This is a genomic window from Paenibacillus sp. p3-SID867, from assembly GCF_025142895.1.
In the GTDB taxonomy this organism is placed as follows: Bacteria; Bacillota; Bacilli; order Paenibacillales; family Paenibacillaceae; genus Paenibacillus_AQ.
On the sequence record NZ_JAMBDM010000002.1, the window covers coordinates 288,358 to 519,043 of the forward strand.

General features: G+C 50.1%; 207 protein-coding genes, 1 pseudogene and 1 riboswitch (2 of these 209 running past the window's edge). Of the genes and pseudogenes, 88 read left to right on the forward strand and 120 right to left on the reverse strand.

Translation table 11 applies throughout. The features are described 5' to 3' along the window. Both M4D81_RS04610 and M4D81_RS04615 read right to left on the reverse strand, forming a co-directional pair. Window positions 1-899: the beginning of a GH92 family glycosyl hydrolase gene (locus M4D81_RS04610; protein ID WP_260064697.1), read on the reverse strand. It extends 1,294 nt beyond the left edge of the window; only the first 899 of its 2,193 coding nucleotides appear in the window; it begins with the start codon at window positions 897-899; the stop codon falls past the left edge of the window. 35 nt (window positions 900-934) lie between these two features. Further along, window positions 935-2,029: a GntR family transcriptional regulator gene (locus M4D81_RS04615; protein ID WP_071220506.1), complete on the reverse strand. Its 1,095-nt coding sequence runs from the start codon at window positions 2,027-2,029 to the stop codon at window positions 935-937. A gap of 366 nt (window positions 2,030-2,395) precedes the next feature. On the opposite strand from M4D81_RS04615, the gene M4D81_RS04620 reads away from it, so the two are divergent. Both M4D81_RS04620 and M4D81_RS04625 read left to right on the forward strand, forming a co-directional pair. Beyond that, on the forward strand, window positions 2,396-2,875 hold the full coding sequence (locus tag M4D81_RS04620; RefSeq protein ID WP_071220505.1) for a MarR family winged helix-turn-helix transcriptional regulator: 480 nt from the start codon (window positions 2,396-2,398) through the stop codon (window positions 2,873-2,875). A gap of 206 nt (window positions 2,876-3,081) precedes the next feature. Further along, on the forward strand, window positions 3,082-3,612 hold the full coding sequence (locus M4D81_RS04625; protein WP_260064699.1) for a cysteine hydrolase family protein: 531 nt from the start codon (window positions 3,082-3,084) through the stop codon (window positions 3,610-3,612). A gap of 72 nt (window positions 3,613-3,684) precedes the next feature. Here the strand turns inward: M4D81_RS04625 and M4D81_RS04630 are convergent, their stop codons facing one another. The 3 genes from M4D81_RS04630 to M4D81_RS04640 form a co-directional block, all read right to left on the reverse strand. Continuing rightward, a complete protein-coding gene (locus tag M4D81_RS04630) occupies window positions 3,685-4,488 on the reverse strand; it encodes an alkaline phosphatase family protein (protein ID WP_071218694.1) in 804 nt (267 codons plus the stop codon). 102 nt (window positions 4,489-4,590) lie between these two features. Beyond that, window positions 4,591-5,442 carry a DMT family transporter gene (locus M4D81_RS04635; protein ID WP_071218695.1) on the reverse strand — a complete coding sequence of 284 codons (852 nt, stop codon included), beginning with the start codon at window positions 5,440-5,442 and terminating at the stop codon, window positions 4,591-4,593. Continuing rightward, window positions 5,442-6,215 (reverse strand): DeoR/GlpR family DNA-binding transcription regulator, encoded by a 774-nt coding sequence (locus tag M4D81_RS04640; protein ID WP_071218696.1) that lies wholly within the window; start codon window positions 6,213-6,215, stop codon window positions 5,442-5,444. The genes M4D81_RS04635 and M4D81_RS04640 overlap by 1 nt, the downstream gene beginning before the upstream one ends. 191 nt (window positions 6,216-6,406) lie before the next feature. On the opposite strand from M4D81_RS04640, the gene M4D81_RS04645 reads away from it, so the two are divergent. The 7 genes from M4D81_RS04645 (at window position 6,407) to M4D81_RS04675 (ending at window position 13,254) form a co-directional block, all read left to right on the forward strand. Next, on the forward strand, window positions 6,407-7,366 hold the full coding sequence (locus tag M4D81_RS04645) for a metallophosphoesterase family protein (protein WP_260065090.1): 960 nt from the start codon (window positions 6,407-6,409) through the stop codon (window positions 7,364-7,366). A gap of 292 nt (window positions 7,367-7,658) precedes the next feature. Then, window positions 7,659-8,720 (forward strand): dual-specificity RNA methyltransferase RlmN, encoded by a 1,062-nt coding sequence (rlmN, locus tag M4D81_RS04650; protein ID WP_216533597.1) that lies wholly within the window; start codon window positions 7,659-7,661, stop codon window positions 8,718-8,720. A 145-nt stretch (window positions 8,721-8,865) separates the two neighbouring features. Then, the gene (locus M4D81_RS04655) at window positions 8,866-9,336 is read left to right on the forward strand and encodes a DUF3052 domain-containing protein (RefSeq protein WP_260064701.1); all 471 of its coding nucleotides are present in this window, start codon (window positions 8,866-8,868) and stop codon (window positions 9,334-9,336) included. Between the two features lie 54 nt (window positions 9,337-9,390). After that, window positions 9,391-9,681: a DUF6509 family protein gene (locus M4D81_RS04660; RefSeq protein WP_220687194.1), complete on the forward strand. Its 291-nt coding sequence runs from the start codon at window positions 9,391-9,393 to the stop codon at window positions 9,679-9,681. A 505-nt stretch (window positions 9,682-10,186) separates the two neighbouring features. After that, window positions 10,187-11,113, forward strand: coding sequence for a macrolide 2'-phosphotransferase MphI (mphI, locus tag M4D81_RS04665; protein WP_260064704.1), 927 nt, complete (start codon window positions 10,187-10,189; stop codon window positions 11,111-11,113). Between the two features lie 325 nt (window positions 11,114-11,438). Then, window positions 11,439-11,975, forward strand: coding sequence for a GNAT family N-acetyltransferase (locus M4D81_RS04670; protein WP_071218703.1), 537 nt, complete (start codon window positions 11,439-11,441; stop codon window positions 11,973-11,975). Between the two features lie 460 nt (window positions 11,976-12,435). After that, window positions 12,436-13,254 (forward strand): GNAT family N-acetyltransferase, encoded by an 819-nt coding sequence (locus M4D81_RS04675; RefSeq protein WP_260064706.1) that lies wholly within the window; start codon window positions 12,436-12,438, stop codon window positions 13,252-13,254. A 69-nt stretch (window positions 13,255-13,323) separates the two neighbouring features. On the opposite strand, the gene M4D81_RS04680 is transcribed toward M4D81_RS04675, so the two are convergent. Further along, a complete protein-coding gene (locus M4D81_RS04680) occupies window positions 13,324-14,214 on the reverse strand; it encodes a LysR family transcriptional regulator (RefSeq protein WP_260064707.1) in 891 nt (296 codons plus the stop codon). Between the two features lie 122 nt (window positions 14,215-14,336). Between M4D81_RS04680 and M4D81_RS04685 the strand changes: the two genes are divergently transcribed. The 6 genes from M4D81_RS04685 to M4D81_RS04710 all read left to right on the forward strand — a co-directional run bounded on the left by M4D81_RS04685 (window position 14,337) and on the right by M4D81_RS04710 (window position 21,372). Beyond that, window positions 14,337-15,413, forward strand: a complete 1,077-nt coding sequence (locus M4D81_RS04685) for a branched-chain amino acid aminotransferase (protein WP_260064708.1) — start codon at window positions 14,337-14,339, stop codon at window positions 15,411-15,413. 245 nt (window positions 15,414-15,658) lie between these two features. Continuing rightward, window positions 15,659-16,555 carry a helix-turn-helix domain-containing protein gene (locus M4D81_RS04690; protein ID WP_260064710.1) on the forward strand — a complete coding sequence of 299 codons (897 nt, stop codon included), beginning with the start codon at window positions 15,659-15,661 and terminating at the stop codon, window positions 16,553-16,555. A 109-nt stretch (window positions 16,556-16,664) separates the two neighbouring features. Further along, window positions 16,665-17,648 (forward strand): N-acetylglucosamine kinase, encoded by a 984-nt coding sequence (locus M4D81_RS04695; protein ID WP_260064712.1) that lies wholly within the window; start codon window positions 16,665-16,667, stop codon window positions 17,646-17,648. A 64-nt stretch (window positions 17,649-17,712) separates the two neighbouring features. Continuing rightward, window positions 17,713-19,029, forward strand: coding sequence for a 6-phospho-beta-glucosidase (locus M4D81_RS04700; protein WP_260064713.1), 1,317 nt, complete (start codon window positions 17,713-17,715; stop codon window positions 19,027-19,029). Window positions 19,030-19,223: 194 nt separating this feature from the next. Further along, window positions 19,224-20,522 carry a phytoene desaturase family protein gene (locus M4D81_RS04705; RefSeq protein WP_260064714.1) on the forward strand — a complete coding sequence of 433 codons (1,299 nt, stop codon included), beginning with the start codon at window positions 19,224-19,226 and terminating at the stop codon, window positions 20,520-20,522. Then, the gene (locus tag M4D81_RS04710; protein WP_260064716.1) at window positions 20,500-21,372 is read left to right on the forward strand and encodes an RNA polymerase sigma-70 factor; all 873 of its coding nucleotides are present in this window, start codon (window positions 20,500-20,502) and stop codon (window positions 21,370-21,372) included. Before M4D81_RS04705 ends, M4D81_RS04710 begins: the two co-directional genes overlap by 23 nt. Before the next feature lie 65 nt (window positions 21,373-21,437). Here M4D81_RS04710 and M4D81_RS04715 read toward each other — a convergent pair whose 3' ends face one another. The 3 genes from M4D81_RS04715 to M4D81_RS04725 all read right to left on the reverse strand — a co-directional run bounded on the left by M4D81_RS04715 (window position 21,438) and on the right by M4D81_RS04725 (window position 24,267). Further along, complete coding sequence (locus M4D81_RS04715) at window positions 21,438-22,373, reverse strand: SDR family oxidoreductase (protein WP_260064717.1); 936 nt, start codon at window positions 22,371-22,373, stop codon at window positions 21,438-21,440. Beyond that, window positions 22,370-23,467 carry a mannonate dehydratase gene (uxuA, locus tag M4D81_RS04720; RefSeq protein ID WP_260064718.1) on the reverse strand — a complete coding sequence of 366 codons (1,098 nt, stop codon included), beginning with the start codon at window positions 23,465-23,467 and terminating at the stop codon, window positions 22,370-22,372. The genes M4D81_RS04715 and uxuA overlap by 4 nt, the downstream gene beginning before the upstream one ends. 122 nt (window positions 23,468-23,589) lie before the next feature. After that, a complete protein-coding gene (locus M4D81_RS04725; RefSeq protein ID WP_260064719.1) occupies window positions 23,590-24,267 on the reverse strand; it encodes a GntR family transcriptional regulator in 678 nt (225 codons plus the stop codon). 87 nt (window positions 24,268-24,354) lie between these two features. On the opposite strand from M4D81_RS04725, the gene uxaC reads away from it, so the two are divergent. The 16 genes from uxaC (at window position 24,355) to M4D81_RS04805 (ending at window position 44,151) form a co-directional block, all read left to right on the forward strand. Further along, window positions 24,355-25,758 (forward strand): glucuronate isomerase, encoded by a 1,404-nt coding sequence (gene uxaC, locus M4D81_RS04730; protein ID WP_260064721.1) that lies wholly within the window; start codon window positions 24,355-24,357, stop codon window positions 25,756-25,758. Between the two features lie 111 nt (window positions 25,759-25,869). Next, a complete protein-coding gene (locus tag M4D81_RS04735; protein ID WP_260064722.1) occupies window positions 25,870-27,480 on the forward strand; it encodes a response regulator transcription factor in 1,611 nt (536 codons plus the stop codon). Continuing rightward, window positions 27,477-29,219, forward strand: coding sequence for a sensor histidine kinase (locus tag M4D81_RS04740; RefSeq protein ID WP_260064724.1), 1,743 nt, complete (start codon window positions 27,477-27,479; stop codon window positions 29,217-29,219). The genes M4D81_RS04735 and M4D81_RS04740 overlap by 4 nt, the downstream gene beginning before the upstream one ends. 233 nt (window positions 29,220-29,452) lie before the next feature. Next, entirely contained in the window at window positions 29,453-31,138 is a 1,686-nt protein-coding gene (locus tag M4D81_RS04745) for an ABC transporter substrate-binding protein (RefSeq protein ID WP_071218717.1), read from the forward strand. A gap of 103 nt (window positions 31,139-31,241) precedes the next feature. Then, window positions 31,242-32,282: an ABC transporter permease gene (locus M4D81_RS04750; protein WP_162487525.1), complete on the forward strand. Its 1,041-nt coding sequence runs from the start codon at window positions 31,242-31,244 to the stop codon at window positions 32,280-32,282. A gap of 52 nt (window positions 32,283-32,334) precedes the next feature. Further along, window positions 32,335-33,270: a carbohydrate ABC transporter permease gene (locus M4D81_RS04755; RefSeq protein ID WP_071218718.1), complete on the forward strand. Its 936-nt coding sequence runs from the start codon at window positions 32,335-32,337 to the stop codon at window positions 33,268-33,270. A 167-nt stretch (window positions 33,271-33,437) separates the two neighbouring features. Next, on the forward strand, window positions 33,438-34,454 hold the full coding sequence (locus tag M4D81_RS04760) for an endo-1,4-beta-xylanase (RefSeq protein WP_260064727.1): 1,017 nt from the start codon (window positions 33,438-33,440) through the stop codon (window positions 34,452-34,454). A 198-nt stretch (window positions 34,455-34,652) separates the two neighbouring features. After that, complete coding sequence (locus M4D81_RS04765) at window positions 34,653-36,740, forward strand: alpha-glucuronidase family glycosyl hydrolase (RefSeq protein WP_260064729.1); 2,088 nt, start codon at window positions 34,653-34,655, stop codon at window positions 36,738-36,740. A 215-nt stretch (window positions 36,741-36,955) separates the two neighbouring features. Beyond that, complete coding sequence (locus M4D81_RS04770; protein WP_260064730.1) at window positions 36,956-37,501, forward strand: hypothetical protein; 546 nt, start codon at window positions 36,956-36,958, stop codon at window positions 37,499-37,501. A gap of 171 nt (window positions 37,502-37,672) precedes the next feature. Next, window positions 37,673-37,996, forward strand: coding sequence for a metal-sensitive transcriptional regulator (locus tag M4D81_RS04775; RefSeq protein WP_071218722.1), 324 nt, complete (start codon window positions 37,673-37,675; stop codon window positions 37,994-37,996). A gap of 288 nt (window positions 37,997-38,284) precedes the next feature. Next, window positions 38,285-38,485, forward strand: coding sequence for a cation transporter (locus M4D81_RS04780; protein WP_071218723.1), 201 nt, complete (start codon window positions 38,285-38,287; stop codon window positions 38,483-38,485). 35 nt (window positions 38,486-38,520) lie between these two features. Further along, window positions 38,521-40,950: a heavy metal translocating P-type ATPase gene (locus M4D81_RS04785; RefSeq protein WP_260064731.1), complete on the forward strand. Its 2,430-nt coding sequence runs from the start codon at window positions 38,521-38,523 to the stop codon at window positions 40,948-40,950. 87 nt (window positions 40,951-41,037) lie between these two features. Further along, on the forward strand, window positions 41,038-41,679 hold the full coding sequence (locus M4D81_RS04790; RefSeq protein ID WP_071218725.1) for an NAD(P)/FAD-dependent oxidoreductase: 642 nt from the start codon (window positions 41,038-41,040) through the stop codon (window positions 41,677-41,679). 367 nt (window positions 41,680-42,046) lie between these two features. Then, a complete protein-coding gene (locus tag M4D81_RS04795; protein WP_235612988.1) occupies window positions 42,047-42,511 on the forward strand; it encodes a MarR family winged helix-turn-helix transcriptional regulator in 465 nt (154 codons plus the stop codon). Window positions 42,512-42,530: 19 nt separating this feature from the next. Next, the gene (locus M4D81_RS04800) at window positions 42,531-43,283 is read left to right on the forward strand and encodes an SDR family NAD(P)-dependent oxidoreductase (RefSeq protein ID WP_071218727.1); all 753 of its coding nucleotides are present in this window, start codon (window positions 42,531-42,533) and stop codon (window positions 43,281-43,283) included. Window positions 43,284-43,392: 109 nt separating this feature from the next. After that, window positions 43,393-44,151: an SDR family NAD(P)-dependent oxidoreductase gene (locus tag M4D81_RS04805; protein WP_071218728.1), complete on the forward strand. Its 759-nt coding sequence runs from the start codon at window positions 43,393-43,395 to the stop codon at window positions 44,149-44,151. A gap of 64 nt (window positions 44,152-44,215) precedes the next feature. On the opposite strand, the gene M4D81_RS04810 is transcribed toward M4D81_RS04805, so the two are convergent. From M4D81_RS04810 to M4D81_RS04830, 5 genes are all read right to left on the reverse strand, one after another. Continuing rightward, complete coding sequence (locus tag M4D81_RS04810; protein ID WP_260064734.1) at window positions 44,216-45,253, reverse strand: LLM class flavin-dependent oxidoreductase; 1,038 nt, start codon at window positions 45,251-45,253, stop codon at window positions 44,216-44,218. A gap of 527 nt (window positions 45,254-45,780) precedes the next feature. After that, the gene (gene serS, locus M4D81_RS04815; RefSeq protein WP_260064736.1) at window positions 45,781-47,088 is read right to left on the reverse strand and encodes a serine--tRNA ligase; all 1,308 of its coding nucleotides are present in this window, start codon (window positions 47,086-47,088) and stop codon (window positions 45,781-45,783) included. 333 nt (window positions 47,089-47,421) lie between these two features. Next, a complete protein-coding gene (locus M4D81_RS04820; protein WP_260064738.1) occupies window positions 47,422-48,192 on the reverse strand; it encodes an ABC transporter permease in 771 nt (256 codons plus the stop codon). A 36-nt stretch (window positions 48,193-48,228) separates the two neighbouring features. After that, complete coding sequence (locus M4D81_RS04825) at window positions 48,229-48,939, reverse strand: ABC transporter ATP-binding protein (protein WP_260064739.1); 711 nt, start codon at window positions 48,937-48,939, stop codon at window positions 48,229-48,231. 86 nt (window positions 48,940-49,025) lie between these two features. Then, window positions 49,026-49,550, reverse strand: coding sequence for a PadR family transcriptional regulator (locus tag M4D81_RS04830; RefSeq protein WP_113057815.1), 525 nt, complete (start codon window positions 49,548-49,550; stop codon window positions 49,026-49,028). A gap of 219 nt (window positions 49,551-49,769) precedes the next feature. Here M4D81_RS04830 and M4D81_RS04835 point away from each other — a divergent pair, with 219 nt between their 5' ends. From M4D81_RS04835 to M4D81_RS04870, 8 genes are all read left to right on the forward strand, one after another. Continuing rightward, window positions 49,770-50,753, forward strand: a complete 984-nt coding sequence (locus M4D81_RS04835; RefSeq protein WP_260064740.1) for an aldo/keto reductase — start codon at window positions 49,770-49,772, stop codon at window positions 50,751-50,753. A gap of 197 nt (window positions 50,754-50,950) precedes the next feature. Beyond that, complete coding sequence (locus tag M4D81_RS04840; RefSeq protein WP_071218735.1) at window positions 50,951-51,706, forward strand: threonine/serine exporter family protein; 756 nt, start codon at window positions 50,951-50,953, stop codon at window positions 51,704-51,706. Between the two features lie 23 nt (window positions 51,707-51,729). Continuing rightward, window positions 51,730-52,212, forward strand: coding sequence for a threonine/serine exporter family protein (locus M4D81_RS04845; protein WP_260065092.1), 483 nt, complete (start codon window positions 51,730-51,732; stop codon window positions 52,210-52,212). A 321-nt stretch (window positions 52,213-52,533) separates the two neighbouring features. Next, the gene (locus M4D81_RS04850) at window positions 52,534-54,300 is read left to right on the forward strand and encodes a LytS/YhcK type 5TM receptor domain-containing protein (RefSeq protein WP_260064743.1); all 1,767 of its coding nucleotides are present in this window, start codon (window positions 52,534-52,536) and stop codon (window positions 54,298-54,300) included. After that, a complete protein-coding gene (locus M4D81_RS04855) occupies window positions 54,287-55,084 on the forward strand; it encodes a LytR/AlgR family response regulator transcription factor (protein WP_260064745.1) in 798 nt (265 codons plus the stop codon). Before M4D81_RS04850 ends, M4D81_RS04855 begins: the two co-directional genes overlap by 14 nt. 186 nt (window positions 55,085-55,270) lie before the next feature. Next, window positions 55,271-55,570: a DUF485 domain-containing protein gene (locus M4D81_RS04860; RefSeq protein WP_071218738.1), complete on the forward strand. Its 300-nt coding sequence runs from the start codon at window positions 55,271-55,273 to the stop codon at window positions 55,568-55,570. A gap of 6 nt (window positions 55,571-55,576) precedes the next feature. After that, window positions 55,577-57,088 carry a solute symporter family protein gene (locus M4D81_RS04865; protein WP_071218739.1) on the forward strand — a complete coding sequence of 504 codons (1,512 nt, stop codon included), beginning with the start codon at window positions 55,577-55,579 and terminating at the stop codon, window positions 57,086-57,088. A gap of 135 nt (window positions 57,089-57,223) precedes the next feature. Beyond that, the gene (locus tag M4D81_RS04870; protein ID WP_260064747.1) at window positions 57,224-58,762 is read left to right on the forward strand and encodes a solute symporter family protein; all 1,539 of its coding nucleotides are present in this window, start codon (window positions 57,224-57,226) and stop codon (window positions 58,760-58,762) included. 47 nt (window positions 58,763-58,809) lie between these two features. Here M4D81_RS04870 and M4D81_RS04875 read toward each other — a convergent pair whose 3' ends face one another. Continuing rightward, on the reverse strand, window positions 58,810-59,694 hold the full coding sequence (locus tag M4D81_RS04875; protein WP_260065094.1) for a class I SAM-dependent methyltransferase: 885 nt from the start codon (window positions 59,692-59,694) through the stop codon (window positions 58,810-58,812). Between the two features lie 203 nt (window positions 59,695-59,897). Between M4D81_RS04875 and M4D81_RS04880 the strand changes: the two genes are divergently transcribed. From M4D81_RS04880 to M4D81_RS04895, 4 genes are all read left to right on the forward strand, one after another. Beyond that, window positions 59,898-60,638, forward strand: a complete 741-nt coding sequence (locus M4D81_RS04880; protein ID WP_260064748.1) for an HAD family hydrolase — start codon at window positions 59,898-59,900, stop codon at window positions 60,636-60,638. 155 nt (window positions 60,639-60,793) lie between these two features. Next, on the forward strand, window positions 60,794-61,138 hold the full coding sequence (locus tag M4D81_RS04885; protein ID WP_260064750.1) for an ArsR/SmtB family transcription factor: 345 nt from the start codon (window positions 60,794-60,796) through the stop codon (window positions 61,136-61,138). 93 nt (window positions 61,139-61,231) lie between these two features. Further along, window positions 61,232-61,729: an SRPBCC family protein gene (locus M4D81_RS04890; protein WP_260064751.1), complete on the forward strand. Its 498-nt coding sequence runs from the start codon at window positions 61,232-61,234 to the stop codon at window positions 61,727-61,729. A gap of 30 nt (window positions 61,730-61,759) precedes the next feature. Beyond that, a complete protein-coding gene (locus tag M4D81_RS04895; protein ID WP_260064753.1) occupies window positions 61,760-62,161 on the forward strand; it encodes a VOC family protein in 402 nt (133 codons plus the stop codon). A 182-nt stretch (window positions 62,162-62,343) separates the two neighbouring features. On the opposite strand, the gene M4D81_RS04900 is transcribed toward M4D81_RS04895, so the two are convergent. After that, entirely contained in the window at window positions 62,344-63,168 is an 825-nt protein-coding gene (locus tag M4D81_RS04900; protein WP_260064754.1) for a helix-turn-helix transcriptional regulator, read from the reverse strand. Between the two features lie 136 nt (window positions 63,169-63,304). Here M4D81_RS04900 and M4D81_RS04905 point away from each other — a divergent pair, with 136 nt between their 5' ends. Beyond that, window positions 63,305-65,278 (forward strand): glycoside hydrolase family 127 protein, encoded by a 1,974-nt coding sequence (locus M4D81_RS04905; RefSeq protein ID WP_071218746.1) that lies wholly within the window; start codon window positions 63,305-63,307, stop codon window positions 65,276-65,278. A 165-nt stretch (window positions 65,279-65,443) separates the two neighbouring features. On the opposite strand, the gene M4D81_RS04910 is transcribed toward M4D81_RS04905, so the two are convergent. Then, complete coding sequence (locus M4D81_RS04910; protein ID WP_071218747.1) at window positions 65,444-65,920, reverse strand: glutathione peroxidase; 477 nt, start codon at window positions 65,918-65,920, stop codon at window positions 65,444-65,446. Between the two features lie 264 nt (window positions 65,921-66,184). Here M4D81_RS04910 and M4D81_RS04915 point away from each other — a divergent pair, with 264 nt between their 5' ends. Together M4D81_RS04915 and M4D81_RS04920 are read left to right on the forward strand one after the other, a co-directional pair. Further along, the gene (locus tag M4D81_RS04915) at window positions 66,185-67,105 is read left to right on the forward strand and encodes an ABC transporter permease subunit (protein WP_071218748.1); all 921 of its coding nucleotides are present in this window, start codon (window positions 66,185-66,187) and stop codon (window positions 67,103-67,105) included. 6 nt (window positions 67,106-67,111) lie between these two features. Then, complete coding sequence (locus tag M4D81_RS04920; protein ID WP_260064756.1) at window positions 67,112-68,011, forward strand: ABC transporter permease subunit; 900 nt, start codon at window positions 67,112-67,114, stop codon at window positions 68,009-68,011. A gap of 126 nt (window positions 68,012-68,137) precedes the next feature. Here M4D81_RS04920 and M4D81_RS04925 read toward each other — a convergent pair whose 3' ends face one another. Then, complete coding sequence (locus M4D81_RS04925; RefSeq protein ID WP_260064757.1) at window positions 68,138-69,607, reverse strand: alpha-amylase; 1,470 nt, start codon at window positions 69,605-69,607, stop codon at window positions 68,138-68,140. A gap of 306 nt (window positions 69,608-69,913) precedes the next feature. Beyond that, window positions 69,914-70,957, reverse strand: coding sequence for a YeiH family protein (locus M4D81_RS04930; protein ID WP_260064758.1), 1,044 nt, complete (start codon window positions 70,955-70,957; stop codon window positions 69,914-69,916). A 159-nt stretch (window positions 70,958-71,116) separates the two neighbouring features. Between M4D81_RS04930 and M4D81_RS04935 the strand changes: the two genes are divergently transcribed. Together M4D81_RS04935 and M4D81_RS04940 are read left to right on the forward strand one after the other, a co-directional pair. Continuing rightward, window positions 71,117-72,013, forward strand: coding sequence for a LysR family transcriptional regulator (locus M4D81_RS04935; RefSeq protein ID WP_260064760.1), 897 nt, complete (start codon window positions 71,117-71,119; stop codon window positions 72,011-72,013). A gap of 162 nt (window positions 72,014-72,175) precedes the next feature. Further along, window positions 72,176-72,394, forward strand: coding sequence for a DUF378 domain-containing protein (locus M4D81_RS04940; RefSeq protein WP_260064762.1), 219 nt, complete (start codon window positions 72,176-72,178; stop codon window positions 72,392-72,394). A 461-nt stretch (window positions 72,395-72,855) separates the two neighbouring features. Here M4D81_RS04940 and M4D81_RS04945 read toward each other — a convergent pair whose 3' ends face one another. After that, complete coding sequence (locus M4D81_RS04945) at window positions 72,856-73,890, reverse strand: glycoside hydrolase family 18 protein (RefSeq protein WP_260064763.1); 1,035 nt, start codon at window positions 73,888-73,890, stop codon at window positions 72,856-72,858. 424 nt (window positions 73,891-74,314) lie between these two features. Between M4D81_RS04945 and M4D81_RS04950 the strand changes: the two genes are divergently transcribed. From M4D81_RS04950 to M4D81_RS04985, 8 genes are all read left to right on the forward strand, one after another. Further along, window positions 74,315-75,286 (forward strand): ABC transporter permease, encoded by a 972-nt coding sequence (locus tag M4D81_RS04950; protein WP_071218755.1) that lies wholly within the window; start codon window positions 74,315-74,317, stop codon window positions 75,284-75,286. A gap of 15 nt (window positions 75,287-75,301) precedes the next feature. Next, window positions 75,302-76,210 (forward strand): carbohydrate ABC transporter permease, encoded by a 909-nt coding sequence (locus tag M4D81_RS04955; protein ID WP_071218756.1) that lies wholly within the window; start codon window positions 75,302-75,304, stop codon window positions 76,208-76,210. 43 nt (window positions 76,211-76,253) lie between these two features. Further along, on the forward strand, window positions 76,254-77,864 hold the full coding sequence (locus M4D81_RS04960; RefSeq protein WP_260064766.1) for an extracellular solute-binding protein: 1,611 nt from the start codon (window positions 76,254-76,256) through the stop codon (window positions 77,862-77,864). Window positions 77,865-78,011: 147 nt separating this feature from the next. Then, complete coding sequence (locus tag M4D81_RS04965; protein ID WP_194540037.1) at window positions 78,012-79,397, forward strand: alpha-L-fucosidase; 1,386 nt, start codon at window positions 78,012-78,014, stop codon at window positions 79,395-79,397. A gap of 61 nt (window positions 79,398-79,458) precedes the next feature. Next, a complete protein-coding gene (locus M4D81_RS04970) occupies window positions 79,459-80,745 on the forward strand; it encodes an alpha-L-fucosidase (RefSeq protein WP_071218759.1) in 1,287 nt (428 codons plus the stop codon). Window positions 80,746-80,808: 63 nt separating this feature from the next. Further along, window positions 80,809-81,831 (forward strand): carbohydrate-binding family 9-like protein, encoded by a 1,023-nt coding sequence (locus tag M4D81_RS04975; protein WP_260064769.1) that lies wholly within the window; start codon window positions 80,809-80,811, stop codon window positions 81,829-81,831. An 8-nt stretch (window positions 81,832-81,839) separates the two neighbouring features. Continuing rightward, window positions 81,840-84,458, forward strand: a complete 2,619-nt coding sequence (locus M4D81_RS04980; RefSeq protein WP_260064771.1) for a transglutaminase domain-containing protein — start codon at window positions 81,840-81,842, stop codon at window positions 84,456-84,458. Window positions 84,459-84,479: 21 nt separating this feature from the next. Then, window positions 84,480-85,526 (forward strand): glycoside hydrolase family 18 protein, encoded by a 1,047-nt coding sequence (locus M4D81_RS04985; RefSeq protein WP_071218762.1) that lies wholly within the window; start codon window positions 84,480-84,482, stop codon window positions 85,524-85,526. A gap of 232 nt (window positions 85,527-85,758) precedes the next feature. On the opposite strand, the gene M4D81_RS04990 is transcribed toward M4D81_RS04985, so the two are convergent. The 6 genes from M4D81_RS04990 to M4D81_RS05015 form a co-directional block, all read right to left on the reverse strand. After that, window positions 85,759-88,059 carry a helix-turn-helix domain-containing protein gene (locus M4D81_RS04990; RefSeq protein ID WP_260064772.1) on the reverse strand — a complete coding sequence of 767 codons (2,301 nt, stop codon included), beginning with the start codon at window positions 88,057-88,059 and terminating at the stop codon, window positions 85,759-85,761. 440 nt (window positions 88,060-88,499) lie between these two features. Then, on the reverse strand, window positions 88,500-90,077 hold the full coding sequence (locus tag M4D81_RS04995) for an amidase (protein ID WP_260064774.1): 1,578 nt from the start codon (window positions 90,075-90,077) through the stop codon (window positions 88,500-88,502). A 361-nt stretch (window positions 90,078-90,438) separates the two neighbouring features. After that, window positions 90,439-91,212: a twin-arginine translocase subunit TatC gene (gene tatC / locus M4D81_RS05000; RefSeq protein ID WP_220687566.1), complete on the reverse strand. Its 774-nt coding sequence runs from the start codon at window positions 91,210-91,212 to the stop codon at window positions 90,439-90,441. Further along, window positions 91,169-91,390 (reverse strand): twin-arginine translocase TatA/TatE family subunit, encoded by a 222-nt coding sequence (tatA, locus tag M4D81_RS05005; RefSeq protein WP_071218765.1) that lies wholly within the window; start codon window positions 91,388-91,390, stop codon window positions 91,169-91,171. Before tatA ends, tatC begins: the two co-directional genes overlap by 44 nt. A 24-nt stretch (window positions 91,391-91,414) precedes the next feature. Beyond that, window positions 91,415-93,040 carry a PhoX family protein gene (locus M4D81_RS05010; protein ID WP_260065096.1) on the reverse strand — a complete coding sequence of 542 codons (1,626 nt, stop codon included), beginning with the start codon at window positions 93,038-93,040 and terminating at the stop codon, window positions 91,415-91,417. 739 nt (window positions 93,041-93,779) lie between these two features. Continuing rightward, window positions 93,780-94,631, reverse strand: a complete 852-nt coding sequence (locus M4D81_RS05015; protein WP_260064776.1) for a lipoate--protein ligase family protein — start codon at window positions 94,629-94,631, stop codon at window positions 93,780-93,782. A gap of 524 nt (window positions 94,632-95,155) precedes the next feature. Here M4D81_RS05015 and cysK point away from each other — a divergent pair. Then, window positions 95,156-96,043 (forward strand): cysteine synthase A, encoded by an 888-nt coding sequence (cysK, locus tag M4D81_RS05020; protein WP_397376660.1) that lies wholly within the window; start codon window positions 95,156-95,158, stop codon window positions 96,041-96,043. Window positions 96,044-96,161: 118 nt separating this feature from the next. On the opposite strand, the gene M4D81_RS05025 is transcribed toward cysK, so the two are convergent. From M4D81_RS05025 to tenA, 10 genes are all read right to left on the reverse strand, one after another. Then, a protein-coding gene (locus M4D81_RS05025; protein WP_260064779.1) for an IS1182 family transposase occupies window positions 96,162-97,522 on the reverse strand; the annotation gives its coding sequence in 2 pieces (ribosomal slippage) (window positions 96,162-96,955 and window positions 96,955-97,522; 1,362 coding nt in all). Between the two features lie 149 nt (window positions 97,523-97,671). Further along, window positions 97,672-98,910 (reverse strand): DUF4073 domain-containing protein, encoded by a 1,239-nt coding sequence (locus tag M4D81_RS05030; protein WP_397376661.1) that lies wholly within the window; start codon window positions 98,908-98,910, stop codon window positions 97,672-97,674. A gap of 627 nt (window positions 98,911-99,537) precedes the next feature. Next, window positions 99,538-100,131, reverse strand: coding sequence for a TetR/AcrR family transcriptional regulator (locus M4D81_RS05035; protein WP_311200607.1), 594 nt, complete (start codon window positions 100,129-100,131; stop codon window positions 99,538-99,540). Between the two features lie 172 nt (window positions 100,132-100,303). After that, window positions 100,304-101,470, reverse strand: coding sequence for a dicarboxylate/amino acid:cation symporter (locus tag M4D81_RS05040; protein ID WP_216533247.1), 1,167 nt, complete (start codon window positions 101,468-101,470; stop codon window positions 100,304-100,306). A 423-nt stretch (window positions 101,471-101,893) separates the two neighbouring features. After that, window positions 101,894-103,909, reverse strand: coding sequence for a fructose-specific PTS transporter subunit EIIC (locus M4D81_RS05045; RefSeq protein ID WP_260064783.1), 2,016 nt, complete (start codon window positions 103,907-103,909; stop codon window positions 101,894-101,896). Between the two features lie 262 nt (window positions 103,910-104,171). Beyond that, window positions 104,172-106,124, reverse strand: coding sequence for a BglG family transcription antiterminator (locus M4D81_RS05050; protein ID WP_260064784.1), 1,953 nt, complete (start codon window positions 106,122-106,124; stop codon window positions 104,172-104,174). A 262-nt stretch (window positions 106,125-106,386) separates the two neighbouring features. Continuing rightward, window positions 106,387-107,061: a thiamine phosphate synthase gene (gene thiE, locus M4D81_RS05055; protein ID WP_260064785.1), complete on the reverse strand. Its 675-nt coding sequence runs from the start codon at window positions 107,059-107,061 to the stop codon at window positions 106,387-106,389. Further along, window positions 107,058-108,074: a bifunctional hydroxymethylpyrimidine kinase/phosphomethylpyrimidine kinase gene (thiD, locus tag M4D81_RS05060; RefSeq protein WP_260064786.1), complete on the reverse strand. Its 1,017-nt coding sequence runs from the start codon at window positions 108,072-108,074 to the stop codon at window positions 107,058-107,060. The genes thiE and thiD overlap by 4 nt, the downstream gene beginning before the upstream one ends. After that, complete coding sequence (gene thiM / locus M4D81_RS05065) at window positions 108,071-108,913, reverse strand: hydroxyethylthiazole kinase (RefSeq protein ID WP_260064787.1); 843 nt, start codon at window positions 108,911-108,913, stop codon at window positions 108,071-108,073. The genes thiD and thiM overlap by 4 nt, the downstream gene beginning before the upstream one ends. A gap of 52 nt (window positions 108,914-108,965) precedes the next feature. Further along, window positions 108,966-109,652, reverse strand: a complete 687-nt coding sequence (tenA, locus tag M4D81_RS05070) for a thiaminase II (protein ID WP_260064788.1) — start codon at window positions 109,650-109,652, stop codon at window positions 108,966-108,968. 139 nt (window positions 109,653-109,791) lie between these two features. After that, window positions 109,792-109,895: riboswitch (TPP riboswitch) on the reverse strand. A gap of 264 nt (window positions 109,896-110,159) precedes the next feature. On the opposite strand from tenA, the gene M4D81_RS05075 reads away from it, so the two are divergent. Next, window positions 110,160-110,660, forward strand: a complete 501-nt coding sequence (locus M4D81_RS05075) for a VOC family protein (RefSeq protein WP_260064789.1) — start codon at window positions 110,160-110,162, stop codon at window positions 110,658-110,660. A 1,842-nt stretch (window positions 110,661-112,502) separates the two neighbouring features. Here M4D81_RS05075 and M4D81_RS05080 read toward each other — a convergent pair. Further along, the gene (locus M4D81_RS05080) at window positions 112,503-113,528 is read right to left on the reverse strand and encodes an ABC transporter substrate-binding protein (RefSeq protein WP_260064791.1); all 1,026 of its coding nucleotides are present in this window, start codon (window positions 113,526-113,528) and stop codon (window positions 112,503-112,505) included. A gap of 197 nt (window positions 113,529-113,725) precedes the next feature. On the opposite strand from M4D81_RS05080, the gene M4D81_RS05085 reads away from it, so the two are divergent. From M4D81_RS05085 to M4D81_RS05095, 3 genes are read left to right on the forward strand one after another with little or no spacing between them, the layout of a single operon-like run. Beyond that, window positions 113,726-114,709: a FecCD family ABC transporter permease gene (locus tag M4D81_RS05085; protein ID WP_260064793.1), complete on the forward strand. Its 984-nt coding sequence runs from the start codon at window positions 113,726-113,728 to the stop codon at window positions 114,707-114,709. Beyond that, a complete protein-coding gene (locus M4D81_RS05090) occupies window positions 114,706-115,752 on the forward strand; it encodes a FecCD family ABC transporter permease (RefSeq protein WP_260064794.1) in 1,047 nt (348 codons plus the stop codon). The genes M4D81_RS05085 and M4D81_RS05090 overlap by 4 nt, the downstream gene beginning before the upstream one ends. Before the next feature lie 20 nt (window positions 115,753-115,772). After that, entirely contained in the window at window positions 115,773-116,639 is an 867-nt protein-coding gene (locus tag M4D81_RS05095; RefSeq protein ID WP_260064796.1) for an ABC transporter ATP-binding protein, read from the forward strand. Window positions 116,640-116,970: 331 nt separating this feature from the next. Here M4D81_RS05095 and M4D81_RS05100 read toward each other — a convergent pair whose 3' ends face one another. After that, window positions 116,971-117,153 (reverse strand): hypothetical protein, encoded by a 183-nt coding sequence (locus tag M4D81_RS05100; protein ID WP_260064798.1) that lies wholly within the window; start codon window positions 117,151-117,153, stop codon window positions 116,971-116,973. A 323-nt stretch (window positions 117,154-117,476) separates the two neighbouring features. Here M4D81_RS05100 and M4D81_RS05105 point away from each other — a divergent pair, with 323 nt between their 5' ends. Then, entirely contained in the window at window positions 117,477-117,923 is a 447-nt protein-coding gene (locus M4D81_RS05105) for a hypothetical protein (protein ID WP_260064800.1), read from the forward strand. Window positions 117,924-118,281: 358 nt separating this feature from the next. Here M4D81_RS05105 and M4D81_RS34675 read toward each other — a convergent pair whose 3' ends face one another. From M4D81_RS34675 to M4D81_RS05220, 23 genes are all read right to left on the reverse strand, one after another. Further along, window positions 118,282-118,551, reverse strand: a complete 270-nt coding sequence (locus tag M4D81_RS34675) for a hypothetical protein (protein WP_311200608.1) — start codon at window positions 118,549-118,551, stop codon at window positions 118,282-118,284. Next, window positions 118,529-118,696 (reverse strand): hypothetical protein, encoded by a 168-nt coding sequence (locus M4D81_RS05115; protein ID WP_194541151.1) that lies wholly within the window; start codon window positions 118,694-118,696, stop codon window positions 118,529-118,531. The genes M4D81_RS34675 and M4D81_RS05115 overlap by 23 nt, the downstream gene beginning before the upstream one ends. A gap of 217 nt (window positions 118,697-118,913) precedes the next feature. Next, the gene (locus M4D81_RS05120; RefSeq protein ID WP_071221327.1) at window positions 118,914-119,492 is read right to left on the reverse strand and encodes a YecA family protein; all 579 of its coding nucleotides are present in this window, start codon (window positions 119,490-119,492) and stop codon (window positions 118,914-118,916) included. A gap of 333 nt (window positions 119,493-119,825) precedes the next feature. Then, complete coding sequence (locus tag M4D81_RS05125; RefSeq protein WP_260064804.1) at window positions 119,826-120,374, reverse strand: SGNH/GDSL hydrolase family protein; 549 nt, start codon at window positions 120,372-120,374, stop codon at window positions 119,826-119,828. 115 nt (window positions 120,375-120,489) lie between these two features. Continuing rightward, complete coding sequence (locus tag M4D81_RS05130) at window positions 120,490-121,806, reverse strand: ABC transporter substrate-binding protein (protein WP_260064805.1); 1,317 nt, start codon at window positions 121,804-121,806, stop codon at window positions 120,490-120,492. Window positions 121,807-122,100: 294 nt separating this feature from the next. After that, window positions 122,101-123,057, reverse strand: a complete 957-nt coding sequence (locus tag M4D81_RS05135; protein ID WP_260064807.1) for a glycoside hydrolase family 113 — start codon at window positions 123,055-123,057, stop codon at window positions 122,101-122,103. 36 nt (window positions 123,058-123,093) lie between these two features. Then, the gene (locus tag M4D81_RS05140; RefSeq protein WP_260064809.1) at window positions 123,094-123,924 is read right to left on the reverse strand and encodes a carbohydrate ABC transporter permease; all 831 of its coding nucleotides are present in this window, start codon (window positions 123,922-123,924) and stop codon (window positions 123,094-123,096) included. After that, on the reverse strand, window positions 123,921-124,805 hold the full coding sequence (locus M4D81_RS05145) for a carbohydrate ABC transporter permease (protein WP_071221331.1): 885 nt from the start codon (window positions 124,803-124,805) through the stop codon (window positions 123,921-123,923). Before M4D81_RS05145 ends, M4D81_RS05140 begins: the two co-directional genes overlap by 4 nt. A gap of 113 nt (window positions 124,806-124,918) precedes the next feature. Then, window positions 124,919-126,424 (reverse strand): response regulator, encoded by a 1,506-nt coding sequence (locus tag M4D81_RS05150; protein ID WP_260064811.1) that lies wholly within the window; start codon window positions 126,422-126,424, stop codon window positions 124,919-124,921. Continuing rightward, window positions 126,417-128,294, reverse strand: a complete 1,878-nt coding sequence (locus tag M4D81_RS05155) for a cache domain-containing sensor histidine kinase (protein ID WP_260064813.1) — start codon at window positions 128,292-128,294, stop codon at window positions 126,417-126,419. Before M4D81_RS05155 ends, M4D81_RS05150 begins: the two co-directional genes overlap by 8 nt. A 1-nt stretch (window position 128,295) precedes the next feature. Continuing rightward, entirely contained in the window at window positions 128,296-129,354 is a 1,059-nt protein-coding gene (locus M4D81_RS05160; RefSeq protein WP_260064815.1) for a LacI family DNA-binding transcriptional regulator, read from the reverse strand. Between the two features lie 243 nt (window positions 129,355-129,597). Continuing rightward, window positions 129,598-130,731, reverse strand: coding sequence for an SGNH/GDSL hydrolase family protein (locus M4D81_RS05165; RefSeq protein ID WP_260064816.1), 1,134 nt, complete (start codon window positions 130,729-130,731; stop codon window positions 129,598-129,600). A 75-nt stretch (window positions 130,732-130,806) separates the two neighbouring features. Next, window positions 130,807-132,222, reverse strand: coding sequence for a radical SAM protein (locus M4D81_RS05170; protein WP_194541143.1), 1,416 nt, complete (start codon window positions 132,220-132,222; stop codon window positions 130,807-130,809). A 17-nt stretch (window positions 132,223-132,239) separates the two neighbouring features. Further along, a complete protein-coding gene (locus tag M4D81_RS05175) occupies window positions 132,240-133,028 on the reverse strand; it encodes a prolipoprotein diacylglyceryl transferase family protein (protein WP_260064819.1) in 789 nt (262 codons plus the stop codon). Between the two features lie 68 nt (window positions 133,029-133,096). Next, window positions 133,097-133,360: a B-box zinc finger protein gene (locus M4D81_RS05180; RefSeq protein ID WP_260064820.1), complete on the reverse strand. Its 264-nt coding sequence runs from the start codon at window positions 133,358-133,360 to the stop codon at window positions 133,097-133,099. Between the two features lie 224 nt (window positions 133,361-133,584). Then, window positions 133,585-134,031 (reverse strand): VOC family protein, encoded by a 447-nt coding sequence (locus tag M4D81_RS05185; RefSeq protein WP_071221338.1) that lies wholly within the window; start codon window positions 134,029-134,031, stop codon window positions 133,585-133,587. A 79-nt stretch (window positions 134,032-134,110) separates the two neighbouring features. After that, the gene (locus tag M4D81_RS05190; protein WP_260064821.1) at window positions 134,111-134,608 is read right to left on the reverse strand and encodes a hypothetical protein; all 498 of its coding nucleotides are present in this window, start codon (window positions 134,606-134,608) and stop codon (window positions 134,111-134,113) included. Window positions 134,609-134,619: 11 nt separating this feature from the next. After that, on the reverse strand, window positions 134,620-135,039 hold the full coding sequence (locus M4D81_RS05195; RefSeq protein WP_260064823.1) for an RNA polymerase sigma factor: 420 nt from the start codon (window positions 135,037-135,039) through the stop codon (window positions 134,620-134,622). Next, complete coding sequence (locus tag M4D81_RS05200) at window positions 135,039-135,644, reverse strand: DUF2087 domain-containing protein (RefSeq protein WP_071221340.1); 606 nt, start codon at window positions 135,642-135,644, stop codon at window positions 135,039-135,041. Before M4D81_RS05200 ends, M4D81_RS05195 begins: the two co-directional genes overlap by 1 nt. Window positions 135,645-135,861: 217 nt before the next feature. Further along, window positions 135,862-136,050 (reverse strand): hypothetical protein, encoded by a 189-nt coding sequence (locus M4D81_RS05205; protein ID WP_074961888.1) that lies wholly within the window; start codon window positions 136,048-136,050, stop codon window positions 135,862-135,864. A gap of 220 nt (window positions 136,051-136,270) precedes the next feature. Continuing rightward, complete coding sequence (locus M4D81_RS05210) at window positions 136,271-136,813, reverse strand: histidine phosphatase family protein (RefSeq protein WP_071221341.1); 543 nt, start codon at window positions 136,811-136,813, stop codon at window positions 136,271-136,273. Between the two features lie 15 nt (window positions 136,814-136,828). Next, window positions 136,829-137,275, reverse strand: coding sequence for an NUDIX hydrolase (locus M4D81_RS05215; RefSeq protein WP_260064825.1), 447 nt, complete (start codon window positions 137,273-137,275; stop codon window positions 136,829-136,831). Window positions 137,276-137,321: 46 nt separating this feature from the next. Then, complete coding sequence (locus M4D81_RS05220; RefSeq protein WP_260064827.1) at window positions 137,322-137,753, reverse strand: NUDIX hydrolase; 432 nt, start codon at window positions 137,751-137,753, stop codon at window positions 137,322-137,324. A gap of 128 nt (window positions 137,754-137,881) precedes the next feature. On the opposite strand from M4D81_RS05220, the gene M4D81_RS05225 reads away from it, so the two are divergent. Beyond that, the gene (locus tag M4D81_RS05225) at window positions 137,882-139,120 is read left to right on the forward strand and encodes an MFS transporter (RefSeq protein ID WP_260064829.1); all 1,239 of its coding nucleotides are present in this window, start codon (window positions 137,882-137,884) and stop codon (window positions 139,118-139,120) included. A gap of 83 nt (window positions 139,121-139,203) precedes the next feature. On the opposite strand, the gene M4D81_RS05230 is transcribed toward M4D81_RS05225, so the two are convergent. Next, complete coding sequence (locus tag M4D81_RS05230; RefSeq protein ID WP_071221344.1) at window positions 139,204-139,449, reverse strand: PepSY domain-containing protein; 246 nt, start codon at window positions 139,447-139,449, stop codon at window positions 139,204-139,206. Between the two features lie 234 nt (window positions 139,450-139,683). Between M4D81_RS05230 and M4D81_RS05235 the strand changes: the two genes are divergently transcribed. Continuing rightward, window positions 139,684-140,202: a cupin domain-containing protein gene (locus tag M4D81_RS05235; protein WP_260064831.1), complete on the forward strand. Its 519-nt coding sequence runs from the start codon at window positions 139,684-139,686 to the stop codon at window positions 140,200-140,202. A gap of 25 nt (window positions 140,203-140,227) precedes the next feature. Continuing rightward, window positions 140,228-140,956, forward strand: coding sequence for a class I SAM-dependent DNA methyltransferase (locus tag M4D81_RS05240; RefSeq protein WP_260064833.1), 729 nt, complete (start codon window positions 140,228-140,230; stop codon window positions 140,954-140,956). A 114-nt stretch (window positions 140,957-141,070) separates the two neighbouring features. Here the strand turns inward: M4D81_RS05240 and M4D81_RS05245 are convergent, their stop codons facing one another. From M4D81_RS05245 to M4D81_RS05270, 6 genes are all read right to left on the reverse strand, one after another. After that, on the reverse strand, window positions 141,071-142,546 hold the full coding sequence (locus tag M4D81_RS05245; protein WP_260064835.1) for a DEAD/DEAH box helicase: 1,476 nt from the start codon (window positions 142,544-142,546) through the stop codon (window positions 141,071-141,073). A gap of 211 nt (window positions 142,547-142,757) precedes the next feature. After that, window positions 142,758-142,943 carry a hypothetical protein gene (locus tag M4D81_RS05250; RefSeq protein WP_260064836.1) on the reverse strand — a complete coding sequence of 62 codons (186 nt, stop codon included), beginning with the start codon at window positions 142,941-142,943 and terminating at the stop codon, window positions 142,758-142,760. A 215-nt stretch (window positions 142,944-143,158) separates the two neighbouring features. Beyond that, the gene (locus M4D81_RS05255; RefSeq protein ID WP_260064837.1) at window positions 143,159-144,034 is read right to left on the reverse strand and encodes a radical SAM/SPASM domain-containing protein; all 876 of its coding nucleotides are present in this window, start codon (window positions 144,032-144,034) and stop codon (window positions 143,159-143,161) included. 302 nt (window positions 144,035-144,336) lie between these two features. After that, a complete protein-coding gene (locus M4D81_RS05260) occupies window positions 144,337-145,761 on the reverse strand; it encodes a M56 family metallopeptidase (protein ID WP_260064838.1) in 1,425 nt (474 codons plus the stop codon). An 8-nt stretch (window positions 145,762-145,769) separates the two neighbouring features. After that, complete coding sequence (locus tag M4D81_RS05265) at window positions 145,770-146,144, reverse strand: BlaI/MecI/CopY family transcriptional regulator (protein WP_260064839.1); 375 nt, start codon at window positions 146,142-146,144, stop codon at window positions 145,770-145,772. A gap of 261 nt (window positions 146,145-146,405) precedes the next feature. Further along, a complete protein-coding gene (locus tag M4D81_RS05270) occupies window positions 146,406-146,633 on the reverse strand; it encodes a glycine zipper domain-containing protein (RefSeq protein WP_071221351.1) in 228 nt (75 codons plus the stop codon). 247 nt (window positions 146,634-146,880) lie between these two features. Between M4D81_RS05270 and M4D81_RS05275 the strand changes: the two genes are divergently transcribed. From M4D81_RS05275 to M4D81_RS05295, 5 genes are all read left to right on the forward strand, one after another. Then, window positions 146,881-147,903 carry an ABC transporter substrate-binding protein gene (locus tag M4D81_RS05275; RefSeq protein WP_260064842.1) on the forward strand — a complete coding sequence of 341 codons (1,023 nt, stop codon included), beginning with the start codon at window positions 146,881-146,883 and terminating at the stop codon, window positions 147,901-147,903. 22 nt (window positions 147,904-147,925) lie between these two features. After that, the gene (locus M4D81_RS05280) at window positions 147,926-149,035 is read left to right on the forward strand and encodes an ABC transporter ATP-binding protein (protein WP_260064845.1); all 1,110 of its coding nucleotides are present in this window, start codon (window positions 147,926-147,928) and stop codon (window positions 149,033-149,035) included. Beyond that, a complete protein-coding gene (locus tag M4D81_RS05285; protein WP_260064847.1) occupies window positions 149,032-150,687 on the forward strand; it encodes an ABC transporter permease in 1,656 nt (551 codons plus the stop codon). Before M4D81_RS05280 ends, M4D81_RS05285 begins: the two co-directional genes overlap by 4 nt. Window positions 150,688-150,826: 139 nt before the next feature. Beyond that, window positions 150,827-152,527, forward strand: coding sequence for a sensor histidine kinase (locus tag M4D81_RS05290; RefSeq protein ID WP_260064849.1), 1,701 nt, complete (start codon window positions 150,827-150,829; stop codon window positions 152,525-152,527). Further along, complete coding sequence (locus M4D81_RS05295; protein ID WP_260064851.1) at window positions 152,520-153,308, forward strand: response regulator transcription factor; 789 nt, start codon at window positions 152,520-152,522, stop codon at window positions 153,306-153,308. The genes M4D81_RS05290 and M4D81_RS05295 overlap by 8 nt, the downstream gene beginning before the upstream one ends. 98 nt (window positions 153,309-153,406) lie before the next feature. Here the strand turns inward: M4D81_RS05295 and M4D81_RS05300 are convergent, their stop codons facing one another. The 9 genes from M4D81_RS05300 to M4D81_RS05340 form a co-directional block, all read right to left on the reverse strand. Next, window positions 153,407-153,958 (reverse strand): delta-aminolevulinic acid dehydratase, encoded by a 552-nt coding sequence (locus M4D81_RS05300; RefSeq protein ID WP_260064852.1) that lies wholly within the window; start codon window positions 153,956-153,958, stop codon window positions 153,407-153,409. Between the two features lie 95 nt (window positions 153,959-154,053). Next, window positions 154,054-154,911 carry a class I SAM-dependent methyltransferase gene (locus M4D81_RS05305; protein ID WP_260064853.1) on the reverse strand — a complete coding sequence of 286 codons (858 nt, stop codon included), beginning with the start codon at window positions 154,909-154,911 and terminating at the stop codon, window positions 154,054-154,056. A gap of 158 nt (window positions 154,912-155,069) precedes the next feature. Continuing rightward, window positions 155,070-156,191: a beta-ketoacyl-ACP synthase III gene (locus M4D81_RS05310; RefSeq protein WP_260064855.1), complete on the reverse strand. Its 1,122-nt coding sequence runs from the start codon at window positions 156,189-156,191 to the stop codon at window positions 155,070-155,072. A 244-nt stretch (window positions 156,192-156,435) separates the two neighbouring features. Next, complete coding sequence (locus M4D81_RS05315; RefSeq protein WP_260064856.1) at window positions 156,436-157,386, reverse strand: carbamate kinase family protein; 951 nt, start codon at window positions 157,384-157,386, stop codon at window positions 156,436-156,438. A 164-nt stretch (window positions 157,387-157,550) separates the two neighbouring features. Beyond that, window positions 157,551-158,915 carry a tetratricopeptide repeat protein gene (locus tag M4D81_RS05320; RefSeq protein ID WP_260064857.1) on the reverse strand — a complete coding sequence of 455 codons (1,365 nt, stop codon included), beginning with the start codon at window positions 158,913-158,915 and terminating at the stop codon, window positions 157,551-157,553. A 74-nt stretch (window positions 158,916-158,989) separates the two neighbouring features. After that, entirely contained in the window at window positions 158,990-160,531 is a 1,542-nt protein-coding gene (locus M4D81_RS05325; RefSeq protein ID WP_071221362.1) for a xanthine permease, read from the reverse strand. An 86-nt stretch (window positions 160,532-160,617) separates the two neighbouring features. Then, a complete protein-coding gene (locus M4D81_RS05330) occupies window positions 160,618-162,048 on the reverse strand; it encodes a YlbE family protein (RefSeq protein WP_260064860.1) in 1,431 nt (476 codons plus the stop codon). 1 nt (window position 162,049) lies between these two features. Further along, the gene (gene fdrA, locus M4D81_RS05335; protein ID WP_260064862.1) at window positions 162,050-163,594 is read right to left on the reverse strand and encodes an acyl-CoA synthetase FdrA; all 1,545 of its coding nucleotides are present in this window, start codon (window positions 163,592-163,594) and stop codon (window positions 162,050-162,052) included. A gap of 3 nt (window positions 163,595-163,597) precedes the next feature. Beyond that, complete coding sequence (locus M4D81_RS05340) at window positions 163,598-164,428, reverse strand: oxamate carbamoyltransferase subunit AllH family protein (protein ID WP_260064864.1); 831 nt, start codon at window positions 164,426-164,428, stop codon at window positions 163,598-163,600. 451 nt (window positions 164,429-164,879) lie between these two features. Here M4D81_RS05340 and M4D81_RS05345 point away from each other — a divergent pair, with 451 nt between their 5' ends. Further along, entirely contained in the window at window positions 164,880-166,574 is a 1,695-nt protein-coding gene (locus M4D81_RS05345) for a PucR family transcriptional regulator (protein ID WP_071221366.1), read from the forward strand. Window positions 166,575-166,646: 72 nt separating this feature from the next. Here the strand turns inward: M4D81_RS05345 and M4D81_RS05350 are convergent, their stop codons facing one another. The 5 genes from M4D81_RS05350 to M4D81_RS05370 form a co-directional block, all read right to left on the reverse strand. Further along, a complete protein-coding gene (locus tag M4D81_RS05350) occupies window positions 166,647-168,122 on the reverse strand; it encodes a multicopper oxidase family protein (RefSeq protein ID WP_260064867.1) in 1,476 nt (491 codons plus the stop codon). A gap of 53 nt (window positions 168,123-168,175) precedes the next feature. Beyond that, window positions 168,176-169,132 carry an SDR family NAD(P)-dependent oxidoreductase gene (locus M4D81_RS05355; protein WP_260064869.1) on the reverse strand — a complete coding sequence of 319 codons (957 nt, stop codon included), beginning with the start codon at window positions 169,130-169,132 and terminating at the stop codon, window positions 168,176-168,178. Between the two features lie 557 nt (window positions 169,133-169,689). Next, the gene (locus M4D81_RS05360; RefSeq protein WP_260064870.1) at window positions 169,690-171,228 is read right to left on the reverse strand and encodes an extracellular solute-binding protein; all 1,539 of its coding nucleotides are present in this window, start codon (window positions 171,226-171,228) and stop codon (window positions 169,690-169,692) included. An 87-nt stretch (window positions 171,229-171,315) separates the two neighbouring features. Next, a complete protein-coding gene (locus tag M4D81_RS05365; RefSeq protein ID WP_260064871.1) occupies window positions 171,316-172,227 on the reverse strand; it encodes a carbohydrate ABC transporter permease in 912 nt (303 codons plus the stop codon). 32 nt (window positions 172,228-172,259) lie between these two features. Beyond that, the gene (locus M4D81_RS05370; protein ID WP_260064872.1) at window positions 172,260-173,126 is read right to left on the reverse strand and encodes an ABC transporter permease; all 867 of its coding nucleotides are present in this window, start codon (window positions 173,124-173,126) and stop codon (window positions 172,260-172,262) included. Between the two features lie 344 nt (window positions 173,127-173,470). Here M4D81_RS05370 and M4D81_RS05375 point away from each other — a divergent pair, with 344 nt between their 5' ends. Then, on the forward strand, window positions 173,471-175,762 hold the full coding sequence (locus tag M4D81_RS05375; RefSeq protein WP_260064873.1) for an AraC family transcriptional regulator: 2,292 nt from the start codon (window positions 173,471-173,473) through the stop codon (window positions 175,760-175,762). Window positions 175,763-175,877: 115 nt separating this feature from the next. Here the strand turns inward: M4D81_RS05375 and M4D81_RS05380 are convergent, their stop codons facing one another. The 7 genes from M4D81_RS05380 to M4D81_RS05410 form a co-directional block, all read right to left on the reverse strand. Further along, entirely contained in the window at window positions 175,878-177,503 is a 1,626-nt protein-coding gene (locus tag M4D81_RS05380) for a DUF4185 domain-containing protein (protein ID WP_260064875.1), read from the reverse strand. A 370-nt stretch (window positions 177,504-177,873) separates the two neighbouring features. After that, a complete protein-coding gene (locus M4D81_RS05385; protein ID WP_260064877.1) occupies window positions 177,874-178,542 on the reverse strand; it encodes an SGNH/GDSL hydrolase family protein in 669 nt (222 codons plus the stop codon). Then, on the reverse strand, window positions 178,539-181,586 hold the full coding sequence (locus M4D81_RS05390; RefSeq protein WP_260064878.1) for an alpha-mannosidase: 3,048 nt from the start codon (window positions 181,584-181,586) through the stop codon (window positions 178,539-178,541). The genes M4D81_RS05385 and M4D81_RS05390 overlap by 4 nt, the downstream gene beginning before the upstream one ends. 94 nt (window positions 181,587-181,680) lie before the next feature. Then, entirely contained in the window at window positions 181,681-183,303 is a 1,623-nt protein-coding gene (locus tag M4D81_RS05395) for an ABC transporter substrate-binding protein (RefSeq protein ID WP_260064880.1), read from the reverse strand. Window positions 183,304-183,407: 104 nt separating this feature from the next. Continuing rightward, window positions 183,408-184,304, reverse strand: a complete 897-nt coding sequence (locus M4D81_RS05400; RefSeq protein WP_260064882.1) for a carbohydrate ABC transporter permease — start codon at window positions 184,302-184,304, stop codon at window positions 183,408-183,410. Window positions 184,305-184,315: 11 nt separating this feature from the next. Further along, complete coding sequence (locus tag M4D81_RS05405; RefSeq protein ID WP_260064883.1) at window positions 184,316-185,230, reverse strand: ABC transporter permease; 915 nt, start codon at window positions 185,228-185,230, stop codon at window positions 184,316-184,318. Window positions 185,231-185,517: 287 nt separating this feature from the next. Further along, window positions 185,518-186,366, reverse strand: coding sequence for an AraC family transcriptional regulator (locus M4D81_RS05410; RefSeq protein ID WP_260064884.1), 849 nt, complete (start codon window positions 186,364-186,366; stop codon window positions 185,518-185,520). A 145-nt stretch (window positions 186,367-186,511) separates the two neighbouring features. On the opposite strand from M4D81_RS05410, the gene M4D81_RS05415 reads away from it, so the two are divergent. Both M4D81_RS05415 and M4D81_RS05420 read left to right on the forward strand, forming a co-directional pair. Further along, complete coding sequence (locus tag M4D81_RS05415) at window positions 186,512-187,453, forward strand: MTP-1 family protein (RefSeq protein ID WP_260064885.1); 942 nt, start codon at window positions 186,512-186,514, stop codon at window positions 187,451-187,453. 552 nt (window positions 187,454-188,005) lie between these two features. Beyond that, window positions 188,006-189,085 (forward strand): GntR family transcriptional regulator, encoded by a 1,080-nt coding sequence (locus M4D81_RS05420; RefSeq protein ID WP_260064886.1) that lies wholly within the window; start codon window positions 188,006-188,008, stop codon window positions 189,083-189,085. A 496-nt stretch (window positions 189,086-189,581) separates the two neighbouring features. Here M4D81_RS05420 and M4D81_RS05425 read toward each other — a convergent pair whose 3' ends face one another. From M4D81_RS05425 to M4D81_RS05470, 10 genes are all read right to left on the reverse strand, one after another. Further along, window positions 189,582-190,118: a hypothetical protein gene (locus M4D81_RS05425; protein WP_260064887.1), complete on the reverse strand. Its 537-nt coding sequence runs from the start codon at window positions 190,116-190,118 to the stop codon at window positions 189,582-189,584. 12 nt (window positions 190,119-190,130) lie between these two features. Further along, on the reverse strand, window positions 190,131-190,955 hold the full coding sequence (locus M4D81_RS05430; RefSeq protein ID WP_260064888.1) for a hypothetical protein: 825 nt from the start codon (window positions 190,953-190,955) through the stop codon (window positions 190,131-190,133). Between the two features lie 298 nt (window positions 190,956-191,253). Beyond that, window positions 191,254-193,332 (reverse strand): bacterio-opsin activator, encoded by a 2,079-nt coding sequence (locus M4D81_RS05435; protein ID WP_260064889.1) that lies wholly within the window; start codon window positions 193,330-193,332, stop codon window positions 191,254-191,256. Between the two features lie 175 nt (window positions 193,333-193,507). Then, the gene (locus M4D81_RS05440) at window positions 193,508-196,849 is read right to left on the reverse strand and encodes an S-layer homology domain-containing protein (RefSeq protein ID WP_260064890.1); all 3,342 of its coding nucleotides are present in this window, start codon (window positions 196,847-196,849) and stop codon (window positions 193,508-193,510) included. A 411-nt stretch (window positions 196,850-197,260) separates the two neighbouring features. Next, a complete protein-coding gene (locus M4D81_RS05445; protein ID WP_260064892.1) occupies window positions 197,261-197,668 on the reverse strand; it encodes a contact-dependent growth inhibition system immunity protein in 408 nt (135 codons plus the stop codon). Window positions 197,669-197,803: 135 nt separating this feature from the next. Then, entirely contained in the window at window positions 197,804-198,283 is a 480-nt protein-coding gene (locus M4D81_RS05450) for a hypothetical protein (protein WP_260064893.1), read from the reverse strand. A gap of 121 nt (window positions 198,284-198,404) precedes the next feature. Further along, window positions 198,405-198,920, reverse strand: a complete 516-nt coding sequence (locus M4D81_RS05455) for a DUF4241 domain-containing protein (protein WP_260064895.1) — start codon at window positions 198,918-198,920, stop codon at window positions 198,405-198,407. Between the two features lie 148 nt (window positions 198,921-199,068). Then, window positions 199,069-199,818, reverse strand: coding sequence for a superoxide dismutase family protein (locus M4D81_RS05460; RefSeq protein WP_260064896.1), 750 nt, complete (start codon window positions 199,816-199,818; stop codon window positions 199,069-199,071). Between the two features lie 203 nt (window positions 199,819-200,021). After that, window positions 200,022-200,462 carry a YhfM domain-containing protein gene (locus M4D81_RS05465; RefSeq protein ID WP_260064897.1) on the reverse strand — a complete coding sequence of 147 codons (441 nt, stop codon included), beginning with the start codon at window positions 200,460-200,462 and terminating at the stop codon, window positions 200,022-200,024. Between the two features lie 32 nt (window positions 200,463-200,494). Further along, entirely contained in the window at window positions 200,495-201,346 is an 852-nt protein-coding gene (locus M4D81_RS05470) for a P-loop NTPase family protein (protein ID WP_260064898.1), read from the reverse strand. Window positions 201,347-201,643: 297 nt separating this feature from the next. On the opposite strand from M4D81_RS05470, the gene guaD reads away from it, so the two are divergent. Both guaD and M4D81_RS05480 read left to right on the forward strand, forming a co-directional pair. After that, entirely contained in the window at window positions 201,644-203,008 is a 1,365-nt protein-coding gene (gene guaD, locus M4D81_RS05475; protein ID WP_260064900.1) for a guanine deaminase, read from the forward strand. 57 nt (window positions 203,009-203,065) lie between these two features. Then, the gene (locus M4D81_RS05480; protein ID WP_113060800.1) at window positions 203,066-204,418 is read left to right on the forward strand and encodes a uracil-xanthine permease family protein; all 1,353 of its coding nucleotides are present in this window, start codon (window positions 203,066-203,068) and stop codon (window positions 204,416-204,418) included. Window positions 204,419-204,577: 159 nt separating this feature from the next. On the opposite strand, the gene M4D81_RS05485 is transcribed toward M4D81_RS05480, so the two are convergent. Next, the gene (locus M4D81_RS05485; RefSeq protein WP_194545057.1) at window positions 204,578-204,955 is read right to left on the reverse strand and encodes a winged helix-turn-helix transcriptional regulator; all 378 of its coding nucleotides are present in this window, start codon (window positions 204,953-204,955) and stop codon (window positions 204,578-204,580) included. A 149-nt stretch (window positions 204,956-205,104) separates the two neighbouring features. On the opposite strand from M4D81_RS05485, the gene M4D81_RS05490 reads away from it, so the two are divergent. Continuing rightward, entirely contained in the window at window positions 205,105-206,127 is a 1,023-nt protein-coding gene (locus tag M4D81_RS05490) for a zinc-binding alcohol dehydrogenase family protein (RefSeq protein ID WP_260065098.1), read from the forward strand. Window positions 206,128-206,259: 132 nt separating this feature from the next. Here M4D81_RS05490 and M4D81_RS05495 read toward each other — a convergent pair whose 3' ends face one another. After that, on the reverse strand, window positions 206,260-206,685 hold the full coding sequence (locus M4D81_RS05495) for a DUF6157 family protein (RefSeq protein ID WP_260064903.1): 426 nt from the start codon (window positions 206,683-206,685) through the stop codon (window positions 206,260-206,262). Window positions 206,686-207,095: 410 nt separating this feature from the next. On the opposite strand from M4D81_RS05495, the gene M4D81_RS05500 reads away from it, so the two are divergent. The 3 genes from M4D81_RS05500 (at window position 207,096) to M4D81_RS05510 (ending at window position 209,425) form a co-directional block, all read left to right on the forward strand. Next, entirely contained in the window at window positions 207,096-207,824 is a 729-nt protein-coding gene (locus M4D81_RS05500) for a MerR family transcriptional regulator (protein WP_260064905.1), read from the forward strand. A gap of 32 nt (window positions 207,825-207,856) precedes the next feature. Further along, window positions 207,857-208,333, forward strand: a complete 477-nt coding sequence (locus M4D81_RS05505; protein ID WP_071221384.1) for a small multi-drug export protein — start codon at window positions 207,857-207,859, stop codon at window positions 208,331-208,333. Window positions 208,334-208,555: 222 nt separating this feature from the next. Further along, complete coding sequence (locus M4D81_RS05510; protein WP_260064907.1) at window positions 208,556-209,425, forward strand: helix-turn-helix transcriptional regulator; 870 nt, start codon at window positions 208,556-208,558, stop codon at window positions 209,423-209,425. Between the two features lie 24 nt (window positions 209,426-209,449). Here M4D81_RS05510 and M4D81_RS05515 read toward each other — a convergent pair whose 3' ends face one another. Continuing rightward, on the reverse strand, window positions 209,450-210,034 hold the full coding sequence (locus M4D81_RS05515) for a hypothetical protein (RefSeq protein ID WP_260064908.1): 585 nt from the start codon (window positions 210,032-210,034) through the stop codon (window positions 209,450-209,452). 408 nt (window positions 210,035-210,442) lie between these two features. Next, window positions 210,443-211,177, reverse strand: a complete 735-nt coding sequence (locus M4D81_RS05520; RefSeq protein ID WP_260064909.1) for an SMI1/KNR4 family protein — start codon at window positions 211,175-211,177, stop codon at window positions 210,443-210,445. A 363-nt stretch (window positions 211,178-211,540) separates the two neighbouring features. Between M4D81_RS05520 and ssuC the strand changes: the two genes are divergently transcribed. The 6 genes from ssuC (at window position 211,541) to M4D81_RS05550 (ending at window position 218,060) form a co-directional block, all read left to right on the forward strand. Then, window positions 211,541-212,320, forward strand: coding sequence for an aliphatic sulfonate ABC transporter permease SsuC (ssuC, locus tag M4D81_RS05525; protein WP_220686437.1), 780 nt, complete (start codon window positions 211,541-211,543; stop codon window positions 212,318-212,320). A 13-nt stretch (window positions 212,321-212,333) separates the two neighbouring features. Continuing rightward, a complete protein-coding gene (locus M4D81_RS05530) occupies window positions 212,334-213,131 on the forward strand; it encodes an ATP-binding cassette domain-containing protein (RefSeq protein ID WP_260064910.1) in 798 nt (265 codons plus the stop codon). A gap of 118 nt (window positions 213,132-213,249) precedes the next feature. Then, a complete protein-coding gene (locus M4D81_RS05535) occupies window positions 213,250-215,163 on the forward strand; it encodes an aliphatic sulfonate ABC transporter substrate-binding protein (RefSeq protein WP_260064911.1) in 1,914 nt (637 codons plus the stop codon). A gap of 1 nt (window position 215,164) precedes the next feature. Further along, a complete protein-coding gene (locus M4D81_RS05540; protein WP_260064912.1) occupies window positions 215,165-216,307 on the forward strand; it encodes an LLM class flavin-dependent oxidoreductase in 1,143 nt (380 codons plus the stop codon). A 27-nt stretch (window positions 216,308-216,334) separates the two neighbouring features. Further along, entirely contained in the window at window positions 216,335-217,321 is a 987-nt protein-coding gene (locus M4D81_RS05545) for an ABC transporter substrate-binding protein (RefSeq protein ID WP_260064913.1), read from the forward strand. A gap of 367 nt (window positions 217,322-217,688) precedes the next feature. After that, window positions 217,689-218,060, forward strand: a complete 372-nt coding sequence (locus M4D81_RS05550; RefSeq protein WP_260064915.1) for a hypothetical protein — start codon at window positions 217,689-217,691, stop codon at window positions 218,058-218,060. Between the two features lie 482 nt (window positions 218,061-218,542). On the opposite strand, the gene M4D81_RS05555 is transcribed toward M4D81_RS05550, so the two are convergent. The 7 genes from M4D81_RS05555 to M4D81_RS05585 all read right to left on the reverse strand — a co-directional run bounded on the left by M4D81_RS05555 (window position 218,543) and on the right by M4D81_RS05585 (window position 223,172). Continuing rightward, the gene (locus M4D81_RS05555) at window positions 218,543-219,178 is read right to left on the reverse strand and encodes a hypothetical protein (protein ID WP_260064916.1); all 636 of its coding nucleotides are present in this window, start codon (window positions 219,176-219,178) and stop codon (window positions 218,543-218,545) included. A gap of 221 nt (window positions 219,179-219,399) precedes the next feature. Then, window positions 219,400-219,741, reverse strand: a complete 342-nt coding sequence (gene mazF, locus M4D81_RS05560; RefSeq protein WP_260064918.1) for an endoribonuclease MazF — start codon at window positions 219,739-219,741, stop codon at window positions 219,400-219,402. Then, on the reverse strand, window positions 219,716-219,964 hold the full coding sequence (locus tag M4D81_RS05565; protein ID WP_260064920.1) for an AbrB/MazE/SpoVT family DNA-binding domain-containing protein: 249 nt from the start codon (window positions 219,962-219,964) through the stop codon (window positions 219,716-219,718). The genes mazF and M4D81_RS05565 overlap by 26 nt, the downstream gene beginning before the upstream one ends. Before the next feature lie 519 nt (window positions 219,965-220,483). Beyond that, entirely contained in the window at window positions 220,484-220,969 is a 486-nt protein-coding gene (locus M4D81_RS05570) for a hypothetical protein (RefSeq protein ID WP_260064922.1), read from the reverse strand. Then, window positions 220,969-222,033, reverse strand: coding sequence for a hypothetical protein (locus M4D81_RS05575; RefSeq protein WP_260064924.1), 1,065 nt, complete (start codon window positions 222,031-222,033; stop codon window positions 220,969-220,971). Before M4D81_RS05575 ends, M4D81_RS05570 begins: the two co-directional genes overlap by 1 nt. Window positions 222,034-222,116: 83 nt before the next feature. Beyond that, complete coding sequence (locus tag M4D81_RS05580; RefSeq protein WP_260064925.1) at window positions 222,117-222,344, reverse strand: WXG100 family type VII secretion target; 228 nt, start codon at window positions 222,342-222,344, stop codon at window positions 222,117-222,119. A 342-nt stretch (window positions 222,345-222,686) separates the two neighbouring features. Beyond that, the gene (locus M4D81_RS05585) at window positions 222,687-223,172 is read right to left on the reverse strand and encodes a hypothetical protein (protein ID WP_260064927.1); all 486 of its coding nucleotides are present in this window, start codon (window positions 223,170-223,172) and stop codon (window positions 222,687-222,689) included. A 165-nt stretch (window positions 223,173-223,337) separates the two neighbouring features. On the opposite strand from M4D81_RS05585, the gene M4D81_RS05590 reads away from it, so the two are divergent. Then, window positions 223,338-223,589 carry a helix-turn-helix domain-containing protein gene (locus tag M4D81_RS05590; protein ID WP_007131103.1) on the forward strand — a complete coding sequence of 84 codons (252 nt, stop codon included), beginning with the start codon at window positions 223,338-223,340 and terminating at the stop codon, window positions 223,587-223,589. 22 nt (window positions 223,590-223,611) lie between these two features. Here the strand turns inward: M4D81_RS05590 and M4D81_RS05595 are convergent, their stop codons facing one another. From M4D81_RS05595 to M4D81_RS05605, 3 genes are all read right to left on the reverse strand, one after another. Then, window positions 223,612-224,304 carry a hypothetical protein gene (locus tag M4D81_RS05595; RefSeq protein WP_260064930.1) on the reverse strand — a complete coding sequence of 231 codons (693 nt, stop codon included), beginning with the start codon at window positions 224,302-224,304 and terminating at the stop codon, window positions 223,612-223,614. Between the two features lie 35 nt (window positions 224,305-224,339). Then, a complete protein-coding gene (locus M4D81_RS05600) occupies window positions 224,340-224,582 on the reverse strand; it encodes a hypothetical protein (RefSeq protein ID WP_260064931.1) in 243 nt (80 codons plus the stop codon). 94 nt (window positions 224,583-224,676) lie between these two features. Continuing rightward, a complete protein-coding gene (locus M4D81_RS05605) occupies window positions 224,677-225,420 on the reverse strand; it encodes an endonuclease NucS domain-containing protein (RefSeq protein ID WP_260064933.1) in 744 nt (247 codons plus the stop codon). Window positions 225,421-225,594: 174 nt separating this feature from the next. On the opposite strand from M4D81_RS05605, the gene M4D81_RS05610 reads away from it, so the two are divergent. Further along, window positions 225,595-226,389 (forward strand): hypothetical protein, encoded by a 795-nt coding sequence (locus M4D81_RS05610; RefSeq protein ID WP_260064935.1) that lies wholly within the window; start codon window positions 225,595-225,597, stop codon window positions 226,387-226,389. Window positions 226,390-226,477: 88 nt separating this feature from the next. Here the strand turns inward: M4D81_RS05610 and M4D81_RS05615 are convergent, their stop codons facing one another. From M4D81_RS05615 to M4D81_RS05640, 7 genes and pseudogenes are all read right to left on the reverse strand, one after another. Next, complete coding sequence (locus tag M4D81_RS05615) at window positions 226,478-227,188, reverse strand: nuclease-related domain-containing protein (protein ID WP_260064936.1); 711 nt, start codon at window positions 227,186-227,188, stop codon at window positions 226,478-226,480. Window positions 227,189-227,346: 158 nt separating this feature from the next. Then, window positions 227,347-227,517, reverse strand: a complete 171-nt coding sequence (locus tag M4D81_RS05620; protein ID WP_260064938.1) for a hypothetical protein — start codon at window positions 227,515-227,517, stop codon at window positions 227,347-227,349. Window positions 227,518-227,685: 168 nt separating this feature from the next. Further along, window positions 227,686-228,027, reverse strand: a complete 342-nt coding sequence (locus M4D81_RS05625) for a hypothetical protein (protein ID WP_260064939.1) — start codon at window positions 228,025-228,027, stop codon at window positions 227,686-227,688. A gap of 33 nt (window positions 228,028-228,060) precedes the next feature. Then, window positions 228,061-228,138, reverse strand: a pseudogene (locus M4D81_RS34780) (DUF3320 domain-containing protein); the annotation flags it as partial. Window positions 228,139-228,349: 211 nt separating this feature from the next. Beyond that, window positions 228,350-228,775 carry a hypothetical protein gene (locus M4D81_RS05630; protein ID WP_260064941.1) on the reverse strand — a complete coding sequence of 142 codons (426 nt, stop codon included), beginning with the start codon at window positions 228,773-228,775 and terminating at the stop codon, window positions 228,350-228,352. Window positions 228,776-228,789: 14 nt separating this feature from the next. Beyond that, window positions 228,790-229,710: a hypothetical protein gene (locus M4D81_RS05635; protein ID WP_260064943.1), complete on the reverse strand. Its 921-nt coding sequence runs from the start codon at window positions 229,708-229,710 to the stop codon at window positions 228,790-228,792. A 214-nt stretch (window positions 229,711-229,924) separates the two neighbouring features. Further along, a protein-coding gene (locus M4D81_RS05640) for an McrC family protein (RefSeq protein ID WP_260064944.1) crosses the window boundary here: on the reverse strand, window positions 229,925-230,686 show its 3' portion. It continues 522 nt past the right edge of the window; 762 of the gene's 1,284 nt are visible here — the last part of the coding sequence; its start codon lies beyond the right edge, outside the window; its stop codon occupies window positions 229,925-229,927.

The window sequence follows — 230,686 nt, forward strand, 5'->3', positions numbered from 1 at the left end:
TCCAGCTCATAGAACTTCTGCGGGAACAGGAACATGCGGTACAGGCAAGTATAGAAGGTGCGCATATATTCTTCGTTCGAGTGAGTGACCCGGATTTTGTTCAGGTAATGATTCCAGGCTTGTCCAGCCAGTTCCTTCTGCTCATCCAGAGATATGTTCAGCTCACGCTCAAGGTTAAGCTCCGCTTGCTCCAGGCTAATAAACGACGTCGCCAGTTTAACATCCAGCACGTCTCTTTCACAGTCTTTGAAACGAATGACGACATGCTGGTCGACTCCGCCAAAAGCAACCTCCGGGAAGAACTTGCCTTCTTCGTTGTAATAACCTGTTGTTGCGAGATCTATGTCCTTGCTAAAGCTCATGGCTACGTACATACGGAACCCGTCATCGTGACAGCCTGCGAAGTTGCTGACATAGCCAGTTAAATTGCGCTGGGCTGCATCCAGTCGGAACTCGCTTATGTTATTAACATTCAGGACAAAGCCTGCCTGCTGCCCGGAATTGTACTTCATGCGCATTGCCGCACCATAGGTGCTGGGAACCAGCTCCGTGGTGATGTTATAACGCTGCTGCTTCACTCTGAGATAGTGGGGCTTGAATGTCGCTTCTTCAGGCCGGTAGGAGCTTTGACAGGTGAAGACGGACCCTCTGATTTTGCCGTCCGCAATCGGAGTCATCAGGAAGTGGGCGAAATCGCCCATCCATGGACTTGGCTGGTGTGTCAGGCGAATGCCTTGGAAGACGCGGTCATTAGGGTTGAAGAACCAGCTTCCTTCGTTTTTGGTCTGGACGACATAATGGTTCATACCGAAAGGTACACCCGTATAAGGAAGCGCATTCCCGTTGGAATAGGTGTATTGGTTGTTGGTGCCTTGCCTTGTATCGATATAGTTCAGCATGTAAAAGTCTCCTTTGGTTTTTAGAAATAGGCGTGTTACAGCTTCTTCACGGTCTGTCGTTCAATGAGACGAACGGGAACCACGGTATTCTCATGCGGGTGATCCTGGGGATTCTCGATCAGGGTGATAAGGCTTTGTGCAGCCTGATACCCCATCTGTCCGAAATCCTGGGAGATGGTGGTCAGCTTGGGTTCAACGAAGCCCGCGAGATGAATGTTATCAAAGCCCACGATGGAGAAATCATCCGGTACCGACAGGCCCAGCTCTTTGGCAATCTGAATGATCTCGATCGCGATGAGGTCATTCTCGGCAACAATACCCGTAATTCCTTGCGTCACAACGGCTTGAATAAACTGAATATAGTATTCTCTGCCGTTGTCGTTGTCATGGGTTAAGTACCGGTCGGTCAAGTCATTGACGCTGTAATCGATCAGTTTGTAATCATACAAAGCTTTTAAATAGCCGAAATACCGCTCCCGGATCGAGGAAGAGTTCTCCACCTTCAAGGAGGAGATAAAGGCGATCTTCTTATGATTATTCTCGATCAGATGTTTGGAGGCCTGATATCCGCCGCCGAAGTTGTCGGAGACAACCGAACGGAACGGAATCCCTTCAATGCATTTATCCATCGTCACCAGCGGGTACTGTGCCAGGTGATACTGATACAGAATGCCAAGATCCGAGATGCTGCTTATCGGGTAAAGAATCAGCCCCGAATTGGCGCTTTGAAGCGCGGCCTCCAGCAGCTTCCGCTGTCCGACAATCGTATTGGACTGAATGTTCAAAGTGTAGTCGGTCGTTGCGAGATATTCGTTGATGCCTTTTTCGTAATCACCAAGTCCCGGGTTATGAGCGAATGGCAGAATTAGCAGGATCTCCTTATTCGTCTTGCTCAGGGGCCTTTGAGGGTCCCTGTCTGTGCTCACGAAGCTTCCCTTACCTTGGATCCGGTAGATCAGCTTGGCATTCTCCAGCTCGGTCAGCGCCCTCTTCGAGGTGATCCGGCTGACGTTGTATTCCTTCGAAATCTCGGCTTCGGTCGGAAGCTGATCTCCAGCCTGGAGCTCCCCGGATTCAATCTTGGCCATTAAAGCATTTACGATATGTTGATATAGTGGAATTTGTTCCATAGCGGACCTACTCCCTGAATTTGATATATCATTTTGAGGCGTTTATGTCAAAGTCTAATGATACATTTAATAAAAAGTTACAGTTGTTATGTTTGAATACACAAAAGGAATATACTGCCCGGGTGCATATAGTTCAAAGATTCTATGTCCATAGTATCGTGTCCATGGATATATTTCAAGATTAGACGCTCCCAACACCAATAAATTGGAGAGAATAAATGGGTATATATAATAAACGGATAAAGGCATTAATTGATATATCAAATATTCAGGGCTGGTTATCGCTTTCCTGCGGGCGTTGATTTGACAGTTTGTCACTTGAGTGATAAATTGACTGTGATTAGGGTAGGGAGGTGAATGGAGTCAATGAAACAATTGGGATTTCATCAGGAGAACCGATTAGCTATGCTGTCCTGGATTCGGATCACCCGTTTTCAACAGATCGGCAATCACCTCTCGAATGAGTTCTTACAGCCGTTCTGCATTACGGTTGCCCAATTCGACGTCTTGATCCAGGTCTTCGCGCACCAACCTTTATCACAGCAGGAGCTGGCCGAATATCTTTCCATTAGCGGCGGTGGTGTCTCCCATATGGTAAAGCGGCTGGAGAAGCTGGATCTGATTGTCCGCAAGCAGGACTGGAAGATAAAGTATATCTCGCTAACGGATAAGGGACAGGCCCTGCTGGAAGAAATTATTCCGCTGCTGTCGGATTTCCAAACCTCTATGTTCGACGTTCTGGATGAACAGGAGTTACAGCAGCTTTACAAGACGATGAGGAAGCTTCATCAGCATAATGTACAGAAAAAGTCGGCACACCCGAGCGTTATCGTCGAGGAGGAGTAGCTGAAGGTTGCCTTGGCTGCTTGTTATCAGCTTTACGAAGGGAGCTAAAAAAGACGCAGGGGAGTCCTAAGTGAGAGAGGAATTCCTTTTTTTGTGCGAAATGAGTTCATTTTTTAATGAGAGATCTAAATTTTCATATACATCATAGGAACGTTCGTTCTATAATGAAATCGATGAGTACATGAATCGCACAGGAGGGTGTTGTAGTGAAAAAGAGTGCGCTTTTGGTCATTGATGTACAGAATGAGATGTTTCAAGTGAATGATCCGGTGTTTGAAGGGGATCGATTGCTCCACAATCTCAAGCAGCTGATCGCAAAAGCCAGAAACGGCGGCATTCCTATCCTCTACATACAACATAATGACGAGGGTTTGAGGGCAGGGTCGGAGGCGTGGAAGATTAACCCCGAGATCGCGCCTGCGATGTCGGATACCATCATTCAGAAGACCCGACCGGATTCATTCTATAACACCTCACTTGAAGAGGAACTGAAGCGGCAAGGCATAGAACATGTGATTCTTGCAGGTATGCAGAGTGAGTTATGCGTAGACACCACGTGCAGGAGAGCGTCCAGTCTGGGCTATGATGTCACACTGGTATCCGATGCACACAGCACCTGGAACAATTCGGTGTTAACCGCTCAGCAGATCATAGATCATGTGAACGCTACCCTGAGATGGTTTGCGGACGTGAAGACAACAGAAGAGATCCTCATTACGAAAGAAGCCGGCGTGTAATCGCCGGCTTTTTATATATGGATAAATGATCATTAATTAGGACGGGCTTCCGCCATAATACGAATTTCTGGATTAGAATATTCCTTCAGGCACCTTGCCTTCCCAGCAATCCGGTGTGTGCAGCCCCAGCACATGACCGATGACGGCGGCCGTGTCCATGATGCTGATCGGAGCGTCGAGAAGGCCGGGTTTTACGCCCGGACCCGTAATCCCCCAGGTGATGGTCATATCCATCGGGTGGTCACTGCCATGGTCATTAGGATGAGCGCCTCCGCCGCCATGGTCCGTAACCGTGATGATCCAAGTGTCTTCCAGCAGCTGCTGATCATCCAGTGCCTTGATTATCATGCCTACGTACTTATCCGTAACGGCAATCTGTAACAGCTGCTTATCGGTACCGAATCCGTACTTGTGGCCCGCGCCGTCGGGGTGATCCAACTGAATGAACATCAGTTTGAAATCGGGCTGCTCATGAATATAATCGACGATGGCTTCCGTCAGCTCGGGGTCCGGTTTGGATTCCATATGAACATTAATGGTATTCTCAATGATTCCTGTGTTGATCGGTTCCCAGCAGCTGAACGCGGACAGAGGAGCATCCGGCCATTGCTGGCGGGCCAGCTTGAATAGTGATGCATAGGGAAAGCTCTCCGGAATTTGCCCGTGGATCGCCCGGTCATTATCAAGACCGTGTTGGTCCGGGCTTACGCCATATAACAACGAGCCCCAACATTCAGCACTGATGCTGGGAAATACGGTCTGCGCATCGTACGAGTAGGCTCCTGCTTGCAGCAGGGCGTGAAGATGCGGTGCATCCGCTTCTTGAACGAACCTGCCTGCCCCATCAATTCCAAGAATAATGACACGTTTAGCCATCGATAGATCCTCCTCGGTAAGAACAATTTGAACTTTAAGCATAGAAGCTGAATAAGACATTATGCAAAATGTGTACAGGATTGCTTGCAGCAATGGCGGTTGCTACCCCCATGAGGCAATGGTGATGATACCCAGCGTGATGAGTACGGACGTAATGATTCGCCGCCAGCCTTGCTGCTCACGCAGAACGATGATGCCGAGCAGAGTGCCGAATACCGTGCTGATTTCACGGACCGGTGCGATGTGCGCAAGCGGCGTAAGCCGCATGGCGAACAGGAATAACAAGTAAGAACCCGGTGCCAGGATCGAGCCCAGCAGAATTGTGCGCCAGTTCAACGACCATTCCTGTTTCAGCCCTCTGGACATTATCACGGGAACGATGAGAGCGACGAAATAACTGATATTGGATAACTGGATTAGCGCGATCGGGGAGACCCCCGCATCCAGAACCGCCTTATCGGTCAGGGTATAACCGGAAATGCAGAGCCCGACCAGGCAAGCATAGATTAAGGCCTTGGGGTTCAGGCTGGAAGGACCTCTGAATCTTAAACCTGACAAAGCAAACAACGAAAAGATAATGATGCTTAGGCCCATATAACCCGCCGCACTTAGATGCTCATGGAACAACACGAGGCTGCACAGCGAAGTCAGCATGGCCCCAAGCCCTCGCATAAACGGGTATACCTGGGACATATCGCCATGGGTATAGGCTTTGGAGAGCAGCGTAATATAGAAGCCCTGAATGGTCATGGACAGAAGCATAAGTCCGTAAATGTGCGGTTCCAGCTTCAGCCCTGACATCTCCATGAGAAAAGAAGGCATCAGGAGGATTAAGGTGACCGAATGGATGCACCACAGAAACACCGATTTATGAATGCTTCGCTTCGTGAACAGATTCCAAAGGGCATGGGTAAGACCGGAAGACAGCACCAACAGCAGGGATAGCAGCTCCATCAGAAATGTCCGATAAGGACTTCAATGCTGCGGGCGGACAGATTATCCACCCATTCCTGCGAACAGCCCGGATCCGTGATAACCATGGAGATGTCCTCCAGTTTGGCGAGCTTCGAGAACGTGGTTACCCCGAGCTTGGTGTGATCGGCAAGAACGATGCCTTCCTCCGAACGCTCCAGCATTTTTCGCGATATGTAGGCTTCATCCAGATCATAATCGGTAATGCCATCGGTTAAAGAAATACCACCGACCGAGATGAACGCTTTATTCACCTTGAACTGTTCCAGCAGCATTTCGGTCAGAGGACCTGTTGCCGCCTGCTTGGTCCGGTTCATATCCCCGCCGATATAAATAATCTTTCCCTGAAAAATCTCCATCGCCAGATTCAGGACAGGCAGCGAATGGGTGATGACCGTGACATCAGACCTGTCTTTAAGATAACGCATGACTTCGATCGTGGTTGTTCCGTTATCCAGCAGAATGGTCTCCCCATCCTTAACTAGGGAGGCGGCGAGTTTACCGATCGCAGCCTTTTCCTCTGCGCATGTCTGGGAACGGCTGGTGAAGGACGGCTCAATCTGCCCGGAACGTGATTTGACGGCGCCGCCGTAAACTTTGCGCAGCTGGCCTTCTTTCTCTAACCGGTCCAAATCCCGGCGGATCGTTTCCGCGGATACCTCCAGCTGCTCTGCAAGGGCGTGAACTCTCACCTTGCCCTCAAGCTCCAATTGATTTAAGATCTTCCCCCTGCGTTCCTCATAGGTTACAGACATAAATTCATTCACCTCAATATTGTGTATGACTGATGTTGACCGAAGATGTGGATTTGATCTTATATTAGGCTGTTTAAACGGTGTTGTCAATGAAAAATCATTGACTTTTCGTCGTTTCCTCCACTAATATACACATAAAACCACAAAAATTCATTAAAAAACCACATGCCCATGTAAAGGAGACGGTTATGTTGAAGCCAACTCTTCGATTCGGAGACGATCATACCTTCAAGATTGTGCAATTCACAGATATTCATTGGAAGAATGGGGAGCCGGAGGATCAGATGAGCCGACGCTGCATGGAAACGGTACTGGACCTGGAGCAGCCGGATCTGGTGGTATTTACGGGCGATCTCATTTATTCGGGTGAAGCCGATCCCGGCTGGAAAAAGTGCCAGGATCCAGTGCAGGCCTTCAAGGATGTTGTAAAGACGGTGGAGTTACGTGGAATTCGCTGGGCCTTCGTATTCGGGAATCACGATACGGAAGGAGATGTCACACGTGAAGAGCTTATGGATGCAGCCATGCAGCACACCTACAACTGTGCAGAGCACGGCTCGCCGAAAATTCATGGCGTGGGGAATTATACGCTTCCTTTATACGGCAGCAATGGGGAAGAGACAGCGGCCGTTTTGTACTTCTTCGATTCTGGGAGAGAGTCCGAACATCCTGCTGTTTCGGGGTACGATTGGATTCGGCGCGATCAGATCCGCTGGTATGAGATGGCGTCCTTGGCTTACAGCGCCAAGCGTCAAGGGAATCCGCTGCCGTCATTGGCTTTTTTTCATATCCCTCTGCCGGAGTATCGTGAGGTGTGGGAGCGGAAGCCGTGTTATGGCAGCAAGTTTGAAAGGGTATGCTGTCCAGAGGTGAATACCGGTCTGTTCGCGGCCATGCTGGAGCGGGGCGATGTGATGGGCACGTTCGCCGGACATGATCATATCAATGATTACTGGGGGGAGCTGCACGGCATCCGTCTTTGTTACGGCAGAGCAACCGGTTATGGTACGTATGGCCGGGAAGGCATGCTCCGTGGTGCGAGGGTTATTCGCCTGCATGAAGGACAGCGGCAGTTCGACACTTGGATTACGCTAAGCGACGGCTCGCAGATACGGGAACAGGAGAAGCATGAACCCGAGACGTCCCTCTGATATACGACAATAGTCAAAAACACACCTCTTATGAAATGTACGGAAAAGATCCGGATGTTTCATGGGAGGTGTGTTTGGTTTGCGTTATTATCCTTATCCGTTCCTAAGCAGTCGCAGCAGCAGCTCCGCCTTTGGGGGCGTATAGCTCGGGTCCACTTGATAAAGGTATTTATTGGATGTGTCAATCCTGATTTACGTATAAGAAGCGTGAATTGCCTATAACTCCCCTTGTGTTCACTTCGGAATTTTGGGACAATAAGGAGTGGACTATGAATAGAAAGAGGACCAATCAATGAACAAACCATCCATTTATGGATTAACATTAGATCAGTTGACGGCTTGGCTAGGCGAGCGTGGACATAAAAAGTTTCGGGCAACACAGGTATGGGAGTGGCTGTATCGGAAGCGGGTCACCGCTTTTTCCGATATGACGGATGTGCATCCGGAATGCTTGCAGCTGCTCGCGGAGCATTATACGATTCTGACCTTGGAGGAGCACACCAAGCAGGAGTCTCTGGACGGAACGGTTAAGTTCCTGTTCAAGCTGGTGGACGGAAATCTGATTGAGACTGTATTAATGCGGCATAAATTCGGTTTGTCGGTCTGTGTGACTACCCAGGTCGGCTGCAACATTGGCTGCAGCTTCTGCGCCAGCGGTTTGCTGAAGAAGAGCCGGGATTTGTCCGCAGCGGAAATTGTGGAGCAGGTCATGCAGGTACAGCTTCACTTGGATCAACAAGGCAACAGCGAGCGGGTCAGCCATCTCGTGGTGATGGGGATCGGGGAGCCGTTTGATAATTATGAGAACATGTCGGATTTCATTCGCGTGATCAAGGATCATAAGGGGCTTGCCATCGGTCCCCGTCATATTACGGTATCGACCAGCGGGCTGGCTAACAAAATCGTCGAGTTCGCGGACAGCGATCTGGGCGTGAATCTTGCCATCTCCTTGCATGCGCCGAATGATGAGATTCGAACCCGCATTATGAAGATTAACAAAGCGATTCCGATCGAGAAGCTGATGGCGGCGATTGATTATTATCTGGAAAAAACGAATCGCCGTATCACGCTGGAGTACATTCTGCTGAAGGATGTGAACGATCAGCGGGAGCATGCGCTTGAGCTGGCAGAGCTTATTGGCGAGCGACGCAATCTGGCAAATGTGAACCTCATTCCGTACAACCCGGTGGATGAGCACAGCCAATATCAGCGCAGCACAAAAGAATCGATTACCTCTTTTTACGATACTTTGAAAAAACAAGGCATCAGCTGCAGCGTTCGTCTGGAGCATGGAACCGACATCGATGCAGCCTGCGGGCAGCTGCGAAGCAAGCAGATCAAGAAAGCGCAGTAACAAGAATAACGCGCAATTCCAAGGGGATTTATCCGCCGTGTGGATTGACCAGCTGTAAGGGCGTACCCATTCATATGGGTATGCTCTTCTTAATAAAATCCGAAGCGTTATATAAAAATTGAATCGAGAGGAAGGATGCTTTAACATGCTGGAGACACATCCAACCGTCAAAAAGCTGCAATTCAAGGACCTCGGCCAACCGGTTCTGATGCTAAACGCACCACAGGCCTATCAAGAGGTCATCAATTCCCTGCAAGGGGAAGTTCATACGGAGCCTAAGCAAGTGCCTTACGATTTTGTGCAAGCCTTCGGGACAAGCAATGAGGAATTGCAGCGCTTAGCCAAGATCGCGGCCAGCTCTGTGTCTGACAACGGCCTGCTGTGGCTGTGTTACCCCAAGAAATCGTCCAAAACCTACAAGAACTCCGATTGCAGCCGGGAGAGCATTACGGGCATTCTTGCTGACGAAGGCTATGAGCCCGTCCGGCAAATCGCTATCGATGAGGATTGGTCCGCCTTGCGTTACCGCAAAGTGGAGTTGATCAAGTCCATGACCAGATCGTTCGCAGCAACCGCGAAGGGGAAAGAACGGACCGGTCAAGAGGACGATAAATAATTACAAGCTCGATAGGCATACGGGAGATATCAGAGTGATAGAAAGGATGGGAATATGCTGACAATCAAAGAATATAGCGTTGAGCTGGTGAAGGATCCATTTGGAATCCTGGCAGGCAAACGCTTTGAGTTTGTATGCGATTTGGACGTGCCGGAGGACGACGAGCTCTATTCGGAGCATGGCGTCTATCTGAGAGTGATTTATCTGGATGACGAAGAGTCTTCGCGCATTGTAAAATACGACTTCTATGAGCGGACAACGGACCAGTACCTGGACTTCGATATGGAGCCCGAGGAAGAGGAAGAACTCTTGACGTTTTGCAAAGAGCATTTGCAGGAAGCGTAAAGAGCCGGAAGATGAGAACAGGCACGTGCGGAGTGACTTGGTCATTTCTGTGCTGATCTAAACTTATGGAATATTATTCCAATGAAATGGGAAACATTGCCTAAATAGGCCTTGCAAACTACGAATGGTTTTGGTAAAGTTATACACAACTTATAAACGAACGGAGGGTTACGTATGTTGGATTATTCCCGATTGAGATCTTTTCGCGGCTAATGATATAGCGCTAAAGAGACCTGCGCAGATGCAGGGTAATCGGGATGGGTCCGTCTTTTTTACGTAACCCATTTTTATGATATGTCTATAAAAATACACTTTTTTTCATTTGCGGGATAACGGTGTTCTCACCTTCCTGTTTTATTTGAATGTGTATTTCGAGTAGGCATTTCAGGAACGGTGGACAGCTTAGACCCGTTCCGGTTACCCAGCACAGGCAGCTCGTTGCCTGTGCTTTTTTGTTGTAATGACGGCCATGATGCAATGTAAAATGGAAGGGGATTGATTCCTTATGACAATAGCAAAACCAAATGATGATTATACACAAGTGATCCAAGAGATGCTGGAGATTGCCGGAAAACACGGGGTGAATTTGATTCCGGAGGGAATAGAGATGAATGAATCCGGCATGGATTTCCTTGTTGGATTCGCAGAGGAGGCAGGGACTGGAGCACGGTGGATTCTGCGGAAACCGAGACGACCGGATGTGCTGGACAGAGCAGATAACGAAGCTCGGGTCCTGAAGCTGATTCAATCCCATCTTTCGGTTGATGTACCGGATTGGTGGATTTACACGCCGGAGCTCATCGCCTATCCGCTGCTTAGCGGGCAGCCTGCCGCTTCCGTCAGCATGGAAGGATATGCATGGAATATGGATCATGAGAATCCGGGCGACGGGTTTATCCGCTCACTGGCTGAAGCGCTGGTTGCCTTGCATGGCGTCGATCATGACGCAGCCCGAGCAGCAGGTCTGCGGGTAAAGAGTCCCCAAGAGGTTCGTGATGAGACGGCGCGAAATATGGAAGACATCAAGAGCCGTCTGGGCGTTTCCGATGCGCTGTGGGAGAGATGGCAAAAATGGCTGGAGGAGGATTCCTACTGGCCGACGCATTCTGCCCTCATCCATGGCGATCTTCATCCCCCGCATATCCTGATTGATGAGCGCGTGCAGGTGACCGGACTTTTGGATTGGACGGAGTCCGAGGTAGCAAGTCCCGCCAAAGACTTCGTGTTATACTACGCTATTTATGGCGAGCATAATCTCCGTGTCCTGTTGGACCGGTATGAACAAGCCGGAGGGAAGGTATGGCCGCGCATGTTCGATCATATTGTCGAACAGCATGCCGCGTATCCCGTGCTGATCGCCCAGTTCGCTCTCCTGACAGGTCAGGAAGAGTATATGACGATGGCGCGGAATGCCTTGGGTTTGACAGAGTAAGCCTCGCAGGAGGATGCGCCAAGGGGGGGTTATCCCCGTTTAATAAGACTGCAAAGGCACTGAATACAGTGCTGAGAAAACAAAGAGCCAACCGATGTATACATTCGGTTGGCTCTTTGCATGATATAAATTAACAGAATTCAACATTATTTTGGATGAGCTGTAGGACATATAATAAAATCATGGTGAAATAAGGAGTAGGGTTAACGGATTTTTATTACATTCGTAACGCAATTTACATACCTGTAAACCTCTTGGTAGGGTAAATATGTTATCCTAGACATACTAAACTTACATACATCATTCATTAGGGAGGGGATTGACCGTGAATATTGAGGTACGTTTATGCCCGAAGGAACAGTCATTTATTCTGCATAACATATATCCGCTGTACTTGCATGACATTGCTGAGATATGGGGGGTCCGTCCTAACCGGTTCGGTGTATTTGAAAAAGAGGATGTGCCGACCTTAAGCGAGCAGAGCAAGCAGCTCGATGTGTGGTGGGAGCAGCCATCGGTTCTTTTTCCTTATCTGATCTCCGTAGATGGTATTGCGGCAGGGCTGGCCCTGGTGGCGACCACGCCATACATTCCATCGCCGAATATCCAGTACTACTTGAATGATTTTTTTGTGCTTCGGACTTTTCGAAGACAAGGTGTAGCCCAACGAGCGGCTGAGCTTGTGTTCGATCATTTCCAAGGTGCATGGGAGCTGCAAACGAATCCGACCGAGCGCAATATGAGTACCCAGATTTTTTGGCGAAAAACGTTGAACACGTACACGGGCGGACGATATACGGAGCATGATGGCGTCCATCCGGAGAAGGGGGATATGCTGGTCTTCCGTTTTAATAACAAATGAGATGGAGTCTCCAGCATTTCTTCATAGGTGAAATCGGGCTTGACAGCTGGATGCCGCCGGGAGTAAACTGAGTTAAATTTTTCAAACATGCTAGGATGAGGACGCCAGAGTCGCAAAGGAAGCTGAGCCAGAGAACTGCTGGGTGGTGCGAAGCAGTCAGCGGCGATGCATGGCCATCACCTCGGAGCAGATCCGTCGATCGTTTATAACTTGAGGCGTATCCGGGTATTCCCTGCCGTTATCATGGGGCATCATTGATGGATGATGACGAGAGTGCGTATCGGCTTGTCCGGTGCGAATCAGGGTGGTAACGCGGAGACAAGGCTCCGTCCCTACAGGGGACGGAGCTTTTTTGTGTTTTTTGGGCTGACGGAAACGCTGAAGACGGCGGGTCCGTACGATCGGTCCACCACTTGGTCCGGGCAGGGAAAGATCATGTTAGAGAGAGGGAGGCTGAATCATGTTAACGAAGTTGATGCCTCAGGACGAGGTGCTGTACCAGGAAGATTTTATTCAGGATGAGGTGTCATACAATCTGATTCATCTCCTTGCCGGGTCGCCGCAGAACTTGGGGCTGAAATCGCCGGATGGACGCATGATCTTTGCGCAGTCTCCTCGTGGGAATGCATGGTTATGGATTTCCCGGAAGGTTTCCGAAGATAGGCGGCAGCACCTGCTCCAAGCGCTGGTTAGCGAGCTTAAGGAGGTGACCCTGCCTGGGGTGACCGGGGAGCCGGATGTGGCAGAGCAGTTTGCAAGCTGTTACGCAGAGGAACGTCGTGAGACCTACCGTCATCATATGACGATGGAGTCTTATCATGCCCCTGCCGTGAAGCCCCCTCACTTCGTCGAGGGCACCATCAGACAGGCCGCTGCTGAAGATACGCAGCAGGTGGCCCAGTTTCTGGTCGGATTCTCGGAGGATGCTTATGGGGTCCGCGCGAATGCGGCAAGCCAGGTCGAGACGGCGCAGCGACTCCTTCAGCAGGGTGGGTTATATTTATGGATAGCCGGCGGCAAAGCGGTCTCGATGGCTAATGTTGCACACCGGTCACCACGGCACGGTCGCATCAACGCTGTATACACGCCGAGGGCTGAACGGAAAAAAGGCTACGCCGGCGCCCTGGTTGCAGACCTCGGACTTCGCTTGCTGCAGGACGGTTTGGTACCCATGCTGTATGCCGATCAGGCCAACCCGGTCTCCAATCGATTGTATCAACATATCGGGTTTAGCCGCTGCGGGACGATTAGCGACTTCAAGTTTGTTAACAATGAATAAGGAATAATGAATCCGCTAAAGCGGCACGGCTTGGACAAAGCCGGGGAAGACGAAGGGCATCAACAAATGTTATTCTATAAAGGTAGCTAAAAAATGCATAGCCCGATTGGATAGTACATGATCCCGGAGCCAGACAATACCCACATCCGACTGGAAATCAGCGCTCGTAATGGACAGTGTCCGAATGTTGGGAATCGTAAATGAGGACATCACTGACTCGGGTAAAATGGTGGCGCCGATGCCTTCCGCTACCAATGCAACGATAATGGCAACGCTGGAGCATTCGCATATGACACGCGGTTCAAGCTCGCCGCGCTTAAATTCTTGTATTACCCGCTCGTGCATGCCGATTGTCTGATCGGTTTTTAAGGACAAGAACGGATATTCCGCGAGCTCGCGCATCGAGATTTCCGTATGGGAGGATACACTTTCCCAGCTGCTTGGAAGGACCGCGACGAACGGGTCGGAGGGCAAAGGCTGAACGGCATAACGCTCCGGCCCGAAGCTGGATTCGAAAGGGAGCCGGGTCACCGCAAGCTCGATATTGCGCTTGTCGAGCTGATCCGCCAACAGGGAGTGATCGCCTTCCCGGATCTTGAAGGTGACCTCAGGATATTGCTGCCGAAAGATATGGATGCGCTGCGGCAGGAGCGAAATACAGGAGACGACGGCACCGATGGAGAGCATGCCGCGGATTCCCGCGTGGATTTCCTTTACCTCGGTTAGCGTTTCATTGAACTGGTTCAGCAGGGAAGCGGCTCTGTTCTGAAGCAGCTCGCCTGCGTGGGTGAGCTGAAGCTGCTTGCCGCTGCGTTCAAACAGCAGAACCCCGAGCTCTTCCTCCATCAGTTTCAGCTGACGGCTTAATGGAGGCTGCTCCATATTGAGCTGTTTCGCTGCACGCGTGATCTGCCCTTCCTGTGCAATCGTCAGGAAATATCGCAGCTGTCGAATATCCATGTTCATACCCCCTGTCCATACCTTTAAGGTATGGTATCCCTATAAATCAGATACTTTTAATATAGGGTATCCATTGATATGATTCAACTAATAACGTTTGCAAAATAAGGAGATGTGTGCACATGACTTACACGATACCCGTGGAATTAACGATGACCCCGAAGACAAAGCCGAGCCACCATAAACAGGCTTTCGGCACGGTATTTACGGACCACATGTTTATTCTCGATTATGACGCAAGTCAAGGCTGGCACGATCCGCGCGTCGTTCCGTATCAGCCGATTGAACTGGACCCTGCCGCCAAGGTATTTCACTATGGGCAGACCGTATTTGAAGGCTTGAAGGCTTACTTGACGGAAGATGAGCGAATACTCATGTTCCGCCCGAACAAAAATATTCAGCGGCTTAACCTGTCCAACCAGCGACTGAGCATTCCGGCATTGGACGAGGAGCTCGTTATGGAAGCGCTCAAGCAGCTCGTGCTCGTGGATCGCGACTGGATTCCTTCCGAGCCGGGCACATCGCTCTATATCCGTCCATTTGTGATCGCCACAGAGCCTGTGCTTGGCGTAGCGCCATCGCTGCAATACAAGTTCATGATTATCCTATCGGTGGTCGGTTCGTATTATGCGGAAGGCATCAATCCGGTCAGCATTTACGTGGAGCCTAAATACGTGCGTGCCGTAGCCGGCGGCGTTGGCAATGCCAAGACAGCTGGCAACTATGCGGCAGGTTTGAAGGCACAGGATGAAGCAACGCTGAAGGGATACTCGCAGGTGCTGTGGCTCGATGGCGTACATCGCAAATATATCGAGGAAGTCGGCAGCATGAACGTGTTCTTCAAGCTGGGTGATACGGTCGTTACCCCAGCACTGAATGGCAGCATCCTGGATGGAGTTACCCGGAACTCCGTCATCCAGCTGCTTCAGCATTGGAACATCCCGGTAGAAGAACGGGCCATCTCCATTGATGAAATCGTGGAGGCCCATCGCAGCGGCTTGTTGACCGAAGCTTTTGGCACCGGCACGGCAGCGGTCATTTCACCGATTGGCTCCCTGGAATGGCAGGATGAGCAATTGAAGATTGGTGAGGGAGCAACGGGCGAACTCTCCAAACGCGTATATGACGCCATCACGGGCATTCAGCTCGGAACGGTTGAGGATCCGTTCGGCTGGACGGTGGAGCTTGCATTATCTTAATGAACCTTCCTATAAAGACTCTGTCTCAGGCATACTGAGGCAGGTCTTTTTTTAGTAATAGGAAGTATACCCTTCAAGTGACTTACCCTGCCTATTTTCGCAAGAGAACATCCGGGTGGGTGGAGTGCGGCCTGTGTTCTGAGGAAATACGTCGATAAACGTTTTAAGTATAATAAGCACTCATGTTACGATAAGGGTAAATTGTTGATACGTTGATGTCTGAAGGCATGGAGGTGCTTTTTTTAGTGAATCGTCCGCAGAGTGTCGTTCCTGATGCTATAGATTTTACGAACGCTGCTTTTCCTTTTACAGCGTCGACCACGCACGGCATATTTGCCGGAGCCCAGCGCCTGCATTGGCATCATGCTTTGGAGCTCAATTATATTCAGAGCGGGACCGGATTTATTCTGATCAACGGGATGAAACTCCAGTTTCAGCAGGGGGATATTATTTTCATCAACAGCAATGATCTTCACCGGGCGTATGAGACTGAGAACCTGGTGATGGATGTCATTATGTTCGAGCCTTCGTTATTATCCATTGACCTCAAGTTCGATCCGGATCTGATGGCTCCCTTCCGTTCGCTCGGAAACATGGAGAGGCAGTCCCCCGTGCACGATGAATTGGCTCACCTGCTGGGGCGCATGATGGAGGAGTATCAAGCCCGAGGTACAGCATATATGAGCCTGATCCGCTCGGATCTTATTCGTTTCCTGAGTTTGGCAAACCGCCATCTCTCGATTCCGGCTCAAGCGAACAGGCCGATCAAGGGCAGGGGAATGCATGCGTTAAAAGAAGTCCTTCGCACGATGGAGTTTCAGCTGGACTACAGCTGGACGCTGCAGGAACTGTCGGACTTAACGCATCTGAGCCCTTCCCGGTTCAGCGCTCTGTTCCAGCAGGCGGTCGGCACTTCACCGCACCATTATCTGATTCAGCTGCGCTTGACGCATGCCGTGCACTTGCTAGAGACGACGGACCAGAAAATTATCGAGATTGCGGAATCCTGCGGGTTTCGGAATCTGTCTAATTTCAATCGTCTGTTCAAGCAGCATGTCGGCGCATCGCCAAGCGAAATTCGGGAGCGTGCTTATGCCGGCACTCCTATAATCCCCTCCACTTCAAAAACCAAGAAACAGTAAGATAGTATCACTCCTTGATCGTATAACAGTAGATGGATGCCAGTGGAAGCGGTATCTTAAATATATACCACCACATGACGCCGCTGGATGGCGGGTAGGAGTGAAATGCATGAGTTTGTATCTGGGTGTAGATGCCGGCGGTAGTAAGACACACGCCGTGATCTGCGATGAACAAGGGAACATTCTTGGCAAGGGAGCGTCTGGGAACGGTAATCACCAGATTCACCGTGAACATGCTGCCCGTAATATTGAGGAAGCCTGCAATGCGGCTCTTCAAGAGGCTGGAGCTGCCAAAAAAGATATCAGTTATGCTTATTTCGGCTTGGCCGGAGCAGATCGGGAAGCCGATTATGAGATCCTGCGTCCAATGATTGGGGCTCTCGGTTATCCTAAGCATGATATCGCATGCGATACCATGATCGGGATGAGGGCTGGAACGAGCCGTCCATATGGCGCAGCATTGATCTGCGGTACGGGCTTCAACAGCGCGGCCCGAAATCGTGCGGGAGAAGAGCTGCAGTATGGAGGCTTTGGCTTCTTGTATGGAGACGGCTACGCGGGCGGTTCCGGATTTGCCACGCTGGCTTTCCGGGCAGTCATTCGGGCCTGGGATGAGCGGGGACCGGCAACCTTATTGACATCGCTCGTACTGGAGCAATTGGGATATACGTCTGTAGAACCGATGTATGAGGATGTCCTCTACGGCAAGACGAAGGTTCCGCCAAGCCTCGTGAAGACCCTGTTCCAGGCAGCTGAAGCAGGTGACGAGGTAGCCACCCGAATTCTTGAGAATGAAGGCGAAGAGCTGGCCAATGCGGTATGTACGCTGATCCGGCGGCTGGACATGACGGATGAAGCCTTTGACATTGTCTATATCGGCAGCGTGCTGAACAGGCCGAACAGCTCGATCCTGACGGATGCGATCGAGCGGATCGTTGCGGTCCGGGCACCGCATGCAACCTGTGTAAGACTGACATCCGATCCGGTTTCCGGCGCGCTTCTCTGCGCGATGGACGCTGACGGTCATGCCATTGATGCACAGACGGAGGCCAAACTGAAAGCATTTACGTTTGAGCAGGCAACCACAGCCTGATCAGTTTATCGTTGGATAAAAACCTGATAAATACGATTGATACCATACCTTGGAGGCGATTAACGTGGCAGCAGGATTAAAGATAGCGGTCATCGGGGGAGGTTCCTCCTATACCCCGGAAATTGTTGAAGGTTTCATTCGCAATTATGAGCAAATGCCAATTCGCGAACTATGGTTCGTTGACATTGAAGAAGGCAAGCATAAGCTGGAGATTGTAGGCAATCTGGCCAAACGCATGGTGAAAGAGTCGGGCCTGCCGATCGAGGTTCACCTGACGCTGGATCGCAGACAAGCGATTGCGGGTGCCGATTTTGTGACGACCCAGATGCGTGTCGGCCTGCTCGCGGCACGTAAACAGGATGAGCATATTCCGATTAAACACGGCGTCATCGGGCAGGAGACGACGGGCCCGGGCGGCATGCTGAAGGCGCTGCGCACGGTTCCGGTGATTCTGGACATTTGCCGCGATATCGAGGAGCTGGCACCGAATGCATGGATGCTGAATTTCACGAATCCGGCGGGTATCGTCACGGAGGCGGTTGCTAAGCACAGTAAGGTGAAATCGGTCGGTCTGTGCAACTCGCCGATTAACTTTCAGAAGTTCCTGGCGGCGGAGTATGGCGTGTCGGAGAAGGACGTACTGGCCGAGTTTGTCGGGATCAACCATCTGCACTGGGTGACGTCCGCTATCGTTAACGGGGAAGAGAAGATGCCGGAGTTGCTGGACGGCGGCAAATCGTATACGGCAAAGAACGTGCCGACCTTCGGCTGGGATGCGGACTTTATCCGCTCGCTTGGAGCGATCCCGACGTATTATCTTAAATATTTCTACATGACCGATACGATGTTTGCGGATATGAAGGCATCGCTGGAGAAGGACGGAACCCGAGCGGACGTGGTCAGCCGCGTTGAACAGGAGCTGTTTGAGCTTTACAAGGATGAGAATTTGGCCGTGAAACCGAAGCAGCTGGAGCAGCGGGGCGGCGCTTATTACTCTGAAGCGGCAGTCAACCTGATGACGTCCATCTACAATGACCGCCATGATATCCAGACATTGAATGTCGCAAACGGCAATATCTATGATTTCCTGCCTGCGGATGCCAGCATCGAGATCAACTGCGTGGTTACGGGCCAAGGGCCAATACCGCTGGCTCCGCAAAAGGTTCCTTCCCATGTGAAGGGACTGATGCATGCGGTGAAAGTGTACGAACAATTGACGATCGAAGCGGCCATTACCGGTGATCGCGGCATTGCGCTGCAGGCGCTGGTGCATCATCCGCTGGTGCCGTCCGTGACCGTAGCGAAGCAGCTGCTCGATGAAATGCTGGAGGCGAACAAAAAGTACTTGCCGGCTTTTTTTAAGCCGGAGGCTGTGCTGTAAGGCGGAATGAAGCCCAAACGTGCGATTATGATATAGAGCCATGCAAAGCCCCTCTTCGAAATTGAAGAGGGGTTTTGTCGATTGTACTACCGAAATCATGAATTGCATGAATTTTCGGTTTGGATCTTCATTCCTGTCACATCTCGATGCCCTCGCCCGTCATACCCGTATAAAACCGAAAGGGATGATGACGGATGCTAAAATATGATGTAGCCGTTGTAGGTGGAGGCGTAGCCGGTTTAACAGCTGCAATCTATGCGGCAAGAGCAGGGAAGCAAACGATACTCGTTGAAAAGCAGGAGCGTTTAGGTGGTCGGGCTATGACCCATAAGAAGAAGGGAGCCTACTTCAATCTGGGCGGGCATGCCTTATATCATGGAGATGCCCTTTCAACCTTTCGCGAATTAGGGCTCCAATTGCCGGGAGGCCAACCTTCGATTGACGGGTACGGGATTTGGAAAGGGAAATTAAGTCCGTTGCCCATGGGCGTGAAATCCCTATTCACCACCCCTCTATTATCCTGGAAGGGCAAGATGGAGCTCGGCGCCTGGCTTGCGAAATTAGGTAAACTGGATACGCAGCTGTACGACAACATGAGTCTGCGCGAATGGATTGAAGGTAACGTGCAGGATCCGATGGTACGAAATTTATTCTATTCGCTACTACGTACAGCGAGTTATGTGGTAGCCCCTGACCTGCAGGCTGCCGGTCCTGTACTGCAGCAGCTTAAGCATGCGCTTAAGGGAGTGCTGTATCTGGATCGGGGCTGGGGGGCCATGGTCGATGAATTAAAACAAAAGGCTCTGGAGCAGGGAGTTCAAATCATAACGAAGAATAAAGTCATTTCGGTTGAGCATCACGAGGGAAAGGTACGGCACGTCCTTTGCGGCGATGGCATGAAAATAGAAGCAAACCATATTATTCTTACCACACCGCCAGCTGTCGCTCATGAACTGGTGCCCCATGCAGAAGAAACCGCCCTTCATACTTGGAAGGAGCAGGCGGTCGAAGTGACAGCGGCTTGCTTGGATGTAGCCCTGCGTCGTCTTCCGGAACCGAAGCAGCAGTTTGTGTACGGCCTCGATCAAACCGTCTTTCTCTCGAATCAATCCCGAGCGGCTTACCTGAGTGATGATGGCGCACAAGTCATAACCTTGCTTAAGTATCAGGGCAAGGAGAAGGATGCAAGAAGGGATCTGCAGGAATTAGAAGAAACCTTAGACTTGGTGCAGCCCGGTTGGCGCAACGAGCTCGTGGAGAAACAATACCTTCCTAACATCACGGTTTGCCACGATTTTATGCATGTGAAACGCCAGGAGAACCCGGGTCCAGCCGTTCCTGAAATCATCGGGTTGTATGTAGCGGGAGAATGGGCAGCGCACGGCGAACTCTTGGTAGATGCTGCAACTGCAAGCGCCAAGCGGGCTGTACAGCATATACTCTCGCTTGAAAGTGAGGAAAGGACCCCGAATGAGCACAGAGTTATTGTATAAAAGCTATCGATCCGCTCTGTTCTCGTTAGCTTACCGGATGCTGGGAAGTGTGATGGATGCGGAAGATATCGTACAGGAGGCCTTCATCAGCTATAACCAATTGCCCCATCCGGAGGACATTCGCAATGAGAGAGCGTTTCTGTACAAAATCGTAACGAATCGCTGCTTGGATTTGCTGCGCTCTTCTGCCAAAAAGCGCGAGCTGTACGTCGGTCCCTGGCTGCCGGAACCCTTGATCGAGAATATGGCATCAGAGACGGACCCTTCGCTTATCGTAGAGCAGCAAGAGTCTATTTCTACAGCATACCTGCTGCTCCTTCAGCAGCTGAACGCGGTGGAAAGAGCCGTTTTTCTTCTCCGCGAGATTTTTCATTATTCCTATGACGAAATTGCTGAAATTCTGGGAAAAAGCAGTGCCAATTGCCGTCAAATCTTCCGCCGCGCTAAGAGCAGCATTCATTTTGAACCTGATCAGAGACCCTCGATCTCGGTGGCGGAGGTGCAAATCAAGGAATTTGTGGATTCCCTCTTGCAGGGGAACACGAATAAGCTGCTGGAGCTGTTAAGCGAAAATGTCGTGCTCTACTCGGATGGCGGCGGTAAAGTCAGAGCGGCGCAAATTCCTGTGGTTGGAGTTCATAAAGTGATCCAATTGCATCTGAACCTGCTTAAAATGTATGAAGGACAATATGCGTACTCTTATCTTACCGTCAATGGTCTGCCGGGAATGCGGATCCGGTTGAATAACGGTGTCCAATTTATTTATTCTTTTGCTTTTAAGAACCATCGGATCGAAACGATTTATACCGTGGCAAATCCGGATAAACTCAGGCATATACAGTTGCCGTGATGCAAAAAAACAGGGCCGGTTTAAGATCAAAGGATCTTAAGTCGGCCCTGCTGCATAGTAATCCGTTATACGCCGGAATAAGCCATGAAGCCGCCGTCCACGGGAATTACCGTTCCCGTAACGAAGCCGGAGGTCTGATCGTCCACGAGCCAGAGCAGGGTGCCCAGCAGATCCTCCGGCACGCCGAACCGCCTCATGGGGGTATGGGAGATGATTTTATGAGAGCGCTCGGTTAACGAACCGTCGGGATGAGTCAGCAGATTGCGGTTCTGCTCGGTTAGGAAGAAGCCCGGCGCAATCGCGTTCACGCGAATGCCCGATTCCGCGAGATGAACGGACAGCCACTGCGTGAAGTTGTTGATGGCCGCCTTGGCTGCACTGTATGCCGGCACCTTGGTCATCGGGCTGGGTGCGCTCATGGACGAGACATTCAGCACGACGGCCCCGGGACGTCCCAGCATCCCTTCCGCGAAGATTTGCGTCGGTATCAGCGTGCCGATGAAGTTCAAATCGAACACGCTGCGGAAGCCCGGCACGCTTAACCCGAAGAAGGTTGTCACATCGGGCTGCCCCACATCCTCCGGACGGAAAATCTCGTTGGTTGTATTCGCGTCTTTCCGGTTGCCGCCAGCTCCGTTAATCAGGATATCGCAGGGTCCGAAAGATTCCCGCACAGCTTTTTCCGCTTGCCGGACGCTTTCCACATCCGTTACATCGCAGGAAACGGCAATCGCCGTACCGCCGGCGGCCGTAATTTCATCCGCCACCTGCTGCCCTTTCTCGGCCGTACGATTCAAGACGGCGACCTTGGCACCTTGCCGGCCCAGCTCCAAAGCCATCGCCCGGCACAATACGCCGGAGCCGCCCGTAATGACAACCGTCTTCCCGTTTAATGACGGATGAATGGGAAGGGATGGCGTCGCTTGCGATGCGGACTCAACAGAAGCTTTGCTTGATCCGGGTTCGGCTGTACCCGCTGCATGGATATTTGCCTCACTCATTGTACGGCCTCCTTCAGCTCGGCTGGACTTCCCGCGCGCTCCCGGCTGTAAGCGTCCCACAGCCCCCAGAGATACATAATGCCCAAGGCGCGGTCATACAGGCCGTAACCCGGACGGCACTGCTCGCCCCAGATATGCCGACCGTGATCGGGCCTTACGTATCCGGTGAAACCGTTGTCATGATAGGCCTGCACAATGCCGGAAATATCAACGGTACCGTCCTCGGTACGGTGGGACGTTTCAATGAAGTCGCCGTTATCAAAGACGCGTACATTCCGGATGTGCGCAAACGGAATCCGGTCGTGGAACTCATGGATCATGGAGACGATGTCATTGTCCGGATTGGCGCCAAGCGATCCGCTGCACAGGGTCAAGCTGTTCGCCGGGCTATCATATAGCTTGAGAAATCTCCGCAGATTCTCCTGGCTGGTGATGACCCGCGGCAGACCGAAGATCGGCCAAGGCGGATCATCCGGGTGAATGGCCATTCGAATGCCGTTCTTCTCGGCAGTCGGGATGACGGCGCTTAGGAAATATTCGAGGTTACGCCACAGATCGTCCTCGGTAACGCCGCGGTATGCTTCGAACAGGGAGGTCAGATGCGCCAAACGCTCCGGTTCCCAACCTGGCATCGTAAGCTTGCTGTTTCGGTTGATCGTCTGTACCAGCTCCATCGGATCAATGCCGTGGATCTTGGCCTTCTCAAAGAAGAGAGCCGTCGATCCATCGGCAGTCTGCTTATGGAGATCGGTTCTAGCCCAGTCAAACACCGGCATGAAATTGTAGCAGATGACCTTGACGCCGACCTGGCCCAATTTCTCAATCGTCCGGATGTAGTTGGCTATGTACTGATCCCGCGAGGGCAGACCAAGCTTGATATCCTCATGCACATTCACGCTTTCGACGACGTCAATATGAAGGCCGTACGCTTTTGCCTGGTCCGCGATTTCTTCAATTCGCTCCATCGGCCATTCCTCGCCGACAGGAATATCGTGAAGTGCCCATACGATGCCCTCCACGCCGGGGATTTGTCTAATCTGATCAAGCGAGACCGTATCGTTGCCCTCGCCAAACCACCTGAATACCATGCGCATTTCTTCACCGCCTTTACAAGTTTAAGGAGTTAACGCAAAGCTGCTGGGAATTTTGCAAGTTACGAGTGCACCGCCAAGATGGAGAGTAGCGAGTCGGTTAAAGTCTCTCCACTGCCATAGGATTATTTAAAATAATCGGGATGCTTCTCTTTCAGCACGGCCAGATTGGAGATGATCAGGCTGAGATGCGCCTGCATTTCCCGTTCGGCATGATCGGCGTCATGACGTGCAATCGCGTCCACGATCTCCCGATGCTGCTCGTACAGGTTGGTCCAATTCGGATCGGCGGACAACCATAACATCCGGCTCCGGTTCAGATGAGCGTTCATCTGCTGCAGCACGTTCCATGTGCCGACCTTGCGGCAGCCTTCGAACAAAATACGATGAAAGGCCTCATCCAGTTCAAACATGTGCTTGCCGTCATGCTTCTCGATGCTCTCGCGCTGCTCGGACAGATTGTGCTCCAGCTCGGCCAATTTATCCTCGGGAAAGCTTTCGCAGGCAAGCCGGACGACGGCTTTCTCCAGCTGTTCACGCATGAAGCGCGCTTCCTCAACCAGCTCCGAATCAATGAGCGAGACACGCGTGCCGCGCTGGGGAAGCACAACAACCAGGTCCTCCTGGGCCAAACGGACAAAGCTTTCCCGTACCGGCGTCCGGCTGACCTCGAAGGATAGGGAAACCTCCTTCTCGGATAAAGCCGTTCCCGGCGGCAGCTCCAGACTGACAATTTGCTGTTTAAGCCGGGAGTACACGATATTTCCGGCCGATCCTGGCTGTAATCGCAAAGATTCTACCACTGCATCACCTCCTAATGTATTCCATACTACCATACTTGTATGGTAGTATGGAACTGAAAATCGAAATAAGAATCGGAGGGCGATCACATGAGTCGTTTGGACACGGAAAACCTGCTCCTAAACAGCAACAGCGCGAAGAAACTCTTTTATGATTATGCGGAAGGGATGCCGATATTCGATTACCACAATCATTTAAACCCGAAGGATATCGCCACCAACCGGCAGTTCGATAACCTGACGGAGCTATGGCTGGAGGGTGACCATTATAAATGGAGGGCGATGCGCTGGCTTGGCGTCGACGAAGAGCTGATTACAGGCAGTGCCAGCGCCGAAGCTAAGTTCATGGCCTGGGCGGAATGCGTTCCGCGCTTGGTGGGCAATCCGCTCTATCACTGGACCCATCTGGAGTTGACCCGTTATTTCGGGATTCAAGAGCGGTTGACCGCTGATAATGCTAAGGAGATCTGGGAAGCTTGCAATGAGCAGCTGAGGGCTCCTGCCTTGCGGGCAGGCGGAATTCTGGAGAAATTCAAGGTCAAAGTGGCCTGCACGACAGATGATCCCGTTGATTCGCTGGAGTATCATCGGGCCATTCGGGATCATGGGGAATTGTCGACCGTCGTTGCCCCGGCATTCCGGCCGGATCGGGTGCTGGATGTCACGAGCCCGGATTTTACCACCTATGCACAGAACCTGGGAACAACGGCTCGTATAGCCGTGGATAATTATCAGGGATTGCTGGATGCCCTGCAGGAGCGGATTCAATATTTCCACGACCATGGCTGCCGTCTGTCGGATCACGGCTTTGGCGCATTTCCTTTCGAACAAGCCGATGAACAAGAGGTTGCGGACATTTACGGCAAAGCGATCAGCGGGGGCAGCCTCACACCGCTTGAAGATCGGAAATATCGCACCTATACCCTGCTCAAGCTCGGAGAAATGTATCACGCCAAGGGCTGGACCATGCAGCTGCACATTGGGGCGATCCGGAACAATAATGCTCGCATGTTCGCGAAGATCGGCAAGGACAGCGGGTATGACTCGATTCTCGATTTCCATCTGGCAGAAAGCCTGAACGGTTTTCTAAGCAGGCTCGACAGGAACGATCAGCTGCCGAAAACCATTGTGTACAGCCTGTATTCCTCGCATTACGAAATGATCGCTACTACGATCGGGAATTTCCAGTCGGCTGGCGTCGAGGGTAAGCTTCAGCTCGGTTCCGCTTGGTGGTTCCACGATCAAAAGGAAGGGATGCTGAAGCAGCTCACCGCGTTGTCTTCCATGGGGCTGATCAGCACATTTGTCGGCATGCTGACCGATTCCAGGAGCTTTATGTCGTTCCCGAGGCATGAATATTTCCGCAGAGTGCTGTGCCGCCTGTTCGGCGATTGGATCAAGGAAGGGGAACTGCCCGCGGATTATGAATATATCGGTGCCATTATCCAGGATATTTGCTACCACAATGCCGAGCGTTATTTTCAAATTCATTGACAATTGCATGCGGAGCATGAACAATAGACTTACTATATGAAAGCGTTTGCTGATAGTCAGGTAGAAGATATGTGACAGCAGATGTGTTTGAACAGGCGAGGGGGACATACCGTGCAATGGAACCGGGCGATATTGGTGGATGACGAGGTGTTTACGCGCAAAGGGCTCCTGAAGCTGATTGATTGGGAAGCCTGCGGCTTTCAAATTGTAGATGAGGCGGATAACGGGGAAGATGCGCTGGAACTGATTGAACGGCTTCAACCGGATGTGGTCATCACCGATATCCGCATGCCGGTGCTGGATGGACTCGAGCTGATCAGGCATGTTGTCACGAAGGACATCGTCAAGCCGTATTTCATTATTGTAAGCGGATACGATGATTTCAATTATGCCCAGCAGGCCGTCCGCTATGGCGTGCATGATTTCATTCTGAAACCGATTGATGAGACGGAATTCAGCCATGCGCTGGTTCGGCTCAGCGAGCGGCTAAAGTCAGACCGCGAGGCTCGCTTGAGAGAAGAGAGGCTGTTGTCCGGGGCCTTGATGGAATCACTCATTATAGGGGAAGCCGATGAGGCGCTGCTGCACGAATGGGAGCAACGCCTCGAGCTTCAGCCGGAGAGTCGCCTGTTCTACGTCTTTGTCGAACGGAATGACTACCAGCAGGCTTCGGCGGCGAACAGCAATGACGATGGCAGAGCAGAATTCAAGGACAGGGTGGAGGCGGCTCTCCTTGCGATCTCGAATGGAGAACAGCCCTTCTACCTGCATGAGCATCGCAATCGAATCGGCATTATCGTTCCGGGCAGCATTCTGCACTCGTTCCAGGGGTGTCAGCGGGGATTTGCCAGACGCATTCAGCAATCGCTTGCCGATTCGGGCCACGAACGAATCTTTGTTTATTTTGGTCAACCGGTGTTGCAGCTGTCCCACATTCAGGAGGCATATGAAACGGCCAAAGAATCACTTCTTTACAAATATATCTATGATGAGAGCGGCATTGTGATCCATGAGGAGGCCTCCCAGCACGGCCTTCATTACATCGGGCTGGAAGAGGGGCTTTACGAGCAGTTTCTGGAGCAGATCGAGGAGCTGCATTTCGAGAAGTTGGAAGTGACGATTCGTCTACTGTTCGAATCCTTCCGGGAGAAGTTGTATGCACCCGAAGCGGTGAAGACGGCAATCAACCACTGCGTGCTGGGCGTGGTCCGGGTGCTCGGCAGCATGGACGGGAATCAGAGCCGGCTATCCAGTTTGGAGCCGATGACCGAATGGCATGACCGCAACTTGTCGCTTCAGGGGCTGAAGCGGTTGTTCACGGAATTCGCCATTGAGAGCGCGAACTATATCGCGGAGCTTCGCAAGGAGCAGCACAAGGGCGGAATCCAGAAGATCCGGGCTTATATCGAGGCCCATTATCGTGAGAATATCAGCCTGAAGGGCATCGCAGGGAAGTTCTATATGAATCCGGTGTATTTGGGACAGCTTTTCAAAAAGGCGTATGGCATATACTTTAATGACTTCCTGCTGCAGCTGCGCGTAAACGAAGCGAAGCGATTGCTGCGCCAAACGGATCTGCGCATCTATGAGGTGGCGGAGCGGGTCGGCTTCGGCAACCCGGACTATTTTGTCACGCAATTCGAGAAGCTGGAGCGAATGACGCCAAGCGAGTACCGGAGCCGCTTGATGAAGGAGGCCGCGTCCGAAGGGGCGAATCGATGAAGCCAAGCTTGAATAATGTCCGTCTGCGGGACAAGATGCTGCTGATGTATTTCCTGGCCGTATTTTTGCCAATTCTGGTCACCAACCTCATCTTCTACAACGTGACATCCGGCAGCGTGAGGGAGCAGCGGATCCAGGATATAACCGTGGCGCTTGAGCAGATGAAGAATGAGTTCCGTCGTGAAGTCGAGGATGCGCTGGAGATCTCCTCCGTCTTCTACACGGACATTCAGTTGAACGAGATTATGGAGACGGTGTACGATCATCCGGCCGATTATATCGAGGCTTATGATACCTATCTCCGCCGCATTTTGAATTCGGGCAGCGCCGTATACAATTCGGTCAGCGAGATTACGGTGTATGTGGACAATCCGACCCTGCTGTATTCCGGCGGCATTAATTATATCAGCGACCAGGTGAAGGAAGAGGCCTGGTACAACGCAATTGCGGGCAAAAACGTAACCCAGCCGATTGTGATGCGTACGGGCAAGAACGGCCAATTGGACAGCTTCAGCATCATCCGGAGCATGAATTATTTCAGTTCCCAGGATGATCATACCAAGTATCTCAAGATTGATATGCGGATGCCCTCGATTCGGCAGATCATGAGCAATCTGAATGTGCAGGGCAAAGTGTACCTGCTGAGCGGCGCCGGAAATATCGAATACACCACGGATCCGAAGGTTGATATTATGCAGGGTTCCGTTCCGTACAGCAGCATCGCGCATGACGACAGGTTTCTGGAGTTTCACACCGATACGTTTACGACCAACAATCTGAACACCTGGATGATCATGGCGGTGACGCCGGAGGATGTGGTGCTGCGCGACGTGCATCAGTCCTTGCGGTTCGTCATTGTGCTGACCTGCCTGAACTTTCTGCTTCCGACCTTGGTGATTGTCTGGATCAGCCGTTCCCTGAACGTGCGTCTGGTACGGATACTCAAGCATATGAAGAAGGTCAAGAACCAGAATTACGACACGATCCAAGAGGCTGAGGCATATGACGAGATCGGTCAGCTGACGGGTGAATTCAACCGGATGACCCTGCAGCTTAAGAGCTTGATCAATGACGTGTACGTGGCGGATATCCAGAAGAAGAATTTGGAGCTTCAGCGGCGGCATGCGCAATTGAACGCTCTTCAGAGCCAGATTAATCCGCACTTTCTCTTTAACGCCCTGGAGACCATCCGCATGCGCAGCCTGATGAAGGATGAGGATGAGACGGCAAAAATCATTCATAATATGGCTAAGATCTTCCGCAATTCCCTGGTTTGGAAAAAAGACATGGTGACGCTCAAGGAAGAGGTGGAGTTTATTCACTGTTTCCTTGAAATCCAGAAATACCGGTTTGGCGACAAAATTGATTACTCGGTTCGCGCCCCTGCAGAGGAAGGACATTTGCAAATACCGAAGATGGCCATCGTTACTTTTGTGGAGAATGCCAGCATTCATGGCATTGAGCCGCTCAAGCACGGGGGGCGAATTGAGGTTCGTGTTGCACGCGAGGGACAAGCCCTTATCTGCAGCATTCAGGATAACGGAGCAGGCATGTCCGCTGAGCAGGTGGAACGCATCTACCGCTACCTGGATACCGAGGACGAGATGGGCGAGCGGATCGGCATTCAGAACGTGATCTACCGGCTGAAGCTGTATTACGGGAGCCGGTTCCAGTTTGAAATCGACAGCTCGCCTAGACAAGGCACCCGGGTAAGACTGTCCATCCCCATCGAAACCTAACAGGGCAAATCCTGCTTGGCACTCCGGTTCGGAGTGACTACAGCAGGATTTGTTCGTTAATCAGGAGAAGTGGTGCGACGAAGGCCGCAGGGGCGCCATTTTTCACGACCGTGGATACGGTTCTATAGTTTTCAAAGTATCACCTAAAGATTGACGGGTGAAAATCGCTCCTGAGCTCTCTTATAATGAAAGTGCTTACAAATTAACGAGACCGAAAGGGGTAGGTCAAGAGCATGAACAAGAAATTTTGGGTAAGCTGTCTGACCGTGGTTATGATGGTATCGCTTCTGGCGGCTTGCGGCGGCGGTAAAGAGGCAGCGGATAACGCACCGGCTGCCGGCGGCGAAGGCGAGAAGAAAGAAGAGAAGGTCACCTTCACCTATTTCAACTCCGCAGCAGGTAAAGACAAAAATACGAACGAAACCACCATCGGTAAAATTTTCGAAGACCAAACCGGCGTGAATTTTAAAATGGAGCATTTGGTCGGAGACGAGAACACCAAGGTGGGAACATTCATTGCCAGCAATGATTATCCCGATGTGATTGTGCCGGGGAGCTCGATCGATAAGCTGGTCGGGGCGGGCGCCTTCATTCCGCTCAATGACCTGATCGATAAGTACGGCCCTAACATCAAGCGTGTGTACGAGCCGTATTACAATCTGATGAAAGCCGATGACGGCAACATTTACTTCCTCCCGTTAAGTGCGGTTGTAGGAGAGTACACGTCGGCTCCCAATATCGAGCAAGGAGCATTCTGGATTCAGCGCCGCGTCCTGAAGGAAGCGGGTTACCCGAAAATCAAGACTTTCGACGAGTACTTGAACCTGATTCGCGATTACGTGAAGAAGCATCCGGAGGAAGGCTTGACCGGATATCTGGCACTGACGACGCAGGATAAATTTTTTGCCCTGACCAATGCACCGATGCACTTGGCCGGTTATCCGAACGATGGCGGCATCATCATCGACATGGAGACTCACGTAGCGAATGATTACGCTGACGACGACATTACGAAGCGTTACCTGCAGGAGCTGAACAAGCTGAATGCGGAAGGCCTGTTCGATAAATCCTCTTTCGTGGACAACTATGATCAATACCTTGCCAAGCTGACTTCCGGTAAGGTGCTCGGCTTCTTCGACTATAGATGGCAGGTAGGCCAAGCGATGAACAACTTGCGCGAAACAGCCAATAAATCGGGTAACGACGATCTCGAATATATGGCGCTGCCGATCGTATACGATGAGAATACCAAGGATCAATATCTGGATCCGCCATCCTTTGTGAACAACCGCGGCGTAGGGATCTCCGTCAGCGCGAAGGATCCGGAACGCATTGTGAAGTATTTCAACAACCTGCTGACGGACGAGAACCAAATTCTGTCGAACTGGGGCATCAAGGACGAGACGTATTCCGTAGACGAGAACGGCCGCTTCTACCGTACGGAAGAGCAGATTGCACAGACCAATACGGAAGCCTTCCGCGAGTCCTTCGGCTTCAAGTACTTTGAATACAACTGGCCTCGTTACGGCAACGGTTCTACGCTTTCTGACGGTAATTCCGTGGGTGCGGGACGCCAGCCTGAGGTTGCGAAAATGTCTTACTCCGAACCGGACAAGAAATTGCTTGAAGCATACGACATTGATTCCTTCTCGCAGCTGTTTGCGGCACCGGACGACCGTCCATGGTATCCGGCTTGGAGCATTCCGATCGATCAGGGGTCACCAGCCCAAATCTTCACGCAGAAGAAAAGCGATTTGCAGCGTAAATACTTCCCGAAACTGGTTCTTGCCAACCCTGCGGAGTTTGACGGCATATGGAACGAGTACGTGGGTGAGTTCAGCAAGCTGGACGTGAAGGGATATGAGGATCTGATCACTGAGGAAGTAGCCAAGAAAATCGCAAATGCCCAAGGACAATAATAGTTGAAGAAGAGGAGATCAGGGGCGGACCACTCGATAAGTTTGTATTCGTCCCTCCTCCTCTATAACCATTGTCTGGGCTGGATAGGAAGGAGAAGAAACCGTGGATAAGGCGAACCCGATTGGACCTGCAGAGACGACGGCGCTACGTGAAACGCCGGCGGTATCGAAAGGTTTCTTCAATAAACAACGGAAAAACAATACTGGTTTGAACAATAAACCGCCATCAGGCGAAAAAAGCTTCTTCCAGAAGCTGCTGCAGCAGAAGGCGCTGGTCTTCATGTCGATCCCTTTTTTGATATGGTTGTTTGTCTTTAAGTACCTGCCGCTATGGGGCTGGACCATCGCGTTTCAGGATTTTAAACCGGCCAAGAAGATATTCGATCAGGAATGGGTAGGTTTGCAGCATTTTACCTTTCTGTTTCAAGACGAACACTTCCTCCGGGTCATGCGCAACACGCTTGCCATGAGTTTTATCAATCTTGTCTTAGGTTTTGTTACGGCGATTGTGTTAGCGATCCTGCTCAATGAGCTGCGTAATTTGATGTTCAAACGGGTCGTGCAGACGATCAGTTATTTACCTCATTTCATCTCTTGGGTTGTGGCAGCGAGCATTATTTCGACGGCTCTGTCCGCAGACGGCGGGATTATCAATGAACTCCTCATGTGGTTCGGGATTATTAAGGAACCGATCTTATGGCTTGGAGAAGGGGAATATTTCTGGGGAATACTCGGTGTTTCGGAAGTATGGAAGAATGTCGGCTGGAACACCATTATATATTTGGCAGCCATGACGATGATCGATCCCTCGCAGTACGAGGCGGCGGAAATCGATGGCGCCGGACGCTTTCAACGGATCTGGAACATCACCTTGCCGGGTCTAAAGCCAGTATTCATCATCCTGCTGATCATGAATATCGGCAACTTGCTCGAATCCGGCTTTGAACCGCAATATTTGCTTGGTAACGGCATGAACGTGGATTATTCCGAGAACCTGGATATTTTCGTGCTGAAATACGGTATTCAGATGGGCAACTTCTCGCTCTCGATTGCAGCCGGCATGTTCAAGACGGTCGTCAGCTTCATACTCTTGTTCACGGCCAACCATATCGCGAAGAGACTGGGCGAAGATCGATTGTTCTAAGCGAAAGCTTGCGAGGACCGTTCTCTATCAGAAAACGTACAGGAGGATTCATATGGCGAAGATTTCAGATTCACCACGGGCCCACGCCCGGTTCAAGTCTCCAGCGGACCGGTTATTCGATACCTTTAACATTGTGTTCATGATCTGTCTCATGATTGTCACGTTGTACCCGTTCATCAATACGCTCGCGGTTTCCTTCAACAATGCGACGGATTCGGTAAAAGGCGGCATTTATTTATGGCCGCGGGATTTCACGTGGGAGAATTATAAATATGTATTTAACGAGGCCACGATATTCCACGCTACCTTCATCTCGGTTTTGCGTACGTTGATCGGTACGATCACTTCCGTATTCTGCTGTGCTATGGTGGCCTATACCATCAGCCGTCCGGAATATGTGCTGCGCAAATTCGTATCGATTGCCTTCATCTTGACGATGTATTTCAGCGGCGGTTTGATTCCGAACTTCCTGTTGATTCGCGAATTGGGCATGCTGGGCACCTTCTCGGTATACATCATTCCGGGTCTGATCGGCGTGTTTAACGTTATCGTCATCCGTTCCTTCATTGAAGGACTGCCGGAGGGAATTCTGGAATCGGCCCGGATCGACGGCGCCGGTGAATTCACGACTTTCATGAAAATCGTGCTTCCGCTATGCGTGCCCGTACTTGCTACGGTATCGCTGTTTACGGCGGTATCCCAGTGGAACTCCTGGTTTGACGTATTCTTGTATAACTCTTCATACAGTGAGCTTAGCACCCTGCAGTATGAGTTGATGAAAATACTCCAGAATTCGAACTCCTCGCTGAATTCGGGCAACGACTATGCAAGCCAGTTTGCAAGCTCGGAAAGCGGCGCGAATCAGGTCACCCCAACCTCTATTCGGGCAACGATGACCATTGTGGCCAGCGTGCCGATCATTCTGGTGTATCCGTTCCTGCAAAAATACTTCGTGCAAGGGATGACGCTTGGCGGGGTGAAAGGGTAAACCTGCGGGAGCCACCAAATAAGTACATCGTGTGCACGGCTCCCTGTACGCACGGTGCATGGTCTGGAGCATGCTTGGATGGCTGCTATCGACCAACCGATGTCGTTGCATCATGATCATAAACCATCAATCTTGCTATGATCTCTAAATTCAAGGAGGGATTGCGTATGTCTAACACGCAACGAAGTGAACCCAGGCTGAAGGAAATGTTTGCGGATGACTTTCTCATTGGAGCAGCCGTGAACCCGCGGACGATTGAAACGCAGGAGGAATTGCTATCCTATCATTTCAACAGCATCACGGCGGAAAATGAAATGAAGTTTGTAAGCGTGCACCCGGCAGAGGATACGTATACGTTCGAGGATGCGGACCGGCTTGCCGCTTTCGCCCGTGAGCATGGGATGAAGATGCGCGGCCATACGCTGGTATGGCATAACCAAACAACCGACTGGCTGTTCGAAGACAAGAACGGGGACCTGGTGGATAAAGCCACGCTGTACGAACGGCTAAAGTCGCATACCGATACGGTCGTAAAGCGATACAAGGGCGATATTTACGCTTGGGACGTCGTGAACGAGGTAATTGCCGATGAAGGCGCCGAGCTGCTTCGTCCATCCAAGTGGCTGGACATTGCTGGCCCCGAGTTTATCTCCAAGGCATTCGAGTATGCACACGAAGCCGATCCGTCTGCGTTGTTATTCTATAACGATTACAATGAGTCCCACCCGAATAAACGAGACAAAATTTACACGCTGGTCAAGTCTTTGCTGGATCAAGGAACTCCTATTCATGGCGTTGGATTGCAGGCGCACTGGAATCTCTACGATCCGGATCTTGACGATATCCGGGCGGCGATCGAGAAGTATGCATCGCTCGGCTTGCAGCTTCAGCTCACCGAGCTCGATGTGTCGATGTTCTCGTTTGAAGACAAGCGGAAGGATCTGACCGAAGCGCCGGAAGAACTTCTGGAAGCTCAAGCCAAGAGGTATGAGGCGATGTTTGGCATTCTGAAGGAGTACCGGGATCATATTACGTGCGTTACCTTCTGGGGAGCTGCCGACGATTACACTTGGCTGGACAATTTCCCGGTACGGGGGCGGAAGAATTGGCCCTTCCTGTTCGATGAGCGGCATCAGCCGAAACCGGCATTTCATCGCTTGGTGGAGCGTACGGTCAAGGTGTAATCTGTCTTGGCGCGGAGCAAGCCTTCATCCTAATCCAATAAGAAGCAATATAAGCGATTAAGGCTCCCATCAGCTTGTCATGTTGCCGGTCCTTGTGGCCGGCATCTGTATTTTGGCTTTGACGGAAAGCGGGGGTTTAAGACAACGGCAATCCGAAGAGATGGCACTGACTATTAGCCTGAGAAGGAGGAACTGATATTGAACAGCACTTTATATAAAGCGTGGTTGCAGTATGCGCCCATAAAGGACCGGGAGCTTGCCTCCGGATACAGCAGGCTGCTCGGCACGATTGTAGCGGACCTGCAGCAGTCGCGGGTTGCGAACGCCGCCATTGAGGAACTGAAGAGGGCGTGCCAATCCATGTTGGGTATTGTCCCGGTCATCACGTCCGAGGCCCAGGCTTCATCTTACTTCGAGGTGCGCATTTCGACATCAGCCGAACCCGGCATGGGAGAACTAGATGGGGTCGGCTCAGGCGAGGATAGGAGCCGGATGGCAGACCAGCTAGGCGCAGAAGGCTTTCAGCTGGAGCATTCAATCCAAGGGCAGCAGGAAAAGCTGGTACTGACCGGTGGATCGGGCAAAGGCGTATTATATGGCGTGTTTCATTTATTGAGATTGCTGGCCTCCCACCAACCGTTAACCGGATTGAAGGTGACCGAGCAGCCAGTGAACGGACTGCGGATGATCAATCAATGGGACAATGCCGACGGCTCGGTGGAGCGCGGGTACTCTGGCCACTCGATTTTTTACGAAAACGGACGGTTCACCGAAAATCTGGATCGCGTAAGAGACTACGCCCGCTTATTGGCTTCCGTGGGACTGAATGCCATCTCCATTAATAACGTCAATGTGCATGAAATCGAGACGAAGTTCATTACCGCGGAATATTTGCCGACGATTGCGAAGGTCGCGGATATCTTCCGGGAATATGGCATTTCATTGTACTTGAGCATTAACTTTGCGGCTCCGCTGCATATCGGCGGCGTATCGACCTCCGATCCGCTGAGCGAAGAGGTTCGGCAGTGGTGGAAGGATACGGCGAATGAAATTTATGATTATATCCCGGACTTCGGCGGCTTCCTGGTGAAGGCGGATTCGGAGCATCGCCCCGGCCCGTTTGCCTATGGAAGGGACCATGCCGATGGCGCCAATATGCTCGCTGAGGCCTTGGAGCCGCATGGCGGGCTCGTCATCTGGCGCTGCTTCGTATACAACTGCATGCAGGATTGGCGCGATCGCAGCACAGACCGGGCGCGGGCGGCCTATGATCATTTTACCCCGCTGGACGGCAGGTTTAAGGACAATGTGCTGCTGCAGATTAAGAACGGGCCCATGGACTTTCAAGTGCGGGAACCGGTGTCGCCGCTGTTCGGCAGCATGAAAGAGACCAATCAAGTGCTGGAGTTTCAGGTCGCCCAGGAATATACGGGGCAGCAGCGTCACGTATGCTATTTGGTGCCGCAGTGGAAAGAGGTGCTGGATTTCGATACCTATGCGAATGGGTCGGGGTCCGAGGTGAAGAAGATCGTGAACGGTTCCCTGCACGGTATGAAATACAGCGGGATCGCCGCCGTTTCCAACATCGGAAATGATGAGAACTGGACGGGGCACACCTTGGCACAGGCGAATCTGTATGGCTTCGGACGTCTGATCTGGGATCCGGAATTGTCCTCCGAGGGGATCGCGGAAGAATGGACGAGGCTGACCTTCGGCAATGACGACACGGTGGTCAACACGGTATGCGACATGCTGATGCAATCGTGGCCGATCTATGAAAGCTATACCGCCCCGCTCGGGGTGGGCTGGATGATTACGCCGCATACGCATTACGGTCCGGATGTGGACGGCTATGAATATTCAAGGTGGGGCACGTACCATTTCGCCGATCGGGACGGGATGGGCGTCGATCGCACGGTGACATCGGGCACAGGCTATACCGCGCAGTATTTCGGGCCGAATAGGGCCCGATATGATTCGCTGGCGGATTGTCCTGACGAGCTGCTGCTGTTCTTCCATCATGTGCCGTATTCCCATGTGCTGAAATCCGGCAAAACGGTGATTCAGCATATCTATGACTCACATTTTGGCGGGGCGGAAGCAGCGGCAGGACTGCTTGAGGCCTGGACCTCATTGGAAGGAAAGGTCGATCCGGAGCGCTTCGTTCAAGTGACGGAGCGGCTCACGGATCAAGCAGAGCATGCTAAGCATTGGCGGGATGTGATCAACACGTATTTCTTCCGTAAATCCGGCGTGCCGGATGAACAGGGGCGGACGATTTATTAAGTTTATTTAATAACTGAATACGAAAATATAGGGGGGTGCCCCATCAGATTTCGGATCTGATGGGGCATCTTTTTTTCATGGCTGAATACTGTTCGAATGCTGAACCTTTTGTGAGCATGTACTTTTGATGACATACTTGCCAGGTAAAAAATAATGCCCTGTGCAAAGTTTTATATGGTAAAATCCTGTAAAAAACTTCAAAGGAGGAGGATTACATGATTAGATACTTCTGCTTGTTGATATTGTTGATCCTGGTCTTGGGAGGCTGCAGTGGCAGCGATGAGCCCAAGGAAAAGTTTACCGCAGAAGATATGGGAATCGTGCGGTTAGACAATGGCCAGAAGGTATACTACGGCATGAATCGTGCGGAAGCTGAAGAAGTGCTTGGGAAAGGCCAAGAGCATGCCAGGGGCGTATTTGATTACGATTCCGGCATCGCGGTGTTCTACAGAGATGATGCCGTTGTCGCGATCAGGATGGAGGAAGAATCGAAAGGTCATTATCAAACAACGCGCGGTGCTGAAATAGGAATGCAAATAGACGAGATCAAACAACGATATGGGGAGCAATATGAGCCATCACAGTCCGATGATATCCTGGATTACTTCTATGACTATAAAAAAGGAAAGTTCCTCGAGAAAAATGCGCCCGAAACAGAAGAAGAGGCGCGGAATATTTTTATCTTTTCATCCATGTTTCATGATGGGTACGCGGACACCCTTTTGTTTCTTGATAGTTACTACGCGTCCTCTGGCAAGTGATTCAGGACAGGGCGATAATCTTTGTGTGCAAAAACCAGGATCTACAGAACGGCATGCTTTTAAAGAGATGGACTTCATTTCAGAAGCTGGGCTTTATAGGGTGGGGGGCTATATGATATACTGAGAATAGGGTTAGAATAAGATGAAGTAGTGATCAAGGGGGGAATGGGTATGACAGTCGAGAAACATGTACATGATGCATGCGCAGTAACCAGTGAACGGAAGAGCCATCATTCCGATAAAACAAAAAGCAACCTCGTCAGCCGGTTGAACCGAATTGAAGGACAGATTCGCGGCGTGAAAGGCTTAATTGAGAAGGATACGTACTGTGACGATGTATTAAACCAGATCTCCTCGATTCAGTCGGCCTTGAACGGCGTCAGCAAATTGCTGCTTGAGCATCATATGAAGAGCTGTGTGGTGGAGCGCCTGCAGGAAGGCGATGATGAGGTTATAACCGAGTTGTTAACAACCATGAACAAGTTAATGAAATAATGGAATTCTGACTGGAGACGGTCTGGTTATGATGAGTTTCCATGGAGCTGCCACCTTCTAAAGGTGGCAGTAAGTGTTTATTCAGGGTGAAGAATACCGCACGGTTATGCGGTTAAATCATAGCGACGACTTATTTTTTCAAAAAAAATGAGAAAACCCATTGACTATATATAGGGTAGGGGGGTATACTAACATCAAGAAACGAGAACAACCCGTTCAAAACTAATTCCGGGCACGCTTTTAGAAGGGCTGCTCAAAATAATTCATAACCCAAAGGAGAGATTGAACATGGAACAGGTAACAATAAAAGTTGAAGGTATGTCTTGCATGCATTGCGTGAATTCCATTGAGGGAGCTTTAAAGAATGAGAACATCGAGGGACATGTGGATTTGAAGGCAGGCACGGTCTCCGTGAAATATGACGCAGGCAAAGTCAATTTGGATAAAATCAAAGAAATTATCGAGGAACAAGGATATAACGTAGTTTAATCAAACGGCACGAGGATGAAGAGGGGTGAGGGAAGATGGGAGCAGGAACGATGGAACAGAAGAAAACGTCGCTGCAGTTAACGGGTATGACATGTGCCGCCTGTGCGAATCGGATTGAGAAGGGTCTAAATAAAATGGAAGGCGTCCAGGAAGCGAATGTGAATTTTGCGCTGGAAAAAGCGTCGGTTACATTTGATCCGAACGTGGTTTCCGTCCAGCAGATGGAAGAAAAAATTGAAAAGCTGGGTTACGGAACGGCAAAGGAAACCGTGGACCTGCAGCTGATTGGCATGTACTGCGCCGCCTGTGCTACGAAAATCGAGAAAGTGGTAAGCAAGATGCCAGGTGTTAATCAGGCCAACGTCAATTTTGCGCTGGAGACGGCCCGGGTGGAATTCAATCCCGCAGAGGTAAGCCTTAGCGATATTCAACAGCGTGTGGAGAAGCTTGGGTACCAGGCGGTTTCCAAACAGGAGACGCTTGATCAGGAAGGTCACCGCAAGGAGGCCATCACCAAGCAAAAGCGGAAGCTGCTCCTGTCGGCGATTCTGTCGCTGCCGCTGCTCTGGGCCATGGTGAGCCATTTCTCCTTCACCTCCTGGATCTGGATGCCGGATCTGTTCATGAACCCTTGGTTCCAGCTGATCTTGGCCACACCGGTACAGTTTTTTATCGGAAAACAGTTTTACGTGGGAGCCTATAAGGCTCTCCGCAACAAAAGCGCCAATATGGACGTTCTGGTCGCACTCGGTACCTCAGCAGCCTATTTCTACAGTCTGTATTTAACGATCGATTGGGCCGCTGCCGGAGCAAATGCACACCACGGGCCTGAAATGTACTATGAAACGAGTGCCGTGCTGATCACGCTGGTCATTATGGGGAAACTGTTCGAATCCCTGGCCAAAGGCCGTACATCGGAGGCCATCAAAACCCTGATGGGGCTTCAAGCCAAAACGGCGCTGGTCGTTCGTGACGGTCAGGAGATGACCATCCCGGTGGAACAGGTCCTGGTGGGTGATCTTGTATTGGTGAAGCCGGGTGAGAAAATCCCGGTGGACGGTAAAGTGGTCGAGGGCACGTCGGCGGTAGATGAGTCGATGCTGACAGGTGAAAGCATTCCGGTTGAGAAAAAAGCGGGCGACGCCGTCATCGGCGCCACCATAAACAAGAACGGGCGCTTGACGCTTGAAGCGACGAAAGTGGGTAAAGAGACCGCTCTAGCCCAAATTATCAAGGTGGTTGAGGAAGCCCAAGGCTCCAAAGCTCCGATTCAGCGGGTCGCTGACGTCATCTCCGGCATCTTCGTTCCGATCGTGGTGGGCATTGCGATTGTTGCCTTCCTCGTATGGTACTTCTGGGTAACGCCTGGTGATTTCGCGCAATCGTTAGAAATTGCCATCGCGATTCTGGTTATTGCTTGTCCGTGTGCGTTGGGTCTGGCTACACCGACCTCGATCATGGCCGGGTCGGGCCGCGCTGCAGAACTTGGCGTTCTGTTTAAGGGCGGGGAGCATCTGGAGTCTACCCATAAAATCAACACGATTATTCTGGATAAAACAGGAACGGTCACGAAAGGGAAACCTGAGTTAACCGATGTGGAGGTTCATAACTTTGATCAAGAGCTGTTCCTTCGTCTGGTCGGATCAGCTGAGAAGAGCTCCGAGCATCCGCTTGCCGAAGCGATTGTGGCCGGGATTGAAGCAAAAGGAACGCGGCTTCCGGCTGCGGAGCATTTTGAAGCCATTCCAGGCTACGGCATCCGTGCCAGCGTGGAAGGACATGAGGTGCTGGTCGGCACACGCAAGCTGATGGCACAGCATAACGTGCCGATTGATTCGATCCTCGGCAGAATGTCGGAGCTTGAAACCGAGGGCAAGACTGCTATGCTGACGGCTGTAGATGGCCGATATGCAGGTCTTGTGGCTGTGGCAGATACGATCAAGGAGACGTCCCGTGCTGCCGTAGCGAGATTGAAAGAAATGGGCATTGAGGTCATTATGATTACCGGGGACAATGAACGCACGGCACAGGCCATCGCGAAGCAGGTTGGCATCGACCATGTGCGTGCCGAGGTTCTGCCGGAAGGCAAAGCGGATGAAGTGAAAAAGCTCCAGCAGCAGGGCAAGAAGGTCGCCATGGTCGGCGACGGCATTAACGATGCGCCGGCCCTTGCGGTTGCCGATATCGGCATGGCCATCGGCACAGGCACGGATGTGGCAATGGAAGCCGCTGACGTGACGCTGATGAAGGGCGACCTGAACAGCATTCCGGATGCCATCTACATGAGCCGCAAGACGATGAGCAACATCCGTCAGAACCTGTTCTGGGCGCTGGGCTATAACTCGCTTGGCATTCCGATTGCCGCCATCGGGCTTCTGGCACCTTGGGTGGCCGGGGCGGCCATGGCACTGAGCTCTGTATCGGTCGTGCTGAATGCCCTTCGCCTGCAGCGGATGAAGATATAACGAAAGCTGGCAGATCTTTTATATAGAGTATGATTGGTAACCGAGCAAGAGAACGATATTTGGGTAACTTGATGGGAGTGTAGACATTTGGCCATGCAAAAATTTGCAGTGACACCCGGCTTTGAAGTGGGCGGAACGCTGTTCCGCCCGGATCAGCTGGCCGTATTGGGCTCCATCGTGGGCGAGGACGCCCGCATTGAGATGACTACCTTTAAGCAGCTCTACGTGGAGATGGATGCAGAGCGGGTGGAAGAAGCCAAGGTGAAGCTGGAAGCTGCCGGACTTCAGGTTCATCCCGCCGGCTTTGTCTCCAAGAGCCTGATCACCTGCAACTTTTGCCGGGGGGCGGAGGATTCGGGACTGGATGTTGCAAAGATGCTGGATGAAGCGATCGCCGATCATCCTGTACCCAATCCGCTAAAGATCGGTTACGCAGGATGCGCGCTTGGCACCAGCGAACCGCTGCTGAAAGATATTGCCGTGATGAAGATGAGGAATACCTATGATATCTATGTTGGTGGAGAGCCGAGAGGGTTGAAGGCTGCACTGGCGAAGCCGCTGCACACGGATTTAGCGCCGGATCAGCTGGCTCCGATCATCCTGAAGCTGATCGCCGTCTATCAGGAGAACGGGAAGAAGAAAGAGAAGTTCTCCCGCTTCGTGGATCGCATGACGCTCGAGCAGCTGCGTCAACTCACGCTGGATGCGCGGATGGATACGGCAGGATAAATGAAAGGCTTAACAGGCATCACCTTTTGGGTGAATAGGATACGCCGAAACGAGGATGGATATACTTTCAAGAGCACCAGAGGGTGCTCTTTTTTTCTATAGATTAGAACACGCTATCCACTGGAATCCTTGCGTGGATCGATCAAGCGAGATCAACTCCGAAGGTATTTTGTCTTCTCTAATTGCGACATGGGAGCTTTTTTTATGTTGTTCTTTTATGGATGAGGACAGTGGGAATAACAACCATATTGGGCATTTTATCGTGGTTGACGATCGATGTGAAAGGGTATACAATTTATATTGTTAAAAGCTTTTAACTATTTAAATTTGTAATATATTTGTAAGGACTTCGTTGTGCATCGAGGTGATGAAACTGGATAAGAGGGAACAATTATCTAACATGGTTGCCCGTCAGATGATGACGCTTGTGGCGAACTATGCCAAGATTCTGGACAATGATTTGACCGGCCCGCAGTACTACGTGCTTCAGACCTTGGCGTATGAGGGGCAGCAGACCAGCTCATATTTTGCCAATGCCTTGAATGTTACGCTTTCGGCTGTGACCAACTTGAGCAACAAGCTGGTCAGTAAGGGTTATATCGAACGGGTGGCGTCAAGCGAGGACAGGCGTCAGGTCTATCTTAAGATTACGGAGCAGGGCCGTGAAGTTGAAGCCCGGATGATTACGAAGTACCGTGAATTAAATGAAGGCTTATGGTCGGATTTCTCGGATCAGGAGATGGATGTGTTAATCGCTTCATACGAGAAGATGATTGAACATTTGCAGCTTAAGATCGGGCAGTCCAAAGAAGATAGCCGAACCAACGACTAAATATTCAGGAGGGTTTCCCATGGGGAGATTAGACAATAAAGTAGCCATCATTACAGGTGCAGCAGGTGGGATGGGTAAAGCTGACGCTCTTTTGTTTGTGCAGGAGGGAGCCAAGGTTGCGATTACGGACCTACAGGAAGACAAGATCAAAGACGTCGTAGCCGAGATTGAAGCCCTTGGCGGCGAAGCGATTGGATTCAAGCACAATGTAGCTTCCGAGGAAGACTGGGTTCGTGTCGTGGACGAGACCGTTCAAAAATTCGGCAAGATCGACATTCTGGTCAACAATGCCGGTGTCTCCAATGCAACGCCGTTCATGGATTTGACGGTAGAGGGCTGGGAGAAGACGATGTCGATTAACGTTACGAGCATATTCCTCGGTCAAAAATATGTCATTCCGCACATGATCGAAGCCGGCGGCGGTTCCATTGTCAACATCTCCTCCATTGCCGGCCTGACAGGGGGCAGCGGCGCCGGTCCTTACACGGCAAGCAAAGGCGCGGTACGCATGCTGACCAAAGCCACGGCCGTGGACTTTGCGAAGCATAACATCCGCTGCAATTCGGTTCACCCCGGCTACATCGAAACGCCAATGACCGTGGATCTGTTCAAGGATGAGCAAATGATGCAGTGGTTCCAATCCCAGACTCCGCTTCCACGCCTGGGCAAAGCGGAAGATATCGCACGCGGCGTATTGTTCCTTGCTTCGGATGAGTCTTCCTATATTACAGGCGTTGAGCTGCCGATTGACGGCGGATATTTCGCGAAGTAAGTCATGCTTTCCATTGACCTGTATTTATGAGCTATAGACAACAGAAACGATAGGGATACAAACTCGGTTAGAACTAATTTTATATTTTCATCAAGGGGAGTGTTGTTTCATGTCCGATAACAAACAGATCGCTGTCATTACCGGCGCAGCCAGCGGGATCGGCAGAGCCAGCAGCTTGAAACTGGCAGAGAACGGTGCAGCGGTAGTACTCGTTGATTTCAACAAGGAAGCCGGCGAAGAAACGCTGCGTTTGATCAAGGAGCAGGGCGGAGAGGGCATCTTCGTGCAAGCGGACGTGACGAAGACTGAAGATGTCCAGAACTACGTGAACAGGGCGGTCGAAGCTTACGGCCGAATCGATTTCTTCTTCAACAATGCAGGCATCGTGCAGAAGTTTTCGATGCTGGATGATATCGACGAGGACGAATTTGACCGTCAAATGTCCGTGAACGTCAAGGGTGCTTTCCTCGGCATGAAGTATGTGTTGAAAGTCATGAAGGAGCAGGGCAGCGGACATATCGTGAACACCGCTTCCACGGCAGGTATCCGCAGCGAGCACAGTGCAGCTGCCTATTCGGCAAGCAAGCATGCGGTGGTGGGCTTGACGAAGGGAGCAGCGCTGGAATACGTGAAGCAGGGCATTCGCGTGAACGCGATTTGTCCGGGCGGCGTTCAGACGCCGCTTACGGCAGCGGTAGCCAAGTCCTTCATGGAAGGGGGCTACGTGCCTGAGGAAGTGGGCAACATGCGGATGGGACGCCCGGCTGAGGCGGATGAAATCGCGAACGTGGTGGCTTTCTTGGCTTCCCCAGGCTCCAGCTACATGACAGGCTCGCTGGTTACAATTGATGGCGGATTGACGCTGTAAGATATAAAAAAAGACCAGTCAAGCACCGGAATACCGGGTTTGACTGGTCTTTTTGGTTTACCATTTATTTGATGCCGACGACATCCGCCAGCAGCTCATAAGAACGCAGGCGTGCCTCATGATCGTAGATGGCGGCCGCGACAATGATTTCGTCCGCATTCGTTGACTGCTGGAACTGCTCCAGCTGCGCGCGGACAGTTGCGGGGCTGCCGATGGCAGAGAAGCTCAGCTGGCGCTTCACGATGGCCTGCTCCTGCAGGTTCCATAGATCATCCATGCTGTCCACCGGCGGGCTCAGCTGGCCAGTGCGGCCGCGTATGATATTCAGGAACTGTTGGTACGGAGAGGTAGCCAGGCGCTGTGCTTCCTCATCGGTATCGGCACAGATCACGTTCACGCCGATCATGGCATAAGGCTTGCTCAGCTCGGATGAAGGACGGAAGCTGGTGCGGTACAGGTCGAGCGCGGCCATCAGGTAATCGGGGGCAAAGTGGCTCGCAAAAGAGAACGGAAGCCCCAGCTGTCCTGCCAGCTGTGCGCTGAAACCGCTGGAGCCGAGCAGCCAGATCGGTACATGCAGACCTTCGCCGGGAATTGCCCTGACGCGCATGGACGAGCCCGAAGTGGGCTGGAAGTAATTCCGCAGCTCGCCGAGGCGGTCCGGGAAGTCCTGGCCGTCGCTGCCGGGACCGCGGCGAAGCGCCCGGGATGTAAGCTGATCCGATCCCGGCGCACGACCTAAGCCGAGATCGATCCGGCCGGGATAGAGCGATTCCAGGGTGCCGAACTGCTCGGCTATGACCAAGGGAGCGTGGTTCGGCAGCATAATGCCCCCGGCTCCGACGCGGATCTTGCTCGTGCCCCCGGCGACATGGCCAATGACGACCGAAGTGGCCGAACTGGCGATTCCCGGCATATTGTGGTGTTCGGCAAGCCAGTAGCGGTTATACCCCCACTTCTCGGCATGCTGGGCCAGATCGAGCGTATTTTGCAGCGACTGTCCAGCGGTGCTGCCCGCTGTAATCGGGGCGAGATCCAGAATGGAAATAGGGATATCGCGAAGCGTTTTGGGCGCTGTATGATCAAGATGGGGTTCTGTCATATGGAATGACCTCCTTATTCGTGCACTGCACGGTAAGTTGTTATATAGGGAGAAGACAACCGTCTGATTGGATGCCGAAAAATATGAAACCTATTTATCGATAGTTGGTATCCCTATATAACGAACATTATATACCTACTTAATCCATAAGAAAAATATACATCGCTGAACCTCCACAGAAGCCAGACCGCACTAAGAGGAAATTTTTCTTGCGATTATCGAATGGTTCAGCTTCGCTGAAAACATATGGGCATCGATAATCTAAAGAAAAATATACATCGAAGAACCTTCAGAGAAGCCGGACACACCTCCGTCTAATATATGCTTTCCGAGCCTATCTAAGTAAAAAAAGATTGCCATCATCGTTCGCGAATATTCTTATCGTGCGAAGACAGCATAACGGACCATAGAACCTAACCAAGAGGAAAGGCAGCCGGAGCCCCGGCTGCCTTTATATGTCGATACGAATGGATGTTCTCGAATGACAGGCTATAGAATCGCACCCTATTCGTGTACTGCAGCTTTCTCTACTCCATGACTGCATCGGCTGGCGGCTCTATTCGCTCCATCCCGTTCATGTAAGGTCGGAGCGCCTTCGGTATGAGAATCGAGCCATCGGCCTGCTGATGGTTCTCCAGCAGCGGGATAAGAATTCGCGGCGAAGCCACGGCCGTATTGTTCAGGGTGTGGCAGTAGCGCAGCTTGCCTTCCGCGTCCCGGTAGCGGATGTTCGAGCGACGCGCCTGAAAGTCGAGCAGATTCGACGACGAGTGAGTCTCCCCATAAGCCCCGCGGCTTGGCATCCATGTCTCGATGTCGTATTGCTTGTACGTTTTCTGCGACATATCCCCGGTACAGACGGCAACGACACGGTAAGGCAATTCGAGCTTCTGCAGCAGCTCCTCGGCATTGGCCGTGATTTCTTGTAGAAGCTGCTCCGAGGCTTCCTCGCTGGCTTCGCAGAGAACGACCTGTTCCACCTTCGCGAACTGATGCACCCGATACAGGCCCTGGACGTCCCGGCCGCCCGAGCCGACCTCGCTCCGGAAGCACAGCGATGCTGCTGCTAAGCGAATCGGCTGCGCCACATCGACGACTTCACCGCTATAGAACGATACGAGCGGCACCTCCGAGGTACCGACGAGCCACTTATCTTGCTCCGTAATTTGAAAAGCTTGATCCTGACCAAGCGGGAAAAAGGCGGTATTCTCCATGGCCTCCGTCCTTACGGTTAACGGTACGTCCATAAGGGTGAAACCCTTGGCGACCAGCATATCCACCGCAAGCTGCTGAACGGCCCGATGCAGCATTGCGCCGATGCCGGTCAGATAGTAGCTGCGCGTGCCGGCGGTTTTGACGCCGCGGGGGATGTCGATCATCCGGTGTTGCTCGCCGAGCGTGACATGATCCCTGTATTCATAATCAAACACGGGCGGCTCGCCAACACGTCTGATCTCCACATTGTCCTCATCCGAAGCTCCGACCGGCGTATCCGGCGAAACGATATTGGGCACAAGGATGAGCAGCTGGGCGTAATCCGCATCGACCTTCCGGTACAACGCTTCCTGCTCGTCTAGCTCCACATTGATGTCCTTGACCTGCTGTTTCGTCCGCTCGGCTTCTTCCTGTTTGCCTTGCCGCACGAGCGTGCTGATCTTCTGCGAGATGGCATTGCGCCGCTGCCGCAATCCCTCCACGGTCAGCAGCAGCGCCCGACGCTGGTCATCCAGCCGGACAAGTTCAGCAACCGACAGGGCAATGCCTTTCTGGTCAGCTACTCGCTGCAGTTCTTCCTGATTCTCTGTGCTTTCCCGGATCCATTTCATATCTAGCATGATCACCGCGCTCCTTTTTGTTGAAAAAAATAAAAAAGCGTCCTAGTCCATATGGGACGAGGGACGCTTATGCGCTCGCGGTGCCACCCAAATTGATTGAACCGTAACCTTATCACGAAACAGGCGGGTCCGTGTTCAATCCACTTTGATTCCGCGGTAACGGGCGGGTCCGGTTAACTTAGGGGGATGGCTGATCGGTTGAAGGATCGGATCCCCTTGACGAGAACGCCTCGGAGTTGGAAGCTCTTCATCGGCCTGATGTTGATATTGTTGTTCAGTATACCGCATGAGATGTCTTTTATACAAGGGGCTCTTCGGATTTTTGTGCTTCTGTTACATCGAGGCCGCTTTGTTCGCACTTCCCTGCTTCCATCCGGCAGGATGCTCCGAATCCCAGCGGAAGGTCCATGCGGCTGCGCCGAGGATAAGGATCGTGAAGCCTACGAGGATCAGCAGGGGCATCCAGATGCCGGAGATATTGCCTTGCGGAGAAACGGCAGTGGACATGGCATCGACCAGGTAGTGGAACGGCTGCAGTTTCCCCAGGATGACCACCCATGCAGGCGCATGTTCTAAAGAATAGAAGGCTTCACTTGTCAGCAGCATGGGAAAACTCATCAGGTTCGAGATCATGTTGACATTGCCCTCATCCCTGGACAGGTTGGCTGCCAGAAAACCGAGTGCGGTAAAACAAACGGTGCCGATCAGAAGGACAAGCAGCATCAGCGTAAGCCCAGTCAGGCTTAGCTTCACTCCGAGCATAAATAGACTCATGAGAATGACACACACACTGACGAGCAGTGCCAGCACGGTTCGCGCCCCCGTCATTGCGGTAATGAACGAGACGGTGCGAAAAGGTGTCACCCGCAGCAGCTTATAGATGCCGCGGTTGCGCTGGGCCATGACGTTAAACGCGGTAACCATCGTGGCCCCAAACAAAATGTTGGTTGTCAGCACGCCCGCGAGGAGTCGGTGAGAATAGGCGGCGTCGTTGAAATATAGTCCCAATCCGATCAGCATGGCAATGGGAAACACGATGTTCCAGACCAGGGTATGGGTGTCGCGGAACATGCTCCGCAGCATGGTGGTCATTATGATTCGCATAGATATTCCTCCTAAGGTTTTGATTCCAATCGGTCGTTATTCCTGTTCATCAGTCAGTTGGATATACAGTTGTTCGAGGCTATCTGTTTGGTAATAGCCGAGGAGCTCATCCGGCGTGCCGGAAGCTTTCACCCGCCCATCACAGATGAGCACCAGCCGGGAAGCGAGTTTATGAACCTCCTCCATGTCATGCGAAGTGAAGACGATCGAGGTGCCCTTGTCTGCCAGGGAACGGATCAGCTCCCGGATATCCCGGCGTGCCCGCGGATCCAGTGCAGCGGTGGGCTCATCAAGGAACAGCAGCTTGGGTGTATGGACTAGCGCGATGGCAATGGCGAGTCGTTTCTGTTGGCCTCCCGAGAGCCGAAGCGCATCGGTTTTGGCAGCATCTGCAAGCCCGCAGCTGCTAAGGTGCTCGATGAGCACCGCATCCTTGAGCCGTTTTCCATAGAAAGCAGCGAACATTCGCATATTCTCAAGGGCCGTAAATCCTGGAAAGAAGGGAGTGGATTGCAGCTGAAGCCCGATATGCGGGGCGGGATCTTTGGTCCAGTAGGTGACCGTGCCGATATCGGGTCGGCGCAAGCCCAGCACCAAATCCAGTGTCGTTGATTTCCCCGCGCCGTTCGGCCCGATGATCGCAAGCACTTCACCTTCCCGTATATCCAGAGCCACATCATGTACGACCGTTCGCTGACCATAGGTTTTTCTTAAACCTTTCGCTTGAATGAGAGTGGGTAACATCATCTCGTGTTCACGCTCCTTATTAACCAATATTATATATCCAACGTTGGATATTGATCGGAAATGAAAGCCGCAGCTGATGCTGAGGCTTATTCCTGAACGAGTGTTATGATTTTGTTGAGAAAAGCGATGTCCTGTTCCAGGATCGAGATCGCATTGTCGAAGGTGGCCAGGGCGATTTTGGATAAGCCGTACTGTCCCTTGATTTCTTTACCTGAACGCCATTGTGCCAGCGATTCTTCCACCTGCTTGAGGTTCTGCTGCAGCAATTCAACCGCTTCCTGCTTCGGAACGCTCTCGATCCAGACCAAACCGAGAGAGAAGTCGGATTTGACGGTGTGGGGAGGAAGCGTCAAGGTTTCACGGATCATCTTCTGGAATAACTTCTCGCCATCATCCGTAATACTGTAAATTTTACGAAGTCTCGCACCGGTCCGCTCTTCAGCAGTGGCTGCAATCAGACCGTCGCTTTCCATCTTGTTAAGTGCATAATAGATGGAGCCGGACAGTATATTCGTCCATATGTCCATACGGCTGGCCTGAATAAGCTGCTGAATTTCGTAGCCGTGCATCGGACGCTGGCGCAGGAATGAGAGCAGGATGAGGTTGGTCATGTTGGGTCACTTCCTTAGGATGTGTATGTAAAGAAGAAGTTCATAACTGGATATCCAACGTTGGATATATTGATAGTAATTATAGAGTCGATGGAATCAATTGTCAATAACCTGCGGAAAAATAGGTAAATGTCCCAAATGGATTGAATGAAAGCGATTTAACGTTTAGTCTAGTAGTGTGAACTAGTATGGCAGTTGGATGAGGAGGCTATAACGTCGATGAATTACAGACAATTGGGAAATACGGAGCTTCACATTAGCGAGGTCAGCTTCGGCACATGGGCGATCGGAGGCTCATGGGGGCAAACCGATGATCAGGAAGCCTTGAAGGGATTGGACCGCGCCATCGGCGAGGGCGTGAACTTCTTCGATACCGCCGACGTGTATGGCGATGGGCATGCCGAGGATTTGCTCGCTCGAGCAACCAAAGGGAAGGAAGATTCCGTGCATGTCGCCACCAAGTTTTGCCGAGCGGGTGATATTCACGATCTTCAGACCTATTCCGAAGCGTCGATCCGTCGTTATTGCGAGAACAGCCTGAAGCGGCTGCAGCGTGAACGGATTGATCTCTATCAGGTTCACTGCCCTCCCTTCGAGGTGTTGAAGGAAGGGCGAGTGTTTGAAGTGCTGGACAAGCTGCAGGCTGAGGGGAAAATCCGGCATTACGGCGTCAGCGTGGAGACGGTGGAGGAAGGTTTGTTTTGCTTGGGGGTACCTGGCGTAAGGTCGCTGCAGGTTATCTTCAATCTGTTCCGCCAAAAACCGCTGGCCCAGCTGCTCCCGAAAGCCAAAGCGTCGGGCGTCGGCATTTTGGTGCGCTTGCCGCTTGCCAGCGGTCTGTTAACCGGAAAATTTACGGAGACCACCACCTTCAGCGAAGGGGATCACCGGAATTTCAATGCGAACGGGGAGCAGTTTAACGTGGGCGAGACCTTTGCCGGCCTGCGGTTCGAAAAAGGGGTTGAGCTCGCCAGAGAGCTTGCTTGGATTGCCGAGGGCCGAGGCGACATGGCCCGTGCATCCATGCGATGGATTCTGGACTGTCCCGAGGTCACCGCCGTGATTCCCGGCTTCCGCAACGTCCGCCAGATCGAAGACAATCTGGGCACGCTGGACGTGCCTTCGTTCAGTATGGAGGAGAAAGAGCGCCTTGCGCTTTTTTATCAGGAGCAGGTAGCGATGCACATCCGCGGTGCCTATTAAGCCGAAATCCGAAGTACATCGTAGAGAAGCTCCCCGATCATTCGGGGGGCTTTTTGTGTAGGAGGAGAGCCTTGTACAGGACGATTGCAGCTGCCACAGTGCTGCTTTAAAGCATATCCTATGCTTGATCATGGTAATGATACTATAATATAGGCAAGATTCTGAATCGGAATGTGTTCAGCAGGAGGATTGCCGTTTTGAATGACTTGTTGAAGCGGGAGCATGACATCATCAAGGTTTGCTTGTTAGCAGGAAAAATTATGTTGCAAAGCGGTGCGGAAACCTATCGGGTCGAGGATACGATGATGCGGATCGCTGCGGCTTTCGGCGTAGAGAACAGCCACAGCTATATGACTCCGACCGGGATTATCTTCTCAGTGGAGGAGCCTCAGCATATTACGCGGCTCATTCGTATTTCGGATCGGACAACCAATCTCGATAAGATCCATCAGGTCAACAGCGTGTCCCGGAGCATAAGCCTCGGTGAGCTGACGATTGAAGAGGCACACAGGGCGCTTGAGAAAATCGAGCATGAACAGGCGATTTATCCGACATGGCTGTTGATTCTCCTGTCCGCGATCGCAAGCGGCTGCTTTCTCATTATGTTTCGCGGCATCTGGCCGGATTTCGTACCGGCGGCCATAGCGGGCGGTCTTGGCTTCTCCTGCTTTGTATTCATGCATCGGGTCATACCGGTGCGATTCTTCGCCGAATTCTCTGGAGCCCTGGTCATCGGCATAACCTCCGTATGGATGGTCAGATACGGACTCGGCCATCAGCTGGATACGATCATTATCAGTTCCGTGATGCCGCTGGTACCGGGCTTGCTGATCACGAATGCTATCCGCGATCTGATGGCGGGGCATTTGATATCCGGCTTGTCCAAAGGCGCGGAGGCATTTGTTACGTCCTTTGCCATCGGTGCAGGGATTGCGTTTACGTTGTCATTCTAAGAGATGAGTGAGTGGAGGTGAAGATGGTGGCAACCTTTTATATACAGCAGCTCATCACGAGTTTTGTTGCTTCGGCGGCCTTCGGGATCCTATTTAACGTACCCAAAAAAGCACTGCTGCAGTGCGGGTTTGCGGGCATGGTGGGCTGGCTGCTCTACATTCTGCTGCAGAACATGATGGTTGAGCCGGTGACGGCTACCGTGTTTGCGGCTTTTTGCGTGACGATGATCAGCCATTTTTTCGCCAAAAAATACAAGACTCCCATTATCGTGTTCAGCGTGTCTGGGATTATTCCGCTGGTACCGGGCGGTGTTGCATATAATGCCCTTCGCCATGTGGCCCAGAATCAATTCGATCAGGCCGTCCAGCTGGGGGCGCAAGCATTCATGATTTCAGGCGCCATCGCGCTGGGTTTGCTGCTATCTGAGGTGACCAACCAGGTCATCCGGAAATGGTCGATAACCCGGAGAAGAGCCGGAAAATCCAATTCGACCGGCTCATCGTAGGATCTCGCGATTTAGAGAGACCTAACTAACACATCAGGATGCTGACCATGTTCGGATGTTTTGGCTTGCAGCTGCTTACTGACCGTATCTTTCGCTTAACTGCGAGGGATATGGTTTTTTCGAGTGTGTTGAGAGACATGATCTCTGCGTGAATATTTTTACATAAGTTTCATGTTATTCCTTTTTATTGTCCAAATCCTCGCTGTGCTATATAATCTTTACTGCATGAAATGAAACCGCATTCACATCTATCCTATCTATCGATATCGTCTACTGACCGACAGTTGAAGATTCCTAGTCTACCAAAGAAGAGGGATGTCCATGCAGGAGTTGACGCTGCATCTGTTCGAACGGATGGGCATGCTGCTCATCCTGACGTTTATACTGACGAGAATTCCGCTGTTCCGCCAATTGCTGGACCGCAAAGAGATGTCCGGCACGCGGATGTTCATCTATTCTTGTCTGTTTGGCCTCTTCGGCATCCTCGGGGCATACGCAGGCGTTGTCGTGGAGAATGGCGAATCGAGCTCCTCCTTCTGGCTGATGCGGCTGACGGAGGAGCAGGCTCTGGCCCATTCCGCCCTGGTCGGCGTTGTCATTGGCGGGCTAATCGGCGGGCCCCGCGTTGGCATCGGGGGCGGGCTTCTGGCAGGAGCCCATCTCCTGTATATCGGCGGCTACACGGGGCTGGCAGGAGCGATCGCCGTACCGCTTACGGGTGCCCTGGCGGGGGGCGTGGCCCGATTCTTCTCGCAGGAGCGGGTGATCTCGCCGGCAAAAGCGTTATTCGTCGGCATGTTCGCCCCGATCCTGCACATGGGAGTTATTTTGATCTGTGCGGATGAGCCGGACCGCGCGGTGGAGCTGGTCAACCTGATCGGTCTGCCGATGGTGCTGACCAACAGCATATCGATTGCGATCTTCACGACGATGCTTCGAGTCGCGCTCACCGAGGAAGAGCGGGCAGCGGCGTATGAGACGGAGAAGGCATTCCATATCGCGGAAGCGGCGCTGCCGCATCTGAAGCAGGGCTTGACGTACCGAACGGCTCAAGCCGTGGCCACCTTGCTGCTGCGCGAGCTGAAAACAACGGCAGTCGCCATTACGGATACGGAGCGGTTCCTGGCTCATGCCGGGGCCGCCAGCCGTACCATTGATCCCGGAGAAGAGATCGCATCCGACTTAACCAAGAAAGTCATTGCGACCGGCGAGCTTCGGATCATAGAGAATGCGGAAGATATTCAGCCCCGTCATCCGGCGCTCGGCGCCGCCATTCTTGTTCCGATGATCGAGGGTCGCCAAATCGTAGGTGTCATTCAGTTCTACTTCAAGCGGCCGCAGGATATTCGGCGCGTCGAACTGGTGATGGCCCAAGGCCTTGGACAGCTCATTTCCTATCAGCTCGGGGCCACGGCCCACGAGAAGATGAGCCATTTAATGAAAGAGGCGGAGCTGAAGCTTCTGCAGGCGCAGATCAATCCGCATTTTCTGTTCAATACGCTCAACGCGATCCATTCGTTGATTCGGAGCGATCCGCTGCTGGCAAGGCATGCCACGATGCAGCTGGGGGCGTTCATGCGCTTGAACGTCAAGGTCATGGCCTCCCGCAGAACGACCATTCGTGAGGAAATGGAGCTGTTGAATGCTTATCTGGACATTATCCAAATCCGGTTTGAGGATCAGTTCACGTTTGAATGCCAGCTGGATCCGGTGCTTGGCGAGCTTATGATTCCGCCTGCAACGCTGCAAATGCTGGTGGAGAACAGCATTAAGCACGGCTTGCGCGATAAGGCGAGCGGGGGCATCATCCAGCTGACCCTAAAGCGTGCGGGCGATCTGGCGGTTGTACAACTGCGGGACAACGGGGCAGGTATCTCGCCTAAGGTGCTGGACACTCTCGGCGAACAGCCGATCATCGGCAGCGAGGGGACGGGAAACGGCATTTACAATATCAATCAGCGTTTAATCAGCATGTTTGGCAAGGAGGCCAGACTCATCGTAGAAAATCTTGCAGAGGGCGGATGCAGCATATCCTTCAGCATCCCCTACAGTCTATCGGAAGGGAGCCGGTACCGTGAAGCGAATTAAAGCGATGATAGCCGAAGACGAACGATTGGCAAGGGAGGAGCTGGCTTACCTGCTGGAACAGGAGCCTGATATCGAGCTGCTTCCTCATGCCGCGAACGGCCGGGAACTGCTTGAGCTGGTTCCCTTACGGCAGCCGGATGTCGTCTTTCTCGACGTTCATATGCCGGAACTGGAAGGATTGCAGGCTGCGCGAATGCTGAATGCCGTCCCGATCTCCCCCTTCATTGTGTTTACGACAGCCTATGACGAGTATGCTGTCGAGGCGTTTGGTCTGAATGCGATTGATTATCTGCTGAAGCCTTACAGCCATATGCGATTAAAGGAAACCCTGCAGCGAATACGCAGCAGGGTTCATGAAGGGCAAACCCCGAAAAAGCAGGAAGCTTATGATGTCGCCCCACAGGCAGCCTCGTATCCTTCCACTGATGCTGCTCCCCGCAGCATGCGCGGCAAGCTGCTGTTCGATGATGGGGACAAACATGTGCTCGTCGATCCCGAGATGATACTGTACGCGGTTCGCGAGGAACGGGTCATTCGGATCTGGACGGCGGAAGGTCAGCGGATTACGAGCAAGAGCACGCTGCAGGAGCTGGAGGAGAAGCTCGCGGGGTACTCGTTCTTTCGTCCTCATCGCAGTTACCTGGTTAACGTGAACCGGATCGCGGAGCTGTCCCCTTGGCAGAATGGTGCTTACAATATTGTGCTGAAGGATGAGCAGCGGACAATGATTCCTTTGTCGCGTGAAGCCGCAAGGGATTTGTTCCGGTTGTTAAGAGAGGCATAGGGAGGAGTGCGGAAGGACGGTGATGGTCTCCCGGTTCAGGCGGCATATCCGCCCTTTCGCACACCCTATCGGACGTTTCGCGCAGGAGATGTGGTCGCGGGCAATCCTCCTGTATATAATCATTCTAAAGCGCTTTCATTCATGGGAGACGCCATAGAATCCTGATCGTTAATGGAGGGAAAGGCAATGGAAGAAAAAAGCTATACCGAAGTATGGCATTCTGAAAAATTCAAAACGCTGCTCTCCCGCAAGAAACGGTTCATTATTCCGATGACCGTCTTTTTTCTTCTGTTTTACTTTGCGCTGCCGATTCTCACTTCGTACACCGACGTGTTGAACCACCCTGCGATCGGCCCGATCACGTGGGCATGGGTATTTGCATTCGCGCAGTTCATCATGACATGGGTCTTGTGTATCCTGTACTCCCGCAAGGCGGCCCAGTTCGATCGTATGGTAGACGATATTAAAAAGGATATGGGGGCGTAATCGACTATGGCTATCGCGTTGTTTTGCGGAATTGTATTGCTCACGCTGATCATAACGTATTACGCTGCCAAGAAAACAACCAACACCAGCGACTTCTATACGGCAGGCGGAGGGCTCAAGGGCTGGCAGAATGGGACAGCCATTGCCGGCGACTATATGTCTGCTGCCTCCTTCCTTGGCATCGCAGGCTCGATCGCGTTAGTTGGCTTTGACGGCTTCTTTTATAGCATCGGTTTCCTTGTAGCTTACCTGGTGGTGCTGTACCTTGTCGCCGAGCCGCTTCGGAACCTCGGGAAGTATACAGTGGCGGATATGATTGCCGCTCGTTTCTCCGACAAGAAAGTGCGCGGCGTTGCAGCGCTGAACACGATTTCCATCTCCATCTTCTACATGATCGCGCAGCTGGTTGGGGCAGGCGCACTGATTAAGCTTTTGCTGGGACTGGACTATGTCACATCGGTTCTGATTGTCGGCGTGCTCATGACGATCTATGTTGTCTTTGGCGGCATGCATGCCACCAGCTGGGTTCAAATCTCGAAAGCTGTGCTGCTCATGGCCGGCACGTTCATCATCTCGCTGATCGTATTCGCCAAATTCGATTTCAGCCTGACCCAGATGTTCCATCATATGAAGACGGCTACGCCGCTGCAGGAGGCATTCCTGAACCCGGGGAATAAATACAAAATCCCGCTGGAGACGCTGTCGCTCAACCTTGCGCTCGTACTCGGCACGGCAGGTCTGCCGCATATTTTGACCCGTTTCTTTACCGTTAAGGACGCCAAGACGGCACGCAGCTCCGTGGTATACGCTACCTGGATTATCGGCATCTTCTATGTCATGACGATCTTTCTCGGTTTTGGGGCTGCCGCCTTTGTAGGCGCGGCGGATATTACCGAGGTCGATAAAGCGGGTAACATGGCTGCCCCGCTCCTGGCCAAAGCGATTGGCGGCGATTTCCTGTTCGCGCTCATCTCGGCGGTTGCGTTCGCGACAATCCTCGCCGTGGTGACGGGTCTTGTGCTGTCCGCGGCATCCGCCTTCGCCCATGATTTCTACGGCCAAATCGTGCGCCGCGGCGAATCGTCGGAGAAGGAGCAGCTGAAGATGGCACGGTACGCATCGATTGGCGTATCCATAGTCTCCATTCTGCTCGCGTTGTTCGCCCAGAAGATGAACGTGGCATTCCTTGTTTCGCTCGCTTTCGCCGTTGCGGCCAGCGCGAATTTACCGGTCATCCTGTTCACGGTGTTCTGGAAGAGGTTTAATACGACAGGCGCCGTGACCGGGATGCTGACCGGGCTGATCAGCACGGTGATTCTTGTGGCGCTTAGTCCGAATATATGGGATCCGGCCGGAAAAGCCATTTTGATTGGCGATCCGATCTTTCCAATGAGCAATCCGGGCATCATCTCTATTCCGCTTGGCTTTCTGGCAGCTTATATCGGCACGCTGTTATCCTCCTCCAAGGATGAAGCGAAGTATGCCGAAGTGCTGGTCAAGGCCAATACGGGCGCGTAATCCGGATTCGATTCTTTGACCAAAAAGGGTGTATCCAGCTGCTTGGCAGCATGGGAGATCGCCCTTTTTTTGTCATTTTATCGTAAAATAAAGATATAACATGACTTTCAGGCTGAAGTGGAAGGAGGCATGCAAATGAACATATCCGGCATCGTTTTTTTTCTGGCGATTGTGGTCGGCACGTTAATGATTACGTATTATGCTGCCAGGCGGACAACGAGCACGAATGATTTCTATGCAGCGGGCAATCGTCTGAGCGGGCTGCAAAACGGCTTGGCCATTTCCGGTGACTATATGAGCGCGGCGTCCTTCCTTGGCATCGCGGGCTCCATTGCGGTGTACGGCTTCGACGGCTTTTTCTATTCGATCGGCTTTCTTGCCTCCTATGTGATCGTGCAGTACATCATAGCCGAGCCGCTTCATAACCTGGGCAGGTATACGATGGCGGATGCGGTGGCGGTCCGGTTCAGCGAGAAACGGCTGCGCGGATGTATCGCCGTCAACAACATGATGATTACGGTGTTCTACATGATTGCCCAGCTGGTCGGTGCCGGGTGGCTCGTGCATTTGCTGTTCGGGCTGGAAACGTCGCTCGCCATCGTGCTGGTCGGAGGCTTAATGACCATTTACGTCACGTTCGGCGGCATGCTCGCGACTTCCTGGGTGCAGATCGTCAAGTCCATATTGCTGGTCAGCAGCACTTTTATCGTGAGTCTCATCGTGCTGGCAAGATTCGATTGGGATCTGCTTGGTTTATTCGAATCCATGAAGCGGGCGACCCCGTTGCAGGAGCAGTTTCTGATGGCGGGTAATATGTTCGACCACCCGCTCGACATGCTGTCGTTTAATATGGCGCTGGTGTTAGGGACAGCGGGACTTCCGCATATTATTGCGCGCTTCTACACGGTAAAAGACCCGCGTACGGTCCGTTCTTCGGTCAAAACGGCAACGTTTACGATCGGCATCTTTTATGCCATGACCATTTTTCTTGGATTTGGGGCGGCTGCCTTCGTCGATTGGTCCGTTTTGTCGGAGCGGGTTGAGCTGGCGGCGCCGCTCCTCGCAAGCGCATTGGGTGGCGAATTCTTAATGGCCTTTGTATCGGCTGTTGCTTTCGCAACCATATTGGCCGTGATCTCGGGGCTTGTGCTGACGGCATCCTCCGCATTTGCTCATGACGTCTATAGCAGCATTTTCCGCAGAGGACGGGCGACCGAGGCGCAGCAGATGAGAGTGGCCAAGCTTTCGGCCATTGGGGTTGGCACCGCTTCGATTGTGCTCGCCCTCGGCGCGCAGAAGCTGAATGTGGCATTTCTTGTTTCGTTTGCGTTCGCGGTTGCGGCCTCGGCTAATCTGCCGGTGCTGCTGTTCACGCTATTTTGGCGGAGATTTAATACGTATGGGGCCATGTCGAGCATTGCGGCCGGATTGGTATCCTCCTTGCTGCTTATGGCCGTGGGGCCTAACGTGATGGATCCCGGGGCCGGCTGGATCCGGGCGGAAGCGATTTTCCCGCTCAAGCATCCGGGTATCGTGTCCATTCCGATTGGTTTCGCTGGCGGTATTCTCGGTACCCTGCTATCCGGCAAAGTCGGCTCAAGCGGCCGATTCGAGACGATGCAGGCCATTGCCCATGTGGCCCCAGATGAGATTCGTACCCGCGAGCCGGGATGACGTTTCGCACATAAGAATGATGAAGGTTGAAAAAGGCGCTTCTTGCTTTATTTAATGCCAAGCCGCATGCGGTAGCTGAGCATAACGGGAAGTGTCCGCCCTTGGAAGTGCTCCTCGACCAGCGCATGGAATTGTGCGATTTTATCGTTCAATTCGGTTTGTTTCAGCTTGAACACGGTCTGGATACCGCCTTGGCTGACGGCAAGGCCGGTATATCGTTCAGCGGTGAACGGCTCTATATGATGGAATACGATCTCCTTGGAAAACCGGAACACTCCGCTTTCTCGGATATGCTTCAGATGCTCGTTCTTATTCCCTTTATAGGCCTTTTCCTGTGCCTCCACATGGCGGTCGATGATGGTCTCTGCCCATTCGATCAGCTCATGGTAGGATTGCTCGACCTTCCAGGTCAGGCTCGGCGGCCAATCACAATCATATACCGCGAATATCCCTTCTTCACGCAGAACGCGGGAAACCTCCTTCAACGTGCTGGCGGGGTCCATCCAGTGAAAGGATTGGGAACAGGTAATGATATCCGCGGACTGATCCGGGAGCGCCAATTGGTTCGAATAGCCGGAGACAAACTTGATATCGGCAAGCTGCGCACCGTGGCTGCCGTTAGCCTCTTCCTGCAGCGACTGCAGTTTGGCGATCGCCTTGCCCCGCATATCGTCATTCGGCTCAACGCCGATGATCTGGTCCGCTGCGTCTTTCCATGCAAACGAGGATAGTCCCGTTCCGCATCCCAAGTCGACAACGAGAGAGGGCTTGCGCTCCAAATAGCCTGTCAGCAGGGCGACAACCTCCTGGGGAGCTTCGGGGCGATGCTGGTCATAGGTATCCTCAAAGCCGGTGAAACGGTCCACGTTGCTGGCACGGTTGCCCTCGGGAACGAAATCCTTACTCCACACTTCGGTCATATCCTTGGTCATCATTATTCATCTCCTTATCCGGGTACATAAATCGGGCCTTGCAATTGGAGGTCTTGGCTGCTGCGACTCAGGATTCATGCTCCAGTTGATGTATCCTGCCGCTCTAATTCCATCATATCATAGGAAAGGAACTTATTAACAGATAGGCTTGACCCGGGTAGTGCCGATGCGGGTACAATAGAAAGATCGAATGAGGAAGAGGGATGCGTATGAAGACACCAATATCACCGAAGGGAATCTTCTTCGATGTGGATGATACATTGTATGACCATCTGGCGCCTTTTCGCGATGCCGTTCAGAAGGTTGCCCGCCCTGATGGCATGTTTCCATATGAAGCCGCTTATCACCGGATGCGTTATTACAGCGACAAGCTGTCTGTAGAGCTCGGAGGGGCTGGCACGGCGGCATACGGGGAAGCGGTTGAGGATATGCGCAGACGCCGGTTCCAGTTAGCGCTGGCTGAATTCGGCGTAGGGCTGACCCTTGAGGAGGCGGGAACGGTACAGCAAACCTACCTGGACCGGCAGTATAACATCACGATGTTTGAAGGCGCCCGGGAGCTTCTTAAGAAATTGACGGATGCCGGGCATGTCGTTGGCTTGATCACCAATGGTCCGGCAGAACACCAGATGAACAAAATCGCGGCTATGCAGCTGGGTGACCTCATACCGGAGGAGCGGTTGTTCGTATCCGGAGCTGTGGGCTGGGACAAGCCTGATCCGCGGATATTCCATCATGTGAACCGGCTGACCGGCACGGAGCCGATGAGCTCCTATTACATCGGCGATTCGTGGCGCAATGATGTGGTTGGCGCACTGGCTGCAGGCTGGCATGTGATTTGGTTCAATCACCGGAGCGTTGGGCCGGAATCGGAGCATCAACCGCAGCATACCGTGGCGAGTTATGGCGAGCTGGAGCAGCTGCTGGATGAGGTTATCGGATAAAACATGCAGCGGAGAGCGTAAAGTGTTACCGGAGCAGGACTAAGTTACAGAATTATCGCGGCCAGGCCCTTTAAGTTGAGGGTTTGGCTTTGTTTATTGCTTAATATTCAACCGGTTGGTTGACTTTATAAGTTCCATCCATTATATTTAACCATATGGTTGAACATAATAACGAAGAGCAACTGGATCACATCTTCCACGCATTGGCTGATCCGACCCGAAGAGAGATGGTGCGCATGATCGCGGCGCAAGAGATGACCGTATCCGAGCTGGCTGAGCCGTTTGACATGTCGCTTGCGGCAGCCTCCAAACATATCAAGGTGCTGGAGCGTTCTGGCCTTCTCGATCGATCCATTCAGGGGCGGACACATACCTGTCGTCTCAATCCGGGCGTCATGAGCAGGGCGCTGGAATGGCTGCAATTCTACGAGCGATTCTGGACCCGGCAATTTGATGCATTGGAACGCGAGCTGAACAAAGCGAAGAAGGAGGAGCATTAACAGGAATACGGCTGAACATACTGGATAACGATGAGAACGTAGGGAAACAGATCGAACCTAATACCAATTTCAATATGAGAAGGATGATTTACATTGGAGAATGCCTCTACAACCACGCTGGTCATGAAACGCTTGTTTGAGGTAGCGCCGGAACGAGTATTTGATGCCTGGTTAAACCCTGACATGATGCGCAAATGGTTGTTTACGCTGGAAACGACGAATAAGATCGCCCGTAATGATCCTCGCGTGGGCGGAACCTGGGAGATTGTTGACGTTCGGGAAGGCAAGGAGTACCGGGCCATTGGGGAGTACCTTGTAATAGACCGGCCCCACAAGCTGGTGCTTACCTTCAGGATGCCCCAGTTCAGCGAAACCGTGGACCAAATCACGGTGGAGTTCAAAGCCGTGGATGCGGGATGCGAAATGACATTCACGCAAGAGATCGTTGTCCCTCACGAGGAAGATTGGTCCGCAGAAGATATCGAGAAGGCGCTCACGGAGTATCATACCCAAACCGAACATGGATGGGGTTATATGTTTGAGGGCTTGAAGCAGCTGCTTGAGACAGGAAAGATGAAATATCCATCCTAATCCGATGAACAAGGGAGAGTGTATTTATCCATGAAGAGTGCAACCCCGTTTTTAATGTTCCAAGGTCATGCCGAAGAAGCCATGAACCATTACATTTCCATAATTGAGGATTCCGAAATAACCAGCATCACCCGTTATGGCCCCAATCAGCCGGGAGCCGAGGGAAGCGTCATGCATGCCACCTTTTCGTTGAAGGGGCAAACGTTCATGTGTATCGACAGCAATGTGAAGCATGATTTCACGTTCACGCCTTCCTTCTCCATCTACCTGACTTGCGAATCGGAAGCAGAGATCGAGAAGGTGTATGGGGCATTAATTGATGGCGGAGGTGCGATGATGCCGCTGGACAACTATGGGTTTAGTCAAAAATTCGGCTGGATCGCGGACAAGTTCGGCGTATCATGGCAGCTTAATCTGCCGAATGAAGCGTAATTACGCAATCGATTCATTAGAGACGGGCCCGTGAGCGGTCCGTCTTTTTTTGCGCGGACAACGGATCGTCAGCTCGATGCTCCGTTATCAAGACCTCGCGGATACAACAGCTAATCTGAACGGCAGAATTTTGTGCTGCCCGGCGATTCTTATGATCCACAGCCATCCAAGCATACTACTTCTTACTCCGTGTACTGCTTTCGGAATTGCAGCGGCGATAGGCCGAAACGTGCGGAGAAGCGGCGAGAGAAATAGGGCGGATATTGAAACCCCACATGTTCCGCGATTCGAGCCATGGACCACTGGGTGGTCAGCAGCAGCCGCTTGGCCTGGTCCAGGCGGTATTGAAGCAGGTATTCCGTAGGCGTTACGCCGTGTGATTCCTTCATGCAGCGCGTCAGGTAGTTGTAGTGGAAATGCAAGTCGGACGATAAACGTGCGTTGCTGATGGGCTCACGATAATGCATTTTGATATAGGACTCCACCTGCTCCGCGACTTTGCGTACCCGCGATTGTTCCTGGTCCGATCTCGATGGGTCCAGCAGCTCCAGCAGCTCGATAAACAGCGTTTGTTCGCGCCAAAATGCCGTGGACCTCGGTTCCGTTGCCAGCAGGTGCAGAGAATCGAACAGCTGATAGGCTTGCTCCGGATAAGGGATCGGGCCATGCTTTGGCAGCTTTATGTTGTGTGAGATCGAATCATCGCCGGCTGCGCTTGATGGTGCGGTCTGAAAATGCAACCAATAAAAGGAGGTTTCCTCCTGGCACTCCTGTACGGCGTAATGGTATGCATCCGGTAATAATACAACGCAATCCCCTGCGCCAAGCGCCCACTGCATATCCTCCTCGCCCAGGAACAAGCAGCCGCATTGAACCAGGATGAGATCGTAGACGCCAAGGTTTCTCCGGTTGGGATGCGACTCGCCCGGCAGATAATGCGTTTTTCCGGATTCAAGGAAGTAGGGGAGCGGCGGTGAAGGAATGGAAAGAACGCTCCGTTCTGTCATGGTAACACCTCCAGGGAAGTGTGAAATCGTATAAGAAATTAGGTCATTTCTGTTATCGTTTTCATCCTATCATAGAACGTAGAATGGGAAGTGTCGAGGCTTTATCATTCGAATCCCAAAGGAGTGTATATCCAAGATGATAACTCTTACTTCGCGTTCAGCTGCCGTCCCTCTCAAGCAAGTGAAACTGACGGACCCCTTCTGGTCCCGTTACATAGAGCTGGTAAGGGAAGTGGTGATCCCATACCAGTATGAAGCCCTCCATGATCGAATTCCGGGCGTGGAACCGAGTTATGGCGTGTCCAATTTTCGAATTGCTGCCGGCAGGGAAGAGGGGGAATATGGCGGTATGGTGTTTCAGGACAGCGATGTCGCCAAATGGCTTGAGGCTGCGGCTTATTCGCTTGCTATTCATCCGGATCCGAAGCTGGAGGAGCAGGTGGATGAGCTGATCGATCTTGTGGCCGCTGCCCAGCAGCCGGATGGCTATCTGAATACATATTTTACGGTAAAGGAGCCGGAGAAGCGCTGGACCAATCTGACGGATTGCCATGAGCTGTACTGCGCCGGCCATATGATCGAAGCCGGAGTTGCACATTACCGGGCGACGGGCAAGCGGAAACTGCTGGACGTGGTATGCCGTTTGGCGGATTACATCGATACCGTCTTTGGACCCGAGGATGGCAAAATCCATGGGTTCGACGGTCATCAGGAGATTGAGCTGGCACTGGTCAAATTGTACGAGGTAACCCAGGAGCCGAGATATTTGCGTCTGAGTCAGTATTTTATAGATGAGCGCGGGACGGAACCCCACTTCTTCATTCAGGAGTGGGAACAGCGAGGGAAGAAGTCATTCTACCGCTCTGTACTGCATCCGCCGCATTTGGCTTATCATCAGAGCCATCTGCCGGTGAGGGAACAGAAGGAGGCAGTCGGGCATTCGGTCCGCGCGGTTTACATGTATACGGCGATGGCCGATTTAGCTGCCAGAACGAAAGACCCTGCTCTGCTTGAGGCTTGCGTTAATCTGTGGCATAACATGGTCCGTAAACAGATGTACATTACCGGGGGGATCGGCTCCACCCATCACGGCGAGGCGTTCACCACGGATTATGACTTGCCGAACGATACCGTATACTCGGAGACCTGCGCATCCATCGGGCTGATCTTTTTTGCCCAGCGCATGCTGCAGCTGTCACCCAAATCGGAGTATGCGGACGTGATGGAGCGCGCGCTGTTCAACACGGTCATTGGCAGCATGGCTCAGGACGGGCGTCATTTCTTCTATGTGAATCCGCTTGAGGTATGGCCTACGGCCTGCCGTCATAATCCGGGCAAGTTCCATGTGAAGCCGGTTCGGCCGGGCTGGTTCGCCTGCGCATGCTGCCCGCCGAACGTGGCGAGACTGCTGTCGTCGCTGGGTGAATACGTGTATACGATGAATGACGATACGCTGTATACCCATCTGTACATCGGAGGCGAAGCCGAGGTCCGTCTCGGGAACGTGCCGGTGAAGGTAACCCAGACCAGCGCGCTGCCATGGGATGGGAATGTTACGCTTACGATTCAGCCTGAGCAGGCAGCCGAGTGGACCGTCGCTCTTCGCATTCCGGACTGGTCGCGCGGCAAAGCCGTTATGCGGGTGAACGGGCAAGAGGTGGCCGTGGAGGATATTACCCAAGACGGCTATGCCTACGTCAAGAGAGTGTGGGCACCGGGGGATACCGTGGAATTGGCATTCTCCATGGAGATCCATCAAGTAAGAGCCAATCCCAACATACGGGGGAATGCCGGCAAGGCCGCGATTCAGCGCGGGCCGTTGGTATACTGCTTGGAGAGCGTCGATCATGGAGCGCCGGTATCCTCGCTGTCGCTCGCAGGCGATCCGAAGCTTCATTCCCGATTCGATGCGGATCTTCTTGGCGGAGCCGTTGTCATTGAAGGGGAGGGATGGCTTGAGGAGTCTGATGATTGGGGCGATGAACTGTATCGTTCCTCTCCGAAGAAGAGGCTTCCCGCATCATTAAAGGCTATTCCGTACTATTTATGGGGCAACCGCGGCGAGAATGAAATGGCCGTCTGGGTGCGCGAGCTGCCGCACACGGTATAAGATCGTACAGCCCGGCTCTCCCGAATAGGGAGTTGACCGGGGAGCCGGCATACAAAGGGATGCAATGGCAAAGCATGGACGATGCCGGACCACATAACATAAAGGGCTTGCCCAAGGTCGATGGACCTCGGGCAAGCCCTTTTTTTCGGAATCGGCTGCCTGCATTTATAACAGCTTCTTGATATCTTCTTCTATTTTTTCCGGAGTATCCGTTGGCGCAAAGCGCTTGACCACCTTGCCGCTGCGGTCCACAAGAAACTTGGTGAAGTTCCATTTAATCGCTTTAATGCCGAGTGCGCCGGGCGCTTCACTCGTCAGATGTCGGTAGAGCGGATGGGCACTCGTTCCGTTCACATCAATTTTGGAGAATAAGGGGAAGGTGACGCCATGATTGAGCTTGCAGGCCTCCTCGATCGCGGAGTCCTCCTCCAGCTCTTGATTCATGAACTGACTGCTGGGGAAACCGAGAACGGCCAATCCTTGATCGCGGTAGGTTTGGTGCAGCTTCTCCAGACCGTCGAATTGAGGGGCAAAGCCGCATTTGGTTGCTGTATTGACAATGAGCATGACGTCGCCTTTATAAGACTCCAGCGTTTGGGACTCGCCGCGTATCGTTTTTACTTCATATTCATAGATGGACATCACCGTAGAACCTCCTCCAATGAGATGTATATACAATCAGAGTATATTCTTTCGCTGTAGATTGCAATTTGCTAGAAACGGCAGCGGCAATTATATGCTATTTGTATGACAAAAGCTGGAGTGTAATACATGATGCGGAAATATAAAAAGTAAAATTTTGTATTTTCATCTGGACTTATTTAGGAGATGTATGATAGTAGTAGAATAAGTGCTTATCGAATGAACCAAAAGGGGTACTGCTGAAATCATGTGTGGGAGGACGGTATGAGATTAAAAACACAAATGCTCAAAACGACGGTGACCAGCCTGCTGGCTTTTATGTTCATCGTCCTCATTGTTCTGGTTCCGAGGGATTTGAATCTGTCGCTGGACAGCAATTTGTGGGTGACGAATTATTCCTTTGATCTGGGTGAGTATGTTACGTATATTCGCGATTTTTTTGCTGCCGCCATTCAGAACGGGACGCTGGGAGAAACGCGGTATATCGGCCAGTCCTCGGAAGCGGCCGCTTTTGGGGCCGTCGGCAAAAGCCTGCTGGTTATTGTATCCGCTTTAATCCTTGGATTTGTGTTCGGCATTCTGAAGGGAGTCCTCGACTATAAATTGTCCAAGACCAAATTCAGTGTGCTGGGGCACTGGACCACATGGCTGTTCCAATCCGTTCCGGATTTTTTCCTGATGCTGATTGCCCAGTGGGTGCTTATTAAGCATGTACCGGCTGTCCGTTATTTTGCGGTTGACGGCTGGGAGGCCTTCGTGCTGCCTTCGCTGCTCGTGTCGATTTACCCGATTTTCTTCATTGCCCGAATCACGTCGGCTTCTTTGCTCGCACAGGAAGGCAAGATGTACATACTGCTGGCAAAAGCCAAGGGATTGAGTGACCGAAAGATCGTATACAAACATATGCTGCGCAATGGCGTCGCGAGCATCCTGACCCATCTTCCGGGCCTGCTTGTCTTCATCTTGTCCAATCTGCTCGTGGTGGAATATTACCGCAACTATCCAGGGGCGGCGTGGAGGTTGTTTCTGGCACTGGATTTCAATACGTTTAGCGGCACCGGCGGCAATTATGAACCGGGAGTCATTATTTATATCGCATTTTCCTTCATGGTGCTGTTCATGATCGTTCAATGGATCAGTCAATCGGCACGCAAATACTTTGATCCACGATCAGAAATGAGGTGAGTCGATTTGAAGAATGTCCCTTTATGGATTGGCGGCACGCTGCTTGCCTTCTTTGTTTTTGTTATGCTGGCGGGGCCTTACATGCCCTTCATTGATAAGGATTTGAATAAGGAACCCTCCAGATGGGTGATGAAGGACGGGAAGCAGAAGCTGACGCTTCCGCCCTATAAGCCGTCCCCGAAGAACTGGCTCGGATCGGACAAGCGGGGTGTCGATAACCTGAGTAAACTGGTGGTAACCGCCAAAGATACGATTCTGCTCGTGCTCACGATCACGTCCGTCCGATATGCGATCGGGGTGCCCCTCGGATTGATCGCCCGTAAGAAAAAAGGCTTCATCCACCGGCTCATTACCTTCTGGAACCAGTTGTGCTCCTATTTGCCGCCAGTATTCGCTTCGGCTCTGCTGCTTGCGCTTCCATTCTTTCTCTTCTCCCAGCAGCGGATGGGCTGGGCCATTCTGATTCTGGCCGGCGTTGAGGCCGGCCGGGTTGCCATTACGATTCAGCAGCAGGCCCACAAGATGGCAAGCGAGCCTTACATGGAGGCCGGAACCGCGTTAGGACTTCGCACGAGGACATTGACGAAAAATTACTATATCCCGGTCATGTTCCCCGAGGTGATTGTCAACTTCTGTTTGGATATGGGAAAGGTCATGCTCCTGCTCGGCCAGCTTGCGATCGTGAACATTTTTCTTGGTCATGAGTGGAAGGAAGTTAACTATTATGTCATGGAATTCGTGGAGACCGGGTATAACTGGGCGACCATTCTGTCCAAGCATCGAGCGGATATATGGTTAGGAAAGTTCCAATTCGTTGTGTATCCCGCATTTGCCATGATGCTGTTAATCATCACCTTCAACCTGTTAGGCGAAGGTCTGCGCCGTCGTTTTCAGGTTAAAGGCTGATCGGTGCGTAGCCGTTAACGTGAATAACCGGAAGGATCAGGGTATGCGGCAAGTAATTTCCTATCCAATAGGAGTGCCTGACGAAACCGATCCTTCCGGTTTTTTTGATGTGTAAAATGCTGCTGCTTACGTTTCTACGGGAATATCCGGGTGAGCCCAGACGGACACACTGCCGCCGTTCACCGGAAAAAGAGCGAAGCCATCCTCGCCGATTGTAATGCGATCCTTCCGGGTGCGTGTCAGATCTACCCATACCTCTTCGGCTCGATGCTCGCCGACAAACATCCGCTTATCCCCGGCTTCGCCATTGGAGATAACTACCGCGCAGCCGGAAAACTCGATTTCCGGGATGCCGCGGCGGACCCAGCCGATCGTATTCGGGTGGTCAAAATAATCGTCCTGCTGGCCATACGCCCGATTCGCTCTGGCATACAGAAGCGGGTCAATCGCTTCCTTTTTGCCGGGAATGGGTTTCTCGCCGCCGATTCCGTAATAATCGCCATAGAAGACGGAAGGATAACCGTCCTTTCGCAGCAGGATCAACGCATAAGCGCTCTGCTTGAACCAATCTTCCACCCAGGATTCCAGCGATTCCTGCGGCTGCGAGTCATGATTGTCCACAAACGTGACGGCATTCATCGGGTGTGATTGGACAAGCGTATCGTCAAAGATCGTACGGAGATCGAAGGATCGGCCGGCTTTGGAAGCCGCCTGGAGTTTATAATGAAGAGACACGTCAAACAGATCGATCTTGTAATCCACCGTATCCAGAAAGTTTCGACAGTCTTGAAGCTCGGGATTCCAGAACTCCCCTACGATGTAAAAATCATCTCCGCGCTTTTTCTTCATGGCGGTGGCAAATTCTTTAATGAAGTCATGGTTGATATGTTTGATCGCATCCAGCCGGAATCCGCTGCATTGCAGCGTATCCACCAGCCACTTGCCCCATGCGAGCATTTCCTTGCGAACATCCGGATGGCTGTAATCAATGTTGGCAAACATCAGGTAGTCGTAATTGCCGAATTCATTGTCAACGTTATCGCTCCATGATTTGTTCTCGCCGACGATCCGGAAAATGCCGGAACGTTTGCTGATTTCGTCGTAATCGGTACCGTTAAAATGAGTGAAATTCCACTGAAACGAAGAGTATTGATCTCCCCTGCCAGAGAAGGTGAATTTGGTCCAACCCTCAATCTCGAATGGCTTCGATATATCCTTGGTCCGATCCATCTCGTCGACCTGTACCACCCGAAACCGCTCGGTTTCATCTGCGCCCGCCTTATGGTTCATGACCAGATCCACATAGACGGCAATTCCGTGCTTGTGGCAGGCCGCGATGGCATCGATCAATTCCTGCTTGGTTCCATATTTCGTGCGAACCGTTCCTTTCTGATCGAACTCTCCCAGATCATAGAGATCGTATACGCCGTAGCCATTGTCCTCTGCGGACGTAGCTTTTGTCACCGGAGGAATCCATACCGCATCGATTCCCGCCTTGCTCAGCTCCGGGGCTGCGTTCTTGAGTCGGTTCCAGTGCGAGCCATCGGCTGCAACATGCCATTCGAAGAATTGCATAATCGTATGATTTCGTTGCATACTTCCATCTCCTCTATCATGATAGCTCTGCATGTTTACTGCATATTAAGCTCAAATACCCAAGAAAGCAGGGGAGCTAAACCTTCCACCCGAAATGGGCGGGATGCCTACATTTAGTTTTACCCTAAAATGGAAAGAAAAAGACGGGGGTTGTCGTATTGCGGCCATCCTAATATGGCTTGAATCCAGCATTATAGGATAGGAATGGAGTATGGGGCTATTCACCACAAAAAAACCATCCCCTGCCGGGAATCTGCCGCAGGGGATGGTTTTCCGTTTTGTACACATTGGCTGCCTTCCGCTTACTTATGCCATGGCATAAGTAAGCAGAATCAGCAGCACGGTGGTGATGGACATGGCCAGCAGCGGCCGCCAGGCGCCGCGCACATCCTTCAAGTGGACATTCAGGCCAAGTCCCACCATCGCCATGGCAAGAATGAAGGAGGCTGCCTGAGAAATCCAATCTTTGATCGGCAGGGGAATGATCGGTTGTCCGGTAAATTCCCAGCTTCCCAGTACACTCGCTGCCATGAAGCCCAGCAGAAACCAGGGAAACTCCATCCGTGTATGACTCTGCATACGCCCGGTGCGCTTCATCCAGACCATTAGCGCGATACTGAGCGGTACGAGCAAGAATACGCGTCCCAGCTTCGCGAGCAGGCTAATCGCAAGGGCGTCCTCACCTGCTGGAGCAGCTGCCAATGCTACATGGGCGATTTCATGAAGACTGACACCCGACCACACGCCGTATTGGGTATCTGTTAAGGGAAGCAGCGGCTGGACGAGGGTATAACCGATAGCAACAATGGTTCCAAGAAAGGCAATCAGCCCCGCACCTAGCGCAGTGTCCTTCTCCTTCGCCTTGAGGATCGGGGACACGGCGGCAATGGCCGCCGCACCGCATACACCGGTTCCAATGCCAAGCAGAAGGGACAAGGACATATCGGCCTTCAGCCATTTGGCGATCAGCAGGGTGAGCGCGATGGCAAATATGACGCTGATAACATCCCTCATCATTAAACCCAGGCCTTGCTGGAACACGATGCCGATATTCAACTTAAGGCCATATAGAATAATTGCTAGTCGCAGCAGCCGCTTGGCCGTGAATTGGATTCCTATGCGCAGTCTCTCCGGATAACCTCGCAGCTGTCGATATACTGCGGCGATGAGAATCGCCCAGGCGAGCTGGCCAAGGTAGCCAAGGCCCGGCATGCTTGCTAATACGTAACCGATGAGAGCGATGACAAAGGTAAAGGCAATGCCGCCTGCAGCGGCGGGCAGCGTATGCTGTGTCCATCGAACCAGACGATGGGTGTGTTCTTGTGATTTGGAATAGGCTGGCTCTGTCATAAGATGTAACCTCCGATTCGTTCGGTTGGTCTGAACCCATCGTATCCCATTCCAATAGATAAGAAAAATAAATCATTATAATGATCATCATAAGTATTATGTTATGGTAATATAACTCATAAGCATTCGTGGACATTGCGAACGAAGGAGGCCAAAAGCGTGGATCAACCATTGGAGGTATTCGTTACGGTGGTAGAGAAGGGGAATTTTACCCGTGCGGCGGAGGAGCTGCTGATGACACAGCCCGCGGTAAGCCAATATATCCAAGCGCTCGAGCGGTCTGTGGGCACCAAGCTGCTGGAGCGAAGCAATAAATATGTCCGGCTAACCAAAGCCGGAGAGATCGTATACCATCATGCGAAGGACATTCTGGGCCTGTACACCCGCATGAACACGCTCGTGGACGATTTGATGCATCGGGCGAGCGGCAATCTGTCCATTGGCTCCAGCTATACCTTCGGGGAATATATGCTGCCGCATTTGATCGCTTATATGAGGGAACATTATCCCTTGATCCGCCCATCGATTATGATCGGGAACACCACGGAGGTGGCGGAGATGATACTGCGCCATGAGGCGGATATCGGCATCGTGGAGGGAGATTATCAGGATGATAAGCTGCATATCGAGGCCTTTGCCGAGGATGAGATGCTGGTGATGGTTCCCCGGGACGGGCGGTATGATCATCTGCAGGAGCTATCGCTCTCCGAGCTTGCGGATGAGACCTGGATTGTCAGGGAAGCCGGATCGGGCACCCGCGAGGCAACGGAGCGGATGTTCTCACGGTATCATATTCGCCCTCAGCATATCGTGGAGTTCGGTAGCACCCAGCTGATCAAGGAATCCGTGGAGGCAGGCCTTGGCGTCACGCTGCTGTCGCGATGGGCGGTGCGCAAGGAGGTGCAGCTCGGAACGCTGCATATGCTAGTACCGAATGGCAGACCGGTGGCACGGCAGTTCTCATGGATTACACAGAAAACACCTTATCATACCAAGGCCGTAGAGGTGTTTCTCGAGCTTTTGCATCATAAGCGCGGTTTCCCCAAGGGGGTCTAAAGGAAGAGTGTGATCCCGGTGCAGGAGCATCCCCGTTAAGGGGATGTTTTTTGTTCGGACATGATTACATACGCCATAATTGGTTAAAAATAGATACTAAAATCATAGATGAACAAACATGTATCGAATGATGCAAAAATCGGACGTAAGGAGGGTTAAACGATGAGAACATTTAATATAATAGCTTTGCTGTTATTGATTGTTGGAGGCATTAACTGGCTTCTGGTCGGTCTGTTTCAATACGACCTGGTAGCTGCATTGTTTGGTGGACAGAGCTCCATCGGCTCCCGCATCATCTATACGATTGTCGGTCTGTGTGCATTGTACTCGATCCGCTTCTTTGGTGATGTTACGAATGACGACCGAAATACAGCCAGATAAGTTAGATTTAATCACATAAAAATGACATAGTATTTGAGAAATATCCATACCCTCATAGATAAAAAAAGCCTTTCCGTCCTCAGGAATGGCTTTTTTTCTGTCCAAAATCCAAGATTGTCAGTGAATTGCAATCCTCGTGTCAGGTGCAAGATCAACATATACAGTATGAAATTTCCAGTGTTTATGAGGCTTTGCATGCTCTATAGTTAAAGATAAAAACGACATATTTACGGAGTTCGGAAGGAACTCCTAGAATAAAGCCAAGACATTGCAGCGCAGCAATGCGGAGTTAGTAATATGATAGAAAACATAACGTGTTATCTGTCGACATCCTCCGGTTTGCGTAAGCAATGATATGAAAAGGACTCCTTCACCATTAGGAAAGAGTCCGAACGAATAGCGACATAAAGACACCTGGAGGGGAGTGAAACTGTTACAACTTAGGCGGTCCCCACTCTGTTCTATGAGTGGAATGCCTTATACATGGCATCCAGCAGGCTGTGTGTCGCATCACAGCTGTATTCCCAGAACATAATACCAGCCAAGCCTTGATCCTGTATGTATTTGCATTTATGAGTCAGAGATTCAGCATCATCGTAAGTAATGAAGCTGCTGCCATCGAATAAATAAGGCGCTTTGGCTTCGTCGTCCCAGTACCTTTTATAGGAAGGATTATTGAAATATTCGGCTGCGAGCTGGGTATAGGTCGGACCGTAATCACCGGAGGATGGAGCGACCTGGAGGTATCCGTTGTTTACGTCCGGCACATCGTTCCACTTCCTAGAGTAGAATCCGGCGCCGATCACGATTTTTTCGCGCGGCACACCAGCCTGGGTAAACAGACGAACGGATGCATCAACGCTGATTCGGAACAGATCGCCAGTTGAGGTGTACAGGTTGGTGTGATGGCCCGTCAGCGTCTGGAATCCGCCGCGCATGTCGTACGTCATCAGCTGAATGAAGTCGAGATAGGGGTGGATATCACGGATATCAGTGCCATCTATATAATATTGATCGGCTCCGGCCGCGATCGTGAGCAGATAGTGTGTCTCGCCCCTCCCGAACTGATCCAGCGTTTCCCGAAGCTCCTTCAGGAGCAGCGTGAAGTTCTCCTTGTCACTTGGCGATGCGGCCGTCCCGGCAATCGAGTAGCATGGATACTCCCAGTCCAGGTCAATGCCGTCGAATGGAAATTCTTGCAGCAGCTTGATCGCCGATTCGCACAAGCTTTGTCTTCCTTCGGGCGTGGCTGCAGCTTTCGAGAATCCATCGGAGCCCCAGCCGCCAACGGACAGCAGAACGGTTAACCGGGGATTGACAGCTTTCAGGCGCTGGATCTCGTGAATGGTCTTTGTATCGGTATACGTAATCTTGTTTTCTTGGATATGGGCGAATGCGATATTCAAGTGAGTGAGCCGCTTGGCATCTTCGGTCGTGATCGTGGATAAGACCTTGCGCCCTGCGTAACCGGCTAAAATCCAGGAGGATGGCTGCATGCGTAATCCCTCATTTCTTTTAGAATATGTCAGTTTTGCTTTTGCGGTTTATTTTTCCAACTTACGGTCAGATATGACATCTGTCAAGGCTCATCCCGTTAGTCTGGATGACTATTTACCGGAGGGGAAGGGGTCAAAAACCACATGTTTTCCTGCTTGAAAACGACAATGACAGAAGTGGGTGGGACGTGAAATGCCCGTCATACCAGCACATTGAGCTGTTTTGAACAGACAATAGAAATGACATATTTACGGATCATGCGGCAGTCCATACACTTGGGATGTAAGCGTTAACAATTTCTGAAGCGGGCAAAGCCGCACGCTAAGGATGTGTGGTCAGGAAGGCTCTTTCTTTTACATTGAACAGGGGTGCTTTTCCGAAAAAAAATGGCCGGATTTTCATTAGAAAAGGAGGGGGCAACCTATGCAGCAAGATGGTCAATCCGCCCTGACGCAAAGCTTATCGGTTAACACGATGCCGAATCGTAAGAAAAATACATTATGGAGGAGGATGATTCGAAACTGGGAGCTGTATTTGTTTATCGCTCCGGCATTTCTGTATTTTGTCATTTTCCATTATGGCCCGATGTACGGGATCCAAATCGCCTTCAAAAATTTCATCCCGACGTTGGGAATAACGGGAAGCCCGTGGGTCGGATTCGACCATTTCGAACGCTTCTTTAACTCTTATTACTTCTGGGACTTGCTCTGGAATACCTTGAGCATCAGCTTGTATGAGCTGGCCATCGGGTTTCCGCTGCCCATCATTCTGGCATTGGCTTTCAATGAAGTGAAGGATTCATTCTTCAAGCGTACGGTACAGACCGTCACGTATGCGCCGCATTTCATTTCAGTCGTTGTTATGTCCGGTATGATCATTACCTTCCTGTCGCCTTCGTCCGGCATGATCGTAAATTTTGTGGAAATGCTGGGCTTTCAGCCGCCGCAATTCCTGACAGATCCCGCTTGGTTTAAGACTGTGTACGTGCTGTCTGGCGTCTGGCAGAGCGCAGGCTGGGGTACCATTATCTATCTGGCTGCATTGTCGGGTGTCGATCCGCAGCTGCATGAAGCTGCCGTCGTGGACGGTGCGAGCCGATTCAAACGCATTCTGCATATTAACATTCCGGCGATTGTACCTACGATCACCATCCTGTTGATCCTGAACATGGGCAGCATTTTGGGCGTCGGATTCGAGAAAATCCTGCTGCTGCAGAACCCGCTGAATATGAGCTCTTCCGATGTCATCTCGACTTTTGTTTATCGTTCCGGTCTGGTTGACGCACAGTACAGCTTCTCTACCGCCGTCGGATTGTTCAATTCGGTCATTAATGCGATTCTGCTGATTGCGGTGAACCAAATCGCTCGTCGCACCAGCGAAAACAGCCTGTGGTAGAAGGGGGAATAACATATGTCATCCACGGTAAGGGAAAGCAAAGGGGATAAATTATTCCTGCTATGCAACTACATCTATCTGACGATTGCACTGATCATCGTACTGTACCCGTTGCTGTACATTGTCAGCGCCTCCATCAGTGATCCGAAGTACGTAAGCTCAGGTGAAATGTGGCTGATTCCGAAAGGGATAACGTTTGATGGATATGCCCGGGTGTTTGAGAATGCCAACATTTGGATTGGCTACAAGAACACGATTATTTATACAGTGATAGGTACGATTGTGAATCTGATTGTCACGCTGCCTGCAGCCTATGCGCTAAGCCGCTCAGATTTTGTGGGCAGAGGATTTTTCATGGCGGTGTTCCTGGTTACGATGTTTTTCGGCGGGGGACTGATTCCGAGTTACCTGCTCGTGAAAGATCTTGGCATGGTCAACAGCATGTGGGCACTTATTCTGCCGGGAGCTGCGTCCATATGGAATATCATTGTGTCCCGGACGTTCTTCCAATCGACCATTCCGAAGGAGCTTCAGGAAGCGGCCCATATCGACGGCTGTACGAACTTCCGGTTATTCATCAAAATCGTATTGCCGCTCTCGATGCCGATTATTGCCGTCATGGCACTTTTCTACGGCGTCGGACATTGGAACAGTTACTTCAGTGCCATGATTTATCTGAATGATGCCGCGAAGTACCCGCTGCAGCTCTTCCTGCGTCAAATCCTGGTTCTTCAGGAGATGGCGGCACAGGGCGGCGGGGCGATTGACGCCTCATCCGCAGCAGCGATGAATTCCAAAGCGGAAATTGCCGCACTGGTCAAATATGCGGTCATTATCGTTGCGACACTTCCGGTTATTGCGGTTTATCCGTTCCTTCAACGTTATTTTGTGCAGGGTGTTATGATTGGTTCCGTTAAGGGCTGATCTTAAACCATACAATCCACACCAAAAAAGGGGAGTTGTTGTCATGAAAAAGCTTCGCAAGGCATCATCTATTTTACTCTGCCTCACCCTCTCAGCAACAATGCTTGCAGCCTGTGGTTCACCTAAAGGAGATGGCGCTGCTACAGCACCGTCCGGGACGGCCAGCACGGAAGGGGTAAAGAAGGAAGGTTTCCCGATTGTGGATGAGCCGATCACGCTGACGGTCATGTCGCAGGATGCCGGTGTAGCCGATTGGAATACGATGCCCGTACTACAAGAGATGGAGAAATTGTCAGGCATCAAGCTGGAGTATCAGCTTTCTCCGATTGACAGCTTTGAAACGAAGAAAAATCTGGTGTTTGCGAGCGGCGATTTGCCCGATATGTTCTATGCGGCGGATCTGAAGCCGGCTGAACAGGTGACTTATGGCAGCCAAGGCATCCTCATTCCGCTGGAGAAGTACATTGACGAAGGTTATGCACCGAACATCAAAAAGATATTGGATGAGAACCCGGATGTCCGCAAGTCTTTTACGACTCCGGACGGACATATCTATGCCCTGCCGTTCGTCGACAAGGCTGCCGTATGGTATAGAGGCCCAATGTGGTATAACGGCAAATTCCTAAAAGCGCTCAATGTGTCCGAACCAAAGACTACTGAGGAATTATATACATTCTTGAAACGCGTCAAGGAAGAAGACCCTAACGGAAACGGAAAGAAAGACGAGATTCCGCTGACTTCCGTCAAGCTGGATGACCTGCGCATGTACTTCTTCGGCTTCTGGGGCATGTACAACGAAGGAATCTATTCCGACAAGGATGGGAAAGTACACTACCCTTACCAGGAAGAAGGCTACAAAGGCTATCTGACGTTCATGAACCGTCTGTGGAAGGAAGAACTGCTGGATCATGAAACCTTCTCGCAAACAGGCGATCAGAAAAAAGCCAAGGGAGAAAACAATCAGCTGGCTCTGTTTAACGACTACCATGCGTACTTCACGCTCGGCGGCGAGCCTAGCAGCGAGCATCCGCTCATGACGCCGGTGAAGAGTGAAATCGCCGACTCTCCGGTATACGGCATGCATCCTGGTATGTCGGCAAGAGGCACATTCGCCATTTCGAGCAGCAACCCGGCTCCGGAAGCGACCATGCGCTGGATCGATTACCTGTACAGCTATGAAGGCGCTACGCTGTTTAACCAAGGACCGGAAGGCACCCTGTGGAAATTCAAGGATGAGGCTAACCGCGTAAAAGAATGGCTCCCAGTGCCAGGCGGTGGTGATCGTGAGGAGTATCGCGGCAAAATCACGCCGAACTACGGCATTTTGACACCTGGCGTCAATGATCCGGATGTTGCGAAAGGTCTTCGCACCGAATTCGATGAGTGGATCGATCAGCAGAATCAAGAGAAACTGGTGCCGATCGGTAAATCGCCGTTCCCTAACGTGTATTTGACGAATGAAGAGCAGAGCGAGGCAACTGCGCTGTTGTCCGATTTGGAAACGTACGTGAAACAGATGGAAGCCAAATTCGTAACAGGTCAAGAGCCGCTTGAGAATTGGGATAAATACGTTGCACAAGTCAAGAAAATGGGCAGCGACCGTCTCGTCGAGCTTTACCAAGGCGCATATGATCGCTGGAATGCCGAGCAATAATCAGATGCATATATGAAAAACAAAGAGCCAACGTATCCCGGTCGCTTCATGACCGGGGGTTGGCTATTGTTTTTAAGGGGCAGGCGAAGCCCGTTCCAATGATCTACAAAGATATCGTTATCAACAAATGACTATTGGAGGTACACCATGTCGGAGAACAAGCTGGTTGAGGAAGAGCAAGCGGTAGTGGAGCAGGGCGTGCACAATTTCAGCAGTGAGGACAAATGGGTCAAGCCGGAGGATCCGCTGCTTCTGGAACGCTTGGAATGGTTTAAGGACCAGAAGCTGGGCTTGATGATGCACTGGGGGCCGTATTCCCAGCTGGGCCTAGTTGAATCGTGGGCGCTGAGCGATAAAGACGCGGACTGGTCGCGTGACGGCATTGACTGGGACATCGATGCGGAGGAGCTTAAACGGCAGTATTTTGATCTGAACAAGACCTTCAACCCGCTTCGCTTTCAGCCTGATCTGTGGGCTGACCTTGCAGCCGATAACGGCTTCAAATATTTGAACTTTACCACCAAGCATCATGACGGATTCTGCATGTGGGATACGCATACGACCGATTACCGGGTTACGGGACCGGAATGTCCGTTCCATAGGCATAAACATGCCGATATCACGAAGGAGCTGTTCGATGCATTCCGCGCCAAGGGGCTCGGCATCTCCGCCTATTTCTCCAAGGCTGATTGGCATACTCCGTACTACTGGGCTCCGGGAATGGAAGCGGGGAGCTTCACTTCTCGCGGTCCTAGCTACGATCCGAAGAAATATCCTTGGCTGTGGGAACAGTTTGTCCAGTTTACCCATGAGCAGATCATGGAGCTGATGACCCGTTATGGCCGCATCGATGTGCTGTGGCTGGATGCAGGCTGGGTGAACGATTACCGGGACCAGAATATCCGATTGGGCGAAGTGGTAGAGAAGGCGCGTGAGATTCAGCCTTGGCTCCTCTCGGCGGACCGCACGGTCGGCGGGCCTTACGAGAATCTGATCACGCCGGAGCAGACTCTTCCTGAGCGTGCCCTTCATGTGCCTTGGGAGAGCTGCATCACGATGGGAACTTCCTTCTCCTTCCGGTACGAGGATCGTTACAAAACGGTGCGTCAGCTCATTCACCTGCTGGCCGAGATCGTGGCCAAAGGCGGAAATCTAGCGCTCAATGTGGGCCCGCAACCGGACGGAAGGCTGCCCGAGACGGCCATTTCACGAATGAAGGGCATGGGAGAGTGGCTGAAAGTCTATGGGGAGGCCATCTATGGCACACGCGTCTGCGAGCCGTATTCCTCCGGCGCGGTCCAGTTTACCCAAAAAGGCGATACGACCTACGCCATCTATCTGTATCGAAATGAGCAAGAAGCCGTTCCTGAGGAGCTGCACATTCCGATTCAGACGGCGTTCAGCCGCATAGATCTGGTCGGGGGTCAGGAGGCGCTGGATTACCGCCGCACGGACGATGGCGTCGCGGTCCGACTTCCGGATCAGGAGCGTCAGGGGCTGGCGCCGATCGCGCATGTATTGCGGTTTCGTTAAGAGGCGGGTTATATAAACGTATTTTTCACGTACAAGGACTTAAGAAGAGGTGTGGACAGATATGCAGAAATGGTTCGAAGAAGCCAAGCTGGGCATCTTCATTCACTATGGCATCTATGCCGTGGACGGAGTCTCGGAATCTTGGTCCTTCTATAACGGGAGAATCACGTACGACGAGTACATGAAGCAGCTGGACGGTTTTACGGCATCGAAATTCAATGCGGAGAAATGGGCGGATTTGATCGAGAAATCCGGCGCCCGGTATGCCGTGCTGACAACGAAGCACCATGATGGCGTTGCGCTGTGGGATACGCAGTACAGCGATCTCAACGTGGTCAAGCGGACGCCGGCTAATCGGGATATCGTGCGGGAGTATGCGGAAGCGATCAGGGAGAAGGGCATTCACCTGGGCATGTACTTCTCTCTAATCGATTGGTCGCATCCGGATTATCCAAGCGTGTTTGAAGGAGGCCGGGTACCGGAGGATCTCAGCAGCGTCAACCCGCACACCAGTCCCGTGGACGGTGTTCAGGATCAGGAGAAGTGGCAGAAATTCCTGGAGTTTAATAACAACCAGCTGCGGGAGATCCTGACGAATTACGGGAAGGTGGATCTGCTGTGGTTCGATGGCGACTGGGAACGGAGTGCCGAGCAGTGGAATCTGCCGGAATTCAAGCATTACCTGCAATCCTTTAATCCGGATATCATCATCAACTCGCGGCTTCAGGGCCACGGTGATTATAAAACGCCGGAGCAGGGCATCCCGATCACGAGACCGGAGGGACCGTGGGAATTCTGCACAACGATCAACAGTTCGTGGGGCTATGTGCCGACCGATCATAAATATAAATCATTGAACCAGATCATTCGGATGTTCTGCGACTGCATCTCGATGGGCGGCAATATGCTGCTGGATATCGGTCCGCGCGAGGACGGCACCATCGATCCAAGGCAGGAGGACATTCTGCTTGGGCTGGGCGCGTGGATCCGGACCCACGAGGAGGCCGTATTCGGAACGGGCGAAGGCATTATGACCCGCTATTATCTGGGGGGAAGCACGATTTCCGAGGACAGAAAGACATTGTACCTGTTTGTCTATGACGATCCGAAAGAGAATGTGTGCATCAAGGGGCTGTGCAACCCGATCAAGAAAATTACCGTGCTGCATTCGGGCAAGGAGCTTACCCACGAGATCCATGGGGGCGTGCCTTGGTTCAATATCCCGGGGACGACGTGGATTAAAATGACTCCTGAAGACGCGCATGAGCAGGTGACGGTTCTTAAGCTGGAGTTTGACGAAGAGTTGGAGATGTACGGCGGCTCGGGAGCCGTTGTCACGCATAACTAACCATCACGGGAAGGGACGCGCTTAATAGGTGCTAAGCCTCCCTCATGAAGCGGAGAGAATGACATGAACAGAAGTGGTGTGCCGGAGCCAAGGATAGAGTATGCTCCCAAGCATTATATATGCAAGCGTGCGGGGCAGCCGCTTGTGCTGGACGGCCGCGTGGATAAGGCGTTCTGGGATGCGGCGGAGTGGACCGATGATTTTGTTGATATCGAGGGGGATCTAAGGCCGAAGCCGGGGAAACGGACCCGGGTCAAAATGCTGTGGGACGACGAGTATTTTTATTTTGCCGCGGAGCTGATCGAGGATCAGATATGGGCGACGCTGACGGAACGCGATTCGGTTATTTTCTATGATAATGACTTTGAAATATTCATCGATCCGGACGGAGACAGCCATCAATATTATGAATTCGAGATCAATGCCTTGAACACGGTGTGGGACTTGCTGCTCGTGAAACCGTACCGGGATGGCGGACCTCCGGTCAACGGCTGGGACATCAGCGGTATTAAGACGGCGGTGTATATCGAGGGGGAGCTGAACCGTCCGGGCGCCGATAACCGGAAATGGAGTGTGGAGGTGGCAATTCCTTGGGCTAGTCTCAAGGAGTGTGCCGAAGGTGGGCGCCGTCCGGCGCCGGGTGAGTTCTGGCGCGTCAACTTCTCGCGCGTGGAATGGCAGACTGAGGTGCAAGACGGCGAGTATCGTAAGATGCTGAATCCGGAGACAGGCAAGCCTTATCCGGAGGACAATTGGGTATGGTCGCCGATGGGCATCATCAATATGCATTACCCGGAGCTGTGGGGTTACGTCGTATTCGCCGATGGCGAGGAACGCCAGCCGTTCACGCTCCCCGAAGACGAACGAATCAAGTGGGAGCTGCGGAGACTCTATTACCGGCAGCGAAATTACTATGAAGCCCATGGTGAATTTACGAAGGATGCAAAGCAGCTCATGGGCGAGGATTCATGGAGCATCCAGCCTGTGATCGAAACGACCCGCAGCCTGTTCCAGATTAGCGCCCCTTCGTCGGACGGCACGGCTCTAATCTGCATTCGGGAAGACGGAAAGCTATGGAAGGAGTGAGCTTAAGGATGACCAGCCAAACCGCGGTGTTTTCACTAGATTCGCAGACACAAGAGCGGATCGAGCAAAAGTTCCAGGAGAAGGTAGTCTTTGCTAAAGCCCGCAAAGATCAGCTGTTTCATGTTTTTGCGCAGGAGCTGACTGAAGAAGAAACTTGGGCCCTGAAATATTTGTTTGCCTACATGCCGGTGAACGATATGGCCGACTATGATGGGGAATTGTTCTTGAGTCATGTGCGTCAAGCATTGGACATCCGTAAGCGCGTGCCTTGGGGCGAGCGTGTGCCGGATCATTTGTTCCTGCATTTTGTGCTTCCTTACCGGGTCAATACGGAGAATATTGAAAATTTCCGTGGTATTCTCTACAACGAACTGGCAGAACGGACGGCGAAGTTATCGATGGCGGATGCCATTTTGGAAACCAATTATTGGTGTCATGAGAAGGCGACCTACATCGGCAGCGATCTGCGGACGATTTCGCCGCTGACGATGATCCGGAACGCACGCGGACGCTGCGGCGAGGAGTCCACACTGGCGGTGGCCGCTCTTCGAAGCATCGGAATCCCCGCGCGTCAGGTCTATACGCCGCGCTGGGCACATTGCGACAGCAACCATGCCTGGGTGGAAGCATGGGCGGACGGCCAGTGGTATTACATCGGGGCATGCGAACCGGAAGCCCGCCTGAATCAAGGCTGGTTCAGTCCGCCGGCCCGCAGGGCGATGCTGATCAATACGCGGATTTTTGCCGATTATCCCGGACCGGAGGATATAACCCTCAATGAAAAGGGATTTACAGAGATTAATTTACTGGAGAACTATGCGCCGGCCCGCACCCTTTACGTCAGCGTGAAGGATAAGCAGGGAGAGCCCGTATCCGGCGCAAGCGTTCGATTTGAGCTGTATAATATGGCTGAATTTTACCCGATTGCCGAAATCAAGACCGATGAGGAAGGGAAGGCTTCCTTTAAAACCGGTTATGGCGACCTCTTGGTTCGCGCGGTCAGCGGCGGGAAATGGAGTGAAGTCCTGTTCAAGACCCAGGACGGCGAACATATCGAATTTGTGCTTGATTCATCCGAACAGCCGTCAGGGATCGTGGATTTCGATATGGTTCCTCCGCCGGAGGGAGAAGGAGATGCCGCGTCGTCGCTGCCGGAAGAGAAGATTCAGGCTCATAACCGCCGTCTGGAGGAAGGGACGAAGGTCCGGACCGAATATGAGGGTACATTCCTGAGCGAAGAAGAGGCATTCACACTGGCCCAGTCACTAGGACTGCCTCCGGAGCGGGTATGGGATGTTCTTCAAAAAGCCAGGGGCAACAGCAGGGAAATCGCCGCGTTCCTGGAGGAGCGTACCGGCGATTATGGCGAGTGGCAGCTGCGGCTGCTGGAGTCGCTGAACGAAAAGGATTTGATTGATACCTTCCGGCAGACGCTGGATGATCATCTGATGGGTGCGCTCGCTCAGCGTGGAGAGTGGGATGAGGATACCTTCGTGAAGTACATTCTGTGCCCGCGGGTTTCTTATGAAATGCTGGTTCCGTATCGACGCGTATTCGGCGATGCCTTTACGGCTGCGGAGGCAGCGGCATTCAGGAAGGATCCTTCTGCGCTTGCCGGGCGTTTGGAGAAGGGGTATGCATATGCAGACGATCTTCCTAACCTGAAGGGTAAGGGAAATCCGGCAGGCACTTACAGTCTCATGAAGGGAGACGAGCAGTCGCTGGACATCCTGTTTGTGGCGGTATGCCGCAGTCTGGGGATTCCTGCCCGACTGCACCCGAGCGAGCAGAAGCCGCAGTACTTATGTGCTGAAGGCTGGAAAGATGCAATCTTCCGTCTGAACTCGCCGCGGAATCGGGAGAGCTCAAGCTGGGGGATGCTGCAGCTCCTCAGGGACCTGAAAGGCTCGCAGGACACGCCGGCTGCATCCTATGCCGAGAACTTTACCTTCGCCCGCCTGGAAGACGGCGTGTACAAAACACTGGTGTATCCTTATGGCAGCACCGATGTTTACGATGAGCCATATGAGGTTGAACCGGGTTCGTACCGCCTAACGTCAGGCATCCGGCTGAAGGACGGAACGGTAAGAGCGCGCTTCACGTACTTTACCGTGCGTGCCGGAGACACCGCGCGCGTGGCGCTGACCTATCGTGAGACGGCGGTCGATATTCCGGTGCTGGGCACACTGTCTCCGGGCAGTACGCTTACCCGATTGGACGAAACGGGAGCCAATCTTAAGGATCTTCTGGGATCCGAGGGTGCTCTTGCTGCCTGGATCGAACCGGAGCGGGAGCCGACCAAGCATCTGCTCCGCGAGCTCAGCGAGCTGGCCGAGCCGCTGGATAAGCTGGGCTTGCCGATTGTGCTGATGATCGGGAATGCGGAGTGGACGGCTTCCTTTGATCCGGCAAGCTATCCGAAGCTGCCGGCACGCACCGTTTTTGTACGGGACTCCAGTTATGCTTCTTTGTCGGGCTTCATCCCGAATCCAGCAACCCATGAAGCCGGTTATCCTCATCTGTTCGTCCTAGACAGTCAGGATCAAATCCGTTATTCGGCTTCCGGATATAAGATCGGCACCGGGAAGGAAGCCCTGCAGATTGCGACCGCGATATTACAACCCTAGAAGGGATCGGAGTGAAGAGTAATGACGAAGTATATTGTGGCGGGTTACGCCGTCGATTCGGTTCTTCCCGACATGACGCATGAGGATCTGCTGAAGTTAACGCATCTGAACGTAGCCTTTGGTCATGTCAAGAATGATGAGATCACCACCGAGCATTTGAAGAATGGCGAAGCTGTCCGGAACATCAAACGGGATCATCCGAATCTTACGGTGCTTCTGTCGGTTGGCGGCTGGAGCGCCGGTGGGTTCTCTGAAGCCGCCTCAACCGAAGGCGGAAGGGAGCACATGGCCGCATCCGCCGTACGGGTGCTGGAGGAATACCCTTTTGACGGGATCGATCTGGACTGGGAGTATCCTTGTTACGGTGAGGCCGGCATAGGGTCGAGTCCTGATGATAAACGGAATTTCACGCTGCTGCTGAAGACGATCCGGGAGGCGCTGGATGCCAAGGGCTCACGGGATGGCCGTCATTATCTGCTCACGATAGCGGCAGGGGCTGATCAGTACTATGTAGACGGAACAGAGATGGCTGAGGTGCAGCAGTACCTCGATTTCGTCCAGCTGATGACCTATGATATGCGCGGCGGGTTCCAGGTTCTGACCGGACATCATACGAATCTGTACACGCCAACCGGTGATCTGTTCCGCATCAGCACGGATGCTTCCGTGAACCTGTTCGTTCGCGCCGGTGTTCCGAAGGAGAAGATCGTCATCGGTGCCGCATTCTATTCCCGTGTATGGAACGAGGTACCTGACCGGAACCACGGCCTTCACCAAATGGCCGGCAGCACGGGCGGTTATGGTCCGGCCTTTGCCGAGCTGGCTGCGGATTATATCAACAAGAACGGCTACATTCGTTATTGGGATGAGGAAGCCTGTGCACCGTACCTCTTTAATGGCTCCAGCCTGATTTCATATGACGATGAGGAATCGATTCAGTGCAAATGCGATTATGTGAAGGAACAAGGCTTGGCTGGGATCATGTTCTGGGAATACGGGTGTGATTCGACCCATCGCCTGCTTGGTGCTATGCATCAAGGACTTCAAGACAATTTGGCTGGGAAATAAGCTGGCGCGGTGCGCGATGGATCGGATCGCTCGATAGTGGACTTACAAACTTAAAACATACGAAAATCTCCCCTGAACGATACCGCTCAGGGGAGATTTCTATTTATATGGCGAAACCGCTACCGAATGCACTCTTCTTGGCTATCGTCCTAAATCATTTCCGATGCACTCTCGAGACCATCGTCCGAAACCGTTATCCAATGTACTCCATCAGGCCAATCGTCCAAATCGGTTACCCGATGTACTCCTCGTCTTCGTCATCCGTGGAAACGGCGGCGCTGTCGGGGCTGTGCATTTTGCGGTATTGACCGGGCGTGTATCCCGTCTCTTTCTTGAATTTGCGGATGAAGTTCGGTGTGTCCAGGTAACCGACCCGGGTGATGATATCCTTTAATGGATCGGTGGTGTGCAGCAGCAGCCGGATCACCTCGTCCATCCGTTTCTGCCAGATGTACTGGGTAAAGTTCATGCCGATTTTCTCTTTGAAGGAGCGGCTGAAATACGATGAAGAGATGGAGAATTTAGACGAGATCGTACCCAGACTGAGGTCATAATCCGTGAAATTGGCGTCGATATAAGCGACGATTTCGTCCATCAGGGTACTCTCTTCCGTCTCGCTCTTCGCCTCGACATGGGCACAGATTTCCGCGGCCAAACCTGCCAGCTTCTTCTCCAAATCCTCCAGCGAGTCGTAGGAGGTGACACGCGGCAGCTGATTGACCACATGATGGATACCAAGCTCCGAGGCCGTCTTCAGCATCGTATTCAGAATATCGAAGCAGATGCAGCGCAGCAGCGGGACGGACGGCATTTCCGTCTTCAGGTTATTTAATGCGGTGGATACCATCTGAACCGCCACGTCGTAACTGCCTTGCTTCAAGCTCTGAACCAGCTTCAGCAGAACATCCTTAGGGACCCAGAAGGATGAATCCTGTGCGCCGGAACCGGAAAGTGCGTTAAAAAAGGTGCTGCTGCCCTGTCCGTGCAGCATGGATGCCTCCAAGGCGGTTGATGCTTCAATGAAGGATTGATTGAGCTGCTCCGGATAACTGTAGCGGTTGCCTACCCCGATCGCAGGAGAGACGCCTGTGTGCTTTGCCGCCATCGATTGCAGGGCAAGGGCGATCGGCTCCATACGGGCGTTAAGGCTCGCTTCATGCCCGGTTTCCGCATCGAATCCGACAATGAGGGCCAGCTGATCGGGCTGTGGGAGCTCAACTCCAAAGGCATAGGCGGAGAAGGCCGGCAGGTCCACATCGTTCATGAGCTGCATGACGGGCCGCCGCTCCGGATTGTCGCCAATGGGAAGGCCGTGCGACTCCCACCCCATCGTTACGACAAAATAATGGGATCGGCTGAAGCGGATACCAAGCTTCTCCGTGTACTCGGAGGGGAATTCTCCCGTATGACCGTGCTTAAGCAGCATGAGCAGAATATGATTGCGGGCGTAGGGCTCTTGAAGATCCACACGCTGGCTGTAATCATGCAGCGTTTTCTTGATCCATTCCAGCTCGTTGCTGGATGTGGACGGTTCCGGTTCATTTTTCAACCGGATGAACTCCATTAAATCTGAAATCGGATGGTATTGTCTGCGAGCCAGCATTATCGCCAGAATGGTGCCCATCACAACCACGAAGGAGAATACCAAAACGACAAAAGTACGAATATGAACGATGCGGCTGAAAAACTGGTTGCTTGGCATCGCGGTGACATAGGTCCAGCCTGCATCGGATTTGACGGATACAACCGAATGCGGCTCTTGGTTCAGGGATAGGCTGTGCGTTCCGGGCTCAAGCGCGAACAGTGCGCTGACTTCCTGCTCGGTAATGGTTTCGCCTTGGTAGTTGGCGGCCAGCACTTGCCCGTAATTATCGAATATATAAGTCATCCCATGGTAGTCGCTGAGGATGGAGTCGATCAATCCGGTCAGATTGGACTCATGAATCAGGTACATGACGGTTCCGTGGGCAGGCGTGTTGTTAGGTGCGATCGGCACAAGGTATGCCAGCATGGAATTTTGGATTTTGGTTCCCTGAACCACTTGCTCCGCCGGACGCATGGTTGGAATCGGGACGGAGTTTAAATCACGCACCATCTCCGTTTCGTTCCAGCTGTTGAATTTGTAGCGGTCGGTGAAGACGTTCAGATTCTCAAAGCCCTGTGACGAATAAATGCTGTTATCTCCGCGGAAGAACAGGAACAGCTCATCAATAATGGAGCTGGTGGCTTTGTATTTGACCAAGGCCCCGATAGATTCGCGGCTGTAATAAGGATGGTGAGTCCAATAACGGGTCAACTGCTCATCGTAGGCGATTCGAAAGGCAATGTCCTGCAGTTCTTTCATGCGCTCATCAATGACCGTTTTAGCCTGGGTCAATTGATTGACGTTGGTCTGCTCGATCTCGGAACGGAGTGTATTCACGGCATTGTGATAAATAATGATAGTTAATATAACAAGAGGTATCAGAAAAATGGAGATGTAGGACAGTGTGTATTTAAGCAGAAGCTTGGACTTGAAGTGATTCCATTTCATATCTGCAACCTCCCGGTATTTTAAGATTATGGAATGATAAGTTTACAGCGTTGCTGAACCATTCGATAATCGATAAGAAAATCTCCTCTGGGCATAAGTCTATCATCTGTGAAGGTACGCCGATAGACGTTTGACTATTTCCATCTTCTGATAGCGCTATCATAAATAAAGGCAAGGCTGTAGCTTTCATGAATAGCCGCCGGATGTTCCTAATGAAAATACTAGGAGAACTTGACTAATAAATCAATGGATCATTTCTAAAATTAATTGGGAACATGCCGATAATTCAAAATAGGAATGTAAATAACGTAGGGTAAAGGATCCTTATAGGCCGTTGCCGTGCTTCTATGGACGGGCTTGTCTTATCATTGCATACGTTGCTTGAAAAAACCGGAGCCGCTGCGGCTCCGGTTGAATTGGGTTAGCTGATCAGGCAGGTATTAAGGCTTGGCGACAAGCGTTGGGGCGACGCGATGCTTCGTCGACTGCTCGTAATCGTAGGCCATGCCGAGCAAGTCAGCTTCGCTCCACATTTTGCCGACAAAAGCGATGGAGAACGGAGAACCGCTTTTATAATATCCAGCCGGCACCGTGACGAGAGGAACGCCCGCGATGTTGATCTCGGGAACGGTAGTGTCAGCGATTTTGTCCTCGCTGTGAAGCAGCGGCGTTTCCTTATACATCTGAGGGAATACAAGTGCGTCCAGTTTGTGTTGATCCATCACGTCGTTAAAAATATGGAGATATTTCGTTCGGATTTCCGTGAATTTTGAGAGATCAGGGACGGAGCCAGGATTCTTCAGGGCTTCCGGATACCTAGCGAGCGCCGATGGAGTCTCGCCCGTCTTCTTGATCAGTTCATCCACCGACTGAATAGCTGCATTCGGACCCAGGCGCTTCAGATACTGCTCCATATCGTACACAATCGATTCAATACCGATGGAGCCTGACGACTTGGCGAAATCGGCAAATTCCGTATTGGCGAACGGATCGGTAACCACGATGGCTCCCTGGCTCTCCAGTTCCTTCACGGCTCGGTCATATAGCTTTTGGGTTTCCGCCGTCAGTTCTTCGCCAAGCCACCCCGGACCATAAAGACCGATGCGTTTGTTCTTGAGGGTCAACGGATTCAGCTTGGAGGTGTAGCCTTTTTTGGGAATGTTGCCGATCGATGCAACGGTCTTGGCATCCTCGGCCGTGTAGCCTGCGATGACGTCCAACATGACGGCGGCGTCGTGAACCGTACGGGCATGCGGGCCGACAACGTCTCTGGTGCTCCCGGCGAGAGGGACAACCCCGGCATTCGGAACCAATCCGAAGGTTGACTTGATGCCGACCAGAGCCTGCGCTGCCGCCGGATTCTGGATCGATCCGCCGGTTTCTTCGGCAATGCCGAGCACGGCAAAATTGCCTGATATGGACATCGCCGTGCCGGAGCTGCTGGCGCCCGGGACTAGCTTCCGGTCGATGGCGTTATAGGTGTCGCCGGCCCAGCTGGAGCTGGCGCGCGTACCGTCGGAGCTGAATGCCGGGATATTGGTCTTGCCCAGTATAATGGCGCCGGCCGCCTTCAAGCGGGCAACGACGGGGGCGTCCTTCTCCGGGATCAGCTCGATTCCGCCGAGCTCTTTGCTGAGCGGGGCCCAGCCGAAGGTGGACGGGAAGCCGGCGACGTCGACGGCTTCCTTGATGACAATCGGCACACCTGCAAGGGGGCCGAGTTTCTCGCCGGCCGCCCGACGCCGGTCAATCTCGCGGGCTTCCTGAAGTGCGCCCGCATTCATCATGGTGAACGCATTGTAATTGGATTCATAGATGCCGATCCGGTCGAGGTATGCCTTCACAACCTCTTCGGTCTTGAGTGTTCCCTCCGCGTAACCCTTCTCAAGCTCCTTTAATGTAATTTCCTCATAGGCAAACCGTTCAGCTGCCGCAGCGGTTATGCTGTTCATGGCCAATCCAAGCAGGAGCGCCATGGACAACACGCGTTTGAACATCTTGGTTTGTTTTTTCATCATTCATCATCTCCCCCATTCGTTGTTTTTTCGCATCTCCCATGCGATCTTAGAGACTATCAAGGAACTGAACGTATAAATGTTAGTATTAATAACATTGATATTACAGTAACTGAGTGGTTTAGAGCATTTCACCTCCTGGTTCATAATGTTTTAGTGACAAGATAGTGTTGGATTCTTTGTTATTTAGTAAAGTTAAGGTTTTTTTTGGAAGGTGTCAATCATTTTATGAAATTTTAATGAAAAACAATGTAAGATAATATAACATAAAAAAAGAACCCGCAGCCAGAACAACCTGCTTGCTTAGGTTGTGAGTCACGGGTTCTTCAAGGTTCCGTCCTACTTCGGGGGAAACGGACGTGTATTAGGTTGCGCTGCCCTCTGCTTGAGAGAGCTGCAGCTGCTTGCGATAGATGAATCTGGAGATCGAAACGCTGATTTCGTACAGCAGGAACAGCGGGACGATCACGATCAAATCGGACATGATATCCGGCGGCGTGATCGTGACGGCCACGATGCAGAGCAGGAAGTAGGCTGATTTGCGCATCTTCGCCAGCCGATGCGGATTCACGATGCCGAGCTTCGTCAGAAAAACGACGATGGCGGGCATTTCGAACAGGAATCCGAATGGAACGGTCATATGAATCATGAACGTGAAGTATTTTTGCGCGGTGTACATCGTTTGGAATGCCCCTTCGGCCATACGCTGCATGAACTCCAGCACCATCGGGAACAGCACGAAGTATCCAAAGCAGATGCCGGCAACGAATAATACGCTGATCACGGGAATGAGCAGCACGGCCGAGCGGTGAGTCCCATCCGGCAGCGCCGGCTGCACGAACCGCCATATTTGATAAGCGGCAATGGGAAGTGTGACGGTGACGGCCACAACGCCCGCAATGATCATATACACCCACATGACTTCGGAGGGACCGAGCAGAACGAGCTGCTTGTCCATACCTCGTACCAGCCAGTGATAGATCTTCTCGACGTAGATGAAGGCAGCCACCATTGCGACGAGAAACGCAATCAGCGTGCGGATCAGGCGCTTCCGCATTTCTTCCAGATGCTCGATCGCGCTCTGATCGTTCGGATTAGCTGTTCTGCTTATTGACCGCTGCAGCAGGTTGCGGAGCATCGTCTTTTTTTCCATTCTCGTCGTCTCCGTTCATCAAGCCACGGGTTGCGCCCTTGAATTCGCTTAAGGTCCGCCCGAATGCGCGACCGAGCTCAGGAAGCTTGGATGGACCGAATATGATGAGTGCGATAATCAAGATAAGAATTAAACCGCCAATTCCGATATTGCCAAACGGCATGATCCTCGCTCCTTTCGATTGGTATTATTCCAGTTTGAAGCCGCTAATTGCCACGACAGCGCAGCGCGCCATGTTTTCGCCGGAGCGGTGAGGCCATGTGCTGGTTGGTTTGCTGAGGTCCTCCGTATTCTCGCCCGGGTGCTGAACGGACAGGAAGAGCGTCTGCTCGTCGGGGGTGAAGAATGGGCCGGTAAGCTCGGACTCTACCGGACCGGAGGCGAATTGAAGCGCGACTCCTTGATCCGGCCCGCTTGTTGGAATTACAAACAGTCCGTTGTTCATAAAGGATTTGTGAACCCCTTTGTTCTGGCTGCTGCTGGAGATATCCGTTACGACCCACAGATCGCCGTTTGAATCGAACGCCAGGTTGTCCGGCGAGCTGAAGCCGGATTGGCGTCCACCGGCCGCAAAGATTTCAAAGTCGAACTCCATCGCGGCCAGATCGTTGCCCGCTTCAAAAATGCGTGTAATATGGCCATGAATGTTGCCGTGATTGTCGTTGTTCGTATGGCAGACAAACACCGTGTTATCAAACGGCGAGATTTCGATGTCCTCTGGACGGTCCGTCGGTGTTCCGCCGACAAGACGTGCAGCTTCCTGACAGTAAGTGACCACATCGCCTTGGGATTTGAATTTAGCTTTGGCCTCTTTATCTTCTGCGGCGGCCTTGTTTACAGCTTCCAAGGTGACCGGCATCCATTTGCCTGACTTCAGGTTGGCAACGTACAGGGTTCCGTCTTCCAGAAGCGCGGAATTGGCACGGCCTTTGCTCTTGTCATATTTGTTCTTGCTGATGAATTTATAGACGCAGGCATCCTTCTTGTCGTCGCCCATATAGACAACGACCCGGCCGTCTGCGGCAAGTCCCATGGCGGTATTCTCATGATTGAATCTGCCGAGGGCGGTGTGTTTCTTCAGGAAGGATTTATCGAACGGGTCAATCTCAACCACCCAGCCGTAATGCGTATCCGGCAGGTTCGAAACCGCCGCGGTGTCCTCAAAGTTCTCTTCGCAGGACAAGACCGTGTTCCACAGCGTCACGCCGCCGGAGCAGTTGGCAAACGTGCCGGTAGCCGTCGTTGCGCCTTTCAGGGCAGGGATGCCTTTTGCCGGGCCGGTGATATCGAATTTGCTGAAGCCGTTGATACGGCGGGCATGGGTGGAGGTGGTGTCCATTTTCCATACACCCTTTTCGTCACGGTATACTTCAATGACCGACATGCCTTGGTAATACAGGTTTTTATGGATTTGATCTGCCGTCATCTTCCCGTCCTTCACAGGGCCGATCGAGAAGATGGTGGAGTACTCGTGATTGTTGACCAGGAGGCCGCGGACATTGGAGCCCTTAATCGGGAAAAATGCGTTGTAATCGCATCCGGAGCCAAATTTTTCGCCAGCGGGATTGATCACGTCATCGAAAGCCGCAATGACATCATATTTAAAGTTTTTAGGCAGGACGAGCTGGTCTGCTTTGGTTGGTTCGATTGGCTCGAAGTAGCCGCTGACCCGATTCGTTTTGAATCCGAACAGATGATTTGCGGTTCCGGACATGGCGGAAGCCTTCCCTTCCAGTACACCTAGGCCTGCGGAAGCGGCTGCCAATGCGGTTGCGCCCGTACCCAGATAAGACAGAAACGTTTTGCGGTCCATCGTTTTATTCAAGCTTATCCACCCCTAATGTATAAATTGCCATCAGGACAAGTTTATAGGGGAAGTGTTAAGGGAATATCATCGGTGAATGGTGGAATTGTAAAAATAAAGTAATCTAGGTATGATACACGGTTCTAATTTTAATAACTTGGCCTAACTGTCAGGTGATGGTGCCAAAATGAAAGATTCAGATATTTGGATCCCAGGGTGAATTGATTATTGGATTGAATTGATGGATGGATGGATGGATTGTGTGGATCGACCCGAACGGCTGATTCGTTACGATCAACCTGCTGTGTCGGACGGATAGAATGAATCGAAGGACGCGATTGGATTGATGGACGGATTGTATCAATAGGGCGAGGTTTGTTGACCCGCGGAATACCAGACACTGCATGAGTGTGTTAACTGTTGCGATGATTTGAGGACAGAGGTTCCGCTATTACGCCAGAATTGGTGGGTTGAGGGTTAAATGAGGACACTAGATCCGCTATTACATAGAATATGGCTGTTATTCGTGGTATTTATAGTAGATAGCGGATTCTGAGTCCGGAAGTACGGGGAAAGTTGCTGTTTTTTTTGAAATAACGGATCTAGTGTCCATTAGTTTGTTTATTCGTCTCTTGGATATCCGCAAGAACAGCAAGAACTGTTGCATGCTCCTGTCAGTACCGCAAAATGAAAGAATATAAAGAACCATATAGAACTGATTATCAGCCTCTATGGTTCTTTATGATGTTTAATTAAGGTTATACCGCTGCCGCATTTGCTCAGCCATATTACGAATCTCCTCCGAGCCTGGCATCGTAAACCTGGAAGCGGCCTCTGTCAGCTCCTTGCCTGACTGCCAGCTGCGGATGACCTCTTTTACCGCGGCTATAAACGCGTGCACGGCGTTCTGGCCGGTGCCGATGCTCGTAAGCTCTTCAAGACTGGCGGTGCTGTTAGCTTCTACCAGAGGATACCGCTTGGGGTCTGCTCCCGCAGCGGCAATATCATAGAAGGAACGAACCAGCCGGGCGCGCGCGCTGCCCGACCCTTCGGCGATGATAAAAGCCTGGATAATGAACGCTTTCCGTTGCCGCCGCTGGGCAATACCGCAGAATTTAAGGCCGCCTATGCTTAAATCGAACGTTCCCGGACAGAAGGCACCGGCAATTTCGCCGGTATCTACGTTCTGTCCGGTGCCGCGGAGGGCTTCCCGGATCAGCTCCACCATGATTTCAAAGTCCTGATGAAAGTCAGGCGCCGGTCCCGCAGAGGAAAAGGGGAGGATGAGGGACAGGTTCACCACGCCAGCATCCAAGGGTACGGCAGCACCGCCCGAATGGCGGACGGCAGTGTCATAGCCGAGAGAGCGAAGCATGGTTTCCCCTTGCGGCGCATAAGGGAGGCGGCTGTCGCGCACGCCCATCACAAAAGCGCGCGGATGCCGCCACAGATGACAGATGGCTGGCCCGCCATCTCCGGTCAGCCTGCATAGGAGCTCGTCCAGAGCAAAATGGTACAGTACGTCCTGGTGCGATAAATCATGGGTCCGGTCGAGCAGCAGAACGGGTTGATCTTCAGGTAGTGACAGCGGAATATTCACGCTTTCTTGCGCCTCCTCTAACATGCGGATCGTGCACAAGACCATGGAAGAATTTTGTCTTCCGAGGGGGAGCCCGACCGTTATTCTCTTTGGATAGCATACCATAAATTCATACGGAAGCGGCGAGCCTGGCCCGGCTTAACGCGGTCTGTCTTCTGGGAATGTACGTCGAATGACGTTTTTGTTAAGATATCAGAAAGCATAAACTTCGAAGCTTGTAGCTTCCTGATATCGCAAGAAAAACTTCCTCTAAACGCGGTCTGTCATCTGAGAATGTACGCCGATCGACGTTTTTGTTAAGATATCAGAAAGCATAAGCTTCCAAGTTTGTAACTTCCTGATATCGCAAGAAAAACTTCCTCTAAACGCGGTCTGTCATCTGGAAATGTACGTCGGAGAACGTTTTTGTTATAATCCGAGTAAGCTTATTTTCTTTATAGTAATTCGGTTTGGTGGAGGATGATTTCACTTCATATATAAAGGAGAGTTTCAACATCGTGAAGATTTATAACAGTGTGGTGGATATGATCGGTCAGACGCCCATGGTGAAACTTCAGCGCCTAGTGCCTTCAGGCGCTGCCGATGTCTATGTAAAGCTTGAGAGATTCAATCCTTCCGGCAGCGTGAAGGACCGCGCGGCGTATAACCTGATTCATACCGCCGAGGAACAAGGACTCCTCCAGCCGGGCGGTACCATTATTGAGCCGACAAGCGGGAATACCGGCATTGGCCTGGCGATGATTGCGGCCGCCAAGGGTTACCGGGCTATCCTGATTATGCCGGACAATATGTCCAAGGAACGGATCAATATATTGAAGGCGTACGGCGCGGAGGTCGTGCTGACACCGAGCAGCGAACGCATGCCGGGTTCGATTGCCAAGGCGCTGGAGCTCAAGGAGCAGATTCCCGGAGGCTTCATTCCGCAGCAGTTCGAGAATGCGGCCAACCCGGATATTCATCGGGTGACTACGGCGCCGGAAATATTGGAGCAGATGGAAGGTCGGCTTGACGCCTTCGTGGCGACGGCGGGAACGGGCGGTACCGTAACCGGAACCGGGGAAGAGCTGAGGAAGTCCTTGCCGAACCTGCACATCGCGGTAGTCGAGCCGAAGGGCTCGCCCGTGCTCTCCGGCGGACAGCCTGGACCGCACAAGCTGGTGGGCACGAGCCCGGGCTTTGTACCTAAGATTCTGAATACGGGCGTATATGATGAGATCATCCAGATCGCCGACGAGGATGCGTTGCAGACGGTGCGGGACTTGGCCCGCAGGGAAGGCATTCTGGTAGGACCGTCCTCCGGCGCATCGGTATTCGCTGCTCTTCGCGTAGCGAAGCGGCTGGGGGAAGGGAATCGGGTAGTCTGCATTGCCCCGGATACGGGGGAGCGGTATTTGAGCATGGATATTTTCTAAGTGAGAAGGACCTCCGGTTAACCGGAGGTCCTCAGAGTGTCGAGAAACCCTGTACTTTTTTCAAAGTACAGGGTTTCTCCCTTTCTAAGTAGTCACTTCAAGAGGGGAAATGGGGGGATTACCCCCTGTTTTCCAAGCGATCCAGATGGATCGCCATCTTCTTCATGTTTTGCACGGCTGCTGTCATCAGAGCTTGTTCCCTGACGTTTTGCAACCCGCGCAACCGGCAATAGCGAAACCCATGGAGCTCTTTGGCATCCGCGAAGCTTCGCTCAATCGTTTCTTTTCGCTTTCGGTATAAATACTTGCCGGATCGGCTGAGCCGGTTGTTTCGCACCCATTCCTTGCTGTCTTCCCAGACATGGCGCGTGACAATCTTGCGGTGATTCCGTGAACGGGTACATTGCTCCAGCATCGGGCAAGTCTTGCAGTGCCTCGGATCCGAGGCATATTGCCGGTATCCTTCTCGATTCGTGGTGCGGTACAACAATTCATGCTGAGCCGGACAAATATACCGGTTGCGCTCGGCATCATAGGTAAACTTCCACTTCGGAAACAAGCCTTGGGTCGGATGAAATCTCCGGTGAGCAATCACGCCAAAGATCCCCCGTTCCTGCAATCCTTTGCAGATGGGGGTTGTTAAATAACCTGAATCCAGGGCAACGGCTTCAACTTCAAAACCAAATCGCTCTCGTTGGCGATCCAAACGCGACAAATACGGTACAGAATCATGAACGTTTCCCGGCGTGACGTGGACATCGGTAATCAGATTGTATTTTAGATCAACGGTCCGGTGATCTAAATAAAAGAATCCTTCCGGTTTGCCATCGCGAATCATATAACCGCTATCCGGGTCGGTTTTGCTCACCTTGATTTCTTTCTTCTCGACCACATCCTCTCTGGGTTTTAAAGCTTTTTTCCATGCGTCTTCCGGTCGGCTTCTACCGCACCATTGAGTTCGTCCATGTATTCTCGTGTGTTTTGTAAAACCTGCTGCTTGGTGTACTGGTGCTTGTTCGCATTGGCCTTCACATGCGTGGAATCCGAAACCAGGACTCGTCCGCCGACCATGCGATGCTGGATTGCCTGCAGCACAATCTCATCGAAGATATCTTGAAAGATATGGGTGTCTTTGAAACGAGTCCGTCGGTTCCAGCTAATGGTGGTATGGTCCGGAACTTTGTCGGTCAATCCCAGACCAAGAAACCAACGGTATGCCAGATTCGTCTGAATCTCGCGTTCCAGTTGACGCTCCGAACGGATGCCGTAAAAATAACCGAGGAAAATCATCTTAAATAACACGACAGGATCGATGGCTGGTCGCCCATTATCAGCACAGTAAAGCGGACGGACCTTTTCGTCGATGAACGAGAAATCGATATACTTGTCTACTTTACGGAGCAGATGATCTTGAGGGACCAGTTCTTCAATCGAAACAAACTCGTAAGCCTGCTGTTTTTCTCGGTTAGAACGCAACATGTTTAACACCCTTCCGAACGGTTTATTTACTAATATTATATAATATTAACGCGGTGTCGTGTTGAATTAAATGTATAAAAAATAGCTGTCGAGACTTTCTCGACAGCCTGAGAGCGTTGATAGAATCAACGCTCTGTTTTTTTCTAACATTATTTTTTAAAAGTCACCTTCTTAGATAATCCATCTTCCAGGTTCATTTCACCTTTATGGCGAACGAATACATTTTGGTTTCCTTCAAATTTCGGAGAGTTCTTTGGATCATAGTCAACCCAGCGACCATTCCCATTCACAGAGTATTCCATGTATTGGGTAGCACCAATGAGTTCATTTTTTTCATCATCAGCTTGAACATTAGGTGGTAATTGAGCAACCGTACCATGATGCACACCCAGCTCTTTAATGACTTTATCTGTTTTATAATCATACGCTTTTATTTTCACATCATTTCCGTTCACTTCAACCTGAAGTCCCTGTTTAAAATCATTGCCCGTCGACACTTCACCACCATTAGGCCCTGCCGATGCCCAGCCCGCTTGAATCCCAGCTGTGTTCACAACAGTAAAACCACGTTGATCTCCACCTTCTACTACCTTTTTACCTGCCCAATCCGGAAGATTCAGATCCCAGTGACTGTGGCTTGTAAAAAGAATGACTTGCGGATAGTCCTTTAATATAGCTTCTAATTTAGCCTGGTCTAAGTAATCACCTGTATACGGCGATTGATTGGAGCCTGAGATACTGTCCTTGAGGATATGATGACTAAAGAGGAAGATCGGTTTATTTGGATCGTTCTTGGAATATTCCTCAAGATTCTGCTTTAACCAATCAAGCTGCTCATCGCTAAGATAAACCTCATCCCACAAAGACGCATCATGATAGTGCATATATTTTTCGGTTCCTAAGAAAAGGAACGGATATCCGTCTAGCTCTTTTTTATGGTAGACTTTCTCCTCGCCAGTAAAGTTATAAAAATTTTGGAGCATTTCGGATTCCGGCGTATGATTCGGCCACGTGTTTTGCGCTAATTTATTTGGTGTTGCCCATTTCGGTTTATAAAACTCATGATTTCCTATGCTGTACCAAACATGTTCTGGATGAGGATTATGATTTAACACCTGTTGTACGGCTTGATATTCAAAATCCCAACCTCGGTCCGTAATATCACCGTTCACGATTAATGCTTTTGAAGCAGGGTTTACCTGTTTCATATCGTTAAGTACATGCTTAAAGTCATTGAGATCCCCTTGAATGTCACTGATGACATCAAAAGTAAGACCTGGATCTTTGGAGAATAGGTGTTCATCCAGTTTTGCTTGAGCTGATCCTGAAAAAGCACCTGCATTGAAAACAATAGATGCTGCCATAATACTTGTTAGTAGCTTTTTCACCATGATTCCTCCTAGTTATCATCATTTTCAGAATATGGTCCGCAAAACGATATAAGTTTCTATTTTATACTAAACCGGAAATATTAAGGTAATATTCTCCTAGAGTAAATATTGCACAAAAAAATGTAAATAAACGAGAGTTGCAACCATATCTATAGAAAATAAAAAACACATTCGATTAATCATATCCAATCCCTTAGCCGCTTTATCTTCATAGAAAATACCGTTATCCAAGTCTATCTCATCTAATTCACCAATTGGTGTCCGGTATGATCAACAATTTCAACTTCTTTTATTGCATGCAAAAAAAAGAGTGCAGGTTCAGCCGACACTCGCTAGTCTTGCGCACTGTACGTCAAACTGTAGGCGTTGTTTAACTCTCGCCATTCAAACAGTTCACGAGCTTAATCTTTTTATTGTTTTTCTTCCTTCTTATTTCCTAAGGAGATTAAAAATCGCCTCCAGCCGTACGCTGTGATTGCATGACTCGCAGGAATATTTCCCTTTCTGGTTTTCCTTGAAATTTTTATATCCCACGCTTCCTTCGTACAGCCGAAATGTCTTCTTGCAGCAAAAGCATTCCACCTCATAATAAATCAATATGCTTTCACCTCCCTGGGAGCGTTCTTATTTGCGCGTGGCGTGATCAAAGATCGTAATCAGCTCCTGCACATAAGCCTTTACATGAAGATCGGGGTTTCTCATCAATTCCAGGCTGAATCCATCGATGGCATGCCGGATAGCGAGCGCCATGACTCGGGAGGATAACGGGGTGAATTCTCGAAAGGTTCCTTCTTTCGCCCCTGCATGCAGAATCGCCTCAATCGGTTGAACCACACCTTCATCCGTATCCGCCGAAAAACGAGGTTTCCCCTCCTTTGTCCACATGCCCGTCACGATTTCCACAACGGCAAAAACCATCTTCCGATGCTCCACGATAAACTCCAAATTCGCTTCAATATACTTCTTGAGCCTGTTTCTGGGAGAAGCTTCGCTACGCAGAATCGGCTGCATAAAGGACTCATAGGCGATATAATACTCCGTCACCACCTGCTCCAGGAGCTCATCCTTGCCCGCAAAATGATAGGAAATCACTCCTTTGCTAACGTTGGCGCGCTTGGCGATTTGACCTATCGAAGCTTGGGCATAACCGACATCGGCAATGGTTTCGATCGCGCATGCCACGATCTGCGCACGGCGAGCCTTCTCAATAAACGACATTTCCTTTTGGTCATCCGTTTTATTTTTAGTATTCATGATTATATTTTAGTACGATCGTACAGAAAAAATCAATAAGAAGCCTGCCCATCTCTTAGGAAATGGGCAGGCTTCTCCTGAACTCTTATAGGGTGCTGGGTTCTGATCATTCGCGATGTAAATGTGCTCACGTTATTCACGCAGGCTCAGATTTACTCACGCGGTCCGTAATCACGGCGATAGCTCCATCTCCGGTTACATTACAAGCCGTTCCGAAGCTGTCTTGCGCAATATAGAGGGCGATCATGAGCGACGTTAGCGTCGTATCGAAGCCCAGCATGGACTCCAACAAGCCGAGTGCCGCCATGACGGCGCCTCCGGGAACTCCGGGAGCAGCAACCATCGTAATGCCCAGCATCAGAATGAAAGGGAACATCATGCCAAGAGAGGTCGGCATCCCTGTCAGCAGCATGACGGCCATCGAGCAGCTTACCAGCGTAATCGTGCTGCCGGATAGATGTATAGTTGCGCATAGAGGGATGACAAAATCAGCGACCTTCCCACTGACTCCGTTCAGCTTGGTTTGGCGCAGCGTAACCGGGATGGCAGCGGCAGAAGACTGCGTACCTATCGCCGTAAAATAAGCTGGCAGCATATTCTTCAGCATGGCAAACGGATTCTTATGCGCGACTTGACCAGCAACCAAGTATTGTATGATCAGGAACAGCACATGCAGGACAATGATCATAATAAATACTTTGGCGAATACCGACAGGATCATGGTCACTTGCCCGCCATAGGTTAAGTTAGCAAACACGCAGAGGATATGATATGGCAGCAGCGGAATGATGATCGAGGCAATCAGCTTCTCAACAATCTCGCGGAAATCAACCATGACCTTCTGCAAGGCTTGCCCCTTGATTACAGCCGCTCCCAGCCCCAGCGTAAAGGCAAGGAGCAGGGCAGTCATCACCCCGAATACAGGCGGCATGTCAACTTTAAAAAAGGGTTCCAGCAGCGCCTCTTCCGGATTGGTGTAGGAATTAACCAGCCCGCCAACCTCCAACATATACGGATACAATAGCGTCGCTGCCAAGAATGCCAGCAGTCCCGCGATTATGGTGGAGAGATAAGCAAGGCCCGTGGTTACGCCCAGCAGGCGACCGGCTCCTCTTCCCAGCTCCCCGATCCCGGGAGCAATGAATCCGATGATAATTAAAGGTATGGCAAACCCAAGAAAGTTTCCAAATAACCCGCTAAAGGTAGCTAATCCGGCAACCAGCCATTCCGGTGAGAACGATCCGATCGCAATGCCGAGCAAAATGGCTATAAGGATTTTCGGAAGTAAGCCAAGTTTTTTCATGTTCATGCTGTTATCACCCACAGATGTTATTTTCGTTTATTGTCCACTCTAAACGGACAAAATCCATTGGACACGGAATGAACAAACTTTATCATATTCTGGATATCATTGTCATTATGCAAAATATGACAGCAAAACATACCCTTAATAGATCAGATGACAGATATACAGATATGAGTACCAAATACATGGAAAGGCGAAATGCCTACTTCGGTTCAAGTATGTGCAAAATTGAAGCCAGCCCCGCTCATTTCTGTGCGGGGCTGGCTTCATTGGAATGGCTTCATAAAACCCTAATATGATGAGATAACGGCAGGATTATCTCCAATAGATCAGCCATCATCCTTCTGCGATAAGCCAAGCTCCTTGGCTACTTTTGCCCACCCAACCAATGGCTAGGTGGAATCACTTTAGCATCTTGAATCAATGCACCTGATCGAGCAATTGATAGGCCTCTTCCTTCGTTGTCACCGCCAAGAGCGCTTCTCTGAAATCATCGTCCATCAGCTTGCGGGACAACATTTGCAGCACTTTTAAATGCGCATTCTGTTTGCTATTACGCGGCACGGCAATCATAAAGATCAGTTTGGCTTCGCTGCCGTCAAGACTCTTCCAGTCTACACCATCCTGCTGGATACCAAAGACCACGCTTGGTTTCAGGACAGCATCCGATTTACCGTGAGGAATCGCAATATTCATGCCGATGCCTGTGGAGCTTTCTTGTTCCCGGGCTAATATGGCCTGTTTAAAATCTCCGTCAGCTCTTACCGCCCCATTCCGCTCCAATACACCGATCATTTCGTCGATAACCGCATCCTGTGTCGTTCCGACCAGATTCAGGTTAATGAGATCCGGTGTAACAATATCCGTCAATTTCTCAACGCGGATAGCAGAAACTTCCGTTGCTGTACCGTTATTCATTACGGTTGGAACCGCTTCGGCTGAGTCCGCAGCCAAAGGTGCATCCACATTTACTACGGACGCTCCACCTGCTTCGGCAGGATCCTCTATCGCTCCTTCTCCAACAACTGCCGGAGTCACAGCTGAAACGTCTTTCTTGAGCAGGCTCACCATGATAACCGATACGGCTGCGCCGACAATGACAGCGAGGAAGAACATCAACACATGATCAACGGCACCGAGCACGGCTACAATCGGACCGCCATGGGCTACGCTGTCACCTACACTTCCAAACATGGCAATCACTGAACCGGTCATCGAACCGACCATGATACTCGGAATGACGCGTAGAGGATCTTGCGCAGCGAATGGAATCGCTCCTTCGGTAATACCGAACAGTCCCATCGTAAATGTTGCTTTACCTGCTTCACGTTCCGCAGGTGTAAACTTCTTTTTGTTAATCATTGCTGCCAGTCCCATAGCAATCGGAGGAACACAGATGGCAACGGCAATTTGGCCCATAATCTCATAGTTTCCTTCACCGATCATGGCCGAGCCGAACAGGAACGCAACCTTATTCACGGGCCCCCCCATGTCAAAAGAAATCATCGCGCCCAGAATAAGCGCGAGCAGAATCGAACTTGTACCCTGCATTCCTGCGAGCCAAACGGTTAACGCCTCAAACAGATCCGCAACCGGAGCACCGATCACAAAGACGAAGATTAACCCTACAACTAGCGAAGCCAGTACCGGGATAACGATAATGGGCATAATCGGCTGCAGCGAGCGAGGAACCTTGATCCTTTTAATAGCAAGTGCAACATAACCCGCCAGGAAACCGGCAATAATCCCCCCGATGAATCCAGCTCCCGCTTCACTTCCATAAAAGCTGCCGTTGGCAGCAATGAACCCACCGACCATACCTGGTGCAAGACCCGGCCTGTCCGCAATACTCATTGCGATAAAACCGGCAAGGATCGGAACCATGAAGGTAAACGCAGCCGCGCCGATACTCTCAATCGTTTTCCAGATCGAACCTTCCGGTATAACCAGCCCACCCGGCGTCTTTACGCCGCCCATCGTCAGTGCGATTGCAATGAGCAGTCCACCGATTACGATAAACGGTACCATATAGGATACGCCGTTCATCAAGTGACGGTAGATCGGATTTTGTTTAGGTTTGTTCTCTCCTGTCATATCTTCCGCAGCAGACTTGGACTGTGCTTGATAGACGGGCACATCCCCTTTCATCATCCGTTGGATCAGCTCTTCTGGACGACGGATACCATCCTGCACACCAACGACAAGCAGTTTTTTACCGACAAACCGGTCCTTCACCACCGTCTTATCCGCCGCGATAATAATGCCATCGGCTTCGTGGATATCCTGCTCCGTGAATTGGTTCTCCACGCCAATGGAGCCTTGGGTCTCCACTTTCATCTCAACGCCAAGCTTCGCGCCTGCCTTCTGCAGATTCTCAGCGGCCATATACGTATGTGCAATTCCGTTAGGACATGAAGTAATCGCTAATATTTTCATGTTCGTCATTCTCCTTTGCTGTCATGTTCCCGCTTACATTTATAGTGTACACGCTGAAAACGCTGTTATCGGATGAACTTTTTACCGGAACTTCCGGAAAAACAGGTTTATTTCGCAATAAAATATCCCACATAGCGGAGCCTATGCTGCGATGTTTTCCAAATACTTTGTAAGTACCCCGAAAAATGTAAAAAACAGGACGTATACCGCCCTGCTTCATCTTCACAGTTTCTAATACTAATCACGGTTTCTAATACTAATGTTACCCTTTCAACGTACTCAGCAATCGCATCACATCCGTCTCCTTAGTCAACGCACTGACTAAAGCCGGCTGCTCACTGATCAGCGACAATTCTCTGAACAGCTGCCGCATCTCTTTCCGCTCATCATGTTTAACCGCAAGCAAGAACACAAGCTCTACCTTCTCGGTTCCCCAGGGAATCGGCTGCTTCAAAGTCACAACAACGATGCAGGACTGTTTAACCCGCTCCGAGCTGCCATGAGGGATGGCAATGCCACCCCCAATCGTCGTAGCAGACATATGCTCACGATCCAGCACACTTTCCGTATACCCTGCCTCGACATACCCTTTGTCCTCCAGCATTTGAGCAAACTTGGCGATTAACTGTTCTGGACGCTTTACCTCCTGCTGAGGAAAGACCAGAAAAGGAGTCGTGTATTTCAAAAAGACCGATTCCTCAGCCGTCCTGCTGTCCGGCTCATCGATCCGCCGGATCGCTTGCTCCAGCTTCCGCTCGTCACTGGCCTCGAGCAGAGGGGAGACGAGGATATGTGGTGATTTTAGCTTGGGCAGATCAACGGTCGTAATGACAAGATCCACCTCATGAGCAGCCAAATAATCCTGCACTTCCGCTTTCGACATCGTTGCCTCTACATGCACGGACGGGAATCTCCGTTCCACCTTCGCGAGAAGCAATTGGGACATCCCAACGCCCATGTGACACACAATAATGACCTTCTGAGGGTGGCTTTCATTCTGGTGAAGCCGTTCCACAGACGCCTGAAAATGCAGCGTCAAATATGCGGCTTCCTCTTCGGGAAAGTACAGATGGAGCGCTCCCCCTACTTCTTCAAGTGCCATGATGACCCGATCGAACATATAGGGATACATCTTTTTGATCTCAGCCAGCATCGGATTGGACACAGCCAGACCGTAATGGAGACGGTTCATGGTCGTGTACAAATGCACTTTCAACCCGTTCAATAATACCTGGTCCTTGGAAAAAGGGATCATATTCAGCTCCGACATCCGCCGAATCAGTTGTTCAACCAATTGGGGCAGAAGGGGGTGGCTGTCTGCCAGATCGCTCCGCCCAGCGCCTCCGTCCTCCTGCGTGTATCGGAACTTCCCGCCAAGCAGGTGCAGGGTTAGATAAGCGGTTTCTTCCTTGGAAAAAGGTACAGCGAACAGCTTTTGCAGCTGCTTCAAAAAGCCTATCGCCCATTCAAATTCCGCTTTGTTCTCCAAAAAGGCCATGTCCTGCTCGGAGAGCGAAATCGGCTGTCCCAGCTTGGTCCGTTTGACCATGAGCAGAATATGCAGCATCAGGCTTTCAAAGGTTTCATCGGTGAAGCGGAGCTGATGCTGCTTTTGCAACGCCTTCAATTCATTGTATACGGTTGCAATCTCATGCGGTTCATACTGATTACGCATCATCTGTCCCGTCAACTCCGGACGGTTGATCAATTGGTTCAACCGCGCCAGCGCCATCCGTTTGTTCTTCTCCGTGCCCTCAATCATGAAACCTACACGCTGTTTCGTCATTAAGCTCAGATCAAAGCTGCGCAGCCAGTCCTCAATCTTTTCCATATCCCGACGGATAATTGCCTTGTTCACATAAAACGGTGAAGCCAGGTTCTGCAGGGTTACGGGCTTCGCGTTCATCAAGAGCCGATAGGCCAGGTGCAGCACCCTTTCCTCATCGGTTTCATTCTCGGTGGTACTCTCGTTGGAATACAAGCGGTGGAATAAATTAGCCTGATCCGCTTCTCCGATCTCCAGATATACGCCAAGTCCCGGCCTTTTCACCAGATGGCCACTGGAGTGCTGAACTATATATTCTTCAATCACCTTCAGATCGTTTCGGATCGTCTTCTCCGAGCACTCGGTCTGATCCGCCAGATCCTGAACGAGCCACAGCCGGTTCGGTTCCATTAACAAATTACGAAAAATCACTTTTTGCCTATTATTCATTCCGATCTCCTATTCAACTTATTTGGAGAGCTCACTATTCGTGGAGCAGGTACATTGTCCTACGTATATCATATCCGGGTCGCTATGGCAATCTGATCTGAGATGAAACGCGAGAATGGACCCAAAGAATGGCATGTTGAGGGATAAGCTGAACATATACAGTAATATAAAATCTGACGTAAACAAAAAAAGAGTGCCGAAGAAATTCGACACTCTTGTTCATGATCCTTTATCATGATCCTTATCATGATCCTCTTACATTTTAAAAAATTCGTTCGGTTGCACAGCGTATCTTTCCTATAAAAGCCTCCACAGCCTCTCGCGCCGACTTCGCTCCCGTCACGGCGGATATCACGGCGACGCCATCCGCACCCGCTCCCATCACTTCCTCCACGCGATCCACGGTAATCCCGCCAATTCCTACAATCGGCAGATGGATTCCAGCTTCGCGCATTTCTCGAAGAATCGCCGGGCCTTGCGCAGCCTTGGCATCATCCTTCGAGCGGGTCGGATAGATCGGCCCGATGCCAAGATAATCGGCACCGTGGAGAATGGCGCGCCTGGCTTCCTCAACAGAATGGGCCGAGACGCCCAGAATCCGATTGCCGATCCGTTCACGTACCGAAGCCGCAGATTCATCGTCCTGGCCGATGTGCACGCCGTCGGCGTTCAGCTTCAGTGCCAGTTCCACATCATCATTGACGATGAAGGGCACGCCTGCTTTGCGGCACTCGGCCTGGATACGGCGGGCCAGCCGAATCATCGGCTCGCCAACAAGTGCGCCCTGTCCCTTCTCGCGGAACTGGACCATGGTCGTGCCGCCAGCCAATGCATCCTGCACGACCCGGCTTGGCTCGACGCTGCAATTCACGCTGCCAAGTACGAGGTACATCCGTAGATGCTGCCTCATCATCTCGGGTGTCACTCTGCTCGTCATCGCAGCACCTCCTGATGCCGGCGACGATACGCCCAATGATTTGTTGGGCCGTGTCCCTGTCCCAGGTTTAAGCCGTCCTCAATGGCCGCCTGGATGAATATGCGCCCGTTCTGAATGGCATCGAATGCCCTCAAGCCTTGGGCCAGGCCTGCGGTAATGGCCGCAGAGAAAGTACAGCCGGTACCATGCGTATGAACGGTATGAATTCTTTGTCCATATAATTCTGTAAAGGCGATACCATCGTATACAAGGTCCATCACCGGAGGACTGTCGGAGTTACCGAATCTGTCATCATTCTTGATCATGGGGGAGCGTCCCTCATTAAACTCCCCGTTATCGCTGGCGGTTCTTGTTTGGCCATACGTACTTTCGGACTGAGACAACTCTTCCTGCTGCGTACCCGCCGCCATAGCTGATCCCCTGTCTCTTTCGTGATCCGCAATTTCACCGCTGCCGGTCATTCCCTCGTCATGGCCGCCTTTGATCACAACGATCTTGGGCCCCAGATCCTGGATACGTCTCGCCGCTTCCTTCCGATCTTCCTTCGTGCGGATACGCATCCCCGCCAATACTTCGGCCTCCGGTATATTGGGGGTGACAATTAACGCCAGCGGCAGCAAATCCTCTTTTAAAGCCTGCACCGCTTCGCTTTGCAGCAGCTCTGCTCCGCCCTTGGCGATCATCACGGGATCCACAACGACCTTCTCCCAGCCGAATGCCCGGATCCGGTCAGCAGCCAGGCGAATGATCTCGGCATTGAACAGCATGCCTGTCTTCAATGCATCGACTCCGAGGTCCGAGCCAACCGCTTCAATCTGCTCAGCAGCTGCTTCGGGAGGCAGCGGATAAACGCCTTGAACCCCCAATGTATTCTGCACCGTGATCGCCGTAATCGCTGACATGCCGTATACCCCAAGCTCCTGGAAGGTTTTCAGATCGGCTTGAATGCCGGCACCGCCGCCGCTGTCAGACCCCGCAATCGTCAGTGCCCGAGGAACGTGAGACTTGCTCATCGTGCGCCACCTGCAGCGGACGCTTCCGCTTCCCGGACAGCGGCATAGCCCTCCAGCGAGCCTGGTTGAAGCTTTGCCAGCTCATCCAGGAAAGCAATCTGGAAGCTTCCCGGTCCCTGGTCCGCGGTTCGCTCTGCAGCTCTCGCCGCCGCGGCCCCGTAGAAGGCCAGGCCCGCCGTACCGGCAAGCAGCAGGTTTGCTTCTACTGCGGCAAAGGCACCCAGCACCGAGGTCAGCAGGCACCCTGCCCCGGTCACCTTCGTGAGCAGAACATCCCCGCCGGTAATGATACGTACCTCGTTTCCATCGGTAATCACGTCCTCTTCACCGGTAATGGCCACGATCGTGCCTAATTCGCGCGCAGCCCGCACGGCCAGCTCGGCATGATCACTGCCCGTGCTGTTGCCAGCGTCTACGCCTTTGATCTCGCGGGCCTCCCCGACAAGGTGAGCGACTTCAGCCGCATTCCCGCGCACGAACGATACCTTCACCTCGCTTAGGATCCGCAGCGCCGACTCCGTTCGAAAACGGGTCGCTCCCGCACCGACCGGGTCCAGCAGGACCGGCACGCCGTGTGCGTTCGCCGATTGTCCGGCTATGATCATCGCATCCACAAGCTCGCGGTTCAGCGTGCCGATGTTCAATACGAGCGCGCCCGCGATGGCGGCCATATCCGCCACTTCCTCCGGCGCGTAAGCCATGACCGGCGACGCGCCCAGCGCGTACAAGCCGTTAGCCGTAAAATTCGTAACCACCACGTTCGTCATGTTGTGAACGAGGGGGCTCGTCTGCCGCACTTTTGTTAAAAGCGCCGAAACCTCTTTTTCCCATGTATGCATATGAATCAGCCTCTCTTCGCTATATTGGAATTTATGAGCTAGTTAGGTCTCCTTACAGCACCGCAGCCTGCAGCGGCACCGGCCATTCCTCCTGCTTATAAGCCATATCCCAAAACATATACTCCAGCTGGCAGCTCAGCATAAAATGCTCCTTCATCCGTTCTCGCTCGGCTGCCGTCGCATGCTCCGCCCATTCATCGACACGGCTGCAGAACTTGGCTGTCGCGTCTTCCCCCCGGTTGCCGTAGAAATAAATCCAATCGTAGAACGGATGGGATTCATCCGGCTTCACTTCATCCAGCAGCTTGCGGCCAATCTCCAGGTAGGTCCACGGGCAAGGCAGCAGTACGGCCATAATCTCGCCCAGACTGCCCTCATGCGCAACCGTGAGCATATGACGGATATAATGATGTGCGGACGGAGCCAGCGGATACCCCTGGAGCTCTTCGTAAGTCACCCCTGCGGCTGTGCAGAAATTTTGATGCGGATGCACCTCGCTGTGCAGGATAAATGAGATTTGTTCGTTAAAGGTTGCAATCTCTTCCCGGCTGCTCGATTTGGATATGGCAATTCCATAGATCCGCATGTAGGCATTCAAATACTCAAAATCCTGCTTCACGTAGTGAATCAGCTGTTCCCGCTCCAGTTTCCCCTCGGCAATGCCTTTTACAAAGGGATGGTCGAAGATTGCTTGAAAAATGTCTCCCGCCTGCTGACGGAGCTCTTGCGTAAAACTCATTTTTGTCCCCACCTCCAACATATTGAAGAGCAGGAAGTCCATAAGACACGACTTTCCAGGCAACGCTAAAAAGCCGCCCCGAAAACTGGAGCGGCTTCGTCAACAAGCCCGAGTGCGCCAAAAACGCACCAAGACCTTATATACGAAGGCTCCACTTTCCTACGCTAGTACGAACTAGATCAGGTTCAAAGGGTCCAAGATACGCTCCTGTCTCAGCCGCTAACGGCTCCCCTAGTGGACTTCCTATTCTTTTGTCTAATACTGTACATAGGTTTGTAGATGCTGTCAAACGTTAACGGTTCGCGGACAGAACCCCACTTGCGGAATCTTCCCGTAACCGGTTGATCATGATGTTGTACGGTGGCAGTATTCTTTTCGCGAGATAAAATCGCCGGCTGCCCCAAACTTGTTTCAGAATCACTGACGCTCGGCTGTCATGTATTCCCCTACATAATGAGTACATAAACGTTATTCAAATAAATGAAGTTTAAAGGAGCGAGCTTATTTATGACGAACCCATCAAAAGCGGTTAAACCCATTCCGGAGGGCTACACCTCCGTGACACCATGGATTATCTCAAGAAACTCCGCAGCGCTGATTGAATTCCTGGAGCAGGCTTTTCAAGCCGAAGAGTTAGCCCGCGTCTATGTTGGCGATAGTGTCATCGGCCATGCCGAGGTGCGAATCGGAGATGCCGTCGTGATGATGTTTGATGCGAAGCCGGAATGGCCGGATAGCCCGGCGTACCTCCGCTTATATGTTGAGGATTGCGACGCCGCTTACCAGCAAGCGCTCGCCGCAGGAGCCGTCTCGGTGACGGAGCCAACGAGTTTGTTCTTCGGCGACCGGGTGGGACGGGTACGGGACCCGTTCGGCAACTTATGGTGGATTCAGACGCGAATGGAGGACCTGACGCCCGAGGAGATGGAACGACGAGCCCAGGACCCGGATTACATGAAGGCAATGACCTATGTTGCCGGAGCTGAAATCGTGGTGAAGATTTCGTAACAAGGTGAAGTGAAGCAAAAGCGTTATTTCAGGGAGAACATCATGGGTGGTTCGGTTCCAAGGGGTATGCTTGGATGGCTGTCGATTATAATCGATGTAGGGACCGGGTAACTCAGAGTAGCTATGGTTTAGAGGTAGAAACCGAGGGAACACAGAGTATGTAGCTGAGGCTACTGCTGGGCTTGGTGTTACTGCTGGGCTGGGTGCTACTGCTGGGATTGGAGTTACTGCTGGGCTTGGAGTTACTGCTGGGCTTGGACTGCTGGGATTGAGGCTACTGCTGGGCTTGATGCGACTGCTGGGATTGAGGCTACTGCTGGGCTTGGTGCGACTGCTGTCTTGTTGCTACTGCTGTGATTGGTGCTATTACTGATCTTGATGCGGCTACTAGTCTTAATGCGACTTGCTCGAGGCAAACGGACTTAGGATCCGTTATTTAGCCAAATGGGTGTTATTTTCGAGTGCTAGCGGACACCAGATACGCTATTCATAGAATATGATGGCAAATAGGCACCTTATTGAGGTAATAAGAGATCCTGTGTCCGTTAGTTGTAAGAATTGGGACCGAATCAGGCAAATAAAGGAACTGGTGTCCGTTAACAGGTGGCCTTGGTGCTAACTGCTGGGATTGAGGCACTGCTGGACTTGGTGCTACTTCTAGGCTACTGCTGATCTTGGTGCGACTACTGATCTTGGTGAGACTAACTGGTCTTGGTGCAACTGATGGGATTGGTGCTACTGCTGTATTGGTGCGACTGCTGATCTTGGGCTACTGCTGGTATTGGTACTACAGCAGTGATTGATGCTACTGCTCGAGGGCAAGCGGACTGAGGATACGTTATTTAGCCAAATGGGTGTTATTTTCGAGTGCTAGCGGACAACAGATACGCTATTCATAGAATATAGGCGCAAAAAGGCAGTTTATTGCGGTAATAAGGGATCCTGTGTCCGTTAGTTGTAAGAATTGGGACCGAATCAGGCAAATAAAGGAACTGGTGTCCGTTAACAGGTGGCCTTGGTGCTAACTACAGGTGTTGAGGCTACTATTTGTATTGGTGCTACTACTGATCTTGGTACTACTGCTGGGATTGGTGTTACTGCTGATCTTGGGCTACTGCTGGTATTGGTACTACAGCAGTGATTGATGCTACTGCTCGAGGGCAAGCGGACTGAGGATACGTTATTTAGCTGAAAAGGCGTAATTTTCGAGAGCTAACGGACACCAGATACGTTATTTCTAGAATATGATGGCAAATAGGCACCTTTTTGCGGTAATAAGGGATCCTATGTCCGTTAGTTTTAAGAATTGGGACCGAATCAGGCAAATAAGGGAACTGGTGTCCGTTAACAGGTCAGGGGAAGCGGTACGAAGAACGGAGCTGGCAAAGCTGTGCCGGTGAGTGGTGTGCACGTAGCTACATAAGCGGTGAGGCGGTGGTGCTGCACACGCAGTGATACTGGCCACGCAGCATAGCGGCGATGCTGCCGACGCTGTTATGCGGTCGGCGATGTTGGCTATGCTGACCACGCTGCAATGCGACGATGTTGGCTAGGCTGTGATTGCCAACGTAGTGGTACTACCTACGCGTGTCGCTAGCGACGCTGCGTTGCTGCCGACGCTGCGATACTGCCGACGCTGTGATACTGCCTACACGCGATACTACCTACGCGCGTCGCTAGCGACGCTGCGTTGCTGCCGACGCTGCGATACTGCCGACGCTGCGATACAAAAAAGGAGGCGTCCCTCAAGATCTAAGATCTTTTGGAATGCCTCCTTTTTTGCTTTTTCCTAGCATCATCCGCTATACGACAATACTAGCCTGCTGCATTCGTCTTCATTCATTACTGAATGCCGTAAAACTCCTGAAGCTGGTCAATCATCAGATTCGCTGCCAGGATGCCGCCTGCTGTATTCCAGATGGCATCGTCCACTTTGTGGGCCTGGCCGTTCTTAACGACGTTCAGGTTTTTCCACAGCGGATCGTTGATCCATTCCTGCTCGGTTTGGTTGGCTCCGCCATCCCCGGTTTCATAAGTGAAGTAGAACAGTCTGTCGGCTTCAACCTCAGGTAAACGCTCCTTCGTGATCTCGTCAACGAAAGCGTCCTTGGCGTTCTTGGTCATGTCGTTGCGAGCGATGCCGATTTTATCGAAAATAACGCCCGAGAACGTATTGGTGTGGTATACACGTGTCTTGCCAGCCATGAAACGGACCACGGAGACGGTCTCGTCCAGCTTGCTTCCGGCCTTCTCTTTGAAATCCTGAATCCGCTTGTCGTATGCAGCCAATAGCTCTTCGCCTTCGGATACCTTGTTCAGCGCTTTGGCATACAGCTCAAAATTGTTCTGCCACTCGCCGCGCAGATCCTCAGCAAAAACAGTCGGCGCGATCGCCTTCAATTGCTCGTATACTTTCTCCTGACGCATCTTGTTGCCGATAATCAGGTCCGGCTGCAGGCCGGCGATCAGCTCGATGTTCGGCTGGCTCTCTTCCCCGACAACGGTAACGCCTTCCATCTGGTCTTTAATATGCGGATACCAAGGGTCCCCTGTCCAGGATCTAACGGCACCTACAGGCTTCACGCCCAATGCGAGAAGCGCCTCGGTTCCTTCGTTCGTAAGGACAACAACCTTTTGAGGCGTTCCTTTGATCGTCTCCGTCCCCATGGCATGCGTAACTTCATACGATTCGCCGCCGGCTGCAGCGCCGCTGTTGCCCTCTGCGGTTTTCGTTGTGTCGCTGCCCGCGTTGTTTGCATTTTCTTTTGCTGGGCTTGCTCCGCACCCGGCAAGAATCACAATCATGATGAGAGCCAGCAAGCTAAATTTGGGGCCTCTCGTTGGTTTATGCGCCACTTTTTTTCCCATTCCTATCTAAATCCCCCTTGTGTCATATCCCTCTACTTGAAAATCATTATCAATCACTGATTCAAAACTATAAAGGGTTTCATGAAAAATATCAAGATATTTATGAGAATGATTATCAAGCTCATTGACAGATGGGGTCCCTTCACCTAAAATTCATATGAACTTAATTATTCATGGACTTAAGAAAGTGAGTATATATGCGCGTATTCGGACTATTCATATCGCTGTTGGCGCTGGCTGCTGCCGTCATGGGCAGCATCGCATTTGGAGTAACGAACATACCTCTTCATCAGGTATGGGAATCGTTCACTCACTTCAACGGGAGCAACGATCATCTGATCATTCTCACAGCAAGACTGCCCCGGGCGCTCATTGCACTTGCCGTAGGAGCATCCCTGGCTGTTGCGGGTGCGCTCATGCAAGTCATCACGCGCAATCCGATTGCATCGCCCAGCACACTGGGCGTAAACTCCGGTGCGGCCTTCTTCATTATTATGTCGGCGGGTTGGCTGGGTATCAGCGGACTTCAATCCCTTACCTGGGTCGCGCTGATCGGAGCCGCGGTAAGCGGCGGTATTGTGTTTTTCCTGGGCAGCATCGGCAGGGACGGCATGACGCCGGTAAAAATCACCCTCGCAGGTGCCTCCATAGCCGCCTTCTTCCATTCCCTGACGCAGGGATTGATGCTCTCCGACGGCAAAATGTTCGACCAGGTGCTGGTATGGCTGGTCGGTTCGGTAGCCGGACGCGATTTGAACCAACTCGCAGCCGTGTGGCCGTACATGACCGTTGGCATGCTGGCTGCACTCCTGCTGGGCCGTCATCTGAACGCCCTCTCCATGGGTGACGACATCGCCCAGAGCCTTGGGCAAAAAACAGCCCTCATTAAGCTGTTAGCGGCAGCGGCCGTTATATTGCTGGCTGGAGGTTCCGTTGCCGCTGCGGGACCCATCGCATTCGTCGGAATCATCATCCCGCATATCGTTCGGTATTTAATAGGAAATGATTATCGCTGGATTCTGCCTTACAGCGCGGTGCTGGGCGCACTTCTGCTGGTGACGGCCGATCTCGGTTCCCGATATATTGCCATGCCGAAGGAAGTCCCGGTTGGCGTGATGACCGCAATCATCGGCGTGCCGTTCTTCGTGTACATAGCCAGGAAAGGAAGACGAGCACAATGAGTAAACACCGCATATTCCGCTCCAGGAACGCGAAAGTATCGTTTATGCTGGAGAGAAGAACACTATGGGTATGCCTGATCCTATTCGTGCTTTGCATCGCCGCCATGATTATTAGCACAGGAACGGGAAGCCAGGTTGTTTCACCGCTTCATGTCATAAGGGCATTGTTCGGCAATGCTCCGCCCATGGAGCAGGTCATCGTCATGCAGCTGAGGCTGCCCCGAATTATTATCGCCGTGCTGATCGGCGCCGCTCTCGCGGTGGCGGGGGCTATTCTGCAGGGCGTCATCCGCAATCCCCTGGCCTCCCCCGATGTCATCGGCATAACGGAGGGAGCATCGCTTGGAGCGGTTCTCTTCATCTTCATATTCACAGGCACCGTATCGATCCATTGGATGCCGCTATTCGCCATCCTCGGTGCTTTTTTCATTACCGGACTGCTGTATATGCTTGCGTGGAAGAATGGCGTATCGCCGCTGCGGCTTGTCTTGATCGGTATCGGAGTATCGGCTGCCATCAAATCAATCTCCTATATGCTGATCATATCCGGACCGCTGCAGTTGGCCGACCGCTCTCTTACCTTCATGGCAGGCAGCATTTACGGCATGTCCTGGGATAAGGACGTTATGACTCTGCTGCCTTGGATTGCGGTACTTCTACCGCTTACTTGGCTGCAAGCCCGCAATGTGAACATTCAAGCCTTAGGAGACGACGTTGCCAGCAGCACAGGCGCCCAGGTTCAGAAGCAGCGTCTGATTCTAATCGGACTTAGTGTAGCTCTGGCCGGAGCTGCCATCTCGATCGGCGGCGCCATCGCCTTCATCGGTCTGATGGCACCGCACATGGCTCGCAGGCTGGTGGGGCCCAACTTCGGAAGCGTACTGCCGGTCAGCGCACTGATCGGTGCGATTCTACTGCTTGTCGCCGACCTGGTAGCACGGACGGCATTTCTGCCGCGCGACGTGCCGGCAGGTGTATTCACCGCCGCGATCGGCGCGCCGTTCTTCCTCTACTTGCTGTATCGTAACCGCAATCGATTCTAGAACCGAAAGGAGCTGGCGTCATGAATACGCTGGAAGCAAAGGGATTGGGTCTGTCCTATGGGGGAGACTTTATATTCGAAAATCTGGATTTAACCGTGCCAATAGGTAAAATCACCGTGTTTATCGGCAGCAACGGCTGCGGCAAGTCCACTTTGCTGCGCTCCATGGCCAGGCTGCTGAAACCGCAGCGTGGCTCGGTTGTACTAAACGGAGCCGATATCGCAAGCTTGTCCACGAAGGACGTGGCGCGTAAGCTCGCTATTTTGCCTCAGGGACCTACCGCCCCGGAAGGATTGACAGTGATGCAGCTGGTAAAGCAAGGACGCTATCCATACCAGAGCTGGCTTCGTCAATGGTCACGCGAGGATGAGGAAGCCGTCACGGCGGCGCTGGCATCTACAGGTTTGACTGAACTGGCTGACCGTACGGTTGACTCGTTATCCGGCGGCCAACGCCAGCGGGCTTGGATCGCGATGACGCTGGCACAAGAGACGCCGCTCATTTTGCTTGATGAACCAACCACCTATCTGGATTTAACCCACCAGATCGAAGTACTGGATCTGCTGTATGAATTAAATGTTCAAGAACAACGGACCATTATCATGGTGCTGCATGATATCAATCTGGCCTGCCGCTATGCCGATCATATCGTCGCCATTCGCGATGGAAGCATCAAGGCCAAGGGCGCACCGGGAGAAATCATTAATTCCGAGCTGATGCAAACCGTGTTCCAACTGCCGTGCGAGATTATTCCGGACCCGTTGTACGGGACCCCGATGTGCGTCCCGCGCGGAAAAGGCATGCGCCGGCCTTCAGCCGTCAAGCAAGAAGCAGCGGAACCAAAACAACCAACAACACCGCCCACCCCTGAACTGGCACCGGTGTAGCATACATGTAATAGAGTCGGCTCCCTTCCGCATTCAAGCGGGAGGGGCCGTTTTTTTAATTTGGGCTTTTCTCGCAGTATAGGTGCTATTATCTAAAACAGGTTTTCGCAAACCAAGACATATGGCAGCCGGAACGGCAGCACATCATCTGTTAAACGAATCGGCTAGCCACCCGTCCATCATTTTGGAAACAACAACCGACAAGTGCGTTCTGGAAACATGCCGACCCAAAGAAAAACCACCCTAGCCATCAGGGCAGTCACTGTATTTGGAATAAGTCTAAAACATGGATCTGTCTGCCATTGCTCACTACTGCTCCGTTATCGATACATCATGACCATTTGCCTACACGCAGGACTTTTTTCCTTTGGCGATGCGGGAGTACTTTGAACAGCTTGGACTTTTCACGTTTTCGTTGTTCAAGCAGGTTCTTTACCCCTCGCATCAATATCCGGTACCTCATCTCATCCTCGTGGCCGAACTTGCGCATCTCGTCAAAATACTCGTCTGTCATCCTATCACTCCACTGTATAAGTCTATAGAACTAGAATATAGGACCGAACTATACAATTTCTAAACAAGATTGGGTTGTACGCTAAGCCGATGACTCTTGCATAGCTGAGCTGCCGGCAGCCTTCAAGGTTTGCTTTCTTCGCCGGAGGAGAGCCAGCTCTTCCTCACCTCGCCAGGCGGCTTCAGGAAGAGCGGAAAGGGGGATTCACCTTTATCTGCCTGCCCTCGTACTCGCTCGATTCGTTCCAATGTTGTACAGCGAATGTTCGTTTCACATCGGATCGACAGGTATTATACAATGAACAAAAAAAGGGGGCGTTGTTCATGTGGAGTATATTCAGGTTGAACGGGCCGGTCTGGGCAGGCATCGCGGCGGGCATTCTTCTCGGGCTGTTCCTCAAGATTATCGAGCATATCACCACGCTGAAGATCTATACGCTGCTCCTGAACGTCGATTACGTGCCCGTTCTGAAGGAGCTGAAGCTTCCTGAACTGATCGAGTTTGCGCTGCACCTCGTCATCTCCGTCCTGCTGAGCATTCTTCTAGCCATCTTTCTGAAATCAAAGAACTGGCCTCGGGGGAGAAGCTTGTCTTGGGTTTCCTTGGTATGTCTGGCCGTAGGACTGCTCCTGTATCCGACTACCGTTTTGTCTAACCGTACGCCGGAGTTAACTGACCTCGCTGCCCTCCTATTCTGGCTGGCAGGTCATCTGTTATACGGCATTGCATTGGGCTGGCTGCTGACGGGTTCACGCAAAGCTTCAGCCTAGGTCGGATAGCAGCCTTACGGAAACGCCGGTTTATGGATTAACGCAAAATGACCGCTCCGTTTGAATGGGAGCGGCTTGAGCGTATGGTATTTGTTTAGTACAATTTTTTTGATTTAATTTTCCAACGCTTTCAGTTGATTAACGATAGGTAAAACCCAATTCGGCAAATTAATTTCCCTATGCTTAATTATCCCGAATTCTGCTTCCAGAACAATTTCTCCACTTAGTGCGCTATTATCTATCACTAGTAGATGATCAACCAGGCCCAAGTATTGGAGAAGATTTTGCATAGAAGAATGATGCCGATGCATGATATCTTTGGCAGGGATGTGATGACCCCCATTACGAACTCTGCCGGCTACTCGTTCAACATTAAGATCGTTTCTATGGAGAAATCCCGTTGAAATTGTAGGCATTCTCGAGCTAATTTTATTGCCTCTTTTCCTGCTGAAACGCGGGCTGATTCAGGTTGCTCCGGGCTCAGACGCCTAGCCAGTGCATCGGGATCAATATTTACACTCACCCCAATTCGGTCGATGATGAGATTACGAATCGTACTCTTCCCACTCCCGTTGTTTCCGGCAAAAACAAACATCGTTGTTGGTTCAACTGTCTTTTCCCGAGACATATTCCTTCTCCCCATTAGAATACTCCCTTACCAGTTTGCCAAAATCATCTTTATATACAACATAAGATTCATTTACTTTGGCCTCAAGTCTTGCTCTTTCGCCAGTCAGCCTAATAAGTTTGGTTAATTGTTTATCCTTTGTCATAGCCACAACCTCCAACTTATTGTCGTTGAATACCGTTTCTCTTTTAAATCATATCACAAACTGATTAATCCACCACATAGGATTAACTTGTATAAACATCTTTGAATTCGACTGGGTGATTAACGCAAAATGACCGCCACACTTGGGGGCGGTCACAGCTATGAAACCGAATGCGCAAATGCCGCACTCAATACTATGAAGCTTCACTTTGGCAGTGCTAGCGTCCCAAGGACAAGTCCTTGTCCACTTCGCTATCGGATTCCTCATCCTCGACGTTCGCGTCGTCACCGGATGCAGCTACGCCATCCATGAAATCTTGAATCTGACCGCTGTTGCGGGTCAATGTAGCAACGGAAACCTCATGCTTCTTCGCGATATCAGACTTCGTTGTTGAAATGTTAAGCGATGAAGTTACTATATATTCTAACGCACTTGCATATCCGCCCTGTTTGCGGTACTTCGGATTGGCTTCTCGGGAGAAGCTGTTCCAGACCATCAGAAGGCTGAACACTTGAAACAGCTGCTGATCATCCTGCAATTCGTAATCCCGGCAGATTTGAGGAAACACAGACTCTGCAAGCTCACGATGCTCATCAGCGTTCCAGTCCATCCATCCCAGCTTGTCGTTAATCATCTGCCGCAATTGATCGACCTGTAGCTTAGGCTCTGCTGCTCTCGCACCAGGGAACTGGATGACTTTACCGTATACCGTGCGTTCATCTCTTTCAAGACAACATCTTTTGTACTTTTTCCCGCTTCCGCAGTGACATAGATCGTTTCTTCCTAGCTTTTTCATTTCCTAGCTCCTATTTGAATGATTTCTTCTATTATACATGGAAAATATGAAAATGCGCATCCCAAGCCTGTAGACCCTTAAGGCATGCCGGCCTTCCGCGTCATAACACTCTCTTACAGGGGGGGCTTCCGATAAGAAGGTGTCCAGGCAAGTTAGATAGCAAAAAAGCGCGGGTCCCCTCTATGAAAGCCGCGCCCCTTCATATTATTCTATAATATCGTCATAACGCAAGTAGGATGTAACAAATTTGTTAGAACCTATAATAGACTTATGCCATTTTTGGTAAAGATTCCATAGATTCGCGCCTTAAGGCTCATTGGCCTGGCCCAAACGTCACAAATAGCGACCGAGCATCTCCACCACCGAGTCGGCGCACATCCGGTATCCTTCCTGATTCAAGTGAAGGCGGTCATCCGACAAATAACCGCTCAGATCCTCTTTGACCCTGGCATTCAGATCATGAATCGTAATGCCCATCGGCACAAGCGCCTCCACCGCTGCCTGATTGTAGGCGTCAATCTCTTCATTGCTTCTGCCCTCGGATTTCGGATGCACCGGCGTCGTCGTGGCAAATACAATATGCGCATCTGTCCGCTGCAGCTCGTGGGCAATCCGCTTCAAATTGGTTACATAATCGATGATCGGCGTCAGTAATTCACCCCTCGGAGCCTCGCGGTGCACATCCCACAGGCAATTGTTCCAGTTGACGATATCAGGCGTCCCCAGCTCCTTCATCCAGAGATTGACGCCCCACAGCGTATAAAACGAGAAGCGCCCGTTCTCCCCCGGTGCCACGACCTCTGCAAGGCCTGCCAGCCTTTCTCTAACGTAAGGCTCATATCCCTCCCGGATGGAATCGCCCAGCAACAATATCCTCTTCATATATCCGCCTCCTCTTCGATCCATCTATACTCGTAACCGAAACGGCCTTATCCTGATCACCTCAGGATAAGGCCGTTCGAGCAGCACTACGGCTGAACCTGTTGGTTCCTCCAGATTAATAGCCCAGTGCGGTTTTGGCTTCCTTCCACTTCGCGTTCAGCTTGTCGAACGCAGCCTGCAGATCGTCTGCTACAATATATTCCTGAACATAATCGCCAGTACCGATACCGATTTGCGCTTTATTGGCGATTTCGTTAAACTTCGGATCGGTTGCTTCACTCTCGATCAACGTCGGATTGAACGATTGGAATTCGGCAAGCTGCGATATGGAGGACTCTGCCGACTTGATGATCGGCATGAAGCCGGAATCTTCCACATAGCCGGATTCCTTCACGAAGAAATCGACCCAAGCCGTGGCAAGCTCTTTGTTCTTGCTATCTTTGCTGACGGCGATGAAATAATCCGAACCGAGCGGTGCGTTGTACTTGCCGCTATTATCATACGGGAGCGGGAAGAAGCCGATATCCTCCGAAGCTGCTCCTGCGCCGATCACCTGCGGGATTACCCAGTTGCCCAGGAAGTACATCGCCGCTTTGCCGGAGGCCACTTCGCCCTTTGAAATCTCCCAGTTGTTCGTGTACAGGTCTTTCTCTACCCATTCGTTCTGCACGAAGGTGCGTCCGATATTCGCAAGGATGCCCCAAGCATTATCCACCTGGAACGGCGCTTCCTCGGCTACCTGCTTCGAGGCGAACTGCGGATCCCCGTTCACGTACCATGCGGAGTTATCCGCCCAGTTGCCCATTGTCCATTGAGCCCCGAAGTTCATGTACAGCGGAATGATGTCCGCCGCTTTCAGCTTCTCCGCAGCCCCGTAGAGCTCATCCAGCGTGGTTGGCACTTTGTCGACGCCTGCTGCCTCGAACGCTTTCTTGTTATACACAATCCCTTGCGTATTCACGCCAGTGGAGATCCCATAGCGTTTCCCTTCGAAGAGGGTATTGTCCGCAAAATAGACATCCTCGAACATCGCATCCGGCAGCGGTTCAAAATACTTGCTGTACTCCGAGGTGGCAAGGCCGGTCGGAATCATCAGCACGTCGCCGGCTTCTCCCGTGGTCAGACGGACCTGAATATCCGTCGCATAGTTCGTCAATCCTTCGAATTCAATTTCGGCCTTCGGATATTTTGCTTTGAAGGCCTCCACGTATTTGTCCAGGGTGCCGTCATTCACCAGGTCGGTTCGGTGCGTCAGCACCTTCAGCTTGCCGCCAAGCTCCGTTTTGTCTGATGCCTCGGTCGCCTCGCTGCCTGCGTTATTGCTCGGCGGCGTCTCGGTGCCTGCATTATTCGTTTTATTTCCTCCGCAGGCGGCCAAAATGGATGATACGGTTAAGAGCAGAAGCAGTGCCATCGTGAATCTTTTTTTCATTTCGTCTTCCCCCTGTACGTTGAATGTATTACGCTTCCTGTTTTCTCATGAAGCGCTTACTGATATCGCTTACATTCCAAATAATAATCGCTAACACGCCCAAAACAAATGAAGTGTTTTTGTTTTTATTGTCATAAATTATGCTAACATATCATTTTCTTGTTAGGTTCCAGAATATCTCCTTAACTATAGCAAAATCGCACCGCGCGTCTAAAGAAGCAAGCGGTGCGATACCAACCCTATATTCTTAAGCTCAGCTACCTAGCGAACCCGGTAAGTCCAGCCGGTAACAATCTAAACACGAATTCCGGCAGCATAAAATGTCTTCACCGTCTCCTCGGCCAACTTGCCGTACATGCAATAATCATCATTCAGGGCCGCTTCCTCCAGACCGTACAGCCGTGCCGGCCAATCCCACAGCATGTACCCCTGCATCCATTCCCGCTTGGCGCAGGCGGCGAACATCACTTCATAATACCGCCGCTGCTCCTCCTCCGACGGGCCGCCGGGCAGCGACCAATCGTTCGGGCGGGCTGCAGAGCCCTCGCGGCTCGGACAGCCGGCTTCCATGAAGAAGAACGGCTTGTTCCATCGGCGGACCGTGCCTTCAATCCGGTCCAGCTGCTCTTCCCACTGGTCGATCGGATAATAGCCGCTGGAGGAGATGATGTCCACCGCATCCCACCAACGCACCCGTTCTTCCTGATATTTATCGCAGTTATACGTAACCAGCCCACCGTAGACGCTTCTTACGTCCCCGATCAGGGCCCGCCACTCCGCATCCCGCTTGTCGGCCTGCACCATCTCGCAGCCCACGCACAGCATCTCGCAGTGCTCTTCCTCCGCGATTTCGGCATAATAGCGAATGAATTCCCCATAGGAGCGGAACCATTCGGCCCAGCTCGGTTCACCCGGAACCTCTTCATCGAAGAAGTTAATATGGGCCCGCCACGTTCCGTTCGCGACGTTCACGACCGGCTTCAAGCACACCTTGAGGCCCAGGCTCTTTGCCTTGCGGATAGCCCATCGCACCTCATCATCCGTCACCGTCGGTTCCTCCCGGAACGGAATTTCCGTCGACTGCGGCGTTGCCTGCACGGCAGACAGCGCAATGGCCACCCAATTTACGTTCATGTCCGCCATGCGTTCCATGGAGAATTCCGCCTCGGGTCCCGACCAGGAGCCCCGTACGCCGGTCCATCCCCAAGTCATGCCGCATACTTTTTCCGTCCACGTGTTTGTCGAGTTCATATATCGAGTCTCCTCTTCTACATCGTCTAGTGTTCGTTATTTGACTGCTCCGTTCGTAACCCCCGCAAAAATATACCGCTGCATGAACAAGAACAACACGACCGTCGGAATGAAAATAATGAGAATGCCTGCCGAGATCACGTTCAGCTGCGCCGCGTTCGGACCGATGAAGGAATAAATCGCGGTAGACACCACCTTCAGGTCTTGGCTCGGCATATATAGATACGGCGTGTAAAAATCGTTGTAAATCGAGATGCTCTTCAGAATGACCAAGGTGGCCGTAGCCGGCGCAAGCAGCGGGAAGATGATGGAACGGTAGATTTTGAACAGGGACGCCCCCTCCAGCATGGCGCTCTCATCCAGATCCCGCGGGATGCTGTTGACGAATTGCAGATAGATGACGATCTGGAGCACATCAGCCCCCAGGTACAGCAGAATCGGCGCAAACATCGTGTTGTAAGCCCCCAGGCTCTGGATGACGCTGAAGGTAGCCACTTGTGTCGTGACCATCGGGATGACCTGAGCGACCAGATACATGCCCATGATGGCTTTTTTCATCTTGAACTCAAACCGTCCGACGGCATAAGCGACCATGGTGCCAAACAGGATATTGCCGACAACCGAAATGACCAGCACGATCAGGATATTGCGAAAGCCAAGTCCCAAATCCCCGATATCGATTACCCGCTTAAAGTTCTCGAAGTTAAAGAAATTATCCGGTAGACTAAGGCCTGATTGATAATACTCCACCTGGGTCTTGAACGCCCCTACAAAGATGGAGTAAATCGGGAAAAACACCACGAACAAAGCGACAACTAGCGTGAAATAGTTGAACATCGTAAAGCCGAGCGAGCGTTCCCTTCTCATGATTGCTTCTCCTCCCTGAACAGCAGCTTCCGCTGGATGACAATGAACAGCAACACGATGATCAGCAGCACGACCGCCATCGCCGAGGCCAGTCCAAAGTTCTGATACTTGAACGCCGTATCCACCGTCTTAATGACGAAGGTCGACGTATCGTTCGCCCCGAGCAGCATCACAAACGGAATATCGAACGCTTCGAGCGCGCCCGTCAAGGTAAGGATGAGCATCAGCTCCAGCACGCCCCGGATGCTAGGCAGTGTGATGTAACGGAACTTCTGCCAACCCGATGCCCCGTCAATCGAGGCTGCCTCATACAGGTCACCCGGAATCGATTGGAGCGCCCCGATAAAAATAACCATGTTCAGCCCCATGTACTTCCACATCGAGATGAACGCCAGGGCAAAATTCACGATCCCCTTATCGCCCAGCCAGCTCTGCTGCAAGGATTCGAGCCCCAGTGCGCCGAGCAGAGTATTCAAAGAACCATACTCCATGTGGTATACGTTCTTGAACATGATGACCGTGGCCACGCTGTGCAGCACGTAAGGCAGGAACAAAGCAACCCGGAAGCCGTTCCTCCCCTTCAGCTTGCTTGTCAGAATGACGGCAAAATAGAGGGCAAACACGACCTGGATGAGGCCCCCGACCAGATAATACAGATTGTTCTTGAGTGAACTGAACACTTCAGGCTTCGTAAAAATTTCGACGTAGTTGTCAAAGCCGATAAAGTTCATATCCCAGCCGAGACCCGACCAGTCCGTCAAGCTGTAATACAACAGCGATAGTGCCGGATAATAAGAGAAGGTCAGTGACAAGAGCACCGGAATGGCAAGGAAACCGAACAGAATAAGATAGCGCTGCGTTTTATAACTGAAATTGAACAATTCCCTTCCTCGCTTTCTGGATGAAATGGTACCGTTTTCAATCATTATAAAAGACAGCGCCCCGAAAAATAATAGACTTTGTTTGCTTTTATTGTCCTCAGTTTAGATAACAGTCACCTAACAAAATCACGGTACTCCTTTGGAGTTTTCCCGGTCATTTTTTTGAATACTTTATTAAAATAAGCCGGGTCCGGGTAACCCACGCGTTCGCCGACCATATATGTCTTGAGCCCGTGATCCTCCTTCAGCAGCCGCTTGGCATGCTCGATTCGCACGGCGATACAATAGTCGGTAATCGTCTCCCCCGTCTCGCTCTTGAACAGCTTGCTCAAGTAACTCGGGGTCAAATAGACCAGATCGGCGAGGTGCTGCAGCTCTATTTCCTCGGTATAATGCTGCTGAATATAGGCTTTGATCGTCTCCACAGCCCGGTGCTCGCTCTTCCCTTGATCCAGAAGCCCGGCGGCCTGCTCCACAGCAGTCTTCAGCTGGCCCGCGAAGGAGCGCCAATTCTCGCTGTTTCCCGGCTCCAGGTTCCAATCCACATCCCCGACTGGAATGCCGCGCTGCTTCATCTCTTCCGCCATATATGACTCCAGGGAAAAACAAACCTCTCTCAGCTCGGCCCAGCCCGGCTGCAGGGAAGCCGTCTCATCCAGCCATGTCCGCAGCGCCGCCGGCAAGCGCGCATACTCGCCGGCACGCAGTGCCGGAAGCAGCAGCTTATCCAGCGAACGGACAAGCCGGTAGCGCTCTTCCTTCTGAACCGGCTGTCTGCCTTCACCCCCACAGCAGCGCCTTTCGTCGCTGTACCAAGCCTGCTCCAGCACGCGCGCGGCTTCCCTATAGGCCTGCGGCAGCCATCGGCTTCCACTGAACACGCCGCTGATGCCTGCCTTCGCCGATGTGCCCGCGGGAAGCTGCTGCAGGAGCATCGCAGCCCATTCCCTTACGATATTCGCATGGCTGGACTCTGCAATGGACACCAGGATCGCCTGCCGTTCCCCTTCGCAGTCGATAATTTTCTGCTCAGCCCCCCAAGCCGATGTCCATTCAAGCAGCCTCTCTTCCACGATTTCCGGGAATGTGCGAAGCAGGATGACCGCATAATATCCGTGGAACAGCGTCTGCTGATCCAGTCGGTCGCAGACTTCCTCGAACAAATGCCCCGGCATTTTTCGCTGATCCGCGCCTAACAGGAAGCTCACCAGATCGTCCGACTCCAGCTTGCGCTCGTTCTGCTCGCCCTTGACCAGCTCGTCGACGTTCTCCAGCATGCGAAGCAGCTCTTTCATGTTGACCGGCTTGAGCAAATACTCCAGGGCTCCCTGCCGCATGGCGGTCCGGGCATATTCGAAATCGTTATAACCGCTCAGCACGGCGAATTTGGTATGGAAGGCCATCTGCTTGATATTCGCCATCAGCTGGAGCCCGTTCATTTGCGGCATTTTGATATCGGTAATAACCAGATCGGGCTGCAGCTCATGCCATTGATCCAGCAGCTCCTGACCGCTTGCGAACGTCCCCACGACGCGGTACTGCTCACCTGCATCCTGTATGAGCTTGCCCAGCCCTAACCTGATCCGTTCCTCATCATCCACCACTGCAATGTTAAGCATTCGCAAGTCCTCCTGTTCTCGGTTCTTCTATATGGTCCGCGGGAAAGGTAATCCGAACGGAAGTGCCCTGCCCTTCCTCGCTGTCTACGGCAAGGCCGTAAGGTCTGCCGTATCGGAGCTGAAGTCTCTCATGCACATTGCGCAGCCCGACCCCCCGGCCGTCCGTACCTTGAGGCTGCGCCTGATCCAGCAAGTGGCGCAGCCTGTCAAGCGCTTCTGTCGACATGCCCAGCCCGTCATCCGTTACGGTGAAAACATGGTCCGTACCATCCATGGCATAGGTAATGGTCAGATGGAGCACGGGTTTGTTCTCGTCAAAGCCATGATTGACGGCATTCTCGATAATCGGCTGAAACAGCAGCTTCATCACCTTAATCGAATTAGCTGCCGGATCATCCGGCAATGTCAGCATGAACCGCTCGCCGTAACGGTAATTGAGCAGCTCGATGTAGGCTTTGACATGCTCCCACTCGTGCTTCACCTCCACGACCTCGCTGCCGGCATGAATGCTGTAACGGAGCTGCTGGCCTAACAGCTGAACCATATCCCCCACCTCATGATCATCGTGAAGGACGGCCGTCATCCGGATCGTCTCCAGCGTGTTGTAGATAAAATGCGGATTGATCTGGTGCTGTAGGCGCTCCAGCTCCGCCTCCTTCTTCCGCTTCTCGATCGTGTAAATATCATCAATAAGCTGTTTGATGCGTGCCATCATCCGGTTGAACGAAACCCCGATCAGCGATGCCTCGTCACGCCTTCGGACCGGGAACACCACATCCAGCTTGCCGGCCTGCACCTGCTTCATCAGATGGACGATGGACCGCAGTGGTCTTGTCAGTGCATAAATCAGAATCAGGGAAATGATGAGGGCAAAGCTGGTAACGCCGACAGCCGCAGCGATCGTAATTTTGCGGGTCTTAAGCGCATCCTGCATCAGCTGACGCTCCGGCACCGTAATCAGGATCAGCCAGCCCGTCTGCTCGGATTTCCGGTAAACGACCAGCTGCTGCTCCCCGCCGACCTCAAGCCGAAAGCTTCCTTCGTTACCGGTGGCCTGGGCAAGCGCCTCATTATCGGTCATGCTGCGGGACAAATATTTCTTCTCGCTGTCATAGATCACGGTCCCGTTGTCATCCAGGATGAAGGTGGTGCCGTGCGTCGTTTCCTCCAGGTCGGTGACGATGTTCTCGATCACGCCGATGTTGGCATCCACCACGATGGTGCCGATAGAATGGTACGATTTGTCAATAATGTCGCGGACGACCGTGAACATATACTGCTTGCTGCCGGCGGACACGGCGATCTCCTGCGTGCTGACCAGCACGGGCCGGCCGCCGGCCGCCGTGGCGAGCTTGCGCCAGTTGTCATAGTACTGCTGCAGATTCGAGCGGTTCCCGCCGCTTTTGACCACGTAATACGGGTTGCCGAAAAGGTCGAACAGATACACGTTACTCGTGCCTTCCTTTATGTTGTTCATGAAATAGATGCTCCGCTCGACCTTGCGCGTGATCTGGAGCTTCAGCTCGCTCTCGTTCAGGCTCGCCGATTTCTTCGGCTGTCCTTCCGCCTGGTAATGCCGATTCGACAGCTCAAGCCCTGACTGAATTTCATTGAGGTACGAGGGAATGATCGAAATTTTCATCATATCGGTCACGTAATCGTCCAGCTTGCCCATCATTTGGCTCGACAGCTGGGACACGTAGGCGACCGTATTGTTCTCGATGGTGGCCGAATAGCGTTCTGCCGCAAAATACGTGATGAGCCCGATCGGGAGGATGATCAGAAACAAAAAGACCACAAACAGCTTCCGGTCCAGACGCCCGGCCGGCCGCTCCTTCCATAGACGGGCAATGCAGCCGCGCATATTCATCTCAATCGACCTTCTTGGCATAAGCCGTGGATTCGCGGAGGATGAAGTCGCCGGCCAGCAGTATTTTTTCCAGCGGACTGTCCGGCTGCTCCACCCGTCTCATCAACATCTCCACCGCCCTGCGTCCGAACGCCTCCTTGTTGACATGGATGGTGCTCAGCGACGGTGTCGCAAAAGCCGCATCCTCAATGTTGTCAAAGCCGGTAACCGAGCAATCTGCGGGCACTTTGGTACCCAGCTTGCCAAGGACCGTCATAACGCAGATGGCAATGGAGTCGTTCGCGCACACAAAGGCGGTCGGCAGCTCATCCATCCGACTTAGTATCATCTCCAGCACCTCCGTCATTTCGGAGCGGTTGTCCCCTTCGAAGTTAAGCAGCTCCTCGTTCTGATTCAGCGGGATCCCCTGCTCGCCGAGAACGGAGCGGTACCCTTGATAACGATCAGTGAAGCTGCGCGAAAACCGGACGTTGCCTACGAACTGAAGCTTTCGATGCCCGCACCCCGTCAAGTAATTGGTTACCCGTCTCGTGCACTCCACATTGTTCATGAACAGGGAGTCTGACGGAATCAGCGGATCTTCATGATCAATCAATACGAAGGGGATATCCAGGCTCCGAATTTCGAGGAGCAGCTGCGACGAGATGAATCCGACGCCGATGATGCCTCTCACCCCGCTCGGATTAATCAGGTTCGCAAAGCTGTCCTTGAATTGGTCGGTCACGATGACCATTCCCGTCTCCCTCAGCTCAAGCTCGTTAGTGATTCCATCGATAATTCGTCCCCAATACAGGGAATCACGTGTCTGATAACGGACATTCGGAACGAGCACGATTACGGTCTCCCTCGCGGCAAGGGTGCCGCTGGCGTTAGTTTCGTTCTTCTTGCCTCCGGCCTTCGGGGGCTTGTTGGCAAAATAGCCGAGTTGGGTCGCGACGTTCACGATTTTCTCCCTTGTCTCCAGACTGACGCCGGATTTACCTGAAAGCGCTTTAGAAACTGCGAACTTTGAAAGTCCGAGATGATCGGCAATTTGCTGCATCGTGACTTTTCCCGCCATAAGCTGCACACATCCTTTAGCATAATCGGTTAGTTATTAGTTATTTGTTATCATAACATCCCATTTATTAGGCAAACAATCAAAAGTTTTTGAATTAGGCGAGGGCACAGACAAAAGCCCGTTCCAACCGGGAACGGACTTTGTAACCTAATGATTCACCTTATTTACGTCTCATTGCGATAATGAAACTCCATACATACACCTTCATACACCGATACGCTAACATTTGGACGGTTAACTGCCCTATCGCCCTGCTGCAGCGGCTCTATCACCAATCACTTGCCTTAGCACAGGCTCAAGCCCATCCGCCATCAGCTTGAAGCCAAGGTCGGTCGGATGAACCCCATCAACGGTCATCTCCCCGGGATCGTCACCTAACCAATCCGATCCATCCATAAACGTTAGGTTATGGTCTCCGGCTTCTGTCAGTTCCTGAATGAGCTCCATCTGAAACTTTTTCCGCGCGAGCCGTCCTTCGCGAAACTCCGGCATAAACGACTCGGCTCCATGAGGGATGCGGGATACCAGGATGATGGGAACCTGGGGATGGAACTTCCGGTAAGTCTCGATATACTGCGGCAAGGTCTGCCGATAAGCTTCGGTCCCCCCGCAATTCGCCTCATAATCAATCACGAGGCAGGCCGGCGCAGAGATTTGGGCGGCCAGCTCGGCAAGCTCCGGCTCACCCTTGCCGTTCCCCGAGAAGCCCAGGTTGACAAACTCCAGATGCAGCCTGCGGCTTAAGATATTCGTGTACGACATGCCGGGACGCGACGCGCATCCGCCTTGGGTAATGGAGGTTCCGTATACAATCACTTTTTGGGAAGAATCATAGGATTCCGGTGCCCAGACCTCCGCTTCTGGTTCAAGTCCAATCCACATCTCCTCGACGCCCTGGTATAAAGGCATGTTGAGCAGGAACGAGCGTACTTTGCGGTCCTCAACAGTGAAAAGGCTGCTCTCATACTCTACCTGACCTGGCTGGAAACGGGCCGTTCCTGCATGTTTCCACTCGCCTGGGCCGCCGATATACGCATCCACGCCGCACTCCCCCGTTGGCGGCATGTGATACATGCCGGATCCTGCGGTCAGCCGCACGCGGACCGAGACGCTTCGGGAATTCGTGCGGAAGCGGATCTGACCACCTGATGTGCAGTTCGCTAATGCATCCACCTCTGGCCCTATGGGAACATCAGGTACGGTAGGCAGCCTGCGATATTTATGTTCAACGTTGAGCCAGGCAAAGCCCGATACTCGGAACGGCTCCTCCAATGGGGAATACCATAACAGTTCGTCCGCTCCGGCGTTACCAATCTTCATGTTCTGATCCAACTGAAACGGAGACACCTTATCAGTTTCAGGGCTATTGTTCTGCACAATGTATCGCCTCCCTATGTAAGCTCGGGTCGACTTTTCGTTTCATTGGCATGGAGTGCATTGCCTTAGAACGGCTTACCGGTCCCAGGCCGTGGCAACCTCTGCCTTCAGCTCCTTCAGCAGCTCTTCCTTGTCATCCCGGTAGAACATGTTGTAGGTATCGAACGGGATCATCCGTCCGTCGGGATGCATGATGTGGACGCAGGATTTCTTGACGGAGCGGACATCGAAGTTATGGGCATCCAGGAACTGCATGATAATGACCCGGAAGACGTTGTCATAGGTAATCTGCTCCGGTACGGCGGCCAGCGGCAGACAGCAGAGCAGGCTCTTCAGGGAGAGCGCCGAGGATTGCGGCGAATGGCCCGTTGACAGCAGCTCAAACATTTTGCTCCGGATCACCGGATCCTGCTCAAACACAATCGTGTTGCTGTCGCCCTCGAGCAGGATTTCCGGGTCGATCATCCGCGTCAACGGCAGCACTTCCCCGCCCAGTTTCAAGGCGTAGCCCATAGCCAGGCAATCCGGATGGCAAGGCACCGGCAGAATGTCCGCATCCGTAAACACCTCGGACTGATCGATGATCATACGCCGGACTTCGCTCACGGTCAGCCGGTCGGTTGCCGGATCATACCCCTCCAGCCGGCCTGCTGCCTGAATCGGCTGAATCGTCACGCCGCGCACCGCTTTTTGCTGAAGTCCGTACTGAATAATGTCTCCGATCTCGCCGTCATTGAGGCCTTTCTTCAGCGTGACGACCAGCGTCGTGGATATGTTGAATTCATTCAGATGGTCAATGGCCTGCTGGCGGATGCGCCGCAGGTCGGCCCCTCTCAGCTCCTTCAGCACATGCGCCTCAAAGCTGTCGAACTGCAGGTAGATTTCGAAGCCGGGCATATATTCGGCGAGCCTCCGCGCAAAATCGCGGTCCTGGGCAATGCGGATACCGTTCGTGTTCACCATAATATGCTTGATGGGGCGGCTCTTGCACATGTCCAGGATGTCAAAAAAATCCGGATGCGTCGTCGGCTCGCCGCCGCTGATCTGCACGATGTCGGGCTCCCCCTCGTTCTCGACGATCCGGTCTAGCATGAATTCGATCTGTGCAAGCGACCTGTAGGATGTGCGATGCGGCGACGATTCCGCGAAGCAGATCGGGCACTGCAGGTTGCAGTGGTCCGTGATCTCCAGCAGCGTGAGACAGCTGTGCTGCTCATGGTCCGGACAGAGTCCGCAGTCGTAAGGACAGCCGTAACGGATCGGCGTATTCCAGACGAGCGGCATTTCGGACGGCTTGATGAACTTCCGCGTCTGATGGTAATAATCGGCCTCGGTTGCGATCAGCACTTTTTCCGGACCGTGAACGAGGCATCTTTTGAGCATATAGATCATGCCGTTCTCCTCGATGATCTTGGCTTCCACTTTGCGGTAACAGGTCGTGCATATGCTATTGGTCAGTTCATGATACAGATAAGGCCGGTTTTTTGGCATAATCAAGACTCCTTTGGTCAGCTTGGAAGTTGGGAACCCGGCATCGAACGGCGAAGCCTATTTCTGCCGCCGATCAGCCACGCATAATAGATGAGGCCCGCGATGCAGGCTAATTGAATATTGTTCAGTCCCAGGTAAGGATGCGGCGTCGGCTTGATCCAGTCGATCACCAGGCGGAACAGCAGATACCCGGCCATAAACCATTGAAACATCCGCCCGGACACGTAGCCCTCGCGAGTGGATCTGCCCCGGCTTTGGCGGTACAGCGGAAGCAGCAGCAAGGCCAGCACGATCAGGAACAGGATCTCATACAGCTGAGTCGGATGGCGATAAACCCCGTCACCAAAATCCACACCCGTGAACCAGGTCGTCGGCGTACCGTAGGTATGGTCATCCAGACCGGTCAGAAAACAGCCGATCCGTCCGAGTCCCAGGCCCAGCATCAGCGGATAAACAAAATCATCGCCCGTGGAATGCTTCCATCTCACCAAGCGCTTCGTCAGCTCAACGCCGATCAATCCGCCCAGAAGACCGCCTACAATCGTCTTGCCTCCCCACAGCAGATGGAATTGGCGCAGCTGTTCCCAGGTGGCGGCCGGATCCTCCAGCCAGAATAGCAGCTTGGAGCCAATGGCCGCGCCGGCAATGATTCCAGCCAGAATCTGCAGGCTCATCAGCTTTGTCATGCCGCTCGGCCTGCGGGTCCATAAATACACGCGGAAGCCGATAAAGTAGGCCAGCGATTCAAACAGCACGTGCGGATGAATCCGCCAGGAACCCAGGTACACATAAACAGGAAACTCCATCTGTCCACTCCTTGATATCAAAACTTGAATTGGAAAAGCAATCTAACCGGAAATAGGCACGCGTTATTTTAATAAGAAAACAAGATTGCGCCGCAAATCGTTAGCAGCAGCAGCGCAAGGCCGCCCAAGATGGCCAGTATGGAGATGATCACGGTCACCCATACGTTCCTTTGCCGTCCCGGCATGCCGGGAGGGGGGTTCATCTCACCGCAGCGGTAGCGACAGCGGCCTGTTTCCGGATTATGGCATTCCTGACACACTGGCTTCCCGCAGCGAGTGCACTGAGCGACGGCCTCCCTCTCGGGATGGTTCATGCAGCGGTAGACTTCCATCCAATCACCTCACTTGGCATTTAATCCCTATATCCCCCATTGTAAACGTTACCGGTGAATTAGACTACCACCTACATTTACGACGCTTGTCCCAGGATTATGAGTAACATTGGGAGGCGCCAGACCCAGCAGCAAAGATGGGCCCGGCGCTTTAACAACAAAAAAAGGCAAGCCTCTGCCTTATGAAAGCCAGCGCTTGCCTATCCATTCCCGTCTTCTATCCGTCAGCTCGTGGGTGCATCCTGCCAAACATTAAACTTGTTGCCGTCCATATCCTTGAATTTGAACTGCAAGCCGCAGGCACCGTGATCAACCAGCGGCTCGACCTCTGCTCCGTTCTCCCGCAGCCGTTTGTGCAGCTCGGTAATATTCTCGACCTCGAAGGTTAACGAGAACATCTCATAGTTCTCCCCATCCCATTGGTTGGTTACAAAATTGGCTGTTCGGTTATCGAGCGTTTCCAGCAGGAATAGCCACTGTCCGTCCCCTAGGATCAGGATAGCGCCCGTATCGTCGCATTTTCTCACAGTAAGGCCAAATAGCTCAGAGTACCATTTTACCGCCAGCGGAAGATTCCTTACCGGGAGATAATTGCAATGAACCCTCTTTAGCAAAGGCTTGTTCACGGATTGGAGCTTGGGCACTTCGTTTAATTGGTTGTCTGTCGTCATCCTATTCACCTCTTGTTTAATGTGGTTACAATATATAGACGATGGAGCCGGATCAATTCCGTCACGAAGTCACTATTTTTTATCCATGTTTTTCAATCGCAAGATACTTATTGCCATCGGGATCATAAAATGCCATCCATTTGCCGAATACATCATCCTCCCGGATCGTCTCGCTTCTAACCCCTTGCTGATGCAGCTGGTGCCCTAACTGCCCAACGCTCGCTACTTCGAACGTGAGTACTGGCAAGCTGGCCGGTGAGTGATGCTGACATTCGAGCAAATACAATTCCTGTCCGGATTCCAGTACCGGATTTCCGTGCCTGCTGGTTTCCAGATGAAAATGCAGGATAAACCATGCGGTCGCCTGAATTTTATCCGTGACTGGAATATAGAAATGACCGGCTCGCTTAAGGACTTGCTCCGAAACCTGCTGCTCGAAATCCCTCCCCAGACGATGGGTATGGAAATAATGCTCGAAATCACGGGCAAGATGCTGTTTCAAAACTTCTCTGGCACGTCGTATACGGCTTTCAACCGCAGATACCGACATATTAAGGAACTGTCCGATCTCTTTCATGGACCACTCGCTTAAGTAATGCGCACGACAACGGATCTACTCTTCTCCTCCAATTCCTGCAAGGCTCCCCAGACGGAATCATGGATCACATATTGTTCCAGCCATGGCGTGATATTGTCCGATGATAGAGCCGTTTCATCCAGCGGGAGCGTTCGCCTGCTTCTTTTGGCAAAATCGAGGCTGGTCCGGTGCGCAATCGCATATAGCCAGCTGCCAAGCTTGGCAGGATCGTTCAGCGTATGCAGGTTGCGATAGCACTTCAGAAATGCTTCCTGCACCGCATCCTGTGCCTCGTGGAAATCTCCCAGCACGCTGTATGCAACGGATAACAGGGCGTTGGAATACTCGTTGACGATCATCCGGTAGGCATCGAAATCCCCCGCTTTGGCATCCTCGATCCGTTGATAGGATAGCGGCGAATGTTCTTTCATTAGGACAGATCCTCCCACCTTGCCCACATCTCCTGCGGATTGAGCTCATATACCCCATTATCCCTGAACATGAAATGATGCATGATGAACTCCCGACGAAGAGTCGCAAAGTCCTCATGGTAACCCTGAATAAACTCGTTGATTTCCTTCTCGGTGTACTTACGTCCCTTCTCAAGTCGGGATACCATATGCGTTAGCACGATGAGTTTCTTCTTCAGCTGGGCAGGGATGCTCTTCAGCTTTCCATCGGAAGTGAAAAAATTGTTCACGACAGCGTCCTTCGTCCGCTGATCATCTTCCTCCAAGCGCTCCGGAACGCCTGCGGGCCTTACTCTCTGATAGATCAATTTCTCCGTCGCTCTCGCACTATTTTCGATAAAATAATCATTTAACGAAAAATAGATCGTGTTCTTATCCCTGCGCTCTTTAATCAGGCTCGCTTCCCGCAGCTTCGCTGCATGGTGCGTAATCGTTGCCGGGGTGACGCCGATCTTCTCAGCCAGCACCTGTCCGTTCAATTCGCCTTCGGCTAACAGGATCAGCATTTTGATTCGCGTCGGGTCTGCAAGCGCCTTATGATAACTAACCACCTTATCCAATTGCATGGATATGTTCACTCCCTAAACAATTTGACGAACATCTAATTTACGTTTCATTAAATCAGATATTATCCCATCCGAAATTCAAAGTAAACCTTCAGTAACGCCCGAACTTCACAGAACATGAAAATAGCCCGCTCCATTGTTATAAAGGAGCGGGCTGCTGCATGACTATCGTTTCTCAAGTTTCGTATTCACATGCAGTTAACCGACGAACCGCGTCTTACACGACAGCAGCGTCGACTCTGGACTGATCGGCATTCTGGCATCTCTTGCATACCTTCAGCGCCGTGCCGTCCGACTTGTTGGCGACGTAGAGGAGCTTGATGCGAGAAGTACTGCATACCGGGCATGTGCCGCGGCCACGTGATGGCATACTCCAGAGTGCGCGGCCCCGTTTTGTTTTGGCCATGTTTCGTATCCCCTTTATTTCATAATCTCTCTAATGTTGTTGCGAACCCATGCAATGCACACAGTTTGTCCTTATTGCGTTTATTCTTTGTTATGAGAATTGAAATCCTCAAGGCGAGCAAGCTGAATATCTGTGCAACTCCATTATAGGGGACGACCTGTCGTCAAATATAGGGAATAAATGCTTATGAATTCTTTTTTACATAAGTTGTTTCAAGCCTTCATGAGGTCCATATTCGTTGTATGCCAGGTACATCTTGCAGAAAGCTAAGACGGTATACATCAGGATTGGACAAGCCCTCCCACTCCCTGAATCCAATTCGGTTGTCGTAATGCTTCAGCAGAAGCGAGATCAGGTTGCCGTGCGACACGATGACAGCATTCTGGCTGGAGCTCTGCTGGATCTCCTCCACCACACGAACGGCGCGGTGCATGGCTGTACGACTTGATTCCCCGCCTTCATAACACATATCCAAATCATCGTAAGTTCGGCGAAGCATCTCCCGCCAAGCAGGCTCATTGCGACCCGATAGAATTCTCTCCGTTAATCTCTCATCCATCACGACTTCCACGCCAATGAGATTCGCTAAGGGTTTTATCGTATCGCAGGCTCTACGGTAAGGGCTCGAAACAATATAATCAATCCCTTTATCCGAGAGAAACTCCGCAAGTTCAAGCGCTTGCTGAATACCCTGCCCGGTTAACGGAGCGTCGGCAGCTTGTCCCTCCGCTTTGCAATGCCGCACAATAAATACGTTTTTCATGAAACAGTGCCTCCTTTACAATCCAATATTACCCTTGAGCCCTTGATAGCTTCCGGACTCCGGAAATCCGTGCTGAACGATCGTCATAAACTTCTCGGTGAACCCGTAGCTTGTTAAATCTGCGATTGGGATCAAAACCACATCACCTATGGGATTGGAATCAAACTCGTTCGATGGGAGTCGGATCTCACCCTCTAAGCGTTCCAGCAAAAAAGTAATATGTAACAGGGAGGGCGATGAATCTGGTTTATCACATAGGTACAGGAGTTTCTTCACTTTGGTGGTCAGTCCGGTTTCCTCTACCATTTCCCGAACCATGGCTTCTTCCAGGGTCTCCCCCTGCTCTACCCTTCCTCCGGGAAGCGACCAGCCACGTTCTGCCGAAACGCTCTGTTTGACCAGCAAAATACGTTCGTCTTCAATCAAAATTCCGGTGACTCTGACCTGCAACAGGTTGCTCATTACCACACCGCCAATTCGTTGGATTCTTCATTCCATAGAAAAATACTTAAGTTAGCTTGGGCCGTGCCTCCTCCGCTCTTTGCACACTCTCCTTCGTCCACGGCGGTGCCTTCGGATGATTCATGATTTCGGACAGCGTCATCCACTGTACCGACTCAACCTCGTCCGGGCTCTTGCTGTAAGGCGTCCCCTTATCGTACTCGCACAAAAACACCATGTTGATGACAGGACAGCCATCGTCCGTTACAAAAGAGGAGCTGTAGACGTACGTGACGTTCTCCTTCACCTCGACGTCAACTTCTTCGTAAAGCTCCCGCTTCACCGTGCGCTCCAGAATATCCAGCGTGTGCCCCTCCCTGTCGACTTTGCCTCCCGGCAACGAGAGTGTTCCGCCCGCATGCTCTTCCTTCATGCTGCGCGTGATCATCAGCCATTGCCCGTCCTTGCAGACGGCCCCTTCCACGTTGACGATAAACATGAAATCCCTCCTCTAACAGCCTATTTCTTACTTTACACGATACTGGTGTCGGTTGACCATTGACTCTCACCTTACAGGAGACCGCAAAATAGGTTCCAGCAATTGATTCTGTAAGGAGGACTATCACCATGCCAAGCTCCATCCGTATACTACGCAACGGATTCGTCCGAGCGATCTTGATTTCCAATGTATGCTCCCAGCTCGGAATATGGATCCGAAATTTTGCCGTTCTGCTGTATGTCATGGACATGACAGGCGGGGATGCTTTTGCCATTTCCATGATTTCCGTCGCCGAATATGGACCGATCTTTCTGTTTGCGTTCATAGGCGGTGTATTCGCCGACCGTTGGCGTCCCAAAGCAACCATCGTCTGGTGTGAGATACTCAGTGCCTGCTCCGTCTTCATCGTGTTTCTGATGCTGGAATCCGGCTCGTGGGGCGCCGTATTCTTCGCCACCTTATGCTCCTCCATTCTGTCGCAGTTCGCCCAGCCCTCCGGCATGAAGCTGTTCAAAATCCATGTACCGGACGAGGATGCTTCCATTGGCATGTCGCTGCTGCAAACGCTGTTCTCTCTCTTCATGATCATCGGTCCGATTCTGGGCACATGGGTATTTCAGCAATGGGGCATATCGTCTGCCCTCGTGTTAACGAGCGGATTGTTTATGTTATCCGCCCTATCCATGCTGTTTGTGCCTAAAGACCAAGAGACATCCATAAACACAGTAGCAGCTCCCTCCATCATTCAAGATATGGCCGACGGCGTTCGTTATGTTCTATTCAAAAGAGACCTGCTGCGGCTAAGCCTCTGCTTCATGGTTGTGGGTCTTGGGGTGGGGTTGATCTCCCCGCTCAGCGTATTTTTGGTGACCGAACGCTTAGGCTTGTCCGCTCAGGACTTGCAGTGGATTACTATCCCTTACGGTGTAGGCGAAATCCTGGGTGGAATCGTAACGTTTATGCTCGCATCCCGAATCGCTCCCGGAAGGTTACTGATCATGGGGCTGATCGTGAACGGCGCAGGTATTCTCCTGCTGGGTCTTTCGACGATCCTCTGGCTGACCATGCTCTCGCAATTCCTGATTGCGCTGCTGCAGCCGGCTATTTTTATCGGGAACCACGCCTTGGTCATGCAGCAAACGGAACAAGCCTATATCGGTCGGGTTACCGGCTTGCGCACGCCACTCATGACCGGAGCCATGCTGATCACAATGGGATGCTCCGGTCTATTGAAGCAGGCCATGTCCCTAACCTCCATATACGCTTTGGCTGGCGCATGTTTTCTCGTTGGATTCTTAATGATCATCCCACTTCTCCATGATGGAAATCACGCGATGTCAGGACGTGGTGAAGCAACCGAAACTTAACATCCCACAGATAAAAAACCGAGCGAAACGAGGGCTTCTCCATGTCTCACTCGGTTATTTGCTTTTTCCAGCCTAATACAACCTTAATCCGCGTCGTCTTCTTCCTCCACCTTTAAGATTCTTCCCGATTTTGCGAGAATTTCGACTTCAAACAATCTGTTGTCGGATGTCAGAATAAATATTTCATAAACCAATACGCCGTGCTCCAGATCCATATCGATATGAACGATTTGACCAGGCACACGGGCAAGTGCGATTTCTTGAGCTTGCTGCATGGAGACTCTCTGCCTGGTCATCGGCCCTGATACTTGATAGTAATTTCCGTACATTCGGAAGTAACCCCCTCAATAAAAATGTCCGCTCATGTACCATATGAGAGAGGCTGCTCCTTGGTGCCCATTGACGTCGTCTGATAATTACATTCTTCGCGTGGATTCATATCGGCACGATATTTTATATCTTAAATCATGGCCTGAGTATTATTCCGGGAGGAACGTTCCGTTATAATGAACCATAAGGAAAAACATCCCTATTATCCAAAATAACGGATTGAGGTGAGTCATGTGACCGGAAAAACCCTTGTTCATCCTGATGGTCGAACCGTATCTTTACTCGACAGCGGCACAGACGACCAAGGAGACTATCTCTTGGTACAACATACGATTGTTAAGCAAGGTCCGATGAACGGCCCGCATTGGCATCCGGTTCTGCAAGAAACATTTACTGTACAAGAGGGGCTTATGCGATTTGTGATTGACGGAGAAGAGACGATCGTTGAGCAAGGGGGGCAGGCCCGCATCCTTCCGACTCAGATTCACCAATTCTGGAATGTTAGCAAAGACCGACTGATTGCCCTGCATGAGATTCGCCCTCCGGGACAACATTGGAACATGTTTGAGCTTGTTCACAAATTGGAATGTGAAGGCAAACTTAACAACAAGGGGATTCCGTCGAACCCCTTATGGCTTGGTGCCGCTTGGAGAGTTATGGATGGGTACCTCGCGGGACCGCCCCGGATTTTGCAGACGGCTGTGTTAGGTGGATTAGCACGGTTGGCTGATCTTCTGAAATATCGAGTGTAAGGATCATTCCAAGCAGGAGGTGCCTATGAGCTATAACGGATCCGATTTTTATGACAACGATACGAATTTCGAGAACTACATGCAGCGACGGCAAGGGCAGGAGAACGCCAACGATACATTGGAGAAGCCCGTCATCTGGCAGCTGCTGGGAGATGTCTCAGACCAGCTTGTATTAGACCTGGGTTGCGGCGATGCTGGCTTTGGGGTGGAATTGCTGGAAAAGGGATGTGCATCATATGTAGGAATCGAGGGTTCCCGTAATATGGTGAAAGCCGCTTCGAACAATCTCGCCGGCTGCAACGGAACCGTTGTACACACGAGGCTCGAAGACTTTACATATCCCCGCGATTCCTATGATCTGGTGCTCTCCAGGCTCGCTATTCATTATCTGCAGGATATCGAGCCCGTCTTTCAGTGCATTTATCAGAGCTTGAAGCCAAGCGGCAGGTTTGTCTTCTCCGTCGAGCATCCCGTCATTACCTCCACGCTTCAACCGTCCGGTACCAGAACGAATTGGGTGGTGGACAACTACTTCATCGAAGGCTACCGGGAGCAGCAATGGCTCGGCGGTACCGTTCACAAGTACCATCGAACCGTCGAGGATTATTTCAGGGCGATGCAGAAAGCCGGCTTTATCGTGGAGCAGCTTAGGGAATCCAGTCCCGTGCGAGAACATTTCATAAACGAGGAAACCTATGAGCGCAGGCGCAGAATTCCACTGTTCCTGTTTCTGGCAGGGAGAAAGAGCACGTAACTCCCATTCCATTCCGAAAAAAAAGCACCCTTCCACATCACGAGTGGAACAGGGTGCTTCTTAAGTTTAGGATGATTGTCAGGGATGCAGGGAACGCCTACGCATCCTTTCCTCTTACTGGGGTCTGCCGGTCTTGCTTCCCTTATTGAATCCACCGGACTTGCGCTTACGGGCTTGACCATCCTTAGGGTTATGAACCGCTTCCGCTTTGAACTTACGTGCCATCTCTGAATACGGATTAAGAACAGCTTCCGCCTTCGGGTTACGTGCCGAATTCGCGCTCGAATGGCGAGCCGCGTCTGATTTCGGTTTACGAGCCATGTCGGTCTTTGGCTTACGGGTGGCATCGGCCTTCGGTTTAGCAGTTGGTCTAACTGCTGCTGATTTGGCTCTGCCGGGCTTGGCCGAGCCCGATTTCGGCGATCTGTCTACCTTGGCGGCTCTTAATGATCCCGACATCGGGAAGGCATGATCCTTCACTTCGGGAATGGACTTGCCGATTAACTTCTCGATATCCCGGAGAAAAGGCACCTCGTCCACTTCGCAGAACGATATCGCCGTTCCGCTCAGTCCCGCACGCCCCGTCCGGCCAATCCGGTGAACGTACGTTTCCGGAATGTTCGGAAGGTTAAAGTTAATGACATGCGACAGCTCGTCGATATCAATGCCTCGCGCCGCAATATCCGTAGCCACCAGAACCCGGGTCTCCCCGCTTTTGAAATTTTTGAGTGCCGTCTGGCGGCTGACCTGCGATTTATTCCCGTGAATGGCTTGTGCCGAGATGTTCACCTTCGTCAGGTCACGCACAACCCGGTCAGCCCCGCGCTTTGTACGTGTGAAGACCAGGGCCGACACGATGGATGGGTCCTTCATCAGCTCATTCAGCTGCTTCTGCTTATTTCCTGTTTCCAGCAGGTACACCGATTGCTTGATCCGTTCGGCCGTTGATGAAACCGGCGTAATCTCTACTTTTATAGGGTTTTGCAATAAGGTTTTGACAAGCTGGGTAATCTCCGCAGGCATCGTAGCCGAGAAGAACAGCGTTTGTCTTTTGCTCGGCATTTTGGCGATAATTCGTTTTACGTCATGAATAAAGCCCATATCAAGCATCCGGTCGGCCTCATCCAGCACCAGAATCTCCACATGCTGCAGATCGACACGCTTCTGATTCATGAGATCCAGAAGTCTGCCTGGCGTAGCAATGAGGATGTCCGCTCCTTGCTGAAGCGCCCGCTCCTGTGTTTTTTGCGAAACGCCGCCAACAATGGCCGTCGAACGCAGCTTTGTGAACTGACTGTAGGCTTTCACGTTATCCGAAATTTGCAGGGCAAGCTCCCGTGTCGGCGACAATACCAACGCGCGAATACGGCGCGCCATCCCCGGTTTAGGGGGCTGTTCGTTCAACAGCTGAATCATCGGCACCGAAAAAGCGGCGGTCTTCCCTGTTCCGGTCTGCGCGCAGCCCAGCAAATCTCTGCCGGCCAACACAGCCGGGATCGCCTGAGCCTGAATAGGCGTTGGCGTCTTGTAATTCTCCTTTGCTAAAGCCTTGAGAATCACGGGGGATATATTTAAATCTTGAAATGTCATGGGGTCTCCTTTAAGGTGAATACCTATATTGTCTCATCACGTAACATGGGGCATCTCATATAGAGTCTCCACAAGCCGTTCCTTTACGTCATAACATATAACGATACCATACATTAGTATAAAAAAAGAAGCGGAATTTTTCTCCGCCTCTTGTTTCGGCTATTATCTACCGCAAAATTTCATTCAACTCACCTTCCTTTGGACATTGATTTTACTTATTCAAGAAGAAAATTAGGAATATGATAAATATTGCTATCATCGTAGTTAAGCATCCTGTTTGATGACCAATCAATGTTTTTCCAATGGATTGTGAGAAATTTAAAAGTGCATTTTTTTCATACTCTTTCCTTAGTTTGTTCTCAAGTTCTTCCCGTTCATGATCACGGTTGTTATTCATATATATTGCCTCCCCGAATTCCGCTATTAAGTAATTCAAAGGGTAACTCCAGCTTGAAAAATCATGTTTATCCAATTATAAGGTGAATATGCGAAAAACCCATAATAAACTAAATAATTACACAAAAAACGATCCAATTATATTATGGATCGTTTTTTATGACGGCACTGTTCCTATTTTCTAAACTTACACTACGTCTTTATATCCAGTTCCAGTTATGCCCCAAACCGCTGCCGATACCCGCATTTTCTGCATAGCTCCTCAACAGCTTCCCGGCGTGAAAATCCATCTACAAGATTGTTCGCCCGCTCCCCGTCAACGATCTCCGAGAATGACTTCTGATGGATATTGCCCAAGTTGATGACCCCTTCCCCATCCAGGCAGCACGGCACGACCGTCCCGTCTACCAGAATGGCCGCCTGGCTGCGAAGCGCATGGCAGAAGCCTTTGCCTTCATCCTCCGGGGCTGTCAGACTTGGCCACTGAAACTCATAATCCTGGTTCAGGTAGACGCGTTCGGCTACCCTTACGCCACCGCCGGGTTCAACCTTTTCCTCGATGCGGTAGTCCAAATTGAATTCCTGCTCCAAAATTTCGAGTGTCTGGCGATTGCGGCTCTTCTCTAGGTTCGTTTGGTTGTCCTGGGTCAGATTCCACAAACGGAACGAGAAGATGACTTTATGCTCCTCGGCAGCACGAACAAAGGAAAGAATCTCCCGCAAATATCCCTCCCGATTCGTGGAGCCCTCGTGACCGTCAAAACTGTGAAGCGAGAAGTTCATCTGTCTCAAAGCCGGCTTGCCCAGCAGCTTATGCCGGTTCTTCGCGATCAACGTTCCGTTGGTCGTAATGTTGACCTTGAACCCTTTTTCATGGCTGATATCCAGCAGCTCATCGATCTTCGGATGAAGCAGCGGTTCTCCCTTCACATGCAGATAAATGTAACTCGTATGCGGCTTGATCTCATCCAATCTTCTCGCAAAGTCTCCCACCTTAATGAAGTTGGCCTTACGCTCTGTCGGCGGGCAGAACGTGCAGGCCAGATTACAGATGCTCGTGATTTCTATGTAAACTTTCTTAAACGTCTTCAAGATGTTATCCCCAATCCCTTGTCTATGATCGCATGATTTGCTAGCTAGGTCGCTTGCGAATCCTTCATATCGTACCATAGGCGGGCTTATACAGCTACAACTACTGATGCTATCAGATGCCATTATGTATGAAGTGAACAAGAGGGTTCGCCTCTTCTTTAGTTTTATCAACCCATCTTATTGATAAGTAGTGTACAAACCACAAAAAAAGCACTGCCCTAATGACAGTGCTTTTTGTAAAAAATGACGGTTTCTTATTTATCAAAAATTATACTCGGCAAGTTCTTCAGGCGTTATAAATCTTACCGTGATGGAACTACCTGGGGGAGCTCGTGTGGATCATCTACAAGACGAGCTTCTTGTGGAGGAGTTACAATGTTGTTTCCTTCATGCTCAACAACAGGTACAGGACGAGCTTCTGTTGGAGGAGCTACAACAGTGCTTCCTTCATTCTTAACTTCAGCCACAGGACGAGCTTCTGTTGGATAATCAACAACATCATTTCCTTCATTCTCAACGACAGCTACAGGACGAGCCTCTTGGGGATAATCCACGACATTGCTTCCTTCAGCGACAGCCACGAGACGAGCTTCTTCTGCCTGAGCTACAACATGGTTTCCTTCATTCTCAACGACGGCTTCAGAAGGTACCGGCCTAGGGGCCGCTTCTTGTGGTTGAGCTTCAGCATGACTCTCCTCATTTCCAATGACTTTGGGCGTATGGTTAGAAGCCCATGCCGCTGCGGATGTGCTAATTGCAGCAACCAAAAACACCGCTGTTATCGTGAGATACATCGTTTTCTTTTTTTGTTTCTTTACATTCAGCATCATCATTAGTCTCCTCTTTAATTGTTTGCCGTCACCGGATAAGGAGGCACAAAATTGCACGGGTAAATTCCTTGATCCTGCCATGACGCTTAAAATCGTCTCCCCATAGCGTTTTCGCTCGGCATGGGACATCTCTTTTACGACTTCTTCATCACAAGACAGCTCGCTCCATATATGAATGTCCTTGCGAAGAATGTGCACCAAAGGGTTAAACCAATGTAAGGCGCTTGCTCCGAGCGTGAATGCTTTGACCCATAAATCTTTCCGTTTCAGATGGATCAACTCATGTCGGATCACCATGTCCACGTTAACGGTATTCTCTATAGGGAGATAAATGGTTGGTTTCCATAGGCCGACAAGAACAGGACTCCGAATGATGGAGCTGTAGGCAAGCCTGACATTGCTTTTCACACCAAGGGCTTCCTTGATGAAGGAGAGCTGTTTGGCAGCTTCGCTGCTTGTCGGAACGGTGGTACGTGTATGTTCTAGTTTCTTTAAAAATCTGCGATAACAATACATCTGCCATGCAGCAAAAGCTATAGCGCCGACTGCCCATAGGACAATCAGGGGAAGTGCTATGTTTGCTGATATGGTCTGATCTCGGATGAGCGGCTCCGGATGAATCCCTAAGTATGAACCGGGCAGCGCATGCTGCACAGTAGAAGGCAACTCGTTCACGATGGGAACGGTTGCTGTTGCATTGAATGTAAAAAGCGGCGAGATCCACTGAATACCAAGGACTACGGGTAAAAGATAAAAGCCTATTGCCATTTTGTTCATTCCATAACGCCACTTTGTAGGAAAGGCATTGACGGATACGATCCGCAGGACAAGCATGCTGGCTACGACGGCACTTCCAGCAGCGGTAAGGGTAAACAGCACTTCAAGAATCGTATTCATAAGCCCCCCTACTTTTGCGAAAACCATTGCTTCAGCTCTGCAATATCTTTATCTGAAAGCTTTTCGCCGTCATACAAAGCTGAAATTAGATTTTTAACCGAGCCTTGATATAATCCGTCCAGAACATGCTGCGTTTCCATAAGCTTATAATCTTCAGGCGAAATACGAGGCGTATATCTATTGGTCCGCCCATCCCTCGTAGCCGTGAGTGCCCCTTTGTCCACCAAACGCGATAGGAAGGTGGAAATGGTCTGTGCCTTCCATTCTCTTCCTCTCTGGGCAAACAGAGCGAGTAATTCGGTGGATGTTACAGGCGGCGTACACTCCCAAATCACCTCCATTAGCTCCATTTCGGTATCCGATAATTTTTGAACCTGGTTCACGGTGAACACCTCTTTACGTCGTTATGCGTCCATAACGAACTTAATCACTACACGATGTAGTGATTATAACCTACTACATCGTGTAGTGATATGTCAAGTAAAGGAAGTTGAAATTTTCCACTACATTGAACCTATACGTAAAATTAAAGAACCGCGCGAGAGCGCGGTTCTTATCTACAAAACAGCTCAAATTATCGAGGGCACCTATTTTCCTTGGGTCCTCTTATTTTGTATTCGTACAGATGGTAGTGTTAACGCCGTTTATTTTGAATCGTTGTCGTCATTGTCTACAGCGTCGCCAGCTTTGTTTCCCAATGCTGCGCCTGCGATACCGCCGGCAATCGTGCCGATTGGACCCAGAACGGAACCTACAGCAGCACCCACGACGCCGCCGCCAGCTGTTCCTAAAGCTTCTCCAGCTTCAATATCCATGTTGGTCGTGTCGCGGTCAGAATCAACCTTTTGATTACGATCGTTTTTATTAGCCATCCATCTCACTCCCTCAACATTGTGATAGGAACAGCTCCATCTTGCCAGACGTTGTTCCAAACCATATCTTGCCCTAAAGAGTCTAAAAGAATTCTTTAAAAGTATATCGACCCAGATCTCTTTCTACTCCAAAATAGGTTGCGTATTTTAGACGATGTTTGCGGATTATGGGATTATGTAAACGGTACCAAGCTTGCTACAATGAACATGCAATTACGAAATGAACTTTGTTCAAGGGGGATTATACATGAAAAAGCTGTCGATTTTACTGTTAACCTGCGTGTTGATTATGGGGACGCTAAGCGGTTGCGGAAGCAGCGAGTCCGACTCGGCTTCGTCTAATAAACTCGTCATCTACAGTCCGAATAGCGAGGAGATCATCAAGACCATCATCCCGATGTTCGAGAAGCAGACCGGGATTACGGTTGAGCTTGTAACGGCTGGTACCGGCGAAATTATTAAGCGCTTACAGTCCGAGAAGCAAAACCCTTACGCTGACGTGATGTTCGGCGGTTCTATGGCCGGTTTCCGTGAAAATGAAGCTTTATACGAGCCTTACGTATCACCTGAAGACAAGAACTTAATGGAAGGTCACCGCAATACGTCGGGCTTCGCTACTCCTTATATCTCGGATGGCAGCGTGCTGCTCGTGAACAAAAATCTGATCGGCGACATCAAAATCGAAGGTTATGCGGATTTGTTGAACCCGCAGCTCAAAGGGAAGATTGCTTCCGCTGATCCGGCAAGCTCAAGCTCCGCTTTCGCCCAGTTATCCAATATGCTGAAAGCGATGGGTGGCGATTATGAGAATGAACAAGGCTGGAACTACGTCGGTCAACTGATCGAGAACCTGGACGGCAAAATCGCGAGCGGTTCCGGTGCTGTTCACAAAAGCGTGGCAGACGGTGAATATGTGGTCGGGCTTACCTATGAAGACCCTTCCAGCACCTATGTAAAGAACGGCGCTCCGGTAGAAATCGTATATCCAAAAGAAGGCGCTGTATTCCTGGATGCGGGATCTGCCATTATCAAAGATGCGCCGCATATGGACAACGCCAAGAAATTCATCGACTTCATTCTGTCTCAGGAAGCGCAGGATGCATTCGGCACGCAATTAACGAACCGTCCGCTCCGCCAGGGTACGAAGCTTGGGGATCACATGAAGCCTTATGAAGAGATCCACATGATTGATGAAGACACAGACTATGTCAGCGAGCATAAATCCGAGATCGTTGAGCGTTATGTCGATTTGTTCACTAGCGTTAAATAAACTATAGAATCAGGTGACAACCATGAGCGTAACCATAACCATTCAAGACTTAATCAAAAAATACGGCGACACAACCGTCATTCCCGAGCTGTCCCTGGAGATTAAAAAGGGTGAATTCTTCACCCTTCTCGGGCCTTCCGGGTGCGGCAAGACGACCCTGCTGCGCATGATCGCCGGCTTCAACAGCATTGAAGGCGGAACCATTCATTTTAACGAGCGCGTTATTAACCAGGTGGAACCGGGCAAGCGGAATATCGGGATGGTCTTTCAGAGCTATGCGATCTTCCCTCACTTAACCGTCAAAGGAAACATCGCGTTCGGACTGGAGAATCGAAAATTATCCAAAGCGGAGATTAACGCCAAAGTGGATGACATCTTAAAGGTCGTTCAGATTGAGCCTTATAAAGATCGTATGCCGAAGAATCTGTCCGGCGGCCAGCAGCAGCGCGTTGCGCTAGCCAGAGCGATCGTTATCCGCCCGGATGTCCTGCTGATGGATGAGCCTCTATCCAACCTGGATGCCAAGCTTCGGGTCGACATGCGTAACGCCATTAAAGACATTCAGCGAGAAGTCGGGATTACCACCGTCTACGTTACGCACGATCAGGAGGAAGCCATGGCGGTATCCGACCGCATCGCGGTCATGAAATCCGGCGTGATTCAGCATCTCGGAACGCCACAGGAGATTTACCAGCGTCCTGCAAACGTATTCGTTGCAACCTTTATCGGCCGTACCAACATTCTTGGCGGTACATTAACCAAATTGGCAGACAGCTATGTCCTGCACTTCGGCTCCGGTTATATGGAAGAGCTGTCTAACATCGAGGTTCCGAAATCCGATGCCAAGGCTGATACACTTAACGTTCAAACCTCGGTTCGGCCGGAAGAGTTCATTCTAACCGAGGACCAAACCGGCATGAAAGCAACCATTGTGCACAGCGTATTTTTGGGGCAGAACACCCATTATTTTGTGGACTTGTCGTCCGGTCAACGCGTGGAGATCACGCAGGAATCGAAAACGTCACAGATCCTCGAGCCTGGCCAAGTCATCTATCTTAAAGTGAAAAAAGAGAAGATCAATGTGTATGATGCGGCAGGCGAACTGAACTATACTAGGGGCGCTCGGCTATGAGAGAGTCGCGCAAACGATTTGACGTCTGGACCAACATTTCGTTACTGATCTTTGTGTTCTACATTCTTTTTCTCGCTCTGCCTTTGTTTACGATGCTGTTCAAGAGTGTGTACAACGGAACGACAGGCGATTTTTCCCTCGCCTATTTCACGAAGTTTTTCAGTAAGCCCTATTATTTAAACGCGCTGTTCAACAGCGTGAAAGTCACCGTCAGCGTAACCTTGCTTGCCGCCATTATCGCAACGCCGCTGGCCTACATCATGGCAACGGTGAAGATTAAAGGCAGTTCGGCCATCCGGGTCATGATTCTGATCTCCTCGATGTCGGCTCCTTTCATTGGCGCTTACTCCTGGATCCTGCTGCTGGGCAGAAGCGGCGTCATTACGAAATTCGTTAGCAGCACATTCGGCATTACGATGCCGGATATCTACGGATTTACGGGGATCTTGGTGGTCCTAACCTTGCAGATGGTTCCTCTGATCTTCATGTATGTATCAGGCGCACTGAAGAATATGGATCAATCGTTGATGGAAGCAGCCGAGAGCATGGGTTATACAGGCTTAGGCAAAATGCGCAAAGTGCTCCTCCCGCTCATTACGCCAACCCTGCTGGCAGGCGGCCTGCTCGTCTTCATGCGTGCGCTTGCCGATTTTGGTACGCCGATGCTGATCGGTGAGGGATACAAGACCGTGCCTGTGCTGATCTTTAACGAGTTCATCAGCGAGGTCGGCGGCGATGACGGCTTTGCGGCGGCAATCAGCGTCATTGTCGTTCTGTTCGCCACCACGATATTCCTGCTGCAAAAATTCGTAGCCAATCGCAAATCCTTTACGATGAGTGCACTGCATCCGATCGAAGCCAAGAAGAAGAAGGGCATTGGCAATATCGCGGCTCATGCGGTTATCTATCTGTATACGTTAATCGCGCTGCTGCCGCAGCTCTATGTCATCTATACTTCGTTCCTGAAATCCAACGGCAGAATCTTCGTTGAAGGGTTCTCGCTCCAAAGCTATCAAGATGCTTTCAGTAATATTGGCGGCGTCATTCTGAACACGTTCTTTCTGGCCATCGTGTCGCTGGTCGCCATCATTCTGTTAGCGATACTGATTGCTTACGTAACCGTTCGAAGAAAGAATGCATTAACGAATACGCTGGATATCTTCACCATGTTCCCGTATATCGTTCCGGGCTCCATACTCGGGATTGCTCTATTGATCACGTTCAACAATAAGCCGCTTGCGCTAAGCGGAACAGCCGTCATCATGATCATTTCGTTTGTCATCCGGCGGCTGCCTTATACGATTCGATCCAGCGCGGCCATTCTGCATCAGATTAACGATGGGATCGAGGAAGCGGCGATCAGTCTGGGCGCTTCCCAGATGAAGACGTTCTTCAAGATCACGCTTCCAATGATGCTGGCAGGCGTCGTCTCAGGCGCGATCTTAAGCTGGATTACCATCATAACCGAACTAAGCACTTCGATCATTCTGTATACAGGCAAAACCAAGACCGTAACGGTTGCCATCTACACCGAGGTCATCCGCGGGAACTACGGCGTAGCGGCAGCGCTGTCAACCATTCTTACCGTCATTACGGTCGTGTCGCTGCTCGTCTTCCTGAAGCTCTCCGGACAAAAGGAAGTTTCCATGTAATGTGAAGAATTCATAACAAAAGACTACATCCAAGTCGGCACCTGCAGCATGAAGGCCGGCTTGGATGTATTTGGATTATCTGCGGTTACCACCAGTCAGTATAATAGGATCGAGGGCCTTAACGCAGATGGAGGGCAGCATGAAACCAACACATTATCGCAACTTCAAGGAATCAACCCGTCATTTATTTCGAATCTATACGATGATCCCGTTCTCCATCTTAATCATATTGTTTTTGGTGTTCACGATTATTAACGGCAGAATGAACCTAACCCAAAAAACGACCGAAGCCGCCCAGTCCATCAGTCAGTCCATATCCGGCATGTATCAGCAGTACGACGAGGAGATTCACCGGATGGCCGGTTCTCCCACCGTGATCAATTATGTAAGCTCGCATCTGGGCAGCGAACAAGTGTACTCTGCCTTCTATGATTTCAACAACCGGCAGAAGGTCAAGAGTATTTTTCATATCGTCAATACGGACGGGGTCTTTCTGGCAAGCTCCGCCCCGGCGGATGCACTGTATTCCAATTTTGCCTTCGGCAATCTCATTCATCGGATCGATCAGCGGCCCGGCGACACGCTTACCGAAATGAACAGCTTCCGCTATTCGCATGACCGCGATACGAGCTACACGTTTGGCAAAGCCATCGTGAAGGACAAGCGAACGATAGGCTATATCATCTATCAGCTGTACGAATCCGACATTCAGAAGATGATTTTCGAACAAAATAATGAGATTGCCATGATCACGGATGAACATAACACCATCATTGCCACGACCAGCAATGTAACCAAAGGCGTTCTCAACAAATTTAGTCCCAAGCTCGATAACAGGGGACATGTTCTGCTGAACGAAGGCAAGTATTATATGTATGCCAAACGAATCCCTGACACACCGATTCAAGTCATTACGCTGAACTCCTATAAATCGGAGCAATACACCTATTATACGGTGTCTTTCTTTGTCCTTGCGGCCAGCCTGCTGCTGTGGGTGTTGATCCAGTTCCTGGCGAACAAAATGTCGACACGAAATTCCGAATCCATCGATAAATTAATTCATGCCTTGGCACAGCTGCGCGAAGGAAACTTCAATGGCTATGTCGATATTCAGACGAATGACGAGTTTCAAATTCTGGGCGATGAGTACAATGTGATGCTGGATCGGTTGAAAGAATTGATCGAGAAAAATAAAGAGCTGTCGGAGCTTCGCACCATTATTGAGGTGAAGCAGCTGCAATCGCAGTTCCATCCGCATTTTATTTTTAATGTTCTGGAAACCCTGCGCTATGCCATTAAGATCGACGCCAATCAGGCTCAGGACATCGTGCTGATTCTATCCCGCTTGCTAAGGTACAGCATCGGACATGATCGCAATGTTCAACTGAAGAATGACATGAATTATGTGCGGGATTATCTAAAGCTGCAGCAAATTCGGTTCAATGATCGGCTGGAATATCGGATTACCGTAGCGGAGGAAACACTGGATGTATACGTCCCCAAGCTTCTGCTGCAGCCGATTATCGAAAACGCTATCAAATATGGCTATGAGAATCAAAGTGATGTGCTGATCGAGATTAACATCTACACCTCTACCGGCAAGCTCATTCTCGAGGTTCGCGACAACGGGCAAGGCATGAGTAAAGAGAGACTGCAGGAAGTGAATCAGATTTTGCAAAGCCAGACCAACACGACGCAGCATATCGGGCTGTATAACGTTCACCGTCGTTTAGTTCTCCTATATGGTGAAGAATCCGGCATCCACATTGACAGCGCGCAAGGAAAAGGCACCTGCGTGGCACTAACAATTCCTTACGAATGGAGTGGATATCATGTTTAAAGTACTGCTGGTCGAAGATGAGGATATGATTCGCAGGGGCATCCGGTTCAGCATCGATTGGGTTCAATACGATTGCATCGTCATTGAGGAAGGGCTGAATGGTCAGGATGGTTACGAGAAGATCTGCGAGCTCAAGCCGGATATCGTTATAACCGACATCACCATGCCGATCATGGATGGCATCTCGATGATTCGGGAAGGCCTCAAGCAGCATACCTTCAGCAGCATTATTATCTCCGGTTATAATGAATTCCACCTTGCGCAGCAGGCGCTCCAGTTAGGCGTGAGCGAGTTTCTGGTAAAGCCCCTAGAGGACGAGCAGCTGGTCGCGGCACTCGAATCGGCCAAAGCTAAAGTGGATTTAATCCGCAAATATGAAGTGATCTCGAACCATCCGCAGGAAAAAGAAGAGATTCTAAACAGCAAGTTTCTGGAGAAGGAAACCAAAACCTCGAAATACGTGGCCAAAATGATCGCCTATGTACAGGAGAATTATGCCAAGAAAATCAGCATTCATGATCTCGTGGAGGAGATCGGCTTAAGCGCCTATTACCTGAACCAGAAATTCAAGGCAGAGACCAGCTATACGTTTAATGAATTTCTCAATCGTTATCGGATCCAGAAATCGATCGAATTACTGAAGTCAGGCAATAACAAAGTTTATACCATCGCGCAGGATATCGGATTTAGCGACTACAAGTATTTTATAAGCATCTTCAAAAAATACGCCCACGTCACGCCAAGTCAGTATCAGGAGTATTTCGAGGAGAAGAATGGATAGAACGGGTAATCCAGATACTAGAGGTGGTCGATCGTACTTATACTTGCACACACCCCTGCTAGACATGAGCAGGGGTGTGGAATCTTTATCTATGACTGCTATCGTTCATACAAACGGTACATCGATAGTTCATCACTCATCGCTACAGCTTGCGCAAAGGCTTCCTTTACGTCCCTGCCCTGCTGAACGATCTCATAGAACAGCCGCAGAACGAACATCAGCGCATCGTTGCCGTCCGGATAGTCATCCGGCCCGATATACATCTTGCAGCCCCGCTCCAGGAAAGCTTCAGCCAGTGCTGGGTCCCCCAACGAGCAGCCATTCGCGATCACCGTCTTCCCGTCCAGCTTCGCATAACGCCGAATCTCATCGGCCCCGAAGTCGCCCTTTGGCTCCTCTTCCTCATATACCTCTTCGCCGAGCTCCGGCATGATCAAGCTGCCTTCATCCCCGTGAAAATTCAACAGGATCATATCGGTGCCATCATATACATCGTCACCTGACAAGACGGGGATCAGATCATTCGACCTCCCGATCCAGTATGTAAAAACGCGCACCCCGAAACACTCCAGAGCCGCCCTTACCGCTTGGCTCTCCATATCGCAATCCGGTCCGACGACCAGAGCGACCTGCATAACCGGCTTACTCACTTCTGTATCAACTCCTGACAATTAGATAGATTTGGAATTGGATCCCCATTCTATTATTGCCGGCAGCATTTCCTTTTTCAACCAGGCGCGGTTCATCACACTTTTCTCAGTATCATCCACCATTGCTTATCATACGAATCGACTTCGATCTCTTCCAGACCTAAATTCGCTTCGCTGATCCAACTTCTAGCCAGTTGTATATAGTCGTTGTGAAATTCGGAGGAATAACCCATTTCATCATATCCTGCATAAGTAATGTTATCGAATATCATGTATCCTCCTCTCTTTAACTGTTTACAGCTTGTGTCCATGAGTTGGATAAACGCTTGATATGCTGCATCCTTTAATATGCCTTTTCGGTGATAATCCATAACAGCTTGCAGCATTAAAGGTTCTATTGTCCACCAATCTTGATTTACGGTATCCATGCCCTCACGATCAGCGATAATGGTCTGGATGATATCGTTAATAGCGTGATGAAAAGCGACAACGTCAAAAGAAGACTCAGGATAATATAGACCAATATTTGCTGCATCGTCCTCAACAACCTGTATGTTTATGTCCATCCCTTTCGTTTTCTCCTGAAAGTTTTGTGTCAAATCCTTGTTGAGATTGGCAGTCACATAGGACCCCGCTTCACGGGAATAGGCGTCTACAGCCTTGGGAATGTAAATGACATCGCCTGCACCGACTTCCAAAAGACTTAAAGCACGGGGCATGTTCAGCTCCTTGAAGAGATTCTGCCAAGATGCCGAATAATACAATTGAAGATATTCGAATACCCTCTCCTTGGATATATCTATTGGTACTGCTAATATGTCTTTCAATTTGTTTTCCAATTGGTCTACGTTCATCTGTTCTAATTCAGAAATCATGTCCTGTGAAAAGTCACGTTTCAGAATATCGTTAAACACGCCGGCACTCATTTTCTCTGCTAGTGTCTGCATATCCATTAGCGTATCCCTCTCTTCGTATAGTTTCTAGAGTATATTCGAATTCATGGTGTTTTTTCCTCTTTATATTATTGAAAAGAAGAATCTTTCATGTACGTGATGATGGCTGTTTATATGAGGGAAATTAAAGATGCCGTCTGATGATGGCGTCTTTCTGTTTACACTACGCTCAGCAGCATAATCGAGGTCTGGAATCTACCGCTTTCGGGAACGATGCACAATACCTGCTCTCCCTCAGCGAGATGCCCTTCATTCATCAGCTCCTCAAGCATAATATAGATCGATGCTGCGCCCGTGTTCCCTTTCGTATATAAATTCGTAAACCATTTTTCTTCCGGAATCCTCACTCCGCCAAGTTCCAGTAACCGGAAGATTTCATCTCTGAAAAAATGCGATGAATAATGGCACACCATCCAGTCAATTCTCTCAGGGTCAATTCTCCCTTCCTCCACTAACTCCAATAATCGATTGGTGCCTACCTTTGTTATTTCATTGACAAGCCTTACATCCTGCTTTAGATTTAGAGCTCCTTGATCGGCTGCTTCATGAATGGAAGGATAGTCCAGCCAGGAAGGAATTCCATTCTCTTTACTCATGCCTGAATACATACAGACCTCATATTGGTTCGCATAAGACTGGTTATCGATCCATTCAATACGCAGTGATGGTCCATTGGAGGAAGGCTCATTTTGCAATACGGTTGCTCCTGCCCCATCCGAAAGCATAAACCGTAAGAAATCCGTGTCAAAAGGCACCCGGTTATTGCTATAAATCCCCTGTGCTTCAAATTTCGTATGTTTAAATTCGCGACTCAAAAACTCGCTGGAACAGGCAATGGCTGCTCGATGCTCACCAGCTTTTATATGTACATACGCATTCTTGAGTGCATGCATCCCGCTGGCGCATAAACCGGAATGAGATGCAATTTCCATAGGGGGTAAACAAGTCTCTGCATGCACCATACTCGCAAACCCTGGCAGGAGCAAATCTGCTCTTGTTGTACCTGTCGCAAGGAAATCGATATCTTGATCGGTAACGTTACCGTTTCGTTCCAAAGCATCCTGAATGGCCAGAGAAGCCATCTCAGCGTTGGTATATAAACTCTTTTGCTCTTTATCCATGGCATAATATCGGGACCGAATTTGATTCTTCTCCAGAATAAGTCGTTTGGTTTTGGAAGACTTTCCTCCAATCTTGCCAAGATAATCTTCCATCTCATCGTTACTAACCGGAGAACCAGGGAGAAATTTTCCCACACTTGTGATATAAACGGAATTCATAGCACACCTCGCAAATATAGAATTTGGTTAATACTGGTATATTATATTGATATAAATACAAGATATGACCCAGTGTTAAGAGAATATATCGGTGCCTGATGACCATCGATATCCATAGATAAATTCGAATATCATCGCAAAGAAACCCGAGAGAGGCACTTTTTTCAAAGTATCCTCTCTCGGGCCATGTTCAACCAAGTAGATATAGCTGTTCTGGCGGTTCTTTGGCCACCAGCTTGCGCCATTAACTCACAATATGAGTGCCCGCCTGTTTCCTGATGGCATCGCTTAAGCTTTCCGGGTTCGTAATGATGACTCGGCGTCCGGGTTTCTTTAGAAAATTAAGACTCGCCTCAATTTTGGGGAGCATGCTGCCTTTCGGGAAATGCCCCTCTTTCACATACTGTTTAATCTCTTCAACGGTGACCTCCTCCAGTGCCTTCTGATCCGGCGTACCGAAATTCACGAATACTTGGGGCACGCCCGTTGTAATGATCAGCGTTTTGGCATCTACCTGCTCTGCCAATAAGCTTGTGGCGAAGTCCTTATCAATCACCGCATCGATGCCTTCATAGGTATGGTCCTTCGTCTTGATGACAGGAATACCTCCTCCGCCGACGGCAATCACGATACAGCCGGACTCGATCAGCGAACGGATGGCATCCTTCTCGACAATATCAATGGGAGCCGGTGAAGGAACAACCCTTCGATATCCGCGGCCCGAATCCTCAATCATCACCCACTCGGGATGCTCGCGTTTTAATTCCTCGGCTTGCTCCAGGGAGAAGAAAGAACCCACCGGTTTGGATGGATCCCGGAAATTACGGTCGGCTTCGCTAACCTCAACCTGTGTAATGATGGTCGCTACTTTTTTCGTGATGTTACGCTGGATAAACTCATTCGTTAACGCCTGTTGAATTTGGTAGCCGATGCCGCCCTGCGTGTCCGCCACGCAGTTCACCAGCGGAACGGCATTCATGCCGATGACCTCGGAAGCAACCTCGCTCCTTCGCAGCTCGAATCCAACCTGCGGCCCGTTTCCGTGGGTAACGACCACGTTGACGCCTGCTTGCACCATGTCCGCAATGTTGGCTGCAATTTCACATACCGCTTCGTATTGATCCTTAATCGACTCGCGGCCATTATCCTTGACTAACGAATTACCGCCAATGGCTACAACTACAAATTTATCCATGACTACCTCCTGGTCGATCAACCGATGACTCTGGCTGAGTGATCCTCTATAAACGAGCCATAAGGCGCGCCGATAATAACGAGTCCTATATGAAGAATCCCAGCTTTCTTGGCACGCCAGAGACCTTAGATGTTTCGTAAAGACGTGTTAACATTTGAATGGAATTATGGCATTGCAGCAATTATGGTCTCTTTCAAGCTCTTGGCTCTACCATGATCCGGATGAATAGCTTGTGCTTGTTCAATCAACCTCATGGCCTGATCCGGCTGATTAAGCGCTAACAGGCTACTGGCTTTTTCGCAGTAATAATCCGCATGAGCCGGACCGCATTGAATAGCTTGATCCATCGCTTCGATCGCTGCCGCATAGTTACCAAGCAAATTCAGAGATTGCCCCTTATGATAATGATATAGCGCATTGGTGCGGTCATACGTAATTGCATTGTCTATCGTATCCGCAGCCTCTTGGTGCTTACCCAGCGATCTCAAGCTGTTCGCCTTGTGGAAGTAAAAATCATAACGCCAAGGCTGCTGGGCTAACAGCTGATCCATCACGATGACGGCTTCCTCGTGCCTGCCCAGTTCTCTTAAATAATTGGATTTATGATAGCGGTAGAACGTCTCCTCCGGCTTCCGCTCAATCGCTTTGTCATATTCGGCAATGGCTTCTTCCGGATGTTTCATCATCCGATAAGCATTGGCGGTATAGAAATAGAAGTCGAGATCGCCGGGATCAAGCGACAGGGCTTGATTGTAAGCAGCCAGAGCCTCATCATAACGTCCTAATTCTCCGGAACAGTAACCTTTGTAGTAGTAGAGGTCATTAGGATTCCCCTCTTGCCCCAGCGCATTGTCTATGATCGTGATGGCTTCCTCGTACTTCTCTGCCTTCACCAGCTCTTTCGCTCGTTGGATGCTGTCCGTGATAATTACGCTTTGTTTATTCAGAATCTTTATTACCTTATGCTGCTTCATCTCTGCGGCATGCTGGAGAGATGACTTTCCGTCCCGATCCTTCAGGTGCACGTCGGCCCCTGCTCCAACCAGAAGCTGAATGATTTCGGAGTACAGCCGGCCCCCGTTTCCAAGAATGACAGCCTCCAGCAGGGCGGACCAACCCAGATTATTCACATGATTAACGGCAACGCCTGCTTCCAGGCAAATCTGAACGGTTCTTAAATATCCCTTTTCGCTTGACGGCAGCAACGTTGTACCACCAAACCGGTTCACGCTCGTGATATCCGCTCCTGCTTGAATAGTCAGGCGCAGGATTTCATGAAAGCCGTTAGCTCCTGCACATAGGTATGGGGTTAACATGGTGATGTCTCTTGCATTCACGTCGCTGCCGGCTTCAATTAACTTTTTGGCAAGGGAGACCTGATTTTTCTGAGTTGCAGCCATTAGTGCCGTCCGGCCCTGGCTGTCCTTGTGATGAACATCGGCACCACGCTTCAATAACTGCTCTACTGCAGCCAAATCTCCCCGGTCGCATGCCAGAATGAGTTCGTCATTCATCGCTTCAGCATTCATGGAGTGACCTCCTCATTTTAATGTTTTCAATCTTGTCGTTCAGATCTGCATATTCAGACCAGCGCGTGCCGGCATTAATCTGACTGCAATTGGTTTGCCGGATCGCGAAGATCGGTAAAGTGCTTATACACAAACAACGCCGCAACCATCAGGTAAGCATATACGAACGGCATCAGTGCATCCTGGGCAAATCCGACCGTCGGCGCATGGATGATGCCGAATAAGGACAGGACGGCAGCGATGGCCGCGAACACGGCAGCCCGCAGCGGCTTATTCAGTATGGCAAAGATGGCGATCGATCCCCAGATCAAGCTGCTAAGCGGCGCACCGTTCCCCAGATGGTTCAGACCGTTATAATACACGCCTTTGCTTAACAATAAATCGATGCCCACCTTGGAAGCCGTCGTTTCAGCAGCACTAAAGATGTTATTGGCCAAGGTTAAGGCCCAATTGGCGATCCAAGGAAATAAGGTGATGAAGATGACGGGCACTTCAATCTTCGGCGTCTCCCGGACGACCTGATTGGCCGTGACCACGCCAACATAGACCAGGATCGGTACAATCGCGACAACCGGAATGATGGACAGGAGCAGCGCTCCTATTCCAAAGAGCGAAATGATTAGCATGGCAAAGCCGGATGCAATCGTATACCCAAGACCCGCACCGATGGATTTCCAGCCAGCATGCCCGATGTACACGGTAACCGGGAACGGGTTGCCCGTGAATGCGCCGATGCTGGAAGCCACGCCGTTTGTCAGCATGACGTTCCGGGTGTTGTAATGATCACCCGCTGCATGCGCGCTTTCGATGTTCTCCAGGTCGAAAATATAATTGGCGAGCCCCAAAGGTATAGCCGATGCCAAGTACGGCAGCGCATGAGGAATTCCCTGGAACAGGCTTGTAATGTGCACTTCAGGCGGATTAAAGCCGAGCGTGGACAGCGCAGCCGTAATCGCCTCCGGATTTTGCAATCCGAATACCCAGGCCAGTACGGTGCCAGCAATGAGCAGCAGAAAGCCGGTCGGGATTTTTTTGAATATCGGGGATTTACCGAACCAGTTGATAAAGATGATGACCAGTACGATAAAAGCAACGATCGGTGTTTCGAATGATTGCAGCATCGGGTTCATGGCAAGCAGCAGCAATCCAAGCCCGGACAAACAGGATAAGAGAACGGTTCTTGGAATGACCTTTCTGAGCAAATCCCCCAAGAAGGAACCCACAACGAGGATCAAGGCTTCGAAGAAGCACCATACCAGACCGATCTGGAGCGCAAACGTTGCATCATTGGTCTGTCTGAATACCGGAATCAGCACCAGAAAAGTAACGGTAAATATTGATGGGGCGCTCGGACCCGAAGGCAACGCGGTAATGTCACTTCGGCCCGTCTTCTTTGCCAGCTTGTATCCAAACCAACCGTAAGCCATGCTTGCGATAAAGATAGCGAATCCGAAGGCAGGGACTACTCTCCCGTAGACCATATCTTCCGGAAAACCTACAACGAATATCAAAAGTGAAATCATGGTCAGCAGATTGGTTAGATTATTGGCAAGCAAGCCGAAAAACGCAGCCCAATCTCCTTTTTTCCATAACATTTTCATGAGTACCTGATCCATATAAAAGCCTCCTTAGATCAATACGCTTATAGATCTAGCATTTCAGGTGCCCCTCGACGTGAGCGCATGTCTGAGGGGCTGCCAATCTAGGACTGGATGCGCTGGCTTAGAGCCTGCAGCGCCTGTTCAAAGCAGTCCACCGGAGGATGCGTGATGCCCGCTCCAATCATTCCGATTCCCGGGTCTTTATGCGCGATGGCCGTGTTGATCACAGGCATGATTCCGGTTTGGGCCACTTTGCGAATATCAATGCCCGTTGGAATGCCGCTGAAGTTCAGCAAAGGAATCGTGACGTTCGGATTTTCCGTGGTCGTAATCTCCTTCATCTTGACTGAATAATTCATGGCTTCATCCACGGTGCCGCCGACAAGCGCCACAATCGCCGGAGCAGTAGCCATTGCGAATCCGCCAATTCCGTAGGTTTCCGTGATTGCACTATCGCCGATATCAAGGCCTGCATCCTCCGGCTTATAACCTGCGAACATGGGGCCAACCACCTTTTGTGCCGGTCCGGTGAACCAGGTGTTGCCTGGCATGCCGCTGACGCGAATGCCGAATTCAACCCCATTGCGGGCCATGGTGGTCACGATAGTGCTGTATTCAATCCCATGCGCCGCATCCAACGCACATTTACAGAGCGCCATCCAGGTCGGGCCGGAGAAGTAATCGCTGCTTGCCACAAAATCAAACACCTCGATTTGCTGCTCGGTAGGGAAGTCCGTCCGCAGAATCAGCGGCGTTAATGCTTGGATTAACAGCGTTGTACCGGCATTGTTGCGGTTATGGCATTCATCCCCCATATGAAGCGCCTGCGACAGCATCAATCGGAGGTCAATGCCATTCTCAGAGAACTTCATCGCATCCCGGAGCATCGGGCCCAGCACGTCTCTCATCCAATTGAGGCGGGCGATGACCGTTTCGTCATTGGCGCCCATCCGCAGTATTTTGGACAGCTGCTCGCTCAGGTTCGTGTACGCGATGTTGCCGTATGTCCGATTCTCCACGATGTGCATGAACATGGAGGCTGAGGTTACCCCAGCCATCGAGCCTACGCAGTTATGCTCATGGCATGGGGAGAACGTGATTTCACCCGATGCCGCAAGTTCCGCCGCTTCATCCAGATTGCTGGCCAAGCCTTCGAAGACCAGTGCGCCCGTAACCGCGCCCTTCATCGGTCCGCTCATTCGCTCCCATGTTATTGGCGGACCTGCGTGCAGGATCGTCTTTTTGGTCATGCCCGGCACAACATGAATCGCCTGATCGAATCCGATCAATACCGGCTGGGAGTTGATGATCCGCTCCACGGCCTGCTTATTCGCCGCTTCGATTTTCTCCTGAATGTCCGGCTGATCCAGCTTGTCAAGCAGTGCGATCACCTCAGGCTTACCGCCGCCCGGGGGTTTCCACTCCAGGTGGGAAACCTTCCCTTCTTGCTTCAAAATATCATCTTTAAACATTTCCAGACCCACATTGATTACATGAAGCTCGCTGTTAAATAGCTCGTTGATTCTACTCATGTCATACTCCTTTCTCGACGAAGCCTCTGGCAAGAAGCCCTGTATTCGTACTGCTGCTGGCATACGTAACTCCCGCAGATACCAGTTTATTTAACTGCTCTTCCACAGACGGTGTATCGAGATCCGTGCCCAGCACATAGCCGATGATCTCCAAATGCCTTCCTTCTTGTTCAACGGCCTGCTTGGCTTCCATAATCGCCGGAAGCATGACCCCGACTGGATCCTCGTGAGCTCCGTATCCAAGAACGAAGTCCATCACGATAACGCCAACCGATGGATCTTTAGCTTCCTGCTTGAATCTGGCAATCCGGGAAGAAGGATCGATCATCGGATGAGGCTTGCCGTCGGTGAACTCGTCGTCCCCGAAATCGATAAATGTGTGACCCTGACTGACGTGAATATCCTGCAGCCGGTACTTCGGATCCTTCGGAATATTGCTGTATACATCCTCGTATTGCTCCATCGCCAGGTACATGGCTTCGTCGCACAGCGTTCCGCCGCAGAACAATCCACGGATATATTGTTGCTCCGGCTTTAGCTTGGCCTTGATCTCCTCGATGAGAGGCAGATTCAGCGGATGTTTATCGATGGTGCTCTCGTCGACGCCCGACAGGATAACGGCTTTCAACGCCGCTTCTTTCGTCGTTTTGGCGAAATGTCCGCCAGCGTTTACCACGGCTTCTTCCGTTCCGCCGATAAAGCACACCACAACTGGCTTGCTCATGTTCTTGATCTCGGCGAGCACCTTCTCCTCCACGCTCTTGGCCGGCGGCTTCGAGACCAGGACAATAACCTTGGTCGCTTCATCTGCATTAAGCGCTCTCATGCCGTCCAGCATCATGATGCCGCCAACGCGTTCGCTTAAATCGCGTCCCCCCGTGCCGATCAGCTGGGAGATCCCGCCGCCAAAGTCATGAACCCGAACGCTGACCTCCTGGCTTCCCGTTCCGGATGCGCCTACGATGCCGATGCTTCCCGGGCGCACTTTATTGGCAAAGCAGAGCCCTACACCTCCAATGATGGCCGTCCCGCAGTCCGGTCCCATCATGAGCAAACCGCGCTCATGCGCCATGTTCTTGAGCTCGATCTCCTCTTCCACGCTGACGTTATCGCTGAACAGCATGACGTGGAGATCATTCTCCAGCGCCTTTCTGGCTTCTCTGGCTGCGAACAGTCCGTTTACAGAAATGACGGCCAACTTGGCCGAAGGAAGATTTCTTGCAGCTGAGTCGATCGTCGGGAACGTGAGCTCACTGTTTCCTGCCTCGCTACCCTTGCTGTTAAATAGGGCCTCCACACCTTCGTAAGCGCTTTCTACGAACTCTTCAGAGACCGCTTTAATGACGATCATCAGATCGCTTCCCTTGGCTTCCTCCAGCTCGGGGGTCATGAGTCCGACATTAGCCAGCACTTCCTTGTTCATCTGCGTCCCCATTGCGATAAAGGCCTGATCGACGCCATCTAATTGATTCGCTTTGGTTGACAGTGACATCAGTGAGACGGAATCAAAGTACGTATTCTTTTTAATCACAACTTTAGTCGACATGCTTTACCTCCCATTTCTTTCTATGCTAAGCTTCAAACCATTCACCAGCCCAAGCGCGATATCCGTTCCTGATGTAGAACCGGTACCGAGTACCCTGGATAATCTCGAAATAACCTCAGTCTTACTGCCATGGATCATATGATGCATGAACTCTCCTATGGATTCCCTTACCTGGCCGCTTGCAGCTTTCTTTAAAGCCATATAGCTAATCGGATTGCTCCTATCAGCCGATGCTGCCACAACCCGCTCGCACATATGGCGGATCTTGAACAACGGACCATTCGTTAGATTCATAACGGCAAACAATCCGACCAAGAAGTCGTCGCCCGACGGAGTCAGACCAGGGCCCAAGCCTATTAGTTGAATTGCATAATGAGATGCAAGACTGACTTCGCCTTTGGATAACGCTTCAAGGAGCCCCGCAGAGCGCTCTCTCAGCAATCTATCCATTTCCTGATCGAAAGAATTTCCGGTCTCTGCCGATCGCTTCATCCCACCGGCCTTGCCGTGAGCTTCAATCCATAACTGCGCTTCAGCTACATGGTTTCTTAAGATATCTTCGTCTTCGGGATAGGATGGGAGCTTGCTCCGCCATACATGGACTTGCTGAAGCATAACGGCTGCATTCTTCCCTACGTATAACCGCTCTCCCTCCGCATAGACCTCATCTCCAATCACCAGCCCCCGTTTGGAAAAGCTGTCGATGTCCGTGACCAGCGTATTGGGCGCATTGTCCACGCTGTCAGTGGCAATCGTATATAATTCACCGTTCGTCCGGCACTTCAGGTTCACCGTTCGATCAAAGATGCTGTGTACCGTCCCATTAAATTTCAAGCTCCTTATTTGTTGGAGGAATCCCGCGTCGCAAGAGATGGCGGCGCTTACAACACAAACGGCTTCTGTACTTGTTGTCTTCCCGCAGCTTCCCGTTATATCGCCTCCTTAACTTACAGATGGACAAGTGCTGTCTTTTGTCAGGTTATCCTTTTGAATGCGTCATTCACCTTGGATCGGCCCTACCTTAGTTGTGGATAAATGACCTTAGATGCTATACTGAATTCAAAATTAGCCAGCATATAAACGTCGAACATATAACAGATGAATGACCTTCCATAGCTAAAAGGATATTTTGTGAATTATATCACACTTAAAATTCGAAGCCCTCCTGACACCCTTATTGTAATCCAGGGTTAAGCTGCGGTCATTGTACAGCGATACTAAAAACAAAGCGTATTCGCTGTGCATATTGCACAATGAAGAACAATAACAAAGGTGTGTGTTAAGAATGCTAACCATCAGGGACATCCTTCAGATCAAAGCGATCGAAGGCATTAAGCTCGTTGCAGGGGCGGCAGGAATCGATCACCAGATATCCATTGTGAATATTATTGAAAATCCGGATGTATTCGATTGGCTGGCATCGAATGAGCTGCTCCTGTCCACCGGATATATTTTTAAAGATAGCGAAGAGCTGCAGAATCGGGTCATTCATGAATTGGCCGAGAACAACTGCGCGGGACTGTGCATCAAAATGAAACGTTATTTTGACCGGATTCCGCAAAACATGATCGATCTGGCGAACAAGTATGGACTTCCACTGCTGGAGCTCCCTTTTGAATACACCTTGTCCAGGGTGATCGCGATCATTAATGAGAAGACCAATGCCGACTATGACGCGCTAAATCGCAGATCACTCGACCTGCATAACGCGCTGTTCAAAATCCCGCTGGAAGGAGGCGGCATCGAACAAATTTCGGCCGAATTGGCTGACATCATCCATAATCCGCTCCTGATTCTCGACTGGGACTGGAATCTGCTCTGTTATACGGACCATCCGGATAATAAGACACCGCTGGAGGAGTTCTTGTCGCTCCAGAAGAACAGACCCATCTTCCCTTCCGAATTTACTGAAGCCATCCCGCAATATGTAAGCGAAATCAAGAAATCGATCCAGCGCGACTACGATCATAAGGGGCAATCGTTCAAATGCCGTATCATGCCGATCTCGGTGTCCAGCCATGTGTACGGATACATCGTCGTCTTCCAAACCGTTCGCAAGCTGACGGAATTGGATAATTTGGCGTTAGAGCACGGATCAACCATCCTTGCCATGGATCGCATGAAGGCCAAAGAGCTGGAGGAAGTGAAGCTCAAAATCCGGCACGACTTCTTTGACGACTTATTGTCCGGCAACATCACCTCGACCGAGACGCTGCACTCGCAGTCGGATCTGCATGGGCTGAATATCAACTATACCTACTACTGCATGGTCGTTCATATTGAACCGACCCTTCTGGAAAGCTACAAGGATATCGTATACCGCAAATACGAGCTGGAGCATATGGTGAAGAAGTGTGTCAACCTGATCCACGGCTTGTCCAGTAAAGCCAACGGGGAGCTCACATGTTACTACCGAAGCCAGCAGATCATCATATTGGTTGGGAAGAATGAGAATAAACCGCCGGTTACCGTCAACGAAACGAAGGCTTTCGCCCATGAGCTGGTCGAGCTGTTGACCCGAGAAATGAAGAAAACTCAGTTTCTTATCGGTATTGGCAGTCAGTATAAGACGTTCTCTTCACTTCATCGAAGCTTCTTCGAAGCCCAGGAAGCCATGCGATTGATGCAGCGATTCAAAGACAATCGGATCATCTCCCATTTTGAAGATTATGCCGTCTATCATTTTCTCGATTCCAATATCAAGCCTGCCGAGATGGAAGAGTTCTTCTACAACACACTTGGCGTCATCTATCATCATGATCAAACGTTCAACACCAGCTTTATCTCTACGCTGGAATACTATTTCATGCATAATCAGAATGTAACGGAGGCCGCCAAAGCGATGTTCATCCACCGCAACACCTTCATCTATCGCATCGACAAAATCAAGGAGCTGCTGAATTCCAACTTAAAAAACGCTGACGAGTTATTCCAGATTCAATTGGCACTCAATCTCTATCGGCTGCTGAATAAAGGATAGTCCACGGCAAAAAGATGTGATTGGAAGGATCGCTAGGTAGCGGTCAGTTCCATGTCACGTCTTTTTGACCGATCATAAGTCCGGTAAATTTCCCGATTTTGTTCCGACCCGAAATGGCGTCGAAATACCTTCATAATTGAACATCATGCTCATCCCCATAGATGCGTGCATCAGATTGTGGCAATGCATCATCCATAAACCCGGGTTGTCCGCCTTAACGTACACCTCGTAAGTATCACCTTCTTGTGTTAATAATGTATCAAGATAAACGGGACTTCCGCTCAAAGCCTGACCGTTATGGCTTAGCACCTGAAATATGTGCCCATGCAAATGAAAAGGGTGGTCACCTCCGCCAGCATTCGTAATCGTCATTTTTACACGCTGGCCTTCCTTGACCATCAGAGGTGGTATTTCATGAAAACTTTTTCCGTTAATGGAGTTGATGAACAGATTCTGATCGAGCTTTAAAGTATAGGACTGATCGTAGGTTAATTTGTCTACAGGAGCATTCGGATCTGGTTCTCCATAGTCGGTCCATCTGAATAAGCTGTAATCCGAACGGATCTCCGGTTCGCTACCGGTCCCCAATGCCACCTTCAAACCTGATTCACTCGTGACGACAACTTTACCTTGCTGCGGCATCTCAAAAAGAAGATCATAGCGCTGGCCCGCTCCCATTAGAAATTTATGATGCTCCAGCATCTCCGGTTCGTGGAGGTCATGGCCATCCATCGCAATTATTCGGTAAGAGGCCCCGTCGACGCGAATCGTTTCCGTTTCGTTCGCAGCATTGATCATCCTCAGTCTGACTCTCTTTCCGGGAGCCGCCTCGATATGCGTTCCCTTTGTTGAACCGTTCATGAGATAAGTTCCATTTAACTGTTGGATAAGTATCGTTTCCTCCTGATCGTATTCGAACCGATCCTGCTGAGGATCGACAATGAAATTCCCCAGCAAGCCTTTTTCAACCTGAATGGAGCTAGCCTGATGAGAGTGATACCAATACGTTCCGGGAGAGTCTGCAATAAATTCGTACGTATACTGCTCTCCGGGCTTTACGGCATCCTGCGTCACACCGGCTACTCCATCCTGCGAACAAGGAAGGACAATCCCGTGCCAATGGATGGTAACCCCTTCTTGAATGTCCTTGTTGTCTAGCACGACACGGACTCTTTCGCCTTCGGCAACTCGAATTTCTGGTCCTGGCGTGAGGCCGTTGAATGTCCAAACCTTCTCGGTGCCTCCATTATCTAATTTTTTCTCGCTCTGTAAGGCCGTGAGCCGAAACTCGCGTATGGGCGCATCGTTCTCCCCCTCTGTAATTGCTTCGCATGACCGTGTCGCCAGTGAAGCCTGGTGGGTTGCCGCAGAGGCGGTTCCATGCTGATGGCCCGCCATGCCTTCCATGTGATGCATTTCGCCCATATTTACTTCATATGGTTTTTGCATGCGAATTTGCCAAAAGTACGTGCCAACCAATGCACCCAGCAGGATCGCCACTCCCAACCCCGCTATACCGACCTTCCCTTTCCAAGTTAGCTTTCGCATAAGCTTTCACTCTCCAATCTTGATTGATTAATCAATTATTGATTCATAAAATGTTACCGTTTTTTCTGCAGTTCCCGTATCGTTGCGGCAATTCCATCCGCCGGCTTCGTAGCCGGAATTGGGCCGATAAAACCCTTATATTTATCCCCGCTTAGGCGCAGCGGCTCCTTCGTTAAGTAAAGCATTTCGACAATCTCCTTCATGACGGGGACGAATAGACCGAGCAGCGACAATCCAGCCTTGCCAAGAGCAATAACAGGCTTCTTCATACCGGAGGCTTGCTGGGCGATGCGGACAATCTCATGACCGGAAATAATATCCGCCCCAGGAATATTCCAATTTTGACCATATGCCTGATCCTGTCTCGCAAGCTCTACAATCATAACTGCCGCATCAGGTAAGTACACATATTCGCGAGGAACCTTCATGTTTCCGATGAAAAATGCCATCTTGCCTGCCGCGATCGCTTCGAGTGTCCCTCCCAGATAGGAAGCTTGATTTGCAGTCGGTCCGTAATAGTCCGGCAAACGAACAATCATGGCAGACACATTCTTCCATCTGCTGCTAAAGATCATCTGCTCAAAAGCAAGGCGCACTTTACCCTTTTTTGTATGAGGTTTTTTGGGATGCTCCTCGGTTACCCAATCCATCTGTCTTCTTCCATAAGGGTAAATTCCGTCTATTGCGACAACCTTCAAGCTTAATCGATTGGCAGCCTCCATGATGGCTTCGCCGAGCGGAATCAATTTACTCTCCATTTCGTGGTATGGGACGTTCGCACAATGGAACAATACCTCGGCTTCTTTCGCCGCTGTTACAATGTCATCCGGCCGGTATGCATCCCCGATTGCTAACGTAAGATGTGAAGGATTGCCGAGTTCTCTTGCAAGCTCCTCCAGCTTTTGCCGCGACCGTCCAAATGCAATCACAGGCAACCCCCTTTTTACCAACTCAGCCGTAATAACAGCACCAGTACCACCCGTTGCACCCACTACAATTGCTTTTTTCATGTTCATCAACACTCCTCTTATTTGTGATTGATCAATCACTAACTTATGATCACACTATAGCAATTTGTGATTGATTAGTCAATAACCAAATTTCAAATTTATGGCACCGGCATTTTGAAATGGGATACACCTATTTGAATAAGGTTTTACAGTTCTATGGGATATCGACTGAGGCGATTTTGGTTGAAGGAACGGCATCATCGGAGCAAGCTCCGGCTATTAAAGAAAAAGCAATTGCACATGCTAAGGAAGTCGCCCAACGATTCTAATTTAGGAAAGTAAAGTCAGGCTTCAAAAGCTGGTTCTGATTTACTTTAAGGGGAGCCTCAATCTGCAGGAAATCAATTCGCATCGATCTCTAAATAATAAGATAAACGTCGATCGACGTACTTTCACAGAAGATAGACCGCTTTTGAATGTCGTTTTTCTAGCGATTACAGAATCCAGCTTCGCTGAAATTTATATATTTTATAATTTAAAAAAAGCCTGTTGAAGTTTTTCAACAGGCTGACCGCTTCCTACCAGAAGCGGTCGCGTTTTTTGCGGAACGGTAGGTTCTATATTGCCAAGAAGGCGTCGACCTGATTCTGCAGCTCATTCTGGATTTTCTTGAGCACCGTTTCGCCTTCCATTTTGAATCTGGCAAAGTATTCGTCCGGATCAAGCGCGCCGTTAAATAATCCGCTATAATATTTGGCTTGAATGGTCGCGAACTGGGCCACTTCGTTCTTCACCGGCGTCGGATCGAATGTGAAGCCGGTCATGATATCCTTCGTGAAGTTGTCGGCTTGCGTAATGAATTGACTATACTCTCGGGTCTCTTCGTCGATACCGGCCCACTCCCGCTCTAACGCAGGATTCAACATGAGCTGGAACGAGACAATGCCGCCATCGTTGTTCAGTGTGTCGTATTGATGCTCGCCGACCGCTTTCCAGTTCACGCCTTCGATGCCGTGCTCCAACAAATCATAATTCTCCTGCCGGTTGGCCCAATCGAGGAACATCATCGCCCGGTCTTTATGTTCGCTCGTCTTCACAATACAGATGAAATTATCCATTTTGTAATTGGATAGGTTCTTTCCAGGGGTCAGATCGAATAGACGGACGGCTTCCAACTCTCCATCGGGCACGACCTGCTTCAACTGATCGTTGTACGTTTTGGGAATACCAAAGGCCATTTGGGGCGTGGCCGCGACTTTGTTCTGGAGCTGCATGTCCCCCGGACCGCTTTTATTCGTCAAGACGTCCTGCGACATGACTTTGTCAACGAACAGCTTGCGGACATCCTTGATGCCGGACCAGATCTTTGGTTCCTGGGTTTCAAAGAAGTTGTAGACCTTGCCATCGTTGCCCTTGTAATACAGCATCAAGCTGGCGCCAGCAAAATTCGTTGAACGAATGTTGACGCTGGTATCGTCCCGGATCAGCCAGTTGACCCAGCTGTAGGTGACGTCGTCTGCGCCCGCGAGGAGCGGCGTGATGCCGGAGTTACTGTCACGAACGGCGTAGAGATAAGCTTTTAGATCTTCATACGTCTTTACGGGCGGCAAGTTTAACTGCTCCCTCAGGTCCTTTCGGATGAAGATCGACCTCTGTTGGGTATAGGCGCTTCCTAAGGGAACGCCGTAGATGTTACCGTTAATTTTGTTCGCGTCCCACATTTGTTGCGGCCTCGTCTTTTTCACATTAGGGCCGTATTGGTCCAGCAGTTCGCTTAATTCTTCGTAATAGCCCTGGGAAGCCATCGTGTCCAAATGCAGCCACGGGGCATCAAACATCAAATCCACGTTCTCTCCCGAAGCCAGCATGACGTTAGTCTTCTGATTTAGATCGGCAAAGTCGACAAATGTAAATTTAACCTGCGTATTGATTTCGGCTTTTAATCGCTTGTTGACTTCGGCCAGCACCTCGTCATAATTAGCTCCTTTTGCCCCCGGAATGACAACCTCCAAAGTGACCGGTTCAAGGGACGGATCTCCGGTTTCCCCGGCATCGCCCGGCACGGAAGCGCCCCCGCCGGATCCGGAGCACCCGGACAAAGCGATGGCTAGTCCGAGCAGCGCTGTCACCAAGAATTTGCGTTTTGATTTGGCCATGTAAATGACTCCCTTCAAATATCAACTTATGTATAAGCGGCTGGGCGAATCTATAACGCGCTCAACCATTTGCGTAGAGCCCCAATCCTAACCTTTCACCGAGCCGAGGGTCAGACCTTTAACGAAATATTTCTGGACCATTGGATAGACGAGTATAATCGGGCCGATCGTCAGGCATACCGTTGCCAACTTGACCCCTTCCGCCGGCGGCAGCGTCAGCACATTCCCGTGATTAAGCGACGTGAGCTGCATCTGCGACATGAGCTGCCGAAGAAGCAGCTGAAGCGGGTACATATCACTGTTGTCGATAAACAGAAGCGACAGCCACCAATCGTTCCAATATTGCAGCGCATAGAACAAGCTGATCGTCGCCATAACCGGCGTTGAGATCGGCCGGATAATTTTGAAGAAGATCGTCCACTCTCCGGCGCCGTCCATATTAGCCGATTCGTTCAGCTCATAAGGCAGCGAGCGATAGAACGAGACTAAGATAAACGCGAAGAACGGATTCATGACGTAAGGGAGCACAAGCGCCCACAGCGTATCTTTCAGATGCAGCCATTGGACGACCAGAAGATAGAATCCGACGAGCCCCGAGCCGAAGACCATCGGCACGTAGGTCATGAACGAGAGGAAGCCGCCGTATCGGTTCTTCGGATGGGCCAGCACGTAAGCAAACAACGCGGTGACAACGAGGCCGAATACGGTTCCGATGGCTGTTACCGCAATGGTGATGCCATAGCTGGTAAACATTTGCTTGCCCTGAAGGAGGAAGCGATACGACTCCAGCGTAAATTCATCCGGCCATATGGAGTATCCGTTCACCGCCAAGCTTCGGGTGCTGGAGAACGAATTGATGACCATCAGCCAAAAGGGAAACAAACAAACCAGTGCAAATAGAATCAAAAACAATCCGAACAAGAACACTGCCATTTTATCGGAGAACCCGTTTGTCCGTCGGACTCGTGGGGGCGTGATCAGAGCAACCGGACGATTCATATGGAATTCACCTCCCTTTGGATTTCTCAACATTAAAATAATCTGGAGTCGTTATCGATTTTCCGAACCAGCGCATTAAACGAAACGACGGCGATAAGCCCCATAATAGACTGATAGAACACGATAGCCGATGACATGCTAAAATTGCCCAGCTGCCTTAACGCCCGATAGGAGTATGTATCGATGACATCGGTCGTCGGAAATAGAATCCCGTTGTCCCCGATAATTCCGTAGATCATACCGAAATCACCGTAGAAGATACGTCCGACTCCCAAGAGGACGAGAATGATGATTTGCGGCTTCAGCAAAGGCAGCGTAATGTATTTCATCTGCTGCAGCCTCGTGGCTCCGTCCAGGCGAGCGCTCTCATAATAGTCGGAGGAGAACCCGGTAATGGCAGCGATCAGAATAATCGAGTAGTACCCGGCACTCTTCCAGATTCGCGTTAAGGTTAGAATAATCGGCCATACCCACGGGGTCTGGTACCAATCGACGGCTTGAAGTCCGCTCATGCTCAGCACGCGGTTAATCAGACCGTCCGTGTTGTTGAATAGAATGAATGTCATATACCCTACGACGACCCAGGAAATGAAGTAAGGAAGGAAGACGATGGATTGGATCGTACGTTTAAACCATTTCAAGCGAATCTCATTCAAGAAGAGAGCAATGAGAAGCGCAAAGACCATCTCGAAAATAATGAACAGCGCATTTAAATAAACCGTATTGACCGTAACTTGAATCCAATCCCGATTGGAGAAAAAAAAGCGGAAGTTATCCAGCCCCACCCAATCACTGCCCCATATGCCTTTGCTGATCTGAAAGTCCTTGAACGCTAGCAGATGTCCGGACAGAGGAATATAGGAGAAGACAACGAGAAAGATGACTCCCGGTATCGCCATCGAATACAAGCTCCGATTCTTTACAAGATCCCTAAACATTCTCAATTTATAGTATCCCTCCATTCGATCTGGTCTGTCCGATGTGGCCATATCCTGACAGTGTTTATTATGTATGGAAGGAGGATTTCGGAATAGTCCTCATTGTGTCACAAAGGGTACTCAACTTAAGGATTGTGCGGTAATCGGACTTTCGGTATCATCTTAATTTCTACTTTGTCAAAATGAGGACTTCACACGAGGGTCAGGATATGATTGAGTAAGGAGGTCCCGGTTCGTTTCTTCTATCGAATAGTTACGTTATACCCTTAAACCATCAATCCATCAGCAAGGGGTGCTGGCATTATATGAGGATCAAACCTATTTTACAGAAGACCTATTTTCGAACCTTTCTTTTACTGACCACCGTTCTGATCTGTTCCATTATTCCTTTCGTCTATCTACTGTCTGCGGAATTCGCAAAATACACCATGCTGGAGGTTCGCAGCAGTTCGCAGAACGAAGTCAACAACCTGGCTTCGAAGGCCGAAATGATTCTCGGCAATTTGAAAGCTAACGGGCTCAGCATGTACGCCGATCAGAATATTCAGAACTGGTTCTTCAATACAAGCAACGATCCGCTCATCAACCATGCTGCACTCGTCGCCCAATCCAATTTCATGTCCACCGAACCGCTCATCCAGCGATCCTATCTGATTAATTTGAAGCTCGATCTTGTCGTCGATTCCAAAGTCGGAATTGTCCGCAATGAATCCTTCGCCGACCAGAGCATGCTGAAGCGTGTGGAGTCATCCCACCCCCAATATTTGCGCTTCTTTAATCATTCGCTGGACGGCTCGGACTCCCTGGCCCTTATTCTGCCTGCAACCCCCAAGAAGCCGTCTGACTTCTATCTCGTGCTGCTCGTTGACAAACCGCTGCTGTCGAAGCTTTTGTTCGGCCAAACGGTCTCCTCGGAACAAGACATTCGGATTCTGGACGAGCACGGGCAACTTCTATTGGGCGTGTCTAATCCCGCGCTGAGCGGACAGCTTTATCAAGCGAGCCGGGAGCAGCAGGACAGCGATTTTCAAGTTCGGCTCCCGCATCAGAGATGGTTCGTTAATACAGCCAAGCTGACTACTGAAAATTGGTCGGTATACTACTCGAACGAGTATCATATTTTGACACGCCATATCTCCTTATTCCAGCAAAAATTGATAACGTATACATTGCTGCTATTGGCACTCCTCTCCTTGTTGTTCTTCTGGAGTTCTCGCCGTTCCTTGCGCTCCATCACCTTCTTGTCGGAAAAGCTGAAGGGAAAGGTTGCATTCGCAAATGCCACGTCAGATGCCAGGCCGGATATCCAATGGATCAATGACGGCATCGATATGCTTCTGAACAATGTGGAACAGCTTCATGCATCCATGAGAAATCAATCCGAGCTCGTTCGAACGGAGCTTCTCGCTCAGTGGATGCTCCACGGTACGCCGGGTACCAAGAGCTACGAGTATATTCAGACCAAGACCAAACTGGCCTCCTGTGAAGCTCTGTTTTTGGCCGTCCTTCGGATCGAAGCCTATACGGTCTTTTGCGAACGTTACGATTTCCCCTCCCGGAAATTGATCAAGTACGCCATACGCAATATTAGCGAAGAAGTGATTGGCACAGGTTCTTATGCGGCCGAAGGCTTGGATATGGGCGGCGACCATATCATTCTGGTCGTTGGGGGCCATGCATCCGGCGGGCTTCGACTACAACGTCTTCTTGAGGAGACGCAGAATCAGGTTGCACGTATCCTGAACGTTGATACAACCACCGCAGTCAGCAATGCCTATGACTTCGGCGCCAATATCCGAAACATCTATGATCATATCTACGAATTGACGAAGCTGCGATTTCTTAACGGAGAGAAGCAATTTTTTCTGGAGAGCGATTATGAAGAGTTTATGGCAGGGTATCCTTCAGCGTCTGAGGCGCTGGAGACAGCCGAGATCATCAAGTCGATCCGCCGCGGCCGCCCGGAGACCGCGCTCGCTCTGCTGCGTCAGCAGATGAAGCACGTCCATGAACTTCCTTATCGCGACTGCAAGCTTAACCTGACCTACTTTACCTACGATCTGCTCAAGAACTTCAACAAATCCAGCGTCCTGCACGAAATCAGCAGCATTCATCATTTACTCGAGCGGCACAGCACGCTGTCCGAGTATCAAGCATGGCTGGAGAGCATCGTCACAATGCTCGCGTCCGAGACCGAGGTTCCGAAATCTTCAAGCCGCAAGGAAGAAATCGTCCTGGAGATCAAAGAGTACGTGGACAACCACTTGCAGGATGCGCAATTGTCGATCGAGCAAGTAGCCGACAATTTTTCCTTCTCCGTGAGCTATATCCGGCAGCTTTTCAAAGAGATCATGAACGTGTCATTGTCCGAGTACATACTTCAGGAACGAATCGAGAGAGTGAAGGAGAAACTGATATCCAGCCAGCTCTCGGTGCTGGAGATCGCAGATCAATGCGGCTTCATATCCAAAGGGCATTTTTTCGCCGCATTCAAGAAGTTCACGAATCTCACTCCGAAGCAGTATCGGGAAATCCACGGGGACTCCGCCGTTAAAGATATCGTTCCTCCCAGCTTATCATGGAGAAGCGGCAGCTAGGTATGCTTGTTCCGCAGGAACAAGCTCAAGTCGAAAAGGACCTCTCCGGTAAAGCCCCACAGCGCTTACGGAAAGGTCCTTATTCGTTCATCAATAACGGTCTGGCGCTCTAACGCTATATACCGGTCGTTTCTTGAACCGGCTCTAGCCCTAACTCCGGATTCGCCAGATCGAGTTTATACATGACTTGATTGTAGTTATACCGCGGTGTCGGGACATGATCCGTGAACGTATTCGTGTAGGTGCCTTCGAAATAGATAATTCGGCCGCTTTCCTTGTTGAAGTTTTTGTGCTGGGCCACGTTGTAAAAAGTATAATTGTCATGCGTTACGATCTTTTTGGCAGTAGTCCAAGGGCCTTGAGGCGCCGGAGCCTCCGCGTACCAGATTTCCCCGAGCACCGACGTCTTGCCCTGCAGCTGCTGCCCGATCATCACGTAACGCTGCCGGTAATCGTTCCATTCGACGGAGCTTGAGGCGATTTCCACCGCTTCGCCGGTATCGGCATCTTTCAACTGATAATAATGCGGGTCATCCGCTTGGATCAGCCCTAGTTGGATCAGTTCCTTCTCTTGACTTTGGGTAAGCGGCGGCGTGTTCTTTTTCCAGCCCCATACGAGCTTGCCGTCCCCGTCTCGTTCCAGCGACGATTGAGCCCCGTTGTATGCCGTTCCCGGCGTCAAGCACGTAAACGATTCGTATTGAGTATAGTCGATGATGGCGTCATAGCTGGCGGCAACTCGCAAATTCGGCATCCGGTGTTCGGTAAAGAGCCAGTAACCCGACCCGTACTCTTCATAATAGGTTGCTTGGCCTCCCGGATGGCGCCAATCGTCTTTGGAAGGGAACTGGACGACCTGCTCAAACTCCTTCGTATTGTCGTTAAAGACAAGAATGCCGAAGGCGGTGAGATCGGGATTATGCGTGCTGTAGCCGGCGAGCAGACGCTCCTGTCCTGTGCTGTCCTCGGCGGTCATCAAACCGAACACCCAGGCTATGCCGGCGCCGTCGGGCAGCGGCGGCACCAAGCTTTTGACGAAGCCGTCGTCTTTAGTAAAATAGTTCAGATTTACGCCGACGTCAGGATCCAATCCGCCGTTTTGCGGCATACTTGAAGTCGCTCCCGTTACGCGGAAATTCCCCAGCGGATAAGCCGGTCTGTCGGTATCGCCCCAGAACCAGTACAGCTTATTGTTGTACTCTATCGTCTGCACGGAATCCTGTCCCATGACCAGACCGTTGATCAGCGGCTCCTGAATCGGCGCATTCAAACCAAGCAGTACGCTGTCGCGGTATATACCCTGTCCCGTAACCCGATACAGCCGTTCCGCGATGTTGACCCGGTTCATCTCGATCGTAATCATGCCCCCGGGCGTGATCTGTACGGCCTGCCCGCGATTGCCGAACATGTCGGCAGGGAAGTCGTAACCGTCGCTCGACAAATGAAAGAAGACCGACTGATCCATTAGGCCGGGCTCGTTGAAGGCCACGACACCGGCACTGTCCGTGTAATAGAGAATGTTGTTCGTCGTCTTCAGCTCAACAAGAGGAATGCCCCGGCCCGTCTCGGCATCCACGATTTTGATCATGAACGGCTCCTGAACTGTTTTCTTTGCATTGCTCAGATGTGGCTCCGCGCTGCTTTCCGCAGCCTGCGCCGTCACCGCGGCGCCTGGAGCCGTCATGACCGTCAGTATGATGCATGTCCATATTCCCGCACGTTTCCACTGCTTCATCTTCATAACTCTTACCTCCCGACTTCTTGCAATTTTGATAGAATGATATCGTTGCTGACCGGATACCGTCTGTTCGAACCCTATTTCTACAGCCATGGGTACGAAACGCCTCCATAACCACCTCCTTTCTCACCTTGGAGAGCAACACATACGCGAATCGAGCAATAAAAAAAGGACCTAGCGACGTACATTTTCAATCAGAACATACGGATCGACAAGCAAGCGGATGTAAGCTTCGGCGCGAATTTCGAAGAAACTTCGCGCCGAGCTCTGCAAGCATTTTGCGGATTACCTGCTCCACGCTGATGAAGGAAGCACTGGCTCTACTAGCCCCCACAATATAAAGTAGGAATGCTACAACTAAGTGCAGTTGACGTCAGGAGCCCATTCGCATGCGCGACCAATCGAAGCCGATCGCCTCCAGCAGTGCGCGCGCAAGCAGCAGATGCCCCGTCAAGCTCGGGTGCACCCGGTCGGACGCCAGCGCAGTCGGATGCACGTAGTCGAAATGGCTGGCGAAAGCAGCCTGCGTATCCACAAACAATGCACCTACCCGCTCCGCAACCCGCTTGGCAGCCCGTCCGAACTCGTCCATCCGGCTGCGCATGCGATCTTGGTCATTCGGCTCCAGATAGAACGGTGTCATAATCACGAGTCCCTCCAGGCCGGGAAGTGCCGATCGCACCAGCTCTTCCAGGGTCTGTTCATATTCTTCAAGGCTCACATGCGACTCCGGGATAGCAGGTTGGTCGAACCGCCGCCATACATCGTTGATGCCGATCATAACCGTTAACCAATCCGGATTCAGATCCAGTACGTCCGTCTGCCATCTGGCCTGCAAATCCCGAACCGTATTGCCGCCGATGCCCATATTCGTCACGCGAATGGAGAGCTCGGGATATGCCGCCTGCAGCATCCCGTCCACAAGTGCGGCATACCCTTTGCCGACGCCCTGGAACAACCCTTCCCCGTACGGATATTTACGTTCGCAGTCCGTGATCGAGTCTCCGATCATGACTAGGCGTTGCCCTTCTTTCAGCTTCATCCTTTATTCCTCCCACTCCGTTGGAGCCGAATCGTCTTCACCTCGAACGGACCGAATTGTAGCAATACATTTCCGCCCTCGTGCGGCAATTCCGCCATTCTCTCCTCCAGCATATTTGCCTCATAAACCCTCGCAACGGACAGGCCGAAGTGAAGCTCGCACGCTACGGAGGCTCCCTTGCTCTCGTACAGACGTATGATCCAATCGCCCGCCCCGTCTTCGGCAAGCTTGACCGTCTCCGCGATCACGTTGGCTTGATCGACAAAGAGCAACGATTGCTCCTCCCGGCCTCCTCCAGACACGAGGCTGACAGGATAGTTCATCTCATAGGCTTCCCGTACGACAGGACTGCCCAGGAACGCTCCGTTCCAGAACGTAAATCCATATGTAAAATGATGCGTCCCCTGATCGGACGTCTCATCCGGCCACGTCGGAGCCCGAAGCAGCGTTAGGCTCAGAGTATTGTCATTGACGGAGATCCCGTATTTGCAGTCGTTCAGCAGCGCAAAGCCGCGATTCGCTTCTGCAAGCGCCGACCACTTATGCTGAACAACTTCGTATCGGTCCGCATCATGCGGACGCGAAGCATGATTCGGCCGCTTGACGTAACCGAACTGAATTTCCTGCAGCGACTCGTTCGCATGAACGCGAACAGGGAAATCGACTTTTAGCAGCTTATTCTTCTCGCGCCAGTGAATCGTCGTATGAAATTCCACCCGGCGGCTGCCGGCACAAAGCCGGATATCCTGGACCAGGGTCGATTGGTTCAGTTCGCGCTCAACCCGAATATTCGCGAAGAGCGGGCCGTTCGCGGTAACGGATACCTTGGCGCTCGTATTCAGCTCGACGGGTGCCAAGCGGTAGCGCCGATCGATCTCCCACGCATCGAAATCCGAATTTTGATCCCGATACATTCGCATGACGTTGCAGCGATCCGCCGCCCATTCCGTGCCGGTCTCCTTGTCAAAAATACGAGTAAGCTCGCCCTGTTCGTTCAATTCGAGTGCAATCCATTCGTTCTCCAAACGCGATGCCGTTGCAAGAATCGCCGACGCTGCTGGAGCATCCGACGCTTCCGCTTCAGCCTTGTACGTCGACCAGCCCATAGAAGGCGCCTTTACCTCGGCATAACGAACGCCTTCGTACAATTGCACCGGCATAACCGCTCCGTTCCCGTCCGCAATGCCATGAACGCCGGCAGGCAACGCGACCAATTCCTTTCTCGACCAGGATAGCGAGTTAAAGACGGTAACCCGGGAGGCATCATCGTCCGTGAGCGCATCTCTTGTATCCGATGCCATGTCGTACACGTTCTCATTCAATGCCATCAGCTCAAGCTGCGCCTCTTCATGGACACGATGGATGGAGGAGCCCGGCAGAATATCGTGAAATTGGTGCAACAGCAGGGTCTTCCATAGCCGGTCCAGGTCCTCGTGAGGGTAGTTCCGATTAACCAGCAGCTCCGCGGCAGCTCCCCAAAGCTCCGCCTCGCGGAAACCGATTTCAGCCTTCCGGTTCAGCTTTTTGATGATCGCTTGCGTCGTGTACGTCCCGCGGTGGGCGGGATAATAGAGCTCTCCTACGTATTTGGCATCAGGGATGCCTTTTTCGATCTGATCCTCAAAAAATTCGATCGGCGAGCCATGCTTCGTCTTGGGAACGCCCTCCAAATTACCGAGCCTGCGCATAAATTCGAGATCATCCCGATTGGAGCCGCCGCCTCCGTCGCCGTGTCCGAACTGCGTGAGTCGCGTAGAAATCCCCTCAAGCTGGACGCGATCGCTCCACTGATGGATCAAGAACGACGGATTGATCCGAAGCGGGTAGTAATCGCCGTAGTTCATCAGATGCGTCAAAATTTGCGAACCGTCGATCCCTTCCCACAGGAACGTATTATACGGGAACGGGTCCGCTACATTATCATAAGTACCGAACAATTTTGTAGACGCGAAATAATGGATCCCGCAGCCCTTCATGATTTGCGGCAGGTTACCGGAATAACCGAATACGTCAGGCAGCCACAGCATCTCGTTGTCCACGCCGAATTCGTCCTTGAAGAACCGCTTGCCGTGCAGCGCCTGGCGGATCAGACTCTCGCCGCTGGGCAGATTCGTATCGGGCTCCACCCACATGGAGCCTTCGGGTATGATTTTCCCTTCCTTTACCGCCTGTTTTATGCGTCCATACAACTCCGGATACAGCGTCTTGACCAACTGGAACAAATACGGCTGGCTCTGGGTGTAAGTATATTCCGGATATTCGTCCATGAGCGCCAGCTGATTGGACATGGTCCGCGCAATTTTCCGCTTCGTTTCCGCGATCGGCCACAGCCAGGCGACATCCAGGTGGGACTGTCCCATAAGGTACAGGGTCGGCACCGTTGAACCGTTCATGCAGGCCAAGAGCGGCTCCATCATCTGCCGGCACTGCTTTACGTTCTCTTCCAATAATTCCTGACGCAGGGTCAGGTCGATCGTGGCAAACACCTGAGTCAAACAACGATCAATCTCCGCAACGCGAAGGGATTTGGCATCGAGATGATTGCGAAGATCGTACAAACATTCCATATCGATGAAAAATTGGTAGACTTCCTCTTCAAAAATGCAGAGCTGCGACTCTCCGAACATCGGCTGAGAATCCGTTTGGCCGGCGTACGCTTCCGCGATAATTTCGAATCGCTCGCCGGCTTGCGCCGAACGGGTTAACGTTACGTAATGATGGTTAAGGTCCTTTGCGCCGCTCACAATGCCGTTAATATATACGGTCGCTTCGGATCCAAAATCAAGCAAGGCCACAAGACGTTTGCCTACAGCCTCCTGAGGAACGACGATCATCGAGCGGAACCAGCCGTATCCCCACTTTTCCCCCCACCGTTGACCCGGGGCGATGCTCTCAAACGGTCGCCCATCCATTTCATGGATGAATAGTTGTTCCCTTGTTGTAAAACCGGAAAAATCTATAGAGGAAAGCTTCGTCATCATAAATTGATTTCTTTTGTTTAGCAGCTTTTCGGCATGAAATAAAATCTCTTTTTTTTCACTCAAGCTTTCTCACATCCTATGGTTTCGTTATCATTAATCCTATCGCTCTGCGACTTACTGCCGCCGGCGGCGGTCGGGAACGGAGGGACAATCTCTGTTAGTTGGCTAGAGCTCTTTGTGCAGCGTCATTATAGATTTTCAGCGCTTCATCAATGTTCCCCATTTTTTGGACCTTATCGATGAATGCCTGCCAATGATCGAAGCTGTTCTTGCCTGCTACGAATTTGGCCTGTTCTTCCGTAACGAACGTCTTAATTGGGTTCATGATCTCCGAGACCCGCTGGCTTTCATCCCCCGTGAGTTGAATCGACGGCTCGCTCAACCAGGAAGGAACATAGTCGTTCTCGGGCATGGGCAGACTCGTCAGGAATTCCGCCTTCTCAATCGGCACCTCTTCATATTTGCCGTTAAATACCGTATAATCGGTCGCGGCAAAATCCACGAACGCTCTTGCATCACTCACCATCTGCAAGCCGGGGTTATGGTTTCGACTTGCACGCATGCCGTATTTATCGCCCTCCAACCATGGATCCTTGGCCGTTTTCAGCGAATCGACAAAGGTCGGAACGCCGTCTTCTCCGATCGTATAGGTCGTGCCCTCAATTCCCCATGTGATGAGCTGGATCATCTCATCCGAATACTGATAATCGATGAATTTGATCAATTCTTCAGGGTTTTTCACTTTTGAGCTTATGCCGTAGGCTCCCCAGCCCAAGTCAGGCGTATTGCCGTTTACAACCTCCTGCCAGGCCTTTCCGTACTTCGGATTGTCGGGATACAACGAAACTGCGAATATCTTGCCGTCGCCCGCTGTTCTCGTATACTCGGCTGGCGTCGTAAACCACTGCGTCAGCCACATGAGATTGTCGCCGTTCAACGCTTTTCTTTTCAACGTATCGTCTGTATCAATCGTGTACTCCGGATCTAACAGCTTCTCCGCATACAGCTTATTCGCAAACTGCAGCGCATCTTTATACCCTTCTTCCAGAACCCCGTATACGTATTTCTCGCCGTCCCAGAAAATTTCATCCCGGATATGGTTCGCGGAGAACAACGATCTCAAGCTGTTCCACTTTGTCGCTACGGGATATTTGTCGGGGTAAAGCTCTTTAAGTTTTTTGGCAGCCCCATAAAATTCATCGAGCGTTTCCGGAATTTTGATGTTATTGGCCTCGAACACGTCATAGCGGTAGGCAGACGTATTCTGGATGAGCATGCCGCGATCCTCGGGGAATCTAGGCGTAGAGGTTTCTTTAAAGGTGAACATGTTGCCATCGGCATCCGTTACCCGCTTCATCCCGTTTTTTACCTTGCCAATGTAGTTCATATAGTTCGGCATCAAATCTTTATACTGGCCTAACTCGAGAAGCTGGCCTTGTTCGGCCATTTCGGTCGTATCATAGAATAAAGGCGTCACGAAGAAATCCGTTAGATCGTCGCTTGCGATCATAAGTTTGACCTTCTCGTCATATTCGGAAGACGGAATATAGTTATATTCAATTTCCACCTTCTTGCCCATATAAGCTTCCATGCGTTTATGCCATTCCTTGCCTACCAGACTGTTTGGATTATCCACACCGTTCGCAGGCAGCGTGACCGAAAAGCGCATGACTTCTTGATCCTCTTCATGGGTATCGGTTTTTTTGGAATTATTCGAACATCCGGAAAAAACCATCAGTAGGGCCAATCCGAGGACAAGCATTTTTGCCAATTTGTTCATTCCATTTCCCCCTAATTTGCGCAATGAACCGCTTCTTCTTCAAATCTGCATAACTGCCATGAATGACTGCACACTCAGCTTGCTTGCACCGCCGCTCCGCTTCTTTAGCCTTTGATGGAGCCGACGAATATCCCTTTGGTGAAATGCTTCTGGAAGATCGGGTAAATACACATGATCGGAAACATGGTAATAATGATGACGCTCATTCGTACCGCCTTGGGATCAAGCGTTTCCCCGGGAGCATTGATGGCGACCGCGCCGCCTCCTACCCGCCCTTGAATCGCAGTCGTATCCAAGGTAAACAGATAGTTTCGGAGCACCATCTGCAAGGGATACTTGTCCTGATCTCGCAGATAAATCAAAGCCTCGAACCAACTATTCCAGCTTCCGACCAGACCGAATAGAGCAAAGGTTGCAAACAGCGCTTTCGACAACGGCAGTATGATCCTGAAGAGAACCACCAGATCACTCGCCCCGTCGATATAGGCGGAGTCCTTCAGTTCGGAAGGAATATTCAGAAAGAAGGTCCGAAACAGAAACACGTTATAAGCACTGATCGCACCGGGGAGAATCATGACCCAAACCGTATCCAACAGGTTCAGACCGCGCATAAGCAGATAGGTCGGGATTAAGCCGCCGCCGAAAAACATCGTAATCATGAGAAAAATGGTCAGAAATTTCTTGCCCGCAAAACCCGGGATCGTGAGCGGATACGCCATCAATGCCGTAAACAGCAGCATGATGCCCGTAGAGCCGGTCGCATAAATGATCGAGTTTAGATATCCTTTAAAAATGTACGGATCCTGAAATACCGTCGTGTACGCCTCCAGATTAAATCCCTTGGGCCAAATCGTTACGCTGCCCGAGGAGATGTAACGCGTGCCGCTTAGCGATGTCGCGATAATATTCAGAATCGGATACAGCACGACAATCAGGATGAATAGCATGATAACAACATTGAATACATCGAAAGCTCTGGAACCCAAGCTAGCCTTTTTCAACACTCCACCACCTAGAACAAACTCGTCTCTGATACTTTCCGGCTTAACCAATTGGTAAAGTAAAGGATCGTAAAGGAAATAACCGACATGAATAATCCGATGGCCGTTGTGTACTCGTATTGTGCGCCCAGTATACCTTGCCGATAAACATAGGATCCGATGACATCCGCTACTTCGTAAGTCTCAGGCGAATAAAGCAGAATAATCTTCTGGAAATCGCTTCCGAGGATTCCCCCCACGGCGAAAATCAGCAAAATAATGGTGGTCGGTTTGAGTGACGGCCATGTAATGTGCAAAACCTTCTTCCATCGGCCTGCGCCGTCTACCTCGGCTACGTCATACAGCGTAGGATCTATTCCGCTTAATGCAGCAAGGTAGATGATTGTGCCGAACCCGACGCCCTGCCATATGCCGGAAGAGATGAAGATGGTCCGGAAATAGTCAGGCTCGAGAAGAAACATGATCGGGTCTCCGCCGAAGAAGCCGACAATATGGTTAAACAAACCGTCTCTCGCCGTAAATTCCTTAAGCATCCCCGCAACAATGACGACCGAAATAAAATGCGGGAAGTAAGAAACCGTCTGCACAAGCTTCTTAAAACCCTTGTTTTTCAATTCATTAAACAACAGTGCTAATATAATCGGTGCCGGAAATGACCAAAATAAAGTATACAAACCGAGAAGCAATGTATTCTTTAATACCCTGAACGCCATCGGATCGTTAAAAAAAGAAGTGAAGTACTTTACCCCTACCCACTCACTTCCCCAAATCCCCTTGGATGCGTTGAAATCTTTGAAAGCGATTAATATTCCGTACATTGGAAAATAGTGAAAGATTAACAGCGTCAGAAAGCCGGGAAGCACCATAAGGTAGAGATAGCGGTGCTTGACGATTCTGGCCACCAGCCTGTTATTGGTTGTTTTCAAAGGAACACCTCCTGACTGTTAACACATTGTGATCGGATATAGCTGGTGCTATTGCTCCAGGTCACATGTGCCTGGCCATTTAATTCGTTCTATATGTAAGCGCATTCATTTTCACCCCCAGACTGTATCCTAACGTTCGTCGAAAACGCATTTGCTTCCGGCTACCGTCCCCTATAGATAAAATCATCATGATGTCCCACAAGTTATTATGCTAAGTAGAAAATAACACATACTATTTTTATCGTCAATACATAAAAAAGTATATAATCCCACCTGTAATTAGCATACTATCTCCGAATAGTTCCGAATTGGCGATACCGATACGGCGTTAAATTATGCCTCCGCTTGAATAAGTCGTAGAAGTAGCTGACGTTGTCAAGTCCGATCTCAAGACTGATGTCCACGATTTCCATATCCGTGTTCAGCAGCAAATTCTCGGCATAGGACATTCTCAATTCGTTAATGTATTGGGTCGGGGACATGCCGAGATGCTTCCTAAACATTCTGCATACGTAGGCATGCGATTTGCCCGACAGCTCAACAAGCGCAGCCGTTCCCCGTGTGAAGTGCTCTTTCTTTTTCGCATCTCTGCACAGAGCCTTAAACCATTCCGGCTGTCCGGTAAGATCTATTGGATCCGCTTCGGCCTTGATGTACCTGGAGAACAGGTCGGTCAAGATGGCTCTTACCTCCGCTTTGACGGCCAGCTTCTTCTCCTGCGGGATCAGACTGAGCTGGTCTAGCCGGTACCGCACGTATTCCTTCTCCGTTTTGGACAGCACGGTCGACGGCGGCATAGCCGGATCAAGCAGTCTTTCGCTTGGGAACCCTTCTCCCAAGAAAGCAATCAGGTCGTCCAGGACCTCTCGATTGAACGACAGATTGATGAATTGGCAATCGCTATCCGTCGTCTGCTCATAGTAATGAACGTCCCGGTCCCGTATGAACACGAGTGTATTTTCCTGGAGCAGCTGCCTTTTGCCATTAATGACATGCACAACGCTTCCCTTCAGGATAAGAAACAATTCAAAGAAGTCGTGCGTATGCATGCCGATCGTATCGCGCACCGAAACGATCAGTCGATAGTGCGCCTGAATTTCAGAATCAATGCCGTCTGCCGCAAGAAGCTTCAACATATGCGATATCCCTCCTTATTTGTATATTGACTAGTTCCTCCGATGTCAAAACACCATAAAGCATTCAAAAATAGAGCAAGATTGAAAGCAGCACTTTTGATTAGGATAGAGTTGTTATTGAAGCCTGAAAGGAGATTTGCCACGAATGAACATATTGGAACAGCGTCAGCAATTCGAAGCAAACAAACGCATTTATGAAAGCGCCAAGCTTGTCTTCCGCGGAGTCGAAGGCTTCGATGTTTACAATCCTTCGATTCCGTTCGAATGGAACGGCAGGCGCTACATATACGGACGCATGGAGAAACGCCATGAGTGGGCGAGATCTTGGGTGCGCCTGTTCGAGGAGAGCGGACCGGACGAGTGGACAGCCGTCCCGAATACGATGATTTACCAGCTTGAAGATCCTTATATTAGCGTGATCAACAAACAGCTCGTACTAGGCGGCACGCACGTTCGTAACAAACAGGGGCGGCTTGATACTTTCTACGGCTATTTCTACAAAGGCCGCGATCTTCATGATCTTTACTACTTCACGACCGGTCCGGATTATATGAAGGATATTCGGCTCGTAGAGCTCCGAGACGGTAGGATCGGCGTCTTCTCAAGACCACGCAGCGAAGAAGTACGCAAGCAATTCGGAAGCGAATCCTTAGTGGGATTCACTGTCATCGACAGCCTGGACGCACTGTCACCGGAAGTCATCAAGAACGCCCCATATATCAGTGGACTGTTCCGCAAGGATGAGTGGGGCGGCTGCAACCAGGCCTACTTGCTCAAGAGCGGGAAAATCGGCGTCATCGGCCATATCTGCTACGCTCAAGAAGATAAATCGACCTATATGAACATGGCTTTCGTATTGGACCCGCAGACGAATCAATTCTCGGATTTAAAAATCATCGGCACCCGCCCTTGTTATCCGGATGGCCCCGCCAAGAAGCCGCATCTGACCGACTGCGCGTTCACCGCCGGCATCGAAATACGTCCCGACGGCAAGGTCAATCTGTACAGCGGCATCGGCGATACCGAAGCAGCGCGTATCGTCATCGACTACCCGTTCGAAAAGGAAGGCGCTATTGTAACCTTTTGATGCGTGTTCAAAAAGTCGGGTTTACAGAACCGAGAAGGTTGGATGAAGCTAGGGAATGAGCAGCGGAGCTACACGTTTTCGCAGAAAACGCCTTCGAAAGCATCTGCTGTAGTGGGTACGTAGCAACGGCAGGCCCGGCTGATTGAAGATTCGAGCGTCGAGTCCGCTTCCTGATCTGCTTCGTCCTGGAAGACGGCTTTTTGAACAACCTGTACTAGATGAAATTTCAAGCATCGAGCTGCTGGATTCCCCAGCGACTCTTTTCTATGTCCTTTTACGGTGTAATATAGTACCATTCATTTTGCGGAAGTGTTCCATCTCGAAGTTATTATGATAAGCGAATGAAAACACATACTTTATTTGAACCCATAGTAATACAGACCTTCACGAAATTCAAATCTTTCATATGATTTTCCTCCCTTTTCTGCTTTATTCCCGAAAACCACCCACCTATTCGACATAATCTTTTTCCAAAATGCAGCCCAAGTACGTATACTTTTTAAACCGATGTGCGCTATAATTGGAGGAAATGTTAATACGAGGTGAACCTACTTGAGCAAGAAGGACGTGGCTCTGCCAAAGTACCAGATGGTGAAAGACTATGTCTTATCCCAGATCGAGAATCAGGAATTTACAAAGGACGACCGGATTCCTAGCGAGTCGGAATTTTCCAAGCTGCTGGATGTCAGCTCCATCACTGTCCGTAAAGCGCTGTCGGAGCTGGTGAACGAGGGCGTGATCTACCGCGTCAGAGGTAAGGGAAGCTTTGTCGCCAACCAATCAGCCGTCTCGGAAAAGACCTCAAATCTGGTGGCCTTCGTCATTTCCGGTGTCGACCTGTACGATAGTTCGTATATGCAGATCATGAGGGGCATACAGTCCTTTCTGGGCAAGCATGGTTGCAAGCTGATCATCGAATTCGTGGAGAACGACTTCGAACAGGAACGAGAGCTTGTTTTGGAGCTGATTCAAACGGAACTAAGAGGAATACTCATCTATTCCTCTAATCCCGAAGCTGCGAAGGGCTATCTCGGGGAAATTCGCAAAAAAGCGATTCCGTTCGTGATGCTCGATCGTTCCCCTTCCGGCTATCCGGTCAACGTCGTCACCTGCAACAACCACGACGGAGCTTATGAAGCAGTAGAATACTTGATAAACCAAGGTCATCGCCGAATCGGATTTGCGGCTTACGACTACCACCTGAGCCCGGAGGTTGACAGATATAACGGCTATTGCAACGCCATGTCGAATGCGTCCCTTCCGATACCCGAATCGCTCTTGTTCCTGGACAAGGAATTGGACTACGCCGCGCTTGCGCGCCTTATCCAAATTGGAGAGCTGACCGCGCTGTTCTGCGCGAACGACAAGCGGGCGCTAGAGGTAATCGAACAGCTCACCGCACTTGACATTCGTATCCCCGAACAAGTATCCCTAATGGGCTTTGACGATTTTGAAAGCTCCAAATTCGCCAAGATCGCTTTGAGCACAGTGAAGCAATATTTCGACGTCCTCGGCTATGAGAGCGCCAAGCTGCTGTTCGAAATTACCGAAGGCTCGTCTTATGGCAATAAGAAAGTCATGCTGCCTACAAGCCTGGTCATACGTGACACGATCAAGCCAGTCCAAGGTTAATGAGTTTAAATAAAATTCCTTGCTTTCCTGAAGTGTTGAACCTTACTATTCTTTGTATAACTTTCGTTAGCGACTCGTTTCACTTATTCCATACATTGAACATGAAAAGGCTTATTCCAAACTCATTTTTGAGTTGGAATAAGCCTCAAATATTTGTTACTGTCGGGTTAATGATCATAATGTCCGCTAAAATATCGAAATTTGTCCCCTCAATGTTTTTATAAGTTGCTGCAGATAGTACTGTATTAAATATTTCTTCCTTCATATCTAAATTCTCTTCTTTAATACCGAAATGGAGTAATACAGCAACAATATCAATGAAATTATCAATCGGATTGTTATAGGATTCGAAAATATCACAAAGGTGGCTTAATATCTCCGTTTTTTCCTCGGTATTCGATCCAGAGAGTGTTGCCTTTAGTTCTTCTATGAAAGTTCCCTTTCGAGTCCTTTGTCCACTTCCTTGTACTGAGGTGATTATCTAGAAAAACAATCATTATATGCTTAGCTCACGCACTTTATTTTCTAATAGTTGAATATTCTCGCTATTTAATAGTTGAGGATTCAATACAGCTATAAAATTTAGCAGCTTGCTTGAACTTATTATTACTTCCTCCACAAAAGAAACTGTGCTGATTATACTTCCCTTCCATTGTGAATACGTAAATTCCTTGTATGGTTTATAAATAAATAGATCTATTATTGATTTTCGATCAACATCCTCTACTAGGCTTACACTTAGCTCTTTTCCCTGCAAAATAAATTCAAGCCATAGGTTTGCACTATCTGGAATTCGATACGCAACATAATTATGCTCCTTTATTTTTTTTGCAATCGTTAATAAGTCAACAAACCATCGAACAAGCCTTTCCTCGCCAAAAGGACAATCATCAAAGAACAATCCGTATTTATTGCCGTTAAAATTCAGTTCAATGATCCCTTCTATATCTTGTTTTGTCTGGTCAAATTGTTGAGCAGACATTTGTTTAATATCATCAAAATTATCATATGCTTTAAAGGAAATAGTAAACATGTCCGGTCACCCCTAATCTAATAAATCGCTTAGTTTATACATATTTGTTCCATAAACAGAATCCACATTTCCATTTCTAATAAATACTTTAATTGGCTCACCAAAAACAGTAACAGTATGCAATCCATCGGTTACTCCCTGCTGTTTTAATTGGTTAACAGCCAACGTAGAAGCTTCAGCAATTTTATTATCCGACCATTCTTTATTAAAGAAAGATTTTTTACTTAACATTTCGTTAATTTGATCATCCGACATTTTCTTTTGTAAAAATGGAAGCTGATTCTTTGTGCTATTCACAGAATGTCTATTAAGAATATGATCAACTAAATTTTGACTTAAATAACCACTTGATGTTGCAGATCTAGGCGGCCCCTCAACCTTCCCCCCATCCCCACCCGAATCATGTTTCAGGTTCGGGTGAGTCTTCACGCCAAACCGGCGCGTGGTCAAGCCGGCGATGGCCATGGCTGCTTGCTGTCCGGCAAAATTGAACGCACCGCCCGACGCCTCGACGTCTGCGGCGAATTTATCCTGGGTATCGGCATCAAAGATCATTTTGCCTCCCCAGACCACCGTTTCGGCAGCCTCCTCGATCGTCCCAATGGTCATGTTATATGCCATATCCTTAGCGGTGTCAAGCGGGTCTTCTACCAAGGATGTCGCCGTATCCTTCACCGAATTTGCCACGGACTTCGCACCGGTCTGCAGTCCCTGCCAGAAGTCCCCCGCATGGTCCCAGAACGTTTTGGGCTCATTAGCGCCACTCGCTGCAGCTGCCGCAATCATGAGATCTTCATGCATATCGGCTGAAATAAACCGAAAGGCAATGCCTTTCAATTCTTGGCCGATAATCCTGAGATGCTCAATCGTTTTATTCTCCAGAGTCCTTCATATCAATGGCATAGGAGTATGCAATCTGGAAGAATCGTGCCTTTTGGTTCAGAAGCCCCACAGCGCTATGCTTCTTGTATCGTGCTAACCTCCGTTATAGCAGTATCGTGTGTATCTCTAGAAATATAGAACTCAAAAAACGCACCTCCTAAAGAGATGCGTATTTCGCTTGCAACCCTTTGCTGCAACCCGTGTAAATGTGCTATGGGATCCTATAACTTAATTACGCCTTTACTATGCGTGCTCAGAATCCGGACCTCATCAAATCGCTTAGCACAAAAGCCAGATGTTTTTCGGCCAAACGCATATAACGGTAGAAGGTAGCTCTGCTCATATGGAAGGATGCTGCGAGCTGGCTTTTGTTCCGATCCTTGCGCAAATAACTTGCAATGAGAATTTCCTTCTCCAACAGCGTCAAAGGTTCCATCGGACGTCCGTCGGCCAGAATCCCTTGAATGATGTTCCTCACCTGCATCCCGTCCCAACCCAATCGCCGAACGACAGGGAGTTCCTCCAGCTTGTCGGGATCGAACAGCCGTTCCAGCATTTGCTTCATTACGCTTCGATCAATGGCCGGGGGATACTCATCCTCCCGCTGATGTGCCGGTTGTCCTGCTGCTGTCTCCGTTTGCCGGATGATCCGCTGAATCCACTGATCGAAGCTCGTTTGCCTAAAATCCAGTTCCCATGTCGTCAATTCGATGCCCGCATATCCCGTCGCTTTCCCGCAAACTTTGAATCCCAGAATCGACAATAAGGAATTCAACTGTGGATCCCCCGCCGCCAAAATCCCCCGCAAACCGCCAGTCATGTGGACCAGCCATTGCTGCATCAGCATGGCCCCCAGCTCCTCGGGACGATACAAGGATTGTTCGGAGTTTACCGCGGATAACAGCACAAATATCGTATCGGCTGCCTCAGGTGGCAGCCGATGCAGCGAAGATACTTCCTCCCCCAGCATCCCCCTGCACCCAGGCGCATATCGTTCCAACAATGGCAAGCTCAAGGCATGCAGCCATACGCCTGCGCAGAACGCCAGCGGTATCCCTTTTTCGTCCCGCACGATAAAGATTCCTTCAGGAAAACGAGCTGCAATCTCCTCCAGCAAAACCGGGCAATCGGCAGAGTCGACCAGTTCGGACTGCCAGTCGGAACCCTGAATGGATTCCTTCAAAAAGCGCTGCAAATACGGCAGATCCTCCTGTCCAAACGGCTTATGCTCGCCGGGTTTCAGGCTTGACGAGAAATTGGCATACGCATGCGCCGAGGGCAGAAACTCACGGTACAGCTCCAAGATGTGGGCGCTCAGGTGCATCTGCATGCGTTGGTCGACCGAATGGAATCGTTCCGCCAGCAGGACGAACACCTGATGGCGAACCGCTTCAAATTGTTCGGGGTTTCTGCGCGTAAAGTCATCCCGTAACATTCGAGCAACGACCTGGTGCAGCGTTATCCCATCCACCGTATCCCGTACGAACGAAAGCGCCCTCAGATGGTAATAGTCCGCCCCTTCCAAAGGTGTATCCAACAACCGGTTCAGCATGTTCTCGTCGGCAACAGGCAGAAGCGACAAAACCTTCAGCGCACGGTACACGCCAGGAGACGCCGCTTCCCGCAAAAATTCGGCGCTCAATACAGCCGGAACCTCTCGCCATACATCCCACTGCTCTACAGACTCGGAAAGCAGCATATCCACGGTCAAGGCAAGCGACAACGGATGGCCTTCCGTCTTCTCGGCAATAGCCCTTTGCCATTCCGCAGACAAGCCGCTGCCGCCTAAATAATCGTAGACCTCTTCTCGAGTAAACAACCGCAAAGAGAACCTTTTCATTCGGGACTTCCATTCCGGATTCGTCTGCCATTTGAGTGGCAGTCCATTGCGCGAGGCACATACGATCAGCACGTGGGCTGACTTCAACTCAGGAAGAAATCTGGAGAACAGCCACCCTTCCAGCTTTTCGATCTCCTCACCATTGTCTATGAACAAAACGGTTCGCTGCAGCTGAAGCTCGTTAACGATGTATGGCAGCAGCGCGGATTCCGGAGCCCTGGTTCTGCCGTATTCAGTTGCAAGACTCATCTCCAGACTCGCCAGAAAAGCGCCCGACGTCGTTAAACCTCCTTGCCCGTCCAGCCAAAGAGAACGCACCGAGGACTGCCTTGCCGTGCGGGCCATTTGCAGCAGCAGCGTTGTTTTGCCAATGCCGCCAATTCCTGATATTGAAAAAATGGATGTCTGTGCCCGGGAATCCGCCAGCCAATCCGTGAAACTCATCATTTCCCGATCCAAACCGATAATGCGATGTTTTGCAATCTTCTCCATTCGTTACATCCTCACTCCATCCGCTTCTCGCCCGTTGAATCTTTCAACTAATAAACCTGCTATTTTTTTATACTATACTATGTTTCGAGTCCACGAACAGGCTCCATTACGGAATAAACGCAAAAAAACGCGCACATTCTCGGTTGGAATGTGCGCGCCATCTATTCAGCTGCAATCAGTTCATGAAATTCAAGTAGAGCAACATTCGGTTTAAGAGAACCGTGCTTTGTGCGCGAGTGGCAAGCGCCTGCGGAGCGAACGCAGCCTTCTCGACCCCTTCGATCATGCCGGCGGCCAACAGGTCGGCAGTCGCTCCCTTAGCCCAATCGGATACCTGGGCATGGTCCGAGAAGCTTTCCAACGTCGAAGCGTCCTTTGGCGGAAGCTCGCCGGCATATCGTGCTGCTCTGGCCAGCATAACCGCCACCTGCTCTCTCGTGATCCTAGCGTCCGGTCGGAACGAACCGTCGGCGTAGCCTTCAATCAAGCCAGCCGCGGATGCGGCTCCTATCGCACCGGCATACCAAATTTCGTTCGGCCCAACGTCCGAATAGGAAGAAAGCTGCGGTTTCTCGGTGAGTCCGAGCGCACGTACGAGCATCGCAACGAACTCGGCGCGGGTCACCGTACGGTTAGGATCAAACATGCCGTCAGCCGATCCGTTCACGATCAGCTTGTTCGCCATCCGCTCGATGTTACTTTGCGCCCAATGTCCCTGGATATCCTCGAAAGTTCGGTTGGAGCGAACCGCAGTGTACACACCGTTATATGGGCTATAAAAAGTCGCTGTCTCCCCTTCAAAAATGGAAGGGACGAAGCGTGGCTTTCCTGCGCCATCCACCCACACGACGGTGGAACGATCGGATCCTGCCGCATCATTAATCAAGAATGTCCGCTTGAGGTAAGTGTCTTCCCCTTCGATTCTTACATCACCGTTGCTGTATAGCTCAAAGCTCATCGGCTCCGCCAGCATGTCATGCCCTTGGCGAGTCAATACCTCATCCAGCTGGCGCCTTGCGGAATCCGCCATTTTCGCAATAACGACCGTTACGTTCGCTCGGTTCTTGAGGTCACTTAGCACGTGCAGCGGAACGCTGTAGCTTGCCCCGTTCACCCCAATCCGAATGGCTGCACTCGGCTTCGCCGAAAGGAGAACCTGCAGCGCTTCAGCCGGGAGATCGACCTTCACCACCGGATCCTCATTGTCAATGTCAATGACGATATCTTCCCCGCCAGCGGTCCATGACCGAACCAGATCGGAGTCCGGTATCAGTCTCAGAACGGTGCGCCCGTCATGCTCCTGCTCTTTTTTGGCGGTTACCCGAACTTGTTTGCCGTTGATCGTTACGACCATTCTTGGGTCCGGTACAGGGGATGGGGCAGAAACCGGAACCCAGCTATAGGATGGGGGTACCGGTTCTGCGGTATAGGCAGCTCTCAAATCGATGCGCCCTACGTCAACTGTCCCCCCAGCTAAGACATTTACGGTTGTCGTATAATCGTTATACGCCGCTGCTGTCACCGTGAGTGCATGGCTGCCTGCCGCTACGTTATTCACTGTAAATCTCCCCTCGGCGTCGGCCATATCCTTGATTCCGCCCACCGATACCGCCGCACCGACCAGAGGCGTATTCCCTGTACCGTAGACTGCGCCGATCACCGTCCCCGTGTCCACTGGAGCCGACTGGACCGTCACTGCTGCGGTGGCCGTGAACCCTCCGTCGGCGGTCGTCACCGTAACGGCCGCCGTACCTTCTGCAATCGGCGTCACCTCACCCCTCTGATCCACCTGAGCGACAGCCGGATCGCTGGAGTTCCAGGATACCGTCGGATTACTCGCATTCACCGGCACAAGGACGGCTTTCAGCTTCTGCGAAGCACCTCCAGCTGTAAGGGTCAGCTCTGTCTGATCCAGTGTCACTCCCGTCACCCGAACTTGGTCTCGAATATGGGCCGCTTCCACCTGTACGCTGCTCCATGCCTGGATGCGCTGCTGTACATCCAGTTCAAACACCTGGAGATATTGACCCGGGATTGGATCCACAATGTCCGCTCCGAGCGAGTACAAGACCGCTTCACCAGGCAGCGCATCACCCACTAGAGGACGCACACCGGCATCTGGTCCGAGCCAATAAGCAAACGTATGCCCAGAATCGCCCGGAACCGCCGTCACGCTCGTTGATCCGTTCGCTCTGCCTGGACTAATAGCAAGCCCGTCGATGTCTGGTGCCGGTTCATCCACGTACAGCGTCAATACCGCGCTGACGGTGTTCTGGCCCGCATCGGTCACCGAAACTGTAACCGGGAACGCGCCGCTCACCGCAGCGCTGCCTTCGATCCTGCCAGAGGCAGTCATCGATAGGCCATTAGGAAGTCCGGAGGCGCTCCATGACAAGCCCCCCCTTGCGCCGTCGAAAGCGTCTATCGCAATCGAATAAGGAGCGTCCTTGGCCGCCCGCGGCAGATCGGTTGTCAAAATGTCCGGGCGCAGATAGGGATAGCCCCCATTGACGCCAGTGTGGACAGCCCACGTATTCGCAAAATCCCAGCCGCCATAATTGGAGGCAGCCTTCATCTCGTCGGTAGTTAGGCCTGTGAGATGAGGCTGGCCTAAGTTACCCACAAACCCCACGCCACTGGCTTGGGTCGATGCTACTTTATCAAAATACGAGGAGTTGATCGAAGCATTCGATATGATTCCGATAAAACCGCCTATTGTGCTATAGCTGATACTTCCGGATTGCATGATTGCAGTTGAAGAATAACTATTGGCTATCGTTCCGTATATCAAATGTCCGGCCAATCCGCCTCCATAGAAATAGTGATCGCCCCCCGTATACGCGACCGTCCCTGTGGCATACGAGTCGTTGATGCTGCCCGTACCCTGAGAAGCGACAAGCCCCCCGGCAAACTGATTGGAAGCATCGCCGCTTTTCACGGCAGCGGATGAAGATGAGCGAAGAATGGTCGAATCGCCATTGGCCGCCCCGGCCAAGCCGCCGGCTGCACTCAAGCCTCCATAACCGGTATTGCCGCCAGTAACAGTACCCTCCGAATACGAGTTGATGATGCTGCCGCCGATCAGATGTCCCACCAATCCGCCGGCATAACTGCCGCCGTTGACTTGTGCGGAAAGGCCTAGATTACGGATGGTCCCCGATACGCGGCCGAAGAAGCCGACATACTGTAGAGCTCCTCCATCGATGGTGAGACCTTCGATCCGGTGTCCCCTTCCGTCGAAAATACCACTGAAGACGGTCGCTTCATCGGCTATGGGTACCCAATCGTATCCGGTCATATCGATGTCGCCGGTCAATCGGATATTCCGATCCAGGTAAGACGCTTGATTCCGATTGATATAAGCCAGTTCTTCTGCGGTCCCGACCCACACCCAACCGTCCGTTTCGGCCGGAACCGAGTCGTTTCCAGCCCGGAGCACGGGCTGAGCGGAAGCCAAGGGAGCAAGCACCATCGAAATAATGAGCGTTACTGCCAGCACGATGGACATTTTTTTCATAAACAGGTTTCTCCTTTGCATCAGTACAGTCATCGATGAGTCATAGAAACACGACGTGATCTGATAAAATTCAACATCTTCAATTAAGTGTAATATAACAATGGAACTAAGACTGTCTCAATTTTGTTTCAAATTCATAGGAAGGCAGTCATAACGAAAAAACCGAGCGAATACAGGGAGCGGCCCTGAGTTTTCGCTCGGCTAAGATTTATCTTTGAGACGCTATCGCTTTTGTGACGATTCCGCAAATCGAATAAAAAATAATAACTACGCAAAAATTCCTACAAACTTGCAAAAAGGCTCATTCCTAACTCATACTTAGATTAGAATAAACCTTGGAAACTTTCACGTATTTCTCAAGTGTGTAGTGAACGATCATTTCCAAACCTGCAAACCAACCTTATATTGAGATTACAAATTAATCTTATTCATAAAATTGGTTAATAACTCACTATACTCAATCTGATCTTCTTCACTAGACCAATCTAAATTTGAAACATTGTTATTAATCTTCTGTAGAAGAAGCTCAAGCTGAGACAAATCTTTAACGTCATCTAAATCGACAGCACTAAGTAACCCCAGCAATTGACCATCATAAAATACCCCAGCAATCGGATCCTCCGATAAAATTTCCATCGCCCTTTTTATGCCAAGTTCAATAAATACATTCTGAGATAACATCCTTGAAACATCTTCCAAATCAATCTCGTCCGCTGTTTTATTAATTAGAATATCGTACCATTTATCCAATGCATACTCGGGTCCATCATTCTGATTGTCTGTATTCAATGAATAAATCTCTTTAATGGTTTGACTCATTTATTTCAATCCTGTCAATTTTTTAGTGTGCTTGGTTTGTTGATTACTTACTCTAAGTTGCATAATAGCTTTTCAATAGCTTTTCAAATGCGCTAGTTGTATTGTAAAACCTATTACCACAGTATTCATCAGTAACTAAATCGCTAATACTGCGATGGTCTTATCATTGACAGAAATTGATAAAACATCACTTGTTTTTTGAATGTGCACATCATGGGTTGAACTAGTTATTTCGTCCTCAAAAGCTCCATATGTGTCCGAATTAACGAATAAACTCATTTTTTCTATTTTCAATTTTTCCACATCAACTTCTATCTCAACTCTTTTTATATCGTTATAAGATCGCATAGTCTCAGTTAGACAATACAGATATTTCTCGCCTCGAACTTCCTTAACAACGTTTTCGCCTAATAAACTTAAGATTACTTGGTAATTGGGCTCGCCTTCCTTAAAAATATTTATAAATTCAATAATCATTTCACTTAGAGGACTGTTTCTTAATTTTTCCTCCATCCTCTCTCTCGAATCATCTAAAAACCATGAATCTAAATCCACCAATGTATCGTCTATTATCCCTGGAACAAATGGCTTACTATAAAGAAAATCCTTATTCATTGTATACCTACTTTCTATGTATTGGCAGGCAATTATGGTGTATCTCCAATAAAAACAGCCATAAAAGAATGCCTTCCATGGCTGTTCGCGCTTGCTCGTATTTCGTTACACTGACACTCAACTAGCTCTTAATAAACACAATTTTTACGCCAACCACCTGATCCTGCTCATTCACGGCCTTATACACGCCATATGCACCATCGCCAATGCCGGTCCGGGATACGACGCCTCCATCCAGGACACCCGCTTCTTCTCCGCTCTCGGTGATATTGCAGCATGCAAGATACCAGTCACTATCCGTATCCGAGCTATCCGATGGCGCATCAGCGTCAGGAATTCGGTACTTTTGAATATCAAAAATTCCGGCCTGCCCGCTATCCACCCCAGCTATAAAAGGACACTTGATCCATTCCAGGAATGCCCCCTGTTCAGCTGCCGAGTGATGGTAAGCCGTTAGCTTGGCGTTGGCTTCGCCCCAATCCGGAATCTCTACCTTCTCCACTTCCGAGGCCCACGTTCCATTTAATACAGCTTCCAACACGCCCATGATGATAATGTTCGTATCCAATTCATAACAAGGGTCCGCGACAACCAATTGTCCGGAATTCACTTCAAAATCGCCCAGTTGAATGATCAATGAAGATACCTCCAATAGCAGTTTATGATGGTTCTATTCTAGCACGTCCCGCCACACAACCATCACAAAAAAACGCACCTCCTAAAGAGATGCGTCTTTCACTGACATTCATATGCTACAAACCACAGGTTACCTGTAGCTTGCAGGATTACTCGGGGATATTCCCCCCGGCCACCCGGTCGCCGGAATTGCCCGATGGATCGGTTACGCCGTCATCTTCGCCGGCATGAATGATCAGCGAGCGTCCGAGCACCGAGTTTGGCTGGTTCTTTTGAAGGGTGCCATGCTGAATGATCGTCTCCGCTTCCACGGTGCCGTCTGCGCCTGCGACCAGATTCGGCATATCGCCAACATGGCTTCCTTGTGGATGCTTGAGGCCATGATGCTTGTCGGTCGGATTAAAATGCCCACCGGCAGATTTGAAATCCCTATCTTTGATCGTGTTCTCATGTACATGGAACCCATGCTTGCCTGGTGTAAGGCCGGATGCGATGATCTTCACCTTCACCCCGTCATTGATCTGCTCCAAGATAGCGGAACCGGCAGACTCCCCCGCCGCATTGTACAGCTGGACTTCAAGATGCCCCAGAGATTCCTTCCTGAAAGCCTGGTCCCAGAACACGGGTTGATTAACCGGATCCGAAACCATGCGAGCGGGTACATCGCTGCCGGTAGGAGTCTCGGAATCCGAGGCCGCCGTCCCTTGTTGCGCAATTGGTCCGTCAGCGGTGGAGTTATCCTTGCCGTTCACGTAGTAGCTTATTTTAGACATCGTGTGTTTAATCGCAGCTAAAGTTCCTTCGGGATTCCCAGCAGCGAACAAAATACCTGTAAACAGCAGGGCTCCGGCAAGAAATGCTCCAGCCATATATTTTAACGTGTTGGTCTTCTTCTTCACTTCATCGCCTCCTGAATGATGTATTCATTCATCTCCCAATCCCCTGATTTTATACGTCTAAGTCGTTATTTTATGGGATATGAGGCGTTCGGCGTTATTTATTGTTCCCTAAGACAGATATACGGATTGGATAACCTACTAAACTGGCTTTTATATCATCTCCAGCTACTGAACATAAAAAAGAGATTCCCTCCGCTACGGCGTTAATGCCCCTCTTGCAAAATGAGTTCTCTCATCCGATCCGTATGTTTGGCGGAAACCACATATAAATCTTCTCCCCAATCTTTGAAACCGTAGCTGAACACACTTTCCTGACCCTCTCCCCCTAACCACAGCTTGATGGCGTGAATCGGGGATTGCTGATCATAGATAACCATCACGTCGTAATCCGGGTCCGTTCTTTTGGCATCATCTGGCTGCTTGCGGGCCGTACGGATCGCTTCCTCAAATGCGCTTACAGCCTTTGCCTCCTTGAAAGAAAACAGTGTGTCCCCGTTCATCTCGTCCCATGACTCAAATACCGAAATCCGAATTTCGACAACCTTCTCGTCCAGCAGCTGCATCGTTTCCCAACCGGGTTCGTTCTCGCAGCCTGTTAATAGAGGCGTCATATAGAGCAGCATGATCGTTAGAAGACTCTTCATCAAATCGTCCTTTCTTATCTATGAAAATAATACTATTGGATGACCCCATGCAGCTTAAGCTTGTCTATCAGCATGGTTCTGTACGTCTCTTGATCATAATAGGAATTATTCATTCGTTCCTTGTTCAGTCCAAGACTATCCAAGATCCGGTACTCCAGCCTGCGCCGGGCCTCCAATACTTCCAGCGTCCCTTCGACGCCCTCCAGACCTCGCTGTTTGCCGTATACCTGCTGAGTGTAATAATGGACGAATCCTGTGGACCAAGCCTCCGGGCGTTCCCGGATGGCCTTGCGGAATGCGTATTCCAGGCTATCCTGTTCAATGTAGAGCAATACGGGATTCAGGCCAAGGATTGCTTTTTCCAGCCCCAGCACGTAGTCCATCACTTGGTCATCCAGCGCATCATATTTCACCATGCCAACGGTCACCGGATTCTGAATGAAGCAGCACTCAAAAATCATAACGGTGGGCTCTTGCAACGCCTGCTCTGCAAATGCCTCCCACCGCTCGGTGATGAGTCTTCTATTGAGATCCAGCGGGAGCTCGTAAATATCCTGCTTGGACAAGGAATGATATAGATCATCCGGAAAAGACGTGCCGTATTCGTTCTTCAGCTTCTGGTAGGGTATGAGATTCCAGCTGCCTTTTTTGGCGGCTCGTTCGATCAATATTTCTTTAAAGGAGCCTGCGACTTGCAGCAACCGCCCGAATTCCTCTTCAGTCAAACACGACGTTCCCTCATAATCCGCCGGGTGGTCAACATCCCCTTCCACCACAAGCCGGGTCTCCATGTTTCGTTCGGTTAAAATATCATAAATCATACGGGACGTCGTCGATTTGCCGAAACCCGGCAGACCTTCGACCATGATCAATTTGGTCTTCATTTCAAATCCCCTTCAAGTCTCAAAAATGATTGCAGCTTCAAGTTATTCTGTGGGGGCCGGCTGATATCCTTTTCTCTATACAAAAAAGGCTGCGGACGTTATCTCTCATGAAGAAGCCTCCCTGTATCCCCCGGGCAACTCCGAATGATCTCAATCGTGTTCCTGACCTGTCATCACTATGGAGTCTTCGTTAATAACTCAAGCTCATATCTATTCGCCTTTAAACTATGGACATCTCTTTTTTAACGGACTATAATGACAAAAGCGCTCCAAAAAACGAACATTAAGGCGGTAAAAATGAGTAAATATATGTTATTATTTCAAGGGACTTCTTTTTCAAGCAAATCTCCCAAAGAAATTCAAGTATTGAGAGACTATCTTTACTGCATCAACACGGACGGCATGATTGAGCGAGTCGTGGCACCGGAAGACGCCGACTATCAATCCTTGCTGGATATGCATCAAGGCACTGACAGCTTTCACCGACTAGAGGAAGGACAGTATTTCCTGCCTGGCTTTGTCGATTTGCACGTTCATGCCCCGCAATGGGCTCAATCCGGAACCGCATTGGACATTCCACTCTACGATTGGCTGAATACGTATACGTTCCCGCTGGAATCCAAATTCTCCGATCTGGAGTTTGCGCAACAGGTTTACGACGATGTGGTAAGTACCCTGCTGGCCAACGGAACAACGACGGCCCTTTATTTTGCCACGGTGCATAAAGAAGCCAGCTTGTTGTTAGCCCAAATCTGTGCGAGCAAAGGCCAGCGCGGACTTGTCGGAAAGGTCGTCATGGACGATCCCGAGCAGAATCCGGATTACTACCGCGATGCGGACACATCCACGGCACTGGCGGATACGGAGGAATTTATTATCGCTGTACAGGAACTCGCCAAGACCACCAAACAAGGCGTGTATCCCGTCGTGACCCCACGCTTTATTCCAAGCTGCACCGATGAGGGGTTGAAGGGGCTAGGCGAGCTGGCAGCCAAATACGACACGTATGTGCAGTCCCACTGCAGCGAAAGCGATTGGGCGCACGGGTATGTGAAAGATCGGTTCCAGAAAAACGATGCGTTTGCCCTGCATGATTTTGGCCTGCTGCGCGATAAATCGGTCATGGCTCATTGTAATTTTCTCGATGACCAGGATGCCGAATTGTTCGCTGACACCGGCACCGCGATCGCGCACTGCCCGATATCCAACGCGTATTTCGCCAACAGCGTCATCCCGGTCGCCCGCTTCCACGCCAACAATGTCGAGATCGGTTTAGGCTCGGATCTATCCGGCGGCTTCTCACCGAGTCTCTTCGATAATATAAGACAGGCCGTAATGTCCTCGAGGATGCTGGAAGATGGCGTGAACACCTCCCTTCCTGCGGAATCTCGCGGCGTGCCCGAGTCGCGGATTACGGTCCATGAGGCATTCTATCTGGCCACGGCCGGAGGCGGCGAATGTCTGAGCTTGCCGATTGGCCGCATTCAAGAAAACTACGCATGGGATGTGCAGGTGATCGATACGAGACTTCCATCCGCCAAACTGCCGATTTTTGATAAGAATGAAGACGCACAAGATATTTTTCAGAAGATCATGTATCTGACACGTCCTGAGCATATCCGCGAGGTGTGGGTACAAGGGGAAAAGGTTCATACGCGTTAAGAAAGATAGAGGTTGTTCAAAAAGCAATTCATCCTAACATTCGAGGTGTCCAGCGGAGTGAATACACAAGCAGACAAGCAAAATGACGAGCAAACGAAGTCACAGCATTTAACGGTACCTCCCGACGGCAAAATATCATTCGGGAAATCCGCCATTCTCGGTTTACAGCATGTCGTCGCGATGGACGTCTATGTCGTTCCTTTCCTGATTGCCATGTTAATCGGCTTGGCGCCTAATCAGTCCAGCGCATTGATCCAATCCACGTTTATTGCGGCCGGGCTTGCCACGATCGTGCAAACGTATTTCTGTATGAAGCTGCCGATGGCGCAAGGCCCTTCCTATGTTCCACTCGGCGCGATTGTAGCGATCTATGCCGCCAGCGGCGGAGGGGAGATGGGTTGGAGTTCCGTGCTGGGCGCGAGCTTGATTGGCGCGATCCTCGTGATTATTTTGGGATATACGGGAGTTTTCAATAAAATCGTTAAATCCTTCATCCCGCCCATTGTCGGGGGCACGATCATCTTCATCGTCGGTCTGTCGTTATTGCCTGTTGCGATTCGAGACAATATCTACGGCGCCACGGACGCTACCATCAATCAGAATGTGCTGCTGGCCCTGATCTCAGCGGCTGCACTCATCTTGTTCGTCATCCTAGGTTCTCTGTTCCGAACAAGAGGCGCGATATTCCGCGTTACGTCCGTGATGGTTGCATTAATTATCGGATGTATATCAGCCAACTTTATGGGTGTGCTGGATTTCAGCGCTGTTGCAAACGCCAAGTGGTTCAGCATGCCGCAGATTCCGTTTAAGGATTTTGGCTTTTCGTTCGACTTCTCGGCGATCATCACCATGGTCATCATTTACCTCGTACTGCTGGCGGAAACAACGGGTACATGGTTTGCCATCAGTAACGTCATCGATAAACCGTTAACGGATAAGAACATTAACCGTGGGGTGATTGGCGAAGGGATTAGCTGCCTGATTGCTTCGGGACTCGGCTCCACGCCGGTTACCGGCTATTCCACGAATGCAGGGATTATCTCCATCACGGGTGTGGCTAGTCGCCGGGTCTTCCTGGCGGTAGGCGGATGGTTTGTCCTCTTCGGCTGTTCTGGCAAATTGGCCGCGCTGATCTCCTCGATCCCAACCGCGGTCATCGGCGGCGTATTCGCCATCGTCTGCGGCATCATCTCGATTAACGGGATCCAGGTCATGAAGAACGTGAAAATCGGGGAAAAAGAAATGTACATTATTGCTATTCCGATGATTTTGACGTTAGCGTTAGTGCTCATTCCTAAAGATTTCTTGTACACACTGCCTACGTTCGTGCAGTATTTACTCGGATCACCGATTCTGGCTGCTTCACTTGCAGCGATCTTGTTGAATAAATTGCTGCCTAGTGCGAAGTAAGTTGTAGAGCGAGGCAGGGCACTTTTTGACTGAGCCTTACATTTGAAATAATAGAATTCATGAAAAACGCTATGCTTCTCGTAAGCTTCTTACGATAAGCACAGCGTTTTTTCTATTTTGAGAGTATGATTTTAACTTTGCTAGATACCTCGACTGTAACTATATTGATGTTTTCGTTTTTTGCGTTTGTACTTGCTCAGCGTATATTTCACCCCATTCTCTCATCTGGATAATGATGTTGGACAATGTCTGGCCAAATTGTGTTAAGGAATATTCTACTTTTGGAGGAATGACATTATACACTTCTCTATGAATAATCCCATCATTTTCAAGCTCTCTCAATTGTAAAGTCAACATCCGCTGAGAAATCCCTGGAACCAATCGTCTAAACTCATTAAATCTACGCGTATCGTTAAGTAAATGATAAATAATGACACCCTTCCATTTACCCCCAATTACATCTAACGTAACCTCTACGGGGCAAGCATGCTGAAGACCATCCGTACACTTTCCGTAACCACTTTTTCGATTGCGCATCACGACACACCTCTTTTTACAGTATACATAATGTTACTATACAACATTAATGTGCGTACTTATTTTTTATATTATTATCACCTATATTATAACTGTACTTATCATTTTGAATTGATCTTAAAATAAAGGAGAGATATCATATGGTGGAAATGAAAGCCGTAGGATTGTATAAATACCTTCCCATTCATCATTCAGAAAGTCTGATCGATATTACAATACCTAAGCCAAAAGCGGTAGGACGCGATATTTTAGTTAAAGTCAATGCAATCTCGATTAATCCGGTTGATGTGAAAGTAAGGGCGCCTAAAGATAAACAAGAGGAAACACCAAAGATTCTTGGATGGGACGCCTCAGGTATTGTAGAAGAAGTTGGAGAAAATTGTAAATTATTCAAACCAGGTGACCAGGTTTATTATGCAGGAAGTATAACTAGACCAGGAACATATAGCGAATATCATTTAGTAGATGAAAGAATCGTTGGTAAGAAACCTGAAACACTTAATGATGCACAAGCAGCTGCATTACCTTTAACCGCCATAACCGCTTGGGAAGGATTATTTGAACGATTAGGTATCGACTTGAACAATACACAAAAAAATAAAGAACGTTCTATTTTAATTATAGGTGGCGCAGGTGGAGTAGGTTCTATAGCTATTCAACTGGCAAAGTTAGCAGGATTAACGGTTATCTCAACAGCTTCCCGACAAGAATCAATAAATTGGTGCAAAAAACTTGGTTCGGACTATGTGATTAATCACTATAAACCTTTTGTTGAACAGTTGGAAGAAATCAACTTGAAAGGTGTTGATTATATCTTTTGTTTAAATAATACGGATCAACACTGGGATCAAATTGCGGCTTCTATACTTCCACAAGGCAAAATTTGTTCGATTGTTGAAACAGCTGAGAAACAAGATTTAAATGTACTCAAGAGTAAAAGTGCTACCTTTGTTTGGGAATTTATGTTTACGAGAGCCATGTTTCAAACAGAAGACATGCAAGAACAACATCAATTACTTTCTGCCTTATCAGAATTTATCGATCAAAAAAGAATAGTAACGACCCTAACCGACGTACTTAGACCGATTAATGCTGAAAATCTAAAAAAAGCCCATGGAATGGTTGAATCCGGGAAAATGGTTGGGAAAGTTGTTATCGAACATTTCGAATAATTCATTTACACGGATCAAAATCATAAAAGTCCAAAAAAGCAGTCCAAAACTGGATTCCAGTTTTGCCTGCTTTTTTTGATTCAACGATTGTTCACATTAGCGTAATTGTGTCTACTGAACCTATGATTGCACTCACTTCTTCTTGTTTCTCATAGCGGCGAGCAGCTTCACCTTCCCGTTGGCTCCTTCCACAAAGCGCCGATAGTCGGGGGATTCCACCGGAACGATCGCGATTTGCCCCTTCGCATTGAAATGAATCCCCCACCCGTATTTCTTCGGGAGCATCGATGCTCTCAAGCATGGTTGCGGCTTCCTAAAAAACTCGTCTCGAATCTGGTTCCCTCTCTCGGCTAACTCCGTCTCCGGAATGTTTTTGTGCCGGATATGCACTTCGTACAAGAGCTCCTCCTGGGTATAGGCGTACGGATTACTCGTGATTAACTCAAACTCGATGCCCGGCTTGGTTTTTCCGTCTTTCTTGTCCGGCGGCTGCGTTCCTGTCTCAACAGGGCAATCTGTTGCAACGGTAATAAACGTATCATAGTAATTCCAATCCATTATCGTTCCTCCTAAACCAATATATATAGCACCGCTCATAACACATCGACTTATTTAAAACTAATTATAACCCTCTATCCCTGACAGAATCGGTCAGTCATTATCGCCGTCTTTTCTTATTCCCCCCATTAAAAAAATGCTTGAACCTCTACCCGCGTCACCTTTTAAGATATGATTCAGACTTCTTATACGAAAGGTGACGAGAATGAAATTAACAAAATGACGGTACAAATCATGCTTGGGACTTCTCTGGTTCTAGGGTTGCCCCAGTGGTTTAAGTATACGTTTTTAATGATTGAAACCTTCATCATATTGTATGCTATGTTTTGCATCGCTCTTCAGAAACCTTATCATTATCCGGCAATACCTTACATCAAAAATAAAGAGATCCATCGAAATGAGGCGCTAAAATGTTAGATCAAATGATGACTATCGGACAATTATCGAACCACACTGGCGAATCGGTCAGAACGTTAAGATACTACGACAAAATCGGCTTGTTAACACCCAGCGATTACAAGGATGGCGGACACCGGCTGTACAGTAGGGATGACTTGGTACGTCTCCAACAGATTCAGGCATTGAAATTCATAGGTTTTTCGCTGAAGGATATTGCGAACATATTGCAGTATGCCCATATCGAACAAGAGCAGATCAAAAGCACGATACAATTCAAAAGAAAACAGCTCACTGCGGAGCTAGAAAGAATACAGGATATGATCGACCAATTAAATCATATGGATATGATCATTTCGAATGAAAACTCAGTGGATATCAGATCCTTTTGCTTTATTATGCACTCCATCCTTTGGGAAGAAGAGAATCTGGATGAAAACAAACGGAACCTGTATAAAATCTATAACTTTCGAGATCTAGAGCGATTCAAGCTCGACCAAGAGTACTATAGCTTATTCTCAAGAATTAGACACTTAGTCATGTCAAAGACAAGCCCTGAATCTGAAGAAGCGCTAGAATGTATGAGGAGATTGATGTTTCTCCATAAACAAACACTAATCAAGATGGCAAAGCTTCAAGAAGATGCTCCCGAGGCTGAAACATTCAATATATTGGATCCATTTACCGATGAGGAAAAAGTCTTCATCAAGGATGCCATGCGCATGATGTCGGAGTCGGAGTAAAACATCCATATTATCATTAAGGTGGGAATACATTGATACAAGATATTTTGCAAAAAGTAGAGCATATTCCAGTTCTTTATCAATTTATAGCTGTGTTCGCAATCTCGTTTATCCCTTTCCTCGAGGCTCATGTAGCGGTGCCTCTGGGAGTGCTACTGAAGCTCCCATTCATTCCAATTGCTGTTCTGGCCATCTTGGGCAACTGGCTTTCGGTCTTGACCGTAATCATTTCCTCTTCGTGGATCAAATCCAGATTTTTCAGTGATAGAAGCGATAGTTTTGTTTATCGACGTTTTCAAAAAGGTAAAGTGTATTTCAATCGATATGGCGTTCCTGGCATTTCCCTATTAGGGCCAATCATTGGGGCTAACCATATAGGCGCATTAATTTGCACGATGGCCAATGCGGATAAGAAAAATATCATCATTTGGCAGACCATTAGTATTATCTTGTGGGCGGTAGGGTCTGGGCTGCTTATTCATTTTGGGAGAGAGTACTTGCTTAGATAGATGATTCACCGTTATATCTTGAGGAGCATTTGAAGACAAATTAATGAAAAAGCGGCTACTAAGATGTCAGAAATAAATCTTGGTCGGCCGCTATTTTTATTAAACTTCGTTTCCAGTTAGCTTATGACATACTTGGTTAGTAGATTGCGAATTGCCTTCTAAGCGGTATAACGCGTGTGGTATACTTAGCACAAAAAATTAGAGCGTGACAAGGGAGTTCGTATGAACCATCATAGGATAATAGAACAAGCATTGATTCATATTGAGGAAAATTTAGAAACACCTTTATCCGTGTCATCCGTTGCGCTTACTTTCAATATGTCTAAATATTATTTTCATAGGCTTTTTTCTGCCATGATGGGCTGTTCCTTAAATCAGTACATCCTATCTAGAAGATTGAATGCCGCTTTATCACTCATTTATAACAACAACTTGTCGTTAACCGATATTGCTTACCAGTTAGCCTTTGGTACGCAAGCCTCATTCACCCGGGCGTTCAAACAACATTACAGCGTATCTCCAAGCTCGCTAAGAGCAGGGTTCAAAAAAATCTCTCCGACTCCAATACCTACTGTGGTTAAAAGACCATTTAAAAATATTCATGGTGATATCGTCACGGACTTCACACTGACAGAGTTCAAAGAGACCCGAATCAGCGGGATTGCCTTTGAAGTAGACCTAGCCACCGATGATTACAAGCAGAAGATTCACTCCCATTCAACAATGCTGCTGAATCATATTGATGAGAACATAAATGGTTCTTGTTTTGTCATTTATTCAAACTGTCAACCCAATTCAACCCGGTTCAAAGTGCTGTTCGGAATCCCAAGTGACATTCAAATTCATAAACCCTTTTATTTCACGGTTGATGTACCGACTATTTTTTGTGCGAGGTTCAATTATTTTGGTGACCTGCTTGATATTGGAGAAGTGCTCAAAACAGACTATGCAAGATTCTTAAAGATTTCCAAGCAAGAGTCCGATCAATCGGATATTGAGCTTATCCAGGTTTTTAATGACGTCCACAATCTGGATTCAGCCTACCATATCTATGCACCCATCAAGAAACTCCCTGATGATCTGGAAATTTAATGTTGCACATCTCTAATTCGATGTTTACTTACGTTCCGACCAAATAATATATCCGATCCATATCAGAGCAACGCCCATCGGTATCGCCAATGCCCGATCAAACGGATGGGGGATAATTGTAGCGGCAAAGGTCACTACAGCAGCGAAGGCCAGCAGAATTGCTGCTGGGCGAGGGAAGACTCTGGCACGTAATGTAGCGATGCCTAGCAGGAGACCTCCTAGCATATACAATACGCCCGCGAGCGGTGCTAATATTGGGAAGATCCCTAGATGAACCTCGCTGACCGTTCCTCCAAAGAGCCCAACCATTCCTGCCACAAACTTATCAGCATCACTTGTCAACAACGGCAAAACGAATGCCTCGATGAAACTAAAGATTAATGAGATTAACCAGAACAGATTGAACAAAAGGAAACCGATCAGGCCAAGCCACCCCGCTTCTTTCGCTTGGCGTACATAGAATCCTGTAATTCCGATCAGGTTAAAGAACGACATAGCCATAGTCAGGCATGCCACCACTACCCATGAGTTTGTGTGCACAGAAGAGATATCATCTGTCGGGTGGATAAACTGAATGACGATATATAGAATCCCCGCTATTATTGCCATAAATCCTGACCACCGGTTGAGAACATGTGCCGTTATTATTGATTTAATTACCTCTGTATTGAGCTCTATATTCACGATGATTCCTCCACTTCTAGATATTAATCACATGATCGCCACATCTTTCTCGACATGACAGGTTTTCGACTCTAACCATCCAATGAGGATATTTTGATTCTTTTTGCTACGGTCCCCTTCCTTAATATGTTTGTCGAATATAACTTAACAAATATAGCCTGCCCTTACTTTTCAAATCTTGCTGTAATTAGTGAAGAAATCGTAAGGAACCTTATAACGAAAAAAAGCACCTCTCTCGAGATGCAAACGAATCTACAATATATTTCCCCATTCAATCTATTGGACCGTACCAACCATTCGCAGTTACTTTGTGGTACTCGCTCCCTCAACCTGTCACTGTGCTGACAAATTCGTGCGAAATGTAGGCAAGTTGCTTGCCTTACCCATCTCGCTCAGCAGACTTTCTATGCTTGCTCTCTGAAATGAGGTCAGATACATGGCCAACGGCTCATCCGTCTCTTCTTCGGATACGTCAAGTTCACATACGATCAGCACATCGTCCTTTACGTAGATTTTCCATGCATTCAGCTCTGACCCTTCTTCTAGCTCATGCTCTCGCTCCAAATGCATACTGCTGCAGTAATCGGACAAGCCCCACATGCTCTCATCAAAAATGGCCCAATAGGGCAGCCGATCCTCAACTCCTAACTGAACCAGTGCCTTGCCAGCGAGAAAACGTTGAAGCGATCGATTTTCCAGCTGCCAATCAGGGGAATTCCACGCGCACAGGTAAACCGGCGGATCCTCCTTCTCCAGATCCTGAATGCGAATCCCGCAATAGATCACGGACTCCTCCACTTGATAGAAGACCAGAAACGCCTTGTCTGTCGTAAAAAAAGTATCATCGGGAATGAACACGTCCTGCAGCTGGAGCGGTTCATATTGGTTATTGCACCCTTGGGTGATATACGGGGATCGTCCCAAAACCATATAATAATCCCGCAATGCTGTCGGCAACGAAAACCCCAGGCTTTGTTCTTTAGCCTGAATGTCCGCTTCCGAAATGCCGTGGGCCTCTTTATGATGCTCTCCCAATATACGGAGAAGCGTTTCTATATTTGCTTCCATTGTTTGCGTGAACCTCCTCGTGATGCGTATGGGTATCATCTACTTCTCTAAATATACTGCAGATTTGAAGATGTGCCCAGGAATTGAACGTCATTTCGAGCCTATTATAAATGGTACCGAGCCCGATTTTAGTTAACTCAAGCCCTTTCCCCTTTCATGGTGTGAATACATTCATATTCCCGGTTGACGAAACTAAAATCGAGAAGTATAATCAAATCCATATTAAACTTATAGGAATTATTAAACATTAAAAAGATACCGACCATTCAAATGGAGGTCACAGCTTCAGCAGGATATTCTGCTGGCGTTGTGGCCTTTTATTGTTGATCATCCTATTTTTGAAAGCTAGGTGAAGTTGAAGTGATGAGAAAGTTTCTTTCCAACCCATTGATCGGAAAATGTTTGCCTTGGGTTCTCCCCATCTTACTAATCGTTCTGTGGTCCATCTTATCCAATCTTGATGTGATATCGAGGAAAATCCTCCCCCTGCCTCAAGACGTTTTATTTTCTTTCAGGGAGTTGCTGTTGTCAGGAGAATTAATCGAACATATCTCGATCAGCTTTCAAAGAGCGTTCATTGGTTTCTTAATCGGCGGGGGGATCGGTCTTGTACTTGGCTTTATGAACGGCTTATCCTCCATCGCTGAAAAATTGTTAGATACCACGATTCAAATGGTACGCAATGTTCCTCATCTGGCGATGATTCCGCTAGTCGTTCTATGGTTTGGCATTGGCGAGGAGTCGAAAATATTTTTGGTCGCGATCGGCGTGTTATTCCCGGTCTACATCAATACCCTGCACGGCATCCGCTCCGTGGACAACGGGTTGATCGAAATGGGGAACGTATACGGGCTGCGCTCAGCTTCACTCTTTTGGAGAGTCGTTCTGCCTGGTGCACTGCCTTCCATTCTAGTCGGACTACGCTACGCCTTAGGCATCATGTGGTTGACCCTAATCGTATCCGAAACGATCGCTACGAATTCAGGCATCGGCTTTCTGGCCATGAACGCAAGAGAATACATGCAAACCGATATCATTCTGCTTACCATTTTGCTTTATGCCTTATTTGGAAAGCTGGCCGATTCCATCGCGAAGCTCTTAGAGAAGCGGTTCTTACAATGGAACCCGAACTATCAAAAGTAAGCTCTGAAAGGATGTGTCGACCCTGAATTCCTCTACCCATGGTGTACATCTTCGTACAACAAGATTACAGAAAAGCTTCGGCGAACAACCTGTACTTCAAGGCATTGAGCTGGACGTGAAGCCAGGAGAGTTCATTGCCATCATCGGGCGAAGCGGCTGCGGGAAAAGCACGCTATTGCGCGTGATCGCCGGATTGGAACCATCCACGTCAGGAGACATATGGATCAATGACCGTCCGGTTCAGCATGTACATCCCGAAACTCGCATGATGTTTCAAGATGCGAGGCTGCTGCCTTGGAATAAGGTCATCGATAATGTAGCGATCGGACTTCGAAAAGAAGACCGTCATAAAGCCGAAGCCGCTTTAGAGCAGGTTGGACTGAGTGCACGGGCCAATGAATGGCCGTCGGTACTGTCCGGCGGCCAGAAACAACGAGTCGCCTTAGCAAGAGCGCTCGCTAGCCAGCCCAAATTATTGCTACTCGATGAACCTTTAGGAGCGCTGGATGCATTGACCCGCATTGAAATGCAGCAATTAATCGAATCGCTGTGGCAGCAGCAGCAATTCACGACCGTCTTGATTACGCACGATGTCGAAGAGGCTGTCGTTTTGGCCGACCGTGTGGTGCTCATTGAAGAAGGCCGTATCGCAATGGATCGAGCCGTCCCTTTCCCGCGCCCCCGTCAACGGGGAAATGCCGAAGTGGCAGCATTCATCGATCACATCCTGAAACGGGTCATGGGCATAACCGAAACGGCAAGCCGACATGAAGCAGAAGACCTCCCCTATCCCTTAAAGAAAGGGTCATAGGTTTCTAACACGATCCCGCTTGGGAGGGGATTGCCAAAACACCATTTCTTGAAGGAGGTGGATCACAAGCGAGCGTATGACCGGATGTGAAACCGAAAAAAGAAAGGAGCCCTGAAGCATGCCTACCATCGATAACCCGCAAGAAATCGTTAAGGAAATCAGGATTACACGCTGCCCGGTTCCGACAGCAGCCAGTTTGGCCCTTGACCTCGGGCTTCTTCAACAGGAGCTTGAAAAGTCCGGATGCACGGCGGCGGAACTAACAAGAAACGCCAATCACGCTTTGCCTCATGCGCATTTTAATCACACCTTGCCTTTCCTGGTGCGGGAAGGAGGCAACATTCCGGCTTTATGGGCGCGCTCCACCGGGAGCGATACGCGGCTTATCGGACTAAGCTGGGTCGATGAATATCAAGCGATCCTTACCCTTCCTGACTCGGGTATTCAGGAGCCTGGCGATTTGCGTGGAAAACGAATCGGAATCCCTCGCCATCGCTATTTAGAAATCGATTTTCGAGCGGCCCAAGCGCTTCGCGGTTACCATAATGCGCTCTCACTTGCGAATCTTACGCTGGATGATGTCAACATCGTTCATCTTGAGGCGGTTCCTGAAGGAAGAAGGGATTCATGGAATACCGAAATCGAGGCCCTGCAGCGGCGCGAGATCGATGCCGTTTTTGTCAAAGGAGCTACCGGGCTTGAGGCCGCTCGTACGGCCGCCCTAAAGGAAGTGATCGAGCTCGGGTTCCATCCGGATCCGCTGGTGCGAGTCAACAATGGCGTGCCCCGAACCGTGACGGTCGATACGGCACTGACGGAGCAGGAACATGTTGTAGAACAGATTCTCACCTCTCTGCTTCGCGCAGCGGATTGGTCCAAAGATCATCCCGATGATTTCATTCGGGTCGTTACGAAGGAAACCGGCGCTTCATCCGAATATGTAGCATCCGCTTATCGCAATATTTCGCTTCGACCGGCACTACGCGAAGACTATTTAACAGCGCTTGATGCCCAGAGCAGGTTCCTGTTCGAGCATGGTTTCCTCCCGAATCCCGTAAACGTATGGGACTGGATTCTTCCAGAACCGTTAGCCGCAGCTGAATATAACATTGCTAAAGGAGTGTCCCTCAACATGACTCAAAGTAAAGCAGACGTAACCATCGGCGTTCATCCCAATAATCATTCGTTATTCGTATTGCGCCGCTTAGGCTTTTTAGAAGAGATTCTTAAAGACTATAACGCATCCGTTGCCTGGGTCGACTACAACGATGGAGCAAAGACGCCACTGCGTATTGCTTCCGGAGAGATCGACTTTGGAGGTACAGGGTCTACGCCGCCGTTAACCGCGCAGGCTTCGGATATCGATATTGTGTACGTTGCGGTATCGAATCCTCGTACAGCTAGCGGAGCATTGGTCGTTCGCAAAGCAACGCCGGTGCAATCCGTTGCAGATTTGAAAGGGTTGCGCATTGCGCTTTCCGAAGGGTCATGGCATACGAGTTTTCTGGCAACCGCGCTAGATAAAGAAGGCCTTCTTTATGATGATGTCGCTCGAGTTGATATAGGCAATGATGGGGCGAATGCATTGCTGGCCGGGAAAGTGGAGGCTTGGGTCGGCAACGATCCGCAGCTTACGGAGCTGCATAACGAAGGACTCATTCGTACGCTGGTTCCGCTTGAATCCCATATCTCTCATCGTTCCGTATGGTTTGCCAGCCGAGATTTTGCGACGAATCGGCCGCAATTGCTCAAGGCCGTTGTCGAAGCTCTGCAGCAGGCCGATGGTTGGATTCAGGAAAATACGCGCGAAGCGGCAGAGCTTTTTGCCCGGGACCTGCCCCATTGGCCTTCCGTGGATTCATGGGAAGCCGCGCTTCAGCGGAGACCTTGGGGGCTGCAGCCGATTACCGAAGAATTTATAACTGAACAGCAGCGGGTTGCCGATCTGTTAGCACGACAGCATATTTTGCCCAAAGAAATAGTCGTTTCAGAGGCGGTTTTACCTGTCCCCGTAGAAATTGGAGGAGAATAGCATGGCTGTACACAAAGAGAACGTTGAAGTGTATTGGTATTTAACCGCGCCGGATGGCCGCAGTCCTTGGTCAACGGAGGGGGCGCGCAAAATCGATTTGCCTTACCTAAGGCAGATTGCCTCGGCTGTCGACCAATTGGGGTTTACCGGCGCATTGCTGGCAACGGGCCCGCATGATACGTGGGTGCTTGGATCATCCCTCATCTCCAGCACGAACAACATGCGCTTTCTGATCGCTGTGCATCCGCCGTTGATCTCGCCCGTGCTCGCTGCGAAAATGGCGCAAACCTTCGATGATTTTTCCGGAGGACGCGTATTATTAAACATCGTGAACGGAAACACGGCGCAAATGCGTGCCTATGGATCAACGCTTGGGCATGATGAGCGTTATGCCTACACGGATGAATGGATTCAGGTGTGGAAACAAGCGGTGGCCGGGGAAAACCTGGATTACCATGGCAAATATATTACCGCCGAAGGCAAAGCCTTACAGCTCTCCTCCACGCAGAAACCAACGCCGCCCCTGTGGTTCGGCGGATCGTCGCAAGCGGCTCATGTCACGGCAGCCAAGCATATCGATACGTATCTGAGCTGGGGCGAAACGCCTCCGCAAGTCGCCGAGAAGATTCAAGATCTTCAAGCTTTAGCTGCAGAGCAAGGGCGTACGATGCGGTATGGCATCCGGCTGTATCTGATCGTTCGCGATACGGACGAAGAAGCTTGGCAAGAAGCGGATCGGCTGCTCAAGACGATGGATCCGCAAACCGTGGAAAATATGCAGACCATTCTTCGAAATAGCGATTCGGTGGGGCAGCAGCGCATGCTTCGCAATCACAACGGTCAGATCCCGAAAGACGCGCGGGAGCTCGAGATTTATCCGGATTTGTGGGCCGGGATGAGTCTGGTACGACCAGGTCCGGGCACAACGATCGTAGGCAGTCCGGCAACCGTTCTGGCACGCATAAGAGAGTATCAGGATGCGGGCATTTCAACGTTTATTTTCTCCGGTGTTCCATTGCTTGAAGAAGCTTACCGTGTAGGAGAATACATCCTGCCCCATCTACGCGTGAACCGTCAGGCCGCAACCATACAGAAGCAAGAAGAACAGGAGAAGGTTTTCACTTGGGCTCATCAAATCCACTAAATGATCCGGCAAAAAGGGAAGTGTCCTATGCGAAAAATAAGCTTTCATGTACTATTCATATTTCTGTTAGTTACGTTAGCGGCTTGTGGTAAAGCCGGTCAAGCGAAACAAGGCAATGCTGAGGATGAGGCTGTACCCATTCGTCTTGGCATACTGCGCAGTGCCCAGCCATTAAGTTTATCCGATGAAGGCGGTCCCCTCTATAAAAGGCTGGAAGCAGTCGGAGCGAAAGTTGAAAAAACAGGCGGTTTTGCCGCGATGTCGCCGGCGATCGAGGCGTTAAATGCCGGTTCGATCGATATTACGATCGGCTCGATTACGGCAGCCATCAGCGCACTTGTCGGAGGCTCCTCGGAATTTACGATTTTTACGAAGCAGCCTGGCGATCAAGATAATCAAGGCATTGTCGCCAAGCCGGAAGCCGGCATTAAGGGCCCTTCCGACCTCCGTGGTAAGAAAATCGCCGTCAACCGCGGCGGCACGGGCGAATACCTACTATATAAAGCACTGGAGAAAGGCGGACTCGATGCAAGCGAAGTCGAGATCGTCTATCTTCCGCCAACGGAAGCGGGGCCTGCCTTTGAAAGCGGGCAAGTCGACGCTTGGGCGACATGGGGTTCGTTCACCGCCGTGGCGCTCGTCGACTTCGGTGCAGAGCTGGTCATTTCCGCAGGCGACATCGAATCCGAGAACGATACGGTGTATATTGTGCGAAACGGCTTCCTGAAGGAGCATCCTGAGCTCGTCCATGAAGTGTTCGAAGGCTTGAATGAAGAGTCCGCGCTTCTATCTGACGACGTCGATCACACCGTCCAATTAATTCAGGACATCCAAGGCGTCTCCGAACCCGTCGCGCGTCAGCAGCTGGAAGGCTCTTTATACCCGTTTGACCCGATTGATGACACCGTCCGCCAACGTTGGCAAGCGGTGGCCGATTATATGTTTGAGAAAGGGATTATTCCGAATGAAGTGGATGTCCTATCCAATACGGTGGATGTGAGGACGTTGAAGTGAGGCTGGCTAAGGTAAGCTGTGAGGAGCGGTAAGCATTATACATTTTTTTAATAAAAATTTCAGTATGAAACCCTTCGAGGGCACGAGGTCTATTGGGGACTTGGTGTTCTCTTTTTTTAATGTTCAATATAACAATCGGACGGTCCATGCAGAAAGCTGTGATTGATCTGTAAGCTCTGGATTTGGCTTTCGGTTAAAGGTAGCTTATCACGCAGGCCATTAAAGTATCTTTGATCCGTCCTCACCTTCACCCGTTCCTAAGTATCGTCCTAGCTTGCATTATGCCATGAATTCCATTAACTTATTTTTGATAGCTTCATTTATTAAACATGATCATACATGCAGTTGAAGGAGGATTGGGAAAGGCTTGAATCGCAAAAGGAACCGATATATCATAGCCATCTTCATGGCCTTCGCTGCCCTTTTTACCGGCTGCAGCACGTCCGTCAAACAAACCGTCCCGCAGAACACGGACCCTGAATCGATGTTAAGCGGAATCTATGATTTAGAAGGGATCAAATCCGCTGGGTCCGTGAACACGGAACCTTTGACAGAAATCTCGGAGATCGAAGAAAATATCAGCATCCGCTACCAATACGTTTTCTTGGTGAAAGATGCCGTCAATCAGAATAATCAAGCCGTTCCGGATCGGCTGTATGTTGTTTCTGCGGTCGAGAATACGAGGAAGGATCGGGAAATCAGCGTCCAGTACATCGACGGCTCCATCAATGGGAAATAGTTAAGAACAACCCGCGGCATCTTCCCATTACCGTAAACCTATGCCAAGATGATTCCAAATCTCCTTGCGGGGCTGAGGATTCGAAGACTTATAAAGCGAATGCGATTGTTTTTTCGTTGGACCTATTCCCCGCATTTCATTCGCACGGCAATGTCGTTGATATTAGCGTGAAGTATGCATTAGGTAAGAGTAAAAAAGAGCTTCGAGAGCAATTTCTAAGTGATTCGGGGTTGCAGGAAACTGACAAGGCGATCGTTTCCCTGAAGCTGCCGGACACATTCGTGAAATAACAAGAAACGTTATCGTTAGCAGTTGGCGGAACATCAATCCATGCAGCAAAGAGAGAGAACAATCAAAGCTGCGAAATACCGCGGCTTTTCGATATGTATGAGGCATATTCCGTCCGGTGGAGTAGAACGACCTATTTTATTGATTCTGTCATTCCTTACACCTCTGAGTTTCATCATAAGTGTTGGTCACTCTTAACTGTTAAAATAGTCACTTACGATTTTATCTAGTTTTTCATTTCCCTTTTCATTTTCAGATAAATATTCGATAAAAAAATTATTAACATAATCATTTTTAAATTCACTCAAATACAAAAATGCTGTTTCTATATTTTGATTAAACATACGTTTATTCATTTCCTTATGTGATAATCTAATAACCTCTTCAATAAAGTTACTATCCTTTTTTTCTAACAATAACTCAAGTATAGTATCTAGTTCATCTTGATTGTCTCCCTTTATTATTTCACATATTTCTTCTCTGCTCATTTCTAGTTTGTATATATCTTTCTTTGCACTCCGAAAATCATCTACTGAAGTACCTGCTTCATCATATAGCATTGACCAAAACTTGTCATAGCTAATAAATTTATGAGTAAACCTATACTTATTTTCTGATATTTCTTTTTCTAAATAATTAGGATTTTTATCTGAACTGATTTCAAAATACTTAGCATCATACGGAATTACACTTCCGTAATCATCTTGAATTTTAAACATAATATACAGTCTTTCATAAGCATCTGCTATGAACTCACCTTCATAAACTGTATATATTTTATTTATGGTTAAATTAGGATTTTTGCTATTTTCTATACACTTTACTCGCATTATCTCACCTCATTTTCGTAGGAATGAAATTTCATCTAGATCTATAATCCAAATCAAGCAAGCTCATCTCAGGCAACGGGGCCTCATCACTATAGAAGCTTGAGAGAACAAACATAGCAATTTATGATCATGCACATATATACCTTCTAAATGTATTTTATAGGGAAAAACCGTTCCAACAAATCCGATACGGAAGGAGCGGCTTATATAATAATGTACGGTTAGTGAATCAACATATCGACCCTACTCAAAACCTCATCCAAGGTCTCCTTTGGAACTCTGCAAATAAACTTGACTTGGCGAGATTGCCAATCAAGGCTCTTGATTTGATCAGACAGGATAACCCCTTCAATCGGTAAATCCTGTGGAATAATCACCTCGAATGGGTAACCTTTAGCCTTGGAAGTAACAGGACAGAACAAGGCTAAGCCGACTTTTCCATTATATTGCGCAGGTAAGAGGACAAGGGCTGGGCATTTTCCCGACTGCTTATGGCCAGATTGGGGATTAAACTGAAGCCATACCAAGTCGCCGCGATCAGGAATGTAATTTTCTATTATCATGACTCACGTCCTCTCGGATCACCAGTTTGAACCTCGGAATGGATATTATCAGGCGGTATTTTCGAAAGTAGATCTTCCAGTTTATTGGTCCGTGGCTTGATGACGAGATGGCCGTCTTCAACGTCAAGATCGATTTCTGAGCTTCCTCAAGTCCTACCTCCATGGCCAGAGTCTTGGGGATACGAATGCCTAGACTGTTACCCCATTTTTGAACTTGTGCCATACTATCACCCCACACTAATGTTTATACAAAGTATAGACATTTTCTGGAATGGAGTCATCAAATTATTGACCTCTCGGCGAGTTTTAGTAATCCATGATCGATTAGACTTGCTTTACTTCAAAACCACCCGCTGATTTCCATCTTCATAAGCTTAATCAAGCTCAATAGCTCTATGTCCCGATTTAATCGATTTCTCCAGAGCACTGCCGGATCTATCGTTTCCGCGCTTTTCCACTTGTTTCATTAACTCATCATAAGGAAGACTAATTTGAGAAGACAGAATGGATTTCACGGCAACCGCTACTTCTTTCGGCGGCAAATCCTCGGCCATTCGCCGCTACAGTGATTAACAAGACTGCTTAGAGAATAACGGTAACTCCCGAATGGACTTTGTTGTTTCTCGCCCGCTTAACGGTGTGCGGCGTAAATCGGGTTATATGTTATTGATTGAATGATGAGTTCATTCGGCACTGGGTAGCCTCCATTGAATCTCATTTTGGCAAATCATCAGCACCAAAACTAATCTCGAGCTATTTCCCTTGGATTTTTATAACACCAATCACTCATGTACGGCATGTTAGTAATATTTTCTAAGTCCTCTAGAGTATAAAACCATTCTTCCTCTACCCATATTTTTGCTGTCGGATGGACCTTAAGTATGGCATGGGAAAATCGTAATAATAGATCTTCATTATCATCAAAATCGTCAGATACTACCGCTTTAAAATATTCATTTTGGGTATCATCCCATTCAAAACTAACGAATTGATATTCATACGGTTCATCATACACGCTAAAGCAAAGAGTTCTTGAATAATTCTCCCTAAATGGCAAGTCACTAATATATACTCGTGTGTATTTTAGCGTCCCTTCACTATCATAAGTTTCTTCATCACTATCAAAGAAAAGTTTCTCCTCTATACATATCTTTTTAAGATCCCTCAATAAATCATTTACCGGAGCACTATCTCCACGTTTAAATAACAAAAAGGCTGAGATTCCCATTACTTCAATACTCCTCCTAACTCTTCGAGCGAATTTACAACTTTTACACCCTTACTATTAAGTTCTTGAATCATTTTAACTGTTTGAGTACTTGAGCTACCAATAGTCTCATCAATATACAGTACAATCTCTCTACCCTCATAATTAGAGAATTGAGAGTTACTTGGATTAACATACTTATCGATTTGATCCATTTTAACAGCAGACATTGACTTCTTGATCTCTATAATTTGCTTGTGTGTCATGACATCAATGTCTCCTGCTGGTTTACCAGTAGATATATTATCTAGTTTTAAGCCGAACCCTGTTACTTCTACCCTTTGCTGAACATAATTCCCAACTTTACCCTCAATAGCTTTACCAATATTGCTACTATTCATTGCACTTTTGATTGCATTTGGAATATTCTTAGGGTTTTGTTCAACCCACTTTATTTTACTACCGTACGGATTTTCAAATTCAACTTCTACGCCTTTATTCGTTTTCGTTATTATTGGATCATTGAATTTACCTTTCCCCTCATCCCCCGACTTCTTACCGTCACCATCACTTTCACCATTACCGCCACCACTACTGCTACCATTACCGCCACCAAGATCATCATGTTTCTTATTCAGCAGGCCTCTCCCCCTAATTCCAGCACGGTTGAGAATAGCGCCTCCAAGGATCATAGCCGACTGTTGACCCAAGTAATTGGACCAGCCGCCTGCTGAATCGACTTCTGCCTTCACGTCTTCGGCAATTTTTTCGCGATACTCATCGCTAAAAAGCATTCTGCCGGCCCATATCCCCGTGTTCCAAATATCCTCGACCGTCCCGATGGTTGCATTATAGAGCATCTCTTTCCCGGTTCCAAGCGGATCTTCGTACAAGGATATCGCCGTATCCATTAACGAGTTCCCTAACTGGGCGGCTCCGATCTTTACGCCCTCCCATAGTTCCCCTGCTTCTTGCTTCACGGTGTCCCATGCCTTCCCGGCTTCCTGCTGCACCGAATTCCAGGCTTCCTCCGCTTTTCTCCCGGCATCCTCTACGGCACTATAGCCTGCGGGTCCCCTCATCATAGGGAATGCTCCCAGCACATGCCCAGCAACTTGGATCGGTTGTCCCCGCTCATCTGCTGACTTAAATCGTTGGGCAATCCCTCTCAGCTCCAGCTTGTCCGATGGATATGCTCCGTGGTCTGCGTCATCTCCCGATGCGCCTGCTGAAAATCCGCATAAAAACGGGATCTCGTCGTACCTTCCCACCCAGACTCCAGCATATGGATGTTCTGGTTCAGCATGTGTATCATTGCTTCCAGCTGTTCATGCGCCCTGGAGCATTGCGCTGCAACGTGCAGCAACATCTCCGGTGTGACCAAAATTCTACTCATAACAACCTCTCCATCTTGCTTTCGGGATTGAACCCGATCTCCGATCATAGTTAACTTAAATATTTTACTCCACTTGAATTATATGGGAAAGGTTCTCGAGGCCTTGCTATGTCGCTTTAAAACTAGGATCTTTTTCTCAGCTAGATACGGGACTTTATTACGAGCGGGATTTTCAATAATATGACCATTATTATAGGTGGGAGGATGAAGGGAGTCACGGAACATGACATACCGTAAAAAAAAGGGGGGGAATAGGTGGATTAATTTATCCTTCATTATTCTCCCCTGCTTGCTTGCACTGAATATGTTTAGAAAAGAATGATTTGTACTTGTCTTTAGGTCTTACATTTTGAAAACGGAGTGGTATGATTGGTAAGGCAGTTCTAGCAGGCTGGATATTTGCAGAAGGAGCTCATCCGCTCTCTTGATCAGGTTCATTAGATGTGTAGGCTTCATTTTACTGATCAAAGAGCTCTCCTGTGACAAAAAGGATAAAGATTGTATAAATATCAACGACTCGGCATTCATCCCGGAGCCTTCGGGGAACATCCGTAGGATATCTTCTAGTAAAATGTCTGACATAGGCTGCCTTCCCTCCTCCTTTATATATAGGGCAATTAACATGGATTTTAACGCCCTGTTGCATAATAATAAACTGACGTAAAGCAGCTTTCTATCCAAAAAATGCATGGATAATTTCATGTATTCTTGTGAGCAGTTGACATGAAGAACAATCATATCCTGGTAAAAGCGTCCTGCTTCTTTCTTATGTTGGAAGGATGAGAGATGTGCATTTAGATTGGCATCACTGGTTACCATTGATTTCATATTCCCTTCACTCCCATTTACGAAGAATATAATCTAGTAATCCAAATCACCGTTTCCATTATCTGTATTATATCACTCTGATTGTTTTGTAGGCAATAGCCTACAGAAATTCCCTTATAGAACCACATAAGATTAGTTTAACTATCAAATAAGGGGTTATCGAACGTGGCTAATAGTGAGAAATCCATAGAATTGCTTGCCTTCGGCAGAGCTCTACGAAACCTTCGGAAAGAGAAGAAACTTACCCAAGATGAGCTAAGCCTCTATTCCCGTGTAGACCGGTCCTATATCAGTGAGCTGGAGAACGGCGAAAAAGCGCCCTCTCTGCTAACGATTACCGCATTAGCAAGGGCGCTTCATGTTAAGCCTTCGGCTCTAATTGAGGATTATGAGAGGGAGATGAAACTAGATACCTAGGAGGGCCCCCCCTCGGACTTTTTCAACTAAAGATTAGGAGTATTTTCTGAATCTCCTTCATCAAATATGTATAAGACATCGCTCTTGGATAGTAAGCGTTAGGGTGATGATAACGAATAAAGACCGTTTGGATATCGGCCCACATGATGTACTCCAGGCCGCCGGAAGTCTGCTTAAGCTCAAATATACGGGGGCCAGATCTTTTCAATAGTTCATGGACACCTTGGAATATAACATCGCCGCAGCATAGAACCAGGTCGGGATTGACGACCCTGATTTGTTGTAGAAGAAGCTCCCCAGTCTCCTGTATATGGCGCTCGACATCTGTATGATTGGCCTTGGCGCCACCTGCAATCTTCTTTACATTTGCAAAATAGACTTTCCGAAGAAACTCGTCCGCTTCTTCCTTGATGTCTAGATAACGCTGCTCAACTTCGCTATAATCTGGGAATCCATTCAGGATCCCATACGTCCAACGCAGGAGTACTGGCCAGGTACTGCTTTCTTTTAGATACCCCTTCTCTCTTACGAACTGCTGCAGGTCCCACCCGGCGTCCGAAGAATTAACCTCTTTCAGCAGTACCATCAGTTTAAGCGTTGCTCCTGACCATGCTTCCTCGTCCACATACCCATCCGGAATGAAAATCCCCTCGGTGCACGCATCGTGCATTCTCCATTGCCTAAATAGTTCATCAAGTTGGTTGTTTATATTCATCGTTTTAGAACTTCCTTTGATAGATATTTAATCTATTACTCCTCATCTAACTGAAAATGCTTTGTCAGACGTTCGATCGTGAATTGGTTTCTCAATTTACATGCGGAATTTTGGTTCGCGAACATTCCTTTTTCCCAGATAGCTTCATGCTTCGGAAGCGTCTTAATCCAATCCACGCGCACCACGTACTCGCAGAGATCAGGATCATCGACATCCTTATCCATGCTGACCTGTAAGTCAGCCTCGAGCAGTGGTTTATTCTCCCCTTCGACCAGCATTTGAAAATCCTTAATAGGCACCACTTCATCGGCAACAATACCTACACCGACATAACCTACCTTAGGAATACACGCAAAGATCCGAGCACCCGGCTTAAGGAGATTCAGTGTATTGCTGTACCACCTTCCTTTTCCAGCCGAAATGAAGCCGTATCGTCTGCAATCCTCCCAGTTCCGATGAATTCCGTCTCCCAACGAAACGTAATAGTCTTTTCCGTTCCAAGGAGCCTTTCCTGTCTTTTTGGACGTCACGCTGGAAGCTTTCGGCTTCTACTTGGTTGGGATCAATAAGCCAGTTCCTAGCTAAATACTCGTTGTCTCCATCTTTGAAATAATGGAAGAAGAGAGCATTAACAGGTACACCGAAGGTCGTCAAATAATTAATAATGCGTTCAGTGGACGGATCCAGCTCAGCTGATACGATAATTAATTCATGCAACTCATTTAAGGCATCAGGAAAATCAGTCTTGAAATGATCTACAAACTCTGGCTCCAGCTGCTTTCCTGGATTTTTATCACTATAAATACGAATGATATCCGTGTAATCTAGCTGTTGAACCCAGGAGGCATAATCCAGCGTTTGCGCAACAACTTCACGAGGCGTCTTGTTACGCTTAAGCTCAATCACAACCAAATTACCCTCGGCATTCATCGCTAAGATGTCAATGAATTTACCGAACGCCGTACTGATCTGCCTACCGATAAGCATCAAGGAAGGATTAATAATGCTAATATCATCGGCGATGACATCCTCGAGCTTACGCTCGGTTTCTATACTTGAAAAATGGATCTTCTCCACCTTTTCATTGATTTTCCACACTCCTAGTTCGATGGGCATATGAGCTGGCTCCTTTTCCTATCAGTATTAAATGATTACATCACTTAGGAACGTTGGCGGTAAAAGGTTAATAAAATACTTTCCAAATACTATCGATTAAATATAATAGATAATATTGCCCATCCCTATTGGATAATAATACCTACATGTTATCAGAAAGGACTAAATCAAGAAATGAAAAAACTAGCAATACTAATCGCATTTATCTTTATCCTTACAGTGACATCTGCCTGTGGGAACACTACACCTGAGCAATCAAATACATCCCAAGCATTACAAAGCAACAAAGAACAACCTCAGGGACAAGAGAACAAAGAGAATGATAGCTTAAACATTCCACCTGACAACGAGAAAACTACAACTACTTCACACAATAGTCAACAAGAAGCTAAACCGGGAAATGTTGAGACACAGCCAGATCATGCAGCCCTAGATATTCCGACGTCCGACTCATTAATTCGTTCTCCTGAAGGAAAGAATTTATCTCAAGTAGAGTGGAAGCCTGGTGCGCCTGATGTAACTTTGCCTATACGATTTGGTACAACAGAGGCTGAATTAGTTTTAGGACTAGATCACCCTAACGGGACCAAGGCTGTGATGATCTTCCCTTTTACTTCCGTGGGTTGGCAACTTGACCTGTATGGTATGGATACGGAAGTATTCGACGAATACGGGGAATTACAGGAGGGTTATAAAATACAAGCTGCTCTCCATGATTTTGATCAAGATGGCATTAGCGAATTAATCGTCACAGCTGGCAACTCAATAATTGACTTAAGCATTTGGGTATATTCCTTTACGACCGTTGGGGACTTGCAGAAAATCAATCCAATCAAGCAGGAATTATCAATTACTGGTCAATCGTACATAGTGCTTGATGGTGATGAAATCATTGCCCCTTATGGATCTCAAGGATTATTCGATTATTATAAATATGTGGATAAAGTGTTTATGCAACCAGTTTACTAAGTTCATTGTCTACTATTATGTTTAACCTCCTACATAAAACATTGCCGCTCTCCACTTCCATTAGTGATACAGCAGCAATTTTTATTGACTAATTCTTAATCTTTCTGGCACTCCCTGCCTTCTCTACATGATCATCCCGAATCTTCGGGTCAGTGATATTCGCCTTATTCAATGATTGATAGATCTTCAGAATATCCGAATCTGTTAGAGCGGTTTCCGTCTTCTCTGCTTGGATTCGGTTCATTTTACGCTGGATATATTCGGAAAGTTCTACATCGTACACGATCAGCTCATCCGACTGGATTTTTCTCAATTCTGGATCCACGCTAAATCGGCAACGCATCGTGAATGAAACGAGAGATATATACCGGATCTTTTGGTAGTCGGGGAGTAAGCTTTTAATTGCTTGGATATGGCCGTAATTCTGCATAAACGGGTTGTACATTTTGAATCGGTTGCTTACCGACCATGACTTATTGTCTCTAGTCCCCTTGATCTCTCCGTTGTAGTTCTTCGTCTCGACGACAAACAATCCATGCGGAGTGATCACTACGTGGTCGATCTGCGAATACCCGGTACGAGACTTCGGAATTGCCACCATTAAATCACTTACGTATTTACACCCTTTAGGAAGCTGATCTAGCTGAATGTTAATCTTATGCTCTCCCAGCTCTCCGATACGGGTTGGCTGAACTTTAGGCTTAGGTTTGCTGCTGGATGTCTTGGTTTTACTAGGTTGGGAAGGCTTCTTCTTATCTGGAGTGTTGGACTTGAATATCAACATTAATTTCTTTAACATATTGGAGCTCCGTTTCTTATATGATATGGAGAATAAGCGCTACAAGCGATTCGCACTAGCCTGGAAGATCCTTTGAATTATTCAACTCCTCTTAATCGTTTTCACAACATCAATCGACGATCCTCGTCAACATATACATCCATTCGCCAAAGAATTGTTTAAACCTCTTTATGCGTATCGGAATCGCAGCATACTTCGGATTTTTGCTCCTCTTCCCTATACTTCTCCTTCATTTCATCATAAAACTCTGTTATTTTATCACTCGTTAAACCTAACTTCTCAATGACTTGTTTAATCTCCAAATTCATTGCACGGTTTCTTGGTTCCATGGGATTCCTCCATCACTAATTCCTCATTTATCCATAGTTTAAAGAATAGTGGTGACAAAGGAATGCCAGCAAACGTAAGTTCGGAACCCAAAATCGGCATAAAAAAAGACTGCTCATTGAGCAGCCTTTGATTAGCCTTATGGTAACATAGAGAGTAACTTGGTTTAACTACTTCACAACCACCCGCTGGTTTTCATTTTCATAAGCGAAGCCAAGCTCAATAGCTCTTTGAATCCCCGATTTAATCGACTTCTCCAGGGCACTGCCGGATCTAGCGTATCCGAGCGCCTTAACCACTTGTTTCGTTAACTCATCATAAGGAAGACTAATTTGAGAAGACAGAATGGATTTCACGGCAACCGCTACTTCTTCCGGCGGTAAATCCTCGACCATTCGCCGCTGAGCGTCATCTGTGGATACCCTGTAAATGCCATACTCGGATGGGTTTACTCCGTCTGGCCAGAAGAATGTCATGCCTTCCGCTTCCGTAATCTCTGGTTGTATCTTCATGAGCAATTCCGTAAACCGCTGATCCAATCGAGCCCCAAGCCTGGTGATGCCCCATGCCTGTAAAATACGCTTTGTAAGTAAACTCCGGCTAATAGGTCCCTCTTCTTGAATGACCTTGCAACACCGGTTCCCCTTCCTCCGTTTCCTGACGGCTCCGAGAAAAGAAGCACGTACTGTTTCGGATCACCCACGATAACAGACTTTTGCCCCCTTGCGACATGAAAACACGAGAAAATAAAAGATGATTCGTAAAAAACGAATCATCTTGGAAGATGTAGATTTATTAATATCAATTAGAGTAGATGTTATTCAATTTCGATCCTTAAATCTCTATGATTTTGTTGCCATTGAGCATGTTGGACAGCTGCTCCATATTTGCGAATGGGCTACTACTGACAATTTTGCTCAAGCCCTGCATTCCTATAGAAACGAGTTCCTTATCTCCGGAATCAAGCCCTTTATCGATTAGATCAAACGATTTATTTATGGCGGTTCTTCGCTCATCAAAGATTTGGTCGAAGACTTTATGATACAAATCATACTTGTTTTGAATCTCTAGGAGAACAGATTCTTTTATAGCTTCTATTCTAGCAAGTTCTACCTTAGTAGATTGGGACTGGTTATAGGCATCCGTTAATTGATTAAAGAAAGAGAAAACGTCTGCAGCTGGTATAATGTTTGTGACTTGATTAATCTTTTCGACTAGTTGATAATTTGGATCCTTTTTCTGGAATATTTTTTTCAACATCTCTATCCCCCAATTTATTCATCGATTACTGGTGTATCTATTAACACGGAAAAATCGGTTGCAAGTCCACCGATATAGGCTATTAATTTCAGGTCAGATTCTGAGTAGTAATCTTGACGAAATAGTTTATTTCTTACCCATCTGATTAGCTCTGACCATTTTCCATATTTGTTTAGTTCCTTATGGGTACGGAGCAACTCCTTTTCGAATACGTCGCGGGCTTTATCGATAGAGACGATTATTTCATGTGATCTTTCTTCCAAAACTTTCAGCTTTAGGAGATTAGCTTCGATCTGATCAATATAATTCAGAACTTTCTTCATTTCTTGTTCAATTGCGGCTATTTTTTTGCCAGCCTGAATATGGCTGAATACACCTAATAATGCAAGTGCCGGTACAGCAACAATTCCTCCTAAAACAGCTGTACCAGCTGCTATCCCTCCACCGCCTGCTGCGATTGCTCCACCGCCAAACCATGCCAACGTAGCATTTGTAGCTGCAACGCCGGATAAACCTGCGATTGCTGCACCTGTTGAAGCAGTGCCAACAGTCGACACTAATGCCCAAGCCCCTAACGCGGTGCCTACACCAGCTGATATACTCTTTGTAGCTGATAGCGCTACCTGACCAGCGCTAATTGTTTGATCAACACGAGCGAAGTCTACGGTTTCGAAATTGTTTCCTACTTTACGATAAATAATATCTCGATCTTTGCTTTTTAAATTTTTGGAGATGGTGTTTATTTTTTGTAGGCTTTTTAAAGCATATACTTTCGTTTCAATAACATCTTCAAGAACTTTATTTACTTCCCCACGTTTAGCTTCCATCTCCTGGTAGACCTTCTCGTATCGGGCTTTAAGGTCCTCAAAATCATCCATCTTCCTCTCTATCCGCCCGGCAGCCCCAAAAGTAACTATGTTTTTGAAAACTCCCACTTACAAGTCCTCCTATGTACAAGGTAAGTTTTAACAATTCACTATTCGATAATACCAGAAGACTAGTCCAAAGTAACCATTTTGATTTGATTCGCAAGATATTAAGACTATTATTTGCTATCTATACAAAACTCAGCAGTATATAAGTAGTAATATTAGACTACTACTAACACTGCTGAGTTATAATAATAAAAGATAGTTTATACGATCCCCGTTAACTATTTATAATTCCCCTCACCAACTTACCCAACTTCTGCTCAAGCTTAATCAAGTCCGTTTCTAATAAATCAATCTCTACCATATATAAATTAACGAGCCTCTCGCCAGCATTAATTTTGAACTGATTTAAGTAATCTGCATCCCATTCATTTCGAATAAACTTCGGATAAAACAGAACCAGTTCGTTAGAATTGAACTTCATCGAATACACTAACATCTGGTATAAATCTGCTTCCGCCGGTTTGACTTGATTGTTATATATAGGATTTTTATATTTCGCATCTCCTACAAGAAGTATCTCATCACGGTTAGCAGCAGAACATAACAGATAATCCGGTTTAACAAGAAACTGTCTATGCTCTTGATCCAAGTACGCCTGCTTCTGGTACTGAATATCGATGAGATGCTTCGATAATCCGTTATCCAATAGTCGATATACGAAGGTTTCGAACAATCTGTTGAGAGGCACTAGAAACGTAAATACCTGATCGTCTCCTCCATATAACCCTGGCAGAGCATTGGAATAAAACAATTTTGCTAAATTAAATACCGGCCGATATACTTCGTTCATTCGATTAAACTTTACACGATTAAACATCTCGGAAGTAAGTTTAATTCGACTGACATCTTCCAGGTACATAAGAGCTTGCGCCAGCTTCTTTTTATTGTCGGCACTTTTTGTTTTTTGTCCGATGATTAACATCACGGTTTTAAAAATTTGATTGAGTAAGGTGTCCTCTGTAAACTCTTGATACGC

Coding starts and splice junctions, on each gene's coding strand:
- M4D81_RS04615 (WP_071220506.1), bottom strand. CDS start 2,029: ATGGAACAAATTCCACTATATCAACATATCGTAAATGCTTTAATGGCC.
- M4D81_RS04620 (WP_071220505.1), top strand. CDS start 2,396: ATGAAACAATTGGGATTTCATCAGGAGAACCGATTAGCTATGCTGTCC.
- M4D81_RS04630 (WP_071218694.1), bottom strand. CDS start 4,488: ATGGCTAAACGTGTCATTATTCTTGGAATTGATGGGGCAGGCAGGTTC.
- M4D81_RS04635 (WP_071218695.1), bottom strand. CDS start 5,442: ATGGAGCTGCTATCCCTGCTGTTGGTGCTGTCTTCCGGTCTTACCCAT.
- M4D81_RS04640 (WP_071218696.1), bottom strand. CDS start 6,215: ATGTCTGTAACCTATGAGGAACGCAGGGGGAAGATCTTAAATCAATTG.
- rlmN (WP_216533597.1), top strand. CDS start 7,659: ATGAACAAACCATCCATTTATGGATTAACATTAGATCAGTTGACGGCT.
- M4D81_RS04655 (WP_260064701.1), top strand. CDS start 8,866: ATGCTGGAGACACATCCAACCGTCAAAAAGCTGCAATTCAAGGACCTC.
- M4D81_RS04660 (WP_220687194.1), top strand. CDS start 9,391: ATGCTGACAATCAAAGAATATAGCGTTGAGCTGGTGAAGGATCCATTT.
- mphI (WP_260064704.1), top strand. CDS start 10,187: ATGACAATAGCAAAACCAAATGATGATTATACACAAGTGATCCAAGAG.
- M4D81_RS04675 (WP_260064706.1), top strand. CDS start 12,436: ATGTTAACGAAGTTGATGCCTCAGGACGAGGTGCTGTACCAGGAAGAT.
- M4D81_RS04680 (WP_260064707.1), bottom strand. CDS start 14,214: ATGGATATTCGACAGCTGCGATATTTCCTGACGATTGCACAGGAAGGG.
- M4D81_RS04685 (WP_260064708.1), top strand. CDS start 14,337: ATGACTTACACGATACCCGTGGAATTAACGATGACCCCGAAGACAAAG.
- M4D81_RS04695 (WP_260064712.1), top strand. CDS start 16,665: ATGAGTTTGTATCTGGGTGTAGATGCCGGCGGTAGTAAGACACACGCC.
- M4D81_RS04705 (WP_260064714.1), top strand. CDS start 19,224: ATGCTAAAATATGATGTAGCCGTTGTAGGTGGAGGCGTAGCCGGTTTA.
- M4D81_RS04710 (WP_260064716.1), top strand. CDS start 20,500: ATGAGCACAGAGTTATTGTATAAAAGCTATCGATCCGCTCTGTTCTCG.
- M4D81_RS04715 (WP_260064717.1), bottom strand. CDS start 22,373: ATGAGTGAGGCAAATATCCATGCAGCGGGTACAGCCGAACCCGGATCA.
- uxuA (WP_260064718.1), bottom strand. CDS start 23,467: ATGCGCATGGTATTCAGGTGGTTTGGCGAGGGCAACGATACGGTCTCG.
- uxaC (WP_260064721.1), top strand. CDS start 24,355: ATGAGTCGTTTGGACACGGAAAACCTGCTCCTAAACAGCAACAGCGCG.
- M4D81_RS04740 (WP_260064724.1), top strand. CDS start 27,477: ATGAAGCCAAGCTTGAATAATGTCCGTCTGCGGGACAAGATGCTGCTG.
- M4D81_RS04745 (WP_071218717.1), top strand. CDS start 29,453: ATGAACAAGAAATTTTGGGTAAGCTGTCTGACCGTGGTTATGATGGTA.
- M4D81_RS04755 (WP_071218718.1), top strand. CDS start 32,335: ATGGCGAAGATTTCAGATTCACCACGGGCCCACGCCCGGTTCAAGTCT.
- M4D81_RS04760 (WP_260064727.1), top strand. CDS start 33,438: ATGTCTAACACGCAACGAAGTGAACCCAGGCTGAAGGAAATGTTTGCG.
- M4D81_RS04770 (WP_260064730.1), top strand. CDS start 36,956: ATGATTAGATACTTCTGCTTGTTGATATTGTTGATCCTGGTCTTGGGA.
- M4D81_RS04775 (WP_071218722.1), top strand. CDS start 37,673: ATGACAGTCGAGAAACATGTACATGATGCATGCGCAGTAACCAGTGAA.
- M4D81_RS04780 (WP_071218723.1), top strand. CDS start 38,285: ATGGAACAGGTAACAATAAAAGTTGAAGGTATGTCTTGCATGCATTGC.
- M4D81_RS04785 (WP_260064731.1), top strand. CDS start 38,521: ATGGGAGCAGGAACGATGGAACAGAAGAAAACGTCGCTGCAGTTAACG.
- M4D81_RS04795 (WP_235612988.1), top strand. CDS start 42,047: ATGAAACTGGATAAGAGGGAACAATTATCTAACATGGTTGCCCGTCAG.
- M4D81_RS04800 (WP_071218727.1), top strand. CDS start 42,531: ATGGGGAGATTAGACAATAAAGTAGCCATCATTACAGGTGCAGCAGGT.
- M4D81_RS04805 (WP_071218728.1), top strand. CDS start 43,393: ATGTCCGATAACAAACAGATCGCTGTCATTACCGGCGCAGCCAGCGGG.
- M4D81_RS04810 (WP_260064734.1), bottom strand. CDS start 45,253: ATGACAGAACCCCATCTTGATCATACAGCGCCCAAAACGCTTCGCGAT.
- serS (WP_260064736.1), bottom strand. CDS start 47,088: ATGCTAGATATGAAATGGATCCGGGAAAGCACAGAGAATCAGGAAGAA.
- M4D81_RS04820 (WP_260064738.1), bottom strand. CDS start 48,192: ATGCGAATCATAATGACCACCATGCTGCGGAGCATGTTCCGCGACACC.
- M4D81_RS04825 (WP_260064739.1), bottom strand. CDS start 48,939: ATGATGTTACCCACTCTCATTCAAGCGAAAGGTTTAAGAAAAACCTAT.
- M4D81_RS04830 (WP_113057815.1), bottom strand. CDS start 49,550: ATGACCAACCTCATCCTGCTCTCATTCCTGCGCCAGCGTCCGATGCAC.
- M4D81_RS04835 (WP_260064740.1), top strand. CDS start 49,770: ATGAATTACAGACAATTGGGAAATACGGAGCTTCACATTAGCGAGGTC.
- M4D81_RS04845 (WP_260065092.1), top strand. CDS start 51,730: ATGGTGGCAACCTTTTATATACAGCAGCTCATCACGAGTTTTGTTGCT.
- M4D81_RS04850 (WP_260064743.1), top strand. CDS start 52,534: ATGCAGGAGTTGACGCTGCATCTGTTCGAACGGATGGGCATGCTGCTC.
- M4D81_RS04860 (WP_071218738.1), top strand. CDS start 55,271: ATGGAAGAAAAAAGCTATACCGAAGTATGGCATTCTGAAAAATTCAAA.
- M4D81_RS04865 (WP_071218739.1), top strand. CDS start 55,577: ATGGCTATCGCGTTGTTTTGCGGAATTGTATTGCTCACGCTGATCATA.
- M4D81_RS04870 (WP_260064747.1), top strand. CDS start 57,224: ATGAACATATCCGGCATCGTTTTTTTTCTGGCGATTGTGGTCGGCACG.
- M4D81_RS04875 (WP_260065094.1), bottom strand. CDS start 59,694: ATGACCAAGGATATGACCGAAGTGTGGAGTAAGGATTTCGTTCCCGAG.
- M4D81_RS04880 (WP_260064748.1), top strand. CDS start 59,898: ATGCGTATGAAGACACCAATATCACCGAAGGGAATCTTCTTCGATGTG.
- M4D81_RS04885 (WP_260064750.1), top strand. CDS start 60,794: ATGGTTGAACATAATAACGAAGAGCAACTGGATCACATCTTCCACGCA.
- M4D81_RS04895 (WP_260064753.1), top strand. CDS start 61,760: ATGAAGAGTGCAACCCCGTTTTTAATGTTCCAAGGTCATGCCGAAGAA.
- M4D81_RS04900 (WP_260064754.1), bottom strand. CDS start 63,168: ATGACAGAACGGAGCGTTCTTTCCATTCCTTCACCGCCGCTCCCCTAC.
- M4D81_RS04905 (WP_071218746.1), top strand. CDS start 63,305: ATGATAACTCTTACTTCGCGTTCAGCTGCCGTCCCTCTCAAGCAAGTG.
- M4D81_RS04910 (WP_071218747.1), bottom strand. CDS start 65,920: ATGTCCATCTATGAATATGAAGTAAAAACGATACGCGGCGAGTCCCAA.
- M4D81_RS04915 (WP_071218748.1), top strand. CDS start 66,185: ATGAGATTAAAAACACAAATGCTCAAAACGACGGTGACCAGCCTGCTG.
- M4D81_RS04925 (WP_260064757.1), bottom strand. CDS start 69,607: ATGCAACGAAATCATACGATTATGCAATTCTTCGAATGGCATGTTGCA.
- M4D81_RS04930 (WP_260064758.1), bottom strand. CDS start 70,957: ATGACAGAGCCAGCCTATTCCAAATCACAAGAACACACCCATCGTCTG.
- M4D81_RS04940 (WP_260064762.1), top strand. CDS start 72,176: ATGAGAACATTTAATATAATAGCTTTGCTGTTATTGATTGTTGGAGGC.
- M4D81_RS04945 (WP_260064763.1), bottom strand. CDS start 73,890: ATGCAGCCATCCTCCTGGATTTTAGCCGGTTACGCAGGGCGCAAGGTC.
- M4D81_RS04950 (WP_071218755.1), top strand. CDS start 74,315: ATGCAGCAAGATGGTCAATCCGCCCTGACGCAAAGCTTATCGGTTAAC.
- M4D81_RS04955 (WP_071218756.1), top strand. CDS start 75,302: ATGTCATCCACGGTAAGGGAAAGCAAAGGGGATAAATTATTCCTGCTA.
- M4D81_RS04960 (WP_260064766.1), top strand. CDS start 76,254: ATGAAAAAGCTTCGCAAGGCATCATCTATTTTACTCTGCCTCACCCTC.
- M4D81_RS04965 (WP_194540037.1), top strand. CDS start 78,012: ATGTCGGAGAACAAGCTGGTTGAGGAAGAGCAAGCGGTAGTGGAGCAG.
- M4D81_RS04970 (WP_071218759.1), top strand. CDS start 79,459: ATGCAGAAATGGTTCGAAGAAGCCAAGCTGGGCATCTTCATTCACTAT.
- M4D81_RS04975 (WP_260064769.1), top strand. CDS start 80,809: ATGAACAGAAGTGGTGTGCCGGAGCCAAGGATAGAGTATGCTCCCAAG.
- M4D81_RS04980 (WP_260064771.1), top strand. CDS start 81,840: ATGACCAGCCAAACCGCGGTGTTTTCACTAGATTCGCAGACACAAGAG.
- M4D81_RS04985 (WP_071218762.1), top strand. CDS start 84,480: ATGACGAAGTATATTGTGGCGGGTTACGCCGTCGATTCGGTTCTTCCC.
- M4D81_RS04990 (WP_260064772.1), bottom strand. CDS start 88,059: ATGAAATGGAATCACTTCAAGTCCAAGCTTCTGCTTAAATACACACTG.
- M4D81_RS04995 (WP_260064774.1), bottom strand. CDS start 90,077: ATGATGAAAAAACAAACCAAGATGTTCAAACGCGTGTTGTCCATGGCG.
- tatC (WP_220687566.1), bottom strand. CDS start 91,212: ATGCTCCGCAACCTGCTGCAGCGGTCAATAAGCAGAACAGCTAATCCG.
- tatA (WP_071218765.1), bottom strand. CDS start 91,390: ATGCCGTTTGGCAATATCGGAATTGGCGGTTTAATTCTTATCTTGATT.
- M4D81_RS05010 (WP_260065096.1), bottom strand. CDS start 93,040: ATGGACCGCAAAACGTTTCTGTCTTATCTGGGTACGGGCGCAACCGCA.
- cysK (WP_397376660.1), top strand. CDS start 95,156: ATGATCGGTCAGACGCCCATGGTGAAACTTCAGCGCCTAGTGCCTTCA.
- M4D81_RS05035 (WP_311200607.1), bottom strand. CDS start 100,131: ATGTCGTTTATTGAGAAGGCTCGCCGTGCGCAGATCGTGGCATGCGCG.
- M4D81_RS05040 (WP_216533247.1), bottom strand. CDS start 101,470: ATGAAAAAACTTGGCTTACTTCCGAAAATCCTTATAGCCATTTTGCTC.
- M4D81_RS05045 (WP_260064783.1), bottom strand. CDS start 103,909: ATGAAAATATTAGCGATTACTTCATGTCCTAACGGAATTGCACATACG.
- M4D81_RS05050 (WP_260064784.1), bottom strand. CDS start 106,124: ATGAATAATAGGCAAAAAGTGATTTTTCGTAATTTGTTAATGGAACCG.
- thiE (WP_260064785.1), bottom strand. CDS start 107,061: ATGACGAGCAGAGTGACACCCGAGATGATGAGGCAGCATCTACGGATG.
- thiD (WP_260064786.1), bottom strand. CDS start 108,074: ATGAGCAAGTCTCACGTTCCTCGGGCACTGACGATTGCGGGGTCTGAC.
- thiM (WP_260064787.1), bottom strand. CDS start 108,913: ATGCATACATGGGAAAAAGAGGTTTCGGCGCTTTTAACAAAAGTGCGG.
- tenA (WP_260064788.1), bottom strand. CDS start 109,652: ATGAGTTTTACGCAAGAGCTCCGTCAGCAGGCGGGAGACATTTTTCAA.
- M4D81_RS05075 (WP_260064789.1), top strand. CDS start 110,160: ATGACGAACCCATCAAAAGCGGTTAAACCCATTCCGGAGGGCTACACC.
- M4D81_RS05080 (WP_260064791.1), bottom strand. CDS start 113,528: ATGGGAAAAAAAGTGGCGCATAAACCAACGAGAGGCCCCAAATTTAGC.
- M4D81_RS05085 (WP_260064793.1), top strand. CDS start 113,726: ATGCGCGTATTCGGACTATTCATATCGCTGTTGGCGCTGGCTGCTGCC.
- M4D81_RS05090 (WP_260064794.1), top strand. CDS start 114,706: ATGAGTAAACACCGCATATTCCGCTCCAGGAACGCGAAAGTATCGTTT.
- M4D81_RS05095 (WP_260064796.1), top strand. CDS start 115,773: ATGAATACGCTGGAAGCAAAGGGATTGGGTCTGTCCTATGGGGGAGAC.
- M4D81_RS05100 (WP_260064798.1), bottom strand. CDS start 117,153: ATGACAGACGAGTATTTTGACGAGATGCGCAAGTTCGGCCACGAGGAT.
- M4D81_RS05105 (WP_260064800.1), top strand. CDS start 117,477: ATGTGGAGTATATTCAGGTTGAACGGGCCGGTCTGGGCAGGCATCGCG.
- M4D81_RS34675 (WP_311200608.1), bottom strand. CDS start 118,551: ATGTCTCGGGAAAAGACAGTTGAACCAACAACGATGTTTGTTTTTGCC.
- M4D81_RS05115 (WP_194541151.1), bottom strand. CDS start 118,696: ATGACAAAGGATAAACAATTAACCAAACTTATTAGGCTGACTGGCGAA.
- M4D81_RS05120 (WP_071221327.1), bottom strand. CDS start 119,492: ATGAAAAAGCTAGGAAGAAACGATCTATGTCACTGCGGAAGCGGGAAA.
- M4D81_RS05125 (WP_260064804.1), bottom strand. CDS start 120,374: ATGAAGAGGATATTGTTGCTGGGCGATTCCATCCGGGAGGGATATGAG.
- M4D81_RS05130 (WP_260064805.1), bottom strand. CDS start 121,806: ATGAAAAAAAGATTCACGATGGCACTGCTTCTGCTCTTAACCGTATCA.
- M4D81_RS05135 (WP_260064807.1), bottom strand. CDS start 123,057: ATGAACTCGACAAACACGTGGACGGAAAAAGTATGCGGCATGACTTGG.
- M4D81_RS05140 (WP_260064809.1), bottom strand. CDS start 123,924: ATGAGAAGGGAACGCTCGCTCGGCTTTACGATGTTCAACTATTTCACG.
- M4D81_RS05150 (WP_260064811.1), bottom strand. CDS start 126,424: ATGCTTAACATTGCAGTGGTGGATGATGAGGAACGGATCAGGTTAGGG.
- M4D81_RS05155 (WP_260064813.1), bottom strand. CDS start 128,294: ATGAATATGCGCGGCTGCATTGCCCGTCTATGGAAGGAGCGGCCGGCC.
- M4D81_RS05160 (WP_260064815.1), bottom strand. CDS start 129,354: ATGGCGGGAAAAGTCACGATGCAGCAAATTGCCGATCATCTCGGACTT.
- M4D81_RS05170 (WP_194541143.1), bottom strand. CDS start 132,222: ATGCCAAAAAACCGGCCTTATCTGTATCATGAACTGACCAATAGCATA.
- M4D81_RS05175 (WP_260064819.1), bottom strand. CDS start 133,028: ATGGAGTTTCCTGTTTATGTGTACCTGGGTTCCTGGCGGATTCATCCG.
- M4D81_RS05180 (WP_260064820.1), bottom strand. CDS start 133,360: ATGGAAGTCTACCGCTGCATGAACCATCCCGAGAGGGAGGCCGTCGCT.
- M4D81_RS05185 (WP_071221338.1), bottom strand. CDS start 134,031: ATGACGACAGACAACCAATTAAACGAAGTGCCCAAGCTCCAATCCGTG.
- M4D81_RS05190 (WP_260064821.1), bottom strand. CDS start 134,608: ATGAAAGAGATCGGACAGTTCCTTAATATGTCGGTATCTGCGGTTGAA.
- M4D81_RS05195 (WP_260064823.1), bottom strand. CDS start 135,039: ATGAAAGAACATTCGCCGCTATCCTATCAACGGATCGAGGATGCCAAA.
- M4D81_RS05200 (WP_071221340.1), bottom strand. CDS start 135,644: ATGCAATTGGATAAGGTGGTTAGTTATCATAAGGCGCTTGCAGACCCG.
- M4D81_RS05205 (WP_074961888.1), bottom strand. CDS start 136,050: ATGGCCAAAACAAAACGGGGCCGCGCACTCTGGAGTATGCCATCACGT.
- M4D81_RS05210 (WP_071221341.1), bottom strand. CDS start 136,813: ATGAAAAACGTATTTATTGTGCGGCATTGCAAAGCGGAGGGACAAGCT.
- M4D81_RS05215 (WP_260064825.1), bottom strand. CDS start 137,275: ATGAGCAACCTGTTGCAGGTCAGAGTCACCGGAATTTTGATTGAAGAC.
- M4D81_RS05220 (WP_260064827.1), bottom strand. CDS start 137,753: ATGTTTATCGTCAACGTGGAAGGGGCCGTCTGCAAGGACGGGCAATGG.
- M4D81_RS05225 (WP_260064829.1), top strand. CDS start 137,882: ATGCCAAGCTCCATCCGTATACTACGCAACGGATTCGTCCGAGCGATC.
- M4D81_RS05230 (WP_071221344.1), bottom strand. CDS start 139,449: ATGTACGGAAATTACTATCAAGTATCAGGGCCGATGACCAGGCAGAGA.
- M4D81_RS05240 (WP_260064833.1), top strand. CDS start 140,228: ATGAGCTATAACGGATCCGATTTTTATGACAACGATACGAATTTCGAG.
- M4D81_RS05245 (WP_260064835.1), bottom strand. CDS start 142,546: ATGACATTTCAAGATTTAAATATATCCCCCGTGATTCTCAAGGCTTTA.
- M4D81_RS05250 (WP_260064836.1), bottom strand. CDS start 142,943: ATGAATAACAACCGTGATCATGAACGGGAAGAACTTGAGAACAAACTA.
- M4D81_RS05260 (WP_260064838.1), bottom strand. CDS start 145,761: ATGAATACGATTCTTGAAGTGCTGTTTACCCTTACCGCTGCTGGAAGT.
- M4D81_RS05270 (WP_071221351.1), bottom strand. CDS start 146,633: ATGGCTAATAAAAACGATCGTAATCAAAAGGTTGATTCTGACCGCGAC.
- M4D81_RS05275 (WP_260064842.1), top strand. CDS start 146,881: ATGAAAAAGCTGTCGATTTTACTGTTAACCTGCGTGTTGATTATGGGG.
- M4D81_RS05280 (WP_260064845.1), top strand. CDS start 147,926: ATGAGCGTAACCATAACCATTCAAGACTTAATCAAAAAATACGGCGAC.
- M4D81_RS05285 (WP_260064847.1), top strand. CDS start 149,032: ATGAGAGAGTCGCGCAAACGATTTGACGTCTGGACCAACATTTCGTTA.
- M4D81_RS05290 (WP_260064849.1), top strand. CDS start 150,827: ATGAAACCAACACATTATCGCAACTTCAAGGAATCAACCCGTCATTTA.
- M4D81_RS05295 (WP_260064851.1), top strand. CDS start 152,520: ATGTTTAAAGTACTGCTGGTCGAAGATGAGGATATGATTCGCAGGGGC.
- M4D81_RS05305 (WP_260064853.1), bottom strand. CDS start 154,911: ATGGATATGCAGACACTAGCAGAGAAAATGAGTGCCGGCGTGTTTAAC.
- M4D81_RS05310 (WP_260064855.1), bottom strand. CDS start 156,191: ATGAATTCCGTTTATATCACAAGTGTGGGAAAATTTCTCCCTGGTTCT.
- M4D81_RS05315 (WP_260064856.1), bottom strand. CDS start 157,386: ATGGATAAATTTGTAGTTGTAGCCATTGGCGGTAATTCGTTAGTCAAG.
- M4D81_RS05320 (WP_260064857.1), bottom strand. CDS start 158,915: ATGAATGCTGAAGCGATGAATGACGAACTCATTCTGGCATGCGACCGG.
- M4D81_RS05325 (WP_071221362.1), bottom strand. CDS start 160,531: ATGGATCAGGTACTCATGAAAATGTTATGGAAAAAAGGAGATTGGGCT.
- M4D81_RS05330 (WP_260064860.1), bottom strand. CDS start 162,048: ATGAGTAGAATCAACGAGCTATTTAACAGCGAGCTTCATGTAATCAAT.
- fdrA (WP_260064862.1), bottom strand. CDS start 163,594: ATGTCGACTAAAGTTGTGATTAAAAAGAATACGTACTTTGATTCCGTC.
- M4D81_RS05345 (WP_071221366.1), top strand. CDS start 164,880: ATGCTAACCATCAGGGACATCCTTCAGATCAAAGCGATCGAAGGCATT.
- M4D81_RS05350 (WP_260064867.1), bottom strand. CDS start 168,122: ATGCGAAAGCTAACTTGGAAAGGGAAGGTCGGTATAGCGGGGTTGGGA.
- M4D81_RS05355 (WP_260064869.1), bottom strand. CDS start 169,132: ATGAAAAAAGCAATTGTAGTGGGTGCAACGGGTGGTACTGGTGCTGTT.
- M4D81_RS05360 (WP_260064870.1), bottom strand. CDS start 171,228: ATGGCCAAATCAAAACGCAAATTCTTGGTGACAGCGCTGCTCGGACTA.
- M4D81_RS05365 (WP_260064871.1), bottom strand. CDS start 172,227: ATGAATCGTCCGGTTGCTCTGATCACGCCCCCACGAGTCCGACGGACA.
- M4D81_RS05370 (WP_260064872.1), bottom strand. CDS start 173,126: ATGGCGATACCGGGAGTCATCTTTCTCGTTGTCTTCTCCTATATTCCT.
- M4D81_RS05375 (WP_260064873.1), top strand. CDS start 173,471: ATGAGGATCAAACCTATTTTACAGAAGACCTATTTTCGAACCTTTCTT.
- M4D81_RS05380 (WP_260064875.1), bottom strand. CDS start 177,503: ATGAAGATGAAGCAGTGGAAACGTGCGGGAATATGGACATGCATCATA.
- M4D81_RS05385 (WP_260064877.1), bottom strand. CDS start 178,542: ATGAAGCTGAAAGAAGGGCAACGCCTAGTCATGATCGGAGACTCGATC.
- M4D81_RS05395 (WP_260064880.1), bottom strand. CDS start 183,303: ATGAACAAATTGGCAAAAATGCTTGTCCTCGGATTGGCCCTACTGATG.
- M4D81_RS05410 (WP_260064884.1), bottom strand. CDS start 186,366: ATGTTGAAGCTTCTTGCGGCAGACGGCATTGATTCTGAAATTCAGGCG.
- M4D81_RS05415 (WP_260064885.1), top strand. CDS start 186,512: ATGAACATATTGGAACAGCGTCAGCAATTCGAAGCAAACAAACGCATT.
- M4D81_RS05425 (WP_260064887.1), bottom strand. CDS start 190,118: ATGTTTACTATTTCCTTTAAAGCATATGATAATTTTGATGATATTAAA.
- M4D81_RS05435 (WP_260064889.1), bottom strand. CDS start 193,332: ATGGAGAAGATTGCAAAACATCGCATTATCGGTTTGGATCGGGAAATG.
- M4D81_RS05440 (WP_260064890.1), bottom strand. CDS start 196,849: ATGAAAAAAATGTCCATCGTGCTGGCAGTAACGCTCATTATTTCGATG.
- M4D81_RS05445 (WP_260064892.1), bottom strand. CDS start 197,668: ATGAGTCAAACCATTAAAGAGATTTATTCATTGAATACAGACAATCAG.
- M4D81_RS05450 (WP_260064893.1), bottom strand. CDS start 198,283: ATGAATAAGGATTTTCTTTATAGTAAGCCATTTGTTCCAGGGATAATA.
- M4D81_RS05465 (WP_260064897.1), bottom strand. CDS start 200,462: ATGAAGAGTCTTCTAACGATCATGCTGCTCTATATGACGCCTCTATTA.
- M4D81_RS05470 (WP_260064898.1), bottom strand. CDS start 201,346: ATGAAGACCAAATTGATCATGGTCGAAGGTCTGCCGGGTTTCGGCAAA.
- guaD (WP_260064900.1), top strand. CDS start 201,644: ATGAGTAAATATATGTTATTATTTCAAGGGACTTCTTTTTCAAGCAAA.
- M4D81_RS05485 (WP_194545057.1), bottom strand. CDS start 204,955: ATGCGCAATCGAAAAAGTGGTTACGGAAAGTGTACGGATGGTCTTCAG.
- M4D81_RS05490 (WP_260065098.1), top strand. CDS start 205,105: ATGAAAGCCGTAGGATTGTATAAATACCTTCCCATTCATCATTCAGAA.
- M4D81_RS05495 (WP_260064903.1), bottom strand. CDS start 206,685: ATGGATTGGAATTACTATGATACGTTTATTACCGTTGCAACAGATTGC.
- M4D81_RS05500 (WP_260064905.1), top strand. CDS start 207,096: ATGTTAGATCAAATGATGACTATCGGACAATTATCGAACCACACTGGC.
- M4D81_RS05510 (WP_260064907.1), top strand. CDS start 208,556: ATGAACCATCATAGGATAATAGAACAAGCATTGATTCATATTGAGGAA.
- M4D81_RS05515 (WP_260064908.1), bottom strand. CDS start 210,034: ATGGCAATAATAGCGGGGATTCTATATATCGTCATTCAGTTTATCCAC.
- M4D81_RS05520 (WP_260064909.1), bottom strand. CDS start 211,177: ATGGAAGCAAATATAGAAACGCTTCTCCGTATATTGGGAGAGCATCAT.
- ssuC (WP_220686437.1), top strand. CDS start 211,541: ATGAGAAAGTTTCTTTCCAACCCATTGATCGGAAAATGTTTGCCTTGG.
- M4D81_RS05535 (WP_260064911.1), top strand. CDS start 213,250: ATGCCTACCATCGATAACCCGCAAGAAATCGTTAAGGAAATCAGGATT.
- M4D81_RS05540 (WP_260064912.1), top strand. CDS start 215,165: ATGGCTGTACACAAAGAGAACGTTGAAGTGTATTGGTATTTAACCGCG.
- M4D81_RS05545 (WP_260064913.1), top strand. CDS start 216,335: ATGCGAAAAATAAGCTTTCATGTACTATTCATATTTCTGTTAGTTACG.
- M4D81_RS05555 (WP_260064916.1), bottom strand. CDS start 219,178: ATGCGAGTAAAGTGTATAGAAAATAGCAAAAATCCTAATTTAACCATA.
- mazF (WP_260064918.1), bottom strand. CDS start 219,741: ATGATAATAGAAAATTACATTCCTGATCGCGGCGACTTGGTATGGCTT.
- M4D81_RS05565 (WP_260064920.1), bottom strand. CDS start 219,964: ATGGCACAAGTTCAAAAATGGGGTAACAGTCTAGGCATTCGTATCCCC.
- M4D81_RS05570 (WP_260064922.1), bottom strand. CDS start 220,969: ATGGGAATCTCAGCCTTTTTGTTATTTAAACGTGGAGATAGTGCTCCG.
- M4D81_RS05575 (WP_260064924.1), bottom strand. CDS start 222,033: ATGATGAGGGGACCCGCAGGCTATAGTGCCGTAGAGGATGCCGGGAGA.
- M4D81_RS05580 (WP_260064925.1), bottom strand. CDS start 222,344: ATGAGTAGAATTTTGGTCACACCGGAGATGTTGCTGCACGTTGCAGCG.
- M4D81_RS05585 (WP_260064927.1), bottom strand. CDS start 223,172: ATGAAATCAATGGTAACCAGTGATGCCAATCTAAATGCACATCTCTCA.
- M4D81_RS05595 (WP_260064930.1), bottom strand. CDS start 224,304: ATGAATATAAACAACCAACTTGATGAACTATTTAGGCAATGGAGAATG.
- M4D81_RS05600 (WP_260064931.1), bottom strand. CDS start 224,582: ATGCTGGTCGAAGGGGAGAATAAACCACTGCTCGAGGCTGACTTACAG.
- M4D81_RS05605 (WP_260064933.1), bottom strand. CDS start 225,420: ATGCCCATCGAACTAGGAGTGTGGAAAATCAATGAAAAGGTGGAGAAG.
- M4D81_RS05610 (WP_260064935.1), top strand. CDS start 225,595: ATGAAAAAACTAGCAATACTAATCGCATTTATCTTTATCCTTACAGTG.
- M4D81_RS05615 (WP_260064936.1), bottom strand. CDS start 227,188: ATGTTAAAGAAATTAATGTTGATATTCAAGTCCAACACTCCAGATAAG.
- M4D81_RS05620 (WP_260064938.1), bottom strand. CDS start 227,517: ATGGAACCAAGAAACCGTGCAATGAATTTGGAGATTAAACAAGTCATT.
- M4D81_RS05625 (WP_260064939.1), bottom strand. CDS start 228,027: ATGAAGATACAACCAGAGATTACGGAAGCGGAAGGCATGACATTCTTC.
- M4D81_RS05630 (WP_260064941.1), bottom strand. CDS start 228,775: ATGTTGAAAAAAATATTCCAGAAAAAGGATCCAAATTATCAACTAGTC.